Source organism: Gilliamella mensalis (assembly GCF_900103085.1).
Lineage (GTDB): Bacteria > Pseudomonadota > Gammaproteobacteria > Enterobacterales > Orbaceae > Gilliamella > Gilliamella mensalis.
The window spans coordinates 1-230686 of sequence record NZ_FMWR01000002.1 but is presented as its reverse complement, the minus strand read 5'-3'; the positions used below and the strand labels follow the sequence as shown (position 1 = coordinate 230686).

213 protein-coding genes, 4 tRNA genes, 3 pseudogenes and 2 riboswitches (1 of these 222 cut by a window edge) are annotated in these 230686 nt (G+C 35.5%); of the genes and pseudogenes, 127 read left to right on the top strand and 93 right to left on the bottom strand.

Annotated features, from left to right (window positions below):
* On the top strand, nt 1–143 hold the final stretch of the coding sequence (locus tag BQ5209_RS01410) for a protein-L-isoaspartate(D-aspartate) O-methyltransferase (protein ID WP_085246808.1). It extends 484 nt beyond the left edge of the window; the window shows 143 of its 627 coding nt (coding positions 485–627); its start codon lies off the left edge, out of view; the stop codon is at nt 141–143.
* Between the two features lie 102 nt (nt 144–245).
* Here the strand turns inward: BQ5209_RS01410 and pnuC are convergent, their stop codons facing one another.
* Both pnuC and nadR read right to left on the bottom strand, forming a co-directional pair.
* Nucleotides 246–935, bottom strand: a complete 690-nt coding sequence (pnuC, locus tag BQ5209_RS01405) for a nicotinamide riboside transporter PnuC (protein WP_085246787.1) — start codon at nt 933–935, stop codon at nt 246–248.
* Between the two features lie 5 nt (nt 936–940).
* Nucleotides 941–2173 carry a multifunctional transcriptional regulator/nicotinamide-nucleotide adenylyltransferase/ribosylnicotinamide kinase NadR gene (nadR, locus tag BQ5209_RS01400; RefSeq protein ID WP_085246786.1) on the bottom strand — a complete coding sequence of 411 codons (1233 nt, stop codon included), beginning with the start codon at nt 2171–2173 and terminating at the stop codon, nt 941–943.
* A 608-nt stretch (nt 2174–2781) separates the two neighbouring features.
* Here nadR and recD point away from each other — a divergent pair.
* Complete coding sequence (recD, locus tag BQ5209_RS01395) at nt 2782–4632, top strand: exodeoxyribonuclease V subunit alpha (RefSeq protein ID WP_085246785.1); 1851 nt, start codon at nt 2782–2784, stop codon at nt 4630–4632.
* Nucleotides 4633–4730: 98 nt separating this feature from the next.
* Here recD and BQ5209_RS01390 read toward each other — a convergent pair whose 3' ends face one another.
* From BQ5209_RS01390 to rsfS, 9 genes are all read right to left on the bottom strand, one after another.
* A complete protein-coding gene (locus BQ5209_RS01390; RefSeq protein ID WP_085246784.1) occupies nt 4731–5456 on the bottom strand; it encodes an amino acid ABC transporter ATP-binding protein in 726 nt (241 codons plus the stop codon).
* On the bottom strand, nt 5453–6133 hold the full coding sequence (gene gltK, locus BQ5209_RS01385) for a glutamate/aspartate ABC transporter permease GltK (RefSeq protein ID WP_085246783.1): 681 nt from the start codon (nt 6131–6133) through the stop codon (nt 5453–5455). The genes BQ5209_RS01390 and gltK overlap by 4 nt, the downstream gene beginning before the upstream one ends.
* Nucleotides 6130–6873 (bottom strand): amino acid ABC transporter permease, encoded by a 744-nt coding sequence (locus BQ5209_RS01380; RefSeq protein WP_085246782.1) that lies wholly within the window; start codon nt 6871–6873, stop codon nt 6130–6132. Before BQ5209_RS01380 ends, gltK begins: the two co-directional genes overlap by 4 nt.
* A gap of 89 nt (nt 6874–6962) precedes the next feature.
* The gene (locus BQ5209_RS01375; RefSeq protein ID WP_085246781.1) at nt 6963–7871 is read right to left on the bottom strand and encodes a glutamate/aspartate ABC transporter substrate-binding protein; all 909 of its coding nucleotides are present in this window, start codon (nt 7869–7871) and stop codon (nt 6963–6965) included.
* A 227-nt stretch (nt 7872–8098) separates the two neighbouring features.
* On the bottom strand, nt 8099–9640 hold the full coding sequence (gene lnt, locus BQ5209_RS01370) for an apolipoprotein N-acyltransferase (RefSeq protein ID WP_085246780.1): 1542 nt from the start codon (nt 9638–9640) through the stop codon (nt 8099–8101).
* On the bottom strand, nt 9633–10505 hold the full coding sequence (gene corC / locus BQ5209_RS01365; protein WP_085246779.1) for a CNNM family magnesium/cobalt transport protein CorC: 873 nt from the start codon (nt 10503–10505) through the stop codon (nt 9633–9635). The genes lnt and corC overlap by 8 nt, the downstream gene beginning before the upstream one ends.
* A 117-nt stretch (nt 10506–10622) precedes the next feature.
* A complete protein-coding gene (gene ybeY / locus BQ5209_RS01360; protein WP_085246778.1) occupies nt 10623–11090 on the bottom strand; it encodes an rRNA maturation RNase YbeY in 468 nt (155 codons plus the stop codon).
* Nucleotides 11091–11113: 23 nt separating this feature from the next.
* Nucleotides 11114–11584 (bottom strand): 23S rRNA (pseudouridine(1915)-N(3))-methyltransferase RlmH, encoded by a 471-nt coding sequence (gene rlmH, locus BQ5209_RS01355; protein WP_085246777.1) that lies wholly within the window; start codon nt 11582–11584, stop codon nt 11114–11116.
* A 4-nt stretch (nt 11585–11588) separates the two neighbouring features.
* Complete coding sequence (rsfS, locus tag BQ5209_RS01350) at nt 11589–11906, bottom strand: ribosome silencing factor (protein WP_085246776.1); 318 nt, start codon at nt 11904–11906, stop codon at nt 11589–11591.
* A gap of 576 nt (nt 11907–12482) precedes the next feature.
* Between rsfS and BQ5209_RS01345 the strand changes: the two genes are divergently transcribed.
* From BQ5209_RS01345 to BQ5209_RS01285, 13 genes are all read left to right on the top strand, one after another.
* Complete coding sequence (locus BQ5209_RS01345) at nt 12483–12701, top strand: Flp family type IVb pilin (RefSeq protein ID WP_085246775.1); 219 nt, start codon at nt 12483–12485, stop codon at nt 12699–12701.
* A gap of 187 nt (nt 12702–12888) precedes the next feature.
* Nucleotides 12889–14196 (top strand): TadA family conjugal transfer-associated ATPase, encoded by a 1308-nt coding sequence (locus BQ5209_RS01340; RefSeq protein WP_085246807.1) that lies wholly within the window; start codon nt 12889–12891, stop codon nt 14194–14196.
* A complete protein-coding gene (locus tag BQ5209_RS01335) occupies nt 14193–15119 on the top strand; it encodes a type II secretion system F family protein (RefSeq protein WP_085246774.1) in 927 nt (308 codons plus the stop codon). The genes BQ5209_RS01340 and BQ5209_RS01335 overlap by 4 nt, the downstream gene beginning before the upstream one ends.
* 63 nt (nt 15120–15182) lie before the next feature.
* Nucleotides 15183–15995 carry a type II secretion system F family protein gene (locus BQ5209_RS01330; protein ID WP_167370291.1) on the top strand — a complete coding sequence of 271 codons (813 nt, stop codon included), beginning with the start codon at nt 15183–15185 and terminating at the stop codon, nt 15993–15995.
* Between the two features lie 51 nt (nt 15996–16046).
* Nucleotides 16047–17399, top strand: a complete 1353-nt coding sequence (locus BQ5209_RS01325; protein ID WP_085246772.1) for a tetratricopeptide repeat protein — start codon at nt 16047–16049, stop codon at nt 17397–17399.
* A gap of 45 nt (nt 17400–17444) precedes the next feature.
* Complete coding sequence (locus BQ5209_RS01320; protein WP_085246771.1) at nt 17445–18302, top strand: CpaB family protein; 858 nt, start codon at nt 17445–17447, stop codon at nt 18300–18302.
* Nucleotides 18303–18304: 2 nt separating this feature from the next.
* Nucleotides 18305–19720 (top strand): type II and III secretion system protein family protein, encoded by a 1416-nt coding sequence (locus BQ5209_RS01315; protein ID WP_085246770.1) that lies wholly within the window; start codon nt 18305–18307, stop codon nt 19718–19720.
* 20 nt (nt 19721–19740) lie between these two features.
* Entirely contained in the window at nt 19741–20904 is a 1164-nt protein-coding gene (locus tag BQ5209_RS01310) for a hypothetical protein (protein ID WP_085246769.1), read from the top strand.
* A 31-nt stretch (nt 20905–20935) separates the two neighbouring features.
* Entirely contained in the window at nt 20936–21436 is a 501-nt protein-coding gene (locus BQ5209_RS01305; protein ID WP_085246768.1) for a TadE/TadG family type IV pilus assembly protein, read from the top strand.
* Between the two features lie 2 nt (nt 21437–21438).
* On the top strand, nt 21439–22203 hold the full coding sequence (tadF, locus tag BQ5209_RS01300) for a tight adherence pilus pseudopilin TadF (protein WP_085246767.1): 765 nt from the start codon (nt 21439–21441) through the stop codon (nt 22201–22203).
* Between the two features lie 24 nt (nt 22204–22227).
* Nucleotides 22228–24219 (top strand): TadE/TadG family type IV pilus assembly protein, encoded by a 1992-nt coding sequence (locus BQ5209_RS01295; protein ID WP_143421820.1) that lies wholly within the window; start codon nt 22228–22230, stop codon nt 24217–24219.
* A 12-nt stretch (nt 24220–24231) separates the two neighbouring features.
* Entirely contained in the window at nt 24232–25674 is a 1443-nt protein-coding gene (locus tag BQ5209_RS01290; RefSeq protein ID WP_143421819.1) for an RCC1 domain-containing protein, read from the top strand.
* Nucleotides 25675–26133 carry an A24 family peptidase gene (locus tag BQ5209_RS01285; RefSeq protein WP_085246764.1) on the top strand — a complete coding sequence of 153 codons (459 nt, stop codon included), beginning with the start codon at nt 25675–25677 and terminating at the stop codon, nt 26131–26133.
* A gap of 174 nt (nt 26134–26307) precedes the next feature.
* On the opposite strand, the gene cydC is transcribed toward BQ5209_RS01285, so the two are convergent.
* From cydC to trxB, 3 genes are read right to left on the bottom strand one after another with little or no spacing between them, the layout of a single operon-like run.
* A complete protein-coding gene (gene cydC / locus BQ5209_RS01280; RefSeq protein ID WP_085246763.1) occupies nt 26308–27939 on the bottom strand; it encodes a heme ABC transporter ATP-binding protein/permease CydC in 1632 nt (543 codons plus the stop codon).
* Nucleotides 27933–29648: a heme ABC transporter permease/ATP-binding protein CydD gene (gene cydD / locus BQ5209_RS01275; protein WP_085246762.1), complete on the bottom strand. Its 1716-nt coding sequence runs from the start codon at nt 29646–29648 to the stop codon at nt 27933–27935. The genes cydC and cydD overlap by 7 nt, the downstream gene beginning before the upstream one ends.
* 15 nt (nt 29649–29663) lie before the next feature.
* Nucleotides 29664–30617: a thioredoxin-disulfide reductase gene (trxB, locus tag BQ5209_RS01270; RefSeq protein WP_085246761.1), complete on the bottom strand. Its 954-nt coding sequence runs from the start codon at nt 30615–30617 to the stop codon at nt 29664–29666.
* Nucleotides 30618–30959: 342 nt separating this feature from the next.
* On the opposite strand from trxB, the gene BQ5209_RS01265 reads away from it, so the two are divergent.
* Nucleotides 30960–31145: a hypothetical protein gene (locus BQ5209_RS01265; RefSeq protein WP_065585956.1), complete on the top strand. Its 186-nt coding sequence runs from the start codon at nt 30960–30962 to the stop codon at nt 31143–31145.
* Between the two features lie 77 nt (nt 31146–31222).
* Here the strand turns inward: BQ5209_RS01265 and BQ5209_RS01260 are convergent, their stop codons facing one another.
* Nucleotides 31223–31885, bottom strand: a complete 663-nt coding sequence (locus tag BQ5209_RS01260) for an NAD(P)H-dependent oxidoreductase (RefSeq protein ID WP_085246760.1) — start codon at nt 31883–31885, stop codon at nt 31223–31225.
* A gap of 8 nt (nt 31886–31893) precedes the next feature.
* On the bottom strand, nt 31894–33156 hold the full coding sequence (locus BQ5209_RS01255) for an AmpG family muropeptide MFS transporter (RefSeq protein ID WP_085246759.1): 1263 nt from the start codon (nt 33154–33156) through the stop codon (nt 31894–31896).
* A 267-nt stretch (nt 33157–33423) separates the two neighbouring features.
* Here BQ5209_RS01255 and BQ5209_RS01250 point away from each other — a divergent pair, with 267 nt between their 5' ends.
* Nucleotides 33424–34413, top strand: a complete 990-nt coding sequence (locus BQ5209_RS01250; RefSeq protein WP_085246806.1) for a 2-hydroxyacid dehydrogenase — start codon at nt 33424–33426, stop codon at nt 34411–34413.
* 57 nt (nt 34414–34470) lie between these two features.
* Entirely contained in the window at nt 34471–35544 is a 1074-nt protein-coding gene (gene mltB, locus BQ5209_RS01245; RefSeq protein ID WP_085246758.1) for a lytic murein transglycosylase B, read from the top strand.
* A 195-nt stretch (nt 35545–35739) separates the two neighbouring features.
* Here the strand turns inward: mltB and BQ5209_RS01240 are convergent, their stop codons facing one another.
* On the bottom strand, nt 35740–35997 hold the full coding sequence (locus BQ5209_RS01240; protein ID WP_085246757.1) for a TSUP family transporter: 258 nt from the start codon (nt 35995–35997) through the stop codon (nt 35740–35742).
* Nucleotides 35998–36297: 300 nt separating this feature from the next.
* Between BQ5209_RS01240 and BQ5209_RS01235 the strand changes: the two genes are divergently transcribed.
* From BQ5209_RS01235 to BQ5209_RS01220, 4 genes are all read left to right on the top strand, one after another.
* Nucleotides 36298–36708, top strand: a complete 411-nt coding sequence (locus BQ5209_RS01235) for an OsmC family protein (RefSeq protein ID WP_085246756.1) — start codon at nt 36298–36300, stop codon at nt 36706–36708.
* A gap of 68 nt (nt 36709–36776) precedes the next feature.
* Nucleotides 36777–38180, top strand: coding sequence for an APC family permease (locus tag BQ5209_RS01230; protein WP_208609908.1), 1404 nt, complete (start codon nt 36777–36779; stop codon nt 38178–38180).
* 130 nt (nt 38181–38310) lie between these two features.
* On the top strand, nt 38311–38862 hold the full coding sequence (locus BQ5209_RS01225; protein ID WP_208609907.1) for a LysE/ArgO family amino acid transporter: 552 nt from the start codon (nt 38311–38313) through the stop codon (nt 38860–38862).
* A gap of 450 nt (nt 38863–39312) precedes the next feature.
* The gene (locus BQ5209_RS01220) at nt 39313–41268 is read left to right on the top strand and encodes a glycoside hydrolase family 3 protein (protein WP_085246755.1); all 1956 of its coding nucleotides are present in this window, start codon (nt 39313–39315) and stop codon (nt 41266–41268) included.
* Between the two features lie 754 nt (nt 41269–42022).
* On the opposite strand, the gene BQ5209_RS01215 is transcribed toward BQ5209_RS01220, so the two are convergent.
* The 4 genes from BQ5209_RS01215 to BQ5209_RS01200 all read right to left on the bottom strand — a co-directional run bounded on the left by BQ5209_RS01215 (nt 42023) and on the right by BQ5209_RS01200 (nt 43179).
* Complete coding sequence (locus BQ5209_RS01215) at nt 42023–42631, bottom strand: tetratricopeptide repeat protein (RefSeq protein ID WP_085246754.1); 609 nt, start codon at nt 42629–42631, stop codon at nt 42023–42025.
* Between the two features lie 276 nt (nt 42632–42907).
* Nucleotides 42908–42983 (bottom strand) — tRNA-Lys (locus BQ5209_RS01210).
* Between the two features lie 9 nt (nt 42984–42992).
* Nucleotides 42993–43068, bottom strand: a tRNA-Val gene (locus tag BQ5209_RS01205).
* A 35-nt stretch (nt 43069–43103) separates the two neighbouring features.
* A tRNA-Val gene (locus BQ5209_RS01200) sits at nt 43104–43179 on the bottom strand.
* 204 nt (nt 43180–43383) lie between these two features.
* Here BQ5209_RS01200 and BQ5209_RS01195 point away from each other — a divergent pair.
* The 6 genes from BQ5209_RS01195 to tusA all read left to right on the top strand — a co-directional run bounded on the left by BQ5209_RS01195 (nt 43384) and on the right by tusA (nt 47680).
* Complete coding sequence (locus BQ5209_RS01195; protein WP_085246753.1) at nt 43384–44334, top strand: PilN domain-containing protein; 951 nt, start codon at nt 43384–43386, stop codon at nt 44332–44334.
* On the top strand, nt 44324–44797 hold the full coding sequence (locus BQ5209_RS01190; RefSeq protein ID WP_085246752.1) for a hypothetical protein: 474 nt from the start codon (nt 44324–44326) through the stop codon (nt 44795–44797). The genes BQ5209_RS01195 and BQ5209_RS01190 overlap by 11 nt, the downstream gene beginning before the upstream one ends.
* Nucleotides 44797–45165 (top strand): hypothetical protein, encoded by a 369-nt coding sequence (locus BQ5209_RS01185; protein WP_085246751.1) that lies wholly within the window; start codon nt 44797–44799, stop codon nt 45163–45165. Before BQ5209_RS01190 ends, BQ5209_RS01185 begins: the two co-directional genes overlap by 1 nt.
* Nucleotides 45158–46495, top strand: a complete 1338-nt coding sequence (locus BQ5209_RS01180) for a secretin GspD/PilQ domain-containing protein (protein WP_085246750.1) — start codon at nt 45158–45160, stop codon at nt 46493–46495. Before BQ5209_RS01185 ends, BQ5209_RS01180 begins: the two co-directional genes overlap by 8 nt.
* Before the next feature lie 121 nt (nt 46496–46616).
* The gene (locus BQ5209_RS01175; protein ID WP_085246749.1) at nt 46617–47423 is read left to right on the top strand and encodes a Cof-type HAD-IIB family hydrolase; all 807 of its coding nucleotides are present in this window, start codon (nt 46617–46619) and stop codon (nt 47421–47423) included.
* A 20-nt stretch (nt 47424–47443) separates the two neighbouring features.
* Complete coding sequence (tusA, locus tag BQ5209_RS01170; RefSeq protein WP_085246748.1) at nt 47444–47680, top strand: sulfurtransferase TusA; 237 nt, start codon at nt 47444–47446, stop codon at nt 47678–47680.
* 46 nt (nt 47681–47726) lie between these two features.
* Here the strand turns inward: tusA and BQ5209_RS10980 are convergent, their stop codons facing one another.
* Entirely contained in the window at nt 47727–48131 is a 405-nt protein-coding gene (locus tag BQ5209_RS10980) for a protein YgfX (RefSeq protein WP_085246747.1), read from the bottom strand.
* Between the two features lie 257 nt (nt 48132–48388).
* Here BQ5209_RS10980 and BQ5209_RS01160 point away from each other — a divergent pair, with 257 nt between their 5' ends.
* From BQ5209_RS01160 to BQ5209_RS01145, 4 genes are all read left to right on the top strand, one after another.
* Complete coding sequence (locus tag BQ5209_RS01160; protein ID WP_085246804.1) at nt 48389–50920, top strand: PBP1A family penicillin-binding protein; 2532 nt, start codon at nt 48389–48391, stop codon at nt 50918–50920.
* Between the two features lie 13 nt (nt 50921–50933).
* On the top strand, nt 50934–51497 hold the full coding sequence (gene rsmD / locus BQ5209_RS01155; RefSeq protein WP_085246746.1) for a 16S rRNA (guanine(966)-N(2))-methyltransferase RsmD: 564 nt from the start codon (nt 50934–50936) through the stop codon (nt 51495–51497).
* Complete coding sequence (locus BQ5209_RS01150) at nt 51497–51754, top strand: DUF1145 domain-containing protein (protein WP_085246745.1); 258 nt, start codon at nt 51497–51499, stop codon at nt 51752–51754. The genes rsmD and BQ5209_RS01150 overlap by 1 nt, the downstream gene beginning before the upstream one ends.
* A 71-nt stretch (nt 51755–51825) precedes the next feature.
* A tRNA-Gly gene (locus tag BQ5209_RS01145) sits at nt 51826–51901 on the top strand.
* 670 nt (nt 51902–52571) lie between these two features.
* Here the strand turns inward: BQ5209_RS01145 and BQ5209_RS01140 are convergent.
* Nucleotides 52572–53780 carry an MFS transporter gene (locus BQ5209_RS01140; protein WP_085246744.1) on the bottom strand — a complete coding sequence of 403 codons (1209 nt, stop codon included), beginning with the start codon at nt 53778–53780 and terminating at the stop codon, nt 52572–52574.
* Nucleotides 53781–53983: 203 nt separating this feature from the next.
* On the opposite strand from BQ5209_RS01140, the gene BQ5209_RS10760 reads away from it, so the two are divergent.
* The 3 genes from BQ5209_RS10760 to BQ5209_RS01130 all read left to right on the top strand — a co-directional run bounded on the left by BQ5209_RS10760 (nt 53984) and on the right by BQ5209_RS01130 (nt 55426).
* A complete protein-coding gene (locus BQ5209_RS10760) occupies nt 53984–54184 on the top strand; it encodes a glyceraldehyde 3-phosphate dehydrogenase NAD-binding domain-containing protein (protein ID WP_208609905.1) in 201 nt (66 codons plus the stop codon).
* 37 nt (nt 54185–54221) lie between these two features.
* Nucleotides 54222–54581 carry a hypothetical protein gene (locus BQ5209_RS10755; RefSeq protein WP_244168425.1) on the top strand — a complete coding sequence of 120 codons (360 nt, stop codon included), beginning with the start codon at nt 54222–54224 and terminating at the stop codon, nt 54579–54581.
* A 314-nt stretch (nt 54582–54895) separates the two neighbouring features.
* A complete protein-coding gene (locus tag BQ5209_RS01130; protein ID WP_167370289.1) occupies nt 54896–55426 on the top strand; it encodes a TetR/AcrR family transcriptional regulator in 531 nt (176 codons plus the stop codon).
* Nucleotides 55427–55579: 153 nt separating this feature from the next.
* Here BQ5209_RS01130 and BQ5209_RS01125 read toward each other — a convergent pair whose 3' ends face one another.
* From BQ5209_RS01125 to BQ5209_RS01115, 4 genes are all read right to left on the bottom strand, one after another.
* Complete coding sequence (locus tag BQ5209_RS01125; protein WP_085246742.1) at nt 55580–56422, bottom strand: aldo/keto reductase; 843 nt, start codon at nt 56420–56422, stop codon at nt 55580–55582.
* A gap of 89 nt (nt 56423–56511) precedes the next feature.
* Entirely contained in the window at nt 56512–57657 is a 1146-nt protein-coding gene (locus BQ5209_RS01120; protein WP_085246741.1) for an iron-containing alcohol dehydrogenase, read from the bottom strand.
* Between the two features lie 21 nt (nt 57658–57678).
* Nucleotides 57679–57852, bottom strand: a complete 174-nt coding sequence (locus BQ5209_RS10575) for a hypothetical protein (protein ID WP_370737816.1) — start codon at nt 57850–57852, stop codon at nt 57679–57681.
* A 37-nt stretch (nt 57853–57889) separates the two neighbouring features.
* Nucleotides 57890–58222 carry a Rossmann-fold NAD(P)-binding domain-containing protein gene (locus tag BQ5209_RS01115; protein WP_085246740.1) on the bottom strand — a complete coding sequence of 111 codons (333 nt, stop codon included), beginning with the start codon at nt 58220–58222 and terminating at the stop codon, nt 57890–57892.
* A 111-nt stretch (nt 58223–58333) separates the two neighbouring features.
* On the opposite strand from BQ5209_RS01115, the pseudogene BQ5209_RS01110 reads away from it, so the two are divergent.
* The 5 genes and pseudogenes from BQ5209_RS01110 to BQ5209_RS01090 all read left to right on the top strand — a co-directional run bounded on the left by BQ5209_RS01110 (nt 58334) and on the right by BQ5209_RS01090 (nt 65012).
* Nucleotides 58334–59214, top strand: a pseudogene (locus BQ5209_RS01110) (LysR family transcriptional regulator).
* 272 nt (nt 59215–59486) lie between these two features.
* The gene (locus BQ5209_RS01105; RefSeq protein ID WP_085246739.1) at nt 59487–60722 is read left to right on the top strand and encodes an NRAMP family divalent metal transporter; all 1236 of its coding nucleotides are present in this window, start codon (nt 59487–59489) and stop codon (nt 60720–60722) included.
* A 13-nt stretch (nt 60723–60735) separates the two neighbouring features.
* Nucleotides 60736–61512 carry a LamB/YcsF family protein gene (locus BQ5209_RS01100; protein ID WP_085246803.1) on the top strand — a complete coding sequence of 259 codons (777 nt, stop codon included), beginning with the start codon at nt 60736–60738 and terminating at the stop codon, nt 61510–61512.
* Nucleotides 61513–61672: 160 nt separating this feature from the next.
* Complete coding sequence (locus BQ5209_RS01095; RefSeq protein WP_085246738.1) at nt 61673–63271, top strand: 5-oxoprolinase subunit B/C family protein; 1599 nt, start codon at nt 61673–61675, stop codon at nt 63269–63271.
* A complete protein-coding gene (locus BQ5209_RS01090) occupies nt 63264–65012 on the top strand; it encodes an acetyl/propionyl/methylcrotonyl-CoA carboxylase subunit alpha (protein WP_085246737.1) in 1749 nt (582 codons plus the stop codon). Before BQ5209_RS01095 ends, BQ5209_RS01090 begins: the two co-directional genes overlap by 8 nt.
* Nucleotides 65013–65346: 334 nt before the next feature.
* Here BQ5209_RS01090 and ruvC read toward each other — a convergent pair whose 3' ends face one another.
* From ruvC to BQ5209_RS01055, 7 genes are all read right to left on the bottom strand, one after another.
* Nucleotides 65347–65835: a crossover junction endodeoxyribonuclease RuvC gene (gene ruvC / locus BQ5209_RS01085; RefSeq protein ID WP_085246736.1), complete on the bottom strand. Its 489-nt coding sequence runs from the start codon at nt 65833–65835 to the stop codon at nt 65347–65349.
* Nucleotides 65835–66578 carry a YebC/PmpR family DNA-binding transcriptional regulator gene (locus BQ5209_RS01080; RefSeq protein WP_085246735.1) on the bottom strand — a complete coding sequence of 248 codons (744 nt, stop codon included), beginning with the start codon at nt 66576–66578 and terminating at the stop codon, nt 65835–65837. Before BQ5209_RS01080 ends, ruvC begins: the two co-directional genes overlap by 1 nt.
* A 185-nt stretch (nt 66579–66763) precedes the next feature.
* Nucleotides 66764–67060, bottom strand: a complete 297-nt coding sequence (gene fis, locus BQ5209_RS01075; RefSeq protein WP_034883623.1) for a DNA-binding transcriptional regulator Fis — start codon at nt 67058–67060, stop codon at nt 66764–66766.
* Nucleotides 67061–67067: 7 nt separating this feature from the next.
* Nucleotides 67068–68075, bottom strand: coding sequence for a tRNA dihydrouridine synthase DusB (gene dusB, locus BQ5209_RS01070; RefSeq protein ID WP_085246734.1), 1008 nt, complete (start codon nt 68073–68075; stop codon nt 67068–67070).
* Between the two features lie 36 nt (nt 68076–68111).
* Complete coding sequence (gene prmA, locus BQ5209_RS01065; RefSeq protein ID WP_085246733.1) at nt 68112–68978, bottom strand: 50S ribosomal protein L11 methyltransferase; 867 nt, start codon at nt 68976–68978, stop codon at nt 68112–68114.
* Nucleotides 68953–70404: a sodium/pantothenate symporter gene (gene panF / locus BQ5209_RS01060; protein ID WP_085246732.1), complete on the bottom strand. Its 1452-nt coding sequence runs from the start codon at nt 70402–70404 to the stop codon at nt 68953–68955. Before panF ends, prmA begins: the two co-directional genes overlap by 26 nt.
* Nucleotides 70405–70411: 7 nt before the next feature.
* Complete coding sequence (locus BQ5209_RS01055) at nt 70412–70648, bottom strand: YhdT family protein (protein WP_085246731.1); 237 nt, start codon at nt 70646–70648, stop codon at nt 70412–70414.
* A 172-nt stretch (nt 70649–70820) separates the two neighbouring features.
* On the opposite strand from BQ5209_RS01055, the gene ilvC reads away from it, so the two are divergent.
* Together ilvC and BQ5209_RS01045 are read left to right on the top strand one after the other, a co-directional pair.
* Nucleotides 70821–72299 carry a ketol-acid reductoisomerase gene (ilvC, locus tag BQ5209_RS01050; RefSeq protein WP_085246730.1) on the top strand — a complete coding sequence of 493 codons (1479 nt, stop codon included), beginning with the start codon at nt 70821–70823 and terminating at the stop codon, nt 72297–72299.
* A gap of 292 nt (nt 72300–72591) precedes the next feature.
* Nucleotides 72592–73164 (top strand): cell division protein ZapC, encoded by a 573-nt coding sequence (locus BQ5209_RS01045; protein ID WP_085246729.1) that lies wholly within the window; start codon nt 72592–72594, stop codon nt 73162–73164.
* Here BQ5209_RS01045 and BQ5209_RS01040 read toward each other — a convergent pair.
* On the bottom strand, nt 73154–74257 hold the full coding sequence (locus BQ5209_RS01040; protein WP_085246728.1) for a YcbX family protein: 1104 nt from the start codon (nt 74255–74257) through the stop codon (nt 73154–73156). The genes BQ5209_RS01045 and BQ5209_RS01040 overlap by 11 nt on opposite strands.
* Nucleotides 74258–74379: 122 nt before the next feature.
* A complete protein-coding gene (gene greB, locus BQ5209_RS01035; protein WP_085246727.1) occupies nt 74380–74865 on the bottom strand; it encodes a transcription elongation factor GreB in 486 nt (161 codons plus the stop codon).
* A 44-nt stretch (nt 74866–74909) separates the two neighbouring features.
* Here greB and BQ5209_RS01030 point away from each other — a divergent pair, with 44 nt between their 5' ends.
* Nucleotides 74910–77219 carry a Tex family protein gene (locus BQ5209_RS01030; RefSeq protein ID WP_085246726.1) on the top strand — a complete coding sequence of 770 codons (2310 nt, stop codon included), beginning with the start codon at nt 74910–74912 and terminating at the stop codon, nt 77217–77219.
* A 107-nt stretch (nt 77220–77326) separates the two neighbouring features.
* On the opposite strand, the gene BQ5209_RS01025 is transcribed toward BQ5209_RS01030, so the two are convergent.
* The 10 genes from BQ5209_RS01025 to BQ5209_RS00980 form a co-directional block, all read right to left on the bottom strand.
* A complete protein-coding gene (locus BQ5209_RS01025) occupies nt 77327–78193 on the bottom strand; it encodes a YjjW family glycine radical enzyme activase (protein WP_085246725.1) in 867 nt (288 codons plus the stop codon).
* Nucleotides 78168–79715 (bottom strand): YjjI family glycine radical enzyme, encoded by a 1548-nt coding sequence (locus BQ5209_RS01020; RefSeq protein WP_370737815.1) that lies wholly within the window; start codon nt 79713–79715, stop codon nt 78168–78170. Before BQ5209_RS01020 ends, BQ5209_RS01025 begins: the two co-directional genes overlap by 26 nt.
* A 14-nt stretch (nt 79716–79729) precedes the next feature.
* Nucleotides 79730–81412, bottom strand: coding sequence for a bifunctional UDP-sugar hydrolase/5'-nucleotidase UshA (ushA, locus tag BQ5209_RS01015; protein ID WP_085246723.1), 1683 nt, complete (start codon nt 81410–81412; stop codon nt 79730–79732).
* 29 nt (nt 81413–81441) lie between these two features.
* Nucleotides 81442–82743, bottom strand: coding sequence for a pyrimidine-nucleoside phosphorylase (locus BQ5209_RS01010; RefSeq protein ID WP_085246722.1), 1302 nt, complete (start codon nt 82741–82743; stop codon nt 81442–81444).
* Between the two features lie 93 nt (nt 82744–82836).
* Nucleotides 82837–83232 carry a cytidine deaminase gene (locus BQ5209_RS01005; RefSeq protein WP_085246721.1) on the bottom strand — a complete coding sequence of 132 codons (396 nt, stop codon included), beginning with the start codon at nt 83230–83232 and terminating at the stop codon, nt 82837–82839.
* Nucleotides 83233–83263: 31 nt separating this feature from the next.
* Nucleotides 83264–85237 (bottom strand): bifunctional 2',3'-cyclic-nucleotide 2'-phosphodiesterase/3'-nucleotidase, encoded by a 1974-nt coding sequence (locus BQ5209_RS01000; protein WP_085246720.1) that lies wholly within the window; start codon nt 85235–85237, stop codon nt 83264–83266.
* Between the two features lie 29 nt (nt 85238–85266).
* A complete protein-coding gene (add, locus tag BQ5209_RS00995) occupies nt 85267–86436 on the bottom strand; it encodes an adenosine deaminase (RefSeq protein WP_085246719.1) in 1170 nt (389 codons plus the stop codon).
* A gap of 281 nt (nt 86437–86717) precedes the next feature.
* Nucleotides 86718–87974: a nucleoside permease gene (locus tag BQ5209_RS00990; protein ID WP_085246718.1), complete on the bottom strand. Its 1257-nt coding sequence runs from the start codon at nt 87972–87974 to the stop codon at nt 86718–86720.
* Between the two features lie 103 nt (nt 87975–88077).
* A complete protein-coding gene (deoD, locus tag BQ5209_RS00985) occupies nt 88078–88794 on the bottom strand; it encodes a purine-nucleoside phosphorylase (protein ID WP_085246717.1) in 717 nt (238 codons plus the stop codon).
* 48 nt (nt 88795–88842) lie between these two features.
* A complete protein-coding gene (locus BQ5209_RS00980; protein ID WP_085246716.1) occupies nt 88843–90075 on the bottom strand; it encodes a phosphopentomutase in 1233 nt (410 codons plus the stop codon).
* A 452-nt stretch (nt 90076–90527) separates the two neighbouring features.
* On the opposite strand from BQ5209_RS00980, the gene murB reads away from it, so the two are divergent.
* From murB to birA, 3 genes are read left to right on the top strand one after another with little or no spacing between them, the layout of a single operon-like run.
* Nucleotides 90528–91538, top strand: coding sequence for a UDP-N-acetylmuramate dehydrogenase (gene murB, locus BQ5209_RS00975; RefSeq protein WP_085246715.1), 1011 nt, complete (start codon nt 90528–90530; stop codon nt 91536–91538).
* Nucleotides 91539–91597: 59 nt separating this feature from the next.
* Nucleotides 91598–92740: an MFS transporter gene (locus BQ5209_RS00970; protein ID WP_085246714.1), complete on the top strand. Its 1143-nt coding sequence runs from the start codon at nt 91598–91600 to the stop codon at nt 92738–92740.
* Nucleotides 92715–93668, top strand: a complete 954-nt coding sequence (birA, locus tag BQ5209_RS00965; protein WP_085246713.1) for a bifunctional biotin--[acetyl-CoA-carboxylase] ligase/biotin operon repressor BirA — start codon at nt 92715–92717, stop codon at nt 93666–93668. Before BQ5209_RS00970 ends, birA begins: the two co-directional genes overlap by 26 nt.
* 68 nt (nt 93669–93736) lie before the next feature.
* Here the strand turns inward: birA and BQ5209_RS00960 are convergent, their stop codons facing one another.
* Both BQ5209_RS00960 and BQ5209_RS00955 read right to left on the bottom strand, forming a co-directional pair.
* Nucleotides 93737–96061: a zinc/cadmium/mercury/lead-transporting ATPase gene (locus BQ5209_RS00960; protein WP_085246712.1), complete on the bottom strand. Its 2325-nt coding sequence runs from the start codon at nt 96059–96061 to the stop codon at nt 93737–93739.
* 118 nt (nt 96062–96179) lie between these two features.
* Nucleotides 96180–96434, bottom strand: a pseudogene (locus BQ5209_RS00955) (IS5/IS1182 family transposase); the annotation flags it as partial.
* 280 nt (nt 96435–96714) lie between these two features.
* On the opposite strand from BQ5209_RS00955, the gene BQ5209_RS00950 reads away from it, so the two are divergent.
* Nucleotides 96715–97914: an MFS transporter gene (locus BQ5209_RS00950; protein WP_085246710.1), complete on the top strand. Its 1200-nt coding sequence runs from the start codon at nt 96715–96717 to the stop codon at nt 97912–97914.
* Nucleotides 97915–98013: 99 nt separating this feature from the next.
* Here BQ5209_RS00950 and surE read toward each other — a convergent pair whose 3' ends face one another.
* The 3 genes from surE to ypfJ form a co-directional block, all read right to left on the bottom strand.
* Nucleotides 98014–98499 (bottom strand): 5'/3'-nucleotidase SurE, encoded by a 486-nt coding sequence (gene surE, locus BQ5209_RS00945; protein ID WP_167370288.1) that lies wholly within the window; start codon nt 98497–98499, stop codon nt 98014–98016.
* Between the two features lie 16 nt (nt 98500–98515).
* Nucleotides 98516–98677: a 5'/3'-nucleotidase SurE gene (locus BQ5209_RS10975; RefSeq protein ID WP_085246802.1), complete on the bottom strand. Its 162-nt coding sequence runs from the start codon at nt 98675–98677 to the stop codon at nt 98516–98518.
* 99 nt (nt 98678–98776) lie between these two features.
* Entirely contained in the window at nt 98777–99634 is an 858-nt protein-coding gene (ypfJ, locus tag BQ5209_RS00935; RefSeq protein WP_085246708.1) for a KPN_02809 family neutral zinc metallopeptidase, read from the bottom strand.
* 221 nt (nt 99635–99855) lie between these two features.
* Here ypfJ and BQ5209_RS00930 point away from each other — a divergent pair, with 221 nt between their 5' ends.
* Entirely contained in the window at nt 99856–100737 is an 882-nt protein-coding gene (locus BQ5209_RS00930; protein WP_085246707.1) for a DMT family transporter, read from the top strand.
* Nucleotides 100738–101072: 335 nt separating this feature from the next.
* Nucleotides 101073–102578 carry a glycine betaine/L-proline transporter ProP gene (gene proP / locus BQ5209_RS00925; protein ID WP_085246706.1) on the top strand — a complete coding sequence of 502 codons (1506 nt, stop codon included), beginning with the start codon at nt 101073–101075 and terminating at the stop codon, nt 102576–102578.
* A 407-nt stretch (nt 102579–102985) separates the two neighbouring features.
* On the opposite strand, the gene BQ5209_RS00920 is transcribed toward proP, so the two are convergent.
* Nucleotides 102986–103201: an HTH domain-containing protein gene (locus BQ5209_RS00920; protein ID WP_085246705.1), complete on the bottom strand. Its 216-nt coding sequence runs from the start codon at nt 103199–103201 to the stop codon at nt 102986–102988.
* A gap of 351 nt (nt 103202–103552) precedes the next feature.
* On the opposite strand from BQ5209_RS00920, the gene BQ5209_RS00915 reads away from it, so the two are divergent.
* A complete protein-coding gene (locus BQ5209_RS00915; RefSeq protein ID WP_085246704.1) occupies nt 103553–103768 on the top strand; it encodes an EexN family lipoprotein in 216 nt (71 codons plus the stop codon).
* 33 nt (nt 103769–103801) lie between these two features.
* Here the strand turns inward: BQ5209_RS00915 and BQ5209_RS00910 are convergent, their stop codons facing one another.
* Together BQ5209_RS00910 and BQ5209_RS00905 are read right to left on the bottom strand one after the other, a co-directional pair.
* On the bottom strand, nt 103802–104059 hold the full coding sequence (locus tag BQ5209_RS00910; protein ID WP_085246703.1) for a hypothetical protein: 258 nt from the start codon (nt 104057–104059) through the stop codon (nt 103802–103804).
* Between the two features lie 65 nt (nt 104060–104124).
* Entirely contained in the window at nt 104125–104991 is an 867-nt protein-coding gene (locus BQ5209_RS00905) for a helix-turn-helix transcriptional regulator (RefSeq protein WP_085246801.1), read from the bottom strand.
* 263 nt (nt 104992–105254) lie between these two features.
* On the opposite strand from BQ5209_RS00905, the gene fsa reads away from it, so the two are divergent.
* The 3 genes from fsa (at nt 105255) to BQ5209_RS00890 (ending at nt 107467) form a co-directional block, all read left to right on the top strand.
* Nucleotides 105255–105917 carry a fructose-6-phosphate aldolase gene (gene fsa / locus BQ5209_RS00900; RefSeq protein WP_085246702.1) on the top strand — a complete coding sequence of 221 codons (663 nt, stop codon included), beginning with the start codon at nt 105255–105257 and terminating at the stop codon, nt 105915–105917.
* 146 nt (nt 105918–106063) lie between these two features.
* Nucleotides 106064–106873, top strand: coding sequence for a siderophore-interacting protein (locus BQ5209_RS00895; RefSeq protein WP_085246701.1), 810 nt, complete (start codon nt 106064–106066; stop codon nt 106871–106873).
* A 12-nt stretch (nt 106874–106885) separates the two neighbouring features.
* The gene (locus BQ5209_RS00890) at nt 106886–107467 is read left to right on the top strand and encodes an acyl carrier protein phosphodiesterase (protein ID WP_085246700.1); all 582 of its coding nucleotides are present in this window, start codon (nt 106886–106888) and stop codon (nt 107465–107467) included.
* Between the two features lie 22 nt (nt 107468–107489).
* Here the strand turns inward: BQ5209_RS00890 and BQ5209_RS00885 are convergent, their stop codons facing one another.
* Both BQ5209_RS00885 and ilvY read right to left on the bottom strand, forming a co-directional pair.
* Entirely contained in the window at nt 107490–109640 is a 2151-nt protein-coding gene (locus BQ5209_RS00885; protein ID WP_167370287.1) for a 3-hydroxybutyrate oligomer hydrolase family protein, read from the bottom strand.
* A gap of 136 nt (nt 109641–109776) precedes the next feature.
* Nucleotides 109777–110679 carry an HTH-type transcriptional activator IlvY gene (gene ilvY, locus BQ5209_RS00880; protein ID WP_085246800.1) on the bottom strand — a complete coding sequence of 301 codons (903 nt, stop codon included), beginning with the start codon at nt 110677–110679 and terminating at the stop codon, nt 109777–109779.
* A 202-nt stretch (nt 110680–110881) separates the two neighbouring features.
* Between ilvY and prfC the strand changes: the two genes are divergently transcribed.
* From prfC to BQ5209_RS00820, 12 genes are all read left to right on the top strand, one after another.
* Nucleotides 110882–112474 (top strand): peptide chain release factor 3, encoded by a 1593-nt coding sequence (prfC, locus tag BQ5209_RS00875; RefSeq protein ID WP_085246698.1) that lies wholly within the window; start codon nt 110882–110884, stop codon nt 112472–112474.
* A 113-nt stretch (nt 112475–112587) separates the two neighbouring features.
* Nucleotides 112588–115482, top strand: a complete 2895-nt coding sequence (gene ptrA, locus BQ5209_RS00870; RefSeq protein WP_085246697.1) for a pitrilysin — start codon at nt 112588–112590, stop codon at nt 115480–115482.
* A gap of 113 nt (nt 115483–115595) precedes the next feature.
* On the top strand, nt 115596–116468 hold the full coding sequence (locus BQ5209_RS00865; RefSeq protein ID WP_085246696.1) for a helix-turn-helix domain-containing protein: 873 nt from the start codon (nt 115596–115598) through the stop codon (nt 116466–116468).
* Nucleotides 116469–116489: 21 nt separating this feature from the next.
* Nucleotides 116490–117770, top strand: a complete 1281-nt coding sequence (gene aroA, locus BQ5209_RS00860; protein ID WP_143421817.1) for a 3-phosphoshikimate 1-carboxyvinyltransferase — start codon at nt 116490–116492, stop codon at nt 117768–117770.
* Nucleotide 117771: 1 nt separating this feature from the next.
* Entirely contained in the window at nt 117772–118452 is a 681-nt protein-coding gene (cmk, locus tag BQ5209_RS00855) for a (d)CMP kinase (protein WP_085246694.1), read from the top strand.
* 111 nt (nt 118453–118563) lie between these two features.
* Nucleotides 118564–120246: a 30S ribosomal protein S1 gene (rpsA, locus tag BQ5209_RS00850; protein WP_085246693.1), complete on the top strand. Its 1683-nt coding sequence runs from the start codon at nt 118564–118566 to the stop codon at nt 120244–120246.
* 98 nt (nt 120247–120344) lie between these two features.
* Nucleotides 120345–120641, top strand: a complete 297-nt coding sequence (ihfB, locus tag BQ5209_RS00845; RefSeq protein ID WP_085246692.1) for an integration host factor subunit beta — start codon at nt 120345–120347, stop codon at nt 120639–120641.
* A 323-nt stretch (nt 120642–120964) separates the two neighbouring features.
* A complete protein-coding gene (locus BQ5209_RS00840; protein WP_085246691.1) occupies nt 120965–123274 on the top strand; it encodes a DNA internalization-related competence protein ComEC/Rec2 in 2310 nt (769 codons plus the stop codon).
* 101 nt (nt 123275–123375) lie between these two features.
* Nucleotides 123376–124383 (top strand): tetraacyldisaccharide 4'-kinase, encoded by a 1008-nt coding sequence (gene lpxK / locus BQ5209_RS00835; RefSeq protein WP_085246690.1) that lies wholly within the window; start codon nt 123376–123378, stop codon nt 124381–124383.
* A gap of 3 nt (nt 124384–124386) precedes the next feature.
* Nucleotides 124387–124572, top strand: coding sequence for a Trm112 family protein (locus BQ5209_RS00830; RefSeq protein ID WP_085246689.1), 186 nt, complete (start codon nt 124387–124389; stop codon nt 124570–124572).
* 17 nt (nt 124573–124589) lie between these two features.
* Nucleotides 124590–125354: a 3-deoxy-manno-octulosonate cytidylyltransferase gene (gene kdsB, locus BQ5209_RS00825; RefSeq protein ID WP_085246688.1), complete on the top strand. Its 765-nt coding sequence runs from the start codon at nt 124590–124592 to the stop codon at nt 125352–125354.
* Between the two features lie 3 nt (nt 125355–125357).
* Nucleotides 125358–126050: a DUF2461 domain-containing protein gene (locus tag BQ5209_RS00820; protein ID WP_085246687.1), complete on the top strand. Its 693-nt coding sequence runs from the start codon at nt 125358–125360 to the stop codon at nt 126048–126050.
* A gap of 269 nt (nt 126051–126319) precedes the next feature.
* On the opposite strand, the gene BQ5209_RS00815 is transcribed toward BQ5209_RS00820, so the two are convergent.
* Nucleotides 126320–126847, bottom strand: coding sequence for a single-stranded DNA-binding protein (locus tag BQ5209_RS00815; protein WP_085246686.1), 528 nt, complete (start codon nt 126845–126847; stop codon nt 126320–126322).
* 216 nt (nt 126848–127063) lie between these two features.
* Between BQ5209_RS00815 and corA the strand changes: the two genes are divergently transcribed.
* The 4 genes from corA to BQ5209_RS00795 all read left to right on the top strand — a co-directional run bounded on the left by corA (nt 127064) and on the right by BQ5209_RS00795 (nt 129856).
* Entirely contained in the window at nt 127064–128005 is a 942-nt protein-coding gene (corA, locus tag BQ5209_RS00810; protein ID WP_085246685.1) for a magnesium/cobalt transporter CorA, read from the top strand.
* Between the two features lie 198 nt (nt 128006–128203).
* A complete protein-coding gene (gene glk / locus BQ5209_RS00805; protein ID WP_085246684.1) occupies nt 128204–129169 on the top strand; it encodes a glucokinase in 966 nt (321 codons plus the stop codon).
* A 19-nt stretch (nt 129170–129188) separates the two neighbouring features.
* Nucleotides 129189–129437 (top strand): YcgL domain-containing protein, encoded by a 249-nt coding sequence (locus tag BQ5209_RS00800; RefSeq protein ID WP_085246683.1) that lies wholly within the window; start codon nt 129189–129191, stop codon nt 129435–129437.
* The gene (locus BQ5209_RS00795) at nt 129434–129856 is read left to right on the top strand and encodes a YcgN family cysteine cluster protein (RefSeq protein WP_085246682.1); all 423 of its coding nucleotides are present in this window, start codon (nt 129434–129436) and stop codon (nt 129854–129856) included. The genes BQ5209_RS00800 and BQ5209_RS00795 overlap by 4 nt, the downstream gene beginning before the upstream one ends.
* 33 nt (nt 129857–129889) lie before the next feature.
* Here BQ5209_RS00795 and BQ5209_RS00790 read toward each other — a convergent pair whose 3' ends face one another.
* Together BQ5209_RS00790 and BQ5209_RS00785 are read right to left on the bottom strand one after the other, a co-directional pair.
* A complete protein-coding gene (locus BQ5209_RS00790) occupies nt 129890–130447 on the bottom strand; it encodes a YggT family protein (protein WP_085246681.1) in 558 nt (185 codons plus the stop codon).
* Between the two features lie 37 nt (nt 130448–130484).
* Complete coding sequence (locus BQ5209_RS00785) at nt 130485–131186, bottom strand: YggS family pyridoxal phosphate-dependent enzyme (protein ID WP_085246680.1); 702 nt, start codon at nt 131184–131186, stop codon at nt 130485–130487.
* 36 nt (nt 131187–131222) lie between these two features.
* Here BQ5209_RS00785 and BQ5209_RS00780 point away from each other — a divergent pair, with 36 nt between their 5' ends.
* The 4 genes from BQ5209_RS00780 to gapA all read left to right on the top strand — a co-directional run bounded on the left by BQ5209_RS00780 (nt 131223) and on the right by gapA (nt 135103).
* A complete protein-coding gene (locus BQ5209_RS00780; RefSeq protein ID WP_167370286.1) occupies nt 131223–132164 on the top strand; it encodes a type IV pilus twitching motility protein PilT in 942 nt (313 codons plus the stop codon).
* A 115-nt stretch (nt 132165–132279) separates the two neighbouring features.
* The gene (proC, locus tag BQ5209_RS00775) at nt 132280–133089 is read left to right on the top strand and encodes a pyrroline-5-carboxylate reductase (protein ID WP_085246678.1); all 810 of its coding nucleotides are present in this window, start codon (nt 132280–132282) and stop codon (nt 133087–133089) included.
* A gap of 304 nt (nt 133090–133393) precedes the next feature.
* The gene (cspE, locus tag BQ5209_RS00770; RefSeq protein ID WP_065585781.1) at nt 133394–133603 is read left to right on the top strand and encodes a transcription antiterminator/RNA stability regulator CspE; all 210 of its coding nucleotides are present in this window, start codon (nt 133394–133396) and stop codon (nt 133601–133603) included.
* Between the two features lie 504 nt (nt 133604–134107).
* Nucleotides 134108–135103: a glyceraldehyde-3-phosphate dehydrogenase gene (gapA, locus tag BQ5209_RS00765; RefSeq protein WP_085246677.1), complete on the top strand. Its 996-nt coding sequence runs from the start codon at nt 134108–134110 to the stop codon at nt 135101–135103.
* A gap of 108 nt (nt 135104–135211) precedes the next feature.
* Here the strand turns inward: gapA and cspE (BQ5209_RS00760) are convergent, their stop codons facing one another.
* From cspE (BQ5209_RS00760) to yjgA, 3 genes are all read right to left on the bottom strand, one after another.
* Nucleotides 135212–135421: a transcription antiterminator/RNA stability regulator CspE gene (cspE, locus tag BQ5209_RS00760; protein WP_025315032.1), complete on the bottom strand. Its 210-nt coding sequence runs from the start codon at nt 135419–135421 to the stop codon at nt 135212–135214.
* 387 nt (nt 135422–135808) lie between these two features.
* Nucleotides 135809–136339, bottom strand: a complete 531-nt coding sequence (ppa, locus tag BQ5209_RS00755; RefSeq protein WP_085246676.1) for an inorganic diphosphatase — start codon at nt 136337–136339, stop codon at nt 135809–135811.
* Between the two features lie 66 nt (nt 136340–136405).
* Nucleotides 136406–136942, bottom strand: a complete 537-nt coding sequence (yjgA, locus tag BQ5209_RS00750) for a ribosome biogenesis factor YjgA (protein WP_085246675.1) — start codon at nt 136940–136942, stop codon at nt 136406–136408.
* A 77-nt stretch (nt 136943–137019) separates the two neighbouring features.
* Between yjgA and pmbA the strand changes: the two genes are divergently transcribed.
* From pmbA to recG, 5 genes are all read left to right on the top strand, one after another.
* Nucleotides 137020–138372, top strand: coding sequence for a metalloprotease PmbA (gene pmbA, locus BQ5209_RS00745; protein WP_085246674.1), 1353 nt, complete (start codon nt 137020–137022; stop codon nt 138370–138372).
* Nucleotides 138373–138380: 8 nt separating this feature from the next.
* A complete protein-coding gene (locus BQ5209_RS00740) occupies nt 138381–140123 on the top strand; it encodes a SulP family inorganic anion transporter (protein WP_208609902.1) in 1743 nt (580 codons plus the stop codon).
* A gap of 159 nt (nt 140124–140282) precedes the next feature.
* Nucleotides 140283–140573, top strand: a complete 291-nt coding sequence (gene rpoZ / locus BQ5209_RS00735; RefSeq protein WP_085246673.1) for a DNA-directed RNA polymerase subunit omega — start codon at nt 140283–140285, stop codon at nt 140571–140573.
* An 18-nt stretch (nt 140574–140591) separates the two neighbouring features.
* Complete coding sequence (gene spoT / locus BQ5209_RS00730) at nt 140592–142697, top strand: bifunctional GTP diphosphokinase/guanosine-3',5'-bis pyrophosphate 3'-pyrophosphohydrolase (RefSeq protein WP_085246672.1); 2106 nt, start codon at nt 140592–140594, stop codon at nt 142695–142697.
* A gap of 5 nt (nt 142698–142702) precedes the next feature.
* On the top strand, nt 142703–144796 hold the full coding sequence (recG, locus tag BQ5209_RS00725) for an ATP-dependent DNA helicase RecG (protein WP_085246671.1): 2094 nt from the start codon (nt 142703–142705) through the stop codon (nt 144794–144796).
* Nucleotides 144797–144929: 133 nt separating this feature from the next.
* Here recG and ulaG read toward each other — a convergent pair whose 3' ends face one another.
* Nucleotides 144930–145997, bottom strand: coding sequence for an L-ascorbate 6-phosphate lactonase (ulaG, locus tag BQ5209_RS00720; RefSeq protein ID WP_085246670.1), 1068 nt, complete (start codon nt 145995–145997; stop codon nt 144930–144932).
* Nucleotides 145998–146022: 25 nt separating this feature from the next.
* Nucleotides 146023–146784 (bottom strand): HTH-type transcriptional regulator UlaR, encoded by a 762-nt coding sequence (gene ulaR / locus BQ5209_RS00715; protein ID WP_085246669.1) that lies wholly within the window; start codon nt 146782–146784, stop codon nt 146023–146025.
* 351 nt (nt 146785–147135) lie between these two features.
* Here ulaR and BQ5209_RS00710 point away from each other — a divergent pair, with 351 nt between their 5' ends.
* From BQ5209_RS00710 to uvrD, 12 genes are all read left to right on the top strand, one after another.
* Nucleotides 147136–148902, top strand: coding sequence for a PTS ascorbate-specific subunit IIBC (locus BQ5209_RS00710; protein ID WP_085246668.1), 1767 nt, complete (start codon nt 147136–147138; stop codon nt 148900–148902).
* 26 nt (nt 148903–148928) lie between these two features.
* Nucleotides 148929–149402: a PTS sugar transporter subunit IIA gene (locus BQ5209_RS00705; protein WP_085246667.1), complete on the top strand. Its 474-nt coding sequence runs from the start codon at nt 148929–148931 to the stop codon at nt 149400–149402.
* Nucleotides 149403–149404: 2 nt separating this feature from the next.
* Nucleotides 149405–150097 (top strand): L-ribulose-5-phosphate 4-epimerase, encoded by a 693-nt coding sequence (locus BQ5209_RS00700; protein WP_085246666.1) that lies wholly within the window; start codon nt 149405–149407, stop codon nt 150095–150097.
* Nucleotides 150098–150116: 19 nt separating this feature from the next.
* Complete coding sequence (locus tag BQ5209_RS00695) at nt 150117–150761, top strand: 3-keto-L-gulonate-6-phosphate decarboxylase UlaD (protein ID WP_085246665.1); 645 nt, start codon at nt 150117–150119, stop codon at nt 150759–150761.
* Nucleotides 150762–150860: 99 nt separating this feature from the next.
* Nucleotides 150861–151736 carry an L-ribulose-5-phosphate 3-epimerase gene (locus BQ5209_RS00690; protein WP_085246798.1) on the top strand — a complete coding sequence of 292 codons (876 nt, stop codon included), beginning with the start codon at nt 150861–150863 and terminating at the stop codon, nt 151734–151736.
* Nucleotides 151737–152045: 309 nt separating this feature from the next.
* The gene (lptM, locus tag BQ5209_RS10570) at nt 152046–152213 is read left to right on the top strand and encodes an LPS translocon maturation chaperone LptM (protein ID WP_208609899.1); all 168 of its coding nucleotides are present in this window, start codon (nt 152046–152048) and stop codon (nt 152211–152213) included.
* A gap of 12 nt (nt 152214–152225) precedes the next feature.
* Nucleotides 152226–153479: a diaminopimelate decarboxylase gene (gene lysA / locus BQ5209_RS00685; protein WP_085246664.1), complete on the top strand. Its 1254-nt coding sequence runs from the start codon at nt 152226–152228 to the stop codon at nt 153477–153479.
* 122 nt (nt 153480–153601) lie between these two features.
* Entirely contained in the window at nt 153602–154426 is an 825-nt protein-coding gene (gene dapF, locus BQ5209_RS00680) for a diaminopimelate epimerase (RefSeq protein ID WP_085246663.1), read from the top strand.
* 172 nt (nt 154427–154598) lie between these two features.
* Nucleotides 154599–155333, top strand: coding sequence for a DUF484 family protein (locus BQ5209_RS00675; RefSeq protein ID WP_085246662.1), 735 nt, complete (start codon nt 154599–154601; stop codon nt 155331–155333).
* 9 nt (nt 155334–155342) lie between these two features.
* Nucleotides 155343–156263, top strand: coding sequence for a tyrosine recombinase XerC (xerC, locus tag BQ5209_RS00670; RefSeq protein WP_085246661.1), 921 nt, complete (start codon nt 155343–155345; stop codon nt 156261–156263).
* A gap of 2 nt (nt 156264–156265) precedes the next feature.
* Nucleotides 156266–156979, top strand: coding sequence for a 5-amino-6-(5-phospho-D-ribitylamino)uracil phosphatase YigB (gene yigB, locus BQ5209_RS00665; protein ID WP_085246660.1), 714 nt, complete (start codon nt 156266–156268; stop codon nt 156977–156979).
* A 202-nt stretch (nt 156980–157181) separates the two neighbouring features.
* Nucleotides 157182–159365 carry a DNA helicase II gene (gene uvrD / locus BQ5209_RS00660; protein ID WP_085246659.1) on the top strand — a complete coding sequence of 728 codons (2184 nt, stop codon included), beginning with the start codon at nt 157182–157184 and terminating at the stop codon, nt 159363–159365.
* Nucleotides 159366–159441: 76 nt separating this feature from the next.
* Here uvrD and cyaY read toward each other — a convergent pair whose 3' ends face one another.
* The 6 genes from cyaY to BQ5209_RS00630 all read right to left on the bottom strand — a co-directional run bounded on the left by cyaY (nt 159442) and on the right by BQ5209_RS00630 (nt 162727).
* The gene (gene cyaY / locus BQ5209_RS00655; RefSeq protein ID WP_085246658.1) at nt 159442–159753 is read right to left on the bottom strand and encodes an iron donor protein CyaY; all 312 of its coding nucleotides are present in this window, start codon (nt 159751–159753) and stop codon (nt 159442–159444) included.
* A 99-nt stretch (nt 159754–159852) separates the two neighbouring features.
* Nucleotides 159853–160368 carry a surface-adhesin E family protein gene (locus tag BQ5209_RS00650; RefSeq protein WP_085246657.1) on the bottom strand — a complete coding sequence of 172 codons (516 nt, stop codon included), beginning with the start codon at nt 160366–160368 and terminating at the stop codon, nt 159853–159855.
* Nucleotides 160368–161147, bottom strand: a complete 780-nt coding sequence (locus BQ5209_RS00645) for a hypothetical protein (RefSeq protein WP_085246656.1) — start codon at nt 161145–161147, stop codon at nt 160368–160370. The genes BQ5209_RS00650 and BQ5209_RS00645 overlap by 1 nt, the downstream gene beginning before the upstream one ends.
* Before the next feature lie 71 nt (nt 161148–161218).
* Nucleotides 161219–161857, bottom strand: coding sequence for a thiamine diphosphokinase (locus tag BQ5209_RS00640; RefSeq protein WP_085246655.1), 639 nt, complete (start codon nt 161855–161857; stop codon nt 161219–161221).
* 32 nt (nt 161858–161889) lie between these two features.
* Entirely contained in the window at nt 161890–162351 is a 462-nt protein-coding gene (rimI, locus tag BQ5209_RS00635; protein ID WP_085246654.1) for a ribosomal protein S18-alanine N-acetyltransferase, read from the bottom strand.
* Nucleotides 162320–162727: a DNA polymerase III subunit psi gene (locus BQ5209_RS00630; protein ID WP_085246653.1), complete on the bottom strand. Its 408-nt coding sequence runs from the start codon at nt 162725–162727 to the stop codon at nt 162320–162322. Before BQ5209_RS00630 ends, rimI begins: the two co-directional genes overlap by 32 nt.
* Before the next feature lie 95 nt (nt 162728–162822).
* Here BQ5209_RS00630 and rsmC point away from each other — a divergent pair, with 95 nt between their 5' ends.
* Nucleotides 162823–163857: a 16S rRNA (guanine(1207)-N(2))-methyltransferase RsmC gene (gene rsmC / locus BQ5209_RS00625; RefSeq protein ID WP_085246797.1), complete on the top strand. Its 1035-nt coding sequence runs from the start codon at nt 162823–162825 to the stop codon at nt 163855–163857.
* A gap of 91 nt (nt 163858–163948) precedes the next feature.
* Here rsmC and BQ5209_RS00620 read toward each other — a convergent pair whose 3' ends face one another.
* The 3 genes from BQ5209_RS00620 to yihI form a co-directional block, all read right to left on the bottom strand.
* Nucleotides 163949–164794 (bottom strand): hypothetical protein, encoded by an 846-nt coding sequence (locus tag BQ5209_RS00620; RefSeq protein WP_085246652.1) that lies wholly within the window; start codon nt 164792–164794, stop codon nt 163949–163951.
* 195 nt (nt 164795–164989) lie between these two features.
* Nucleotides 164990–166360, bottom strand: coding sequence for an oxygen-independent coproporphyrinogen III oxidase (gene hemN / locus BQ5209_RS00615; protein WP_085246651.1), 1371 nt, complete (start codon nt 166358–166360; stop codon nt 164990–164992).
* A gap of 326 nt (nt 166361–166686) precedes the next feature.
* A complete protein-coding gene (gene yihI, locus BQ5209_RS00610; RefSeq protein WP_085246650.1) occupies nt 166687–167178 on the bottom strand; it encodes a Der GTPase-activating protein YihI in 492 nt (163 codons plus the stop codon).
* A 169-nt stretch (nt 167179–167347) separates the two neighbouring features.
* On the opposite strand from yihI, the gene coaA reads away from it, so the two are divergent.
* The 7 genes from coaA to pbpC all read left to right on the top strand — a co-directional run bounded on the left by coaA (nt 167348) and on the right by pbpC (nt 178671).
* The gene (coaA, locus tag BQ5209_RS00605; RefSeq protein ID WP_085246649.1) at nt 167348–168283 is read left to right on the top strand and encodes a type I pantothenate kinase; all 936 of its coding nucleotides are present in this window, start codon (nt 167348–167350) and stop codon (nt 168281–168283) included.
* A gap of 20 nt (nt 168284–168303) precedes the next feature.
* Nucleotides 168304–168732 carry a DUF1090 domain-containing protein gene (locus BQ5209_RS00600; RefSeq protein ID WP_085246648.1) on the top strand — a complete coding sequence of 143 codons (429 nt, stop codon included), beginning with the start codon at nt 168304–168306 and terminating at the stop codon, nt 168730–168732.
* Between the two features lie 156 nt (nt 168733–168888).
* Nucleotides 168889–168933: riboswitch (PreQ1 riboswitch) on the top strand.
* Nucleotides 168934–168936: 3 nt separating this feature from the next.
* A complete protein-coding gene (gene queF / locus BQ5209_RS00595; RefSeq protein WP_085246647.1) occupies nt 168937–169410 on the top strand; it encodes a preQ(1) synthase in 474 nt (157 codons plus the stop codon).
* Between the two features lie 29 nt (nt 169411–169439).
* Nucleotides 169440–170099 (top strand): 7-cyano-7-deazaguanine synthase QueC, encoded by a 660-nt coding sequence (gene queC, locus BQ5209_RS00590; RefSeq protein ID WP_085246646.1) that lies wholly within the window; start codon nt 169440–169442, stop codon nt 170097–170099.
* A gap of 46 nt (nt 170100–170145) precedes the next feature.
* Complete coding sequence (locus BQ5209_RS00585) at nt 170146–170826, top strand: 7-cyano-7-deazaguanine/7-aminomethyl-7-deazaguanine transporter (protein ID WP_085246645.1); 681 nt, start codon at nt 170146–170148, stop codon at nt 170824–170826.
* Nucleotides 170827–171096: 270 nt separating this feature from the next.
* Nucleotides 171097–176253, top strand: coding sequence for an alpha-2-macroglobulin family protein (locus BQ5209_RS00580; RefSeq protein WP_167370285.1), 5157 nt, complete (start codon nt 171097–171099; stop codon nt 176251–176253).
* 120 nt (nt 176254–176373) lie between these two features.
* A complete protein-coding gene (gene pbpC, locus BQ5209_RS00575) occupies nt 176374–178671 on the top strand; it encodes a penicillin-binding protein 1C (protein ID WP_085246643.1) in 2298 nt (765 codons plus the stop codon).
* Nucleotides 178672–178976: 305 nt separating this feature from the next.
* On the opposite strand, the gene BQ5209_RS00570 is transcribed toward pbpC, so the two are convergent.
* Both BQ5209_RS00570 and BQ5209_RS00565 read right to left on the bottom strand, forming a co-directional pair.
* Nucleotides 178977–180578, bottom strand: coding sequence for a sulfatase-like hydrolase/transferase (locus tag BQ5209_RS00570; protein WP_085246642.1), 1602 nt, complete (start codon nt 180576–180578; stop codon nt 178977–178979).
* Between the two features lie 451 nt (nt 180579–181029).
* Entirely contained in the window at nt 181030–181650 is a 621-nt protein-coding gene (locus BQ5209_RS00565; protein WP_085246641.1) for a YrbL family protein, read from the bottom strand.
* Between the two features lie 274 nt (nt 181651–181924).
* Between BQ5209_RS00565 and rplM the strand changes: the two genes are divergently transcribed.
* The 6 genes from rplM (at nt 181925) to glnE (ending at nt 188403) form a co-directional block, all read left to right on the top strand.
* Nucleotides 181925–182353 carry a 50S ribosomal protein L13 gene (gene rplM, locus BQ5209_RS00560; RefSeq protein WP_065566227.1) on the top strand — a complete coding sequence of 143 codons (429 nt, stop codon included), beginning with the start codon at nt 181925–181927 and terminating at the stop codon, nt 182351–182353.
* A gap of 11 nt (nt 182354–182364) precedes the next feature.
* Nucleotides 182365–182757 carry a 30S ribosomal protein S9 gene (gene rpsI, locus BQ5209_RS00555; protein ID WP_034915459.1) on the top strand — a complete coding sequence of 131 codons (393 nt, stop codon included), beginning with the start codon at nt 182365–182367 and terminating at the stop codon, nt 182755–182757.
* 345 nt (nt 182758–183102) lie between these two features.
* Nucleotides 183103–183735: a glutathione S-transferase N-terminal domain-containing protein gene (locus tag BQ5209_RS00550; protein ID WP_085246640.1), complete on the top strand. Its 633-nt coding sequence runs from the start codon at nt 183103–183105 to the stop codon at nt 183733–183735.
* A 49-nt stretch (nt 183736–183784) separates the two neighbouring features.
* On the top strand, nt 183785–184189 hold the full coding sequence (locus BQ5209_RS00545; RefSeq protein WP_085246639.1) for a ClpXP protease specificity-enhancing factor: 405 nt from the start codon (nt 183785–183787) through the stop codon (nt 184187–184189).
* Nucleotides 184190–184281: 92 nt separating this feature from the next.
* Complete coding sequence (locus tag BQ5209_RS00540; RefSeq protein WP_085246638.1) at nt 184282–185226, top strand: CYTH domain-containing protein; 945 nt, start codon at nt 184282–184284, stop codon at nt 185224–185226.
* Between the two features lie 336 nt (nt 185227–185562).
* Nucleotides 185563–188403 carry a bifunctional [glutamate--ammonia ligase]-adenylyl-L-tyrosine phosphorylase/[glutamate--ammonia-ligase] adenylyltransferase gene (glnE, locus tag BQ5209_RS00535; protein WP_085246637.1) on the top strand — a complete coding sequence of 947 codons (2841 nt, stop codon included), beginning with the start codon at nt 185563–185565 and terminating at the stop codon, nt 188401–188403.
* A 125-nt stretch (nt 188404–188528) separates the two neighbouring features.
* On the opposite strand, the gene ttcA is transcribed toward glnE, so the two are convergent.
* Both ttcA and yeiP read right to left on the bottom strand, forming a co-directional pair.
* A complete protein-coding gene (ttcA, locus tag BQ5209_RS00530; RefSeq protein WP_085246636.1) occupies nt 188529–189425 on the bottom strand; it encodes a tRNA 2-thiocytidine(32) synthetase TtcA in 897 nt (298 codons plus the stop codon).
* A 14-nt stretch (nt 189426–189439) separates the two neighbouring features.
* Nucleotides 189440–190012: an elongation factor P-like protein YeiP gene (yeiP, locus tag BQ5209_RS00525; RefSeq protein WP_085246635.1), complete on the bottom strand. Its 573-nt coding sequence runs from the start codon at nt 190010–190012 to the stop codon at nt 189440–189442.
* A gap of 114 nt (nt 190013–190126) precedes the next feature.
* Here yeiP and BQ5209_RS00520 point away from each other — a divergent pair, with 114 nt between their 5' ends.
* Entirely contained in the window at nt 190127–190393 is a 267-nt protein-coding gene (locus tag BQ5209_RS00520; protein ID WP_085246634.1) for a YkgJ family cysteine cluster protein, read from the top strand.
* Nucleotides 190394–190598: 205 nt separating this feature from the next.
* The gene (locus BQ5209_RS00515; protein WP_279626415.1) at nt 190599–192044 is read left to right on the top strand and encodes an amino acid permease; all 1446 of its coding nucleotides are present in this window, start codon (nt 190599–190601) and stop codon (nt 192042–192044) included.
* A 125-nt stretch (nt 192045–192169) separates the two neighbouring features.
* Here BQ5209_RS00515 and infA read toward each other — a convergent pair whose 3' ends face one another.
* The 6 genes from infA to bamD all read right to left on the bottom strand — a co-directional run bounded on the left by infA (nt 192170) and on the right by bamD (nt 198766).
* The gene (gene infA / locus BQ5209_RS00510) at nt 192170–192388 is read right to left on the bottom strand and encodes a translation initiation factor IF-1 (RefSeq protein WP_025315083.1); all 219 of its coding nucleotides are present in this window, start codon (nt 192386–192388) and stop codon (nt 192170–192172) included.
* A gap of 226 nt (nt 192389–192614) precedes the next feature.
* Nucleotides 192615–193268, bottom strand: coding sequence for a nicotinate-nucleotide adenylyltransferase (gene nadD / locus BQ5209_RS00505; protein WP_085246632.1), 654 nt, complete (start codon nt 193266–193268; stop codon nt 192615–192617).
* The gene (holA, locus tag BQ5209_RS00500; protein WP_085246631.1) at nt 193262–194266 is read right to left on the bottom strand and encodes a DNA polymerase III subunit delta; all 1005 of its coding nucleotides are present in this window, start codon (nt 194264–194266) and stop codon (nt 193262–193264) included. The genes nadD and holA overlap by 7 nt, the downstream gene beginning before the upstream one ends.
* A 7-nt stretch (nt 194267–194273) precedes the next feature.
* Complete coding sequence (gene lptE, locus BQ5209_RS00495) at nt 194274–194768, bottom strand: LPS assembly lipoprotein LptE (protein WP_085246630.1); 495 nt, start codon at nt 194766–194768, stop codon at nt 194274–194276.
* A 35-nt stretch (nt 194769–194803) separates the two neighbouring features.
* On the bottom strand, nt 194804–197386 hold the full coding sequence (gene leuS, locus BQ5209_RS00490) for a leucine--tRNA ligase (RefSeq protein ID WP_085246629.1): 2583 nt from the start codon (nt 197384–197386) through the stop codon (nt 194804–194806).
* A gap of 585 nt (nt 197387–197971) precedes the next feature.
* Entirely contained in the window at nt 197972–198766 is a 795-nt protein-coding gene (bamD, locus tag BQ5209_RS00485) for an outer membrane protein assembly factor BamD (protein WP_085246628.1), read from the bottom strand.
* Nucleotides 198767–198858: 92 nt separating this feature from the next.
* On the opposite strand from bamD, the gene rluD reads away from it, so the two are divergent.
* A complete protein-coding gene (rluD, locus tag BQ5209_RS00480; protein ID WP_085246627.1) occupies nt 198859–199833 on the top strand; it encodes a 23S rRNA pseudouridine(1911/1915/1917) synthase RluD in 975 nt (324 codons plus the stop codon).
* A 5-nt stretch (nt 199834–199838) separates the two neighbouring features.
* A complete protein-coding gene (gene pgeF, locus BQ5209_RS00475) occupies nt 199839–200609 on the top strand; it encodes a peptidoglycan editing factor PgeF (protein ID WP_085246626.1) in 771 nt (256 codons plus the stop codon).
* A gap of 235 nt (nt 200610–200844) precedes the next feature.
* Here the strand turns inward: pgeF and BQ5209_RS00470 are convergent, their stop codons facing one another.
* Both BQ5209_RS00470 and queD read right to left on the bottom strand, forming a co-directional pair.
* On the bottom strand, nt 200845–201459 hold the full coding sequence (locus BQ5209_RS00470; RefSeq protein WP_085246625.1) for a 7-carboxy-7-deazaguanine synthase QueE: 615 nt from the start codon (nt 201457–201459) through the stop codon (nt 200845–200847).
* Between the two features lie 2 nt (nt 201460–201461).
* Nucleotides 201462–201884, bottom strand: a complete 423-nt coding sequence (queD, locus tag BQ5209_RS00465; RefSeq protein WP_085246624.1) for a 6-carboxytetrahydropterin synthase QueD — start codon at nt 201882–201884, stop codon at nt 201462–201464.
* A 3-nt stretch (nt 201885–201887) separates the two neighbouring features.
* A riboswitch (PreQ1 riboswitch) is annotated at nt 201888–201933 on the bottom strand.
* Between the two features lie 285 nt (nt 201934–202218).
* Between queD and clpB the strand changes: the two genes are divergently transcribed.
* The 4 genes from clpB (at nt 202219) to hisM (ending at nt 207623) form a co-directional block, all read left to right on the top strand.
* The gene (gene clpB, locus BQ5209_RS00460; protein WP_085246623.1) at nt 202219–204789 is read left to right on the top strand and encodes an ATP-dependent chaperone ClpB; all 2571 of its coding nucleotides are present in this window, start codon (nt 202219–202221) and stop codon (nt 204787–204789) included.
* 638 nt (nt 204790–205427) lie between these two features.
* Nucleotides 205428–206216: a lysine/arginine/ornithine ABC transporter substrate-binding protein gene (locus BQ5209_RS00455; protein ID WP_085246622.1), complete on the top strand. Its 789-nt coding sequence runs from the start codon at nt 205428–205430 to the stop codon at nt 206214–206216.
* Entirely contained in the window at nt 206217–206903 is a 687-nt protein-coding gene (locus tag BQ5209_RS00450; protein WP_085246621.1) for an ABC transporter permease, read from the top strand. It begins immediately after the preceding gene.
* Nucleotides 206904–206909: 6 nt separating this feature from the next.
* Entirely contained in the window at nt 206910–207623 is a 714-nt protein-coding gene (gene hisM, locus BQ5209_RS00445; protein WP_085246620.1) for a histidine ABC transporter permease HisM, read from the top strand.
* A 95-nt stretch (nt 207624–207718) separates the two neighbouring features.
* On the opposite strand, the gene BQ5209_RS00440 is transcribed toward hisM, so the two are convergent.
* Together BQ5209_RS00440 and lexA are read right to left on the bottom strand one after the other, a co-directional pair.
* Nucleotides 207719–208093 carry a hypothetical protein gene (locus BQ5209_RS00440; RefSeq protein ID WP_085246619.1) on the bottom strand — a complete coding sequence of 125 codons (375 nt, stop codon included), beginning with the start codon at nt 208091–208093 and terminating at the stop codon, nt 207719–207721.
* Nucleotides 208094–208156: 63 nt separating this feature from the next.
* Entirely contained in the window at nt 208157–208783 is a 627-nt protein-coding gene (gene lexA / locus BQ5209_RS00435) for a transcriptional repressor LexA (RefSeq protein ID WP_085246618.1), read from the bottom strand.
* A 244-nt stretch (nt 208784–209027) separates the two neighbouring features.
* Here lexA and coaE point away from each other — a divergent pair, with 244 nt between their 5' ends.
* Genes coaE through tsaD form a run of 4 tightly spaced genes read left to right on the top strand, consistent with a single transcriptional unit; the run spans nt 209028 to nt 211658 of the window.
* Nucleotides 209028–209633, top strand: coding sequence for a dephospho-CoA kinase (gene coaE, locus BQ5209_RS00430; RefSeq protein ID WP_085246617.1), 606 nt, complete (start codon nt 209028–209030; stop codon nt 209631–209633).
* 4 nt (nt 209634–209637) lie between these two features.
* The gene (gene zapD, locus BQ5209_RS00425) at nt 209638–210375 is read left to right on the top strand and encodes a cell division protein ZapD (RefSeq protein ID WP_085246616.1); all 738 of its coding nucleotides are present in this window, start codon (nt 209638–209640) and stop codon (nt 210373–210375) included.
* 39 nt (nt 210376–210414) lie between these two features.
* A complete protein-coding gene (gene yacG, locus BQ5209_RS00420; RefSeq protein ID WP_085246796.1) occupies nt 210415–210633 on the top strand; it encodes a DNA gyrase inhibitor YacG in 219 nt (72 codons plus the stop codon).
* Nucleotides 210633–211658, top strand: a complete 1026-nt coding sequence (tsaD, locus tag BQ5209_RS00415) for a tRNA (adenosine(37)-N6)-threonylcarbamoyltransferase complex transferase subunit TsaD (RefSeq protein WP_085246615.1) — start codon at nt 210633–210635, stop codon at nt 211656–211658. The genes yacG and tsaD overlap by 1 nt, the downstream gene beginning before the upstream one ends.
* Before the next feature lie 182 nt (nt 211659–211840).
* On the opposite strand, the gene BQ5209_RS10920 is transcribed toward tsaD, so the two are convergent.
* Entirely contained in the window at nt 211841–211969 is a 129-nt protein-coding gene (locus BQ5209_RS10920; protein WP_279626409.1) for a hypothetical protein, read from the bottom strand.
* Nucleotides 211970–212223: 254 nt separating this feature from the next.
* On the opposite strand from BQ5209_RS10920, the gene ycaO reads away from it, so the two are divergent.
* Nucleotides 212224–213987: a 30S ribosomal protein S12 methylthiotransferase accessory factor YcaO gene (gene ycaO, locus BQ5209_RS00410; RefSeq protein ID WP_085246614.1), complete on the top strand. Its 1764-nt coding sequence runs from the start codon at nt 212224–212226 to the stop codon at nt 213985–213987.
* Between the two features lie 54 nt (nt 213988–214041).
* Here ycaO and BQ5209_RS00405 read toward each other — a convergent pair whose 3' ends face one another.
* Complete coding sequence (locus tag BQ5209_RS00405; protein WP_085246613.1) at nt 214042–214872, bottom strand: shikimate 5-dehydrogenase; 831 nt, start codon at nt 214870–214872, stop codon at nt 214042–214044.
* 70 nt (nt 214873–214942) lie between these two features.
* Between BQ5209_RS00405 and BQ5209_RS00400 the strand changes: the two genes are divergently transcribed.
* On the top strand, nt 214943–215272 hold the full coding sequence (locus BQ5209_RS00400) for a nitrous oxide-stimulated promoter family protein (RefSeq protein ID WP_085246612.1): 330 nt from the start codon (nt 214943–214945) through the stop codon (nt 215270–215272).
* A 102-nt stretch (nt 215273–215374) separates the two neighbouring features.
* On the opposite strand, the gene BQ5209_RS00395 is transcribed toward BQ5209_RS00400, so the two are convergent.
* Complete coding sequence (locus tag BQ5209_RS00395; protein ID WP_085246611.1) at nt 215375–217519, bottom strand: TonB-dependent receptor; 2145 nt, start codon at nt 217517–217519, stop codon at nt 215375–215377.
* Nucleotides 217520–217721: 202 nt separating this feature from the next.
* Between BQ5209_RS00395 and alr the strand changes: the two genes are divergently transcribed.
* Together alr and mltG are read left to right on the top strand one after the other, a co-directional pair.
* Nucleotides 217722–218807, top strand: coding sequence for an alanine racemase (gene alr / locus BQ5209_RS00390; RefSeq protein ID WP_085246610.1), 1086 nt, complete (start codon nt 217722–217724; stop codon nt 218805–218807).
* A gap of 7 nt (nt 218808–218814) precedes the next feature.
* Nucleotides 218815–219837, top strand: a complete 1023-nt coding sequence (mltG, locus tag BQ5209_RS00385; protein ID WP_085246609.1) for an endolytic transglycosylase MltG — start codon at nt 218815–218817, stop codon at nt 219835–219837.
* Between the two features lie 122 nt (nt 219838–219959).
* Here the strand turns inward: mltG and BQ5209_RS10970 are convergent, their stop codons facing one another.
* Both BQ5209_RS10970 and ampD read right to left on the bottom strand, forming a co-directional pair.
* Nucleotides 219960–220283, bottom strand: a complete 324-nt coding sequence (locus BQ5209_RS10970; protein ID WP_370737817.1) for a YqcC family protein — start codon at nt 220281–220283, stop codon at nt 219960–219962.
* A pseudogene (gene ampD, locus BQ5209_RS10965) lies at nt 220266–220811 on the bottom strand (1,6-anhydro-N-acetylmuramyl-L-alanine amidase AmpD); the annotation flags it as partial. The pseudogene ampD and the gene BQ5209_RS10970, both read right to left, overlap by 18 nt.
* 201 nt (nt 220812–221012) lie before the next feature.
* Between ampD and ppdD the strand changes: the two are divergent.
* The 5 genes from ppdD to BQ5209_RS00355 all read left to right on the top strand — a co-directional run bounded on the left by ppdD (nt 221013) and on the right by BQ5209_RS00355 (nt 226510).
* Nucleotides 221013–221444, top strand: coding sequence for a prepilin peptidase-dependent pilin (ppdD, locus tag BQ5209_RS00375; RefSeq protein WP_085246608.1), 432 nt, complete (start codon nt 221013–221015; stop codon nt 221442–221444).
* A 39-nt stretch (nt 221445–221483) separates the two neighbouring features.
* Nucleotides 221484–222593 (top strand): ATPase, T2SS/T4P/T4SS family, encoded by a 1110-nt coding sequence (locus BQ5209_RS00370; protein WP_085246607.1) that lies wholly within the window; start codon nt 221484–221486, stop codon nt 222591–222593.
* The gene (gene hofC, locus BQ5209_RS00365) at nt 222590–223765 is read left to right on the top strand and encodes a protein transport protein HofC (RefSeq protein ID WP_085246606.1); all 1176 of its coding nucleotides are present in this window, start codon (nt 222590–222592) and stop codon (nt 223763–223765) included. Before BQ5209_RS00370 ends, hofC begins: the two co-directional genes overlap by 4 nt.
* Nucleotides 223765–224514, top strand: coding sequence for a prepilin peptidase (locus tag BQ5209_RS00360; protein ID WP_085246605.1), 750 nt, complete (start codon nt 223765–223767; stop codon nt 224512–224514). The genes hofC and BQ5209_RS00360 overlap by 1 nt, the downstream gene beginning before the upstream one ends.
* An 838-nt stretch (nt 224515–225352) precedes the next feature.
* Nucleotides 225353–226510, top strand: coding sequence for a M20 aminoacylase family protein (locus BQ5209_RS00355; protein ID WP_085246604.1), 1158 nt, complete (start codon nt 225353–225355; stop codon nt 226508–226510).
* 73 nt (nt 226511–226583) lie between these two features.
* Here the strand turns inward: BQ5209_RS00355 and ygfZ are convergent, their stop codons facing one another.
* Complete coding sequence (gene ygfZ, locus BQ5209_RS00350) at nt 226584–227459, bottom strand: tRNA-modifying protein YgfZ (RefSeq protein WP_085246603.1); 876 nt, start codon at nt 227457–227459, stop codon at nt 226584–226586.
* A gap of 282 nt (nt 227460–227741) precedes the next feature.
* Between ygfZ and ilvI the strand changes: the two genes are divergently transcribed.
* Nucleotides 227742–229460, top strand: a complete 1719-nt coding sequence (ilvI, locus tag BQ5209_RS00345) for an acetolactate synthase 3 large subunit (protein ID WP_085246602.1) — start codon at nt 227742–227744, stop codon at nt 229458–229460.
* Nucleotides 229460–229954: an acetolactate synthase small subunit gene (gene ilvN / locus BQ5209_RS00340; RefSeq protein WP_085246601.1), complete on the top strand. Its 495-nt coding sequence runs from the start codon at nt 229460–229462 to the stop codon at nt 229952–229954. The genes ilvI and ilvN overlap by 1 nt, the downstream gene beginning before the upstream one ends.
* The last annotated feature ends 732 nt before the right edge of the window (nt 229955–230686 follow it).

The following is a 230686-nucleotide window of genomic DNA, read 5'->3' as shown; positions in this document are numbered from 1 at the left end:
TAGCGGATAAAGGGCGGTTAGTTATTCCAGTCGGTGAAAATAAACAAGTTCTGCAATTAATTGAGCGTGATGGCAATCACTTCGTAGCAAAAAATATGGGCGAGGTGATATTTGTACCTTTGGTTAAAGGCGATATAGAGTAGTTTGTATTCATTTCAAATAAAAAATAGAAAATAAGCATTTTATTTTCTATTTTTTATACTGAAACAGAGTCTTTTCTGAAATTTTGGACAAATCTGGTATGTCTATTCTTTTTGTTCAGAGCGCTTCCATTCACAAATGCCATAAATGGCATTAAATAGATAAATCAAGTATTGTGTGGCGATAACGATATTATTGGTATAGATATTTAATCCAATCACAAGTATGTTCAATATGACCCATAAATACCAATTAAACGCATATCTCATCATTAATAATAACTGAGCAACAATACCTAATCCAAAGATGAAACAGTTAGTCATGAGTTGATAAGTTGTATTGGTTGCACCAATTTCATTAGTTAAATAAACATTGAAAAAAGCAGCAGCAATAAGAAATATGAGTGTGCCTAAAAATGCGGTTTCATTGAGGGAGCGGACCTTAACGTTTTTATCCTTATCAAGGTTCTTTTGCCAAGTGAATAAACCATAGATATGTGAACAAAAATAGTAGATAGGCGGTAGTCCTGCACCAATATTGCCACCAAGAATATTAGCACAACATTCTGCAACGACGGCAAACATACCTAATATATTACCCATATTTTTACGTTTTGCTAATAAAATGACACATAGTAGACCGCAAAAAGCACCTATGTAAGAAGCAGTATAGCGTAAGTCAAATTGAGTAAATGGATCAGTATATAAGAATGCTAGCGTGACACATAATATACAAAAAAATGGATAGAATTTACTGCGTCCGATTGAAATGGCAATATCGCTTAATTTATTCATAATTTTTACTCTTCATGGTTGATAAGTTGATTGACTAATTCAATACAGCGTAAATAACGCACTTCGTAATCTGGTGAGTCTATCTGTATGTAGTTAATATTGTTTTTTTCTAATAACGTTATTAATAATTGTTGAAAATCTTTGCGCTGTTTTGGACTGCCTAAATGACGTAAACCATCAGCAACCCAAGGTGTATTGTTGCCTAATAAAATAACTAAATCAAAACGATAATTGTTGATCATAGCTTGTAAAAATGGGTGTTCTTTGCCCTCATATTTTTTACAAAAAGCTTGAGTTGTTATAAAATCTGTATCAATAAATGAAACTTTATTGGCATGTTTTATCGCAAAATCAATATATTGTGCATGACCTAATGCTATTTTATCATAATCGGCATATTGCAAAGCGCGTTCATCTCCACCAAGGTGTGAAAATACATAATCCCGACCATATTCCCAAGCACTGGTAGTATTAAATACATTAGCTAGTTTATTAACTAACGTTGATTTACCACTGGACTCACCACCTAAAATAGCGACGGTTCTGACAAAAAATGGTCTGACTTCTGTTGGGATGTACTGCCAGTTTTTCAGTGGTGCTTGGCGAATTTGAGTACCACTAACTTGCATGAATTGTCGTTTTGGATCGATAAGTACGGTGTCTAAATCAAATAAATCTTTATACATCGTAACGTCCTGTGGTTCACTTGAGTAAACGCAATCCGGCTTTATGCCTTTTTCTTGGAACAGTTTTTTAACTCGTTCACTCCATTCATACCAACCATTTGGATAAGTGGGAATGCCGTCTTCTTCTAATAATTCAATGTGGATATTTTTTTGGTATTTAAAGGTTTGTAGTAACCAGCGAATTCTATCATTGATCGTGGGTTGGCGAGACATCGCACTTTGTTCAAATAATGCCATATCGCGAATAGTATCGGAACAAAGTACTACATACAGTTCATCAACTTGGCTGATTGCGCGCTGAATAAGATAAATATGCCCAGTATGTAAAGGATAAAATTTTCCAAAAATGACGCCTACTTTCTTATTTTTGGTGGATGCTTCGATTTGTAAATATTGGTGGAGTGATTGTAATTTTTGTGCGCTAGGATTTTTAATTTTATCGTTAATGAGTTGACTTAGGTAACCTTTAGTCATTTGGCAAGCATCGGCAACTGTTTGTAATGATATATTTTTCCGTTTTATTGCTTTTTTTAGATAACTGAAGCTATTCATGATAGTCTCCTGATTTAAGGTTTTTTATTTTAAACAAAATATAAATTATTTTTATTAAATGTTCAATATGTTAAACATTAAATAATTTATTTTCATCTAGCTTTATTAAAATTTATAGCAATTAAGCTGAAAATAGTGAATACTCTTTTAACCTTAATGGTTTAAAGTGTGGCTGTTTCTAGCTTACTTATAAGCTAAATATATTCTAATAATTAATATCTTAATTGGATTGAAAAGAAAATATGAAAAGATAACAATATTTTTATTTCATGTAATCGTAATATTAATGAAGCACCAAAACCTTCGTTATTTAGCAATGATATTTCACAAAAATATGCCTATACTATTGATGTAAAAATGCCAAGTCGCTATCTATTGATATTGGAGTTTATGAGCAGCTACCAAATATTATCAATAAGACCGTCGTACTTGATGAAGCTAAAATGATAGTGCAAACTATAATAAAGAAACCGGCGAATTAACGTGGCAGTTTAAGTTAAATCCAAATGAAAATAAAAATCTTAGTTTAAGATCTAAACTGACTTATCCAAAAGATAAAGTTAACGATATAATTGGATTATAAATGAGTGAATCCCAGAAAATATAGTATGTTAAACGAATGGTTAAACCAATTTAAACAAGACAGTCAAATTAGTTTGCTGGATATTCATTTGGCTGCATTTTTAACTAATAAAGCAAAGTTAAATGATGATGTTACGATTAAACGATTCAGTTTTTTGGTAATATCGCTAAGTAAAGAGGTAAGATCTGGTCACGTTTGCTTGGATCTTAGTTACTTAAACCAAGCCGCGATTGAGCCTCAACTTTGGTTAGATTTATGCTCGCCAAACGAGCAAGATTGGAAAAAAACACTTGAACAAGCACAAAATAGTCAAGTTGTGAGTGATGGAATAAATTTATCACCGCTTATCCTTATTGAAAACAAACTCTATTTTCAAAGAATGTGGTTGGATGAAAAAAATGTTGCTCAATATTTCAATCACACAATTTTTAATGAGGAGTCAAATTGCGATGCTGATTTATGCAGTATACTTAATCAGCTTTTTACCTATAATCATACTGAAATTGATTGGCAGAAAGTGGCCGTTGCTGCGGCATTAACGCGTAAAGTCGCGATTATTTCGGGTGGACCTGGTACGGGTAAAACAACGACTGTGGCTAAAATTTTAGCCGGAATTTTGTTAACCAATCCTAATACTCGAATTATTACGGCAGCCCCGACGGGGAAAGCGGCATCAAGATTAACTGAATCATTGAGTCGAACAATCGAGCAACTCTCTTTTGTATCACTAAATATAAAAGCAGAAGCGATCACTTTACATCGTTTATTAGGTGCAAAAGTAGATAATCGTTCTTTCAAGCATGATAAGAATAATCCATTGCATGTCGACGTATTAGTCATCGATGAAGCATCAATGGTTGATTTAAATATGATGGCAAGAGTTATTGAAGCTTTACCCACTTCTGCACGTTTGATTTTGTTAGGTGATAAAGATCAGCTCTCATCAGTTGAAGCCGGTGCTGTATTTGGTGATCTTTGTACCTTTATTATAAATGGCTATAGTAAACCACGAGCAAAAGAGCTAAGCCAATTAACTGGCTATGTTGTGCCTGCTTGCGAGCAAACAGCAACAATCACTGACAGTATTTGTTTATTACAAAAAAGCTATCGTTTTAACGAATCCTCTGGTATCGGTTTGTTGGCTAATGCAGTCAAAGAGGGACGATCAGCTGTCGTTAAAAAATTATTAATAGATGAGTCATTAAGTGATATCCAATATCATGTACTTTCATCCCACCAAGTTTATGAAGATGTTTTACATGATAGTATTAATCACTATAAACATTATTTAAATATTATTAAGCAATATGGAACTAATGATATTGCATCAGTTTTAGCTAAATTTGCCGAATATCGCTTACTTTGTGCAGTAAGAGAAGGACATTTTGGTGTAGAGGGATTAAACAAGCAAATTGAGTTACTATTAGCTAAAAATAAATTGATTAATTTGAAAAATAAAGAAGCATGGTATGTTGGTCGTCCAATTATGATTTTACGAAATAGTACTTCATTAGGGCTGTATAATGGTGATATTGGCATTACATTAATGGCTGAAAATAATAGATCAAAATTACGAGTGTATTTCCCTTTTTCTGATGGTTCTATTAAAGGATTTTCGCCATTTCGATTACCTGAGCATGAAACGGCTTACGCTATGACAATCCATAAATCGCAAGGTTCAGAATTCGATGATGTGAATATTGTGTTACCGACCGATTATTCACCATTGCTTAATCGTTCTTTGCTTTATACAGCAATTACCCGCGCTAAAAAAAATGTTTCAATTTATGCGACTGAAGCAATCTTATTGCAAGCAATTAAATCACAAACACAAAGGCATAGTGGTTTAGTTAGTTTATTACAGAATAATGATTAAGTTTATTTTTTAAATGCGCTAGCACAGCTTATTTGTTATAAAATAGATAAGTCGAGAAAGCATAATAAAACAGGGCGATAAGCCCTGTAATAATTAACTTAATGGATAATCTTAGCTAAAAAGTCTTTAGCACGATCTGATTGTGGATTAGTAAAGAACTGCTCTTTTGATGTATCTTCAATAATTTCACCTGCATCCATAAAGATAACACGATGTGCAACTTTACGTGCAAAGCCCATTTCGTGAGTAACAACCATCATGGTCATGCCTTCATAAGCGAGCTCAACCATAACATCTAATACTTCATTTACCATTTCAGGATCAAGCGCTGAGGTTGGTTCGTCAAACAACATAACAATCGGATCCATACATAAAGCACGAGCAATGGCCACACGTTGCTGTTGACCGCCTGAAAGCTGTGCAGGATATTTATCTGCATGAGCAAGTAAACCAACACGCTCTAACAGGTTAAGTGCTTTTTCGCGGGCTTCTTCATCGGCTCGGCCTAACACTTTTATTTGGGCAAGCGTTAGATTTTTTAAAATGGTTAAATGAGGGAATAGTTCAAAATGTTGAAAAACCATACCCACTTTAGAACGTAATTTAGCTAAATTAGTTGATTTACTGGTTATTTCAGTTCCATCAATAATAATTTTTCCCTCTTGAATAGGCTCTAAGGCATTAACTGTTTTTATCAAGGTTGATTTACCTGAACCTGAAGGACCACAAACGACTACAACTTCGCCTTTACCGACGCGAGTAGTGCAGTTTTTTAATACTTGAAATTGTCCATACCATTTTGATATATTTTCTAAGGAGATCATCGAGTAATCCTTTTCTTAAAATAATTAACTAGACGTGAAACGGTGAAGCAAATAACAAAATAAACTGCTCCAGTAAATAATACCATCTCAACGATTAAACCATCTCTATTGCCCACAATATTGACCGCACGATAGAAGAAATCAGCTAAATTTAAGGTATAAATAAGCGTTGTATCTTGGAATAAGATAATACCTTGCGTCAACAATAATGGTGTCATAATCCTGAATGCTTGTGGTAAAACAACCATTCTTAATGCCTGACCTTTAGTCATACCGAGTGCTAGTGCTGCACTGATTTGACCTTTAGATACACTTTGAATGCCTGCTCGAATAATTTCCGAATAATAGGCTGCTTCAAATAAAGCAAAAGCGATTAATGCCGACACAAAACGTATATCTGTTGTAGGAGGAAGATTTAAAATCTTTTCTAATAGTTGAGGCACTAGTAAATAAAACCAGAGCAAAACCATCATTAATGGAATGGAGCGGAATATATTTACATAGCATAAAGCAAACCAATGTAGCACCTTAATCGATGAAAGTCGCATAATGGCAAGTAGTGTGCCCCAAACAATACCAAAAATCACTGCGGTAATGGTTATCTCTAAAGTTAATAACATTCCACTCATAATATAAGGTAAATTAGGTAGGATTTGTCCCCATTCTAAATCCATCATGATTTACCTCCTAATACGCCAGGAAGTCTTACTCTTTTCTCAATATATTGCATAGTAAACATGATAACGACATTGATAAGTACATACCCAAATGTAATGGCTATGAATGATTCATAAGGTTGCCCTGCGTGTTCAAGCAATTGGTTTGCTTGTTTGGTTAATTCAATATACCCAACGGTTGATGCAACAGCTGAGTTTTTAACCATGTTTAATATTTCAGATGTTAATGGCGGTAACACGCGTCGATAAGCATTAGGCAATAAAATATATAAATAGGTTTGTTTTAAGGTTAATCCTAATGCAATGCCAGCACTTCTTTGGCCAGCAGGAATTGACTGAATGGCCGCTCTCACTTGCTCACAAATACGTGCACCGGTAAATAATCCTAATCCTATGGTTGACATTAACAAGGTAAATACCATAGGGTCAAGATCATTATACAACCAATCACGAATAGATTCAGGTACCAGAGCTGGAACTACTTCAACCCAAAAGAATAAATGAATAATTAGCGGGATATTTCTAAAAATTTCAACATAGCTTGTACCTAAGCCAGATAAAAAACGGTTAGGCAATGTTCTCAGTACACCAAATAATGAACCAATCAAAAAGGCAACAGTTCCTGATGTAATAACTAGCAAAATGGTCATTTGGAAACCTAACCATAACCAGCCCAGATAGGTAGTATCTCCAAATGGCGCTGGTTGTAGAAAAATCCCCCAATTCCAACTTGTTGTCATAAATACTCCAACATGTAAAAAAATCGTAAATAGTAATTAATAAGATGATGACGCAGTTACCTACGTCCTTTTGGCAAAATATTAGTGTATTAATCTAGTGATTTATCATTAGGATGAGCGAAAAGTTCTTTCATCTCAGGTGACATATCAAAGTTCATATTTAACCCTTTTGGTGGAATAGATTCTTTAAACCAGCGGTTATATGATTTTTCAGCTACACCAGATGTTTGTGCTTCAGCAATCGTTTTATCGACTAAAGCTTTAAATTGCGGATCTTGTTTACGTAACATGCAGCCATAAGCTTCATAAGATAATGGTTTACCAACAATTTCCCATTGTTCTGGCTTTTTCGCTTTTGAGCGTTCGCCCGCTAACAGTGCATCATCGATAAGAAATGCTGCTGCTCGTCCACTTTCTAGTGTGCGGAATGCATCACCATGATCTTTGGTTGCAATAATACGAATATTTAATCCTTTTTCGGTATTAATTTTATTGAGCATAACTTCTGAAGTCGTGCCTGAAGTTACTACAACACTTTTGCCTTTTAGGTCTTCAATATCAGTGATTTTGCTATTGGTTTTTACTAAAAAGCGAGTGCCAGCAATGAAGATAGTATTTGAAAAATCGACTTGTTGTTGACGTGATAGATTATTGGTGGTTGAACCACATTCAAAATCGTAAGAACCATTTTGTAACAGTGGGATACGGTTTTGAGAAGTAAGCGGTAAATATTTAATTTGCAGATTAGGCAAATTTAACTCTTTTCTTACTGCATCAATAATAAGATCTGAGTAATCTTGAGAATAACCAACGACTTTTTGATTATTGCCATAATATGAGAACGGAACCGATGATTCTCTATGTCCTACGACAATCACACCATTTTCTTTTATTTTAGCTAGTGTGCCAGTTAGTTCATCGGCAAATGCGATACCACTTACGAGACCTAGCATTGCAAATGATAACACTAGTTTGGTTAATTTTGTCTTTCTGTTCATACTCATCTCCTACTGTTTATTTTGTATCATATTAAATAATTTTAATATTTTTACAAAGGGCGTATATTATAACTTATTTTTTACCATAAAAGTACTTTTTACTGTTTATTTATCTATCGTTGGAGCTAGGTGTAACCAATAATTAGCGTATTATTACAATAATTCATTGCATCGAGAATTATGTAAATCCAATGATATTTAAGCAATAATTATGCCAGTATCGTAAATTATGAATGTTTTTTTATAAAAAGTGAGATAAACATTAATATTATCATAGCAAAATAAGGCAAAATCCCCCATTTTGCATAAGGTGTTAAGCCTGTTGTCGGTGACACAGTTGCCGATAAAACCCCTGTTTTAAATTGTGGTATTTGTTTGACAATATTGCCATGTGGATCGATGATTGCGGTGATGCCTGTATTAGTACTACGGATCAAAGGTCTGCCAAACTCAAGTGCTCTAGCTTGCGCCATTTGTAAATGTTGCTTAGGGCCAATGCTATCACCAAACCAAGCATCGTTTGAAACAGTAAGTAAAAAATCGGTATCTGGAGCAAAGTTTTGCCATATTAAATTCGATAAAATTATTTCATAACAAATAGCTGGCGTAAATTTAAAGCCTTTTATTTCTATTTGGGGCTGTTTTGCTTCCCCAGATTTCATTGATGACATGGGAATATTGAGCAATTCAGCAATTGGCTCAAGTATTGACTCTAGCGGTGTAAATTCTCCAAAAGGCACTAAATGGTGTTTTTGATAACGATTTGTTGTTGGATATTGGTAAGGATCTTTTTCACCTAATACTAATAAGGTATTATATATGTTTCCATTATATTGATACCCATCTTTACTAAAGCGATAATCAACAATACCTACAGCGATTTCAGTATCATGGGCTCTGGCTTGGTTATCTAAATATTGTAAAAAAGATTGCTGATTTATTTCGTAATCGGTGATACTTGCCTCTGACCAAATGATAATTTTATCTTTATTAAAATTATTTTGAGTCAGTTTTGCATAGGTTTGTAATGTGTTATTGAGTTGCTCTTTTGTCCAACGAATTGATTGAGGAATATTTCCTTGAATTAACGCAAAATTAGCCGGGCGTGTATTATCTACCGTGATCCAATTAATATTGTTTAATGCAATTGGTGCAAAAAAGATCGTAAACAGTGCAATAATTGCACCAGCTGCGTGCCTTTTGGGCTTTTTGTTTTTTATTGTTTTTATACAATATACAAATAATCCACACAAAATAGTTAGCAGTAAATTAACACCATCTATCCCAAATATAGGGAAATAGGCTCGCATAGGACTATCAAGCTGGCTATAGCCCAGTTGCAACCAAGCAAATCCTGTTAAGATATAACCACGTAAAAATTCGGTTACTTGCCAAAGCGCTGGGGCTATAAGCACAAGCTGCTTAAATGAAAATTGCCCTACAAAACGATTTGTCACTCTGAGCAGGAAAGCAAATAGCATCGGGTAGAGTGACAAATACAGAATTAAAAGACCTAAAATGATAATGGCAACCAAAGCAGGTAACTCGCCATACTGTTTAATACTAATATAAACCCAGTGTATCCCTGCCGTAAAATAGCCAATACCCCAAACTAATCCAAGCAACATGGCCTGTTTTTTTGATTTATCGGCAATAAGCCATAATAGCCCCGTAAACGACACAAAGGCTAAAGGCCAAATATGAAATGGGGCATAACTAAAAACCGCTATACCACCAAAAATTAGGCTTAATAATATCTGTTTAAGCATTGTCAGGTAATTCTAAATTAGGCACAGCAGCTCCATCAGGAATCGTCACATGTAGCTGGATGATTCGCCTCCGGTCTGCAATGGTCACTTTAAATTGATAACCATTAATGGTAATGCTTTCACCGCGTAAAGGTAACCGACCAAAATGTTGCATCACTAGCCCACCAATAGTGTCCATTTCATCATCACTAAAATCAGTGGCAAAAATTTCATTAAAATCTTCAACTAGTGTAAGTGCTCGCACAGTATAAACAGAAGGCGTTAAGCGACGAATATCGCGATCTTCAACCTCGTCATATTCATCTTCAATATCGCCTACTATCAGTTCTAAAATATCTTCGATAGTTACAAGTCCTGACACACCGCCAAATTCATCAATAGCCATCGCCATATGATAACGCTGCATGCGAAACTCTTTTAACATATGATCGACGCGCTTACTTTCAGGCACAACAACAGTAGGTCTAAGGATTTTTTTAAGATCAAAATTATCTACACCTTGGCGAATAAAAATCAACAGATCTTTTGCTAACAAAATCCCTTCAATATGATCTCTATCTTCACTAATAACAGGATAACGGGAATGTCCATGTTCAGAAATAATATCTAAACACTGATCAAGAGAGTAATTGTCTTTAATGGTAACAATTTGAGAGCGGGGGATCATAATATCACGAATGCGTTGCTCGGCAATATCCATAACGCCTTCAATCATATCAAGCGTGTCTGGATCGATAAGCTCGTTTTCTTCGGCTTCGCGGATCACTTCGATCAGTTCTTCTTTATCTTTTGGCTCTGAATTAAATAATTGACTTAACCATAATGCAAACCCTTTTTTAGGTCTCCGGTGATTATCATCACTCATTTGTACTCTTCCTTTCTTGCTTTATTATTAATGTAATATTTCTTACTTAGTTTACTAAATTTGCCTACTAAATGATCTTGCCAAATAGCATAAAATCAAACGGATTATCATGCACTTTTATTCATCAATGGGTTGATAAGGATCTTCAAACCCCAGTTGCTGCATAATATCGATTTCGATATTTTCCATTTCTTCGGCTTCTTCGTCAAGAATATGATCATAACCGAGTAAATGTAAACAGCCATGTACAATCATATGTGCCCAGTGCGAAGTTAATGATTTATGTTGCTGCTTGGTTTCGGCTTCGACAACTTGTTTACAAATGATAAGATCGCCCAATAAAGGAACATCAATCTCAATGGGTGATTCAAATGGAAAAGATAACACATTGGTTGGTTTATCTTTATGACGATAAGTATTATTTAATTGCTGACTTTCTTGTTCATCAACAATACGGATAGTCAGTTCAGCATTATCCACAAATTGCGGCAAAATAACCTCTAACCATTGCGAAATTTGCGCTTCGGCTGGTAAATTTTGGTTATCTTCTGTAGCAATTTGTAAATCTAAAATAATTGCGCTCATTTTATTTTGTTTACCTTACATTATTATTCGCGGTGATAAGGATGATTTGTGGTTAAACTCCACGCACGGTAAAGGCTTTCAGCCACAATGACACGCACTAAAGGATGGGGAAGAGTAAGTGGCGACAGTGACCAACTCTGCTCAGCCGCCGCTTTGCAAGCAGGAGACAAACCTTCTGGTCCACCGATTAATAAACTCACATCACGTCCGTCTATTTTCCAGCGTTCTAACTGCTCAGCTAAATTATGTGTTGTGTATGGTTTACCGGGAATATCAAGTGTCACAATACGATTACTTTTACCGCAGGCATTTAACATCAATTCGCCTTCTTTATCTAAAATTCGCACAATATCGGCATTTTTAGTACGTTTACCAGCGGGTATTTCAACCAGCTCTAACGGCATATCCTTAGGAAAGCGCGCACGATAATCATCAAAAGCCGTGGTGACCCAACTTGGCATCTTCGTACCAACAGCAATCAGCTGAATCTTCACGACATTAACCCCAAAGCTTCTCTAGTTCGTAAAGCTGACGACTCTCTTCTTGCATGATATGCACAATCACTGAATCCATATCAACCACAACCCAATCGGCATCGCTCTTACCTTCACTGCCTAACACCAAATGCCCCTGTTTTTTGGCTTCGTCAAGCAAGTGATTAGCAATAGACGAAACATGACGGTTTGAAGTGCCAGTACAAATAATCATATAGTCAGTAATACTCGACTTACCACGAACATCAAGGGTAACAATGTCTTTGCCTTTTAAATCATCAATCTTATCAATAATAAAATCTTGTAACGACTGCTGCAAAATAAACTCTCTTTATTAAAAATAAAGCACCATTATAGCATATATTTCAAAAATAACGGCGACGTTAACATTTGACTAGAAACATTTTGTCAAGAATTTTAAGGGAATGTGTATGTTTTCAGTTAAAAATGATTGTAAAGATTTAAAGACTAAGAGCAACCGAATAAATTTACCCACTCAACAAAAGCAAGTGGTATAGCTATAGATTAACGTCAATCCAGATAAACTGTATAACAAACGTTATTATATAGAACAAATTTATACCACAAATCGAATGTAAATAAACTAATGTTAAGAGTTTGTTAAATTCTTAACATTGCTTAAAAAACAATCCATCAAATTAAAAAATGAACATTTTTATAGTCATTGTGATTTTATTTAACTTATTGATAAATAATTTTTTATTTTTATAATCATTTCTAATGGGGTTGATTTTGATAATATTATTAATTAAAATTTTCTGGTTAGTAATTGACTATTATTCGATAGTAATTTATACTGCGTAAACTTTCAGATAAGAAAGTAAATTATTTTTAAAAAAAACGTAAGAAATATAAGAAATTTTAATAGGAGAAAATTATGTTATCAGTAATTAATACTAAAGTAAGAACTTTTTTAGGTAAATTCGCTAAAACTGAAGAAGGTGTAACTGCGATCGAATATGCGATTGTTGCAGCAGGTGTTGCAGTAGTTGTTATGGCTATTTTTGCTTCAGGTGGTCCAGTTGAAGTAATGCTTAAAAATGTATTTACAGCATTACAACTTAAAGTTACTTCTGTTGTTGGTAGCATTAAGTAATCTTAAGCATAAAGGTTGTATCTATGGAAGTTTTTACTCTATTTAATAGTTACGTAATTCCTTAGCAACTGTAGTTCGAAGATAACTGATTAACGTTATCTTCAAAAATGAAGGCTGCTAGAAGCAGAAAAAGCGGCTAGCAGCTCTTGGTTGCCTTTTGATGGTAGAGTATGATGAAGTAATCAGTATGGCTAATGAACAATTTAAATTTTCTAATGAATGGGGTAAGATCCGTGATTTAGTATTTCAGGTGCTTAATCTTGATTTAATTGAACAATTAAAGAATGAGCCCAATCAAATCCTGCGAGAAGTCCAAACTGCAATCAGAGATATTATTAGTTCTGGTGGTGCTTATATTACTGCAGACGAATCTAATGTTCTGGCAAGTATGATTTGTGATGAAATTGTGGGGTACGGTCCAATTGATTCATTAATGAAAGATGAGTCAGTCAATGACATTTTAGTAAACGGCCCTTACAGCATTTATGTTGAGCGGGGTGGTATTCTTAGTAAAACAGATAAGTTTTTTATTAGTGATCGCCAATTACTTGATATTGCAAGACGTTTGGTTAACAAAGTTGGTAAAAATATAGATGAATCGCATCCCTTAGTCGATTCAAGAATGCCTGATGGCAGCCGTCTTAACGTTGTTATACCTCCGATTGCTATTGATGGCACCTCTATGTCAATTCGTAAATTTGGTACTGGACGCCGAACATTCCATGATTTAATTCAATATGGCTCCTTAGATGAAAATATGGCAAACTTTTTAGTTATTGCTGCTCGTTGTCGAATGAATATTATTGTTTCGGGGGGGACTGGTTCAGGTAAAACAACAATGCTTAATGCTTTGTCTGGATTTATTGGTGAACATGAACGTACTATTACCCTCGAAGATGCCGCTGAATTAAAACTTCAGCAAGACCATGTGGTTAGAATGGAAACAAAAGTAGGGGGTGACGATGGTCGAGGAAAGGTAACCATGCGGGATCTATTAGTTAATGCGTTGCGAATGAGACCTGATCGAATTATTTTAGGGGAATGTCGTGGTGAAGAGGCATTTGAAATGCTTCAGGCCATGAATACAGGTCATAGTGGCTCAATGTCTACGTTGCATGCTAACACAGCTAAAGATGCGTTATCTCGTTTAGAAAGCATGATTATTATGGCTCAATCTGAGTTACCTATTTCCGCCATTAAACGTTATATTAGTTCTTCCGTTAATTTTATTATTCAAGTTTCTCGCCTTCCTGATGGACAACGTAAAGTAATGAGTATCACTGAAGTTCTAGGGATAGAATCTGACAATATTGTGACTCATGATGTGTTTAGGTTTCAAATTAATGATACACAAAAGGAACGAAGCAAGATTCAAGGTGAATTTGTTTGTAATGGACTGGTAAAACGTTCTGCGCTTTATGAAAGTGCTCAATATTATGAAATGTCCGATGTATTAGAAAAACTAATGTTAAATGCAGTAGGAATCAAAGTATGATTTTTATTCTTTCAATTGTACTTGTTTTTGTCGCTATTATGAGACTTTGGGAAGTATATCGCCGTAAAGAGCGCTTGCGAGTTTTTGATGATGTCGAAATTAAAAAGGTATCATTAGCGAATTTTGTTGAAGAACAGTTAGCCCAACGGAAATCGTCTTTTGGGGAGAGAATTAGTTTTAGTTTTATATTAATGATTAGAACTTATTATAATCTCCTAACAGCAGGGCAGACTAAAATACGATTGTTCATGTATATTTTGGCAGGTACGATTATCGGCACAATATTGAATCAACAGTATACTAATTATAGCAATTATATAGCCGTTCCGCTCAGTACTATCCTAACAACCGTTATAATATTCTTTATTAAAAAAAAGAAACTGACAAAAGAATTTTACGAAACGTTTCCAGAAGTGCTAAATATCATTACCGGTGCTGTCTCATCTGGTAATGCAATAACAACAAGCTTTAATGAATGTGGAAATATGGTTGAAGGTACTGTTGGTAGAACAATGAAAGAAATTCATAACCGCTTAGAGATCGGTGAAGGAGTTGAAAGTGTTTTATTGAGTTCTTATGTACGTCTTCCATTTCCTGAGTATTACTTTTTTATCTTAACGATAATGGTTAATATTGATAGTGGCGGGGAATTAAAAGACATCCTTGGTCGATTAGCAAAGATGTTAACAAACAATCGGATTCTCACTAAAACTAGAGATAGTAAAACCGCAGAATTAAGAATGACGATGATGATTTTAGGTGGTATGCCTTTTGCTTTCTTGTTCATGCTTAAATGGATCTCACGAATGAACTATGAGTATTTGGTTAATACAACGGTTGGTAGCTATATTTTGTATTATGTCGTGGGTAGCGTGGCTGTTGGTTACCTTGTTATCAAACGTATGATTAATAAGATTATTTAAGCTATGAATAGTTTTCTACATATATTAATTTCAATTATTCTAATCTACATCAGCTGTAGTAATTTGCGTATTTTATATTATCTGTACCAAAGAAAAGAGAAAATTAGCTCGATTTTTTATGATGAAAGTAACGAAAAGAAAGTATTAAAAAAGAGTTCTAACCAAAAGAATCTTGCTTTTGAAAAAATTGCTGCTAAAAACAGTCTTAGTCTTGACTTTATGCGACGTTTTCAGGAAAAAAATAGCTGGAAAGTGTATAGTGTTATTATCGTATTTTCGTCCTTTTACCTTATAAATCAAATATTTTCTCTTTTTGTACTTAATTCAAATATATTACTAATTGTTTTGCTTGTCATTATTATTATGGTCATCCTTTTACCTGATAGGTTAGTAAAAAGACAAACAGAGAGAAGGATCAAGAGGATTTCACAAGATTTACCATTAATCATTGACATGATGGCAATTATGATTAAATCGGGCATGACTATTGAAAATAGCTTTCGGTATTTAAGCACAAGAGTAAAACCGATTAATAAGGATGTGTCAGTAATCTTAGAAAGAGCCTGTTTAATGATGGATGTCAATGGTATTGAACCCTCTATTGATTTAATTCAGCGCGAAGTGCCTTGTAAGGAAATCAGAATGTTTTGCATTACATTAAGGAGAAGTATTAGTTATGGTAGCTCAATTTATGATGCTTTATTAGAGTTATCAAGTGAAATTCGAGAAATACAAAAATTAACTATAGAAGAAAAAATTTCGGCTCTTGCGGCCAAAATGACATTACCGATGATGGGATTTTTTCTAGTTCCTGTTCTTATTATCGTTGCGGGTCCTGTTATCATGAATATTGTATCAACATTTAGTAATATGTAGGGATGAGAGATAATGAACTATTTTTCAATATGCTGTAAACCAAGAAGGTTAATGAAACAAAAATTTATTTGTGTATTCTCAATATTGTTTTTTGCTGCTGGATGTCAAAATAGTACCTTAAAATACGATTTAAATGAGCAACAAAAGATTTATATTCATGAAACCACAAAAAATTATGGTGGCTTAATTGAAATTTATAAACAACGCTTGCAACATTCAGATAGCGAAGATACTAGGTATAAGCTTGCTCAGATCTACTACCTTTCTAACGATTTCGGTGCTGCAAAGAGAGTGTTAACACCTGTTTTAAGTACAACTAAAAATGATAGTATTTTGGTTTTATACGGTCATGTTGAGTCTAGGCTTGGTAACAATGATGTTGCACTAGAATATTTGAACAAAGCAATTGCAATTAATCATAAAAATGGTGAAGCATATAACGTAAAAGGTATTGTTTTGCTTAAAAAACGACAATACGATGCTGCACGTTATTCGTTTAATCTAGCCAGAGAAAACTTTTATGATGAGAATAAAGTTACTAATAATCTAGCAATGTTGTCAATTTTGAATAAGGAATATAATGAAGCTTATAAGCATCTAAATATCTTATATACTAAAGGATATCGTGACCAAACTATTCTCCATAACTTACTTTATACTTTAGTTAAATTAAACAAAATGCAATTAGCGAAGTCTTTTTGTATAGGGCATAGATTATCTAATGATCCAGAAATTTTAATTCAAGAATTAAAACAAATAGAACCTGTTGATGCTATAAAGTTTAATGAAGCTGTGCCTGCTCAAAGTGAGAATCAGAAGCAGTATGCCATTGAAAAAACAGTACCCCAGCAAATATCTAAAGAAAAAATAGTTATTAAACCAGAAAAACAAAATAAATCACAAGTTGGGGCTAATTTATCAAATATGACTAAACTAGATATTAGCACAGAAACAAAAAAACTAGCTTCGCCAACAACTAATTCGGAAGTAATCTCTAATACCGCTATTTCTAAACAAAATAATCACGTAAATCAGACAACAAATAAAGCAAAAATTTTAGCTGTCCGTTCAGGGGAGCATGAAAAATTTAGCCGTATTACTTTTGAAACTTTAAATCAGTTGAGTAAAAATCAATACATAATAGAGAAAATTTCTCCAACTGAATTCAAATTAACGTTTTATGATGTGAGCTTGCCTGCTAAGGGAGTAAATTATGTTATTAGTCGAATTTCCCATAGCAATAGAGATTTTTCCAATGTTACGGGAAGTTTAACTAGTGAGAAAACATTAATTATACAAATAAAAACTAAACAAGACTCAATAGTAAAAGATTTTTATGCTGGTCCTAATTCTAAAGGGGATGCCCACTGTTTTGCATTCGATTTTTATTTAAAGAATAAATAATTGCAACGAAAATAACGATAGATATAAAACACATATGGAGTTTGCATGAAAGGTAAGAAATTAATTATTTTATATATATTAATGTTAGTGGTGGGGTTGGCATTGTTATTCACAAAATCATCACCGCAACCAGTTGCTGAACCAACTGCTGAACCTCAAGTTCAAGTGATAGAAGTACCTAAAAAAACAGAAATGATAACGATTGCTGTCGCAAAGAATGATATTAGTAAAAATACAATTTTAACTAAGGATCATTACTATTTTAAATCAATAGAAGTCGACGTTGATAATGAGCATAAGTCTGAGTATATAACTAATGCAGAAGAGTTGGAGCAATATGCTGTTATGCACAATATAGCGAAAGATACTTTTATTGAACATCGTTTGATTGTTTCACCTCAATCTCCTGATTATGCAAAGTTAGCTATAAAAGAAGGAAACTACATGTTTCCGTTCAAATTAGATCAAATAGATTATTATTTAGTAGAAAATCTAAAAATAGGTGATCTTGTTGATATTTACGTATTTTATGGTGATGAAGGGGTTAATTCACGTAATAATAAAGAAGATAAATTCGTTTCACCAAGTGCTGATTTTGTTAAAAATCGAATCAAGCCAGTTATAGTTGGAAAGAAAATTCTCTATCTTGAACGAGATAATGAAATAGATTCGAAATTTCAGAAAAGTGATGTTGGTCAAATTCAATTAGAGCTTTCGAATCGAGAAATTAAATTATTAAGAACACTCATGACAAACTCTACAATTATGATATACCCAAGTACCTACAAAAATAATATGGAAGATGGATTACACTTATTAAGTGAAAAAGAAAAGAACTGGCCACTATCTGATAATGATATTTTTTCAGGGAAAAAACGGATTAATTTACTAAAAGGTAACTAAGAATGCTAATAAAAATTAAATCAATTATAAATACGATGAAACCCGTTGTTTGTTTATTATCTATTGGCTTTTCTTCACTGGCTTTTGCTGATATTCACAATTTACAGGTTGGGCAAAGCAAAACTATTGTTTTACCTGAGAATGTAGGTACAGTATTCATTAGTCAAGACACTGTAGCAAATTATGAGGTTATTGAAGGTAAATCATTAATTATATATGGTAAATCAAATGGTAGGACCAGCTTGCTTGTTTATGATGATGCAAATAACATAATCATTAATGACACTATTAATGTTGATCCGCTTTTATCTCAGATTACGCATAGAATAGCTCAAAACTTTCCTAACAGTAGCGTAACAGTAGATCGTTATGATAACGGTGATCCAAATGGTAAATTTGTATATGTACTAAATGGTACTACACCTGATACTACAACAAAAAGCAAAATTATAGCGGTAGTGGGATCATTGGTCGGGCAAAATGGTCAACGAGTAGAGACAAAAGCATCAGGCTCAAACCTTACATTTCAAGATTATTATGTTTATAACAATATTATTGATAATATTAAAGTGATAGAAGAGTATCAAGTCAACGTAAAACTGACTTTTGTTGAAGTTAGTAAACAATTTACCGATTCATTGGGCATTGAGTGGCAAAGTTTAACGCTTGATAGTATGACAAAAAGTGGAACTGATATGAATACTGTTGGGGAATTTACAGTATTGGGTCTCAAAAAGGGATTTCGTATCCATGATATTACCACAATGATTCGCGCACTAAAAAATGATCGTCTGGCTAAGGTACTAGCACAACCTAACCTATCTGTGTTATCTGGAGAGAGTGCATCATTTTTAGTCGGTGGTGAAATTCCTATTGTGACCAGGAATAAAGATGGTGAGGCAAATGTTACTTATAAAGAGTATGGTATAAAATTAAATATCAGCACCAAAGTGAATAATGATAAACGCATTAGATTATTTCTTGATAATGAAGTAAGTTCACTTTCAGGTTCATATGCATTTAATAGCTATAATATTCCGACTTTAACAACGCGTAAAACAAGTTCAACTATCGACTTATCAGATGGGGATAGTTTTGTTATTGCTGGATTAATTAATGAACAAGACAGCGAAAAATTATCCCGCCTTCCTTTTATTAGTGATATTCCTATTTTAGGAGCATTAGCTCGCAGTGCGGAGACAGAGCGCGCAAAGACAGAAATGGTTGTATTTGCAACAGTCAATTTAGTGACATCTAATAATAGCTTTGATAATGTCGAGTTACCAATTCTGGAACGAACGGATGTAATTAATAGTTTCTTCAATATTAAAAATAATATGAATAAACAACGTCGCAAAACTGTACCAGTTTCTAACGAAAGTGAGAAATTTATTAACGATATGGGTTTTATTGAATAATAAGGTTATTAGGAATTCGTATGCAATTATTTGGTGATAAAAAAGATACAGATATATTAAAAGGCTCCTCACAAGAATTTGTTGCAGGGCAAATATCTAGTTTTCAAGTCGCAATTTTAAGTAAAAGAAGTGAATTGATTGAAAGAGTTCGTTCTTTGTTAGCTCTTTACAATATATTAAATATGGATATTATTTCATTAGAATTATCCGAATTGAAGGAAAATCCACTTTTTAATCAATATGATGTGATTCTTTTGGATATTAGGGATGAAGATGATGCTGTATCATTATCAGAAAATATTAATCGGTTTATCCCAATTAAGGCTACCACAATTCTTTTAGGAAGCCATGATTCAATCCAATTTTCTGAGTTTTTATTAAAAAAAGGGCTTCATTTTTTATTAGAAGATAGCCAATTAGAGAAAATTCCTACTATTTTGCATTCAAGGAGTTTAGCTTCACAAGGCTCAAGTCAGAGAGTGGGAAGTATCGTTACATTTTTAGGGACTAAAGGAGGAATTGGTACATCATCGTTATTGGTTCATACAATGAAAAATATTAGTAACCTGACTAATTATCCTCTTCTTTATATTCAAGGCGCAACCACAAGTCCTAATGCAGATTTTTTATTTGAAATACCGATACCTCAAGATGGTTCAATCGTTAATGTTAAAGATTGTTTACAAGTAAAAATTGAAGATAGTGCCAGTGCTTGGCAATATGATAATCTTAATTCTGGACAATTTAATATTACTTTTCTTGAACAAAATATGGGGTTAGCATCTTCATTTAAACATTTTGAAGAGATAATTAACCTTTCAAATATTATTGTTATCGTGATAAATCGAGATCCCTACTCGATTAAAGTTGCTAAAAAAATGCTTGACGAAATTGCACGCCTGACTATGCAAAATTCGGATTTGTTAAATAAGCGTTTTTTAGTTTGTTTAAATGATAATCTCCCCTACGATAAAAGAAATGATTTACTTGATGGTGATATAGAAGAATTTTTAGATCGAAGTATTGATTTTAAGCGTAAGTTTATTCCGCGTATGGATAAATTTAAACAATCCCATAATAGTAGTGAAATAGATGAAATATCTTCAGCAATTATTGGAAATAAACAAGTCAAAAAAAGTAAATCAAAATTTTCTTTTACGTTATTAAAGGGAAAGAAAGATTAACACTTAGTATCTAATAAGGCTGAGAAAAGTCATGTTGAAATGTTGGAAGTTATTTTTTAGAAAAAACAATGCAAATATTTCAATAGAATTTGCAATTGTTTTTCCTTTCTTAATTTTGCTTTTTTTATTTATACTTGAATTAAGTCGCATTATGGTTATTGGGGCAGCCTTAGATTTAATGTCATCACAATTAACAAGAAGAGCTGCGATTTCTAAAGATGGAAATTATTATGTTGAAAACCTACAGAAGTTAGTCAATTCTGAAGTACGATTATGGCCTTATTTAACTAATCCAGATGATTTTCATGTAACAGCAGTATATTGCCGAACAGTGCATGATGCAATTAATGAAACTTGTGAACATACACTTAGCGCAGATTCTCACTTGATATTATTTAATTTAAAATACGACTACTATGCCGTGTTGTCTGAACCATTTAGTCGTTTTTTAGATATTTCTTTAACGAAGAAAATTATTGTTTATCGTGAGTTTTATAATGATGAAGATGAAAAAGGAAAAGGAATAGAGTAATTATGAAATATTCTAGTAATTTTTTCCGCGATAAAGACGGTATCATATCAATTGAGTTTGCGGCTTGTTTCTGTTTATTTTCAGTATTTGTATTCATGTTCTATGATGCATATAGTTCCATCATGCTCCAAGGTAGATTGGAGCGAGCAAATTATGCTGTAGCAACAGTTTTTCGTGAAAGATCAGCTCTTTACCCTGCTATGGATGACACAAATACACGTAAAGATTTATTATGTCGTCATTCAAATTCTTGTTTTAAATCTCGTGAGCTTTTTGATAGAGATCAAATGCAAGAATTGAGCAAATTGGCTAGCTCATTATTAGATCGAGAAGTTACTGTAAAAGTAGATGGTTTATTTATTTTGCAAGATGTTAATAATCCAGCAAGCTTGGAGCATGCGCAGTTTCAGGTTGTAAGCTCTACTTCTTGTTCTTATGGTATTTGTGACAGGGGAATCAAAAACTATTTTGAGTCACAGCCACCGATGACCGATAAATCGGAATCTGCACGTTATAATTTTTCAAAACTCACCCCATATGTTAAAAGATTTCCAGATTTTAAGAGTGGGTTAGATGGACGATGGATCCCTTTGTATCGAGTTAGTATGTGTATTAATAATGATGAAAGTCTTTATTTAAAATGGATTAACACTGATAGAAAAGCAACTGGTACTTTACCAATTTTATGTAGTAGTACTGTAGTGTTATCTCGTTGTAACGATATTGCGAATGATGCTAATACTGGTTGTCCTCTGTATTATCGTTAGACAGCACTGTTTTGAGAGGAATATATGCATAATAATAACCAACTAAAACTGAAGGATTATAAGAGATCTTTTTTAAAATGTAGTGCTGGAAACGTTATGTTAAGTATGGCGATTATATTTCCAGTTATGATTATTTGTATGCTCGTTGCAATTATACATACAAAAACTTTGGAGAGTCGTGCTCGCTTTTCTGAAGCGGCTAACGAGGCTGCGTTAGCCATTGTAGCTTTAGATAATAAAAGTGCCCCAGGGGATCCATATAAACAAAATTATTTTTTTGCAATACACTACACTAATTATTTTATAAATGACAGAATTACCAAAGAGCAGGTGGGGTTAGCTCCTTATGCTAGGGTTTCATATAAAGAAGATACAGATGAATATCGTGTTACTTATTCTCAATTATATAGTAATGATCTGCCCGGTATAATAAATGGAACTACAATGCTAACTAATTATGTTGAAACCTATGGTAATACGACAAAGTCTCATACTCCCGATTCAGTAGCTATTGCTTTCATTAGTGATTTTTCAGGTTCAACTACTTGTCCATATGGTGGCTCGTACGAAGGTTCGAAAGACGGAGGTTGTAATGATTATGTTGAAGATGTAGAGGAGGGCAAGAGACGTGTTGATTATATGAAAAGTGCAATGGAAGGTATTATTGATAAGTATAAAGATTATCCTGAATTCCATTTTGCTTTAGTTCCTTATGATATTGGTGTGCCCGTTGTTTCGGACGGAATTTATAATGTAGAGACTGAAAATCCAGCTGGTGGAGAAAGCTATGCATGTTCGGTTATGTATAAATTGAAAGAGCCTTACGATTCAGTAGATTACAATTTTTGGGCAAATAAAAATATTGCATATGCAAAATGGAGCAAGTTAAAACAAAGTAATCACATTGTTTTTTATTTAACCTATCCTTATTTTACTTATTTTAAAAACGTGGTTTATTACTATTTAGACTATTATAATTATCTTTATTATTCAAAAATAATCGGACCCGCAAAAGGTCTTAATAGTGATGAAGCATTAGTTGATGGCGGATTATGCGCGAAAAGACATAATATTGAACAAATGCACATGGGATCTACACGATATGCTTGTGGTGCAAATGAGTCTGATTATGCATTAAGACCAGAAAATAGAAAAACAATTGAAAGTCAATATGGTAAAATAGTTCAACTATATGATTATATGTTTTCTGGGAATTATCCTAATGTGCATTATTCGTTTGCCAATACTGAAACAGTTGATGTAAGCGGTACTATTGATACATTATTTAGTAATATGGATTCTAATATAATAAATTTTAATCGTCCTATTGCACCTACCATTGCTGATTTTTCACCGTTTCAGGGAATGTGTCAGTCACCTTTATTTAGTAATGATATCATGAATAGATCGATAATTAAGGCGTCAAATCCTAAAAGACTTAAGGAAGCATCAAGAAAAATCAGCAGTTTTAAATTAGCACCTCATTTAATTCCTTTTAGTAATGATACTGATCATAATATTAAAATCCTAGAATCTATTAAAAGTCAGGAATGGAAGCCAGGAGGTGGTACTGATACTATGACTGCTTTGTTAAGAGCAGTCCCAGTGATGGCTAAAGGTGATACAAGTAATAATAAAATTATGATTATTATTAGTGATGGTGATGATGATGTTGGAGCAGGTGTTCTTAGAGATAAATTTCTAGACAATGATGTTTGCCAGAAGATAACAGAAGGGCTCACATCTAAACAAAACCAAAAGAATGGTTATATTGATAAAGCAGCCAAAAGTGCAGTTATTTATTATATAAAGCTAAATCCTGTTGCTGATATTATCAAATCAGACGCAGAATACGAAAGGATGTACGGTAAATGGTTTACTAAATGCATGAATGGTAAAAAAACTTTATTGTATGGTGCAACTGATTATCAGTCATTATCTGAAGCCATAAATAGAATCATTCAAGTTGAAACAGGAAACTTTGTTAATAGACATGATATTAGCAATAAAAAATAGGAGTTATAAAAATTGAAAACGATAAAAATTATGATGCTGTTTATAACCTGTTTTTGCTTTCCATTGTTAGCAAACGAACGTAGCGATGCCACGATACTAACAAGTAAAACAGTAATGAATATGCAGACTCGAACGCACTTATATAAAACAGGTGTTACCATAGAAAATGGTGATGTTTGGGTTTGGGGTTATAGAGGTATGGGACTGCAAGGTAATGGTAGAAAAACTGTTGCCCGTAGAGACCCCCCCGCTAGAGTAGAAACTTTTATTGAAAGAGGTCTTTCTATTGTTCAGTTAGCAGCAGGGAGATACCATATTATTGCGTTAGATGATCAAGGTAATGTCTGGGGTTGGGGGAGAAACAGACAATTTCAGGCTACTGGTGCAGTACATTCTCGGGAGTCTAATGTATCCACCCCAGTTGAGGTTTTGAGAAATCAAGATGTTGTTGAGATTAGTTGCTCAGAGTTTACTTCTTATGCTTTGACAAGAGATGGTAGAGTATTTAGTTGGGGGCGTAATAGCCATGGCGAAGCTGGGACGGGCACTCGAGGTTCAAAATCTACGCTTCAACAGATTGACCCTCGCTATTTTGGTAATCGACCAGTGGTGACAATTGGCTCTGCTTATGATAGTGCTTACGCCATCAATGAGGTAGGGGAAGTTTGGGGTTGGGGGGATGAACAACGCGATGCGTTTGGCTTTGAAAATAAGAAAGTCCATATTTATAACACTATTCCGAAGCAGATTACAAATCTAGATGGTATTGATGGTAAAAAAATTGTGCATATTACTGGTGGAAATGCTTACACTGCTTTTTTAACCTCATCAGGTCAGGTATATGGTATGGGGAAAGCTAGTCGTTTGGGGCTTTCAGGTTCATTAGAAGATGAACTTGACGATGATTCGGAAGATGGAGCAGATCCAGATGAAGATAAAGACAATGATAAGGATAACGATGATGATGATGGCAGTGATGATGATGAGCTAACGGAAGACAAAATAAAGCATGAAGATGAAAAAAGAGAAGGTGCCAAAAAAGGGAAAACAATCCCTACTCCAGCTATGATTACACGTGATATTAAATTGCTTTTCTGTCGATTCCGTGGCTGTGTTGCGGTTACTAACTCTGATGAAATAAAAACATGGGGTCATAAAGGTGGTTCTCTTAAAAATATAATGTACGGTACACGCCCAACGGTCAGACAACACCAAGGTCGTGTAGTCAAAATTGATGGAGGTAAACAATATTTACTTTATTGGAATGACGAAGGAAAAGGATTTGGTGTTGGGCAAGGTAGTGGGCGTAAATTTTCGCCAGGAAGTAATTCAAATAGAGATTGGCCTGGAGCTGAATTGGGTTGGCTTGTGAATAAGATGAAAGAAGTTTATGGTCAAGATTACATTCCTGGTCAAGGTTATTCCTGGATAAAACAACGTCCTTGGTCAAAGTGAATGATGATTAATCAACAATTAATTAATGATATTATTATTTTGGCAATTTGGGGATGTTTATTAGTTTCTTGCTATACTGATTTAACACGTAGGACGATCTCAAATTATATTGTCGTCATGATATTCATCCTCACTATTTTGAATTTTATTTTTGGATTAGGTCAATTAAATTATAGCGCATCGACGATATTTTTGATGTGCGGGCTATTTATCTTTTATTGCCGATTAGCTGGCGCAGGAGATATAAAATTAATTACTGTATTACTTATATCCATTCCATCAGATAGTGTCTTGTTTTTTTTAGTGACAATTACTTTAGTTGGACTGCCTCTCGCAATTATTGCAATAATATATAAATTTGTAAAAAGACCAAAAGGTAGAGTTACACTACCTTATGGGCTAGCAATTAGTGGAAGTTATTTTTTAACATCAACAATGTTATTTAAGACTATACTATAATAACTAAATTATAGTTACTACCGTTCTAAATATTAACATCAATGTTTCCTAGCCAAAGCCAAATTGGTTGGGGAACTGTTCTCCTTCTAAATAAAAGTGGTGTGATTACTATAAATAATAGTCAAATACACAAATTATTTGTCAGTGTTTGATTCTGCTAAATTACGCCACTTATTAAAATGAAATAACCCGAGAAAACAGCGGATTATCCGTCAAACGATGCGTAACCATGATTAGTGTTTTATTTTTGCAAGTTTGTTTGATCAATCGGATAATTTGTTGTTCTGTTTGTTGATCAAGGCTTTCTGTGGGTTCATCCATTAAAATTAACGGTGAATTATGCAGTAATGCCCTTGCTATGCCGATTCGGCGAATTTCACCGCCTGATAAAGCTCGACCACCTTGTCCAACCAGTAAATCTAAACCTTGCTCAGTGGCGAGTAATTTGTCCAGTTCAACTTGGTGCAATACGTCGATTAGCTGTTGTTCGGTCGCCTGTTGATTGCCTATTAGCAAGTTTTGTTTTAAGGTGTCACTAAAAATAGTGATCACTTGAGGCACCATGGCGATAGCTTGTCGTAGTGTTTTTTCGTCAAGTTGATTAAGTTCAATACCGTTGATATAGATATGACCTGAGTTAGGTTCCCATATGCGATTAACCAGACTTAATAAGGTCGATTTACCACAACCTGTTTTACCAACCACAGCAATATGTTCACCTTGTTCTATTGTCAACGAAAAATCTGTTAATACCGCAAAAGGTTGATTGGGATAGCTGAAATTAATTTGCTCAAATTGCAATTTTGCTGAACTTAAATCTATGGCTTTGCCTTTGGTAACAAATTGAATATCGGGTGTTTGATTAAAAATAGCTGTTGTGCGTGTGGCAGAAGTGAGTACTTGCCCTAAAAAGATAAATGCACTAGGAATTGGCATGAGTATTTCAGCACTTGCAAGACTAACAAATACAAATAAAGCCACTAGAGGAGATAGGGTGTATTGGGTAATTAGCCACAGAACCAGCAATGTTAAAAAGCCTGCAATGAGCAAGACCAATGCACTTGATAGTGCCATTAATGTCGATTGCCTCTGTTGATTATAAAGCCAATTTGATTCAAGCTCATCAAGTTTCGTGCGATAGCGTGGTTGAGCATTAAATAAGATAAGTTCAGCTTGTCCTTGTAGGTAACTAATTAATAATAACCGGTATTCACTTTGTTGTTTAGCCAGTGTTTTACCTAGCTGTTTTCCGGCTTGATAAAAGATAACAGGTATCACAAGTAAGGTGGTTGTAAGGATAATGGTAATGATTAACGCAATGGGTAAGTTTATGCTTGCTAACCCTACAAATAAAAAGCCAATGGTAACTAATGCGGTTACAATGGGCGAAAAGAGTTTTAGGTATAAGTGATCAAGTGCATCAATATCGACAATAAAGCGATTAAGCAAGTCTGCTCGTTGGTAATGAGCTAATTGCTGTGTACTTAGTGGTAAAATTTTACGAAAAGCAAGTGTTCTTAAGTAAGCTAAAATCTTAAATGTGGTATTGTGATCCACCAAACGCTCCATATAACGCGAAGCGGTTCGAGTAATGGCTGCCGCTCGCACACCTGCCGCAGGCAACATATAATTAAATGTATATAAACCAGCAACGCCAACAAAAGCGGTAGAGGCTAAAAACCAACCTGATAGGGATAATAAAAATACGCTAGCAAGCAGTGTTAGGATCGATAGCGATAAGCCAAATAAAATTTGCCAAAAATAGTGTTTATAAAGGGCTATATAGGGGCGCAATATGGCTAGCATAAATTCTCCTTAATATCACAATGTAGCTTGCCATTAGCTAATTGCCAGATCTGTGCAAAATTTTGCATATCATCTGTTTGATGAGTAATGGTGATGCTATTGGGCGCTATATGTTGCTTATCCAAATTTTGTATGGTTTGTTTATCTAAGCTCGCAGTTGGTTCATCAAGAATTAGTAATTGGCAAGGTTTAAGCATTGCTCTTGCTAAAGCGATCCGCTGTGCTTGCCCAACGGACAAACGTACTGCATCTTCACCAACTTGGGTTTCAAGACCCTGTGGTAATTTTGCAATAACATCGGTTAATTGGGTTTTTGTTATCACTTCATCAAGTTCTTTTTCAGTGGCATTTTGCTTGCCGAGTAAAATATTATCGCGAATAGAGCTATTTAACAGATAAGGATTTTGACCAATCCAGCTAACGTGTTGTTGCCAGTCATTAATATCTAATTGAGTAAATTCAATACCATTAATTTTTAGTGAGCCTTGATAAGGTAAAAAGCCAAGTAGTACTTGTATTAACGAGGTTTTACCTTCGCCACTTGTACCTATTAAAGCCAATTTAAATGGTGCTTGCAGGCTAAACGATAGCGGACCGACAATCGGTTGTTGTTCGCTAGATAAAACAATTAAATTATTGGCTTCAATAGTTTGTAATGGTTCAGTCAATTTGGTGTTTGCAATATTAGCGTTGGATTGTTCTTGCGGTATTTTTTTACTTAAAAACGTTTCGATATTATCAGCCGCTGCAATTGCTTCGGCTTTGGCATGATAGTAAGTGCCTAAATCGCGTAATGGTTGAAAATACTCAGGAGCTAAGATGAGCGCAAAAAAGCCAGCAAATAAGGTGACTGTGCCATTGTATGCGCCAAAATTAAATTCGCCTAAATACGAAAAGCCAAAATAAACCGCCACAATGGCGATTGAAATAGAAGTAAAAAACTCCAATACCGCTGAAGATAAAAACGCGACTTTTAGAACTTGCATTGTTTTAATTCGAAAATCCTCAGAGGCGCGAGCTATTTCATTGGTCTGCTTTTCGCCTTGGTTGAATAGTCGAATGGTATTGAGTCCTTTTAAACGATCTAAAAAGTGACCGCTTAAATAAGCGAGAGCTTTAAAATGACGGCGGTTGATATCAGCAGCCCCCATACCGACTAAAATCATAAAGATAGGAATCAGAGGTGCTGTGCACAGCAAAATTGCAGCAGCAGCCCAGTTAAATGGGAAAATAGCAATACAGATTAAAATCGGGGCCATGCTTGCCAAGCGCATTTGGGGTAGATAACGGGCAAAAAAGTCATGCAATTTATCAACTTGTTCAATGAGCAACGTGCTCCATGCACCGATCGTGCTTTGATTTAGATAAGCAGACCCATGTAGCTCAAGTTGATCAATTACATGCTGCCGAATTTGCTGCCGAACTTTTTTGCCTATAGCAAAGTTGATCTTTTCGCGTAGATAGATTAAACCCGCTCGACCGAGTAGTACCGCAATTAATGCACCAAAAAAGGGCAAAATATCCACAAAATGTTGTTGTTCAATAATGATTCTTTGCAAAATTATTGCAAGCAATCCCGCTTGGATAATGATTAATACCGTTAAAATAAAGCCAGTTAAAATTGAAGCTCGCAAATTAGCCTTATGCCTTTTTGCATGCTGTTTTAACCAGCCAAGTAGATAGGTCTGGCGTTTTTTATCTAATGACATAAAGATTTTTACTGCTTATTTTAAGTTATCCAAATAGTGTTCAGCATCTAAAGCTGCCATACAGCCCGTACCGGCTGACGTGATTGCTTGACGATAGATATGATCCATCACATCACCAGCAGCAAAAATTCCCTCGACACTGGTTTGAGTGGCGTTGCCTTGTGTGCCTGATTGTACTTTTATATAGCCCCCATTTAGTTCAAGTTGACCTTCAAAAATGGTGGTATTTGGTTTGTGACCAATTGCGATAAATACGCCTAAAACCGATAATTGTTCGGTCATATTGGGATCTTGTGTACTGCGGATCCTAACGCCAGTCACGCCCATATTATCGCCAAGTACTTCGTCGATAATGCGATGCGTATGTAAAATAACTTTACCTTCCTTAATTTTTTGATCCAAGCGATCCATTAATATTTTTTCAGCTCTAAAGCTATCTCGACGGTGAATTAAATGGACTTCGCTAGCAATATTGGCTAAATACAGCGTTTCTTCAACCGCGGTATTACCACCACCCACTACGGCAACTTTTTGATTGCGATAGAAAAAACCATCGCAGGTTGCACACGCAGATACGCCTTTGCTTTTGAATGCTTCTTCTGACGGTAAACCTAAGTATTGTGCTGATGCGCCAGTTGCAATAATAAGGGCATCACAACTATATTCAGTCTCACTACCAAAAAGTTTATAAGGCTTAGAACTAAAATCAACGCGATCGATCTGATCTAAAATAATTTCAGTATTAAATCTTTCGGCATGTTCTTTCATTTTGACCATTAATTCTGGTCCGGTTAAATCAGGTGCACCTGCTGGCCAGTTTTCAAGATCCATTGTTGTTGTCAGTTGTCCACCTTGTTGCATTCCAGTAATTAACACCGGCGAAAGGTTAGCGCGTGCGGCATAAACAGCTGCGGTATAACCTGCTGGACCAGAACCGAGTATTAATAAGCGTGCATGTTTGGTTTTCATTTTAAATCCTTATTTATTTTAAATTTTGGCAACTTTAGGCAAAACTAGCTCAATTTCTGGCAGTAAGTCTAACATTATCAATCTTTATCGTGCAAAAAAATTGATTATTGTAGCAATAGGTAATGGCAATAGGCTTTATTAAGGTTAAATAATCGGGTTATCTTTTCCTTTTCATTTATTTTAAAATTAGTTGTAATTTTTAAAACGATATTGGTTTTTATTTTTGCTTTGTAGCGTATAAAATACGTTCCTTTCTTATTCTTAAATTCCTTTTTCTATTATCTGATAATGTATTTTTGCTTATCGATTTATTTGACATCCTAACAAAACGGGGGAGATGCTATGAATAATCCTTCAAAAGAAAGTGTAGAAGCAGTACTTACAAAAATTAATTGGGCGCAAGAGATTTTAAATTCGGTACAACAAAATGTCAGCGATCCTCAAATTGGTAATATTTTATCTGGAATTGCTTTTATTATGGACTCAGCTTCTGCTGATGCCGAAGCGCTCTATCAATCAATTGAGTAATAACTTTGCCTGTTTTTTATTTATATCCACCTTCATTCGCCATGTGGCGATTGAAGGTAGCAAATTGTTAAATTTGTTTAGTGATTATCAGTGAGATACGTCGTTAAATCAGCAAGTGGCCAACGTATATGCGCTACTGGTTCATTGATTCGATAACCAAAAGCTAAACAAAGCCCTACCCCAAATGATTCTTCACCAATTTGTGGAATATGTTTTTCTAGTATTTTTATCACTTTATCGTGATCGAATCCACCAATAGCACATGAATCAATACCGCGAAATGCCGCTGCAGTCATCATATTGGCACAAGCAATGTAATCTTGCATTTCTGACCAGTGATTGATAGTTAAGCCATCAGCAAGCCCTTGTTCGCAAAAATTAATAAATGCTTGGCAGGCAATATCAATAGACGTTTGATTATTTGGATCGGGTAAAGTGCGCGCAATTGCTCGTCGTAAATAATCGCTCTGTAATGTAAAATTATTCGCTTTTCGATAAAGCACAATCACAAAATGTGAACAACTGGTAACTTGTTCTTGATTGTAGCAAACATTACGTAATTCTGCTTTTATTTTGTTGCTGTCAACAACCACAAAATGCCATGGCTCCATGCCAAATGATGAAGGAGATTGTCGACCTGCTTCTAAAATGTATTGAATATCATCATTATTAATTTTTTTTGTGTCATCAAATTTTTTACATGCATGTCTAAAGTTGAATGCTTGGGTTAACTTATCCATATTTTCTCCTAAGATTTGATATTCCATGGGGCAACTTTAAATAATAATAGCATACCTGGAATAGCAAGAATCGTACATAAACTAAAAAATGTTGTCCATCCCAAATATTCAACCATAATACCTGTTGTAGCATTAATTAATGTTCTTGGGACAGATGCAATACTTGTAAATAAAGCAAATTGGGTTGCGGTATAAAGGGGATTGGTTGTTTTTGCAATAAACGCAACAAAAGCGGCTGAACCAAGACCAACGCCAAGTGATTCAAAACCAATTACTATGGCTAATAACATTTTTTGAGATGTCCCAATGACTGTAAAAGGTCCTTCTATCGAAAGCCAAGCAAAACCCAAAATTGAAATAACTTGTACAATGCCAAAAGACCATAGTGCGCGGTTTATGCCTATTTTGATCATCAAAATTCCCCCCATTAATGCACCAAATACGCTTGGCCATAACGAGGCGTTTTTAGCAATCCAACCAATGTCCGATCGGCTATAACCCATTTGCAAATAAAAAGGCGTGGCTAAAGAGGTCGCCATACTATCACCTAATTTATATAAAAAGATGAATGTTAAAATCAGTATTGCCGTTTTAAGTCCATTTCGAGTAATAAATTCATTAAATGGTTTAATGATGATATCTTCAATATGGTGATTTTTGGGTGATAGGCTAATTGGTTCTTTTACTAGTAGAGTCATAATAATAGCAGGTAACATAAATAGTGCGGTCACTATAAAAACACTATTCCACGGTAGGGTATTTGATAATATCAGTGATAATGATCCCGGTACTAAACCTGCAACGCGATAGGCGTTAGTATGAATGCTATTACCTAACCCTAGCTCTTTATCAAGTAATAATTCCCGTCTAAAGGCATCTAATGCGACATCTTGTGTGGCTGAAAATAGCGCAATAATAAAGCAGATAGTTGCAATTAACCAAATATTTAACGAGGGTGAAAAAAATCCCAATATCGCAATTGAAAATATGAGTATAATCTGAGAAACCAGCATCCAACCACGTCGCCGCCCTAAATTAAAAAGCGAAATGTTATCCATAAAGGGAGACCAGACGAATTTAAAAATATAGGGCGTTTGTGTTAATGAAAAGGCACCAATTGTTTTAATATTGAGACCATCACTTTCTAACCAAGCAGGTAATAGTTGTAATAATAAATAAAAAGGCAGCCCAGAGGCGAAACCGGTAAAAATGCAGATCAGCATTTTAGTAGTAAAAATCGTTTTTAAAAGTGAATTTTGCACATTATTCATTATTTAACTTTATTGGTTAGTTTTTTAGCAAAGTGTTATCATACCATACAACATATTAAAAATAATTCTGCAAGCTAATATAAACCGTTTATCTACAGTCATATTTTCAACATAAAAAAGTTATATTGAAAGCTAAAAATTTATTATTTTAGTTAGGTTTTGTTAAAAAGTTTCAGGAAACTATGTGTTTCCGTATAAAATTAACGCCAATAACCAGTTAAAAAATTAACTAATTACCAAGAGGGGTTCAGTAAGATGAAAAGTTCAATTAAAGTTGCTGTTTTTAGCAGTAAGCATTACGACAAAGAACATTTAGAAATAGCCAACAAAAAGTTTGGTTTCGATATTGAATATTATGAACATAAACTGAGCCATAAAACGGTTGTTACTGCCCAAGGTTATCATGCGGTTTGTGCATTTGTTAATGATGAAGTAGATAAAAAAGTGCTACAAAAATTAGCAGGCTATGGCATTAAAATTTTAGCACTTCGCTGCGCTGGGTTTGATAATGTTGATTTAGCCGAAGCCGAAAAATTGGGCATTACCGTTGTTCGTGTCCCAGCTTATTCACCTGAAGCTGTTGCAGAACATGCGGTGGCTTTAATGATGACCCTAAATAGAAGAACCCATAAGGCCTATCAACGTACCCGTGATGCTAATTTTTCGTTAGATGGTTTGACAGGATTTAATATGCATAATCGTACTGCTGGTGTGATCGGTACAGGAAAAATTGGTCAAGCAGTCATCCGTATTTTAAAAGGTTTTGGTATGCATATTCTTGCTTATGACCCTTATCCTAATGATATTGCGGTTGAATTAGGCGCGCAATATGTTGAGTTAGATGAACTATATGCAAAATCCGATGTGATTACGCTACATTGCCCAATGACACCTGAAAATTATCATTTACTGAATAAAGAGTCTTTCAAAAAAATGAAAGATGGTGTGATGATTATTAACACTAGCCGAGGGGCGTTACTTGATGCAACAGCTGCTATTGATGCATTAAAACAATCAAAAATAGGCGCTTTGGGGATGGATGTTTATGAAAATGAGCGTGATCTATTCTTTGAAGACAAATCTAACGATGTTATTTTAGATGATGTGTTCCGTCGTTTATCTTCTTGCCATAATGTTATTTTTACTGGTCATCAAGCGTTTTTAACGCAGGAAGCATTATTGAATATTTCGGATACAACTTTAAATAACATTAAACAAATATCAGAAGGCAAAGCATGTCCGAATATTGTTAAATAATAATAAATATCTTATGATGTTGTCGATTCTTTAATTACTTAAGATATGGTTTTTTGTATGCAGCGTATTGCCATTTTTATTAGCATAATTTTATTGCTTACAGCTTGTAGTAATGAGAGATCTTCAACATCTCCAATGAAAGAACATCGTGGACATACCAATGTCAAAGGTGGTGTTTATCTTGAAAAAGATCACAATCCATCCCAAACTATTAGCACTCGATTAGCTATTGATAAAGAAAAGTTTATCGATAGAATGGTCAGTAAACATGATTTTAATCGGCAGCAGCTTCGCACAGTGCTTGGACAAACCAATAAACTTGATTGGGTTATTAATTTAATGGATAAACAAGCACCAAAAGCTAACTCATCAACGCTGCCGAATGGCGCTTGGATTCGATATAAAAATAAATTTATTACGCCGAGCAATCTTCCTCGTGGGGTCGATTTTTGGAACCAATACGAAAAAGAATTACAACGTGCTTATAATGAATATGGTGTACCGCCAGAAATTATTGTAGGCATTATTGGTGTTGAAACAGGCTGGGGTAGGGTAATGGGTAAAACTAAAGTGATTGATGCTCTGTCGACACTTGCCTTTGACTATCCAAGACGGGCGCAATATTTTTCTAACGAATTAGAAGATTTTTTAGTGATGTGCCGTGATGAAGGTGTGGATCCATTCGATTTATATGGATCGTTTGCAGGAGCAATGGGATACGGTCAATTCATGCCGTCAGCATTTAGGAAATATGCTATTGATTTTAATCATGATGGTCATGTTGATTTATGGGATCCTGTTGATGCTATTGGTAGTGTGGCTAACTACTTTAAGTCACATGGTTGGCAACGAGGTAAAAAAGTTGCGGTAATGGCTGATGGTCAAGCTCCATTGCTTAATACCGGCTTCAGCTCTAAATACTCAACTAAAACATTGGCAAAAGCTGGATTAAAACCACAAAGCTCATTAGATGGGCATACACAAGTGAATTTATTACGTCTTGATATGGGTGATCGTTACCAATTCTGGTATGGATTACCAAACTTTTATGTTATCACTCGTTATAACCACAGCACACATTATGCAATGGCCGTTTGGCAATTAGGATTGGCAGTTAAAGATGCAAGATAGTCATTGATACTTGGTATCAAGATTTATGAGGTCACTTTTGTGGCCTTTTTTATATCCAATAATGTTTAAGACATGATTAATTTGATTGCGAGCAATAATAAAAATAGACCAAAAAATCTGATTAATTTTTTAATTGATAATTTCTGCGCAATTTGCACGCCCACTTTGACCATGGGATGCTTGCTAGCATAATCACTAAGGCTGCAGGTAAATAAAACCTAAACAGTAGTTTGGTAATTGTGGATTATTCCAACCGGCGATGATATAGCCAATGACACCACCAATGGCAACAGGTACAGTGAAAGCGGCCGAGGATCCAATGGCTTTACGCATATCAACCCCACATCGTTGCAAAAATGGCACAACTAAAACGCCGCCACCAACACCAAACATACCGGCCAATAATCCTGCAGCTGCGCCAATACTAAGAAAGATGACAAACTCAAAAATCATATTCAATCCTTAAAATAGTGATAAAGCGAACAACTTGGCTATTTGTTTGTTAAGTGAAAGTTACGACTAGATAATTGATTCTAATTATATTTACAAAGATGTTTGTTGCAAACAATTTGGTTATTCTACCTGAGTTACTTACAATAAACCAATGGATCTATTTGCAAATAAATCAAAATTGTTATCAAGTTTAATCACAAAGTAATAGGTCAAAAGATGACAGAATGCTTAAAAACGATTATGTTATTGCGTAAATTGTAACGAATGAAAAGTTTAAAGATAAATTGAAAGGAGCGAATAATGAAAGATCGTTTAAAGTGGATTGATGATTTTGGTTTTTTAGGTGAAACTGCAAGTGGGCATTCATTAGTGATGGATGGCGGTATTGAACATGGCGGTCGCAATCGTGGCGCTCGTCCTATGGAACTTTTGTTACATGGTGCAGCAGGTTGTATGGCTTACGATATTATCGCTATTTTAAAAAATAATAAAAAAGATGTTCGCGATCTTTGGATAGAGATTGATAAAACTCAAGCCGAATCTTCTCCTAAAGTTTATACATCAATTAATTTTCATATAGTGATTACTGGTATTAATATCGATAGCGAGGCAGTTGAAAAAGCGGTGAAACTTGCTTCAGAAAAATATTGTAGTGCTTCTATCATGTTAGGTAAGACCGCAAAAATGTCGTATACCTATGAAGTGAGATAGCATCACTAAATATCTTCTTATAACAAATAATTATAACTTAATAACAAGCTGATCTTAGTGCGTTTTTTATGAATCATTTAATATTCTACTTTATTGATGATTATGATACGAAAACGATTATGCAACAGTTAAGTAAAAATATGCGGTTCCGAGATTTGGTTATACTGGGATTGCTTTTTATTGGTCCAGCAGCACCTATTGGATTATTTGGCGTTTTAGATGCGATAAGTGATGGTGCGGTTGCTTTAGTTTATATAGTAGCCACTTTGGTGATGATATTTACTGCATTTTCTTATGCTAGAATGGCAAATGCTTTACCACATGCGGGCGCCGTTTACGCTTATTGCTCTATTGGTATCCATCCTAATGCTGGATTTTTAGTCGGCTGGTTGTTACTACTTGATTATATGTTTATTCCGGCTGTTGCTTACTTATTTAGTGGCATATCGTTCAATGCCTTGGTCCAAGAAGTACCAATATGGGTATGGACTTGTGTGGCCGTTATATTAACTACCACGCTGAATTTAATGGGCGCCAAAAAGTCGGCCAAAATCACGTTGATCATACTAATAATTGAAATTATTGTCCTGCTTGCTGTGTTATCTACTGGTATGTGGATAATAATAACCAGTGAGAGTAGCAAAGATTGGTTGCAACCTTTTGTTGGAGGTAATTTATTCAGTTGGAGCAATCTATTTAATGCAGTGTCTATTGCTGTACTATCTTATTTGGGATTTGATGCTATTGCTACTTTTTCTGAAGAAAATAGCGGCCACCATAATTTAGTTAGTAAAGCGATTATGAGCTGTTTAATTTTAGCCGGTTGTTTATTTGTGGTACAAATTTATGTTGGAGCTTTACTTAATCCTTATAGCTCAGACTATTTGCGTAGTCATCCCGAACTACAAGGTAAAGCTTACTATAATATTGTTAATCAAGAAATTAACTTATGGTTAGGATGGGCACTAAGTTTAATGAAAGCCATTGGTGCATCATTTGCTGCAATGGTTGGACAAGCCGCAGCAAGTCGCCTTTTATTTAGTATGGGGCGTGATAAGCGTTTACCTCCAGTTTTTGCTAAAGTGGGTAAAAAAAGCGGTGTGCCGACAATGGCTATTTTATTTGCTGCTTTATTTAATTTATGTTTAGTAGTTATTGCTGCGAATAATGCACAAGGGTTACCAACGTTAGTGTCATTTGTTGATATTGGCGCATTAACTGCATTTATTATGTTACATTTATCTGTCATCGGTTATTTTAAGTTCAAAAAAGGCTGCAAAGGCTGGCTTTCATGGATTTTAGATATTTTTATGCCTATTATTGGTATTGTTGTGCTATTACCCGTATTATTTCATATTGATAATGATGCTAAGATGGTCGGTATTATTTGGTTAGCGATAGGTGTGATTATTCTCTATTTAAACAAAGATCGAGCGCAATTACGATGGTTAGAAAGTAATAAATTCAATTAATTTATTGAAAGCTTATGATATCATTGATTAATTATTAATGTTTTACTATTTTATTTTTGTATTATAACAAAAATGCTATCAGAAATATTACGTGGCGCTTTAATTTCAGCCAGTCTAATTATTGCTATTGGTGCTCAAGCAAGGGTTATTAAAAAATCATATCTTTTGTGTGTCGGCAATTTGTTTTATCTGTGATTTTGCTTTGATGTCTGTGGGTATTTTTGGGGTAGGTACCTTTATTGGTAGCAATCCTTTAATTACTAATATACTCGCGATATTAGGGACGGTTTTTTTAGTTTGGTATGGCTTTTGTGCGTTTAAAAATGCAATTAAAGGCACAAGTAGTATGCAAATCGAATCACAAGTTCCTAACAATAACAACTTATTAAAAGTTGTACTAGCAACTTTGGCGATCACACTGTTCAATCCTCATGTCTATTTAGATACTGTTGTTATAGTGGGGGGAATTGCTGGCACGTTAACCAGTGAACAAAAACTCGCTTTTTTGATTGGTGCGGTTTGCGTTTCATTCATCTGGTTTTTTAGTATTGGTTATGGGGCAAGATTACTCACACCGTTATTTAGACAAAAAAGAATGTGGGTTATATTGGATTGCATTGTTGGTACTGTAATGTTCTATATCGCTTACCGATTAATTATTTATGTGATTTATAAAAATTAAACAAAAATTTGTAAGTTGGCCATGTATATTACTGACAAAAAGATAGTGTATGTTTCGACTGATTTTTAATTCGCGCTGAAGTGTATTGCGATAAAAAACTATTAATTCATCATTAGTTATTAAATAACATATCAATTAAGAATGTGACTTTTCTCACAATTACATCAACAAATTAAAAGATAGGATATCTTCTTTATCTTATTAATGTTAGTTTACATGGTATAAATTTGGATTGTTACTATATCGTCAATTGACGATACAGGCAAAACCTAAACATTTTGGTTAACAAAGTGTTTAGGTTTTTTTGTTTTGTATAAAGGCAAAAAAGGCGAGGTATTAATTCGCTATAGCAGAAATTATAAGATGATTTGTTGCTATGTATTCAAATCAACTATTTTAAGAATTTAATATTAATAATAAATGTGTCATAGATCACTTAAGGATAATAAGATGAAAAGTAATATTTTAAAACCAGCGCTATTAATTAGTGCTGTTCTAACAACAAGTCCGTTATTTGCTATTGACCAAATCAAACTTGAAAGTCATCAATTAAAAAAAGTTATTGTTGATAACCTTGAATTTAAGGATATGGATAAAGATGGAAAACTAACGCCTTATGAGGATTGGCGTTTATCACCACAACAACGTGCACAGGATCTGCTTTCAAGAATGTCATTAGAAGAAAAAGCAGGGATAATGATGCATGGTAATGCGCCAAGTTTAAACAATGAAATTGGACGTGGTGATAAATACGATTTTGAAAAACTAACCGCTTTAATTTTGAATGATAAGGTTAATAGCTTTATTACCCGATTAGAGGTTAATCCTAAGGATTTTGCAGAGCAAAATAATCAATTACAACAAATAGCAGAATCCTCTCGTTTATCCATTCCATTAACGATCAGCGTTGATCCTAGAAATACGTTTTATTATGGCAATGAATTAGGCATAAAAAGTGGTTTTAGCCAGTGGCCTGGCACATTAGGAATGGCGGCTATTGGTCGTGAAAAAGATATTAATGAATATGGCAATATAATTCGACAAGAGTATAGATCATTAGGGATAACGCAAGCATTATCACCAATGGCAGATTTGGGTACTGAACCTCGTTGGGCTCGTTTTGAAGGTACATTTGGTGAAAATCCTGAATTAAGTAAAAAGATGGTTAGAGGTTATATTTCAGGAATGCAAGGTAAAGATGGTTTAAATTCACAAAGTGTCGCCGCTGTTGTTAAACATTGGGTGGGGTATGGCGCCGCCGAAAATGGTTTTGATAGTCATAGTGCTTATGGTAAATATGCACTTTTCACACAAAAAAATAGTTTGAAAGAACATATTATTCCATTTACTGGCGCTTTTGAAGCAAATGTTTCTGGTGTTATGCCGACTTATTCTATACTAAAAAATGCTCAAATAAATAATCATAAACTTGATGCAGTTGGTGGTGGATTTAATTCTTTTTTATTAAAAGATTTATTACGTGACACCTATAAATTTAAAGGCGTTATCATGAGTGATTGGAATATTACGAGTGATTGTAATGAAGTTTGTGTCAATGGTACCCCTTTAGGTGTTAAACCCAAAGTAGAAGGAATGCCATGGGGCGTTGAAAATCTGACCAAAGAGCAACGTTTTATTAAAGCCATTCAAGCAGGAGTTCAACAATTTGGAGGTGTGAGTGATAGCTCAATTATTGTCACTGCTGTTAAAAACAAAAAAATTGCTGAAAAAGACATCGATAACGCAGTGTTGGCTATTTTGATGCAAAAGTTTTCTTTAGGTCAATTTGAAACACCATATGTCGAACTAAGCAAAACAAGTTTTGTTGGCAATAAAGATTTTCAAAAAGTGGCAAATCAGGCTCAATATAATTCGCTGGTATTACTTGAAAATACACAAAAAATGTTACCATTAAATCCTAATAACAAAATCTATTTATATGGATTTTTGCCAGATACTAAAAGTCTTTTAAAGAATAAAGCTAATATTGTTGATGATTTAGATCAAGCTGATGTTGTTGTAGTTCGAATAAATGCGCCTTATGAACAAAACCATAAAGGTTACTTTTTTGGTTTAGAACATCATGAAGGATCATTGGCATTTCCATCTAATGATAAAGATATTGAATTTATCGCACAAGCAAGTAAAAGGCATCCCATCATTGTTACCGTGTATTTAGATAGACCGGCTGTTCTTACAGTTTTAAAACAATATGCTAGTGCGATTATTGCTAATTTTGGGGTCAATGATGAGGTGTTATTTGATCGATTACTTGATAACAAACCTTATTTAGCTAAAATGCCATTTTCATTACCCGATTCAATGGATAGCGTGCAACAGCAAGCGTCAGATTTACCAAACGACATGAAAGCACTCTATCCGCTTGGTTATGGTTTAATGCATTAATTATATATTTTAGCTCAAACTTAATCTGACAATCACTTATTATTCATCGGATTTCATGTTAGTAAAACGTGCGTCCGATGAGTAAAATAGACTCTCTAATTGCTTTTACATGACTGGTAATTTTTCGCCGAACTTAGTTTACCAAATATTTGTATTGTGCATATCTGTCGCAATTAATCGTTTTTGGGGGAGATATACTTTAGCAAAAGTCGCCTTGGATAATTATTTATGCACATAAGTAACTTGAGTGTTGAATCTGTATTTCATCATGAACTTTGCGCAATGAATTGTTTTTTAAACAACTTATTCAAAAAGTGGTTCTACTCGTCTTTCTTTATCGGTTTTTATGACTTGTTTGTTGCAACGTAAGTTGATCACCTTGCTGATAGTGTTGTTTGAAGTGATAACTACTATCACGGCTTATGCCTACCTCTCATTTTTCTAAGGATTATTAAACATTTACTAGCTGTAATTGTTTTATTAAAGGATGTTTTCGACATATTTACAAGTTTGTTGAAAGTAAAGCTTTTCTGTATAGGTGTTTTTTTATTTTTGATTAAAAAGATTATTTGATAATTGATCAATTGTCTTATCCAATATCAATGGAGAGTGTTAAACAGCAGGCTTCTGTTTTGCGATGGAATATATCATTACATCTATTGGATTATGATTTAACTCTTTGATGCATCGAATTATTCTATATATTGTTATTTTGTTGATGCTAATAAAGTGGCACTTTGTCATTTATTTAATATTAACCACAGCCACAATCATTATTAATAGCTTGTTTTTTCTTCGCTTGTTGTTTGGCTACAATGGCATTAACCTTTTTGGTTACAACAGTTAAGAGCTCTTTTGCATCAGAATAATTTTGTTCAGCAGCCTTAGTAAACCATTGTTTGGCTTTAAAATAGTTCTGTTTTACGCCAGTTCCATTGTAATAGAGCGTTGCTAATGTATATTGAGCAATTGCATCTCCTTTTTTAGCCGCTTTTATGTCCCACTCAATGCCTTTTGCATAGCTTTGCTTTGTTCCTTGCCCGTTATAGTACAATAAGGCTAAGCTGTGTTGAGCAGCAATATGACCTTGATTGGCCGCTTTTTCAAACCACTCTTTTGCTTTAATATAATCAGACTGTGCTTTTGGTTGTTGCTCAAAACCATCTTCAATACCTTTAAATTGACGTTTTTTAGCATATGAGCCATCAGCATACATAAGGCCCACATGATATTGCGCTTGAGGATCATTTTGTTCGGTTGCTTTTTGATATTCCTGATAAAAATCGAATAATGTTTGTTGATCAGCATTAGCAGCAATACTAAAACATAAAACTAGTGATAATTTTGCAAGAAATTTTAGCATACGATTTCCTTAAAAATAAATAATTTAATCATTTTATAGTATTTGTTTAGTATAGCGTAATTAATTGCATTGTTTATTGATTAAAAATTGGTGTTATGAAATGGAGGGGCGTGAGCTTGATTATTCGGCATATTGTGTGTCTTACTCTCTTAGTAGGGACTAACACTAAGTGTTGTTCAAATTCGTTCTAGACGAATTTTTCGAACGTTGGCATCATCATCGCTTTTTTGTTTAGATTAAGTAATGTTCAACGATTAAGTGTAGGTGCTATTAAAATGGTGGGTCGTGAGCGATTCGAACGCTCGACCAACGGATTAAAAGTCCGCTGCTCTACCGACTGAGCTAACGACCCATCTGAAGATGGTGGGTGATACCGGGTTCGAACCAGTGACCCCCTCCTTGTAAGGGAGGTGCTCTCCCAACTGAGCTAATCACCCCAAGCGTTTCATTAACGAAACTTCACGGTAAAGATTGGTGGGTGATACCGGGTTCGAACCAGTGACCCCCTCCTTGTAAGGGAGGTGCTCTCCCAACTGAGCTAATCACCCTTACCGTGTGGATGTGCATTATAAGGCACGTCTTATTTCAGTCAACCTTTTTTTTTAAAATTTCTCTAAAACCTGCTTTGTTCGGTTTAATTTTAAACATTTTTTGTGTAATAGTTCACAAAAAATAGTTTCTGTCGCTTTTATTTTGGAAACTGTGTTTATGATTACGCCATACAGTTATCAGAAACTAGATGATAATCCATCATGATTTTTAAAAGAGATCGCATTATTATTGATGTGAAACTTACAACTTTACACTATAAGATAGTCAATGCAGTTAAGCAAAATGCTATAGCAACCACTAGCAAAGATTTAATTGCATTTAATTATCAAAATGCAACTGATTTAGATGTTTTTATTGATGGGTTACGAAAAAAAATTTCTGTGCATGCTGAATTTGAGCTTAATTTTGATAGCAGCTTGATTCAAGTGCAACAACTAACTTTGCCTGATGTAAAGCTAAATGTAAATGAATTGATTTTGTATATTGAAGCAAACATTTATAAATTATTTCAATTGCCAGCTAAAAGTGTATTTTTTGATTTTGTTTATTCAGCTGAGCAAACAAAACAAATTAAGGTAATAATAATTGAACGCCATTATATTGATAATTGGATTAATCTTTTCAAAAAGTATGAACTATTATTAACATTTTTGGGTTGTCGATTTGAAAATACTAAAGTTAATTTTTTACCCTGGCGACAAGAAAAACAAACTAAGTGTCAACGGCAACTGGTAGGAGTGGTTACCGGTTTTATTGGTATAATTGGTTGTTCGCTCTGCTATTTGTGGATACAAGCACGCAATGATCTACAAATTTATGATAAAAAATTGTTACACCAGCAAGAGGTGGCTCAAAATCTAACCGAAAAATTATCCAATGATTTGCCTAATCCATCATTAAGCCAAAAACAAATTCAGCAATTGTTATTATTACTTTCAAAGCAATTGCCTTCCTTAATTTGGCTCGAGTCTTTTTATTATGAACCACAAAAATTAACAATTGAGGGAAAAAGCTTTAGTTATGTTGAGATAACTAATTTTAATCAATATTTGTTAACACTAGAAAATATCACTAAAAGCCAAATAAAGACTATCTCATCCAATAAAAGTAATCTATTTTTTGAAATGGAAATAAAACTTAATGAACAGTGAATTTTTTTATCGCCCAATTTGGCAACAATATATGTTTTGTATTTTATGTTGCTTGATGCTTTTTGTTATCGTTTATCTCCTTTTTATTAAAGATATTCAGCAACAAGCTATGCTAAAGGCAAAGTTATATCAGCAAAAAATTATTCAAACAGAGTTGCTACAGGCAAAAGTAAATCGTTATCAGACAAGTAAAAATACTTTATATAGTTTAATAACAGAAAAAGAACTGGCTCAGGCGATTGAGAAAAATAATCTTGTATTACGTTCCTTTAAACATTATCAAATGGATAATACGGTTAATTGGGATATTGAATTAGAGGGGCAATTTTGGAATTTTATCACTTTAATTTCATCATTGACGGATGATTTTTATTATCTTGATTTTCAAAATCTAAAAATTAGCAAGCAAGAACAGCAGCTACAGATCATATTTACCTTATTGTTTAAAAAGGATATGAAGTGATGCACTGTATATATAAGTACATTGGATTATTGTTTGCTATCTGTTTTGAGTTAAAGGCTTATATGCCTTTAGAACGAGATCCTTTTCAACAAAATTACTCTGTTTCCTGTAGTGAACAAATAGCATTACTGCTTGAACAAATTCAAGTTTGGCATTTTAAGGGGGTTATGAAACAACCTGATGATTATTATCAACAGATTTGGCTAATATCTGATAATCAGTGGCTAGCAATAACCAATGATGCGGTACCAAATGTTTTATTTCCTTGGTCTGTAGAATCTGTACTAAACGATAAAATTATGTGGCAGGCAGATTTACCCGATTATTGTCATAATAATGTGTCATGGACAATGTTGTTAAATGAATAATAAAAATCGTACAAATCAAACGTATCAATGGTTCAAACAATATATTAGCAAATTAATTAACGCTAAAATAAGTTTGTTAGGCTTTATAGTCTTTATATTTGTAACAATTGGCTTAAATGCTGCTTATGCAAATATAAATCAATCATCAAATGTCAAACAGCAAAAAAATATCTCAATGACATTTTACCAAACCGACATTGCAATTATTTTGCAGGCATTAGCTGATAGTCAGCAGATGAATTTAGTTATGTCAGACGATTTGCCAATGAAACAGACCATCAAGCTTAACAATGTCAATTGGCATAAAGCGCTAAAGATCATATTAGACTCTGCAAATTTACAAGCTGAAATTGACGATAATATTTTGTTTATTTCTAAAGCGATAGATCCAGAAATTTTATTGCAAAAACAACAATTAGAACAAAAAGGAAAAGAATTAAAGCAACCGCTTAATTCTGTATCTATAGCTATTAATCATGCCGATCCAACGACCTTAGTTGAAATGATTCAACAGCAAGGGGTATTATCAGAAAGGGGGAGGGTTTCACTTGATAAACGGACCAATTCACTTATTATTTCTGATTTAGCAAAACAATTTACTCATATCGAAAAGTTAGTTAAAACACTTGATAAACCTATACCTCAAGTGCATATTTCAGCACATATTGTTACCATGAGCGATGAAAGTATGTCAGAGTTGGGGATTAAATGGGGATATTCAGGAAAATCATCACAATTTTTAGATAAGTTTAATATAGGGCTAGGGGCGAGTCACCCCACTTCTACTCTGGGTTTTAATTTAGCTAAACTCTCGGGTAATTTACTTAATTTAGAGTTATCTGCGCTCGAATCTGAAAATCAACTTGAAATTATTGCTAGTCCGAATTTACTTACCGCTAATCAAAACATGGCTTCAATAAAACAAGGTACTGAAATTCCTTACGAAGTTTCTAGCGGTAGTAATGGGGTGACATCAATTGAATTTAAGCCCGCGGTATTGGGGCTAGAAGTAACGCCAAAAATACTGTCTGATGATCGCATGATTTTAGATTTACATATTACACAAAATACAGCTGGCCGCTCAATAAAACGTAGCGATGGTGGTGAAGCTCTAGCAATTGATACGCAAGAAATCAAAACACAAGTTCAAATAAAAAATGGCGAAACAGTAGTATTAGGAGGGATATTTCAACAAGTTACCACCAACGGTCAACGAAAATTTCCTAGTGTAGGCAATGTGCCAATTATTGGCAATTTATTTAAACATAACAGCAAAAAACAACAAAAACGAGAATTAGTTATTTTTATTACGCCACAATTGGTTGAGTAAATGCTAATGGAGTTGTATCATATTTTCAACTTGTTTTAGCCTTGGCTTTGATAAGTAATGATTGTTTTAAAGAATATTATATTAGTCATTATTATTACCATTTATTATAAAAGTAGAGAATATTATGCATGTTGTTGCTTCTGATTTAGACGGCACTTTATTAACTCCCGAACATAGCTTATCACCTTATACTAAACAAGTCCTTCAAGCGCTTCGTAACAAGGGCATTCATTTTGTTTTTGCAACTGGCAGGCATCACATTGATGTTGCTCAAATGCGAGAAAATATGGAAATTGATGCTTTTATGATAACGTCAAATGGTGCTAGGGTGCATGATAGTGAAGGTCATTTAGTTTTTAGTCAAAGTATTGAACCATCACTTGCAAGTGAAATAGCTAAAATGAGTATGGAAGATTCCTTAGTTTATACTCATTTATATCGTGGTGACGAGTGGTTAATTAATAAAGAAGATACCTTTTCATTAGAATTTTATCGAGACACACAGTTTACTTATCAGTTATTTAATCCACTTGACTTTGATAACAATGATATAGCCAAAATTTATTTTACTACTACAGATAATGCTCTTTATCCACATCTGGTTCAGCTAAAAAATCGACTAGATGCAAAATTTGGCAATAAAATTAGCGTCGCTTTTTCTACTTTAAATTGCCTAGAAGTGATGGCCGAAAATGTGTCTAAAGGCAGTGCATTAAAAAAAGTGGTTGAAAAATTAGGTTACAGTTTAAAAGAGAGTATTGCTTTTGGTGATGGTATGAATGACTATGAAATGCTAAAAGCTGCAGGTAAAGGTTGTATAATGCAAAACGGTAGCTCAGAGTTAAAGGCATTGTTGCCAGAATTAGAGGTGATTGGATCAAATGCTGAAGATGCAGTACCACATTATTTAAGTAAACTATTCTTATAATTAACAAATATATTGAAAAAATGAACATAACTATCGACAAAGAACTCAATACGCTTGGATTGCGTTGCCCCGAACCTATTATGTTGATCAGAAAAACGATCAGAGAACTAGCTATCGGGCAAATTCTTTATGTAATCGCTGATGATTTTGCAACTACTCGTGATGTTCCTAGCTTTTGTCGCCATATGGATCACGAATTACTGTCGTCGCAAATAGAATCCCAACCCTATCAGTATTGGATTAAAAAATCCCATTAGTCTAACAACTTTTTTACAAGCAATTTCAAGAAAGAGGGTGTGTATATTAAATTAATTCAATTTGCTTTAAGTAAAAACGTAATGTTCGCCAATCATTAGGTTGAAAACTATCAACCATTAACAAAAGCGTACAATGTTTGCCATCGTGTCGGGATTTTAAATTCAACATAACTACATAACGAAATATTAATGGCTTATGCATTAAGTACCAACGTTGTTTGTGCCAATATATTTGATTGATACAGTGAAATAACGCAAACTCGTCTTTAATGGTTTTGAAATAACACAAACTGCGCCACCATTGTATTATTAATAATAAGATAATAACAAAGGTATAACTATTTAGGGTGGTGTCAGCAAACATAATTAAACAAAGTACCATTAATATTAAATAAAAAAAGGTTGAAATTAGTAATTGCAACTTTGATATTCTAAGTTTTATGCTCCACATAATGCTTACTCTACTTAGTTAAAATGGAATTATTTCATGAATTTGTTAAAAATTGCTTAAAATAAGGATAAAGATGGGAGATAATGCACACAATTACAGTATATTTTAATGGATGAGAGATCAATCGTTAGCATTTTCCTTTTATGTCAATGTGAAGATCTTTACCTAAACACTGGTTTACTAAATGTGGCGCAGAGATAACTCTGATGCCATTATTTTTGCCTTAAAAATTTAGATAGGAAGAATTTGTGATATTAATTAGAGTGTTAAAATTTATTCTAAAATTATTCATCGGTTTATTTCTTAGTGCTTTAGCTATTGGTATTGCAGGTTATGCTTATTATTCAAAAGATCTACCCGATGTTGCTACATTAAAAGATGTTAGATTACAAACACCAATGCAAGTATTAAGTAAAGATGGTGAGTTAATTGCTATTTTTGGTGAACGGCGTAGAACACCACTAAAATATAACGAAATGCCACCAATGGTTGTTAACGCAGTTATTGCAACTGAGGATGCCCGTTTTCATGAACATTTCGGCATCGACCCAATTGGTATTGTTCGAGCGATGTATATTGGTTTAAAACAGAAAGGATTTTCTCAAGGTGGTAGTACCATCACTCAACAAGTTGCTAAGAACTTTTTTTTAACACCCGAAAAAAGCATCACACGTAAAGTCAAAGAAATGATTTTGGCTATCCGAATGGAAAAAGAGCTATCTAAAGAAGAAATTATGGCACTGTACCTTAATATGATTAACTTCGGCTCTCGAGCATATGGCGTTGCAGCAGCATCTTATACTTTTTTTGGTAAAACCCCTGAACAGTTAACGGTTGATGAAGCGGCTTTATTAGCTGGTTTACCAAATGCACCATCCGCCTTCAACCCAATTACTCATCCAGATCGCGCATTAATTAGACGTAATTGGGTATTAGGACGTATGTTAGATCAATCCTACATTACTCAAGCTGAATATAATGCTGCAATTATTAAAGCACTTGGAACAAGTTATCATGCACCACAAATTGAATTTTCAGCTCCTTATGTTGCAGAGATGGCACGTCAATTTATGTTTGATAAATTTGGAGAAAATGCCTATACAGATGGTTATAAAGTCTATACTACTATTTCGAAAACAGATCAAATAGCAGCTAAAGAAGCTGTGCAAAAGCATATTATTGATTATGATATTAGGCATGGTTATCGTGGTGCTGAAAAAGTATTATGGCAAGCGAATGAAATGCCGTGGAATTTTGAACAGATCCAGCAGACCCTTAGTAAATATATATGCTATAGCGGCATGTGCCCAGCTGTAGTTATGACATCTTCAGATAAAGAAGCTACAGCGGTATTATCTGATAAAAGTAATATTACCATTGACTATCAAAACATGAAATGGGCTCGTCCATTTATTAGTGATACAAGACAAGGTGCTTACCCAAAAAAAGTATCTGATACCCTCAAATCAGGGCAACTAATTTGGGTGAAAAAGTCAGATACAGATTGGGAATTAGCGCAAATTCCAGCGGTAAATGCTGCACTTGTATCACTTGATTCAGACAATGGGGCAATCAAAGCGATTGTGGGCGGTTATGATTTTAATTTGAGTAAGTTTAATCGAGCAACTCAGGCACTTCGACAGTTAGGATCTAACATTAAGCCATTTATTTACACCGCCACTTTAGAGCAAGGCTTAACGATGGCAACTCTGCTTAATGATGCACCTATTGTCCGTTCTGCAGGTAGTGCAACATGGCGACCAAAAAACTCACCACCTATCTATGCAGGGCCATTACGTTTAAGAATAGGGCTGGGAATGTCTAAAAATGTTATGATGGTAAGGGCTTTGCGTGCAGTTGGTATAGATTATGCGGCAGAGTATTTAGAACGTTTTGGGTTTCCTAAAGAAAATATTTCACATAACGAATCGTTAGCTTTAGGCTCCGCTTCGTTTACGCCATTGCAAGTGGCAAGAGCCTACGCAGTCATTACCAATGGTGGTTATTTAATTTCTCCATATTTGATTGAAAAAATTGAGGACAATAATGGTAAAGGGGTTATTTATCAGCATCAACCTTTGATTGCGTGTCACAATTGTGCTGATAATGACGCTATGGTTGAATCAATACCAGTATCTCTTGCTAATGTTGAAAATGAATTAAATGAAACGGGTAATGAAGAGCCTGAACAAGCAAACTTAAGAGTAGATGATAATTTAGTCTTACCTAATATCGACACTGCTAATAAAGTCACTGATGTCACACCAAAATACGCACCACATACGGTAAATAGTGGTATTGCATTTATTATGAAAGATGGTCTTCGATCTATCGTATTTGGTGGCTCAGATTGGCAGGGTACTGCATGGCGAGCAAAAGTATTGGGTAGAAAAGATGTCGGAGGTAAAACAGGGACAACTAACTCATCTAAAGATGTTTGGTTTTCTGGATTTGGTGGCAACATTGTCACGACCGTTTGGATGGGATTTGACGATCACCGCCGTGACTTAGGTCGAACTGTCCGAGCCGAAGCAGGAGCTGTAACTGCAAACCCAGTGTGGGTTGATTATATGAAAGTTGCTTTAAAAGATGTGCCGGTAGTAGAAGATGTAAAACCACAAAATGTAATTTCTGTCACTATCGATCAAAAAACAGGATTATTACCTCAACCTGGCTCTAGAACTATGTCAGAGTACTTTATAAAAGGTACCGAACCAACGACTTATGCAACCCAAGAAGTTGGCACGAGAGTAACAGATTCAGAAGGTAATACTTCTGAGCTATTCTAACAAAGGATTTAAAATGAATGGTTCAATAAGAATTATTGGCGGAAAATGGCGTGGACGTAAATTGTCTGTACTTGACAAGCAAGGATTGCGACCAACCACAGATCGTATCAAAGAAACGCTATACAACTGGTTAATGCCTGTTATACACGATAGTAGTTGTTTGGACTGTTTTTCTGGTAGCGGATCATTAGGCTTTGAAGCCGCATCACGAGGAGCAAGGAGTGTTACCTTGCTTGAAAAAGATAAACAAGTTGCGCAACTACTTAACAAAAATAAACAGCTTATTGCTAGCGACATAATCGACATTTATCATATTGATACTTTACAGTGGCTAAACAAGCCTGCTGTAAAACAGTTTGATATTGTATTTATCGATCCACCATTTCATCAAGCACTGGTGGCAAAAACGGTTAGCGAGCTTGAGAATAATAACTGGCTAAAGCCGTCAGCTTATATTTATATTGAAACAGAAATAGATCATGATCTAACTGCTTATATTCCATCTAACTGGCATTTACATCGCGAAAAAACTGCCGGACAAGTTCACAGTTATCTATTTATACGAGAAGGTAATTAATGTTCATATTTATAGGAAAAGTATTGTATGCATTGGTATGGTTGTTTTTAGTATTTAACCTTATTCATCCTTATCCGCGACCTGCCAATGTGGTGACTAATATCGGCTTAATTGCCTTTGTGGTAACTCATGGTTTACAAGCATGGATGTTACACTCAACTATGACCAAGCAAGAAAAGCAACAAGACAAATTCAAAGTACTACGCCTGTTCTTATTTGGCGTTTTTGAATCACTTAGTTGGAAAGATAAAAAATAATAATAAAAATAGTTGCGAGATACAAAAATTTTTGTATAATGCTCACCACTTCTTTCGAAGTACCTCAATAAGCGGGAATAGCTCAGTTGGTAGAGCACGACCTTGCCAAGGTCGGGGTCGCGAGTTCGAACCTCGTTTCCCGCTCCAAATTTACTTTCACAGAAGTTCATTAGAGTCCACAAATCATTTATTTTAAAGACGTTAAACCAATTATTGGTTATTATGATTTTCTTGGAAGAGAAAACAAACCCGTATGCCATTCAGCAGCTACCCTGAAATAGATTTAAAACAGGCTTGTAGCTTTTATTGAAGTGGTTCAAGCAAAATTAGCAGGAGGTTTAGAGCCTCGTTTATCAAAGCACGACACTGTAGAACCCAAGAAGGAAATAGTGGAAACATTCAACAATGTTTACGAAGTTTGCTTTAAAATGGCTTGAGTTTAAATTAAAAAAAATTGAATGCTAAATCCTCAAATGAAAAAAGAATAAGGGTCGCGACAGTACTGAAGTTCAAATTAGACGAGCCTTTGATAATGATTTTTTCCCATCTTAAAAGACAAATACCTGCGTGATGTTACAAGAGCGGGTTTATTATTGATTTAAAAGAGAATCGAAAAACGTAACGAACTATCGGTTCAGAGTGTAAATACCCCATTTTTAGTACACACAACTAACGTAGAAAATTATGCTGCCTGTTTTCATGTTTCAATCCTCTTTTACTTTTATCATGGAGAATTTTCTACTTTTTTTGCTGTACTATTTTAGGGGGATAGTTACAACTTTAGCCTTCATTCATTTCATTAATAGAAGCTAAAGATTTATTTCTTTTTTGAGAATGAAACAAAACATAATAATGTCATAAATGTCAGTATAGCTACAGCGCACCACACAGCACTCCACCCATAGCCATGGGCGATACCAGCAATGATAATAGGGGTTAGAAACGAAGTGATAAATACGGTAGTACCAACCATACCCAAGGCTGTCCCTGCGCGTTCAATACCTGCTTTTACTGCTACCTCAGTATAAGCAATACCATGCCATGCATGACCAAATAAACCAGTTAGCACAACAAATACAATCCCCATATATGTATTATTTACCATTAAACAGAGCATCAAGGAGGCTATTCCGCCAAGTATGGCGTAGTATTTTAATAAGGGGATACGATTCTTTTTTCTGTCTGTATAGTAGCCTGACCAAATTCTGAGTATTCCGCCGCCAATCTGCACACTAATGAGAATAACAGAGATTGATGTTAAACCTATATGTAGGATATCGCGCATATAGATACCGCCAAACGTAAGTACTGCCATTTGAGGTACCGTTAGAAACCCCGCGGCCATAACTACTCTCCAGACTTCAATACTTTTCAGCGGTGAGGGAGGTGAGGGAATAGTAAGCATTGATTTGGATACATATTTTGATTCGGCATGTTTAGCGTTGATAAACAACACAACCACAAGACCAACGCTCAAGCCTGCGATGGCTAACACGGTAAACATCAGTTCAAAACCATATGAATAGGTCAACCAAGGTAGTAGTCCTGTACCAATCGCTCCGCCAACCGGGATTGCAGTTTGGCGAACACTCATGGCAAATCCACGTTCACTATCATCAAACCATGACATGACTGTTCTGCCTGATGATGAGTTAATACTACCGCTGAAAGCCCCTGTTATTGCTAGGGCTGCGCCCAAGTGTATATACTTGACACCTCCAGGTGAAGCCTCTGGTGTAAGTGATATGGCGATTAAAGCATATACTATCGCTGATGACCATAAGCCGAGAATTAGAACTTTTTTGTCACCTAGTTTATCGGTGAGTAGCCCCCAAAGTATTTCTGAAGCCGCAACGCCTAATCCCATCGAACCTAAAACAAAACTAAGCTCGTATAATGAAAAATGATAGGCATCTCGCATTAAAATTCCGGTGATAGGAATGCCAGCAAAACCCATGGCAAATGTTGCTTGTGCTAGAACGCCAATTGCAAGTACAAACCAACGATAATTATTTTTTTTATCCATTTTTTTCCCCTTATTCTAATTACATACCAAGTAGTATGTTTCTGTTTTATGGTATCATGTTTTTTATATAAGTAAATTTAAATAAATTTAATTTTTATATATAGATATTAATTGTTTTGATTTCAGTTAGTAAACGGTTTACTTTTATATTAAAATACTAATTGGTATGTTTTTAAGTTTTATTAATTTTATTGGAGACAATAATGACTAATGTAGCAATTAATGGTTTTGGGCGTAGTTTTGTACGCGCATTACAGGATTGTTTACACGATATCAAAATTTTTGCGATTAATGATCTGGGTTCAATTGAGCAACTCGCTCATATTTTAAAATCTGACACAGATTTTAGCCGTTTTGCTAAAAGTATTGATGTAATAAAAGATTGCAGTCTATCAAGAATCTAATCCAGAGAATTTATTCTGGGAAAAACACCAAGTTGATGTGGTACTAGAATCAATAGGCGTGTTTAATGATGGTAAAAAAGCACAAGCTCATCTTGAAGCCAACGATAAGAAAGAACTTATTTCTACACCTGCAAAAAATGTTGATTTAACCCTTGTACAAAGCGTTAATGACTACTTGTATAACAAAGATGGACACCACATTATTTCTAATGCTTCATGTACTAAAAATTGTTTAGCGCCTTTGGTTAAAGTGTTGCATGAGAATTTTGGAATTAAATCAGGTTTTATGACTCCTGAATTAAAAGGCAAATTATTGGGGGGAATCAGTACGTGTCCTTGTAATTGCAGGTCAATGATAGACCTTACGTTAAATCTAGATAAAAAAGTGACAGTATAATTAGTAAATGATACTATCAAAGAAATCACTAGCTCGAAAAAAAATGGATAAAGCTATTTCATCTGATATGATTCACAATCCAGCCTCTTCTATTTTGATTCTAAGCTAACTAAGGTGATTGATGATAACTTACTCAAACATGTCAGTTGGTACTACGATGAATGGGGATTTTCGAACCGTTTAGTGGATACAATTATCCAAATTAGATAATTGGTTAACGAAGCATACCATCAGCTGATGATGTGTTCACTTATAATACAATGAATAACGAAAAAAACGCGAAACAAAATTCCAGAGAAAAGCTAATTCTAGCAATGGCAGATCTCTTATTAGAAAAAGGCCTAGCGAATACTAGTCCTAAGGACATTTTAGAATGCTCAGATGTTGGGCAAGGTAGCCTTTATCATCACTTCGATGGTAAAGAAGATTTAGCTTTACATGCCATAATCTATAATGTAGAACAATTAATAAGCATTAATAATGCAGTGCTAAATACCGATAAAAATGCCTATAATAAACTTGCAGATCTGCTATTAAAACCTCGTAATATAGATAGAGGTTGTTTAGTGGGGCAAATGGCGCGGGATCGTTCTATTATGGAAAAGCCCAATTTAGCCGCAGAGGTTACTCGCGGATTTGAGGCAATGAAACAAACGTTAGAAAGCCTTATCAGAATGGGTATTTCTGATGGTAGTATTGCTAATACTCTTGCGCCTTTAGAGGCGGTAACACTTATCCTATCCACTTTGCAAGGCGCTTATATTTCCGCAAAGGGTTTGCAAGATGATTCATATTTTCGTCTGACAATTAATTCCCTATTGAAAATATTTACGCCAAAATCATAGTTTATTTGTGTTAAATTTGCGTTGAACTATGTAGGTAAATTTTAGAGTACCTACGAAATATATAAGATTATGTTCAAAGCAAGCGATAGATGAGTTAAACCATCACGCATGGTGCAATAATGTAAATCATTTTATTATTTAATTATCTTACTACTATTTCAAAATAGACATAAACCATTCCACCGTTTTGGGATCTTGATGTGAGAAGAATAAGCTATGACCAGTATCTAAAGTAGCAATACGCGCCATTTCTTGCTCTGAAAGGGTAAAGTTAAATACATCAAAATTTTCTTTCATCCTAGCTTTTTGGGTGGATTTTGGAATGACAACAATACCATTTTGAATCAGAAAACGCAGTGCAACTTGTGTGACCGATTTTTGATGTTTTTTACCGATTTCAATAAGTACTGGGTTTTGAAAGAAGTTATTTTTCCCTTCGGCAAATGGTCCCCATGATATTATCTGTGTGTTTAGCTTTTGTATCACTTCACGTGCTAATTTTTGCTGTTGAAATATATGCGTTTCAATTTGATTAGCCGCTGGTTTTATACGAACAAAATGTTCTAAATCAATCAGGCGATCGGGGTAAAAATTGCTAACGCCAATGGCTTTAGCCTTGCCTTGTTCATAAGCTTCTTCCATTGCGCGATAAGTTCCATAGTAATCATTAAATGGCTGATGGATTAATAGCAAATCAATATAATCTGTCTTTAATTTGCGTAATGATTCTTCGATCGATTGTTTGGCTTTTTCATAGCCTGCGTTGGTAATCCATATTTTGGTGGTAATAAATAGTTCTTGACGGGAAATTCCACATTTTTGTATGGCATTGCCAACCTGTTTTTCATTGCCATAAGCTTGTGCAGTATCAATCGCACGATAACCAACACTAATTGCATCTAAGACACATTGTTCACACTCTTCGGAATTTATTTGATATACGCCATAACCAAGAATTGGCATTTTAATGCCATTGTTTAATGTGATATGTTGCATGCTGTCTCTCTTTTTTTAGTCAATAACCATTTATGTATCATGAATATTAATATCAGTTTAAGATGAATGATTTTTCAATCTAAATGCCATTATTTGGCTAAATTTAAAATAGTGGCAATCACTTGATGGTTATAAATGTCATGCATTTGCCAATCAATAGCATTTTGCGTGGCATTATCTATGATAAGTTCTAGATTATGTTCGTCAATATTGAGCTGCCTGAGTGTGGTTGGTGTACCTATTTTGTTAAACCATGCTCTTAATGCTTCAATACCTTGTTCAGCTGTTGATAAGTCAAAAATCTCTTTAGCAAAACGTTGGAACTGTTTTGGATTGCGATCTTGATACCATGTCATCCATGCCGGTATGACGACTGATAATCCAGCACCGTGAGGGACATCATAAATGGCACTCATGGCATGTTCAATCATATGGTTAGGATAGCTAAACCCTGCTGTACCTAAATAGGTTAACCCATTTAAAGCTAGCGTTGCCGCCCAAGCAAATTCACCGCGTGCATCTAAATTGTTGGGATTTTGTAAGAGTATTTCGGTAGTGCGGATCACGGTTTTAATATTGGCTTCGACTTGTAAATTGATCAGTTCGGGTTGTACCGACGCGGTAAAGTATCCTTCAATAGAGTGGGCAATAATATCGGCTGCCGAATACACGAGATAATCACGACTGATTGTGGTTTGAAGTTTAGGATTAATCACTGACACTTTCGGAAATAGACTAAAACCATGAATTGGGTATTTTTGTTTAGTTTCTTCGTTTGTGACAACACTGCCATTATTCATTTCACTGCCAGTTGCAGCTAAGGTCATTATATCGAATATCTTAAGTGCTTTAGTTACTGCGGTACCGGTAAAAAAGTCCCACACATCCCCTTCGTACAGACTACCAGCGGCAATCGCTTTTGCGCTATCTAAGCAGGAGCCGCCTCCAATACTAAGTACGCTGTCAGCACTAAATTTTTTAGCAATTTCAATTCCTTCTCGAACTTTACTTAAAACAGGATTACTCTTAATTTTGCCACATTCTGTAAACTCAATGCCATTTTTACTCAGGTTTGTGGTTACAAGATCAAATAAACCAGACTCTTTGATGCGGTCACTACCAAAGATAATGACCACTTTTTTAGCGCCAAATTCTTTCATATATTGACCTATGTTTTTTTCTTTATCGATACCAAATTCTATGCGAGTTGGATTTTGAAAACTAAATTCATACATAATTTATTCCTTTATATAACGTTATGTTAAATAAATATTAATCGCGATATCCGACCAAAATTTTGCTGTTGCACCGCCATAAATTAATAAATCACTACCAGTAATATAAGCTCCTTTTTCTGACATAATGAGTTCGGCAAGATTGGCAACTTCATCTGGAGAACCACCACGACTAACTGGTAATTCTTTAAGCATTTTGCGGTAAAAATCTTTACGATCTCCATTGAGTTCCTCATCGGTTAACGGTGTGTAGATTGCGAACCAATGAATAAAGCCGAACTACCTTTTGCATTATCCCACTAAATGTGTCAAATAATAGCGCATTACCGTATAAATCGACTTCAAATATTCGCGGTGCAGAAGCTTGGGAAGGGGATACGCCAGCCGTGTTGACTAAGCCCAGAACATCACCCTGAATAGTAGCCACTCTTTCATTAGCTAATGATATTAATTTGTGTGAATGGCGAACGAATAAAGCTAACTTCATTTCATGATTTTGTAACAAAACAGGAATAACGACTTTAGCTAAGCTTCCACTAGCGCCAAGTATTAATATATTTTTCATTTAATTTGCCCGTTAGATAAGTATGGCATTATTTTAACGATAGCTTTTATTGAGATAAATGGGAGATTGTTTTATAGTGTAGTGAATTAAATTCACTAATAGCATACGATTATGTATAACCTTAATGAATTGAATTACTTTATTACTGTGGCTCAGACCAGCAGTTTTGTAAAAGCAGGGCAATTGTTGGGAATTAGTTCATCGGCGATTAGCCATAGTATGCGAAATTTAGAAGCTAGATTGCATTTGCGCTTATTTAATCGTAATACCCGTAATGTGTCGCTGACCGAGGCGGGAGAGCAATTGTATCGAAAAATTTCCCCTTTGTTTGATTCAATCAATCAAGAAGTTAATGCATTAAGTCATTTTACCAATACGCCATCAGGGACAATCAGGATTAATGCACCCAGCATCGCGGTAGAACATATCATCTATCCTAAATTACGCGATTTTTTGCCTCGTTATCTTCTAATTAGAATTGAGATTCAAGCTGATAATAGCTGGGCTGATATTGTTAAACAAGGCTTTGACATGGGATGTCGGTTAGGCGACGATCTTGCTAAAGAGATGATTGCAGTAAAAATATCGCCACCGCTAAAAATGACTTTAGTTGCTAGCCTTAAATATTTAATAAGAACATCAATACCAGAACAAATTAAAGATTTAGATAAGCATCGCTTAATTGGAATGCGAATATCTACTCAACATGGTACAGAATTACCATGGGAATGTACACAAGCAGGAAAGACAATTAAATATCATCCTCATTCACAATTTATAATTAATAACCATTTACGTAAACAAGCGGCTTTAGATTGTTTAGGTATTACTTGGATTGCTCGAGCAGATGTTGAGCAGGAATTAGCATCAGGTGAATTAGTTGAATTATTGCCCGATTTGCCATTACCTATGATTCTTTTTATCTTTATTATCCAAGTCGCAAAGGTCATTCGAATGTGTTTAAATTGATCATTGATGCGTTGAGGTGTTGATACTAACAATGGAACATTTAAAACTTGATTAAGTTTCTAATGTTCACTTTTGGTGCAAATTAGCCTTGTTAAATGTTAATTATTTATTGTTAGTTGTCATAATTAATTATTTTTAATTGCTTTTTATGCATAGGTGCAGCGGTTATAAAAACTTCAATTAAGCAAAAATTTTGCACTATGGCATGATACTTGCATTACTATAAAAGATAGTGGAAATCACTAATAACGTAGTGATGTCGAGCATTGAAAAGGCACTTAAGAGGAACATTCATATGGAAAATCATCGCAGTAGTCGCGTTACTTTTGTTAAAAATCGGCGTGCCTCATTAATCAGTGCCATTTTTTTAATGGCGACTTCGGCAATTGGTCCGGGCTTTATTACCCAAACAGCCACTTTTACCGTCACTCTTGGTACTGCTTTTGGGTTTGGTATTTTAGCCTCTATTATTATTGATTATGTTGTTCAGCAAAATATTTGGCGAATTGTTGCGTTAACCAAAATGAATTCTTCAGATATTGCTAATGCGACGATTCCATTTAGTGGTTATATACTTGCGGTGCTGATCATATTTGGTGGGTTGGTATTTAATATTGGTAATATAGCCGGTGCTGGTTTAGGTTTAAACGCACTTGTTGGGCTTGATCCTAAATGGGGGGGAGCAATTAGCGCACTCTTAGCGGTTTATATATTTTCATCCCGTAAAGCCAGTCATTTTATTGATCGTTTAATGATTGTTTTTGGTTTGCTCATGATTATTTTGACCTTGTTTGTGGTATTTGCTTCTCAACCACCTGTTGGGCAAGCTTTAAAGGAAACGGTTTTTCCAAGCAGTATTGATTTTGCCTCTATTACGACTATTGTTGGTGGAACGGTTGGTGGTTATATCTCTTACGCTGGTGCTCACCGATTACTTGATAAAGGTATGGTTGGTGCTCAGCATATCGATTATGTTTCGGGCGCGGCAACCAAAGGAATAATGGTTGTGGGTTTGATGCGTTACATCTTATTTTTAGCCATTTTAGGTGTGGTTGCAAGTGGTGTGACAATTGACATTTCAAGCTATGCTGCCAATCCCGCATCACAAGCCTTTCAGGCCGCTTTAGGTGAATTGGGGTTACGTATTTTTGGTTTGATTTTATGGGCTGCTGCGATAACCAGTATTATTGGCGCTGCCTATACTTCAATGACTTTTATTACCCCTTTTAAACGGGCAATTACAGAAAAGCAACGCCAGTTTGCCACTATTGTTTTTATTGTTGTTTCGCTAGCTATTTATTTAATTATGGGAACCGCACCTGTATCATTATTAGTTTTTGCGGGTGGTTTTAATGGTTTAGTTTTACCGCTTGGTTTAACTATTTTTGTCTATATTGGTTGGCGACGTGCTGATCTTATGTCTGGGTATCATTACCCAAGATGGCTATTGTTATTAGGTATGATTGTGTGCGCTATTACTTGGTATATGGGCGCTATGTCGGTGGCGACTATTTTTAACTATTTAAAATAGAGGACATATGACAATCGCTAAATGTATTGATTTAAACAGTGACCTTGGCGAGAGCTTTGGTCAATGGCAGATGGGAAATGATGAGGCAATGCTAAAAGTTGTTAGCAGTGCCAATATAGCTTGCGGATTCCATGCAGGATCGCCAGCGGGTATTTTAAAGACATTAAAAGCGGCCAAAGCTAATCATGTCGAAGTCGGTGCTCATGTCGGTTATCCTGATTTAGTTGGTTTTGGCCGTCGTAATATGGATATAGCCGCCGATGAATTAACCGCAGATGTGATTTATCAAATTGGTGCACTCAAAGGGTTAGCCGCTTCAATTGGCGCTAAGGTGAGTTATGTTAAACCTCATGGTGCATTATATAACACAATTGCGCATGATAAGCGTCAGGCAATGGCAGTGATTGATGCACTTTGTTCGGTTGATTCAACACTGATTTTAGTTGCGCTTGCGGGCTCAAAGCTCATTGAGTGGGCTAAAGAAAATGGCTTGCGTGTGGTTGCTGAGGCTTTTGCTGATAGGGCATATCATGCCGATGGTACGTTAGTGTCTCGTAAAGAAGCCGGCGCTGTGTTGCACGATCCCGATCTAGTTGCAGACCGTATGCTACAGTTAGTGAGTGATGGTGGTGTGACTTCTATAGACGGGCAGTTTGTCGGTATTGAGGCAGGATCAATTTGTGTTCACGGCGATAGCGCTGGTGCTTTAGCAATGGCGCAAAAAGTTCGTGAAAAATTACAACAAAATGGCATTAATATTGTCTCGTTTGCTAAGGTAAATAATCATTAGATTAGTTAAGTTTTGGAAACTTAATTAAGTTAACGAAAAAATAGCACTATGATTAGATACGAATTTGTTAAGCCGGCAATAAAGTTAGTCTCTGATATGACACAATGCTATAAATAGTTATAGTTAGGAATTGGATATTTACCATATATAGAGGTGCTTAATGCGATTTTTACCCGTTAATGTTGATGCGTTTATTGTTGAATTAACAACACTTGAGCAAACAATGGCGCTTACCAATGCACTGCAAAGTGTATTTATGCATTGGCATATAGAAGAGATAATCCCCGCAGCGCGCACTATATTGATTCGTTATAATCCCATTGCGACTAATGCTAATACGCTTGTTAAGCATATCGCTAAATTAGATATTTCAGCAAGTGTTATGCAATCTGGTGAATTGGTGACAATACCTGTTCATTATAATGGCGAGGATTTAGCCCAAGTGGCTGAATATCTAGGTATAACTGTTGCTCAAGTCATTGCAAGACACACCAATAATGAATATCAAGTGGCTTTTTGTGGCTTTGCACCTGGCTTTGCTTATATGGTATCTAAAAATGCTCAGTTTAATGTACCGCGTCGCAAGTCACCACGAGTTCGTATTCCAGCGGGTTCAGTTGCTTTAGCAGGTGAGTTTAGTAGTGTTTATCCTCGAGCAAGTCCTGGCGGTTGGCAACTTATTGGTATAACCGATATCGCTGTATGGGATTTAAATCGCGATAAACCTGCATTATTAAAACCTGGTAGCCGAGTTAATTTTGTTGATGCTACCAAATCCACTAAAAAGTATCATTTGCCTAGCGTTAAAAAAGACGATAACAACAGCAATCAACAACAGGATATCAAAATATTAGCAACAGGATTACAAACACTTTTACAAGACGCAGGGCGCATTGGTCAGGCGGCATTAGGTATCTCTGAATCTGGAGCGATGGATAAGGGGGCATTACATAGCGGTAACCGCATTGTGGGCAATCCAATAAATGAAGTCGTATTAGAAATTACGCAAGGTGGTTTTAAAGCGCAGGTAAACCGTGGTATGTTGGTTGCTGTCACAGGGGCTCAGTGTGATATACACATTACAACATCAGATGGCGAAAAGTATAATGTTGCCATGTATCAACCGATTCAATTGGAAAAAGGCGATATTATTAGTTTGGGAAGCGCAAAATGTGGTGTACGCAGTTATTTGACTGTGCGTGGTGGTTTTCAAGTATCACCTGTTTTAACCAGTTGCTCTTATGATACACTTGCCCAAGTCGGACCCTCACCACTTAAAATTGGTCAAACGCTAGCTATTAAGAATATTCCAACCTTAAATGCGGTGTCGTTAATTGAAACACCAATGATACGCTATCCAACTTGTAATGATGTTATTGTACTCGATATTGTGCTTGGACCACGTACTGATTGGTTTACAAAGCAAGCAGTAGAATTACTTTCTTCTCAACTATGGCAGGTGACACCTGCATCTAATCGCATTGGTTTACGTTTATCTGGTGACATGCCTTTAAGCCGTGACAAAGAGCAAGAATTACCCAGTGAAGGCACCTGCATTGGAGCAATACAAATTCCAGCGAATGGGCAGCCGGTACTATTTTTGAATGATCATCCTTTAACAGGGGGCTATCCTGTTATCGGGGCTGTGTGTACATACCATTTAGATTTGGCCAGTCAAATTCCTGTCAATGCCAAAATAAAATTTAATCCTATAGGGATGTTTAAAGAATTTGAAGGGAGTGATATTGATCATGTCTGAAAATAATCAAAAAATAACGCACAAAGTATTGATCGCTAACCGAGGCGAGATTGCAGTACGTATTATACGTGCTTGTCGTGATATGGGCTTTTTGTCTATTGCAATTTATGCTGATGCGGATATTGATGCACTTCATGTACAAATGGCTGATGACGCTTATGGATTATCAGGCAACTTACCAAGTGAAACTTATCTTGATATTGATAAAATCATTGCTATAGCCAAAAGGTCAGGCGCTACAATGGTGCACCCAGGTTATGGGTTTTTATCAGAACGTGTTGAATTTGCTAAAGCAGTGCAAAATGCTGGTTTAATATGGATTGGACCAAATCCAGAAACGATCGAAATATTAGGCGATAAAGTCAGAGCCAGACAACTTGCATTGCAAGTTGGCGCCCCATTAGTTGCTGGAACTAAACAACCAGTGCAAGATGTTAAAGAAGTCGTTGAATTTGCGCACGCTCATGGTTTACCGATAGCGATTAAAGCGGCATTTGGTGGTGGCGGTCGGGGATTAAAGGTGGCTTGGCAAATGGAAGAAGTTGAAGAACTTTATCATTCCGCTGTACGTGAAGCGACTACCGCTTTTGGTCGTGGTGAATGTTTTTTAGAACAATTTTTACATAATCCTCGGCATATTGAAGCACAAATCATTGCAGATACATTAGGTCATGTTGTTGTGGTTGGAACTCGTGACTGTTCACTGCAACGTCGTAACCAAAAATTAATTGAAGAGTCACCCGCACCGTTTTTAACCGAACCATTAGAGCAACAAATTATTGAAGCTTCGATTGATATTTGTGCTAAAGCAAATTATGTCGGTGTGGGTACAGTTGAATTTTTGCTTAGTCAGGATGGCAAGTTATCCTTCCTTGAAGTAAACACAAGATTGCAAGTTGAACACCCAGTTACAGAAGAGACAACGGGTATGGATCTTGTTATCGAGCAACTGCTCATTGCCCAAGGTTTACCGCTTAGTATTAACCAAATGCCTAAACCACGAGGTCACGCCATTGAGTTTCGTATTAATGCCGAGGATGTAGCTAATGGCTTTTTACCCGTAGCTGGTACCATTACCCGGTTTGATGCGCCATCAGGGCCAGGAGTACGTTTAGATAGTGGGGTACTTGCTGGTTCGGCTATTCCGTCCATGTTTGATTCACTCATAGCAAAACTGATTATTGTTGGAAATAATCGTGAACAGACCATTGCAAGGGCCCGTCGTGCTTTAGCTGAGTTTTCGATTGACGGGGTGGCAAGTGTATTACCATTCGCACGTGCGGTTATTGAACATCCAGATTTTTGTGATGATTTTAAAGTGCATACGCGTTGGATCGAAACTGAATTGACTGCAACAATAATGCCTGTCAAAAGGCAAATACCACAAAAAGAAGCAACGCTGACTCACACATTTATCGAGATTGACGGTAAACGTTGTAAACTGGGGTTTCCTGCACAACTTTTTGCTGGGTTATCCTTGCAAACGGAAGCTAATTTAGATACATCTTCCAGCGTGAAAGAAGAAATCTCTGAATTGATTGTCCAGTCACCTGTTTCGGGTAGTGTTTTTAAATGGGTGATCAATGATAATCAAAGCGTAAACGCGGGCGATGTTATTGCTATTATGGAAGCCATGAAAATGGAAGTTCAAGTTATTGCACATCGAAACGGTGTTTTAAAACAAATACTCCAAGAAGGGCATTATGTTAATGCGGGCGATATTGTTGCTGAAATTGGTTAGCGATGTACATAGCATTAATTTAATGAATAAACTAAGAGAAACTAAATTTTGGATAAGTATATTGTCTAATATTTTGGCGTATACCAATAAACACGAAGTTTATTTTTAACAACTAGTATTGTATCAAAAGGATAAGACTAGTTTTTATCAAATTTATTACTAAAGTATCTCGGGTATTTGTTTATTATAAATTTGTTTGATGCTTGAAACTAGGTGTTTTATTTTTTATACAAATTATGATAACAGACATTGATGTAAAGCTTCTTTTAGTTGAAATGTCAATAGCCCCAATAAACTAATACGCGCCAAATAACGAAAGTTCGATTTGGTCATTTTACTTATGGGATTGTATGGAATGTTGACTTATATGAGCATGGGTTATCGCAATGGCTAAAGCATCAGCAGCATCAGCCTGTGGACTAGCTGGTAATTTTAATAATAGTTTTACCATGTGTTGTACTTGTTTTTTATCAGCAGCGCCAGTTCCGACTATACTTTGCTTAACTAAACGGGCAGCATATTCAAAAACAGGTAGATTATTATTGACTGCTGCCACGATTGCCGCTCCTCTTGCTTGACCTAACTTTAATGCCGAGTCGGCATTACGAGCCATAAAAACTTGCTCAATAGCAAACATATCAGGTTGGAATTGTAAAATAATCTCACTGACACCAGCATATACGCGTTTTAAACGGGTAGGCAAATCATCAACAGCAGTACGGATGCATCCACTTCCCAGATAGGTAAGCTGACGCCCCGTTTGATGGATTACGCCGTAACCCGTCAAACGAGAACCAGGATCGATACCAAGAATAATGGCCATTAGAGAGTAGCTGCAACCTCGTCAGAAACTTCACCATTATGATAAACTTCTTGAACATCATCACAATCTTCAAGCATATCAATTAAGCGTAGTAATTTTGGTGCTGATTCAATATCAAGATCGACTTTAGTCGCTGGAATCATTGATACTTCAGCCGCTTCAGCAACTAAACCGGCTGCATCAAGCGCATCTTTTACTTCGCCAAATGATTCGGGAGTAGTAAATACATCAATTGCACCATCATCATAAGTCACAACATCATCCGCTCCTGCTTCAAGCGCAGCATCCATAACTAGATCTTCATCAGTGCCAATCGGGTACGAAATAACCCCTTTTTTGGTGAATAAATATGAAACTGAACCATCAGTGCCTAAGTTACCACCCGTCTTAGTAAATGCATGGCGTACTTCAGATACAGTACGATTGCGATTATCACTTAGACATTCGACCATGACAGCAGTACCCGCAGGCCCATAGCCTTCATAAATGATCGTTTCCATATTGCTATCATCTTCACCCCCTACACCACGAGCAACAGCTCGATTCATGGTATCGCGAGTCATATTATTAGATAACGCTTTATCCATTGCTGCACGTAATCTAGGATTTGACGCTGGATCGCCACCACCTAATTTTGCTGCTGTTACTAGCTCACGAATAATTTTGGTAAAGATTTTACCGCGTTTTGCATCTTGAGCAGCTTTGCGGTGTTTCGTATTGGCCCATTTACTATGACCTGCCATAAAATTCTCCAGATAATATAATTTAAAATTCGTCGTATTTTAGCAAACTTTTAGTTGAAATTCATTATCAATATGTTTATTCATTTTCGCCGATTGATTCTATCAAATTTTTTATTTATCAGCAAAAAAGCGCCTTAAATGAAGGCGCTTTTTTGTCATATTATAAAATGTAAAATAATCGATGATTAACTCATTCCATACTGTTTTAATTTTTTGCGAAGTGTACCGCGGTTAATACCAAGCATATTGGCAGCTCGAGTTTGATTGCCTCGTGTATATTGCATAACCATATCAAGGAATGGATGTTCAACTTCAGCTAACACTAATTCATATAGATCAGTAGGATCTTCACCATTTAATTGCGATAAATAGTTTTTTAAAGCTTGCTTTACTGAATCTCGCAATGGCTTTTGTGTTATTTGGTCTTGAGAATTTACAGTTGTAAATTTAAGTGCTGCAGCTGTAACGCGTTGTTCTGACATAGTATTCTTAACTCTTTGGGTTGTTTCTAATTTGACTAAAAAATGCTTTTAGAGTGTTTACTTGCTCACTTGTATTGCTAAGTACACTAAATAAGCGCCTGAATTGATCGCTGTCAGCATAATTCTTGGTGTACCAATTTACATGCTTTCTGGCAATCCTTAATCCTTTGTATTCTCCATAAAATTGATAAAGCTCATCAAGATGTGACAATACAACTTGTTCTACCTCATCAATAGTTTTATTATTTTTTAACTGTCCATGTGTTAAATAGAATGCAATTTCTTCAAATATCCAAGGTCGCCCCTGTGCCGCTCGGCCGATCATTATAGCATCAGCTTGCGTATATTGAAAAACATCTTTTGCCTGTTCAGGTGTACAAATATCCCCATTGGCAATTACAGGAATCGTAACGTTTTCTTTAACTGCCTTAATAGAATCATATTCAGCCACACCATTGAATAAGCAAGCACGTGTTCGTCCATGAATAGTAATTGCCTTTATGCCACAGTCCTGTGCAATTTGTGCGATTTCTATGCAATTTCTATGATCTTTATTCCATCCAGTCCGCGTTTTTAATGTTACCGGAACATCAACTGCTCCGACAACTTTCTGCAAAATTTTTTTAATAAGTTCTGGATACTGCATTAAAGCAGATCCTGCCAATTTTTTATTGACCTTTTTAGCTGGGCATCCCATATTGATATCAATCAATTGAGCGCCATGTTTGACGTTAAACTCTGCAGCTCTTGCCATTTCATCGGGATCAGAACCAACAATCTGTACTGCACGAACACCAATGTCATCGCTTGCAATCATCCGCAAAGCTGATTTATCGGTATGCCAAACATCCGAATTTGCTAAAAACATTTCTGAAACTGTCATACCAGCACCAAACTGGTAGCACAAATTACGAAATGGTTTATCGCTGATTCCAGCCATTGGTGCTGCAATTAAATTATTTTTTAATTTAATTTCACCAATGCTAAGCAAATTAAGGGCGGCTATATTACGCATTTTTTCTCTAACTTAAAAGGGGGTAACGTTATTTTTTTAATTTTTTTTACCAGTGATACGACACCACTCTTCCTGTTCAACAACAGGATCTAATGTAAAATGAGGTTTATAAGCCATGCAAACACTTGGTGATTGATTTGCCAAAATACCCGATAATCCTAGCTTACCTTGCGGTTTTACTAATTTGCTTATATGCGGTTCAAGTTCTTTTAATGGACCGGCTAAAATATTGGCAACAAGGATATCTGCTTGTAAATTATCAGGGATATCTTCTGATAAATAAAGTTCTAACTTTTCGCTGACATCATTACGCTGAGCATTGTCACGACTAGCTTGAATGGCTTGAGGATCGATATCAATACCAATTACTCGTTTTGCACCTAATTTAAGTGCTGCAATTGCCAAAATACCAGACCCACAACCGTAATCAATCACTAATTTATCTTTCAGATCTAGACTATCCAGCCAAGTTAAGCATAATGCAGTAGTAGGATGAGTACCTGTGCCAAAAGCTAAACCGGGATCTAACATAACATTGACTGCGTTAGCATCCGGCACGCTACGCCAGCTTGGACATATCCAAAGTCGCTTACCAAATTGCATTGGATGAAAGTTATCCATCCATTCACGTTCCCAGTCTTTATCTTCTAATTGTTCAATCTTATAAGAATATTGAGCAAGATTTAATATTGCCTTTAATTCATCGATATCTGTTTGAGCATCATACAGACCAATTACATCGGTATTACCCCAAAGTTTAGTTTCGCCCGGTAATGGTTCAAAAACAGGATTATCATAAGTGTCTTGAAACGTGACTGATGCTGCTCCTGACTCTTCTAATTGTTCGCTAATTTTTTCGGCAAGATCGTTAGTTGTATTAATTCTGAGTTGAATCCAAGGCATAATTTTTTCCTGTGTTACCAAACATATTGGCAATAATAAACACCACCAATCCAATAATTAAGGATGGGATAATCGGATGAAAAGCATAAAGCTTTATATTGTAAGCGGCTAATAAAATATAACTCATTGCACCAGTAAGCATAGAACATAAAGCGCCTGTTGAATTGGCTTTTTTCCAATAAAGCCCAAGTACTAATGGCCATAAAAATACAGCTTCAAGCCCGCCAAATGCAAGTAAATTTAACCATATAATCATATCTGGTGGATTCCAAGCCGCCAAAATAAGTAATCCGCCAAAAATAAAGGTAATAAGAACAGATATGCGCGTTAACATTTTATCGCTATAGATTTTGTTATGTTTCATGCTTAAAAATAGGTCTTTAATAATCACTGATGAAACTTGTAATAGCTGGGCATTAATTGTTGACATAATTGCGGCAAGCGGAGCAGCTAGAAAGATACCTGCTGCTAATGGTGGCATGATGTTAATTATTAAGGTAGGAACAATTTGATCCGGAACTGTTAAATCACTAATAATTGCTCTACCAAGCGCGCCAGATAGGTGCATGGTTAACATAATAATTGTGACAACAATCGTACCAATAATAATACCTTGATGTACAGCTTTACTGTCTTTGTACGCCATGCAACGAACCGCTGTATGAGGTAAACCAACTACGGCAAAACAGACTAAAACCCAAAATGACGCCATAAACGGAAAGTCCATGAAATTGCTAGGACCTTGTGGTGTTAGTAGTGCAGGGTCGATTTCATTCAATCGGTGAATAATTGCTGTTATACCTCCACCTGCATAGATAATCGCTGTTAATAGTAAGATGGCTCCAATTATCATTACTAGACCTTGGAAGGCATCATTTAAAATACTCGCTCTAAAGCCTCCAAAAGCAGTATAGATGACGGTACCAATACCAAAAATTAATAATCCGATATCATAAGAAATACCAACCGATGATTCCAACAATCGTGCACCACCAACAAACTGTACCGTCATAGCACCAATAAAAGCAATAACTAATGCAATACTAGCAAGCCAAACTATTGCTTTACTTTTATAGTGTGCATAAAGCATATCACTTAAAGTTATTGCATCATATTTGCGCGCTAAAATAGCAAATTTTTTGCCTAAAATACCAAGTGAAAGTAATACTGTTGGTACTTGGATCATCGACAATAATACCCAACCAAGACCAAATTTATAGGCAGCACCTGGACCGCCAATAAATGAACTTGCACTAATATATGTTGCAGCTAGTGTCATGGCGAGTAAAAATCCACCCATAGTTCGATTACCAATAAAGTAATCAGTAAATTGATTTACTTTCTTGCGTTTAATATAAGCATAAATTGATAACGCAAACACGAAAATAAGATAGATGACAAGCGGTATAATAATATCCAAATGCATTGTTTTATCACTTAGTTTGTTCTAATGAAATATTTTTGAATTGAAATTTTACAACCATCCAGCAAAGTAATACAAAACCGACAGGTACCATAATGCAAGATAGTTCAAACCACAATGGAAGACCTAAAAATCCTGAATTATCGCTAACGCAGTAAGCACAAATAATCCATCCAAGAAGATAAATAAAAGTTAACAATAATGAAAGTATAGCTTCTTTATTAGCTTGCTTATATCGAGCATCCATATTGATTGATTGGTGAATTGAGGGTGGCTTAGATTAAAAGAAAGTACTTAACTTAGCAAGTATATTGCAATTTATGCAATATTGTGTTTTAAATATATCAATTTTAGCAATATAAAAAGTACTATATAGTGGTTGATAGTCGATTAAGAATAATTCAACTTTGGAGAGAATAATGTCAAACTATTTTAATACACTAAATTTACGTGAAAAATTAGAACAACTAGGTCAATGCCGTTTTATGGCGCGTGATGAATTTGCATCAGAAGCTAATTTTTTAAAAGGTAAAAAAATTGTAATTGTAGGTTGTGGAGCACAAGGTCTTAACCAAGGTCTTAATATGCGTGATTCAGGTTTAGATATATCTTATGCATTACGTAAAGAAGCGATTGCTGAAAAACGTCCATCATGGAAAAAGGCAACTGAAAATGGTTTTAAAGTAGGAAGTTATGAAGAATTAATTCCAACTGCTGATCTTGTGATTAACTTAACGCCTGACAAGCAACATTCTGCTGTTGTGCAAGCAATCCAACCACTAATGAAACAAGGCGCAGCACTTGGCTATTCACATGGTTTTAATATTGTTGAAGTAGGCGAAAAGATCCGTTCTGATATTACCGTTGTTATGGTAGCACCAAAATGCCCAGGGACTGAAGTGCGTGAAGAGTATAAACGTGGCTTTGGTGTACCGACCCTGATCGCCGTTCATCCAGAAAACGATCCGAAAGGTGAGGGTTTAGCAATCGCTAAAGCATGGGCTGCAGCAACAGGTGGACATCGTGCAGGTGTTTTACAATCTTCATTTGTTGCAGAAGTTAAGTCAGATTTAATGGGTGAACAAACAATTCTTTGTGGTATGTTACAAACTGGATCGTTACTTTGTTTTGATAAACTGGTTGCTGATGGTGTTGATCCTGCTTATGCGTGTAAATTACTCCAATTTGGTTGGGAAACAATCACTGAAGCGTTGAAACAAGGCGGAATTACCTTAATGATGGATCGATTATCAAATCCAGCTAAATTAAGAGCTAATGCTTTAGCAAAAGAATTGAAAGAGATCATGACTGATCTTTATCGTAAACATATGGATGATATTATATCCGGAGAGTTTTCATCAACCATGATGAAAGATTGGGCAAATAATGATGTTAACCTACTAAAATGGCGTAAAGAAACCGGCGAAACCGCATTTGAAAAAGCCGCAGAATATCAAGGTAAAATTGATGAACAAGCTTATTTTGAACAAGGGGTAGTGATGATTGCGATGGTTAAAGCTGGCGTAGAGCTTGCGTTCGAAACAATGCTTGAATCTGGCATTTTACCTGAATCAGCTTATTATGAATCATTACATGAATTGCCTCTTATTGCAAATACCATTGCACGTAAACGTCTATATGAAATGAATGTAGTCATTTCTGATACGGCTGAATATGGTAACTATCTATTTGCCAATGCTGCAGTCCCATTATTAAAAGAAAAATTTATGCCAATGTTACAATCAGGCGATATTGGTAAAGCGATCCCTGAAGATAGCGTGGATAATGCACAATTACGCGATGTGAATGAAGAAATTCGTAATCATCCAATAGAGATAATTGGTCGCAAACTACGTAGTTATATGACGGATATGAAACGTATTAATGTGGCAAGCTAACTATTACTTATAATGAAATAAATAGGTGCTGAAAAGCACCTTTTTTATGTTTAAAATTTTTTGTAAAAAAATTTAAGGAAAATGTCTGTTTTAGTATAAATTCGTGTCCAATTTATCTAAATCGATGTAAATTAGATTATACTTAGATAGTTCTAATCCTTTTGCTTAAACTTTAAACTATTTAAAAATTATATAATTAAACTATTTTTATTTTAACTTTATATTTATTTTTTAACTTAGTTATGTTATCTTGTTGACTAAATTTAATTTAATTGACAAGGATAACATATCAATGAAAATGGCTTTTCGACCAACTGATTGTTGGCGTTGGTATTTTGACAGAAAATACGATAGCTTAATGCTTGAAGTTTCATCTGAAATGTTATTCCGTTCTTGCTATCAAAGTAAAATGTTAATTCCTGATGTTTTTGGTGAGTTTTCATTTTCTGTTAGTGATGCGACATCTTATTATCAATTTTATAATAGTTGTCAATGGCTTAATTTGACAGAATCACAAAAAATTGAATTATCAATTAATGCTATTGTAGCGTCTAATTTTTTAAAACCTCAGATGCCCAAAAGCTGGTATTTTTCACAACAACCAATGTTATACACACCTAAAGTAGCCGATATTGTTGAAGTGATTTTGCAAAAAAATAGCCAAAAGGTTTGTTTAATGGTTGTTGAAGCGGGTAAAAATGCTTCGCTTTGTATTATTGCGCAACCTACTTTTGTTGCTATGAGCAAAACGTTTATGTTTTCTGAAGCAATTAAGGTGATGAATGATAGATTAAAGCCAGTAGAGAAAAAATTAACAGAACAAATGCCAATGTTAGATAATTTTGAATTCAAAGCTATTTCTTAATTAATTCAATTGTAATATCTCCTTTAGGAACACAGCTACAGGCTAAAATTCGATGATTATGTTTTATAGCTGACTGAGTTAACGAGCTTATTTCTCCCTTTTTCAAAACAATTGAGCAACGCCCACAAACACCTGAACGGCAAGAATAAGGTAATGCTATTTTATGCTGTTCCAATTGTTCTAAAATAGTTTGCTTATTATTGCCTTTAATGGTTTTACCTTCAAAAGTGATTGCACAATGTTGTGTTTCACTTTTTATTTTTGGTGGAAAGGTTTTAATATAGTTTTTGGCTATCTGTCTTTCCAAGATTTCTACTTTGTCGTGAATCGATATCGTTCCATGATTGCGGGCAATCATATTTATACCAAAATCGATTTGACCTTGATCATCGGTTCTAAAGTGTTGTAGCGTTTTCAGCGGTTCATTATTAGCTAATGGTTTTGTAGAATTGACATCAATGCTTGTTAGCACACAGCGAGCGCAAGGTTTAACAATATCAAAAATCACCTCGCCAATTTTGATTGTCTTCCAACCATCTTCAGCAAAAGGTAGTGCACCTTGAATGATAATATTACCGCGAAATTGCCTAATATCTAACTTTTCGGGGCAATGATGTTGTAAATAATTTAATGAAGCTTTGTTCAATAACAAATAAGGGTAACCATTAGCAAAACTGACAGGAGCTTCAGGATAGCGTTTTGTGCGACGAGTTAACTGTTTACCAACCCAGCGTAATTGCACATCTTTGTGTAAAAATTGACTAAAAAATTGATTCACTCTTATTGGTGCAATATGTGAGGTAAAATGGTTTCCCCAAACTTCGGTTGGTTCATTGGCAAATGAAAATTCATTAAAATTAAATTTTATCGTTTTTGTAGAGGAAAGGAATACATACACTTCATTATTTATTGTCAATGTTTTAAGTTTTAAAAGTTCAGGATATTGTCTTGCTGTAATAAACGTACCATCAGGTTCTGTAATCATCAAAATACGATCATACTCAAAACCGCCGTCAGAAGTTTTCGCCTTTTTAAGCGGTACGCCTTGCATCGATTTGATTGGATAGATGTATAATTGATTGACGAATATCATAATATCTTAAAAAAATCATAAATATTGTTATAATTATATACTAAATGCCAACCGGTTTATATGCAATAGACAGCAGAGTTAATTTAAAAGAATAGGTGTTTATTGAATATTAAATATACAAATTAAGACACTAATTCTGTATAACTAATCTCCACTATATAATAAAATATTTTTCCATTTGGGATAATAACGGCTATTTCATCATCAACTTTATGTCCTATTAGCGCTCTTGCTACAGGGCTGTTGATCGATATCCAATTTTTTTTAGGATCAAACTCATCAGCTCCCACAATACGATAAACGTGTAGATTTCCATTTTCATCTTCTAATTTTACCCATGCACCAAAAAATACCTTTCCCTCTTGTCTTGGGTCTGGCTCAACAATTGTCAGTGACTCTAATCGTTTAGTTAGAAAGCGAACTCGTCTATCTATTTCTCTTAATCTTCGTTTACCATAGATGTATTCGGCATTTTCACTGCGATCGCCAAGCGCAGCAGCATCTGATACCGCTTGGGTAACTTTTGGTCTTTCTTCTTTCCATAAATATTTTAATTCGCGATCGAGTGCTAAATAGCCCGATCTTGTTATATAATTAGCTTTTTGCATGTTGAAAATAAATTCTGTTAATTGACAAAATATTCAGAGATACCATGATAAATAATCAAATTAGCCATATTATAGCTGGTGAACTCAGTGTAAAACCAGAACAAATTTTAGCTGCGATTCAATTATTGGACGAAGGTAGCACTGTTCCATTCATTGCGCGATATCGAAAAGAGGTAACAGGTGGGCTTGATGATACGCAGTTACGTAATCTTGATAGCCGATTAAGCTATTTACGTGAACTTGAAGATCGCAAAAAAACGATTTTAAAGTCCATTGAAGATCAAGGTAAATTAACGCCAGAATTAAGCAAAAGTATCACACAAACACTCAGTAAAACTGAACTTGAAGATCTCTATCTACCTTATAAACCTAAACGTCGTACTCGCGGTCAAATTGCTATTGAAGCGGGTCTTCAACCATTGGCAGATGACTTATGGCAAAATCCAATGCTTTCTCCTGAGTTCGAAGCAGAAAAGTATATTAATTCAGACAAAGGCATTGCTGATACTAAATCTGCATTAGATGGCGCGCGTTATATTTTAATGGAAAGATTTGCTGAAGATGCGGCATTACTGGCAAAAGTACGTCATTATCTTTGGAATAATGCTCATTTAGTTTCACAAGTGATGAGTGGCAAAGAAGAAGATGGTGCAAAATTCCGAGACTATTTTACACAAAGTGAACTTATTTCTAAAGTTCCATCTCATCGTGCATTAGCGATGTTCCGAGGGCGAAATGAAGGCTATTTACTGCTCTCGTTAAATGCCGATCCACAATTTGAAGAGCCACCAAAAGAAAGCTATTGTGAACAAATTATCACTGAATATTTAGGTGTCCATTTTAATGATCAGCCAGGGGATAAATGGCGCAAAGCCGTTATTAATTGGACATGGCGCATTAAAATTTTAATGCACATGGAAACCGAATTAATGACAACATTACGAGAACGCTCCGAAGAAGAAGCGATTAATGTATTTGCTGCCAACTTGCATGATATGCTAATGGCAGCTCCAGCTGGTATGAAAGTGACTATGGGCATGGATCCTGGTTTAAGGACAGGCGTAAAAATAGCAGTTGTTGATGCAACAGGTAAATTAGTCGCGACAGAAACGGTTTACCCACATACAGGGCAGGCTGATAAAGCAGCTATGGTTATCGCTGCACTTTGTATTAAATATCAAGTTGAATTAGTGGCAATTGGTAATGGTACGGCTTCGCGCGAGACAGAACGTTTTTACCTTGATGTTCAAAAAAAATACCCTGAAGTTAAAGGTCAAAAAGTTATTGTGAGCGAAGCTGGTGCGTCAGTGTATTCAGCGTCAGAACTTGCAGCACAAGAGTTTCCAGATCTTGATGTATCGATCCGTGGTGCGGTATCAATTGCAAGGCGATTGCAAGATCCATTAGCAGAGCTTGTTAAAATTGATCCTAAATCAATCGGTGTTGGTCAATATCAGCATGATGTAAGTCAAACTCAGTTAGCTAAAAAACTTGATGCGGTTGTTGAAGATGGCGTAAATGCAGTTGGCGTCAATTTAAATACCGCCTCAATGATGCTACTTGCACGTATTGCTGGACTAAATAAAGTGATTGCTCAAAATATTATTGATTGGCGTAATGAAAATGGACAATTTACCGATCGTAAGCAGTTATTAAAAGTGTCACGCTTAGGTCCTAAAGCATTTGAACAGTGTGCTGGTTTTTTAAGGATTATGGATGGTAAAAATCCACTTGATGCATCAGCCGTTCACCCTGAAGCTTATCCTGTTGTAGAACGAATTTTAGAAAAAAATCATAAATCATTGAAAGATATTTTAGGTGACACTAATTACTTAAAATCACTTAATGCCGTTGATTATGTTGATGATCATTTTGGTGTTCCAACTGTAACTGATATTATTAAAGAGCTCGACAAACCAGGACGAGATCCAAGGCCAGAATTTAAAACAGCTCAATTTGCTGATGATATTGAAACGATGGAAGATCTAAAAGTTGGTATGATTATGGAAGGTGCAGTAACCAATGTAACCAACTTTGGTGCTTTTGTGGATATAGGTGTTCACCAAGATGGTTTAGTGCATATTTCGGCACTGTCGGATAAGTTTGTTGATGATCCAAGAACAGTTGTAAAAGCTGGTGATATAGTGAAAGTTAAAGTAGTGGAAGTCGATATTCCACGCAAACGAATCGCTTTAACTATGCGTCTTAATGATCCAACATCATTAACTAAGCAAGATGTTAGTCGATCGACTAAAAATAGAACTCATGCTAGCAAACCAAATAATAATAGTTCATTGTTAGGTAATAGTGCGATGGGTAATGCGTTTGCCGCAGCCTTTAAAAAAGGCAAATAGCACTAAATTTAATCAATTAGAATTAAAAAAGGGAGACAATGTTCCCTTTTTTAATTAGTTTATTTTTATACTATTTTTTCATCGTTGTCATTTGCTGACAGCAAAAATTATAAATATACAGTGGGTAAAGTAATCTGTTTTAATCCACTTTGTTTTAATTGCTCGGCAAAAAGCTCGACTTGTTGTTTAGTAGCTAATTGCCATGTTCTAGCGATGCCATGTGTGCCATGATTATGAAAAGCATTTATTCTTATTCGAATATTGGGATCTAAATCAATTAAGAATTTGGCAATATTTTTAGCATTATTTTGTAGATCGGTTTGTTTAGGAATAATTAAAAATCTTATTTCATATAATTTGTTAACTTTCACAAGATATTTAATTGTATCTTTTACTCGGAAATTATCGCGTCCTGTCAGCTGTTTATGTACATCATTATCCCAAGCTTTCAGATCAATCATTGCGCCGTCCATCACGTTTGCTATTTTTTGCCATCCTGTTTGGTGTAAGTAACCATTACTATCAATAAAACAAGTAAGATGTTTTAAATCGTTTGCCTCTTTAATGGCATTAAATAACTTTCCAATGAAGGGTAATTGCATTGTGGCTTCTCCACCGCTTAGGGTAATGCCGTTTAAAAATGGTAGGTATTTTCGAATAGTCGTTAAAATATCATCGACACTATATTTGTAAGTCATTGGGGTAGAATGATAAATACAAGTATTAATACAAGTATCGCATTGTTGACAATATGAAGTCTGCCATATAACTTTCTGGTTGCTAAAGCTTAATGCTTGATATGGACAAGTCTGAACACAGCTGCCACAATCTCTACATAGTGAAATTGTATAAGGATTATGGCAATTTAAGCAACGAAAATTGCATCCTTGCAAAAATATAACCAGCCGATTGCCAGGTCCATCCACACAAGAAAAGGGTAAAATCTTATTAACGATTGCCCATGATTTGCTCATGACTAATAACTCGTGATTTTCGGCACAAATAGCTGTTATTTTCTGTGTCATCAGCCGCTTCTGCCCCTAAAAATGTTGTATTAATTCGGGAACCCTCCTTTTTATACTTAGCAATATCAGACAGTCTTACCATATATCCTGTTACCCGAATAAGATCATTTCCGCTTATATTGGCAGTGAATTCGCGGAACCCCAATTTGAAGGCGGCTTTACAAATTTGTAGTAAAGCTGATGGATTACTTTTGATGGTCTCATCAATAGTTAAAATATCGCTAATACCAGAGGTGAAATATTGATGATGTTTAAATAGTGCCATAATATGGGTAACAGGATCGGGTTCGTGACCATAAGGGATGCGTAATCCTGGGGTTGCCCCTCTATCGGAGCTAATGCCAGATTGTGCGTGTAACATGGCCTTTCCTTTCCAGGCATGTTTGATTTCATAATTATCAATAAATTCAGCTAGTTGCTTTGATATTGTTAAAGCCAGTTCATTGGCATCTTCATCTTTACCATAACGCCCAGTTAGATTTGATTTTTCTTGCAAGATATTGACCGCTTCGGCCATTGCAAAGATACCAAACATTGGTGCAAATCGATCAGAATCGATTAATCCCTCTGTAACTAAAAAACTGCTATTAAAAAAGTTGGATTGTTCGTAAAGAAAAGCAGATCTTGCCTTAATAAGATTTAACTGTAATTGGCAATAATAGGGTAGGATATTTGTCAGAAAATCTTCAATATTTTGACTATGCAATGCCACTTCTTTTAAGTTGATTCTTGATAATGTACTTCCACCTCCCGCAACTGGTAGTGAATTATAACAACTTACTACGCCGTATCCTTTTTCATCAAAATCTTTTTGGATCATGTTATTGTTTGCAATATGAGGTTTGCTTGTTTCACAAATATTTTCTATTGCCACTAATAATAGTGACTCAGATGTAATCATTTCGTCATAGATAAAGGTTAAATTAGGTGCAACTTGTTTAAGTTCTCTATCTATACGTAAGATTACACGACCGATAATATTATCGGTAGGTCCAATATTGGCATGCATAAATGCATCAGGGAAATTACGATCTAGCATTATCCAAAAATGTTTCAATTGCTCATAAATTTCATCTTCTGTAAGATTGCCAACATAAGGAAGTAAAATTTGATCTAAGCAGCCTAAATAAACAGGCATACCAGTGACAGAAGGAACATGATGATAGATGATGGTAAGCATATTTAGTGCATCAGCAAAAGTTTTGGCAGGTTCAAGTTCAAGCCATTTTGAACCTTGTTTTAAAAATTTAGGATAATCCGGAAGCACATAACGTGGTTTGTACGGAGCGTGACCTTCGTACATATCGCAAATAACACGCTCACTTAAGGCTTGTTGGGTTTCATTATCTAGATCTACATAAGGTAGATTATTTTCCGCAGCAAGTGCAAGCAAACTAGATTTTTGTTTTGGTGACAAGTTAGAATCTGTCACAATGTTATAACAATTTTGTTGAAATTCGGTCATGCTCATAATTGCCTCAATACTTATTTCTCAATAATAAATTGTGCTGGTTCATAATCAGATGCATTAATTGGCGAATGTTCCTCAAAATATTGTTTTACTACATCAGCGTCTCGATAACCAGTATCCACATAAGTTGGTGAAGTATTAGTTACTGGATAACCATCGCCGCCTGCAGCTAAAAAATCTAGTGTAGCAATACGATATGATTTTTGTAAATCAATGGGTTCATTTTTAATTTTTACATCTTTAATATTATCGCCAGATCGTGTTAGAGTGATATTTTTCAGGTGTGGATACCCGCCCGAACCTTGTTTTTTATTGAGTGCTACTTTAAGGTAATTAATTAATTCGTTACCAGGCAATTCAAAATAAACAACACTATTACCAAAAGGCTCAACTTTTAGGATATCGCGATAAGTAATATTGCCCTCAATTAATGAATCGCGAATCATGCCACCAGACATAATACCAATGTCAGCCTTGGTTTTTTCAACAAAAGCACTGAGTAGCAACTGTCCCATATTACTTTGTTGATATCTTACAACATTGCGATCACCTTCAAGGCGACCGATTAATTCACCACTTTTAACCAGTAATTGTTGTTTACCTTGTTCTTGATAAGGTTTTAAATTTTCGAGTAATGTTTTATCTTGTAAGATCTCTTTAGTGTAATATTCAAGGTGTTTTGTCCCGTCACCATTATCTATTTCTTTTTTTAGATTGATTGGAATTAACTGGTAATTTTGCAACGTTATTTTGCCATTTAAAAAGACAAAATCAGCACGCCCAACATATTTACCCCATTCATGGGCTTGTACAATCCATGTACCATTTTGTTGATCAGGCGCGCATGGGGTACCTGGTACATATTCGGCAATGCGTTTATTCGGGCTTGCCATACAAACGGGATTTTGCGAATGACCACCGACAATCATATCTAATTCGCCACTTTGCAAGCCTCGGGCTAATTCAACATCACCCGGTGCCATCGAGCCATGTTCACCATTTTCGTAATGTCCCATATGTGTAACGGCAATAATCATATCTGGACTTTCTGTCTTTTTTATTTGGGCAATAACTTTTTGTGCTTCGGGTAATGTTTTTCGAAATTCAACGCCATCAGTATTTTTAGGTGAAGCCAAAAAAATTGTATCATCTGTGGTTAATCCAAATACCGCTACTTTAATGCCATTTAAATCAAACATTTTGTAAGCATCAAAAACACGATTATCAGTACCTTTAAAGTAAGTATTGGCAGATAAAAATGGGAAATGGGCCCATTTTTGTTGTTCACGGATAACAGTTAAAGGATGATCAAATTCATGATTACCTACCGCCATCGCATCGTACCCAACTTCATTCATACCCAAAAAATCTGGTTTGGCTTGAAGTACATCGGATTCAGGAACACCAGTATTAATATCACCACCAGATAGAAGCAACAACTTTCCACCTTTCGTGGCTACTTCCTTTCTTATTTCATCAACAACTGTTTTTTGTGCAGCAAGACCATATTCACCAATATCATTTTGCCAAAAACGACCATGGTGGTCGTTAGTGTGTAAAATAGTAAATTGATAAGTTTTGTTTTTTTCCCAACTTGTTGTCGTTGATTGTATCGTTGAAGTTGCTATAGAGTTACCTGAAAATAGTCCCAAAACAACAAGCAGTAATATTTTTTTATTCAAATTTGAGTTATACATGGTGCATCCTAAATCCTTATTGCCAATGATTACTCAGTAATCACTTTATAAATCAATTGTGGTTCATTGGCACAATCACTAATAATAATATTGTCATACAATTTTTGCTTAATCGCATCAAGCTTATCTGTACTAGCATGAATGGTTAACAATGCTTCGCCTTCGGCAACTTGATCGCCCACTTTTTTATGTAACACGATTCCAACCGCTGGATCAATAATGTCCTCTTTGGTTGCGCGCCCAGCGCCTAGTTGCATTGCCGCAATACCAATTTGATCTGCAATAATTTTTGATACATAACCTGATTTAAGAGCCGGTAGGGCAATTTGGTAAGGTGCACTAGCTAGTTTTTCAGGATGATCAACAATAGAACTATCACCACCTTGTGCTTCAATTAAAGTTTTGAACTTCTCGATAGCTTTGCCATTTTTAATGACTTCTTGAAGTTTTGCTCTAGCTTCTTCCAATGTTTTGGCTTTATTGGCAAGCACAACCATTTGGCTACCTAATGTTAAAACTAATTCAGTTAAATCAGCGGGGCCATGGCCTTGTAAAGTATCAATGGCTTCTTTTATTTCAAGCGCATTACCAATTGCAAAACCAAGTGGTTGTGACATATCTGAAATGATAGCCATGGTTCTACGACCAATTTGGTTACCGATATTCACCATTTCATGGGCTAATTTTTCGGAGTCGGCCATCTCTTTCATTAGTGCGCCATCGCCAGTTTTGACATCCAGAACAATGGCATCAGCGCCAGCGGCTAATTTTTTGCTCATAATTGAGCTTGCAATAAGCGGAATAGAATTAACTGTCCCTGTTACATCCCGTAACGAGTATAGCTTTTTATCTGCTGGTGTTAGATTGCCAGATTGGCCAATCACGGCAAGGCCTTTATGATTAACTTGATTAATAAAATCTTGTTTACTTAATTCAATTTTAAATCCTGGAATAGACTCAAATTTATCGGTGGTACCACCGGTGTGCCCAAGTCCTCGACCTGACATTTTAGCCACAGGTACATCTAAGGCTGCAACTAAAGGGGCAAGCACTAATGTTGTTGTATCGCCCACACCACCAGTAGAATGTTTATCAACTTTAATACCTTTGATGGATGATAGATCAACCGTATCGCCTGAATACATCATTGCGCTAGTTAAATCTGCACACTCTTTTGATGTCATACCTTGATAATAAATTGCCATCAATAAAGCACTAACTTGATAATCAGGAATTTTGCCGTTAGTGTAGTTTGTAATAAAAAATTGTATTTCTTCCGTTGATAGTGCTTTTCCGTCGCGTTTTTTTTCAATAATATCAACAAATCTCATAACGATACTCTCTTATATTGATAATAGGGTGAATCTTTAATTATTAAATCACCCTAAGTTTAATGGGTTAATAGGAAAATGCTTGAGACTAAATTAGTCCAAATCACTTGGTGAAAATGACCAAGGTAATAATTCACCCACTGTTGTTTCTTGGATTTTTCCCTGCATATTGGTCAAAATCACGGGCATATCTTTAGCACAAAACTCGCTAATAACTTGACGACAAGCACCACAAGGTGAAATTGGACCCTCGGTATCACCAATGACCACCAATTTTTTAAATTTTGTTTTACCTTCAGATACCGCTTTAAAAATTGCAGTTCGCTCTGCACAATTAGCTAGTCCGTACGATGCATTTTCGATATTACAGCCTAAAATTGCTTCGTTATTTTCAGTAATGAGTACAGCACCAACCTTAAATTTAGAATAAGGTACATAAGCTTTAGAACGGGCTGTTTTAGCGAGTTCAATGAGTTTGTCAATTTTCATATTGATAATCCTTGGGTCATAATAATACTAATTAAATTTTAGGTTGAGTGTTAACTGGTGACTGCAAATCTATTTGATAAACGCCAAAACCAGATGTATCTGTATCGATAAAGCGAATAGGGTATAGCGAATGTTTTTCAATATAAGATTTAGCTTCATCCGTTGGTGATGATTCAAAGCGAATATCCAATTTTGTGTGGCTAGTAATTGGAGCAATTTGCCAATTATTATCAACGGTAACATTTACTATCCCATATTTTTGGGTGGTATTAGTGATATAAGCCGAAAGAAGCAATCTTAAATCATCAGGCGAATTAAATTTGATATTTTTTTCACCTGTACCTGGAAATATGCCACTATATGCACGATAATTATTGGTGGCAATCAAAAATTCTTCATTAAAATCAATAGATTCTTGCTGAAAAGTTAGATTGCTAATTCTTTCAGATGTTGGATTAATTAATTGACAATTTGCATCATAACGTGGTGGTTTGGTTACATCTATTTGATAATTCACGCCATCAATAGTATCAAAATTATAGGTTCTGAATTTGTCCCAATTAATTAAATATTGCGGTTGTGATGAATTTGTGTCAATTTGATTATACATACCAGCTGAACATTCCAACCACTCTTTCACCTCTTTACCTGTAATTTTTAAAACCGATAAAATGTTAGGATAAAGATAAATATCTGCGGCATTTCTAAACGATAAATCGCCTTTTAAGATATCAACAAAAGCACTGGGATCGTTTTTTCTGCCACCAGCTTTAAATGGAGCAATGGCTGATAAAACAGGTAGGTCATCAAGATCAGGATCCCCTTGAATAAACTGCTTAACGTAATCGATTTGTGCATCGCTAATAATTTGTAAGGCAGAAGTATCTTCGACCAGTGCTAAATAGCTCGTAATATGGGTTGACACTTTACCTATTGGCTTACCAGCAAATTCACGTGTACCTTGGTGGTCTTTTTTTAGAATATTGACAATCTGTTTGTCGGCCTCTACCAGCGCTTTCTTATTTTTTACATCATAAATAGGTCTAGCTTCGGACTTACCCGAAGCAACTTGCCAATCGGATTTATTACCATTTAGTACTAAATCTACCACACCCAAGTGACTACCCCATTGTCCAGGCATTACCGCTGGAACATGATTGATATTGCCAGTTTGGATATCTGTGTTTGGCAGTGAATGAAACTCTTCACTAGGAAATACGCCGTGAGAGTGACCAAACATAATTGCATTAATACCTTCTACTTGGCTCAAGTAGTAAACTGAATTTTCAGCTAATGCTTTATAAGGTTCACTCGACACGCCAGAGTGAGGAATGGCAATAATGACATTGGCACCTTGTTTTTTCATTTCAGGCACTAATAATTTGGCAGTTTCAGTAATATCTTTAACGATAACTTTGCCATCAAGATTAATTTTGTCCCATTGCATAATTTGTGGTGGTACAAAACCAATATAGCCAATCTTAATTGTGTGTTTATCGCCATTTCTATCAACAACAGGGGTATCGACAATAATATATTGTTTAAAAAATGGTTTATTGGTTTGAGCATCATAAACATTAGCGTTAACGTAAGGAAATTTAGCGCCAGAAAGACTTTTTTGCAGAAATTCTAATCCAAAATTAAATTCGTGGTTACCAATATTACCAACAGTATAATTAAGTGTATTGAGTGCTTTATAAACAGGATGAATATCTCCATCATTAAGACCTTTATTTACTGCATAATCGGCCATTGGGCTACCTTGAATCAGATCGCCATTATCGACAAGAACACTATTTTTTACTTCACTTCTTGCTTGATGAATTAAATTGGCAGTTTTTACTAATCCAAACGAATCAACAGGCTGATCTTTAAAATAATCATAATTCATCATGTTACCGTGCAAGTCAGTCGTTTCAATAATCCTTAAATCAACTGTCGCAGCATTAACAGCGCCAGAAATAAATAGGGTTAAAAAGATTAGGGTTAACTTATTTTTTTTCATACAAATCTCCTATTGTTCTGACAAATTAATTAGTTAATGGGTATAGCAAGTAGCAATTTTTGATATTCTAGAAATCGTTCAATGATTGCTGGATGATATTTTTTGTCATTAATGCATTTTTTCATCACCAGCCTATCATTAGCTGTAAAACATGAAAGGACCTGCTCTATCAAACGATTTTTAACCGATTCTTCGGCAAACGCGGCTTGAACCCCACACAGCGTTATATCAAGCAATTCTAATCGGGAAAATGCAAATATGGATTGGGCGATGTTATATTCTTTTTCAATATCGGTACCAAAAATCCCTGCATCATCCGTATTAAGGGTAATACGAACACCTTGATCATAAAGCTGCCTTATTGGGTGCTGATAGATATCACCGTGCAGTTCATTAACTAAAATTCGATTGCTCGTTAAAGCAATTTCAAGTGTGATTTTTTTATCGACTAGTTCATAAATAAGGGCTTTATTTTCAATGGCACGAATACCGTGTCCAATTCTGTTTGCACCGTGTTTAAGCGCTTGAATAATACTTTCGGCCGAATCAATTTCGCCAGCGTGATACGATTTTTTTAAATTAAGCTTAGTTGCCAACTCATGGGCATCTTGAAAATCATCAAAATGTCCAGCCATTTCGTTGCCAGCAATATTAAATCCGGTAATAAAGTGATGATGATTATGCTGAATAAAATGCAACGTATCGTAAACCACTTTCGCACCCAAGTGCCTAACACCAATAACATGATATCTAACTGTAATATCATAATCGTTTTGTACCTGCATAATTGCTTTATCCATTTGGAAAAGTGTTTGATGAAATCTTTCTTTATCCCAAATAATTTCACCATTAACTTCGGTTGTGCAAATATGATAGGGCGAAAGGAACAGCTCACAATAAATTAATCCTTGCTTGGCATTTCTATAAAGAAAATCGTAAGTAATGGAATAATAATCTTCAGGGTCTTTTAGAAAATTAGAAACGGTATCATACGTTTTGATAAACTCTTCAAATTTGGACTCATCATACAAATATCTACCATTTTTATATTCTTTAGTATTGTATTGACCAGGTTGATAACACAACGTATTGGGAAAAGGAACATTATTTTTTTGAGCTAGCTGATGAGCCATCATAGGAGTAATGCTTCCTTCAATATGCTCATGCAATATAACTTTGGGTATTATTTGATTGTTCATTAGGTATTTAATCTATTTTAAATGAGTTAAATTGGCTTTAGTAATAATGCCATTAATATACTTATCAAAAGCTCAAAATAGCATACACAATATTGATAATGATAAATTAGGTTATTTTACCTTGATAAGACATCTGTCTGCCATACCTTTTGCATTACTTATTTCTATTTTTGTGCGGTAAATCATATTTTTACGCTAATGTATTACCAGTAAAAAGGCAACAATTTATATTGTTGCCTGCATATTGATTAAGTGGTAGAGATGAGTAACCACTCAATGAATTATTCATTGACGATTTGATTTGCTTTTGAATTAGGATTCTCGTTTTTAAAAATCAACATAAACACAATAGCTAGAACCAAAGCATAACTTGCAAAAACAAGCCAGACCGTTTGCCAATCAATGCCACTTGTAGTTGTGTAATGATCAACTACAAAGCCACTAATTACTGAACCTAAATAAGCACCAAGCCCATTAGTCATGGTCATAAATAATCCTTGAGCACTGTTACGAATAGTTGGCGATACCGATTTTTCCACGTACATTGAACCGGATATATTGTAAAAGTCGAAAGCACAACCATAAACAATCATTGAAAGAAGCAGCAACACAAAACCAATAGGAGACGGATCACCATATGCAAATAAACCAAAACGTGCTACCCAAGCAAACATACTAATTAGCATGACATATTTGATACCTAAACGTTTCATAAAAAAAGGGACAAATAAGATAAATGCTACTTCTGAAATTTGAGAAATAGACAACAATACAGAAGGATACTTAACTACTAAACTATCAGCATATTCTGGGAATTTTTCAAAATCATGCAAAAATGGATTACCAAAAGTATTGGTGATTTGTAAAATGCCGCCTAATAAAACCGCAAATAAAAAGAAAATAGCCATTCTAGGTTGTTTGAATAAAACAAAAGCATCTAATCCTAATGAACTAATGATGCTTTTTTCTTCAGTAGTATTTTTTGCTGTTGGAATTAATGGTAATGAGAAAGAATAAAGGCTGAGTAATAAAGAAGATGCAGCTGCAATATACAGTTGTATGTTACTAAGTTCTAACTGTAAAAAGCTAACAAGCCACATGGCAACAATAAAGCCGATTGTTCCAAAAATTCTGATACAAGGAAACTGAGTAATAACATCAAGTCCTTGTGATTCTAAGCAAGAATAGGAGATTGAATTTGAAATAGCGATAGTAGGCATGAAAGCTAAGCAGTGAATAAGTATCACAATCATCATCATAAAAGGTGAAGTTACAGAAGCAGCAATAAAGAGCGTTACCGCACCAATGAAATGACAAAGCATATACAAGCGATTAGCGGGTATCCATCTATCAGCTACAATACCAAGTAAGCTTGGCATAAATAATGAAGCGATCCCCATTGTTCCATATATCGATCCAACTTCAATACCAGTAAATTCTAATTTACGCATCATGTAAGAACCTAGGGTTATTAACCAACTTCCCCAGATAAAAAATTGTAAGAAAAATATAACTTTAAGTTGAAACTTAATATTCATTTATGATTCCTTAATAAACGAGATCTTGTATAACCTATTACCTAAATATCAATAAATAATTATTTGATCAAAATAAAAAATGGCAGATTTACCTGCCATTTTTTTAGTTTTGATTTAATAAAACAGACTCTAGTGCAACGGTGATCATTTCTTTAAAGCCTAGCTGTCTTTGCTCTGCCGACATTGCTTCACCTTTTCGAATGTGATCCGAAACCGTACAAATAGTTAGTGCTTTAGCACCATATTCAGCCGCAACGCCATAAATACCAGCAGCTTCCATTTCCACACCTAAAATATTATATTTTTCCATCACATCAAACATATCAGGCTCAACACTATAAAACAGGTCAGCAGAAAACAGATTACCAACTTTAACATTGACACCTAATTTTTTAGCGGCATTAACGGCATTACAGGTTAAATCAAAATCAGCGATAGCAGCAAAATCATGATCTTTAAAACGTAAGCGATTAACTTTTGAATCGGTACAAGCACCTAACCCAACAATCACATCACCCACGTTAACATTAGGGCTAATTGCACCACACGAACCTATACGTATAATGTTTTCAACACCATAAAATTTAATCAGTTCGGTTGCATAAATAGAACAAGATGGAATGCCCATTCCATGCCCCATAATCGAAACTTTTTGACCTTTGTAATAACCGGTAAAACCTAACATTGCTCTTACATTGGTAACTTCTTGTGCGTTTTCTAAAAAGGTTTCTGCAATGAACTTTGCTCGTAGCGGATCGCCAGGCATTAAAACGGTTTTTGCAAAAGCATTATCAACGGCATTAATATGCGGGGTAGACATTAACTTCTCCTGATATTTGTTTCTAAATCAATATTACTTAAACTTAAATTACTTATTTTTTATAAAGGATTTACCATAATCCATTGGCGATAAGTCAAAATAGTCGGCAACACTTTGTCCAATATCGGCAAATGTTTCGCGATGACCTAAAGATCCAACTGGCACACTATCGCCATAAACAATGACAGGAATATGTTCGCGAGTATGATCGGTGCCGGTCCAAGTTGGATCACAACCATGATCGGCACTAATAATAAGTAGATCGCCGGGCTTAATAAGTGCTAACATTTCAGGTAAGCGACGATCAAAATATTCTAACGCAGCAGCATAACCCGATACATCTCGACGATGACCATAAGATGAGTCAAAATCGACAAAATTAGTAAATACGATAGTGTTATTTTTAGCTTGTTTGATTTCTTCTAGTGATGCATCAAATAAAGCTTCAATACCGGTTGCTTTCACTTTTTTGGTAATTCCAACTTGGGCATAGATATCGGCGATTTTACCGATGGACACCACAGTGCCTTGTTTTTCATCAACCAGCTTTTTAATCATTGTTGGTGCAGGGGGCTCAACAGCAAGATCGTGACGATTTCCAGTCCGCACAAATTCGCCCGCTTTTTTACCAACAAATGGTCTAGCAATAACACGGCCAATATTGTAATTACCTTTATTTAGCTCGTCACGTGCAATTTCACAAACCTCATAAAGTCTATCTAAACCAAAAGTCTCTTCATGACAGGCAATTTGGAATACTGAATCAGCAGAAGTATAAAAAATAGGTTTACCAGACGTCATATGTTCTTCACCAAGCTCATCAAGAATAATCGTGCCTGAAGAATGACAATTACCTAAATAGCCGGGAAGTTTTGCGCGAGAAACAATTTTGTCTAAAAGATCTTGAGGAAAGCTATTAGTGGTATTAGTAAAATAACCCCAATCAAAGAGTACTGGTACACCTGCAATTTCCCAGTGCCCTGAAGGAGTATCTTTACCAGATGAAAGTTCACTAGCATAACCATATGAACCAATAATGTCTCCTTCTGTCACCATTCCTTTAGGATATATTCCTGTCGATTCATATGCGGCTTCTATTAAACCTAATTTACCTAGATTAGGTAGTTTTAATGGCCCACTTCGACCTTGTTCCGCTTTACCTAATGCACAAAACTCAGCAATATGACCCAATGTATCTGCACCTTCATCCCCAAATTTTTTGGCATCTTCAGCCCCACCGATTCCAAACGAATCTAGGATCATAATAAAAACTCTTTTCATAATTTCCTCTAACTCATTGAAGCAAAACTTAACTCGCGCACAATCAATAACCGTTAATTAAATAACAGCGTTTGTTTTTTGTACTATTAATAAGTGATTTAGACTATAGCTTATAAAAAACATTGCTTGACTAGTTATAATACACGATAACAAAAAACAAAAAAGATTTAAGCATTACTTTAGCCGAATATTTGTATAAATAATGCGATTAATTTGATTATAGTTATACTTTTGTCGCCAAAAAGTGAATATACCGCTTCTATAAAGAGCACAATTAATGGCAAATTTATAGAAAAATTCACAATCATTCACGATTAAATAATTAATCAAATAAGCTTAACCATTGTGGTAATATAGACAGCAAATGTGATAGAGTCCAAACTATAAAAATAACATATAAAATCGATTGACTTTGGGATATCTATTTTCACAAAAAATAAAGGTAGTTATCAATGAAACAAAAAATTCCTAATACATTTGGCCTAACTGTTTTTGCCCAAAATGTTGTTACGATCACGACAGTTGAACAATTACAACAAGTTTGGCAAGATAACTCCCAAAATTTACCTATTATAATTATTGGTGAAGGCAGTAATACCCTCTTTACCTGTGATTTTGATGGTATTGTTATTGTCAATCGCATCAAAGGTATTACCATAACTGAAACCGAACAAGCATGGCATTTAAAAGTGGGTGCTGGCGAAATTTGGCATGATTTAGTGTCAACAACCATTGCGCAAAATATATCAGGACTTGAAAACCTAGCATTAATTCCAGGTTGTGTTGGTTCGGCGCCCATTCAAAATATTGGTGCTTATGGAGTTGAATTTCAAAACATTGCTGACTATGTGGAGTTGCTTGAGCTTGCTACAGGAAAAATTATCACAGTAACCGATGGTCAATATGGTTACCGTGAAAGCATCTTCAAAAAAGCATATTTGCAAGGTTATGCGGTTATCAATGTTGGAATTAAATTATCCAAACAGTGGCAACCAGTATTAAATTACGGTGAATTACGAAACTTTGATCCAAAAAGTGTCACCCCAAAAATGGTCTTTAATAAAGTATGTGAAATTCGCCGTAGTAAATTGCCTGATCCAAAAGTGCTTGGTAATGGGGGAAGTTTTTTTAAAAATCCCGTGGTCGATAAAATTGTGGCGGACAAGCTACTTGAAATTTATCCAAACATGCCCATATATCCACAAGTTAACGGACAAATAAAATTAGCCGCAGGTTGGCTTATCGATCAGTGTGGTCTAAAAGGCTATCAAATAGGCGGAGCTGCTGTGCATCAACAACAAGCGCTCGTATTAGTCAACAAAAATCAAGCAACAGCACAAGATGTGGTTGAATTAGCTCGTTATATAAAAAAATGTGTATTTCAAAAATTCTTGGTGAGTTTATCGCCAGAAATCCGATTTATCGGCAACTCGAGCGAAATTGATGCAGACAGTTATTTATAATTAACACCAAATTATACTTGTCCGCAAATTATAACCCCTAAATTATATGCGATAATATTATGAAACATTCGTATTCATTTCCTATTTTATTAACGAGTTTACTCTTTGTGACTATCTCGTTGTCAGCACTCAATACGCAAGTGCCATTGTGGCTAGTGCGTAATGAGTTTTCGCTTGGGCAAATTGGTCTTGTGGGATCAAGCTATTTTACTGGTAACTTGATTGGTACTATTTTTGCCAATTGGTTTATTAGCAAATTTAATGCTCGACACACTTATACCTATAGTTGCATTATTTTTGCTATTGCAACTATTGGTTTAAGTTTTTCGATGGATTTTTATAGCTGGATCATGTGGCGCTTTTTTATTGGTATTGCTTGCGCTGTCACTTGGGTGGTTATTGAAAGTTGCATATTACTCACTGGCCCTGTGCATACACGCGGAAAAATGCTTGCAGTTTATTTAACCACTTATTATTTAGGCACGGTTTTGGGGCAAGCTTTGTTACAGTATTTTCCACAAGATGTCTTGTATTTTGGATTGGTTATTATGTTACTAATGGGGCTTGCGATTTTATTTATTTTGCGCACACATTATAAATTACCCAAAAGAAAAAAAAGCAGCTTTGACATTATGCCAATGATATTAAATAAACCCTCTCGGCTTGGGTTAACCGGTTGCGTTATTGCTGGTATGTTAATTGGATCGTTATATTCACTATTACCAGTTTATTATTCACACTTGGGCTATAGCGATACTCAAGTTGCTAATTGGATGATTTTACTTATTTTATCAGGAGTGGCAGCACAAATGCCTGCCAACTGGTGTGCCGACAAATTTGGACGGCAAATGGTATTGCTAATTGAATCGCTGCTCATGTTGGTTGCATGTATCATGCTTATATTTAATTGGTTTGGTGTGTTGGCAATTATCTTATTAGGTGCAACCATTTACACCATTTATCCTATATCCATGGCTTGGGCTTGCTCATGTGTTAAAAAGCAAAATATTGTGGCTATGAACCAAGCAATGCTATTAACTAACACCTTAGGTAGCCTAGTTGCTCCTGCGGTGATAGCATTCATCATGGATAAAACGAGTAATACCTATTTATTTGTTAGTTTTGCTATAATTTCGTTATACTTCGTTATCTTATTAGTTAAAAAAAGAGGAACGGATGCGCAGCCACAAAAAGCCACTTAAATTAATTAAAATATTGGCCGATGGACAGTTCCACTCAGGCGAAGAATTGGCAACCATTTTCGGTATAACACGTGCTGGTATTAATAAATATATCAAACAGCTGCGTGAGTGGGGGATAGCATTAACGTCAGTGCAAGGTAAAGGCTATTGCTTGGCATCTCCTCTTAATTTGCTTAATAAAGCCAAAATTGACGAGTATTACCAGTCGAATAGCCAGTGTGAAGTATTACCGATTATTGATTCAACCAATCAATATCTGCTTGATCGAATAGGGCAATTAACATCAGGTGATTGCTGTGTGGCTGAATTTCAATCAAAAGCGAGAGGAAGACGTGGGCGAAAATGGTTTTCCCCTTTTGGTAGCAATTTATACTTCTCGATGTATTGGCGATTAGACCAAGGCGTGGCCGCGGCAATGGGGTTAAGTTTGGTGGTCGGGATAGTACTTGCTGATACATTACGCACATTATCAGGCCAAGAGATCAAAGTTAAATGGCCAAATGATCTTTATCTTAACGACCAAAAGTTAGCAGGTATTTTAGTTGAGCTCGCCGGTAAAACTGGCGACTGTGCCCATGTAGTGATTGGTGTAGGTGTCAATCTAACCATGACAAACCCCGATATCAACATAGTTAACCAAAAATGGGCGAATTTAGGTAATGTTGATCGTAATTTACTTGTGGCACAAGTTGCCAAAGTCTTAAAAAGTAAATTAATCGAATTTGAAAAACATGGTTTAGCACCATTTATTCATGATTGGAATAGACTAGATAACTTTGCCAATCGACCAGTAAAACTATTAATTGGTGATAATATCATTCGCGGCATTGCAAAAGGTATTAATGAGCAAGGTGCTTTATTGTTAGAACAAAACGGTAAAATTAATGCCCATATTGGTGGCGAAATATCATTAAGAATGGATGAATAATAAACCCAAAATGATTTAACAAAACTATTCCGCTTGTAACAAGCGGAATAGATTAAGCAAACATATTCTTAACTTTTATTTTTAAATTTCAAAACCCGAAGGGCATTAGCGGTCACAATCGCAGTCGTGCCTGAATCAGCCAACACAGCTAGCCACAGTCCAGTAACACCAAACAAACTGGTAATCAAAAAGATCAGCTTAATGCCTAATGCAATGGTAATATTTTGTTTAATATTACGACTCGCAAAGCGAGTTAAGCGAATTAACTTAGGCAAACTGAGTAAGCTATTTTTAGTTAATGCGGCATCGGCAGCTTCTAGCGCAACATCTGTGCCACTTCCCATGGCAATACTCACAGTTGCAGCCTTCATGGCTGGCGAATCATTAATACCGTCACCTACCATAGCAATTGACGTTGTGTTGCGGATCTTTTCAATGGCAATCAACTTATCGGCAGGCAACAGTTCAGCGCGGTAATCCATACCTAACTGATCGGCAATAGCTTTAGCTGCTCGCGCATTATCGCCTGTTAGCATCAAAGATTTAATACCAAGCTGATTAAGTTCATTCATTGTAGTAATTGCATCTGACCGCAACATATCTTGCAGAGCAATAATGCCCATCAGTTGTTGATTTGTTACCGCAACCACCACGGTTTTACCTGCACTTTCAAGTTCCGCAATGAGTTTATTGTGTTCATCATTTAAAGGCGTTGAAACGGTCGCAACTTTGCTTGGCGAAACAATATAAAAAGTCTGATTATCAATCTCGCCTTGAATACCAATTCCCGCGATTGCTTTACGATTGTCAGCCTGATTAATGCTTAACTGATTTTGTAATGCGTAATCAACAATAGCTTTACCAATAGGATGATGCGAACCACTTTCAACCGAGGCAACCATTGCTAATAATTGTTCTTTGGAAATATCTTGAGCAATCACATCGGTTACTTGTGGTTTACCTTCAGTTAAGGTACCAGTCTTATCAAACGCAACCAGTTTAACCGAACCAATATGCTCTAATGCTGCTCCACCTTTAATTAACACCCCTTGCTTTGCCGCATTCGACAAGGCCGATGTTATCACCGCAGGGGTTGAAATCACCAGCGCACAAGGGCAACCAATTAATAACAACGTCAAGCCACGATAAAACCAAGTATACCAATCAGCATTAAGCAACAAAGGTGGCACAACAATCACCAATAGTGCAAATAAAGCAATTGTAGGCGTATAGTAACGGCTAAATTTATCAATAAAACGTTCAATAGGCGCTTTGCTCTCTTCGGCATCTTCAATCATCTGTAAAATACGATCAACCGCATTTTGCCCGACTTCTGATACCACTTTAAGTTGAATTGTATTATCAACCACCAACGAACCAGCCATAATTTTGTCGCCTGAAAGATAATTAACAGGAATGGACTCGCCAGTTAATGCGCTTTCATCAATATTGGCTTGCTCACTAATTAAAATGACATCAGCAGGCAACCGCCCTCCAGATGAAATTTCAATAATATCCTCGGGTTTTAAACTATGACTGGCAACGGTTTTTCGTACACCGTCAATGATTATCACGGTCTCTTCTGGCATGAGCTGAGCAAGCGAGGAAATGCCTTTTTTTGCTTTACTTGTAGCAACACCTTCTAACATTTCACCAATCATAAATAAAAATATCACCATGGTGGCTTCTTCGGCAGCACCAATAAATAAAGCACCAATAGCCGACACGCTCATTAACGACTCTATCGCAAATGGTGTACCACTGCGCGTTAAAACCAATGCTTCTTTCAAAATAGGAATGAGCCCAACAATTGCCGTCACCATAAAGGCATATTCGCCAACGGTTTGATTACATAACAAAAGGATATAACTCATAACAATTAAAGCGCCTAACACCGCTAAAGGGATTAATGCTTTATTATCAAAACGATGGGAATGCTCATGATGATGTGAATGTTCGGGGGATGATTCAAAAATAGGCTTATAGCCTAACTCGACGATTTTATCTTCGATCAATTTAATCGTTTTTTCATTCTTTTGTGGAACAAAAACAACTAATTTTTCGGTAGAAAAGATAATCTTGGTTTGGCAAATATTGGGTAATGTCTTTAAACTATTTTCAATTTTTTGCGCACAGTTTGCACAATCCATGCCTTTTATTTTCCATGTTAATTTAGTTTGATTGATTTGCCTGTCGGGGTCATCAGGGGGATCGCCAAACTCATTTTTGGGGTTAGTCTTATGGGTACTACCGCCACAACTCTGGGTTGATTCTTGATGACAATTTAACTCATGAGAGAAATTTGCATGATTATGCGCCAGATTTTGACAATTATCATGACAACATTCATGGCGGTGATGTTTGTGGCACATTGATTTGTTATTATATAACATAACGTTACCTCGTTTTGGGGGATGATTTTGATTGTACGCTAAAAAATAAAAAAGAAAATAGGAGTTATTAAACTTTTGTATTAATCATAAATTTCCTTTACATTTTTAGCCACATTATTCAACGTGCTAATGCAACTATACCGATATAATCTTTTGCTAATTTATCTATATCTCGATAATCTTTCATTCTAGCAACTGTATTTTCAACCAAATGGCGATATTTATATAAACACCAATCAATATCACTATTTCCTTTTCGTGAGTTTCTTTTTCTTGAGATAACCGGATGACTTTGCTTCTTTATAATCACTTCTTGTATCTTTTCACTATTATAACTTCTATCGTCAATCATATATTCACTGTAGGTAAGTTTTCAATTTGAAGCTTTTTGACAAGATTATTAATACTTTTGCTCTAAATTTTATTGGGTATTTTTATTTTCCCTATTTAAGTTCGGCAGAATAAGGTAAGTAGTCTACATTATCTAGACTGAGTTAATTGTAGTTGCTGCACTTGACATTAAATTATCGATCCATTGAATATAAAACAGTTGGTTACTTTATTTTTGGATATTAAAATTGTAGGCATTCCATATTACTTTCATATTGATATTCGGTATATAATCATTGAAAACACCTTAATGGAGAGTTTTCATGGCTAATGCATCTTCGTTTCGCCAAAAACAAAGCATTATCTTTGTTGCCTTTTTATTCACCACTTTTATTGTCGGTATTGCAGGGGCTTTACAATCCCCCACATTAAGTCGATTTTTAACTTTTGAAGTCAATGTAAATTCACGTTTAGTTGGGCTTTTTTTTTCAATTAATGCTTTAGCCAGCATTGTTGGTAGTTTTATACTAGCTAAATATTCGGACAAAAAGGGCGACAGGCGTTATATTGTCATTTTCTGCTGTTTAATGGGTATTGCTAACAGCGTCATCTTCGCCTTTTCACGTCACTATTTGGTGTTAATCACACTTGGAGTTCTGTTTGCTGCGTTATCGTCTGCTGCTATGCCACAAATTTTTGCCTTAGCGCGTGAATATGCTGTCAAAACTGGGCGTAATGTTGTGGCCTTTAACTCACTTATTCGTGCTCAACTTTCACTAGCGTGGGTGTTTGGTCCACCAATTTCATTTGGTTTAGCCATTAAGTTTGGCTTTACGGTCATGTATTTAACCGCTATGGGCATGTTTATTGTCGCGATGCTGTTTGTTGCCGTTTTTTTACCTTCAGTTGAAAAAAATCCTACTTCACAACTAAATAACGCAACTGAGCTACAAGCGGCAAATCAACCGCTTTGGAAAAACAGAAATGTACTTTGCTTATTGTTATCCACTGTATTTATGTGGACAGCAAACATGATGTATATCATCGATATGCCACTTTATGTTGATGTTGTATTACATTTGTCTGATTCATTACCTGGCTTATTAATGGGGCTTGCTGCCGGTATCGAAATCCCCGTTATGATTATTGCCGGATATTTAGTGCCTTATTTAGGTAAGCGAAATCTATTTTTTATCGCAATTATCTGTGGCTTAATTTTTTATATTGGTATGATTTTTTTTACCAATGAATACGCTTTATTAATATTACAACTCTTTAATGCGCTATTTATCGGAATTGTGGCTAATATTGGTATTATCTATTTTCAGGATCTATTACCAACTAAAATGGGAGTGGCTTCAACTTTATTTAATAACGGCGTTATCTTTAGCATAATTGTTGCCGGAATGCTACAAGGGTTTGTATCAGAAGCCTATGGGCATCAGGTCATCTATTGGATTGCGTTAATTATGGTCGCAATATCATTATTATTTTGTGCATTGGTGAAAGACACAAATCGTTAACTGGATTAACAGCGAATTAATAGGGGATAATTAAAAATAGATTCGTCTTCCCAAAAGCAATGAAGACGAATAACTAAAATGATTTTAAATATCAAACATCTATAATAAATTTTTATAAAAAGTATAATTTGTTCTTTCATAACCCAACGGCGTTATGGCAATAAAGTTTGCGTTAACAGCATCAAACTCTTTATTATCATCAAGTATTTGCAAATTGCGTTTAGCTCTAAACCACAAATAGTCATTGCCTTGGGGATCTTGGGTTGGCATTACCACAAAACGACTCACATCGCTATCGCCTTGCTTGGTTATTTTCAAACCTTTAACTTGATGTGCCGAACAGGCTGGAAACTTAACATTACAGCAGATATTTTGCGGAGTCGATAACGAAAGTAATTTAGTAATAATTGATTGAGCATGATGCTTAACACAATCCCAGTTAGTTGGCTGATTATCTTCATTGGTTACTTGACTTAGCGCTATCGCAGGAATTTCCAAAGTCATTGCCATCATTGTTGCATCAACTGTGCCAGATAAGATTGTTTCAAACCCGACATTCGAACTATTATTGATCTCAGATAGCACGAGATCAGGTAAGCTATTAAATATTTAATTGCAAATAATGACAATCGACAGACGTGCCATACACGGCAAATTCTTGTTTACCACGCTGATCCACTCTAAATGGCGAGGTTAGACTAACCGAACACGATACACCACTTTGATCTATCGCTGGCGCAACAATCCAAACCTCGAGCGCTATTTTTTGCTACTTCTTGCAATAGCTTAATGCCTGGTGCGTCAAACCCATCATCATTTACTAACAAAATGCGGTTAACTAATTTAGTTAACATAGTCTTTTTTATTGGGTAAATGTATTACATTCATTAATTGAACCACTATCAAATCCACGTTTAAACCATGTATAACGTTGTTTAGATGTGCCGTGTGTAAAACTATCGGGCACGACGTATCCTTCACTTTGCTGTTGTAAGCGGTCATCGCCAATGGCGTTTGCGGTGTTTAAGGCTTGTTCAATATCACCTACATCTAGTCGGTTTTGCTGTTGCATTGCATTGCCCCACATACCAGCAAAACAATCGGCTTGTAATTCTAACTTAACCGATAATTGATTACTTGTGAGTGCTGATTGTGTCTGTTTTAAATGCTCTACATAGCTAAATGTCCCCAGCAAATTTTGTACATGATGACCAATTTCATGCGCAATCACATAACCTTGAGCAAAATCACCTCCACCACCAAATCGCTGTTTCATCTCTTGATAGAAAGACATATCTAGATAAACGGATTTATCAATACTGCAATAGAACGGCCCCATAAAGGTTTGCCCTGTACCGCACGATGTTCTTGTCGTGCCCTTGTAAAGTACCAACTTAGGGGGGATATAAGTTTTACCTAAACGTTGAAATTCCTGATGCCAATAATCTTCAGTACTGGCTAAAATGATTGATGTAAATTTAGCAGCATCTGCATCGTCAATCGAAGATTGATTAGTGTTTTGCTCAGTATTGCTGGCATCAATTAAGGTTGAATTTAGCAAGCCAGTCAAATCAACGCCATAATAGCCTGCTACTAACACCACAATAAATAATACAATTTTGCCTTTACCTCCAATTGGGATTCGCGTTCCCATTTCACTTCCTGATTGTGAGCGACGATCTTCGATGTTATCACTCTCTCTTTGGTCTCTCCAGCGCATAAGGGCCACCTTATCAATTTTGTTTTAATTATTTTAAAGGATAACAAATAAGGATTCTAGGTTAAGTTAATATTAACGTCACAATTAAAATACATTGGCATAATGTGAGCGAATATAAATTAAGTAGGAGTATTTTCCAAATTCATTATTTTTTTACTATCTATAGGTATATAATAACCCGATCAATCATTATATCTTTACTCTGATGTTAGGGTATTATCATGCCATATTTATTACTTACATTAGCGGCTTGCTTTTGGGGCGGAAATTATGTTATTGGGCGAGTATTGGTTACACAAGCCGATCCTATGGTAATATCTGAAGGTCGATGGATTATCACTGCGCTGTTATTATTGTGTTTATATCACCAACAACTCCGTAATGATCTGCCAAAAATTAAAAAATCGATTTGGTCTATATGTTTGCTTGCTATTTTTGGGCAAATTTTGTTCCCGTTAACACTTTATATTGGATTGCAATATACCTCATCGCTTAATGCGTCAATTTACCTTTCGGCAACGCCATGCATGGTATTGGTTATGAATAAATTATTATTTAATGATACGATTTCAAAAAATAATATTTTAGGGGTTTTATTTAGTACTATCGGTGTGATTTATTTAATTTTACAAGGAAACCTAACCAATTTAACTGAACTTAGCAATATCAATAAAGGTGACCTGTGGGCAATGGCATCGGCACTAAGCTGGGCTTGTTATAGCGCATTTTTGCGGTTAAAAGATAAATCGATATCGGGTAATACCTTTGTAACTATCAGTGCAGTGTTAGGTTCAGCAATGCTATTGCCCATTGCTTTAGTCTATTTTTATTGTTATCCAGTTTCTAACCTAGCACATTATACTACCCCTGACTTTTTGCTTGGTTTACTATATATCGCTATTTTTGCATCTTGGCTATCTTATTTATTTTGGAATAAAGGCATAGTTGAAATTGGTGCAACCAGAGGGCAAATTTATACCCATATCATCCCCTTATCAGCCGGCATTTTCAGTATTGTGTTTTTACATACACCAGTTGCCTATTTTCATCTTGTTTCGATAGTATTCATTGTGATTGGGATCTATTTTTGTTCAAAAAAATAAACCGCTAATTATGTTTACACCGCTACATCATTAGCAGTTTATTTGCTGGATTTTACAAAATAGGGGGATTTTGCTATAATTGGTACTCAATCTTCACGAAAAGGAATTGTTTTGTTGTGATTTGGTAAAAACAAAATAGACAATAAAACTTCAGTTTTTGCTTTTTTATTATCCTCTTTTTTTATCTTTGCTGTCTTTTGCTTCGATTTTAATTAACTGATAAACACATTTTGATGTGTAGTCCAAAAAGTATTGTTCTTTATGTATTCAAAGGTAACCGTTTACCTTGTTGCATCATTCCTTTTTATTATTTGTATGTAAACAGGCGGTATTTTATGAAAAAAATAAGAAAGTCCAAAAACAAACCATTAAACATCAATGATATTCTAATAATTGATGATAGTAAGTTAAAAAAAGCCATTACCGCAGCGGCGTTAGGTAATGCAATGGAGTGGTTTGATTTTGGCGTATATGGTTTTTTAGCTTATGTATTGGGGCAAGTTTTTTTCCCTGATGCATCACCAAGTGTTCAAATGGTGGCAGCGCTTGCCACATTTTCGGTACCGTTTTTAGTTCGCCCGTTAGGTGGCTTAGTTTTTGGTGTTCTTGGCGATAAATTTGGAAGGCAAAAAGTATTATCAATCACTATTATCATAATGTCGTTAAGTACTTTTTGTATCGGTTTAATTCCTTCTTACGCATCAATTGGTATTGCTGCGCCCGTATTATTACTGTTAGCTAAATTTGCTCAAGGCTTTTCAATTGGAGGAGAATATTCTGGCGCAGCCATATTTGTTGCCGAATACTCGCCAGATCGTAAACGAGGTTTTATGGGAAGTTGGTTAGATTTTGGTTCTATTGCTGGGTTTTTAGTTGGCGCAGGTTTAGTTGTGTTATTATCAAGCATTCTTGGCAAAAATGCATTTCATGATTGGGGCTGGCGAATTCCATTCTTATTTGCTTTGCCGCTTGGATTAATTGGGCTGTATTTACGTCATGCATTAGATGAAACACCAGCATTTCAACAGCACACCGATTTAATGGACCAAAATGATCGTGATCATATTACCAATCAACCTAAAATGACATTTAAAGAGATCATAACCAAATATTGGCAGAGCCTACTGGTTTGTGTAGGACTCGTGATTGTCACTAATGTAACTTATTACATGTTGCTTACCTATATGCCTAGCTACTTATCTCACAACTTAAATTATCATACGGAACATGGGGTGCTAATTATTATTGCCATTATGATAGGCATGCTATTTGTGCAACCATTGATTGGATTTATTAGTGATAAAATAGGTCGCCGACCATTTATTATTGGCGGTAGCTTAGGTTTATTAATTCTTTCTTATCCCGCATTTATTATGATCAATAGTGACATTATTGGTCTTATTTTCTTAGGATTACTGATTTTAGCTGTATTACTTAACTGTTTTACTGGCGTTATGGCTTCCATTTTACCGGCTATCTTTCCAACTAGTATTCGTTATAGTGCCTTGGCGATATCTTTTAATATCTCGGTATTAGTTGCCGGTGCGACACCTACCGTTATCGCTTGGCTGGTTGAAGAAAGTCATAATCTATATATGCCAGCATATTATTTAATGGTTGTAGCATTAATTGGTTTAGTTACTGGCATAAAGATGAGAGAAACCGCAAATCAACCATTGCGTGGCGCAACGCCAGCGGCATCAGATCGTTCAGAAGCCAAAGAAATCTTATCGGATCACTTTGACACAATTGAGCACAAAGTCGAAGATATTGAACAGAAGATCGAAACCCTGCAGGCTCAGCGACAGAATTTAGTGGATCAGCATCCTAAGTTAGATTGATTTTTTATTTTTGGAATTTGTATGTTTTACTTTAAAAACATACAAAAATAAAAATTAATAAAATCAATGTTCTACCTGAATGATTTTTTAATGGTAAAATTAACTCATCATAGAAATAACCAAATCGCTGCCAACCCTTTTTTTTATTAATAAATTAAAGTACATAAAAACAACACATTAGGCAGGCGCTACAAAAAAGGGTTTTTGAAAACAGAAATCCTATTTGCCTTTTGCTAAACAAGGTTTATAGTATATCGGTTTCTAGTTTACCGCCGCATAGGCGGTTTAGAAATCCCCTTTTAACTCCGTTAATTCAACTTCATGGTTTACCGCCGCATAGGCGGTTTAGAAATCATTGGTTATGCTATCCAGTGATTATTTCGCCCGGATAGGTTTTGTTATAGTGTTTAGTTAGCTTGTTGTCTTAGTTTATCTTCAATGGACTTTTTAACTTTAACCAGATATTTAGATTGATAACTAATTGTTTTATAACGTTTACCTTTACTCGTTAGAGGCACAAACAGCTTCAATCTGGCTTTCTTTAGTACGTTATAAATAGTCAGACGACTAACCATAAAGCGTTTAGCTAAATCAGTGACAGTTATTCTTTCTTTATGATTTATGTGACAAGTCTCTTGTCTTTGATAAAGTGTTAATTTTGTTTTTTATTTATACTCATTACAAAGCCTTATCAAATTACTATAAACAACTAAGCAAATAAACTGGCTGATGAATTAGCAGATCGTCCATATTCTAGCGGTAAAAAAGAATCTAAATCTAAAGTTATGAGAAAAATTTCGTTTGAAATTGATGAAAGCTAATATGAAGAATTAGAAGATATTGCAATAAAAAATAAACGAGCAAAGTTGCCTTTAAAAACAATATCTGATTTGCTAAGATTAGCAGTAAATGATTACTTAACGAAACACAATAGATCTTAATTTAATATTAACCCACAATTATAAGGAATTTATATGAAAAAAATACTAGTAATGATTACTGCCATGTTTTTATTCGGATGTAATGAAAAGACCTATACTGTAGAAGATTTTAAAAATAACAAAGAACTACTAGATGAATACCGTAAAAAATGTAAAAATGGTGAGATTGATGGTGATAGCTTGAATTGTCAAAACTCTCACAAAGCAATGGTTTCAAAAAATAGAGTTGGTAATGCAAGTTGGAATTAGTATGCAAGTTTTAAAAGCCCTTTAAAGCGGCTTTTAAATTTCTATCTGTGATAAGTTTATAGACTTGCTAATCTGATTCTTATTCATTATAAACTTATCACCTTTTATTATAATCTTATCTCCTTTTTCTGCTTTATTGTCATTTAAAAATCGATTAATCTGTTTCGAACAAATAGTCTTTTCATTGCCGTTGTTATCAACTAATTTTGCAAATGCTGATTGCTTATCGTTTATTGGAAATTGATAATTAGCCTGACCAAAATCATTAATAATAAATTCTTGAGCTTCCAATGGTTCAACTTTTTCTATAGGTCATTGTGAAAAACAAAAGTGTTTGAACGTTAACTGTGAAAAAACTATTTGCACATTAACTTACTATGATATTGTCGACGATATTCGGTTGGTGTTCGCTCTGTCTTTTTTTTAAAAATCCGACAAAAATAATTACTATCTTTAAACCCCGATACTAGAGCAATTTCTTTTATATTTAGATCATAATCCTTTAATAGCGATTTGGCATATTCTAAACGAATATGATTTAGGTATTCATTTAACCCTATTTTTCCCTCGCTTTGAAATAGATGTGATAAATAATTGGGCGAAATGTAAAACATGTTAGCTAAAAAGTCGCGTGTAATATTTTCACGAAAGTGGGTATCAATGTATTGGCGAATAGCTTCAAATAAGCTGGTGGTTTTGGATGATGTTTCGATCTCAACATTAAGTAAATCTAGTGTATTGCTGAGCAAGCTTTGAATCAGAAAGTATGCTGTTTGGTTTTGCTCCAGTGGTTGATTTTGCCAATTTAGTTCTGTAAGTGCTTGAATGATAAATGTTCCCACTCTTGGCCCCCGCCTAGGTTTGTTTACTTGTCCATGGGGGATTAATTGAGTGCCATCCCAGTGCAATAAGCTCATTCCAATTTGTTGTTTTCCAAACAAAATACTTAATAATGTAACAGGGGTTGTCCAAATGGGGTTGTTCCAACTTTGAGCGGAAATATATAAAAGATCATTAGTCGATAATATTTTTTCAATAATTTTTCCATTGTTATCCGCCCATTGCATTTGTTGTTTGCCTTCTAATATGATTTCAATTCTAGGAAAGTTGACTTGGTAGGCATGCAAAGGGGCGCAATTGCTGCTGTTTGCAAAATAAATACGATTGATTTTTAGTTCATCAGTTACAAACTTGGTTAATGCGTTGTGAATGGATTTTGTCATAAGCATAAATTAAGTAGTGTACGTTTATTTAGATTATATACAGTTAAAAAAGATAAAAATTGTTATAACCCGTTTTTATTTAATAAGTATTTTAAATTTTCGATTATGTGATCTCTATCTCATTTTTTTGAAGAGCGTACAAAAATCCAGTAAATAACAAGATTATCTTCTATGCGGTTGGATTATTTCTGCATACGATGTCTGTCATGCAAATGTTGTTATATGTTAACAAATGATTGTTCATTCTAAATTAGGAGTTAACCATGGATTTATACTTAGATACCGCCGATATTGCCGCGATCAAACGTTTAGCTAAAGTTTTGCCCATTTGTGGGGTGACCACTAATCCGAGCATTGTGGCAAAATCAGGCAAGCCTATCTTTTCGTTATTGGCTCAATTACAAGAGGTGCTAGGCACAGATAAATTGCTGTTTGCCCAAGTACTTTCAAGTAATGCCAACGAAATGATAAAAGAGGCTCATCAACTTAGAAAGGCAGTGCCGTCAATTGTGACTAAGATTCCTGTTAATGAGCAGGGATTGATTGCGATAAAAGAATTAACCCAACAAGGTATTCCTACGTTAGGCACGGCTGTTTATGGTGCAGGACAGGGGTTTTTAGCAGCATTAGCTGGGGCTCAATATATCGCGCCTTATGTCAACCGCATCGATGCTCAAGGTGGAAATAGCAAAGATACAGTACTTGAGTTACAAAAACTATTAGATTTGCACAGCCCACAGTCGATGGTGTTAGCCGCAAGCTTTAGAACCCCAAGGCAAGCACTAGATTGTATGCTTGCAGGTTGTAAATCTATTACGTTGCCAGTGGAGGTAGCTGAACTATTTATTTCTGATCCTGCTGTGGAGGCAGCAATAACTAAGTTTGAACAAGACTGGTGTGGTACTTTTGGTGCGTTAACATTTTAAGTTTTTTATCAATTCGATGCTGTTTACGCTTATTCTACTATTTTTAGATTAATCAAATTTACCTGTTTTTTCAATTGTAAAAATAGCATTACTCGAACATTTTTTGTTGTATGATGATATCAACTAACAATAAATAAAGGATCGGCATGATGGATGAAAAAAAACAGAAAATTAAAATAAATAAAAAAGTCATTGTTAATGCATTATTAACGGTATTGAATGTTGAAAAAATCTCACCCAGCTTTATTCGTATTCAGTTTAGTAGTAATAAACCGGTTAATATTGATCCACTATGGATATGTCCTTATTTAAAATTATTGTTCCCAGATCCTTTAACTGGCTTAATTGAGTTTCCCCAACTTGATGAAAATAATAAAATCCTTGTTAACGATAGGTTGCGTCAGCTTGTTCGTAGCTATAGCGTGCGCGAATTTGATCGTGATGCCAATCAGTTTTTTGTTGATTTTGCCATTCATGAAACTGGTTTGGCTTCAGTTTGGTCGCAAAAAGCCAAGATTGGCGATCAAATTGGTTTGATTGGCGCTGCCAGTAAGTTGAAGTTTAATAATGATTGTTTGATATTGATGGGCGATGTTTCAGCTATTCCAGCTATTTGTTATACACTTGAGCATCTTCCTAAAAAACAAAAGGCTTTTGCCTTTATGCAAGTTAATTGTAAAAGCGATATGGTGTCGTTACCTGTTAATAAAAGTATTAAAGTACATTGGTTTGTACAAAATGGGGATAATCCCAATCAATTTGTTGATGCAATAATTAGTACCGATTTATCAGGACAAGATAAATTGTTGTTTTGGGGGGGAATGGAATGTTCATTGGCACAAGCTGTTCGCCATGCTGTTAAGGATAAATATACATATTTACCGTCGGATGCCTTTCATATTACTAGCTATTGGCGCGAAGGTTTTGCCGAAGGTGAATTTAAACATCGTGAATAATTATTTATTTTTATGAATATCCTTGCTCATTTGCATTTGGCTATGTTAGCGGGTAGTTCATTAATTGGCAATACAGTGGCAGATTTTGTTAAAGGTGATCCTTATGTAATGTATGACCGCGATATTGCTGATGGCATTATGCTACACCGTAAAGTTGATAGCTTGACCGATAGCCTATTTGAAGTTAAGCAAGCCAAGTTGCTGTTTCGAAAATTACATCAACGTGTTGCGCCTATTACGTTAGATATTGTGTGGGATCATTTTTTGTCTAAGCATTGGCCTGACTATGGATTACTACCAAGTGTGGCTCAATTCAATCAAGTAACAAAAGTATATATCCAACCTTATATTAGCGCGTATCCTGCCGATTATCAGAATTTTATGAATGCAATGTGGCAAGGGTCGTGGCTAGAAAATTATGCTTCTATCGATTTTGTCGGTGATGTACTTGGTGGCATGGCAAATCGACGACCAAAATTGTATTTGTTAAGAGAAACTATTGTTGATATTAAGCAACACTATGCGCAACTCGAGTCGTTGTTTTTTGTGTTATACCCCAAAATTTGTTTAGCGATAAAAGATGGCATTGGCTAAAGTTGTTTTGGGATATTTGTCGTTAATTTGGCAATATCAATTTGCCATCATTTTTTTGAATGACATCATTGCGATTTGGGGATTGCATTATCGGTTTTAAATTTTTGTTGGTTATTTGTGGCGCATAACCACTTTTGCCCCCCCGGGGTTTTGTATGCACCACTTGGCTTACAGGTAGTGTCGCTTGGGTTGTTAAGTTAGCCCATAACCATTCAATAGCATCTTCACCATAATAATCAATCGGTAATAAAGTGTTGTCAAATGGTGGTCTGCCATCTAAATAACTGGCATTTTCAACTTCAATATATCGCAGTTGCGATTGTGTACCTTCAACTAAACTATTTAAAGCGACATAAGCGCGCGATGTATAGTTGGGTAGTTGTTTAACATTGTTACGACCATGAACAATAAAGGTTTTTATGCCATGCAAATTGCCCGATGCCATAACTTGTTTTATACCTTCTTCAACACGCGGTTCTTGTGATTTTTGATAAACACAAATTGATCCTTCCGTGCCATAGTCAATTATATCTTTTGTTTGCGAGCTAGAATAAAATTCACGTCTTGGTGTGTTGAGATCTTCGTTTTCAACTAGATCCAAGACAGTTGCATCATGGCTGTTCCAAAGTGGTAAATGCCCGTTTGCCATTCCCCATATTTGTTCAAAAGAAATTTCTTCTAATGGCGCCACTTTACCACTGTAATAGATTGGATTTTGCTGGGTACTTGCTACCGAAAAATTACACATGTTTTCGGTGACATCGTATTTGCCATAAGCACTAATATATTGATACGGTAGACCAATCGATTCAGTGTAATAAAAATAGGGTAGTTGGATGTCCATCTCTAGCGTCCACCCATATTTGTGCAATTTTTCTAGTGCCTCTTTTGGGGTGCCATTGGTAAGTAATTTGGCATTTTTTAGGGCATTACAGCGTTCTTGTGAATAAAGGAAATAATTCGCATAAGGTACATAAGAATTGTCTTTATAGGCTTTTATTGCTGGGATTGCACAAGGTATATATAACGCGCCATAAGCACTGTAATTTGCAATGGATTTAGCATCTAACTGCTGTGGGGCGCTGCTACCTATTTTTAGTGTAACAGGGAATGTATCAAGATTTGGTTGAATTTGTGGATTAACTGCCACAATGCCATCAATCATATTTTGGTCATCTAATTCGCCTGCTTTTAATGCGGCACCGCCACCATCACTTGCGCCATAAACTAGAACAAGGGTGTTGTCTTTATTAAAGATAATTTGGTCATTGGGTGAAAACATACTATTAATTTCATAAAAGGCAAACTCTAGGGATTTTAATACATGTTCACCCCAGCGAGCTTCGGTATTGAGTTTTGAGTGTAGCTGTTTTATGGCATAACGATGAGGGTATTTTTGGATGTATTGCTCTCTATTATTAATAGATGGATAAAATAACATACTCCCGCTTTGTACTTCACCCCATAAGGTAAAGCCAAGATTGTGATCAATATCATAAATGCCATTACCTAATCCTTTGTCGTTATAAACCACAGCGCAGTTGTGGCGAAGTCCCCATAAACCACGAATTTGTACATCTTTGGCATTGAGTACTCCGTCCGAATCAGTAGCAGGAACGGCAACGATGCAGGGTTTGTTTTTGTCAAAATCAATTGGAATTTGTAGTAACATGCCCACGCCGTCTTGTTTTTGTATGGCTAATATTTCAGTGCCTGCAATTTTGCCATCAAACAATGGTGTTAGCTCTTGTTTTCTAAAACCAAATAGTGTTCCTTCGCCATTTTTGGTGTCAATATAGCGATTTAGCTTAGCTTGACGACGCTCTTGAAAATTTGGTTTTGTCGGGTTTTCAACTTCTGGTGAGATAGTTGCGGTTGATAATGGTGTAAATCCCAGTCCAGCAGTGACAAGGTCGTTACTATCGCCGTCATAATAAGTTAAAGTATCACGAACTAGCCACTTAGGTTTTTGAATGGTTGTATTGCCAATTTGAGGATTGCTGTTAACTTCAACACTTGTATTGGTGTCACCAGTCATTGTGTTTTTTTTAGATGTGCTCACCTCAGTACTATCGACTAGTTGGGTTGCTTTTGTCGTGTTAGTCTGTGCCGCTAGTGGCAAAGCAATAGTGGAAAAAAGTATCAATGAAGCTAATATTTTTATTTGTATCATTTTGAATTCCATTACAATCATGTTTTATCTGATTTAATCGTTATATCTTGCCAAAAATTTAGCTACTTATCAGTAAATTATACGCACATTATAATAGTGTTAGTTTTTCACACTCTAATTATACACTATATTTTTATTATTCGTTATTGACTAAATTTAGATTGCAAATTGCCCAAAAGGCGGCAATAATTTTTTCAGATAATCGTCTTTTTTGTACACAAATGCCAACGTCAAAGGGTTCCATTAAGTTAGTAGACCATTCGGTTATACGTTCTCTTATCCGCTCAGGGCTATTGTCCATTACAACTTTTGGTAATAAGGCGACACCACATCCTAGAGCAACCATTGATACAATCGCTTCGTGGCCTGCAACCGTTGCGTAGATTTTGGGGTTAGTGATTTTTTTTTGTTTAAACCATAAATCAATGCGATGTCGGCTTGGACCGTGCTCAGGCAATATAAATGGAATATTATGCCAATCAGGTTGTTTTTGGTGTAATTTGTCGCTAAATGAACTATTAAGTTTTGGGATCAGCAAGACCATTTCAATTTCGCCAAATTTTAAAAATTCAATACCGGTCGGAAGATGTTTTGGCTTGCCGGCAATGGCTAAATCGGCAGTATTTGTTTGTATCTTTTCTACTGCGTCGGCAGCATCACCAGTTGATAGTTTGATTTCAACTAGTGGATAGTGGATCCTAAAACTATCGAGTATTTCCGGTAAGTGGCTATATGCGGCGGTGACTGAACAAAAAAGCGTGAGTTCGCCAACAAGCTGTTGGTTGGATTGATCTAAATCGTGTTTTAGCTGTTGGTGCATATTTATTACTTGTTGAGCAAAATGTTTGACTTTTTCGCCCACTTGGGTGATTTGTACCTGCCTGTTATCGCGAATAAATAGTAGATGACCAAAATGTTCTTCAAGTCGCTGAATCTGTCTTGATAAGGTTGATGGGCTAACATGCATGGCATTTGCTGTTATACCAAAGTGACAGGTTTCGCATAAATGTAGGTACAATTTTAAATCACGAATATTCATAGCAATTTCCGGTTGTATACTAAAACGCATAGTTTCCTGAAACTTTTTGTCAAGAAGCAGTAAATTATGCATGACTTATTAGGGGAAATATTATGCATAAATAAATAAATAAGGCAAATGACCTTGTGCATAACACCAATGGCAAAATAGATAGATACCTGCTAAAATATGTCATTATTTTTGTGTGGATTAAAACAGTTTTATGACAGAACAAGCTTATTTAGACGAGGTTAGTGCACGTCGCACTTTTGCGATTATTTCTCACCCTGATGCCGGTAAAACCACCATTACCGAAAAGGTACTTTTATTTGGTCATGCAATCCAAACAGCAGGTACGGTTAAAGGCCGTGGTGCTAATGCCCAGCATGCAAAGTCAGACTGGATGGAGATGGAAAAGCAGCGTGGTATTTCTATTACGACATCTGTGATGCAGTTTCCTTATAATGATTGCTTAGTTAATTTATTAGATACCCCAGGGCACGAGGATTTTTCTGAAGATACTTACCGTACGTTAACTGCGGTTGATAGTTGTTTGATGGTGATTGACGCAGCAAAAGGGGTTGAAGATCGTACCCGTAAATTAATGGAGGTTACGCGTTTACGCAATACACCAATTTTAACGTTCATGAATAAGCTAGATCGTGATATTCGCGATCCGATGGAATTGCTTGATGAAGTTGAAAACGAGCTAAATATAATGTGCGCACCAATTACTTGGCCGATTGGTTGTGGCAAGTTATTTAAAGGTGTCTATCATTTAGCGAAAGACGAAACATATCTTTACCAATCAGGCCAAGGTCATACAATACAAGAAGTCCGAATTATTAAAGGGTTAACTAATCCTGATTTGGATGTAGCTGTTGGTGATGATTTAGCACAGCAACTGCGTGAAGAGCTTGAATTAGTGCAAGGTGCTTCCAATGAATTTGATCTAGATGCTTTCTTGTCGGGTGATTTAACGCCAGTCTTTTTTGGTACAGCATTGGGTAATTTTGGCGTTGATCATATGCTTGATGGTTTAACTTCTTGGGCTCCAACACCACAGCCACGTCAAACTGATAAGCGTGAAGTTGAATCATCAGAAGAAAAATTCAGTGGTTTTGTTTTTAAAATTCAGGCCAATATGGATCCTAAACATCGTGACCGCGTGGCGTTTATGCGCATTGTATCGGGTAAATATGAAAAAGGCATGAAGTTGCGTCATGTTCGTTTGGCTAAAGATATCAATATTTCTGACGCCTTAACATTTATGGCGGGTGATCGTGAACATGTTGAAGAAGCCTATGCTGGCGATATTATTGGATTACATAATCATGGTACTATACAGATTGGTGATACTTTTACTCAAGGGGAAAATTTAAAATTTACCGGTATTCCTAACTTTGCGCCGGAACTATTTCGCCGAATTCGTCTTAAAGATCCACTGAAACAAAAGCAGCTATTAAAAGGATTGGTGCAATTGTCTGAAGAAGGCGCCGTACAGGTATTTCGTCCATTAACTAATAATGACTTAATTGTAGGTGCTGTAGGGGTGCTACAATTTGATGTGGTGGTTGCGCGTTTAAAATCTGAATATAACGTTGAAGCAATTTATGAGTCCGTTAACGTCACAACAGCGCGCTGGGTTGAATGCTCTGATGTGAAAAAACTGGAAGAGTTTAAGCGCAAATGCGAGCAAAACTTGGCTTTAGATGGAGGAGATAACCTTTCTTATATTGCGCCAAGTATGGTTAATTTGAATTTGACTGAAGAACGATATCCTGATGTTGAGTTTAGAAAAACTCGAGAACATTAATTTTATTCATCACAAAATAGCGGAATTTATTATCATGCTTAGGAATTTTGATAAATCCGCTTTTTGCTTTTTAATAGCCGGTTTTTGATGACAAAGTCAAGCGAGTGAATCTTATGGATTTGAAAAATAAAAAAATAGTTAATTTAATAATTGGTAGTTTTTTTGGATTATTAACCTTGACTATTTCACCTGTATCGTTTGCGATTGAAAATAAGTCTGTAACACCAGTCTTGTTAGAAAAAGTACAACAAAGCGAACGCGATAAACGACAATATGAAGTTATTGAGTTGGCAAATAAAATGCGGGTATTACTCGTGTCAGATTCTAAAGCCGTAAAATCTCTGGCATCATTAGCATTGCCAGTGGGTTCACTGCAAGATCCTAAAGATCAGCAAGGTTTGGCGCATTATACTGAACATATGGTGCTAATGGGATCGACTAAGTATCCAGAACCAGCTAGTTTTTCTCAGTTTTTAAGCCTTCATTCTGGTAGCTATAATGCCAGTACTGCCACACATCGAACTGCGTTTTATTTTGAGGTCGAAAATAGCGCATTTGATAAAGCGCTAGATCATTTAGCCGATGCTATTGCCGAGCCGAATTTAGATCCTAAATTTGCCGATAAAGAACGCAATGCTGTTAATGCCGAAATGACGATGGCTAGATCGAACGATGGTTTTCGTATTGAACAAGTTAATTCCGAAACTATTAATCCTAATCACCCATCGGCACAATTTTCGGGTGGCAATTTAGAAACATTAAGTGATAAACCAAGTAGTAAATTACAAGATGCTTTAGTGACTTTTCATAAAAATTATTATTCGTCTAATATCATGGTGGGGGTAATTTATAGTAATCAGTCAATCAATAAATTAGCAAAATTAGCTGAAAACACCTTTGGGAAAATCCCTAATAAAAACATTAATGCTCCAATAGTTGATAAGCCAGCGATCACTCCAAATGTGCTAAGCAAACAGATTGCAATGGTGCCAGCGCAACCTAAGAAATTGCTATTTTTACAATTTCCAATGGAAAACAATTTAGATAAATTTGCTGATAAAAGCGATGAATATATCACTTATTTAATTGATAATAGTAGCCCCAACACGTTGTCTGATCAGTTACAAAAGCAGGGTCTTATTGAAGGTATTAGTTCGTCTATCAACCCTATCCGTTATGGTAATAGTGGTATGTTGAGTATTAATGTGAGCTTAACCGACGATGGTCTCGCTCAAAAAGATAAAGTTATTGGGGCTATTTTTAATTATTTGCAGTTAATTCAAAAGCAAGGAATTTCTGATGCTTATTATGAAGAACTTAAGAAAGTTTTAGCACTAGAATTTAAGTATCAGGATGTTGAGCGTGATATGTCTTATGTGGAATGGCTATCTGATCAAATGTTGTTGTACCCCGTTAAAAATATATTAAACTCTGATTTTATTGCTAATAATTTTGATAAAACAGCGATCGCCGCTCGCTTAAAAAGCCTAACGCCGGATAACGTTAGAGCTTGGATTATTTCACCAAATCAAACGACTAATAAGACGGCTTATTTTGTAGACGCACCTTATAAAATCGATAATATTACTAGTGAGCAAAAAGCGAATTGGTTGGCTTTAGGCAAAAATTTCACATTTAGTTTACCTGAATTAAATCCTTATATTCCTGACGATTTTTCAATTGTGAAGCAAAACCGCGCTCAAGCTCAACCAGCTGGGTTTAGTAAACGTGGTAATCATCTTCATTTTGTTAGTCAATATTTCAAAACTGAACCTAAAGCGGCGATTGTGGTTTCGTTACGGAATAACGAGGCTTTTAGTGATGCTAAAGCAGAGGTCGCTTTTAATTTAATTGATTACATTGCAAGTCGTAATTTAGAACAATTACGATTTCAGGCTAGGGTTGCGGGTATTTCGTTATCAACAAATAATGATAATGGCCTGATGATTTCAGCTAGTGGCTTTAGTCAGCATTTACCTAAAATGGTGACAGCAATTCTTAATAGTTATCGCAATGTGACAATTGATGAGCAAAGCTTAGTGTTAGCTAAATCTTGGTATTTGCAAGAATTGGATAAATCTGAGCATGCTAAAAGTTATTGGTTGGCGGTTAATCCTGTTAATGAATTGTCAGATTTACCATATTTTGAACGGGATGAAAGACGTCAAATTACAGAAACAATGACTATCAATGACGTGTTAACTTATCGCGATAATTTATTAACCCACTCAGTACCTTATATGCTTAGCTTGGGTAATTTGTCTAACGAGGATTCTTTAGATCTTTATCATTCCATCCAAAAAACACTAGTGCGTGATGTTGAATTTACTCCTGTTGATAATATTCAGATTAAAAAATCATTGGAGGCCAAAATGACTCAACATGCGAAAAGCACTGATAATGCTTTGATGATGAGTTATATTCCAACCGGTTATGATCGGATTAGCAGTTGTATGCTAAGTTATACGCTGTCTAAAATCATATCACCATGGTTTTTTGATCAATTGCGTACTAACGAGCAACTCGGCTACGCTGTATTTGCAGGCCCTGTTACAGTTGGAGATTCAGTTGGAATGAGTTTTATCATTCAAAGTAACCAATACGATCCAGCTTATTTATTTAAGCGTTATCAAGAATTTTATCCTGTTATATCAAATAAGCTTAAAGCATTATCTAAAGAAGATATTGAGCAATATAAAAAAGCGGTACTTGATGAGTTGAAAATGCCTCCGCAAACATTGGATGAAGAGTTTAGTCGTTATATAGCTGACTATTGGAATTCGCGTTTTACGTTTGATTCACGGCACAAAAAAATTGAACAATTGAAAAAAATCACTCAACAAGATTTAGTTGATTTTTATAACCGTTCAGTTATGGATAAAAAAGGTTTTGTATTTGCATCGCAAGTTCTTGGTAAGCGTGAAGATAATGCTAAACAACCAGAGGCAATTTCTGAGTTTACTGAATTTGAAAATGTATCAGCATTGCAAAATGAGTTATTAAAATAGGTGTTATTTAAGTTGTTGTGAAAATATAGGCTACACCGGAAACATTTTGCCAAAAATTGGCATTGTTATCACCTTGTGATACACTGCCAAAATCCCAATAGTTTGAGTATATTATGATTACTGGATCGATTGATTATTGTGCTATAGGTCAACGTTTACGTGCGTATAGGATTGCCGCTTCACTGAAGGCTGAAGATGTTGCTGACAGCCTTAAAATTTCAAGAGCAGCAGTCTATCGGTTAGAAAAAGGCGAAATCGTTAAAATTGAAACTTTAGAACGATTGGCCTTGTTACTCGATACTTCTTTTTCGAGTTTACTTGGTATTGATACCGAGTATTATTCGAGTGGTGACGGTTTTTTTGAGCGTATGCGTCAGTTAGAAGAACAATCAACCCATATCTATTCTCACTTCGACCCTTTTTCGTTTTTATTAACGTCACCTGATTATTTGACTCATTTAGCTATGATGCTAAATGAATCAAATGAGTCGATTGATCACCCCAAATATTCAGTCATTTTGTCGATTTTAAAAGAGCGTAAAAAGCAGTTTTATCAATCAGTACCAAAGGTGATTAATTTAATTAGCTTGCGTAATGTAGAGCGGTTTTTGCATATTGGTTTAGTGGGAAATTTGACAATTTCGCCAGGCAAAAAGTCAGAAAGAATGTTATTAGCACGTAAAGAAGTTTATCATTTAATTGAGCTAATAGAACAACAATCCTTTGCCCCCACTATTGCTATTACCCAAGAAGCAATTCCATCAATTGCTTTTCAGATTTTTTATCAAGATGAAAATCCTATCTCATTAGCAATGAGTCCGTTTCGATTAGGTGAGTTACCTAATGTTACTACCGGTATTGCGTCGATCACTTCGTCTTATCATGCAATTAAACGATATCGCCATTTATTTGATAAGTTATGGCAAAATAGTGCTAAAGATAATGAAGCAATTAATTTATTAAAAAAGACGTTAGAAAAATTTTAAAGAATATTAAAGAGAGTCATTATGTTATCCTTAACATTACAACCAATAAAAAAATTTAATGGTACGATTAATTTGCCAGGTTCAAAAAGTGTTTCTAATCGTGCGTTATTACTATCAGCATTGAGTAAAGGTAATACGCGTTTAACTAATTTACTTGATAGTGATGATGTGCGTTATATGCTTGATGCACTTGCGGCATTAGGAGTGAAGTATCAGCTATCACAAGATCGCACCATTTGTGATGTTCAAGGTGTGGGAGGTATGTTGCAATCTGATCATGCATTAGAGCTTTTTTTAGGTAATGCTGGTACGGCAATGCGTCCTTTAGCTGCTGCATTATGCCTTGGTCATAATAATATTGTGTTAACTGGCGAGCCCCGAATGAAAGAGCGTCCAATTGGTCATTTAGTCGATGCATTGCGTCAAGGCGGAGCTAATATTGATTATCTAGAAAATGAGGGTTATCCACCACTACATATTCAAGGTGGTTTTACCGGAGGTGACATTAAAGTCGATGGTTCTGTCTCTAGCCAATTTTTAACAGCGTTGTTAATGGCTTCGCCGCTAGCAAAAAATGATACTCAAATTACTATAATTGGCGATTTGGTCTCTAAACCTTATATTGATATCACGATCAAAATGATGGCTATTTTTGGTGTGTCAGTTACCAATCATAACTATCAAAAATTTACAATTAAAGCACATCAATGTTATCAATCACCAGGTTATTATTTAGTTGAAGGCGATGCCTCGTCGGCTTCTTATTTTTTAGCTGCCGCAGCAATTAAAGGCGGTACAGTGAGAGTAACAGGCATTGGTAAAAAAAGCTTACAAGGTGATACCCAATTTGCTCATGTGCTTGAAAAAATGGGCGCTAAAGTGACTTGGGCTGATGATTATATTGAATGTTCACGTGGGCAATTACACGGTATTGATATGGACATGAACCATATCCCTGATGCTGCCATGACTATCGCCACAACTGCTTTATTTGCTAAAGGACCAACTACAATTCGTAACATTTATAATTGGCGAGTTAAAGAAACCGATCGTTTATATGCAATGGCAACTGAATTGCGTAAAGTAGGGGCAACGATCGATGAAGGCAAAGATTATATTACTATTTTGCCACCTGCAAAATTAACCCATGCAGAAATCGAGACTTATAATGATCACCGTATTGCTATGTGCTTTTCTCTCGTGGCACTTTCTGATACACCTGTGACAATATTAGATCCCAAATGCACAATGAAGACTTTTCCTAATTATTTTGAACAATTTAAACGATTAAGCGAAGAATAAAATGAGTAAATCCGTTCCGGTTATTGCTGTTGATGGACCAAGTGGCGTTGGAAAGGGCACATTATGTCAAGCGTTAGCCAATCATTTTAAATGGCATCTTTTAGATTCTGGCGCTATCTATCGTGTGCTGGCGCTTAGTGCGCTTCAGCAAAATATCGCTCTTAATGATGTTACACAACTTGCACAATTAGCCCTTAATTTACCACTAGCTTTTGATTCTCATGGTTGTGATGTTAAAGTGTTATTAAATCATGTTGATGTTACAAAAGAAATTCGTACAGAACAAACGGGGGGCGCGGCATCAAAAATAGCGGCAATTAATTCGGTTAGAACAGCTTTATTACAGCGCCAACGTGATTTTAGGCAAGCGCCGGGGCTGATTGCAGATGGTCGCGATATGGGTAGTGTGGTTTTTAGTGATGCGCCAGTTAAAATTTTTCTTGATGCAAGTGCGCACTCTCGTGCAGAAAGAAGAATGAAACAGTTGCAAGATAAGCAAAATCATGTTAAATTCGCCAAAATTTTGCAGGAGATAACTGCGCGTGATGAGCGGGATCGTAATCGAACTGTTGCGCCACTAAAACCTGCAATTGATGCGCTAATAATTGATACCACATCACTGTCTATTCAAGATGTTTTTAATCAATCTATTAAGTATATCAACGAAAAGCTTGCGTTGTAAATTCGCTTGTAGCGTGAATCGAGCTCCAATATAGGGATATTTGGAGTATTTTAAACAACCCCACAAGACAAGACGTAATGTGGACGTTAATATTAAATTAAGTATATAAATATGACTGAATCTTTTGCTCAACTCTTTGAAGAGTCTTTAAATCAATTAGACACTCGTTCTGGTAATGTGATCCGTGGTACTGTCGTTGCAATCGACAAAGATGTTGTTTTAGTTGATGCTGGTTTAAAATCTGAATCAGCAATTCCAGTAGAGCAGTTTAAAAATGCCCAAGGCGAATTAGAAGTTCAAGTTGGTGACGTTGTTGACGTTGTGCTTGACTCAATTGAAGATGGTTTTGGTGAAACAATCTTATCTCGTGAAAAAGCTAAACGCCATGAAGCGTGGCTAACACTAGAAAAAGCAGTTGATGATGCTGCAACAGTTTTAGGTGTTATCAATGGTAAAGTTAAAGGTGGCTTTACGGTTGATCTTAATGGCGTTCGTGCATTTCTTCCTGGTTCGCTTGTTGATGTTCGTCCATTACGCGATACTTCTCATATTGAAAATAGAGAAATCGAATTAAAAGTTATTAAATTAGATCAAAAACGCAATAACGTTGTTGTTTCACGTCGTGCAGTTATCGAATCAGAAAATAGCGCTGAAAGAGAACAACTTCTTGAAAATCTACAAGAAGGTTCTGAAGTTAAAGGTATTATCAAAAATCTTACCGATTACGGTGCATTTGTTGATCTTGGTGGCGTTGATGGTTTACTTCATATCACTGATATGGCTTGGAAACGTGTTAAACACCCAAGCGAAGTGGTTGAAGTTGGTCAAGAGTTACTTGTTAAAGTACTTAAATTTGACAAAGACCGTTCACGTGTATCACTTGGCTTAAAACAATTAGGCGAAGATCCATGGGTTTCAATTGCTAAACGTTATCCAGAGGGTACTAAAGTAACAGGTAAAGTAACTAACTTAACTGACTATGGTTGTTTCGTCGAAATCGAAACAGGTGTTGAAGGTTTAGTTCACGTTTCAGAAATGGATTGGACAAACAAAAATATTCATCCATCTAAAGTTGTTAGCCTTGGTGACGAAGTTGAAGTGGTTGTACTTGAAATTGATGAGGAACGTCGTCGAATTTCTCTTGGTCTTAAACAATGTAAACCAAATCCATGGTTGCAATTTGCTGAATCACACAATAAAGGTGATAAAGTGAGTGGTAAGATCAAATCAATCACTGATTTTGGTATCTTTATTGGTTTAGATGGTGGTATTGATGGCTTAGTTCATCTTTCAGACATTTCTTGGAATATGCCAGGTGAAGAAGCAGTTAAAGCTTATAAGAAAGGTGATGATATTGAAGCGGTTGTTCTACAAGTTGATGCTGAACGTGAGCGTATCTCTCTAGGTATTAAGCAACTAGAAGACGATCCATTCAGTAGTTTTGCTTCTAACTACAAAAAAGGTACGATCGTTAAAGGTACTGTAACTGCGGTTGATGCTAAAGGTGCAACTATCGAAATTGCTGAAGGTATTGAAGGCTACTTAAAAGCACAAGATATCGCTCGTGAGCGTATTGAAGATGCAACGACAGTATTAAAAGTTGGTGACGAAGTTGAAGCTAAAATTGTCAATATCGATCGTAAAACTCGTGCAATTTCTTTATCAGTACGCGCAAAAGATGAAGCTGACGAAAAAGAAGCACTTGCTGCTGTAAATAATACTACAACTCAAGAAGATGCTTCATTTACTAGTGCAATGGCTGAAGCATTTAAAGCTGCATCAAAAACTGAGTAAAAAATATTTATGCAAAGAGTAAAGAGGGCTTGCCCTCTTTTTCTTTTATGGGATAAAATGAATAAGTTACATGCCACATAAATAAATTAGGAGTGACCATGAACAGATCAGATTTAGTAGAACGGATTGTTAATTGGCGGACACATCTTCCTGTGCAACTAGTTGATGATTCAGTTAGAGATATCATTGAACAGATCGCGTTAGCCATGGAAAGTAACGATCGGGTAGAAATTCGAGGTTTTGGTAGTTTTAGTTTAAACTATCGTGCCCCACGCAAAGCAAGGAATCCAAGAACGGGTGGTAATGTTGAAGTAAAACATAAATATATCCCTCACTTTAAACCAGGTAAAGAATTGCGTGAAAGAGTAAATAAAGCAGCAAACGATAGTCTTTAAATTTTACACTTTAGATAAAAGCCTTTGAGTAAAATCACTGGCTTTTTTATTTGAGCAACTTAAATTTCCATTTGGTAATTCATATCAATTAAACCAACCTTGTATTTATGATTATTGCGTTAAAATCCGTCGACGTTTTATTAGTCATCACTATCAACTTTCTACCATTTTTAAGTTTGAAATATTGCAAATAATTTTTGTAAAGCTCATCTAAATTAATAATCAAATTGGAAGTCTGATCAAAAAATTTATACTTATTTATTTTTTTATAATATCAACTGATAGGGTAGCTAAGTGTTATAAAATAAATATGGTAGGTGCAAATGCGACAATTTTGTTCCCTTGATTTATTGGCAATCATGTTTTCATTAGGTTGTATGCCATTACTATTTTTACCTCATTTATTATCTGATTGGCATTGGTATTGTATTGCTGCTATTTTGGTTATTTTGATATTAGTTGTTCCGGTTAGGTTACATTATTTTTTGTCTATTTTTGTTATATTTGGTTTAGGTTTTTTGTGGTCAACTGCTTATTCTAAGCAATATTTATCAAGTATTTCGCCGTATATCGATAAAACGATTGTTGTTAAAGGCAAGGTCAAAAATATCAATACACGACAAGCAGTAACAGCTATTGAACCCTACTATATCTCATTTTCTGTTTTTTCGATTTCAAATGTCATGCTTTCTAATAATATTCCGATCTCGGTTTATTGGGATAAGCCAGAACTCCCTAAATCTGGTCAAATTTGGCAATTAACACTAAAAACAAAAGTTGCGCATGGTTATTTAAATGAAGGAGTATTTGATAGTCAGCGCTTTTCGATAGCAAACCACCGTTTACTCTCAGCTAAATTAGTTGATGGTAAACTGTTAGATAGTAAGTCTGATCTAAGACAATTTATTACTGATTCAGCACTACCTTATATTGATTTGTATCATTATCGAGGTATTTTACATGCTCTTGCTTTCGGTGATCGCTCTCAATTAGATGATTCACATCGTATGGTGATGATGCGAACAGGTGTAGCTCACTTAATGGCTATATCGGGTATGCATATATTAGTGGTTTTTGGACTTAGTTGCTTTATAGTTAAAGTTTTACTGTTTTTTATTTCAAAGCGCTTTATCTATTTCTTTGTACCAATTATGCTAGGATGGTTATGTGCACTGTTTTATGCATGGTTAACTGGCTTTAATCCCCCTACATTGCGTGCTATATTGGCTTTATCAATTTGGATTTATTTATGTTATAAAAAACAGCAAATAAGTGCATGGCAAAAAGTTAATCGAATTATTGCGTTGTTGTTGCTGTTTGATCCGTTGATGATTTTATCTGAGAGTTTTTGGTTATCTTGCTATGCTGTAATTAGCTTAATTTTTTTGTGTGATTGGTTCCCGCTTCCCAAAGCAGTAAAGTATAAAAAACGTTGGTATGTGGTAAGGTTATTACACTTGCAGTTTGGGTTAACTTTATTGTTGCTTCCAATTCAATTTTTTGTTTTTCAGGGCATTAGTGCAGTTTCTATTTTAACGAATTTAATTGCGATTCCTATTATTTCGTTATTTACTTTTCCAGCTATTTTGTTAGCGTTGATATTCGGTGTTGTGAATAGTCTTTACATCGCACCATGGCTTTGGTTGATTGCGGATAAATCATTGGAATGGTTATTTTTTAGTTTAAATTGGCTTAATTTATTGTGGCTTAACATTCCTTCAGACTTTTATTGGTTAAGTTTTTTAGGTTGGCTAGTTGTCATTATAATACGTACTGGAACATGGCGTTGTTTTGGAATTACTTTATTAGTCATTTTTATGTTATTAGTCACGCCACTTTTTAAACATCAGAATTATCGTTGGCGATTGGATATGCTTGATGTTGGTCATGGATTGGCTATTGTCATTCATGATGGAACGTCAGCTATTTTATACGATACAGGAGCTAACTGGGGAAAAAGTTCTGCTATGGAAAGGGTGATTATACCTTTTTTGCAATGGCATAATTTGAATGTACAAGGAATTATTATTAGTCATCAACATAATGATCATGTTGGAGGTTTGAAATTGCTTCAACAAACTTATCCTAATGCATGGTTAATGAGTTCCTCTTTTGATTTAAATAATGATTATCCATGTTTAGCTGGTAATCGTGTTAATTGGAACGAGCTAACATTTGATATATTGTGGCCTAATAAACTGGTTAAATATGCACAAAATGAGGACTCTTGTGTAATACAAGTAAATGATGGGCACTTTTCTGTATTATTAACAGGAGATTTAGAGCGCAATCAGGAATATCAGTTAATCACAAAATATCGAAATCAGTTAGCTTCTACTATTTTACAAATTCCGCATCATGGTAGTACTACTTCATCAAGTTATACTTTTTTAAATCACGTTAAAGCAGTAAAATCGTTAGCGTCTACATCTCGTTATAATCCTTGGAAACTGCCATCCCATAAGGTAATAACAAGGTATCAAGATTTACACTTAGATTATTATGTTACTGCTAGAACTGGTCAAATAAGCCTATTTTTTGATAAACATACTTGGAAGTTAAAAACCATGCGAGGAGAAATTAAACCAAGATGGTATCATGATTGGTTTGGTAGTTTACCAATTTATGAGTAAAATAGACTACCGTTTGCTATAGGCAACCATTTTAATAATTGTTATATCGACAGTAAAAGATATAACAATTTTACTGAATGTAATTAAGTGATGTTAAAGTTATGATTGAAAAACTGTGGTATGGTAAAAATCGATTATTTTGGTTATTCATACCATTTTCTTTATTATATGGTTTGATTGCTTTTATTCGCCGCTCTTTGTATCGATTAGGTATTTTAAAATCTTGGCGTTCCCCTGTACCTATTATTGTTATTGGCAACTTATCAGTTGGTGGTAATGGCAAAACTCCACTGGTTGTGGGTTTAATTGAATCGTTAAAACAAAAAGGATTACAAGTTGGAGTTGTTTCAAGAGGGTATGGTGGCAAGGCTGATAGTTATCCGCTTATTTTAGATAATACAACCACAACCGCACAAGCTGGTGACGAGCCGGTACTTATTTTTCAGCGTACTAATGTGCCTGTCGCCGTATCACCTTATCGCTCAGAAGCTGTTCAAGCGTTACTAAAGCAATATGAATTAGATGTTATTTTGACCGATGATGGTTTACAACATTATGCTTTAGCGCGCGACATTGAGTTGGTAGTGATTGATGGAAAACGTTTATTTGGTAATGGATGGTGGATGCCAGCAGGACCAATGAGAGAGCGAGAAAGTCGATTAAAATCAGTTGATCTGATTATTATAAACGGTGATAGCGTAAATAATTTGACCCAGCAGTATCCAAATAAAACCTATACCATGCAATTAACGCCACTATATGCAGTCAATTTGCTAACTAAAGAAAAAAAAACATTATCTTCATTGCAAAATATTTATGCTATTGCAGGTATTAGTAATCCAAAACGTTTTTTTGATATGTTGATCAACATGCAAGCGGATGTGGTTGAAACTATTTCTTTTGCTGATCATCAAAAATTTACTTTATCGTTGTTAAATAATGTTGCAAGTAGTGAACAAACACTTTTAATGACAGAAAAAGATGCCGTTAAATGTAGGCAATTTGCCCAGAAAAATTGGTGGTATCTACCCATTGATGCGGTAATACCTCTAGAAGCAATTGATCAGATCTGTTTGTTATTAGCTAAGACAAAATCTCAAAGAGAATAAAACATGAAAGAAATCCTATTAAGCGCACTCGCTTGTCCTAAATGCCATGAGCAACTACAATATGATGCAAATAATCAGCAGTTGATTTGCCAAGTAGATAATCTAGTTTATGCAATTAAAGATAACATTCCTGTATTGCTAGAAAGTGAAGCAACACAATTTAATCAATCACAGCCTGTTCAAGAATAAAAGTTAGGATATTAATTATGAATTTTTCGGTTATTATTCCTGCTAGGTATGCTTCAAGTCGTTTACCAGCTAAGCCGCTCGCGGATATTCATGGTAAACCTATGATTGTTCGGGTGATGGAGCAAGCAAAAAAATCGTCAGCTACTCGAGTGATTATTGCAACAGATCATCAGCAAGTTTTTGAGATAGTCAAAGAGTATGGTGGCGAAGTCATTCTTACTAGTGACAAGCATAATTCTGGTACTGAAAGGTTAGCAGAGGTCATTAATACTTTTCAATTTGCTGATGATGAAATCATTGTTAATGTGCAGGGTGATGAACCTTTAATTCCACCTGTTATTATTGACCAAGTAGCTGAAAACTTGGTGCAATATAAAACGGGAATGGCAACATTAGCAGTACCAATTAATTCTGTTGAAGAGGCATTTAATACCGGTGCGGTTAAAGTTGTGACCGACAAAGAGGGGTATGCGCTTTATTTTTCTCGTGCTACGATTCCTTGGGAGCGCGATCGTTTTGCTAAATCGGTTGATCTATTAAAACAATCCAGTATTGGTAATTTTTATCTTCGTCATATTGGTATTTATGCTTATCGTGCTGGCTTCATCCGTCAGTATATCAACTGGGTGCCATCTTCACTTGAACAAATTGAGATGTTAGAGCAACTTAGAGTGCTTTGGTATGGTGAGAAAATTCATGTTGCAGTGGCAAAACAGCCCCCAGCAATAGGGGTCGATACGCTAGAAGATTTAGAAAAAGTAAGAGCGTTATTTAAGGAGTAAGCAATGGCAAACTTCACTGGTTTTACACAAGCAGGGCTTAATTTTTTGCAAGATGCTTGGATAAATAACAGCAAACCATGGTTTGAACAACATCGCGCTATTTATGATAACGATTTAGTTAAGCCTTTTAGGCTATTAGTTGATCAACTAGCTCCCGAGATGCTTAAAATTGATGAATGGTTTGAGACTCGCCCAGCCATTGGTAAAACAATTTCGCGTATTCACCGCGATACTCGTTTTTCAAATGATAAATCACTTTATCGTAGTCGCTTATGGTTGACCTTTAAACGACCTAATCGAGATTGGAAAGAAGCTCCTGCCTACTTTTTTGAAATTAGCCCAAGTAGCTATCAATATGGTCTTGGTTATTATTGTTCATCAAAACAAACGATGGATATTTTTCGAGAAGAAATCCTTAATGATACTAAGAAATTTTTAGCGATGACGCATTGTGTTAAAAAACCATTTGAACTTGTTGGTGAAAGTTATAAACGACCGTTAATCAAAGAGCAAGATGCAAAAATAGCTACATGGTATAACCGCAAAAATCTTGCGGTTATGGTGACAAGCAATCATATTGATGACGTATTAAATAGTGATTTACCCCAAACATTGGCTAAAGGGTTTAAACAGCTAGTCCCACTTTATGATTATTTAATGCGGGTGGAAATGATTAAAAATATACCAAAGCTTTAGTTTGTTTACTTTGTTTTTAATATTAGATATTGGGAGAATTTAGCACTAATTCTTTGCCAGCATGGATTATCAATAGAGTCTCAACACAAAATAATAAAAATCTCATCATTTTCGAAGTGGCTTCAATGCCACTTTTCCTCATAAAACCTATTATATTGCCGGCATTGTTTATACAATAATAAAATCAGTGTAAAAAAGAGATGCCTTATGTTGTGAGGCATCTTTTCGTATTCTATGGTTTATTTTTACAAAGTGATTTTATATGGTATTTAGAATGGAATATCATCATCAAAATCCATTGGTGGTTCTGGTGCGACTGTAGGTTGTGCTGGTGCGACAGATGCGCTTTGTGTTGTAGGTCGAGATTGAGTAGCAGGAGCAGATGAAAAATTATTTGCACTTTGTCCCCAATTTTGTGAACCGCCATCCATGCTTTCACCGCTATTGCGTGATCCTAAAATTTGTAAAGTACCGCCAATTGGATTGATCACAACTTCCGTCGTGTAACGATCTTGCCCTGACTGATCTTGCCATTTTCGCGTTTGTAATTGCCCCTCAAGATAGACTTGAGTACCTTTTTTTATATACTCACCAGTAATTTCAGCCAGTTTACCAAATACGACAACGCGATGCCATTCAGTACGATCACGGTTTTCACCTGTTTGCTTATCTTTCCATGATTCTGATGTTGCGACACTAAAATTAGCAACTGCATTACCATTAGGCATGTAACGAACTTCGGGATCTTGACCTAAATTACCAACTAAAATGACTTTATTTATTCCTCTATTGGCCATTATTAACTCCTAAACATTGCATAAATATTTAAGTTGCATATTGTAACATGAGACAATAGTAATATCAGCGAATTTAATTCAATAATGGAATTTTGCTCTCATATTGTAAAGATATAGAAAGATTGGCTTAAACATAGGAATTTGTTGCCATAACGAGTATAATGCCCAACATTTGTTAATGTAATGTTCTAAAAAATTTTCTATATAGGAGGCCTTATGATTAATGCGTTTGGATTAAAAAACAAACAATTAGTAAAGGTTAATGAAGGCGATATAAATAATGCGATCTGGATTGATTTAATTGAACCAGAAGAAGCCGATCGCGATTTTGTTTTAACACATTTAGGACAAAACTTAGCAACGAGTATTGAGTTAGATGATATTGAGGCGTCAGCCCGTTTTTTTGAGGACAACGAAGGATTACATGTTCACTCTTTCTTTTTTTATGAGGACGCAGTAGATCGAGCGGGCAATTCAACTGTTGCATTTACTGTGCATAATGGGCGTTTGTTTACATTGCGTGAGCGTGATCTTCCTGCATTTCGTTTGTATCGTATGCGCTCTCGTTATCAGAGTATGAGTGATGGTAATCCTTATGAGGTATTACTTGATTTATTTGAAGTTAAAGTGGAACAATTAGCTGATCAAATTGAAAATATTTATAGTGAATTAGAAGAATTAAGTTTAATTATTATGGATCGCTCTGCGCAAGAACATTATGATGAGGCGATCACCTCATTGGCTGAGCTTGAAGATACCGCATGGAAAGTACGACTTTGTTTAATGGATAGTCAGCGGGCGGTTAACTATTTAGTGCGTCGTGCAAAAATGCCTGTAGAACAGTTGGAACAGGCTCGCGAAGTGATTCGTGATATTGAATCACTTGTTCCACATAATGAGTCATTATTTCAAAAAGTAAACTTCTTAATGCAAGCAGCAACCAGCTTTATTAATATTGAACAGAGTCGAATTATTAAGATTTTCTCGGTTGTGTCGGTTGTATTTTTACCGCCAACTGTGGTTGCTTCTGCTTATGGTATGAACTTTGAATTTATGCCTGAATTAAAATGGGAATATGGTTATCCGTTTTCGTTACTATTGATGTTACTAGCGGGTGTTGCGCCTTATATTTATTTCAAACTTAAAAAGTGGTTGTAGGCCTATTTACTTAATCCTGTTATATTTATCCGCTAATACTTTGATAGTTTAGCGGAAGTCATCTTCGTAGTAATCATTTAGGGTAATTAAGCGAATTTAATGTCATTATATTAATAATATTAACAATTATGCTTTCTTCGACTGACGGTTGAAGCTTGTTATTTGAATAAAAAGTTAATTCATCACAAAGGAAATAACATGAATCAATATGCACTAGTCACCGATATTGGTGGAACCAATGCCAGATTTGCGCTTTATAATTTAGCAATAAATGAATTATCTGCCATTACTAAAGTTCTTATTGCAAAAGATGATGTATTATTAACATTAATTAAAGATTACTTACAAGCGCAATCTGTTACCGTTAAAATGGCTTGTATTGCCATTGCTTGCCCGATTGATGACGACGATGTAATTACTATGACAAACAATAATTTGTCGTTTTCACGCTCTGAATTGATTAAGGTTCTTGGTCTTGAAAAACTAGAAGTGATTAATGATTTCACTGCTGTATCAACATCAATTCCTAAATTATCAAAACAAGATCTTGTAAAAATTGGCGGAGATGAACCTGATTTAAATTATCCAATTGCCATTTATGGCGCTGGCACAGGGCTTGGTGTGTCACATTTGATTAAAGTTAATGAACGTTTTATTAGTTTATCTGGAGAAGGAGGACATACAGAGCTACCAATGACAAGTGATGATGAAGACCGTATTTTAGTGCAACTGCGCAAAAAATTTGGACGTGTTTCTACCGAGCGGTTTTTATCAGGTAGCGGAATAGTTAATATTTACCAAGCCCTGTTGCAAATTAATAATCAACCAGTAGAAGAAATTCCGCCAGAAATTATTGTTAGGAAAGCTTTATCACAAAGTTGTCCACTTTGCTTGCAAACTTTAACTTATTTTTGTACTTTTATGGGACGTTTTGGTGGTAATTTGGCATTAACACTTAATACACAAGGTGGTATTTATATTGCAGGTGGCATTGTGCCTCGTTTTATTGAATTTTTTAAAGCATCGCCGTTTAGACAAGCTTTTGAAAACAAAGGTCGTATGTCATTTTTAGTTAAAAAAATTCCAGTTTATGTAATAACACATGAAGATCCTGGTCTGTTTGGTGCCGGTGTTTATTTGCAAAATTGTCTCAAAGAATATTGATGTGTAAAGGTGTTATTCTATGATGTGGTGTTATATTTACAGAAGTACCAGAAAAGAAAACTGCTATTTGTATATGGAAAATGAAAATGATTTTTCAATGATTCCAGAAAAAATAATGTCTATTTTTGGTTCTCCTGTTTTTGTCATGAAAGTGCTGCTTGATGGTAAAAGAAAATTTGTTGTTGGTAGCGCTAATGAAATAGAAGAAAAAATTAAGGTCGATGGATTTTTCTTACAAATGTTAAAAGAAGATGATTTCAAAGTATGATTGAACCATTTTGGGAATCTAAAACATTAGATCAAATGAGTGATGATGAGTGGGAGCAACTTTGTGATGGTTGTGGTCAGTGTTGCTTAAATAAATTGATGGATGAAGACACAGACGAAATATTATACACCAATGTGGCTTGTAATTTGCTTGATTCTAATACTTGTCAGTGTAAACATTATTATAATCGCTTTGATTATGAACCTGATTGTATCAAGTTGAATCGTGATAATCTTCTTACCATTAAATGGTTACCTTTAACTTGTACTTACCGTTATTTTTCTGAAACAGGACAATTACCTCATTGGCACCCGCTTATTACTGGTAATAAGAAGCTGATGCATAAGTTGAAAATTTCGGTTAAAAATCGTATTGTCTATGAAAAAGATGTGATTTGTTGGGAAGACCATATTATTTAAAACAGGGGGCTATAGCTCCCTGTTTATTTTGTTTTAAAGTAAAAGCCACAAATAGCCGAAAATATCGATAGCAAACATATTTAAAAACATTAGAATAAATACAAAAATCATAAATGAAATATCTATCATACCAATTGGCGGCACGATACGGCGTATGGGTGCAATGAGAGGTTCAGTTAACTGAGAGAGTAATTCATCTGCATTTGACTGACCACGGCTTACCCAACTTAAAATTGCTCGAAACAGTAATAACCAGAATAATAAATGACCAAATGCATGAGCCATGGCCGCTATAGCTAACAAAAAATATTCAGCAAACCCAACTGGGGTATTAGCTGTTTTATAATATAAAATGAAAATAATTTTAATTAATGCAAATAGGTATAAAAGCAACCAAGTTGCGGTATCAATACGCCCAATTGAAGGAATAACTTTACGCAACGGAACAATAAGTGGTTGGGTAATACGGACAATAAATTGGGTAAATGGATTATAGAAATTTACGCGTACTTTTTGCATCCATAACCGCAAAATCAATACGTATAGACATATTGTTAAGACGGTATTACCTAGAAAATAAAGCGATGTCATTTAAGACTCCTTAAAATAAACATATTTAGGCAATATATCACAAATACTGCCTCGATCCAAAGATTGCTGTACCTATGCGAACCATCGTACTACCTGCAACGATCGCTGCTTGCATATCACCACTCATCCCCATGGATAATGTGTCCATACATGGATAATCAGCTTGTAAAGAGCGTAAAAGTTCGTGCATTTTAGTAAAAGCTTTTAGTTGTTTGTCAAAATCATTTTCTATTTCTGGAATAGCCATTAAACCACGTAAATTTAGATTGGGAAGTGCAATAATTTGTTTTGCTAAATCTGCAACTTCTTCAGCAGCAATACCTGATTTACTGGTTTCTTGGCTAATATTAACTTGAATAAGTACATTCAAGTTTGCCATATCAGTAGGGCGTTGGTCATTTAAGCGCTGGGCTATTTTCAAACGGTCTATTGTGTGCATCCAGTCAAAGTGTTCTGCGACAAATTTGCTTTTGTTGGATTGTAATGGACCAATAAAATGCCATATCAGTGCACTGTTTGGCATAGCTTGTTTAAAATATTTAATCTTTTCTATGCCTTCTTGTACATAATTTTCACCAAAAGCCAATTGACCTGCGTCTATTGCTTCGGTGATTTGCTGTACAGATTTTGTTTTACTGACAGCAATAAGTTCTATTGTATTGGGATCTCGTTCGCACTTTGATGCAATTTTTTCAATTTCATTTTTTATAGCAAATAAATTGTCATGTATCGTATTCATGTTAATTCCCAATTGGTAATTAGTAGGCAAAGTTTAATGTTAAACTCAATTTTGACCCTTAGTGTAACGCAAAATGCGTCGGATGTGCACCTTTCAAGTGGTGAAGCGCCATGCATTCGAGTTAATGGACAATTACAGTTTTTATCTGAAAACAAATTATCACAATTAGAACTTGAAATTGAATTATTCAATTTATTGGAGCGGTCACAAATTGATACCTTAAAACAAAGTGGCCAAATAGATTTCGCTCATCATTTTGCTGAATTAGGACGATTTAGGGTAAATATTTTTTTTCAACAGCGTGGTATTTCAGCAGTGTTTCGTGTTATTAATCATCGCATTCCAACCCTGTCACAAATTAATGCCCCTGCTATTTTTAGAGAGCTTGCCGTAAATGAGTCAGGGCTTATTCTTGTCACCGGTGCGACAGGAAGTGGTAAATCAACAACTTTAGCATCATTAATTCAATATATAAATTCAACAGTCGCTAAGCATATAATTACCTTAGAAGATCCGATTGAATATATTTACCAAAATGATAAATCGTTAATTCATCAAAGAGAATTAGTAAATTTGGAATGTGCAATTGATGGCCTCTTACGGCAAGATCCTGATATTATATTATTGGGTGAATTACGTAACAAACATTCAATCCAAGCTGCATTAACTGCTGCTGAAACAGGTCATTTAGTTTTTGCAACTCTACATACTAGTTCAGCTATTCAAACAATTAATCGTATCATCGATGTATTTGAAGATAATTCACGAGATTTTATTCGCTCGCAACTCTCTAATAGTTTAAAAGCCATTATAAACCAAAAACTAGTACCTACTGAAAATGGTCGTAAAGCTCTATTTGAAATACTGATTAATACTCCAGCAGTTAGCAACTTGATTAACGAAGGTAAAATGAAGCAAATCTTTACTCTTATGCAGACTGGACAACAATATGGTATGCAAGTGATGCCAGAAAATTAAGACAATCAGTTATTTTTATAAAAGCATGAGTAAATTTTTAGAATATAAAATTGGGGGATTTATATCTAAAATCATTTATAATCTTTTAAGTGGTCTTTTGCAATAGAGGATGAAAATGGAACAACGCATAGGGTTAATTGGTTTAGGTAATATGGGTAATGCAATATTGCAAGGTATTTTGGGTAGTAATATTGTATTGGGAACACAAATTTATATTTATGATTCTCATCGGGAAAAGGGGCAAGCTCTTCATCAAACTTATTCAATTAATAATCTTGATTCAGCAAAAGATGTTGCTCGTGCTGCAGATATAGTTTTTATTGCAGTTAAGCCTAATGTGATTATTGATGTTCTTACTGATATTCAAAAAGAACTAAAGAAAAATACTATCATTATTTCAATTGCTGCAGGAGTTACTATTAAAACAATTGAAAAATTTGTGGGTTATGAGCAAAAAATTGTTCGAGTTATGCCAAATACCCCTGCGCTTGTTAATGCGGCGATGTGTTCAATTACGCCAAATTCTGAAATTACTCAGGAGGAGTTGTTAGTAGTACAAACACTATTAAATTGCATTGGCGAAACTGAAATTGTTCCTGAGTATTTAATTGATGCGGTTGTAGGCGCTAGTGGCTCTTCGCCAGCTTTTGTGTTTATGTTTATTGAGGCTCTTGCTGATGGTGCAGTAAAAGGTGGATTATCCAGAAAACAAGCCTATAAGTTTGCTGCGCAAGCTGTTTTAGGATCGGCAAAATTGTTATTAGAAACGGGCAAACATCCTGGGGATTTAAAAGATATGGTTTGTTCGCCAGCAGGCACAACGATTGAAGGGGTGCAAATGCTTGAAGCTAAAGGATTTAGATCGGCTGTTATGGATGCAGTAGAAGCAACGATAAAAAAATCTCAAGCAATGATAAAAGATTAACATGATAAAATATATAATGTTATACATGTAAAATAGCATTATGAACTATTCTATTAATAATGGGATGAACAATTTTTAAAAAAGATTACTTGCATTGGTAAACTAATTATGAGTAAATAGTACTAAGCATATGACATGCGGATTTATTTTGTAACATTTCGATATATGTAGTTTGTGGTTTACTATGTTTTAGGGCTTAGTTTTCTTCAGTATCTTCTTCTTAGTGTTAATAAGTAATCTAGGTTTTATGTTTTTGAATATAGCCCTTAGTGGCTGAGATTAATTTATTTATAGGAAGATTATTATGTCTAAGAAAACTGGTCAAGTTAAATGGTTTAACGAAAGTAAAGGTTTTGGTTTTATTTCTCCTGCTGATGGTAGCAAAGATGTATTTGTACATTTCTCTGCAATTTCAGGTGACGGATTCAAAACTTTAGGTGAAGGTCAACAAGTAGAGTTCTCTATCCAAGATAGTCCTCGTGGTCCTTCAGCTGCGGATGTTACAATTATCTAAGATTTGTACTCTGTCTTTTGATTTTATTATCTTATCGGTAAGTAGTTACTGATAAGATATATGGAACTTACCCTCCCGCCTTTAAATTCTTTGTCATTAATAGATCTTTTACTATATAGATTATCTTCTTTGCGAAGTTAAAAATAACTAATTCAGCATATAAATAAGTTACGAATTAATAGCATACTCAAGACTATTTGCCTAAATAATAAACATTTAAATGTTATTTATCGTATATTGTGATGATGAAAATCCCAAGGAGCTATTGGGTATTTATCTTTCCATAATCCTTTTTTGTTTTTTTTGACTTTAGCTTACCATATCGTATACAATTTTTTATAACATAATGATTTTATTTGCGATAATCAGTCTAACTTGTACTTTGTCTAATATATTTAATCAATTCGTGTTTAATTATTAGGAATCTTCTTGAATAAGTCTTTAAAATTTGATAGTTTACAGGAAAGATTTTTAACATTAAAAACTAAAAAGAAGGTAATTGTTATGACTATCAAAGTAGGTATTAATGGGTTTGGTCGTATCGGTCGAATTGTTTTCCGTGCTGCACAAAAACGTTCTGATATTGAAATTGTTGCGATCAACGATTTATTAGATGTTGAATATATGGCGTATATGCTTAAATATGATTCAACTCATGGGCGTTTTGACGGTACCGTTGAAGTTAAAGACGGCAAATTAGTTGTTAACGGTAAAACAATTCGAGTTACTGCTGAACGCGATCCTGCAAACTTAAAATGGAGTGAAGTAGGCGTGGATGTTGTTGCTGAAGCAACTGGTTTATTCTTAACTGACGAAACAGCTCGTAAACATATCCAAGCTGGTGCTAAAAAAGTTGTTTTAACCGGTCCTTCTAAAGATAGCACACCAATGTTTGTAATGGGTGTTAACGATAAAGAATATGCAGGTCAAGATATCGTTTCTAACGCTTCTTGTACAACTAACTGTTTAGCGCCTTTAGCTAAAGTTATCAATGACAACTTTGGTATTGTTGAAGCATTAATGACTACTGTTCACGCAACTACTGCAACTCAAAAAACTGTTGATGGTCCATCTCATAAAGATTGGCGTGGCGGTCGTGGTGCGGCTCAAAACATCATCCCTTCTTCAACAGGTGCAGCTAAAGCTGTAGGTAAAGTTATTCCTGAATTAAATGGTAAATTAACAGGTATGGCTTTCCGTGTTCCAACTCCAGATGTTTCTGTTGTTGACTTAACAGCGCGTTTAGCAAAACCTGCTAAATACGAAGATATTTGTAAAGCAATCAAAGCAGCAGCTGAAGGTCCAATGAAAGGGGTGCTTGGCTATACAGAAGATGATGTTGTTTCTACTGATTTCTTGGGTGAGGTTTGTACTTCAGTATTTGATGCTAAAGCCGGTATCCAATTAAGTGATAACTTCGTGAAACTTGTTTCTTGGTATGATAATGAGGCAGGCTATTCTAACAAAGTATTAGATTTAATTGCTGTAGTTGCTAAATAAATAATTATTTTTTAACTAGTCAATTTAAAAGAGCGGCCTTGAGTCGCTTTTTTTATCGCCTAAAAAAACGCTCATTTATAAAAATGAGCGTTTTCGTAATCAGGTTTATTAAATAACAACAACTTCGGCTGCTGCTGGTCCACGAGGGCTATCTTGGATAGCAAATTCGACTTGTTGTCCTTCAGCTAAGGTTTTAAAGCCATCACCTGAAATAGCAGAAAAATGAACAAATACATCTTTACTTCCATCCGCAGGGGTAATAAAACCAAAACCTTTACTTTCATTAAACCACTTTACTTGACCTGTTTTCTTATTCATTTACTAGACATCCTAACAATAATTAATAATTAGCCTTTTCGGCTCGTGTGGGCTTTAACATTATATTAATTATGCAATTAAAATCATGGTAATGCATCCAAAGCTACATTATTTAATGTTAATTGTGTTCATAATTTTTATATTTTATTGTTTACCCAGTGCTATTACCGCATAAATTATAATCAAAAGCAAGAAGTTAATGATAAAATTTTAAGCTAGAATAAAGTTTTTTATCAAATTTTTTAAAAAATAACCCATTAATTGATAAAAAGCAAATTTTGAATAGTTACAAATTTTACTAATTTTTGATGTCAGTAAATTTACAAAATAAAAAAAGCCATAAAATAGTATTATGGCTTAGAGTAATGCTTAATTTTTTATTCAATTTTATTTGTTTTTTGCTCGTTCAAACGATTCAACAATTTCTTTACGGGCGGCATCAGCATTGTCCCAACCATCCACTTTAACCCATTTACCTTTTTCTAATGCTTTGTATTGTTCAAAAAAGTGTTTGATTTGAGATTTAAGTAATTCAGGTAAATCATCAACATCTTTAATGTGATCATATTCTTTTGATAGTTTGCTGTGAGGCACTGCAACTAGTTTTGCATCTTGTCCGGCTTCGTCAGTCATTTTTAATACACCAACAGGGCGGCAACGAATAACAGAACCCGGTTGTAGTGGGTAAGGTGTTGGGACTAATACATCAACTGGATCGCCATCTAATGATAACGTGTGATTAATATAACCATAGTTGCATGGATAAAACATAGCTGTTGCCATAAAACGGTCAACAAATACAGCGCCGGTGTCTTTATCGACTTCATATTTTATTGGATCTGCATTAGCTGGAATTTCAATAACAACATAAATATCATCTGGTAATTCTTTACCTACTGGTACATTTAAAAGTCCCATTTTTGTATCCTCTATCTAAGTTTATATAGTATTTGTTAATAACAATAAGCGAACATTATAAAAAGATTATTCTGTATCGCTCAATTCTTTTAAATATTGAAAAATTTGCCTTGCCGATTTGGCTGGTTTATTGGCATCTTGCTCTTTTTTAGCTAAACGAGCTAAAGTGCGCAGTTGCTGGCGATCGGCTGTTGGGTATAAATCCATAATGGTTTCGGCATCGCCAGTTGTGATCAGGTCATCGCGTAGCTTTTCGAGTTTGTGAAATAGGGCAATTTGCTGATTGTGGCGATTTTTTAGTTTATCAAGCGCTTGGCTGATAGGTTCAATGTCTCGGCTACGTAGTAGTTTGCCAATGTACTGAATTTGTCTGCGATATCCTTCTTTTTTTATTTTCTGCGCAAGTTCAATAGCATAGATAAGATCTTCATCTAGAGGGATTTTTTCTAGTTCGTTTTTACTTAAATTGACAAGTTCGATACCTAATTTTTTAAGGGTCTCGGCATCGCGTTTGATTTCACTTTTGCTAACGTAAATGATTTCTTCGTCTTCATTGTCAATAGCGAAGTTGGGTTCTAGGTTTGTCTCTTGATTGTGATTCATATTATTTCTTTTGTTAACTAATATTTAATTCTGGCTTATTATAACGTATCACTAGCAGAATTGTAGAAAATAATAAAATGAGTATTGAACAGATTAAAAAAGAAGCCATAAACCAAAAAGAACATTTATCAGCTATTGTCGCTAATGCTATTAATCACGCAAAATCACGAGTTGATGCTGTTGAGGTATCGATTAATCAATCAACGGGTATTAGTGTAAGCACGCGTCTTGGCGAAACTGAGAATGTTGAGTTTAATAGTGATGGTGCGCTATCTATAACTGTTTATCAAAATCAAAGTAAAGGCAGTGCGTCAACTAATGACTTATCCGAACAGGCTATTTTGCAAACGGTGGATATGGCAATTAATATTATGCAATATACCTCGCCCGATCCTTGTTCTGGTTTGGGGGATGCAAGCCAAATGGCATTTAATCCACCTGATTTAGATTTATTTTACCCAAGTGATTTGAATGTCGATAACGCTATTGAGCAGGCCAAACAAGCCGAATTAACCGCGCTCAATCATTCAAAATTAATTAATACTGATGGCGGTTATTTTAGTAGTCGCTATGGTGTTTATGTATACGGTAATAGTTTAGGGATGCTACAAGGTTATTGCGCAAGTTCACATTCACTTTCATGTTCTGTCATTGCTGAACAAGCAGGGCAGATGGAAAGTAATTATGCTTATACTTCATCACGCGATTTTAGTGAATTAAAATCAGCAAATTGGGTTGGTAAGCAGGCGGCCGATAGAGCGATTTCACATTTAGGCGCTAAACAACTCCCAACCATGCAAGCGCCAGTGCTATTTAGTGCGGAAGTTGCCGTTGGGCTGATTAGGCATTTAGTGGGCGCCATAAGTGGTGGGGCAATTTATCGTAAATCCTCGTTTTTATTAAACAGTGTTGGGCAAACGGTCTTTCCTACTTGGCTAACAATTTATGAAGATCCTCATATTCTAAAAGGCGTTGGGTCATCACCTTTTGATAGCGAAGGTACTAAAACAGTTCAACGTAATATTGTTGAGCAAGGTGTGCTGCAGACTTATTTGTTAGGTAACTATTCGGCGCGTAAATTGGGTTTAACATCGACTGGGCATGCAGGTGGAATTCATAATTGGTTTGTATCACCAAGCCAAACTAATGCGGGTTTTGATGATATGCTTAAAAAATTGGATAAAGGTGTTGTAATAACTTCGTTAATGGGGCAAGGTGTTAATAGCGTTACTGGCGATTATTCTCGTGGAGCCACTGGTTTTTGGGTTGAAAATGGAAAAATTCAATATCCAGTTAACGAAATTACCATTGCAGGTAACCTTAAAGATATCTATAAGAACATTGTGGCAATTGGTAATGATATTGAAACAAGAACGAATATCCAATGTGGCTCAATTTTGATTGATAATATGAGCATAGCCGGAAAATAAGGATCAGTATGGGCAGGTTTTTTCACAGTACTTTTTTTCAAAAAATAACTTTATTGATGCCCGGGTTATGCTGTTTATTACAGTATAAGCGAGAATATCTTAATTTTGACATTAAGTCTGGTTTATCGGTTGCTGCTGTTTCGTTACCAGTGTCAATTGCTTATGCTGAATTGACAGGCGTTGGAGCTATTGCTGGGCTATATTCGACCATTTTGCCTTTAATTGTGTATGCACTTTTTGGCTCGTCAAAACAGCTGATTGTGGGGCCTGATACGGCTACTTGTGCTGTGGTTGCGGCTGTTGTATTACCGTTAGCGGCAAATGATCCAATATTGCGTTGGCAATTAGTTGTGATATTAACAATCATGATCGGTATTTGGTGTATCATCGCAGGAAAGTTGCATCTAGGAGCCTTGGCCGACTTGCTTAGTCAGCCTATTTTAATTGGTTTACTAAATGGTATTTCAATCACCATTATGGTTGATCAGTTAGCCAAAACATTGGGCTTTAGTTATGATTACTCTTATTTGATTGAGAGAATTGTGTATTTTCCTTTTAAAATATTACAAATTCATATAGGTACTGCACTGGTTTCGTTTTTTACGTTGTTAATTTTAATTATTTTAAAGCGTTTAAAACCTCAATATCCAGCGCCGCTATTTGCCATCATTGTGATGACATTTTTTTCATGGTTATTTAATTTTGAGCATTTTAATATTCGTATTATTGGTAATGTTGGCAGTGATTTTATTCCTATTGAATCATGGCTTGATTTTGATAAAGGTTTAATGCGTGATTTAGTTGTCCCTTCGCTTAATATTGCCATCATCTGTTTTGTGAGTATGATGATAACCGTACGCAGTTTTGCCTCTAAAAATAATTACGAAACCAATGCTGATGTCGAATTTAAAGCGTTAGGCATAGCCAATATTGTAGCAGGGTTATCACAAGGTTTTGTTGTTAGTGGTACTTCATCAAGAACCGCTGTGAATGATGCCAATGGGGGAAAAACTCAGCTCGTTTCGATTATTGCCGCAATGTTAATCGGTCTAGTTGTGTTGTTTTTTCTTTCACCTTTACAATTTATTCCAACTTGCGTGTTAGGGGTGATTTTAATTTATTCTTCAATTTCTTTAATCAATTTTCAAACAATCATCCGCTTTTTTAAATTTGATAGAGATGCGTTTTATTTAAGTTTGACAACACTCGTTTCAGTGCTTGTAATTGGCATTATTCCTGGTATGGCGTTGGCAGTACTACTTGGGTTGTTTTTATTTTTGCGCCGTGTATTTAGACCAAAAGATCAATTGCTAGGGATTGATGAAAGTGGTCGAATTCATTCAATAGGTCAGGATGTGCGACCAGTTAATAATACAATGATTTATCGATTTAATTCTCCGCTAACTTATTTCAATATTGCTTATTTTAAACGAAGAATTATTAGTTATATTGACGAAGCAAAAGATCCTGTAAATTATGTGATTGTTGATGCGATTCCTTGCTTTACCTATAAAGACGTTAGTGTTTTATCGGGAATTGAGGAATTAGTAAAGTCTTTAAAAGTAAGAAACGTGACGTTAATCTTATCTGGTCGACGCAAAACGCTAAAAAACTGGTTCAAACAAATGAATATTAAGCTTGATGATGAGTATATTGATTTTGCTTATGATCTCTATTTTGCGGTTAAATTAGTCCAAAGTAAGGAGCATATAAATAATAAAATTAATGATGAATCTGGTCTATTATTATGACCAGTATTAAAATCTTAAAAATTGTTTTTTATTTATCTCAGAACCCTTGATTTCTATAGATTAAGCAATATTAATCTAGACAATCACCTACAAATTTAAGTACAATGCTGGATCTTTCAAATAAAGCATTTTAGTAAACAACATTAGATAGAGGTAAAAATGGCACGTGTAACTGTTCAAGATGCAGTAGAAAAAATTGGTAATCGCTTTGACCTAGTTATTGTAGCTGCAAGACGCGCTCGCCAACTACAAGTTGAAAATAAATCACCGCTTGTTCCGGAAGAAAACGACAAAGAAACTGTTATAGCTTTACGTGAAATTGAAGATGGCCTTGTCAACAAGCAGATTCTTGATATTGCTGACTTTCAAACGCGTCAAGACGAAGAAGCAGAAGTGCGTGCAACACTTCATGAATCTATTCTTCTCGAAAACACGCCATCGTACGAATAAGCTTCACAGGAATTGCTTATGCAATATTTTGATAGCTTAAAAGAGGTTGTAGCATCTTATCTTCCACCTAAACAAGTCGAATTGATTCAAGATGCTTATCTTTTTGCTGAAAATGCACACGAAGGGCAATTCCGATGTAGTGGTGAACCTTATATCACTCACCCTGTTGCAGTGGCAATGAATTTGGCAGAGATGCGGCTTGATTATGAAACAATTATTGCCGCACTTTTGCATGATACTATTGAAGATACACCTGTTACCTTTCAAGATATTACAAAAAAGTTTGGTAAACATGTTGCTATTTTAGTTGAAGGTGTGTCTAAACTTGATAAATTAAAATTCCGTAACAGACAAGAGGCTCAAGCGGAAAATTTTCGGAAAATGGTGCTTGCCATGACCGAAGATGTGCGCGTTATTTTAATTAAACTAGCTGATCGCACTCATAATATGCGTACACTCTGTGCTTTAAGACCTGACAAGCGCCGTCGCATTGCTAAAGAAACCCTCGAAATTTATGCGCCTTTGGCTCATCGTTTAGGTATTCATCATATTAAAACTGAACTTGAGATTTTGGGCTTTACAGCAATGCATCCTAATCGCGCTAAAGTGATTGAAAAAGTGATCAAAACAGCGCGTAATACCCGTAAAGAGCTCATTCAACAGATTTTGTCTGAAATAAAGCAGCGATTACATGACGCATATATTGATGCCAAAGTGACAGGTATTGAAAAAAATATTTATGTGATTTATCAAAAGATGAAACTGCGTGAGCAGCAGTTTCATTCCATTATGGACATTTATACTTTTAGGATTGTGGTTAAAGATGTCGATGCTTGTTACCGTGCGCTTGGATTGGTACATAATTTATATAAACCTCGACTTAATCGCTTTAAAGACTACATAGCAATTCCTAAAGCGAATGGGTATCAGTCATTACATTCATCGTTAATTGGACCACACGGAACACCGGTTGAAGTACAAATCCGTACCGAAGATATGGATCAAATGGCCGAAATGGGTGTTGCTGCACATTGGGCATATAACGAAAGGGATGAGTTAAATACAACTACGCAAATTAAAGCGCAACGCTGGATGCAAAGCTTGCTAGAACTACAACAAAGTGTAGGGAATTCTTTTGAATTTATCGAAAACGTAAAATCAGACTTATTTCCTAAAGAGATTTACGTTTTTACCCCTAAAGGACGTATTGTTCAATTACCTGAAGGGGCGACAGCGGTTGATCTTGCCTATGCTGTCCATTCGGATATTGGTTATCAATGTGTTGGTGCGATTGTTGATCGTAAACCTTACCCTCTATCACAACCACTAAGCAGCGGGCAAACTGTTGAAATTATTACCTCACCAGAAGGAAGACCTAACGCAAGTTGGTTAAATTTTGTAGTGAGTGCTAAGGCAAAGTCACGTATTCGCCATGCGCTTAAAACGCTTAAACGTGAAGATGCAATTGAATTAGGAAGGCGTTTACTTAACCTTTCGTTAGTTAAATCTGGTGGTATTAGTGGGCTATCATCGAGTCAAAAACATAGAGTGGTTGAATTAACGAAATTGTCCAGTTTTGATGATGTTTTGGCCGAAATTGGGCTAGGCAATATTATGAGCCATTTCATTGCCAAAGGTTTAGAGGATAAATCCTTATTACAAAATAAGGCAGAGTCAAACAAAACCCTTGTTATCACTGGTAGTGAAGGTGTTTTGGTTACGTTTTCTAAATGTTGTCATCCTATTCCCAATGACCCTATTATTGGGCACGTCAGCCCTGAAAAGGGACTGACAGTACATCATGAATCTTGCCGAAATATCACAGGGTATCAACATAACCCAGAAAAATACATCTCGCTCAAATGGGCGCCAGATATTTCTCAGCGCTTTGTTGCTGAAATTTGGGTCGACATTTTAAATACTCAAGGTTCTTTGGCACATGTTCTTTCAATTATTAATGATGAAAATACCCACTTGCAATGGTTAAATACCGAAGAAAAAGATAGACAAATTTATACGATTATTTTGCAAATTGAAGTAAAAGATACTCTGCAACTTAATGAATTAATTCGTAAAATGTCACTGCAACCGGATGTGGTGAGTGTTACGCGAAATATAAATTAATCATTATGATAAATCGTTTTTTGGACCATGTACCGTTGATAAAATTAACAGGAATTGGTGCAAGTTTAGAAAAAAAATTCAATACATTAGGTATCTATACGGTCAAAGATCTATTATTGCACTTTCCATTACGTTATGAAGATCGCACGTCGACTTGTGCTATTGGTGATGTGGCTATCGGTGAGTATACCACTATTGAAGGGTGCATCGTAAAAACTGAAGTGGTCTTTAGGCGTAAACAAATGTTAGTTTGCTATGTTCAAGATGAATCAGGTATAGCAATATTAAGATTTATGAATTTTAATGCTGGAATGAAAGCCAGTTTAACGCAAGGTCAGTGGGTCAGTGCTTATGGTGAGGTTAAAAGTGGAAAAAACTATCCTGAAATAATTCATCCACAATATAAAGTTAAAAACAGTCGTGAAGATAACTTGCTATCTTCTGATCTCAATCAAGAAAGATATACACCTATTTATCCAACAACTTACGGACTTACTCAAAATATTATTCGTAAACTAATTCAAGCTGCACTACTATTATTAAAACGTAATCCGCCAAAAGAAATTTTACCGGCATCGCTAGCGAGTTGCTATTTAACTGTTTTCGATTCGTTAAATATTATTCATAACCCACCAATAGATACTGATATAAATCAATTATCAAATGGGGAACACCCTGCAATTAAACGGTTTATTTTTGAAGAACTACTTGCTTATCATTTAAGCATGTTGATGTTGAAAACAGATAATCAAAAGTTGCAAGCTTATGCAATGCATGTTAATCAACAGTTTATAAAACCGTTTTTATTTTCATTACCTTTTAAACCTACTCATGCTCAGCAACGGGTGGTTCAAGATATTTATCTGGATATGGCAAAACCAACGCCAATGATGCGATTAATTCAGGGAGATGTAGGTTCTGGCAAAACGTTAGTTGCAGCACTAGCAGCACTTAATGCAATAGAAAATAATCAACAAGTAGTATTAATGGCGCCGACTGAGATATTAGCAGAACAGCATTATCACAATTTTAAACAATGGTTTGATCCACTAGGTATTTCTGTGGATTGGTTATCAGGGACATTAACCGCTAAAAATAAGCATCAGCGTTATGAGCGTATTTTAAATGGTGAACTTACCATGTTAATTGGAACGCATGCGGTATTTGTTGATAAAGTGCAATTTAATTCATTAGGTTTGGTAATTATTGATGAGCAGCATCGTTTTGGTGTTAATCAGCGCTTAAGCCTTTGGGAAAAAGGCATTAAAGATCATCTTTATCCACATCAATTAATTATGACCGCAACGCCTATTCCCAGAACATTAGCCATGACAGTTTATGCCGATCTCGATGTTTCAGTTATTGATGAATTGCCACCGGGACGAACACCCATTACCACAGTTGTTATACCTAATACTCGCCGTGATGAGATCATTGAACGTGTAAATCAAGCTTGTTTAGATAATCGCCAAGTATATTGGGTGTGTACTTTGGTTGAAGAGTCTGAAATGCTTGATGCTCAAGCAGCTGAAATGTTGGTTACTGAGTTACAAGCGCGTTTGCCTCATTTAAGTATTGCGTTAGTGCATGGCAAAATGAAATCTGATTTAAAGCAATCGGTCATGCAAGATTTTAAAGCCGGAAAAATTCAATTGCTTGTTGCCACAACGGTCATTGAGGTCGGTGTTGATGTACCTAATGCTAGCTTAATGATTATCGAAAATGCAGAACGGTTAGGTTTAGCACAATTGCATCAGTTGCGTGGACGAGTCGGACGTGGTTCGGCAGTGTCTCATTGTGTGCTGATGTATCAAGCGCCTTTAAGTAAAATTGCCCAAGCACGCATGAAGGTAATGCGCGATAGTAATGATGGTTTTATTATTGCCCAAAAAGATCTCGAACTTCGTGGCAGTGGCGAAATTTTAGGAACTAGGCAAATGGGTATGGCTAATTTTAAAGTGGTTGATTTGATTCGCGATCAGCATTTGATTAGTGAAGTGCAGCAAGCATCTTATGACATCCAAAACAACTATCCACAAAGCGCTGTACAATTAGTTGATTGTTGGCTGCCAAATCGTCAAAAATACATTAATGTATAATTGTGCTTTATTTTTTACATATATTTAATGCTGTACTTATTTATGGGTAATAAATTTATGTGTGGACTTGAGTATTGCTGTTTTCAGTCCACACATTGAAGTTAATATCTAACAGTTACATAAAATTATTGCATTATAAGAATGAACGATAAGGTAATTCTGGCTCATCAATAAAAATATCTCTAAAACCACGATAATGTTGATAATGCATTTTATGTTTATCGGTTGGATAAGTATATCTTCCACCAACTTGCCAAAAAAATGGCATAAATTGGTAATTCAAGCGATCTTTTTTCATTTGCCATAATACTTCGATTTCACGTGGATCGCTTTGGAAGTTTGCCCAAATATCATGATGGAATGGAATAACAACTTGAGTATTGAGTGATTCAGCCGCACGCAAAATATCGGCTGACGTCATTTTATCTGTCACACCGCGAGGATTTTCACCATAAGATAGTAGTGCAACATCGATTTTATAATCATTACCATGTTTTGCATAATAATTAGAATAGTGTGAATCACCAGAGTGATAAAGCGAGCCGCCTGATGTTTCAAATAGATAGTTAACAGCTCTGTCATTCATACCATCTAAAATTGATTTATCTGTTGATGATACGCCTTTGGGGAGGGTAACTAGTGATGTTCTATCAAAAGAGTCCAAGACACGAATGGTGATGTCTCCCACTTGGATTGTTTCGCCTACTTTAGCAATAATGCAGCGATCTTCTGGTACACCCCAACTTTTCCATAATTCTACACAGGCTTTAGGTCCAATAAATTTAACACTCGATGAACAGTTTTGAATAACTGCAGCAGCCACATTGACATCAATATGATCGGCATGATCGTGGGTTGCCATTACAGCATCAATTTGTTTAATTGCAAAAGGATCAAGAACAAATGGACTCGTTCTCAAATTTGGTTGTAATTCACGTACTCCACCCATACGCATCATTTGATGTTGTTTGTTCATCAATGGATTTGCATGTGTTTTTTTCCCAGTGCCACACCAAAAATCAACTGATATATTTGTATTACCTGCTGATTTTAACCAGATACCTGTACAAGCAAGCCACCACATTGTAAATGTGTTGGGTTTAACTTCTGTTGTTTCTATTTCTTCATTGAGCCATGTGCCCCATTCAGGAAATGTATTTAATATCCATGATTCACGGGTAATTTCGTTCACTTTACTCATACTTTGTTCCTTTTACAATTAATAGTTAAACTAAAATAACTTCAACGCCTTGCTCCTTAATGCATTCAATCACATCCTTATTTGCTTGTTTTCCTGTAATTAAGATATCTATTTTATTAACAGGACAAAAAAGCATGCCTGAATTGGCTTTTTTATCAATTTTTGAACTATCGACAACAACAACTAAATTTTCGACTTTTTCCAATATTTGCTGTTCAGCAACAGCACCTAATATTTCGCTTTTATAAAGGCCGGTTGGCGTTAATGTTTTGCCGCTGGTAAACATCCATTTGCCGGCATAGGAATCAGTAATGCTGACAATAGGGTTAATAATGATATTTTGTGTTTTGTTGTATAATCCCCCCATAATAATGACGTTTTCATGGTCATGTTCAATTAAGTAACACGCTAATGGAAAATAGTTAGTAATAATTGATACATTTTTACCGCATAGTTCGCGACCGAGTAAAAATGCCGTCGATCCACAGTTTATAACAATGTTTTCTTCATTATTGCATAGCTTGGCTGCACGAATTGCAATGCGCGCTTTTTCGTGATAATGGTCGGTATTATGATTATCAATTGGCGCCCAAATAGGTTTTACTTCTTCTAATCGCATAATTCCATTGCGAACTTTTTTTACTCGCCCTTCTTGATCCAGTTTTGTGATATCTCGCCGAGCTGTTGCAGGTGAAATAGCAAAGTACGAAATTAACTCAGTGACTTTAACCATACCTTTTTCATTAACTAATGCCACTATTTCGTTATGCCGAGATAGCTCACTCATTACAACCTCTTTATTTTTAGTGATTAAATTTGATTAAATTTGATGATAATTTTCATTGGTATAAAAGTCAATTATTTTAAATTTAAATTTATTGAATTTATTGTTTAATTAATTGATAAAATTAAATTTAATTTTTATTCTCTTTCTTTTTTTATCAAAATGTGATGTGTATCACAGGCATAAATATTAATTATTAGAAAAGGTGATCCTTGTCAAATTAATCATAAATAATCATTGAATGATTTATTTTGATTGTTGAATATATCACTAGTATTTAATTTTGATAAAAATTGATCTTCGAGATGTATTGTTAAAGCAATGAAAAATGTCGATAACTGATGAGAGGAACATATGGAAGTAATCTATAACGTATTTTATATTTTTTATAGTCAAGTTATGACAAAGGCGCCTTTGTTACTTGGCTTAGTGACAATGCTCGGTTATTGTCTATTACGTAAAGATATATCAACAGTTTTAAAAGGCACTATTAAAACCATTGTTGGTTTTATGCTATTACAAGTTGGATCTGGCGTGTTAGTTTTAACTTTCAAACCTGTTATCGCCAAACTGGCAGAGTATCATGGCATTAAAGGATCTATTATTGATACTTATGCATCAATGGTAGCAGTTGAAAATGGCATGCATGAAAACTATTCATGGGTCGGTTATGCGGTATTGTTAGCGTTAGCTATTAATATAGTGTTGGTCATTTTTCGCCGTGTAACAGGTATTAGAACCATCATGTTAACTGGCCATATTATGTTTCAGCAGGTCGGATTAATTGCGTTATTTTACTTCCTTTTTGGCTACAGTATGTGGGAAACCATTATCTATTCGGCTGTTATTATCGCGCTTTATTGGGGCATCTTTTCAAATATGATGTTCAAACCCACTGAGGCTGTTACCGGTGGTGCTGGATTCTCAATTGGTCACCAACAACAACTTGGGTCATGGATTGCCGTTAAACTAGCACCTAAACTGGGGGATAAAGACGATTCTGTTGATAATTTAAAATTGCCTAAATGGTTACACATTTTTCATGATAGTATCGCTGCAACCACCATTGTTATGACGTTCTTTTTCGGAATTATTTTACTTTCTTTTGGTTTAGATAATTTACAAACCATGGCTGGATCAACTCATTGGACAATCTATATTTTTGAAACTGGTCTTAAATTTGCTGTGGCCATTCAAGTGATTGTAAGCGGTGTGCGAATGTTTGTTGCCGAGCTATCTGAAGCCTTTAAAGGCATTTCAGAAAAATTAATTCCTAATGCAGTATTAGCTATTGATTGTGCTGCCATTTATGCGTTTTCGCCTAATGCCATGGTATTTGGTTTTATTTGGGGGGCGTTAGGGCAATTTTTGGCTATTGCTTTATTACTTGTCTTTAAATCTCCTATTATGATTATTCCAGGTTTTATTCCTATGTTTTTTTCGAATGCTACTATTGGTGTTTTTGCTAACCACTTTGGTGGTTGGAAAGCCGTTATGAAAATTTGTTTTGTGATGGGTATGGTAGAAGTATTTGGCTCGGCTTGGGTCATTTATATTTTTGCACAAAATGGTACACCGATTGATTCTTGGATGGGAATGGCGGATTGGGCAATATTATTCCCACCAATTTTACAAGGCCTATCTATTTCGCATTTATTCATCTACGTGCTTATAGCATTGGCAATGCTTTATATGTACTTTGCTGCCAAACAGTTACGCTTGGATGAATCCATGCAAACAAAACAATCAGGAATAAATGATGAACATCAAGATATGAATATAGCTGTAGTTGAAAAAATGAATGAAATCGCAACTTGTGATGGTCGCGCAGTTCGAATTTTAGCAGTATGTGGTAGTGGTCAAGGTTCGTCAATGATGATGAAAATGAAAATTGCCAGCTACTTAAATAAAAAAGGTATTGCTAATGAAATGGATTCTTGTGCAGTGACTGATTACAAATCGCGACTGTCTAATGTTGATATCATCGTCGCATCAAAGCATCTTATTCACGAAATTGAAGTAAATGAAGGTCAGTATGCGTTAGGTGTTCAAAATATGCTTAATCCACAAACTTTTGGTGACGAGCTTATTAAGCTGATTAATCAAGTAGTTTCTAAATAGATTTTCTAATAAAACAGGAGTACAACATGGCCTTAAAAGAATCACTGATTGAGAACAACTCCATTTTACTCAAAGCAGATGTTGCAACTTGGCAAGAAGCTATCAAGCTAGGCACGGATATGTTAGTTGCATCAAAAGCGATAGAGCCTTCCTATTACGATGCCATTATTAGCTGTGTTAAAAGTATGGGACCATACATTATTATTGCACCAAACTTTGCCATGCCACATGCCAGACCTGAAGACGGAGTAAATCGAACTGCGTTTGCTTTAGTTACTTTAAAAAATCCAATTTATTTTGAGGGTGAAGATGAGCCAGTTGATGTGTTAGTTACGCTTGCTGGCAGTACGTCTGATCAGCATATGGAAGGATTAATGGAAGTAACCCAAATCTTAGATGATGAAAATAGTGAAACAGGTATTGATCTTGACAAACTACGGCGATGTAACTCAAAAGAAGATGTTTATGCCGTTATTGAACAGGCTTTAAATGGGGGATGAGTATGTATCAAGCTTTAAAAGAAAGTGTCTTACAAGCCAATTTATTGCTACCAAAATATAATTTGGTCACTTTTACATGGGGTAATGTCTCTGAAATTGATCGCACGAAAGATGTTATTGCTATTAAACCTTCTGGTGTTGAGTATAGCAATATGACCGTTGATGATATCGTGGTGGTTTCATTAACAGGCGAGGTTGTTGAAGGTAGATTGAATCCTTCAAGTGATACTGCAACGCATATCGAACTGTATAAAGCGTTTCCTGCTATTGGTGGTATTGTGCATACACATTCACGTTATGCAACCATTTGGGCTCAGGCTGAATTAGATATTCCTGCTTTAGGCACTACACATGCTGATTACTTTTATGGTGATGTGCCCTGCACGCGTGAATTGAGCGATAGCGAAATTGCGACTGACTACGAAAAAAACACTGGTTTAGTTATCGTTGAAGAATTTAAATGCCGTGGGCTTGATCCTGTCGCAATGCCGGGTGCGATAATTTCGGGGCATGCGCCATTTTGCTGGGGTAAAAGTGCCTTTGATGCAGTACATAATGCCGTTGTACTTGAAGAGATCGCCATGATGGCATTGGCAACTCGCCAACTGAACCAAACAATTAAAATCCAACAAACTTTATCAGATAAGCACTACTTTCGCAAACATGGTGCGAATGCTTACTACGGTCAAAAATAAAAGAGATAAGGAGAAAAACATGGTAGCACCTAAATTACAAATCGCATTAGATCAAACCGATTTAGCTCCTGCATTAGAGGTTGCACAAAATGTAGCTGGGTTTGTCGATATCATCGAGGTTGGTACTATTTTGGCATTTGGCGCGGGAATGCAAAGTGTTAAACGTTTAAGACAACTCTATCCAAATCATATTTTGGTGTGTGATTTAAAAACGACCGATGGTGGCGCTATTTTGGCTAAAATGGCTTTTTCTGCTGGAGCCAATTGGTTAACAGTATCAGCAGCAGCTCATATTGCAACTGTTGAGGCATGTAAAAAAGTAGCTGATGAATTTCAAGGTGAAATTCAAATTGAATTATATGGTCATTGGACTTTAGATGATGCAAAAGCGTGGCGAAAATTAGGCATCAAGCAAGCGATATATCATCGGTCACGCGATGCTGAACTTGCTGGTATCGGCTGGGGTGAAGATGATCTAACTAAAATGCGGCAACTTTCAGATTTAGGGCTAGAATTGTCAATTACTGGAGGTATTGTACCTGAAGATATACATCTATTCGCCGGTATTAAAACTAAAGCATTTATTGCTGGTCGTGCTTTAGCTAATGAAAACGGCAAAAAAACGGCTCAAGCATTAAAAGAACAAATAGCTCAATATTGGTAATCACCACCATCATGTGGCCGTTTATTTGGCCATTTTTCTTTTTTGTTTAATTATTATCAGGTTCTCATTATGTTGCAAAGTACAGATATATCAAAAACAATGTATCAATCAAAAACGACTTCTCGTATAGGTATTTATGAAAAGGCATTGCCCAACAAACTATCATGGCAAGATAAATTAAATGAAACTAAAGTATTAGGATTTGATTTTGTCGAAATTTCAGTAGATGAGTCGCATGAACGTCGCGCAAGGTTAGATTGGTCTGATGATGAGATATATTCGCTTAGACATCTATGCGAAAAGACCGGTATACCACTTCATTCCATGTGTCTTAGTGCGCATCGTAAATTTCCGTTTGGATCAGCAAATAGCGATATTAGAAAAGAAGCCAAAATCATAATGAATAAAGCAATTATACTTGCTTATAAACTGGGTATAAGAGTGATTCAGCTTGCCGGATATGATGTTTATTATGAACAAGCTGATTTGCAAACTCATCAACGTTTTATTGAAGCAATGAAATGGGCAGCAAAACAGGCCGAGCGATTTGGCGTAATGTTGGCGGTTGAAATTATGGACACGCAATATCTTAACTGCTTAAGCAAATTTGAAATTCTAAAAAAAGAAATTAACTCTCCTTATTTTATGGCTTACCCTGATGTTGGTAATATTACTGGATGGAATTACGATACTTGCACTGAACTTATGTTAAGTTGTGATCATATTGTACAGATTCACTTAAAAGACACCTATAAAGTTAAATCTAATTATCCCGGTCAGTTTAGGGATCTTGTTATTGGTGAAGGAGAAGTTGATTTTACAGCTATATTCAAAACGCTTAGTGCCATGAATTATGTAGCTCCCCTGGTTATTGAAATGTGGGCAAATGATGATAACTGGAAAACTAATATTATTACCGCTCAAAAAAGATTAAAGGCAATAGGTGAGAAAACGAATTTTCCGCTTTTTTGCTAACACCCTAATCATTTTTCAATCCATAAAGGATTAATGCTATTGCTGTTATTGTGTTGTTAAGCTCCCCCCCGAAAGCAATTTAATGGTGGAGCCTAACATAAAACGGTTTAACGTGTTTCAATTTTTGTGGTTTTTGACGACAATCAAGCTTTCAATCGATGTATATACTTTTTATTTATCATTTTATGTGCTGTCTTACCAATTTTATATATGTGTTTGCTTAGACATGATTATTTACTCTTTGCACTACTATGGCTATCGTGTAATATAGGCAGTATTATAAAAAATGGAATGAATTGCGGATATTGTATGAAATCAACGATAAAATCACTCTCTGTCTTTTTCTTTACTTTGGCTTTGGTGGGATGTGGATTAAAAGGTCCGCTTTATTATCCAGTTGAAAAAGCTGAAATGCAACAAACTAAACAAACAACAACTGCCTCAATTCAATCTGATATATTAATTAAAACTGCATAATGGAATAGGGTGATGGATTTTTTAAATTATCAACATGATCATTTATTTGCAAACCAAATAGCGATAGCCGATCTTGCAAAGCACTATGGTACCCCATTATATGTTTATTCGGCCGATCACATAAGTAAACAGTTTTTAGCTTATGAACAGGCTTTGACCAATAATAAGCATTTAGTTTGTTATGCGGTTAAAGCTAATAGTAATTTAGCTGTTTTAAGTTTACTGGCAAAACTGGGGGCTGGTTTTGATATTGTTTCACAAGGCGAGTTAGAGCGAGTATTAAAAGCGGGAGCTGATCCTAAAAAAATCGTCTTTTCTGGCGTAGCTAAATCAATCATTGAAATTCAACGTGCGCTTGAAGTTGGCATTAAATGCTTTAATGTTGAGTCTGAAGCCGAATTGTATCGAATTGATGAAGTTGCCAAACGATTAAATAAAACTGCACCGATTTCATTAAGAATCAATCCCGATGTAGATGCTAAAACACATCCTTATATCTCAACAGGTCTACGCGAAAATAAATTTGGAATTAGCTATGAGTTAGCTTTAGATGTTTACCGAAAGGCACGATCATTAGCCAATATCAATATTGTTGGTATTGATTGTCATATTGGTTCACAGTTAACTCAATTATCGCCATTTCTTGATGCTGCCGATCGTATTCTTGCCTTAGTGGATAAATTGCAATCTGATAACATTATTATTGAACATATCGATTTAGGCGGCGGTTTAGGTGTTTGTTATGATAATGAACAACCTCCGACAGCATCGCAACTTGTGACTGAGTTGAAAAATAAATTAATTAATTATCCCGATATCGAAATTTTATTTGAACCAGGGCGCTCTATTGTTGCTAATTCAGGTGTGTTAATCACTAAAGTAGAATATACCAAACATCAAGATGATAACCATTTTGCGATTGTTGATGCGGGGATGAATGACTTGATCCGTCCAGCACTTTACGATGCTTGGATGAATATATTGCCCGAAAAACAACCACAAGCTGGCGATGAATCTTTTGTATACAATGTCGTTGGGCCAATATGTGAATCAAGCGATGTACTGGCTTATCAGCGCAAGCTTTCGGTTAAGCAGGATGATTTATTGGTCATTTGTAGTGCTGGAGCTTATGGCTTTAGTATGGCATCAAATTACAATAGCCATCCAAGACCTGCTGAAGTGATGCTTATTGATGAACAACAACATAAATTAATCCGTGAGCGTGAATCTTTCGAAGATTTATGGCGCGGTGAAGTGGTTTTATAATATTTATACATTGTATCGAAATGCTCAATCACATTAGCATTTCCTTTTTAAGTTTAGGCTGGTTAACAGCCTAAACTTAAAAAAACAAGCTAACACGTTTTACAATAGAAGGTAAACTAACGATGAACTTTTCAAAAATGCATGGACTCGGAAATGATTTTATGGTTATTGATGCAGTGACGCAGAATGTTCATCTCTCGACAGAAATGATTAAACGCATGGCAGATAGGTATACCGGCGTTGGGTTTGATCAGCTTCTTATTGTTGAGCCACCTTATGCACCTGATAGTGATTTTCATTATCGTATTTTTAATTCCGATGGTTCTGAAGTTGAGCAGTGTGGCAATGGGGCACGTTGTTTTGCGCGTTTTGTTCGTTTAAAAGGATTGAGTAGAAAACGAGTTTTAAAAGTCAGTACGATGAAAGGTAATATTGTTTTAACCGTCAATGACGACGATACTATACGAGTTAATATGGGGCAGCCTATTTTTGAGCCCAATAAAATTCCTTTCAAGGCTATTAAAGAAGAAAAAACCTATATCATTCGAGCTCAAGAACAGACCATATTATGTGGTGTTGCATCTATGGGCAATCCTCACTGTGTGATTCAAGTTGATAATATTGTAACAGCAGAAGTGACAACGCTAGGAGCACTATTAGAGCAACATGAGCGCTTTCCTGAACGTGCCAATATTGGATTTATGCATATTATTGATCGCAATAACATTAATTTGCGTGTATTTGAACGTGGAGTTGGCGAAACACAAGCTTGTGGTACGGGAGCTTGTGCAGCAGTCGCGATAGGTATTAATCAAGGATTATTGAACCAACGTGTTAATGTTAATTTACCTGGTGGTAAATTATTGATTGAATGGAAAGGCGGTAATCAACCACTTTACATGACAGGACCTGCTACGCATGTGTATGATGGCTTTATTGCCATTTAATTTTGATATTCTTACTGTATGACGCTAGCATTTGTTGGTAGAAAAGGTTACAAAAGAAAATAATTCAGGAAAATAATTGATTTTATTTAATTTTTTGTATTTTTCGTAATTTAATCAAAATCAACAAGCATTTGAAAAATAAGATAACACAATAATACGATAGACGTTAATTATGGTTGCTAAAAATACACGAAAATTGAAAGCCCAAAAAACACAACAAGATCCCTCATCGGAAAAATTAAATGATGAGATTGTTAGCCAATATCTGATCGATAACCCAGATTTTTTTATGCGAAATGCGCGATATGTTGAGTACATGCGAGTACCTCATCCTGTTCGGGGGCTTATTTCGTTACCTGAATGGAATATGGCTCGTCAGCGTAACAAAATTAAGCAATTAGAGTGTGAAATCTCATTATTAATGGAACATGCTAGTGCTAACGAATTGTTGTTTAGACAACTGATGGATCTGCAAATCGAATTGATTAAAGCTCAGGATCTAAACGAATTAATTGTATTATTAAACACGTGGGCAAAGTCGTTAGGGCTTAGCGGTGCTTATTTATATCTTTTTGACGATAAATGGCTGCTTAAGGCACCGTCAAATTATCTTCACTTAGCTTTAAATTCATCACAATTTGATTTTATTCGCGTTAGACATTTACAGTATAGTCAACAATATTTAGGTACTCTAAATTCAACCGAGCTCGATTTTTTATTACCTGAGCATGGCTATGTTGGATCGGTAGCTTTATCTTTATTAGGGAAATTTGGTGATTTGGGACTGTTAATGTTTACTAGCGCTAATCCAGAACATTATCAAGCCGGACAAGGAACATTGTTACTTGAAAAAATGAGTGAAATTTTACCTATTTTAATTAGCCAATGGATTATGCGAAAAAAATAAGGAAATGTCATGGTCCAACCTAACGAAAATAGTAATGCTACATTAACTTTGCCTGTTGATCAGTTTTTAAATTATCTAAAGTCAGAAAAGCAGCTGAGTTTAAATACTCAAATTAATTATCGACGGCAGCTTTATGCACTTATTTCATTAGCAAAAGAGATTGAAATTTCAACGTGGCAAGATCTAGATTCATCAGCAGTAAGATTGTTAATTAGTCGCAGTAAACAAACAGGATTACAAGCAAGAAGCTTATCATTAAGGCTATCGGCTTTGCGTAGTTTTTGTGATTGGATGGTAAAAAATGAGCGCCTGACAGCTAATCCAGCTCGGGGAGTGTTAAATCCAAAATTAGGTCAGCATCTGCCTAAAAATATTGATATTGACGAGATTAATCAGTTGCTTGATATCAATTATAACGATCCGCTTTCAGTTCGTGATAGAGCAATGCTTGAAGTCATGTATGGATCGGGATTGCGCCTTTCTGAATTAGTTAGCCTTGATTGTCGGGAATTAAATCTCACCGATGGCGAAATTCGCGTAATGGGTAAGGGCAATAAAGAACGAAAACTGCCATTAGGTCGAGAATCTATCAAATGGATTAAACATTGGTTGTCAATGCGAAATTGTTTTGTTCCGCAAGACGACGCCTTGTTTATTTCAAAGTTAGGCAGACGAATTTCACCACGTAATGTTGAAAAACGATTCGCACAGTGGGGCGTTAAACAAGGTTTAAGCAGTCATGTTCATCCTCATAAACTACGCCATTCATTTGCCACACATATGCTTGAATCAAGCCGAGATTTGCGTGCAGTCCAAGAGTTGCTAGGTCATGCTGATTTATCAACTACCCAAGTCTATACTCATTTGGATTTTTCACACCTATCAGAAGTTTATGACTCAGCGCATCCACGAGCAAAAAGGGGAAAATAACGATGCATGTTTATCGCTCTATTCATCGTATTGAAGCATTCACATTCGATCTTGATGACACGTTATATGATAACAGTATGATTGTTGAAAAAGCGGAAGAAGAAATGATCAAAACGCTACAATGTTATGATCAATTGCGCATGCTGACGATATCTGAATATTCTGCAGAAAAGCACGCAGTACTTGTTTCCAATCCCGATATTTATCATGATGTTAATGTTTGGAGAGTTCAAACCATTAAATCTCTATTAAGTAGAACTAACATGCCAGTGACCAAATTCGCCGATGTAATTGATGAAGCAGTCACCTGTTTTAATTTTTGGCGTCACAAAATGGATGTTCCGGAATCAACTCATATGTTATTAACCAAATTGGCCGCTAAATATCCTTTAGCGGTGATAACTAATGGTAACGTTGATATCAATCAAATTGGTTTAGGTGATTATTTTCAATTTTCTTTGCGTGGTGGTGAACACGGTCGTTCAAAACCATTTCCTGAGATTTTTGAATTAGCTTGTGACAAATTAGCTATTCCATCACATCATATTTTACATGTAGGCGATAATTTATTAACGGATGTTAATGGCGCAATTAATAATGGATTTTTAGCTTGCTTTATCAATATTTATAATCGTGATATTTTACACCTTGATGATGCAAGATGTTTGCCCCATATAGAAATAACCCAATTGTCAGAATTAGAGAATCTGCTATAATCTTTCGTTGTCTGTATAAATAAACAGTAAAGTTAGGTGGAGATAAATTATTTTATGCACAACGATATGTGTGCTTAATAAACTTTCTATTTTACCTAATTACTATCAACAAGAATATCTTGGATATGATAAAAATATTAATAACACACTCAACATTAATACTGGTTAATGTTTTCTATTATCAAAATAGGTTATAAACATAATGCAAAGTTGTAAATCATTATTAGATGACCTAAATACACAACAGCAAAATGCAGTTACTACCGATAGTCAATATACCATTGTTCTTGCCGGCGCAGGGAGTGGTAAAACGCGAGTATTAGTTCATCGTATTGCTTGGCTTTGTGTTGAAAAGCATTATTCGTCAGGTTCTATTTTTGCCGTGACATTTACTAATAAAGCTGCTGCCGAAATGCAAGAGCGAATTCAAGCATTAGTGGGAGAAAGTTATTTTAATGGTATGTGGGTGGGCACATTTCATGGATTGACTCATCGTTTGTTACGTATGTTTTCTGAGCAAGCTAAGTTGCCTTCTAATTTTCAGCTTATTGATTCAGAAGATCAAATTCGGCTTATCAAACGAATTTTTCGTGAGTTAAAAATCGATGAAAAGCAGTGGTCAGCCAAAGAGTGTGCTGCTTTTATTTCGACTCAAAAAGAAAAGGGACTTCGTGCAGACGATATTATTTCGGCAGACCCTAAACAAGTGATGTGGCAAACCATTTATCGAGACTATCAAGCTATTTGTGATAGAGTTGGTTATGTCGATTTTTCGGAATTACTGCTAAGAACTTATGAATTGCTTTGCCGCGATAACGACGTTTTAGCTTACTGTCATCATCGTTTTTGCAATATCTTAATTGATGAATTTCAAGATACCAATAAGATCCAATATCGCTTAGTAAAAAAACTAGCTGGTGATACAGCTAATGTGATGATTGTAGGGGATGACGATCAATCTATCTATAGTTGGCGTGGCGCTAATGCAGATAATCTTCAGTTATTTATCAATGATTATCCCGAAACAGAAATTATTCGATTAGAGCAAAATTATCGTTCAACTAGCAATATTTTGGATGTTGCGAATAAATTGATAGCAAAAAACCAAAATCGGTTGGGTAAAAACTTATGGACAGATAGAGGCGATGGTGAACTGATTTCACTTTATGTTGGTTTTAACGATATTGATGAAGCAAGATTTGTTGTAGGTCAAATAAAAAAGCACCATCAAAAGGGTGAAAAGTACGCAAGTTGTGCTATTTTGTACCGCAATAATGTGCAATCGCGCCTATTTGAAGACACGTTATTACAAGCAGGATTACCTTACCAGATTTATGGATCTATTCGTTTTTATGAACGACAAGAAGTTAAATTAGCGCTTGCCTATTTACGCCTATTACATGACCACAATAATGACATGGCGTTTGAAGCTACAATCAATACCCCAACACGAGGTATTGGCAATGTCACGCTAGATAAAGTTAGGTTGACAGCAAAACAGCATGATATTTCATTGTGGAATGCGTGTTTAATGTTAATTCAAACTAATGCTTTGACTGAAAGACAGCGTTCAGGTATTAGTCGCTTTCTGGAATTGATGGAATCTATCTTTAATGAAGTCGGTGAACAACCCTTTTATCAACAACTTGATGTGATTATTAAACTATCTGGTATATTGCAAATGTATGAGCAAGAACCTGGTATAAAAGGGCAATCAAGGCTAGAAAATCTTGAAGAACTAGTATCAGCTGCTGAGCAGTTTTATCGAGCCAATGAAAACACCGTTATTGAAGATAGAGAAACAGGTAAAACATTAACTGTTTTAGAATCGTTTTTAGCTTATACTTCGTTAGAAAGTCGGGATGCAATGAATGAACAAGATTCAGTGCAATTAATGACACTACATTCAGCCAAAGGTCTTGAATTTGATAATGTGTTTATAGTTGGATTAGAAGAGGGGATATTTCCAACTCAGCGGGCTTCTCAAGAAATCGACAAAATGGAAGAAGAAAGACGTCTTGCTTATGTTGGTATTACTCGAGCGCGTAAATGTCTAACTTTGTCATTAGCAGAGTTACGGCGTCTATATGGTCGTGAAGAACGCAACTTACCTTCACGCTTTTTAGCTGAAATACCGGTTGATAAAGTCCATGAAATCAGTTATCGAGGGGGAGTTACATCATCTGAGCCCAAAAAATCTTATTCTGAGCAAATTGGTCAAAGCGATGGCTATACATTAGGCCGTAAAGTGTTACATAACCGTTTTGGTGAGGGAACCATTGTCAACATTGATGGCGAAGGTGACCACAAGCGTGCACAAATTGCTTTTGTTAATGAAGGCATTAAATGGCTGGTAGTTAAATTGGCAAACCTAACTTTATTGTAGGTTTTACTTTTGAATAAGTTTGGTTAATTATCTGATTAAAAGGGAATTAAGTGTTAAATTAATTCCCTTTTTTATATTATTGATCTGCTTGTTCTTTTACAGACTCAGAAAAAATCTGGTCGAACGACTTATTGGTTCGATTGCAAATCCAATTATTATTGGCATAATCAAAATGATAACCTTGATTGCGTGTAGCTAACCAAACCTGAAAAAGCGGCTCTTGGGTATTGACGATGATTTTACTGCCATTGGGAAAGCTAATAGTGATAACATTGCCGTTTGTTTCATAATCTAAATCGATGTCATGCTCACTTGCATAATCATCCAAAAAAAGTTCGATTTTATTAAATAACTGCTCGGTAAGAGTATGGAATTGTGTGATATTCATAAAGATATAATCATTCTGATAAATAATGGTGTGATATTAGCATAAATAGGCATACTCTGCCACAGCAGGGCGGCAAGAGTAAATATAGGCCTGATTTTATTATTCATTTGCAAGTGGTAAAGAACAGGCAATAACAAGCAACTTATATTGTTTGTTACCTGGAGTTATCGCTACCCAGCGATTTGGTATTTCAATGGTGTTGACTAATTTACCGTCACCGAAGTTATTTTCGATTGTTCTGAGTTTACCTTTTGCTAACTCCATTTTGTCACAATTGGCATAATAATCCATTTTGATGGAATAATAGGGTGTTTCAGTACCATCATTATTTTTTTGCAATAATGCAGGGCTGTAATTTGTCACTTCACTAAACACACGAATTTTAGCATTGAAAGGATGAGGTTTAATCGAATTTCTATCTAAAAAAGAATAACCTACGGTATTATCTTCGTTTGACTTAGATGTAGGGATAAATTGCTCACCTACTCGAGGATCTTTTAAGCTCTCTGCAGCTGTATTTGCATGTGCTTTAGCGTCAATATTATTTTTTTCTTCAACTGCATGACTGAATGCTGAAAAAGAAAAGAGAATTAAGAATAAACTAAGTTTTTTCATTAAATATTATCTCCATCTTTTGAAGTCGGTTCTGTAGGGGTTGCTTGTGGTTGAGATTGTCGTTTTTGTTTTAGCTTCTTCTCTTTGTAGTTTTTAATTCGTTCTTGACGTTCAGCTTCTTGTTTTTCAATAATTGGTTTTAGATCAGGACGAGTTGTAAGAAGAGTTTCTTTATCTAAATCACCTTGAATAGAACAAAAAACACTACTTTGATTATTGGTAATAAGCTCTAAATAAATTCCTTTATTAATTGTGCCATATCTTGAAATAACACCATCAATAGCATAAGGATCGTCTTGCCATACTGTAGGTTTTAGTTGGCGATCATAAATTTTGGCATTTGCGATATAAACATTAGTATTGTATGGCAACCAATTAATATTATTTAAAGTGTTTTTAACTTCATCGTCAGTGTTATCAAAGATAAAACCCCAGTACAAAAAACGACCAGACAAAGGGGTCGTAATATAGATATTCTGATAACCTATAATTTTTAAGCCACGATACTCAAGTGTTTTTTTAAACATCACTTTATTTTTATCAGTTTTTTGAATAGACTCCACAGGAATATAAGTTATATTATCGGAAGTTGTGGCTAAATCGACGTATTGACTTATTATGTTTTGATGTTTAGCGAGTTGTTCGAAAAAATGATTATCGCATTGAAGAAATGTATCGATTACTTTATCTGCTTCACTTTGCGTATTATTAATTTGTGCAAAAGATACACAAGAAAAAAATGAGACATAGATAAACACAGAAAGTTTTTTAAAAAACATGGGGAGTTTCCTTGACTAATAATTATACTTGCTTTTTGTAAATTTATTGTAAATTAACATAAAAGCTTATGTCAATTAACATTCTTTGAATCTTCAATAAAAACCATTAAATCACCGTCTTTAAAAGATATTGTAACTACATCGCTAATCGCTTTATTTCTTAAACTAATGCTGCTACCTAGGGATAGAGTCTGGTCAATCAAAGGGTACTGAAAGCCGGTAATGGTTAATCCTGTTACTTTGGAAAGTGGAATTAATGAAATAATATGATCTTTTACATTCGTCATTTTTTGATAATGTTTGATAAAAAAGAAATGACAATAGTTATCATAAAATGTGATTTGATATTGATGATAATATTGCATTGCAACAGAAATATTTCCCAAAAAGTGATCGCTTGCTCGACCTGTAGCTCCAAATACATCAAATGAAGTTATCCCTTTACTTATTAAAAATAAAAGTGCTTTTTCAAAATCTGTTTTATTTTGATCGGGTGTGTGAATAATTTCAGTTTTTGGTGGAATTTTACCATTGGGATTATAACTGTCTAAATCACCAATAAGAAAGTCAGGTTGGATTGATGATGTGGACAAATAATTATGGTAAGCACCATCAGTGCAAGCGATATAGGTATACTTTTCTAAATTGCAAAAGACATGTAATGGTGGTGGATCACCATTAACAAAGAGTAAGGCTTTATTTTGTGACATCTGCTTTCCTTTTTTAGTACCTGATTCGTTAATTATAAAGCTAACGTGTAAGCCATGATAATTGCGTCTTCTTGTTTACCATCGGTTGTTGGATAATAATTTTTTCGAACCGTTATTTGGTTAAACCCTAGAGCATGGTATAGCGCAATTGCTGGTGTATTTGATTGTCTCACTTCAAGCCAAAGCGTTGAAATCGGACAAGGCGATTTTATGGTTATTAACGTGTCTATCAAATGATTGAGCAAAGCCTTTGCTAGTCCCTGTTTTCTAAAATCGGGATGTATTGCAATATTAAATAAATTGGCTTCATCAGCGACTTGTTGGCAGATACAAAATCCTGCTATTTGGTTATCAATCGTTATTTTAAAATTTAAGTAACGATCACCTTGGTTTGAAAAGAATGTCTGTTTTGACCAGGGGATTGTATGACAGATCAGTTCTAGTTCAAAGGCTTTTGTTAAATCATGTTCGTTCAGGGTGGAAATAGTTTTCATATTGACATAATTGTTGCCAAAGTAGGCGTTTTTGTTGTGGTGCTTTTGCAAGCTGATCTAAGCTAGCGGTTTGAATGGTTAATGGGTTTTGCCAAGATTCTTCGGGCTTAACATCAATAAACCAAACCACAGTCTTGATATCATTTGCTGGTATAATGAGTTGGGATGGTGTTAATACTAACACCTGATCTTGAGTAAGGCTAATCGCATTTAATATATCTAAATAGATTTTTTGGGTAGGTTGCTGCTTGGCAACGACAATTAAACGGATCTTATCACTAATATGGGGTGCGATTTCGCCTTTAAAGACATTCGTGTTACGCAAAACATATTGCGTTATATTGCACTGTTTTAGGTACCAATCTTGTTGTGTCATTATTGACTTGCTGTTTTTTTATTAGAGATTAAGGATAGTTAATTGTATAATCAACGCATCAAATTATAAAGGTTTTTCATTGAGGAAATATGGCAATATCTGCTTTTACTCCAGCAAGTCAAGTGCTTGAACGTCATCAAACATTTTTTAACGATAAAAATGTGATTATAGCTGGCGATATTCAAGATAGCTATCCGGCTATTATGTCGGCAAATCAAGTTAAGATTCATTGCACACAATTTCATACTTATTTGCGTTTAAAAAATAGTGCCCGTGGCAAGAATACTCATTTTTCATTATTGCCAGAAGCAGAACTTTATGTTGGTATGGATACACTAATTTACTATTGGCCAAAAACGAAAAGCGAAGCGCAATTTCAACTTTCTTATTTATTGCATAATATGCCAAAAGGTAGCGATATTTTTATCATTGGTGAAAATAGAACAGGTGTAAAAAGCGTGGAAGCATTATTGAGTGATTTTGGTACAATTCAAAAAATCGATAGTGCAAGGCGTTGTGGTTTATACCACTTTCAGGCGGATAGCCGTTTAGCCTTTAATCTTGATGAGTGGTGGTTAAGTTATCATTTAACTATTGAAAAACAGAATATTGAAATCAAAAGTTTACCCGGCGTGTTTAGCCAAAAAGGGTTAGATGCTGGCAGTGAATTACTCTTAAATGCATTAATGGATCGTACTGATATTATTAAAGGTAATGTATTAGATGTGGGATGTGGTTCGGGCATCTTATCCACGGTACTAGGTAAATTATACCCCGATATTGTACTAACGTTATCCGATGTAAGTAGTGCAGCAATTGAATCAAGTAAAGTAACATTAAACAGTAACAACGTGAATGCAACCGTTGTGGCGAGTGATGTTTTTTCTAATCTGAATGATAAATATCATTTAATTGTTTCTAATCCACCTTTTCATGATGGCAAAGAGACAAATTACACAGCCGTTAATGCGCTAATTAAAGAGGCGAAAAAACACCTAAAATTAAATGGTTATTTGTGCATTGTGGCAAATTCATTTTTACCGTATCAAACCATTTTAGATGAAACATTTAAAAGCGTTGAAGTGATTGCCCAAACGACAAAATTTAAGGTTTATCTAGCAAGCCATTAATAAGTGCAGTTTGTTTATTTTGTCTTAAAAGAAAAATAAGTTGCAATACATATCATAAGCCCTAAAAAATAGGGCGATGCTATCGCTCTATTTATAACATGTGAATATTTAGACTTAACCTGAATTCACTACTATTGATAAGAACTGTTTTTAATGCTTGAATTTCATTATCAGTAAAATCACAACGCGTAAAGTTTTGATCAAGAAGAATAGGAACCGGATTCTTTTTTCCCATTACGGCCAAGACATTACATTTATTTTTAGTCATATCACCTATAATAATTGGTCCACCGTTTAAGTTTTTATTAAAAGGGGTTACACATTTAACATCTACACCTTGAGCATTTTTTGCATGATATATAGCAATTATCATTTTACCATAAGATGTTAATTTAATCGGAACAATAGCAGGTGTTAATCTTTGTCCATTGATTTCATTGATAACTTTTCTCATTTTATGTATTCTTAAGATAGTTACTAAACTCATCCATACAGGCAACATAAAAAAAAGAGTAAGAACAGTCGTAATTACAAATACCCTCAGCATATTATCAATAGCTAAATTGATTGTTACTAGTGAAGGATCATCGGCAGAAGCCACAGTTACAACTTGATTATTTTTGTTTATTCCACCAAGGATAGCACGCCTAATAACTTGTCCTGTATTAGTGGTAATTTTCACTGAACAATGCTCAATAATACGTCTTGTATTACATTTTACTTCTGCATGATAGTCAACCACAACTGGATTCCGTGATATTTTATAATCTTCAATTAATCCGGGATAATAATTCAGGGCCATAAACATAGCTAACACAAAGAAAAATATTATCGCAAATATTCTTTTTATTTGGTGTAATATGCCTTCTTGCTTTAGTTTCATAACTTTTAAAGGGCGAGTTGGAAATACTTCTACTACTTTATTCATCAATCCCATTTCATCGATTCCTTATTAAAAATAAAAATTTTATGTCTAAAGGCTGAAATTGTGAATTTAAAAGCTAACCTTTAATCACAATAAAATAAATAAGTTATTACTTTCTTTTTATTATAATAGGCTAAATCTTATCATAATATTTTCTTTGTAGAAATTACTCGCGTTGTTTATAGTCATTTGAAAAATGACTTCAAATTAAATAACCCTAGAAAACTGCTGTTGCCTCGCCATTTTTCGCATATAAATATCAAAGCACATACAAATATTGCGTATCAGTAAATGCCCTTTAGGTTGAACTTTAATTATCTTGTCATTTACTGTAACTAACCCATCTTGTTGCAATGGAGCGAGTAGTTTTAAGTCCTCAGCAAAATAGTTATCGAACTGGATATGAAATTGTTCTTCTATTGCTTTTTTATCTAAATAAAAGTGGCAAATGAGTTGCTTGATTACATCACGACGAATAATATCATCACGATTTAAGGTGAATCCTTTCCATAATCCATGACCTTTTTGTTCAACTTGCGTTTGATAAGATCTAAGATCTTTTTGGTTTTGCGCATAACTATCACCTAACATACTAATGGCTGACACACCCAGCCCAAGTAAATCTGCCTCCCCTTGCGTTGTGTAACCCTGAAAATTACGGTGCAATTGATTTTTTTGTTGGGCAATTGCTAGTTCATCGGTGGGTTTGGCAAAATGATCCATACCGATAAATTGATATCCTGCTTCGGTTAGTTTTTGAATACTTGTGTATAAAATCTGTAATTTTTGATTAGCATTAGGTAAATCATCATCTTTAATTTTACGCTGCGCTGCAAAACGGCTCGGCAAGTGGGCGTAATTAAATACACTTAAACGATCGGGGGAGATATCAATCACTTTATTGAGCGTTTCGGTAAAACTAGTAACTGTTTGTTTGGGTAAGCCATAAATGAGATCTAAACTAATGGAGTCAAAATTATTTTTTCGAGCTTGATTAATAAGAGCACGTATTAATGTTTCATCTTGTTCGCGATTAATCAGATTTTGTATTTCATGATTAAAATCTTGAATTCCCATGCTTAATCGATTAAATCCCACGTGAGCTAAATGATCAATAGTTTGTAGGGTAATTTCTCGCGGATCGATTTCGATCGAAAGTTCAGCGTGATCTGTAAAATTGAAATGCTTTTTTAGCGAAGTTATTAGTCGAGTGATTTCATCATTGCTTAAAAAAGTTGGTGTACCGCCACCCCAGTGCATTTGGGTTACTGTTCGATTTTTAAATAATTTGGCGCGTTCGGCAATTTCAATATCTAAAACATCTAAGTATTTGGTAACTTTTTGCGTTTGGCGGGTAATAAGTTTATTACAACCACAAAAATAACAAAGTTTATGGCAAAACGGAATATGCACATAAAGCGATAATGGCTTTGTCGGGTAACGTGCTGCTGCCGATAAAAAATCCTGCTCATTAAAGTTTTCATTAAATTCAAGTGCAGTAGGGTAAGAGGTATATCGTGGACCCGAGTAATTATATTTTTCAATTAATGCTTGATCCCATAATTGCATATTAGTCATGCTTTTTACTTCCGTTTAAGTCTATTTTTAGTCTGGTTATTTTTATGAATTTTTAATATTGATTTTTGTTGGTTCTTGATTTTTGTTTTAATTTTGATTCGATTGGTTTTATTTAAATATAACAATGTGCTAATTAATAACCCAAAATATAAACTTAACATAATTAATATTAGCACGATGATTCGCTCGCTTTTAAATTGTCAATTAACTATATAAATATAATGGATTTCGCGTTTAAATCACGAGCAGAAATTTAACCATTGGGATGATATTTCTGCTCGTATCGGAAAATATACTCTCACAAATATTAATTATATTTACTCTCATTAGTTTCGTTTTAATAAACTAACAATATCCTCTTTCTTTTCGTCTTGCTCTTCAAAATCATCATCACTATAACCCAGCGCTTGCATCAACTCATCAATACGATTTAATTTGCTATCAAGATAAGTTTGTTGCTCTTTAGTGAGTTTGCTATTTTGTTCGACTAAATCAAGTAGCATATCTAATTTTGGATCGTTCTCTAATTGTTCTAATTCTTGTTGTGGCGATAAAACTGTTTTAGCCGGTTTCGGTTGTTTAACGGGTTTTATTACATTATTAGAGCCTTCAATAATTAGTGAAATCGGCTTTTTGCTACCAACACGTGGATCTTTGCTTTTGTTTGTCAAATTTTTATTTTTGTTATTATCTTGATTATTAAAGCGAGAGCCACTTGGCAAGCCTTTGTGCTTACGTTTACGTTTTAGTTCACGAGACTCTTCGTTGATTTCTTGACGGCTTTTTTTAGTTTTTTGTTTCGATTTATTTTTTAACATATAATCTCTGTTTAATATTAGGGTTAATCATTTAACGCACGTATTTTATCAGTAAGTCTAAAATATAGCTATGATGAAGCATTCATACTAATTTAAGATTGTAAAAAAAGAGATTTATGTATAATCTGAGCCCAATAATTTTGTTAGATCGAATTAGAGACAAGATAAAATGAAAAATCATTTGAGCCCTTATATGCAATTTAACCGTCAAGAATGGGCAAGTTTACGTAATGCGATACCGATGACGCTAACCCCTGATGAGTTAACTTCTTTACAAGGCATTAATGAAGACTTATCTATGGGTGAGGTTAGTGACATCTATTTACCTTTATCAAGATTGCTTAATTATTATATTAGTAATAGTTTTAGTCGGCAGGCGGTATTGTCTAAGTTTTTAGGTAAAAGTCAAAAAATTCCTTATATCATCGGTATTGCTGGGAGCGTTGCAGTAGGTAAGAGTACAACAGCACGGGTATTACAGGCGTTGCTAACGCGTTGGCCAGAACATCGTAAAGTAGCTTTAGTGACAACCGATGGATTTTTATATCCAAATAAATACCTTGAAGAACGTGGAATAATGAATAAAAAAGGCTTTCCACAATCATACGATATTAAAAAACTGATCAATTTTGTTGCAGATATAAAATCAGGACAAGCAAACGTTAAAGCACCTGTGTATTCTCATCTAGTTTATGATATTGTCGAAGATGAAGAAATCGTTATTGATAGCCCAGATATTTTGATTCTCGAAGGATTAAATGTACTACAAAGTACCTTGAATTATCCGCAAGCGAATAATCGTGTTTTTGTCTCTGATTATGTCGATTTCTCCATTTATGTGGATGCCGATGTTTCGTTACTACATGATTGGTATGTGAACCGCTTTTTAAAATTTAGAGCTGGTGCATTTAGTGACCCCAACTCTTACTTTAACCACTACTCAAAGCTGCCAGAACAAGAGGCCGTCAACATTGCTAATCGCCTTTGGCGTGAAATTAATGAGTTAAATTTGGTTGAAAACATCTTACCTACAAAGGAAAGGGCTAGTTTAATCCTGACTAAAGGTAAAGATCACAAAGTTGATTTGGTTCAATTAAGAAAATAGGGTAAAGGGGGGGAATTGATATGAAATCAGTAATTCGAGTCATGACTAAAGTAACCATTATTACTTTGGCAAGTTTATTTTCGCTTGGTGCTTATGCTTCAGAACATTCTGAAGGATTAACGTGTGAAAGCAAAAAACAAACTATTGAAACACAGATTGATTATGCCAAAAAAAATAATAATTCTCACCAAGTTCAAGGGCTTGAAAAGGCATTACATGATATCAATAATTATTGTTCAAATGACAAGTTAGAAGAAAAATATAATAAAAAAATCCAAGAAAAGACAGATAAAGTTGTCAAAAGAACTCAAAAATTGAATCAGGCAAAAACAAAAGGTAATGAGCACAAAATTGCCAAACAACAAGCCAAATTAGCCGATGCGGAAAAAGAACTCAATGAAGCTAAAGCTGAATTAGCTAAATTTTATCAAGAATTAAAATTAAGATAAGCAGTAACAGATAGATTATTTACCCACTTTGCTTGCTTTTCCACCGTGTTTTTATCATTAACACTATCAATGGTTATTGTTGATGGTGTTAGTTTGATATTTTGTATTCTTTACCACACTAGACTTTTTTATTTAAAAAGAGTATGGTGTGCGGCTTGTTACGTGGTTCGTAAACCTCCCACGCTAAAAAACTAAGGAAACATCATGAATAAAATTACACTACTAGGCGATCAGTCTGTTCGCTATCCTACAACCTATTGTCCTGAAATACTCGAAACGTTCGATAATAAACATCCGAACAACGACTATTTTGTTAAATTTAATTGCCCAGAATTTACTAGCCTTTGCCCTATCACTGGTCAGCCTGATTTTGCGACGATTTATATTTCGTATGTACCCAATATTAAAATGGTCGAAAGTAAATCGCTAAAACTCTACCTATTTAGCTTTCGTAATCATGGTGATTATCACGAAGATTGCATTAATATCATCATGAAAGATCTAATCAAATTAATGGATCCTAAATATATTGAAGTTTGGGGCAAATTTACACCACGCGGTGGCATTTCGATTGATCCTTACGCCAACTATGGCAAATCAGGTACTCATTGGCAGCAAGTTGCGGCTAATCGATTAGCTAATCACGATATGTATCCAGAAAAAGTGGATAATCGCTAATTTATAATCCATCCAAACAGGAACTTTTAATGCAGACTCGTAAAGCACTCGTTATATTTTCCGGCGGGCAAGACTCAACTACCTGCTTACTGCAAGCCATTGCCGATTATGGACGTGAAAACGTTCAGGCAATCAGCTTTCATTATGGTCAACGTCATGCCATTGAGCTTGAAAAAGCCAAATGGATCGCTAAAGATTTAGGTATTAAGCAAACTGTCATTGATACATCAGTTATCAAACAAACCACAAATAATGCGCTCATCGACGACTCACAAGAAATTAAAGCAGCTCAAGATGGCGATTATCCTAATACCTTTGTGGATGGGCGTAATATGCTCTTTTTACTTTTAGCTGGCTGCCATGCCAAACAGCAGGGCATTGCTGACATTATTATTGGTGTTTGTGAAACCGATTTTAGTGGCTATCCAGATTGTCGTGATATCTTTATTAAATCAATGAATGTATCGATGAATTTAGCCATGGATTATGCGTTTAATCTTATTACACCACTGATGTATTTAACCAAAGCACAAACATGGGAAATGGCCGATAAACTGGGTTATCTTGATTATGTCCAACAACATACCCACACCTGTTATTACGGGGTTGATGGAGGATGTAGCAAGTGTCCTAGTTGTTTGCTGCGCGATAAGGGCTTGCAAGAATATATGGCTGGGTCGGCTAGATAGATTTATTAATAATTGGGTTCTCTCACCCCATTAAAAAGGAAAAAAGATGTACTTACAGAATCATTTCGAATCGATTGAAAAAAACTTTACCCGTGGGCAACAGCAAAAAGCGCTTTACTGGTTGGCTTTTTTTCATATTTTAGTTATTGCTTCAAGCAATTATTTAGTCCAAATCCCATTTGATATTTTTGGTTTTCACACCACATGGGGGGCTTTCACTTTTCCATTTATCTTTTTAACCACCGATTTAACCATTCGAATTTATGGTGCAAGTTTGGCAAGAAAGATCATTTTTGTGGTGATGATCCCCGCATTGCTATTTTCATACCTTATTTCGGTGTTATTTTTTGAGACACATTGGGTTGGCTTTTCGGCATTGACCGAATTTAATAGTTTTGTATTTCGAATAGCGCTAGCCAGTTTTGCAGCTTATCTAGTTGGGCAATTGATGGATATCACTGTTTTTAACTATTTAAGAAAAAATAAATCATGGTGGGTTGCACCAACTGCATCAGCAATCTTTGGTAATGGTATTGATACTATTGTCTTTTTTGCTATCGCATTTTATCAAAGTAGCGATGAATTTATGGCAAATCATTGGACCGAAATTTCGTTAATGGACTATAGTTTTAAAATTCTAATTTGTGGGTTATTCTTTTTGCCACTTTACGGAATGATTTTAAATTTTATCCTAAAAAAATTAGTCTCAGTGCCCAAAAACAATTGATCATTAAACTCTAAAATTTATTATTTAACCTTAACAAACATAAAGCTCATTATTATTTTTGGTGAGTTTTATGTTTCATACTTAAATAGTCCTTCATCAAAATATATCATAAAAAATATTGATTTTAATTGTTTTTTTGTTTTGGTTTTTTGTGAAAATTCCTTATTAGGCTTATTAAACACGCTTTGCCAAAAAGTAAAGAGTCATGCATAATATGTGGTCAAAATATAATAAAGATGATTAGCAATAATGACTCTAAACGAGGTAGTAATGGGATTAGTAAAACACTTAGCTGTATTAAGCCTGTTGTTAGCATTAGTCGGTTGTGATAATAATGAAACTAAGCAAAATGCAAGCACTGAACAAATAACCCCACAACCGGTAACGGGAATTATTGATAATAATAAAACTACTGATGTTAGCGATTCTATTAACGACCATAAGATAGCGCAAGATGAACCAGCCCACCCTGTTTTTAATCCAACTTCAGAATTAATCGAAAAATATCATGGTAAGACACTAACAGTCATTGATAGTTCAGAAGTTATTATTGATGGTTCAAGCACACTAGTTATTACTTTCTCAGTGCCTTTAAATCCTAATCTTAATTTTTCTAATTTGCTTCGTTTAGTTGATCGTCAAAAAGGTAATGTTGATGGTGCTTGGGAACTGTCAGATAACGGGCTAGAATTAAGGCATCGATACCTTGAACCAAATCGTGAATTAGAACTGACTATCGATAAAATGTTAGCGGCAATTAATGGCAACAGTTTAAAAGAAGTCTATCAAGCGGAAATCAAAACGCAAGATCGCAAACCGATGGTTGGATTTGCGAGCAGTGGTTTTTTGCTACCAAGTAAATCAATGAGTGGTTTACCGGTTGTTACTCTTAATGTTGAGAAAATTGATGTTAATTTCTTTAAAATTAAACCTGAACAGTTATCTGATTTTATTGCTGATTATGGTCTTATTAACCAAGTGACAAGTTGGAACGCAAAGAATATTAATAAATTTGCTGATTTAGTTTATACGTCTCGATTCGATTTGAATCCAAAACGTAATTCACAAGAAACAGTATTACTTAACCTTGCTTCCATTCCACAGCTTCAGCAAGAAGGTGTTTATTTTGCTGTTATGAATCAAGCCGGAAGCTATGATTATTCAAATCCTGCATCGCTATTTACAATCAGTAATATTGGTGTTGCTGTTCATGTTTATCAAAACGGTAAATTGTCAGTCATGACCCATAGGCTGGACAATGGTAAACCGCTTACTGATATTAATTTATCGGTGCTATGTACCAGAAGTATTCGAGATAGCAATAAAAACTGTACAACCATTTCAGCCCAAACCGATTCTACAGGTTATGCTGAGGTGGCTTTATCAAAAGGTATGGATTATGCATTACTAACCGCCAATGATGGCAAACAGATTTCGTTGGTAAATTTGGATCACGGTGCATTAAATTTAAGTGAATATAATTTAACTGGTTCTGCTTTTTATCAAAAACAACTATTTGCTTTTGGTCCTCGTGACTTGTATCGTCCTGAAGAAACGGTCTATTTTAATGCGCTTTTGCGTAATGCCGATGGTAAGCCATTGCCAGTGCAACCTATTGTGGTTGATGTTATGTCTCCGGATAATAAAGTTGTTGAAACTTTCACTATCGATGCCCAAGTTGACTCAAATGGTTTATATCAATGGCAATATGTTATTCCGACTCATGCAGCAACGGGCAAGTGGGCATTTCGTTTTAATTTAGGCGATGATAATTACCGTTACGCGTGGTTTCGAGTGGAAGAATTCTTGCCAGAGCGCATGGCGATGGAAATTACTACTGCATCAAATAAACCTATTATGCTTGATAAACGTGTCACTTTTGATGTTAAAGGTTGGTACCTTTATGGTGCCCCAGCAGCAGGTAATAATTTAGAAAGCAATATTTATCTTAGAAAAATTGATTTAATTCCAGAAATTGCCGACTATAAAATTGGAGATGTGACTGATAGTAATCTTGATCGTCAAATAGATAATATTGAGGTGGCTTTAGATAAAAACGGGATCGCACAAGTTGGAATTGATACTAGCGATTGGAGTAAATTGAGCTCTCCGATTAAAGTTATTTTACAAGCAAGTTTGCTTGATTCCGGTGGTCGTTCTGTTACACGTTATGCAAGCCAAACTATTTGGCCAAATGAGCAAATACCAGCAGTAAGGGCACTATTTTCTACATCGCCTTATTATGATTGGTCATCGGATCGTTACGAAAATAGCCCGACAGTCGACAAAGGTGCTAATGCAGAATTTGAGGTGGCTTATGTCAACATTGACGGCAAAAAACTGCCTACCAGTCATTTAAAGGCAAGAATTATTCGTGAACGTCGTAATTATTATTGGAGCTGGTCTGACGATGCTGGATGGCATCAACAATACAATTCAAGTGAATTTGTTGTGCAAGAACAACCGCTTTCTATTGATGAAAGTGGTACAACCAAAATAAGCTACCAAACAGATGATTACGGCTCTTACCGTATTGAAATTGTCGATACAAAAAATAATATCACCAGTAGCCTACGCTTTAGAAGTGGTTACAATTGGGAAGATAACACCAACGGTACCAATTCTGTTCGCCCAGATCAGGTTAAATTAAGCCTTGATAAAACTGTCTACTCAGTTGGCGATACTGCTAAAATACATGTACAAGCACCGGTTGCAGGATCGGGTTATATCTCACTTGAAACCAATAGTGGTATGTTATGGAAACAAGATATTACCGTTGATGAAAACGGTCTTGATGTCGAAATTCCAATTCAAGATTGGGGACGTCATGATATTTATATTAATGCGATGATTATTCGCCCATCAACTGATGCTGCTGTTCAAACGGTTAAACGAGCAATTGGATTGCTTTATTTACCAATTGATACTTCTAATCGACAATTAAATATGAGTATCGAAGCGCCGAAGAAGACCGAGCCTGAAAAAATCATTCCAATAAAAGTTAAAATGGATAAAAGTGCAATTCAACCAGATCATCAGGTCACAGTATTGGTTTCGGCTGTTGATTCAGGTGTATTGAACATTACTAATTTTGCCACACCCGATCCTTACAGTGCATTTTTAGGTCGTAAACGTTATGATGTCGATCTTTACGATGTATACGGTAAATTAATCGAAGGTAAAGGACGTAATGTGAATATGAGCTTTGGTGGTGACGCTATGCTTGGCGCAGCGGGCACAGGGAGTAAAAAACCATTAACCGAAGTCAATATTGTTGCTCAGCAGTTACAAATGATTGCTCTTAATGATGAAGGTGAAGGCGTTGTTGATCTTACTTTGCCTAATTTTGATGGTGAATTACGCATAATGGTTCAAGCATGGGATGATAGTCGCTATGGTAAGGCTGAACAAACAATGATTGTTGCATCGCCAGTGATTGCTGAGCTATCGACTCCGCGCTTTTTATCGGGTGGTGATCAGGCAATTTTGGCGCTAGATCTAAATAATCTAACCGAAAAAATGCAAACAATGCAGGTTGATGTTTCAACCTCTGGGTTGATTCATCAAAATGCAACTAAGCCTACTACAGTCACGCTCGATAGTAAGCAAAGACAAATTATTAAAGTGCCAATTGTTGCTGATTATGGCTATGGTCAGGGTATTGTGACAATTAATGTCAAAGGCATTTTGTTAGATGATGGTTCTGATTACCAAATTAAACGATCATGGAAGGTTGGTGTTAGACCAGCTTATGCTGCAACAACAAAATATTATGCGGCAGCAATAAACGGTGGCGAAAGTTGGCAGTTACCTAAAGATAGTATTGCTGAGATGATTGAAAATACGGTTGATGGCAAATTGATCATATCAGATCAATCGCCACTTAATATTGCTCAATATATTAAAGAATTATTTGCCTATCCATATGGCTGCTTGGAACAGACCATTAGTGGTTTAATGCCATCATTATATGCAAATCAACAGCAGCTTGCTGCTTTGGGAATTAAAACCGAATCGGATGAGAAGCGACGCGAACACGTGCAATTAGGTATTTCGCGAATTTTATCAATGCAACGCAATAATGGTAGCTTTGGGTTATGGAATAAAGAGAGTGCAGAAGAACATTGGTTAACCGTGTATGCGACTGACTTTTTATTACAAGCTAAAGAACGTGGTTATAATGTTAATAATGACGCGCTTAATGCGGCTATTTCACGTATTAGCCAATATATTTATGATGCTAATTCATTTAATAGTTTACAAAACTATTATGACAATTCACAAGCAAGTAATTACATACAATTTGCTACTAAAGCGTATGCTTTAGCGGTGCTAGCAAAACAAAATAAAATTACAGTACCAATGCGTAATGAAATCAATCGAATGGCTCAACAAATCACAGAAAATGATGTTAAGGTGTTGTCTCCATTACCTGTTGCTCAGCTAGCGCTATCTGCCAAACTAGCTGGTTTTGATAATATCTATAACAGTTTAGTGCCACAAGTATTTACAATAAGTTATAATAATCAATATGCTTGGCTGGGTGACTATGGTAGTGCGATTCGTGATAATGCATTAGTTTTATCTTTATTGATTGAAAACGATTTAAGTATTGATAAACAAGCTGATTATTTAATTCATTTATCTGATCTACTTAATGATACCCGTTATTTTTCAACACAGGAACTTAACGCATTATTTGTAGCGGGCTGGTCTTTAGAACAACATAAATCATCACACAAATTTAATGTAGTTATCAATCAACATTCAAATGATGTAGATACAACTTTATTACGATCTTTTAATTTTGCTGATTTAGCAAGTGGTTTAACTATTTCGAATCCAAAAGATGCTCAGCCACTTTATATTAAATTCACTGTTTCAGGTTATGATAAAAAAGCCCCCGCACCAACGAGTGATGAAAATAGATTAACAGTTAAACGTGCCTACTACGATTTGAAGGGTAATAAAATTCAGCCTGACAATATGAAAGTGGGTGATTTAATGGTCGTTGTATTAGACGTTAATGCACATAAAGAGACTGTTCATGATGCGTTAATTGTTGACTTTTTACCTGCTGGTCTTGAATTAGAAAACCAAAATCTAACCAACAGCAGTGTTAGCTTACAGGCGATTCCTGAATTAGCTAGTTTATTGAAAGATGAAGATAGCAATGATATTAAATATCAAGAATTTCGTGATGATAGATATGTTGCGGCCGTTGATATTAACCATTATGTGAGCGAAGATACTTATGGTATTCGTGTCGCTTACTTGACCAGAGCTGTGACAGCGGGTAATTATATGATTCCATACCCCTATGTTGAATCAATGTATCGCCCTGATCGGTTTGCTATTGGTCAATCCGTTGAAGTCATGTCGATTGTTGAGCGCAATGTAGAATCTAATGAGCCAAAGCAACACTAATATTTATGTAACAATTAAGATTGATGATATAAAAATATAAACAAAGTGATTATCCGCTAACAAAAGTTAGCGGTATCTATTTATACTAAAACGTAGGGTTTCCTGAAACTTTTTGACAAAATGAAAAAGTGCCTGCTTAACATTCTAGTTTGTCTGTTTTCTTTCATCCTATTATTACTAGGTAGCTTTTTTGTTGCTGATCACTTATTTCCATTGTCGATTGCAAAAAATAAAACCACTCAAACAATTCTTGCGCAAGATGGTACACCACTTTGGCGATTTGCTGATGAAAATGGTATTTGGAGGTATCCCATTGAATTAGATCAAGTACCCAATGATTACCTTGATGTGCTATTAAATTATGAAGATCGCTACTTTTATGATCACTTTGGAGTTAATCCCGCATCGTTACTGCGAGCAGCTTGGCAAAATATCAGCAATAAGAAAATTATTTCAGGTGGTAGTACTATTTCGATGCAGGTTGCAAGATTGCTTCATCCTCATGATCGCTCTATGGCAGGAAAGTTTCAACAAATATTTCGAGCGCTGCAACTTGAACGCCATTTTACAAAAGATCAAATTTTAACTTTATATATAAACCGTGCACCATTTGGAGGAGCAATTGAAGGCTTAGGGGCTGCTAGCTGGTCATATTTTGGTAAAGCCCCAAAATCGTTAACACGTGGCGAAGCGGTTTTATTAGCGGTATTGCCGCAAGCTCCTAGTCGCTTGCGTCCTGATAGGTATCCTCAGCGCGCCAAGCAAGCTCGAGATAAAGTTTTATTAAGATTAGCTCAATACCATGTATGGTCACCAGATATTATAGAGCAAGTTCGAAAAGAAGAAGTATGGGTTTATCCACGTAAAAAACCACAACTAGCCCCTTTATTAGCACGAAGACTAAGTCAGCAATATCCTGATGTTGACATTATTCATTCAAATATTGATCACTCTCTTCAATATAGTCTTGAAGATATTGCAATTAATCGCAAAAATCAGCTTCCCCCCAAAACTTCACTGGCTATTTTAGTTGTCGATCATACCGATATGTCAGTAAAAGGCTATGTTGGTTCAGCTGATTTTAATGATAAAGAAAGATTTGGTCAGGTTGATATGATTAGTGCACTTCGCTCACCTGGATCGACATTAAAGCCTTTTATGTATGCACTCGCGATTGATGATGGTATGATTCATTCTGAATCGTTGTTGCAAGATACGCCTCGAATCAGTTCTGACTACCGTCCTACCAATTTTGATGAAGATTTTTATGGACCAATCAGTGCCACAGAGGCATTAAAAAACTCATTGAACTTACCTGCTGTTCAATTAATTGAACTTTATGGTCCTAAACGGTTTGCCGGTAAACTTGCCAGTGTTGGTCTACTACTGGTATCTACTGGTAATAATCCTAATATTTCGTATATATTAGGGGGTGCATCGTTAAGAATGGATAATTTGGTCAGCGCCTATAGTGCTTTTGCTCGCCATGGGCGAGTAAGTTCGTTACGCTTTATACAAGACGAACCGTTGTTAAGTAAGCCATTTATTAGCGATGGAAGTGCGTGGATCACAAGGCAGATGCTAGGTAATAATCGTCTACTTGTCTATAAAACAGGTACTAGCTATGGTTATCGCGATGCCTGGGCGATTGGTATTAATCCCCGTTATTTGATTGGCATTTGGGTTGGACGTCCAGATGGCACGCCAGTCGTTGGCCAGTATGGCGCCATTACAGCAGTTCCAATTTTGCAACAAGTTAATACGTTATTATTAAATAAAGAGCGACGACTAAATCGACCATTACCTTTAGTAACACAACCAGCAACGGTGACATCAGAAAAAATTTGTTGGCCAACAGGGCAAATATTGCCCGCAACCGATGAAAACTGCCATCGCCAAAAAAAAGCTTGGATATTAAATAACATGCTACCCCCAACGCTTGATACTCTGACCGCGCTTAATAACAATCTCTACCGTTCAGGGTGGGTGACAATTTGGGTCAATGATGAAGGTAAACGGGTGTCAGCAGATTGTAGCAATGCGCATAAAAAACAGATTGCGCTTTGGCCAATTGCTTTAGAAAATTGGCTGTTACCCAAAGAACGTCGACAATCGTTATTTCCTGAGATTGATAAAAATTGTCCTGTTTTTGGTAAAGATACTTTTTTGCCGTTAAATATCATTGGATTGCGAGATAAACAATTGGTAAAACGTTTGCCAGGACAACACCGTGTCACCATTGATGTAACCCCACAAGGGGGAATAGGTGATAAATGGTGGTTTTTAGATGGCGAACTTATTGCACACACGTATGATGATCAAAAAGTTCCTTTAACGGTCATGCAAAAAGGCTTGCATCATCTATTATTATTAGATCAAAGTGGGCAAATTTCGCGAATGATGTTTACTCTAGATTAAATTAATAGAGAGCAAGTCTATGGGCTATTTGCTGGGCTTACTATCATTTATTTAAGAATTTTTAGCAACCCAAAAAAAGCTTTAAGCGTAAAATGATCTCTTTTAGGACCCTGTAAATGAATTAGCATTTACAGGGGGAATTTCTAAGGAATTATGTTCATGTACGCATTAACATGTATCTATTCATTTTTCACTTTTCTAAGAAATTTTTATGACAATAAATTGCAATACTAATTGTATAAGAACATTGCTTAAAGTGCTTCTTATTTTGATGTTATCTCATTATTCAACAGTATAGCAAAAAATTAGTTCTTATTTAGAATATCTAAAAAAGACATAGTACTGCCGTTTGGCATAAGAACTCGGTCATTATTTTTTTCTTTATCAATAATGGTTTGATCAATGTCATACCCTAAAAGATTCGATAGAATATATTTATTCATCAGTCCACTTAAATAGCCTGTAGATCCTCTAAACGATTCTATATATTGACAGTTATATTTAGGATTTTTTGATATAAATAGAAAAGGTATTAAAAACTGGTCAACGCTTCCGTTACTAAAACCATGCCCGACGTTAACGATTTCGCCATGATCTGAGGTATAAATCAAGGTATAATTATCACTATATTTGTTTATAGTATCATATAATGCTTTAACTGCGCGATCAGTATGGTGGACAGTAAGGTCATATTCTTCTGCATCCGGTAAAGCTTGTTTATCAATTTGGTCATAACCTGTATAAGGTTGATGACTTCCACGTAAATGCACAAAAATAAATTTTTTCTGTGAATTGTCTTCCTGAAGCGTTTTTTCTAATAATTGACTTAAACTAATATCATCACCACTTTCACTAAAAGAGACAACATCACTTTTACGAGCAATAAATCCAAATTTAGTATTAAATGAACCTTGAATTGCCTGTGCAGCTGATGCTAACCAATAGGTTTTATAATCATTGAATTTAGCCATTTCAATAATCGATTTATTAGTAAATAAATTATCGTAACTTTCAGGTAAAGTGAATGAAAGTGTCATCGGCAAAGAATCCCTTGTAAAAGCTGCAGTTGAGTGGCTATTTTGGATAATACATGCACCATTTTGACTAAAAATATCGGTTATGAAAGGAGTGGTTTGTTTATAATAACCGTAAGTACTATACCGAGTAACTAAAGAAGCCTCGCCCATGATGAATACAACTAAGTCGTTATCAGACTTATTAGGCGGTAGAAGAACAGACTCATTAAATTTTTCAATTTGATTAGCATCAGAATAGATGTCATTTGATGCATAACTCATTAAAATATATGAAAAATTACCAAATGCGGCAGGATAAACTTGACGAACTATTTCAGCAATACTTTTATAATTTCCTTGCTTAATTTCATACTTTTCTGATGAGTGGGTTATTTGGAAAACAATAATAGTAAATAATAAAAGTATATAACAGGCTAGAGGTATAATTGGTCTAAAGTTAACAGTAACAGTCTTTCTAAAAATAAATAAAATAATAAAAGTCGCAATAAATGCAGGAATTGTTATGATTAAAACTTGCTTAGACATTGATACCGCTTCGTAAGAATTAGTCTCAATAATAGAGTCAAGCACACCTGCTGATATTACTTGCTCATAATAGATGAAATAACTTATTTCGGAAAAAAATAGAAATAGAAATAGTGTGCTAAGAGCAACAAGAAAATAATGACGGCTACGAATACATATATGTAAAAGTATACAAAAACATAATGTTGTAACCAAGTTTAGATAAAAGAAAGGATCCTCAAAAACTTGGGGCTCATGAATTTTATGGGATTTAGGTAAATAGGTATAAACTAAAACAGTACTAAAAACAAGATAAACCAGTAGTAAAATTAGAGATGATTTTTTTTTAACTACATGTAATTTCATGATATTTTCCTATTTTTTTGAATTAAGTAACGACATTATCGCAAAAAAAAGCAGTATAGGAAACAGCTGGATTCTTTATATTTCATAATTAATTCATAAGGGTTTTACTCGGAACCTCTGCATGCTGTTTAATCGTATTATATACAGTTATTAAACAGTTTACGCATTGGTTTCTTTTTTATCGATAAAGATTTGCTGATTTGGAACATCACTATATAGTTATTGCTACAGTTCAAATAATACTCAACATGAAAAAATATCATTACCAGTGTATAGATGGAAGTCCGTAAAATTGAAAAATTAATCCAAGCCTTATCTTGAAAGGATTATAAGTATAATAGTAGTGTACTTGATTGATGTTTCATCAATGGTATTGCTAAATTATATCAAGATCTATTTATTTGTAAAAATAGATCCGATAACGTAAAAGGCGCTATTGTACAATGTTGAATTACTGATTCACTTCATCAACTAAACGAGCAATTAATTTATTGTGGCTATTTTCTTTAATAATTGATGTTAAAAAACGCTGCCAAGTTCTTTCAATTTTAGCTTTAGCGAACATCGGAATGTAGTTAGCAATGGGAATAAAAGTTGAATTACCGATATTATCGATAACAATCAAGCGGCTTTTATCAGTATTTAAGTGCTGAAATAAGATATTCTTGCTTTTTATTGTCATTGTAATAATTCTGTCTTTTAATAAAGCTGATTTTAAATTCTTTAAAGAAGTAACTAAATCAGCATAATATTGTTGTGTTAGTTTTTCATCAGCAAGATACTTTTCAAGTGGAGTTGATGTTTTTCCATCATAGTCACGTATAAGTTCAAAGACTTGTCCTTTGCCATAATTAGTTGGCACCGTACCATAATATTGTGCCAATGCATCAAAGGATATATTTCGTTTGATAAGGTGTTTATAATAGCTGACTTCACGATTTGTTTCTTGTTCAGCGCCATCATTATAATTAACTTTAATACATTTATTAGTATCATCAGGATAATGATAGCATTTTCGGTGTAAACCTTTACTTATATAATCTTTTTCAGAAAGTAGAATCAAATTGTCCATTGATATAGATATCAGTTATTTAAAATTGGCGTAGAGTTTAGCAGTAACTGTTTATTATCGCCATGATTTTTTATTTTTACTCTAGCGCTTTTATATTATTTCTGTATAATATCGCCACCCACGTTACGACAACGTTCTTCCCAACGTTGTTTTCGGTTGTCAACATTAATATAACCATTCGAAGGGGTGAGTTAATTAATGGTTGCAGTCAAAAAGTGTAAATAAATCGAGTGATTTATTAACGTGAGATTAATTAAAAATTGGATAATTACGAATGAGTACTTTTTCAGCTAAACCAGAAACAGTTAAACGCGACTGGTATGTTGTTGATGCAGCAGGTAAAACGTTAGGTCGTTTAGCTACTGAAATCGCAAGCCGTTTGCGTGGTAAACACAAAGCAGAATATACACCACATGTTGATACAGGTGATTATATTATCGTTATCAATGCAGAAAAAGTTGCTGTAACAGGCAAAAAACGCACTGATAAGATCTATTATCGTCATACTGGTTACATCGGTGGACTTAAAGAAGCGACTTTTAAAGAGATGATTGAACGTCATCCTGAACAAGTCATCGAAATTGCTGTAAAAGGCATGTTACCGAAAGGTCCTCTTGGTCGTGCAATGTACCGTAAACTAAAAGTTTATGCTGGTAATGAGCACAATCATGCGGCACAACAACCGCAAGTATTAGATATTTAAGGGGATAAAAGATGGCTGATAATCAATATTACGGTACAGGTCGCCGCAAAAGTTCTGCTGCTCGTGTATTTATCAAACCAGGTAGTGGTAACATCGTTATTAACAAACGTTCATTAGAGCAATATTTTGGACGTGATACTGCTCGTATGGTTGTTATGCAACCGTTAGAGTTAGTTGAAATGACTGATAAACTTGATCTTTACATTACAGTTAAAGGTGGTGGTATTTCAGGTCAAGCTGGTGCAATTCGTCACGGTATTACTCGTGCATTAATGGAATATGACGAAACTTTACGTTCTGCATTACGCCAAGCAGGCTTTGTTACTCGTGATGCACGTCAAGTTGAACGTAAAAAAGTGGGTCTACGCAAAGCTCGTCGTCGTCCACAATTCAGCAAACGTTAATTACAATGTTACAAAACATTACAAGTTTGTTTCAAAAACCCAGCATCGCTGGGTTTTTTTATGCAGATTTTGAATGTCTAAAAACAATTCGTCAGCTAGTTAAATAACGTTTAATGGTAAAAATTGATTGCTTTGGATGTCATTTACCCTTGATAAAGAGATAAAGGTAAATTATTTGACAAATTTTTATACTCAGGCATAAATTTTATCGATACTTTTTGTCAAAATTATGTTCTTTGTGAAAAGAACACAATAAAATTTATTTTTTTTAACAAATTTGTAATCCAATTTGTTAGAATAGTTACCAACTAGACTTATTTTAATTTTTGCATATTTGGAGTGAATATGGTTGTTGCTGTTAATAAACGTTCTGTGATGACATTATTTTGTGATACAACAGATATTTACGGACATCAGATTCGTTTTGTTCTGGCAGAAAAAGGGGTAGCTGCGGAAATAGAGTTTGTAACGGCAGATAATTTACCACAGGAATTATTGGATCTTAATCCCTATGGTTCAATTCCAACTTTAATTGATCGCGATCTTACGCTATATGAGCCACATATTGCATTAGAATATCTTGATGAACGCTTCCCTCATCCGCCATTAATGCCAGTTTATCCAATTGTTCGCGCTAATTCTCGATTAACAATGTATCGCATTAAAAAAGAGTGGTACAGTGCTTATGAAACAATCGTTGCCGATCCTAATAGTGATGCAGCTAAAATAGCACGAAAAAATCTTCTTGATGATCTTGTTTCCATCTCGGTTATGTTTAAAGAGGCAGATTATTTTATGAGCGATGAGTTTACCTTAAGTGATTGTTACTTTGCTCCATTACTTTGGCGATTACCACTGCTTGACATCGAATTACCTAAAGTGGCTGAAAAGAATTATTTAGGTTATATGGCACGAATTTTTGAACGTCCAGCTTTTGTTAATTCATTAACCGAAGAAGAAAAAAAGATAAGATCTTAATCAATTAAATTTATTTTTATTTACGTAAATTTTAGACAAGGTAGCTTTGATGGAACTTGAGCAAATGACCCCACGTCGCCCTTATATATTTAGGGCTTTTTATGATTGGATTTTAGATAACGACTTAACGCCTTATATTGTAGTGAATACTTCGGTATATGGTGTATTAGTGCCACAGGAATTTATCCAAAACAATCAAATCGTATTAAATATTGCCCCGCAATCAGTAGGTCAATATTTATCCACTAATGAACAGATTGAATTCAATGCCCGTTTTGCTGGTGTACCCCAACACATAGTGGTACCAATGGCTGCAATTGAGGCTATTTACGCTCGTGAAAATGGCGTTGGTATGGGATTTGAGGATGAACCACAATATCATGCTCAGCGTGAAGTTTCATCCCAACAATCAGAACAACCTAAACCAACTAATCCGTTTCGTGTTGTAAAGTAATTTGCAATATCGTTCACTAAATTAATAGGCGATGATGTATGAAAGCTATTCATTATTAATTACTTTAAAATATATTGAATAAAAATAGATTAATGAGTAACGAAATAGAATTAAAATTTGAAATAAATAATGCGGACATTACAGCATTGCAACATTATTTAAATCAATGGGCGCACTCTGATGAGCTGGAATTTGCAGCAATATCACAGCAAAAACGGACATTTTCGCAATTAACACTTTGTAATACCTATTATGACACAGCGGATTATTATTTACGTCATCATGGATGTGGTTTACGTGTTAGAGCAAGCAATGATAGCACGACAACTCATTTTGAAATCACCTTGAAACGTGATAAAAAAACAATTGCGGGTTTGCATGAGCGTGCTGAGTTTAATGTTGATTTGCTTAACTCGGAGCCTGATTTAGCAGTATTACCTTATTCAGCATTGCCTGATAATTGCGATATTGAGCGGTTACAACAAGATTTATTACCATTATTTTCTACTGACTTTAAACGCCAAGTTTGGTTAATTTCGTTTGCAAGTAGCGAAATTGAAGTGGCATTAGATCAGGGAAAAATAAACTCAAATGGGAAAAATAAAATTATTCAAGAAGTTGAGTTAGAACTCAAACAAGGTAATAAACAAGACTTGCTCAATTTTGCGCTCGAATTAAGTCGATTTCACTTGCACCTTTTTTCACAGAGTAAAGCTGCTAGGGGCTATTTTTTACTTGAAAATTCACTACATAAAATCTGCCAATTCGATCTTCAAATCCACCAAGATTTAGCTCAATTATTAAAGTTTTGGCAACAAAACGAAGAGTATGCATTAGAAGTTAATAATTTAGATTTATACCAACAGACACTAAATCAGATAAATTATATATTAATTGATAAAAATCTTTCTCTTGAACCTGAGTTTACTCAATGGCAAATGGCAATAATGACTATTAACTCTGTAGAACAGTTTGCTTTCAGTGAAATTAATACAAGGCTAAAGCTGATGTTGATTGCAAATCTAACGGTTAATTAATTGAATAAAAAGTTGAATTGATAAAGCTTATTGCATAGATCGCTGCCTGAAATTTTTATTTTTCTCGGTATAGTGTGCTTTTGTAAAAAATATAATAGCTGTTTTTTTATTAGGATTAAAGTAATATGTAGGCTTGCAAACTATGCTCGCTCGAAAAAAGAGTGTTACTGCTATGGCAAAGATAAAACAAAATCTAGTTAAGACATCATACCATTATTTTATACAAGTTTTTATTTTGTATATAAAATACTATATCAATAGCAAAAGTTATTTATAATATGGCTCTATTTTTGGTGATTTTACTTTTAGTAAAAATATTTCTAAGAGAGCTTGCCCATGGCGGAACTTAACCATTTGCTTTCCACTTTGCAACAACAAAAACAAAAAATTACCCTTCAACTTAAGCAATGCCAATCAAACGCAGTGGATGCTAATCTTGATATTTTAGTGTGTAGTGATTTTTTGGTGGAGGCTTTTTATCGATTTCCACAGTGGCTTTCTGACATCGTAAAAAATCCTCCACAAGCAGACGAAAGAAAATATTACCAAACTTGGTTGAGTGAAAAATTAACAGCAGTTTCAGATGAAACTAAATTACTGAAGATATTAAGACAATTTCGTCGTTATATTTTAGTCCGGCTAGCGTGGTCTCAATTAACACATATCAGCAATGATGAGCAGATTTTATTACAATTAAGTGAACTGGCTGAGGTGATCATTGTTACAGCTCGTGATTGGCTTTATGAACTTAGTTGTAAAGAGTGGGGAACACCTTGTAATGCCCAAGGTGAGCCGCAGCCATTACTGATTTTAGGTATGGGTAAACTAGGCGGGGGAGAACTTAATTTTTCGTCTGATATTGATTTGATTTTTACTTATCCGGAACATGGGCAAACACAAGGAGGGCGGAGAGAGCTAGATAATGCGGTATTTTTCACTCGATTAGGTCAACGTTTAATTAAAGCACTTGATCAAATTACTGAAGATGGTTTTGTCTACCGTGTGGATATGCGTTTGCGCCCGCTTGGTGATGGAGGACCTTTAGTATTGAGTTTTGCGGCTATGGAAGATTATTACCAAGAACAAGGACGAGACTGGGAACGCTATGCGATGGTTAAAGCAAAAGTATTGGGTAATGAGCAAGCGCCTTATACTAAAGAGCTTTACCAAATGCTAAAACCCTTTGTATATCGCCGTTATATTGACTTTAGCGTCTTACAATCATTGCGTAATATGAAAAGCATGATTGAACGTGAAGTACGTCGCCGTGGTTTAAAAAACAATATTAAACTTGGGGCAGGTGGCATTCGAGAGATAGAGTTTATTGTACAAGTCTTTCAACTTATTCGAGGGGGGCGAGTGGTAGGTTTACAAACTCGTTCATTGCTAGCAGCATTAGATGTGATAAAACAAGAATCGTTACTGGGTATTGATGAAGTTGTGGCATTACGTGAAAATTACTTGTTCCTACGCCGTTGTGAAAACGTACTACAAGCGATTGGTGATGAACAAACTCAAACACTCCCAGAGGACGATCTTGATCAGTTTCGTTTAGCAATAAGCATGGGTTTTAATAATTGGTTTGATTTTCAAACTGCATTATCAGCACGAATGCAAATTAATCGTTTAATTTTCAATGAACTTATAGGTGAAGTAGAGCCTGAATTGTCCTTTAATCATAAACAATATAATGATCAATTTTCTGATCTTTGGGGACCAGATCTACAATTAAACGATGTGAGGGCAATACTACCTGATTATTCTGATGATGAGGCAAATCAGCTTTGTCAGATGCTTGTGCAATTTAGAGATGATATAGGTAAACGGACAATTGGCATTCGTGGACGAGAAATACTTGATCAATTAATGCCAAGACTCTTAGAAGCTTGTTGTACTGACAAACATGCATTAATAGTACTACCAAGAATTTTACCACTGCTGGTTAATATTGTCAGTCGCACAACCTATTTAGAGCTATTACTTGAATATCCAATCGCTTTAAAACAATTAATTCGTTTATGTAGTGCATCGCCAATGATCAGCAATCAACTAGCTCATTATCCTTTATTGCTAGATGAGCTTATTGATATCAATTCACTTTATCAAACCGTTGAAGCTAATGAATATAAAAGTCAGCTTTACCAGTATTTACTTCGTATCCAAGTGGATGATGAAGAACAACAACTTGAAGCTTTACGCCAATTTAAACAGATGCAATTATTGCATATTGCTGCAGCAGATGTTGAACAAGTTTTATCAACCATGAAAGTCAGCGATCACTTAACCTATGTGGCAGAGGCATTACTTGATTTTGTTCTACAAATGGCGTGGAATCAAATGGTTGCTCGTTATGGCAAGCCAGAGCATTTGAGCGATAATGATAAAGGCTTAGTTGTGGTCGCTTACGGAAAATTAGGTGGCTGGGAGCTAGGTTATAGTTCTGATTTAGATCTAGTTTTTTTACATGATTGCCCAGTCAATAGCATGACTAATGGCAATAAACAGATCGATAGTCGCCAATTTTATTTGCGTTTAGTTCAGCGAATTATTCACTTATTTAACGTGCGCACTAGCTTTGGTATCTTATATGAAGTCGATGTAAGGCTTCGCCCTCAGGGCGACGCTGGGCTACTTGCATGTAGTTTAGATTCGTTTGCGGATTACCAAATGAATGAAGCATGGACATGGGAACATCAAGCATTAGTGCGAGCCAGAGCAATTTATGGTGAAGGGGAACTAATAAAACGCTTTAATCAAATTCGTCATAATGTACTTTGTAAAAAGCGTGATGAAAATACCCTAAAAACTGAAGTTCGGCAGATGCGGGAAAAAATGAGAAGCCATCTTGGCACGATGCAAGCTAATTTATTTAATTTAAAGATTGATAAAGGGGGAATTGGGGATATTGAATTTTTATCGCAGTATCTTGTGCTTAATTATGCTAATCAATATCCTAAAATGACTGCGTGGAGCGACAATGTTCGAATTTTAGAACTCGCAACAAATTATCAAATAATAGACAGCTATGAAGCACAGCTGCTAACACAAGCTTACATTGATATGCGCAATAAAATTCATCAACTTGCATTGCAATTACAACCTAGCACGGTTGAAACTTCGCTTTTTATACAAGAAAGACAAATAATCAACCAATGTTGGCAAAAATGGTTAACGTAGCGAGTTAAATATTAATTTTTTTAAAATACCAGCTTGTTAATTTTGTTGTGTAATATAAATAAAAGTTAATGCCACACTAGTGGCATTAATTGAAAAATAACTATCACCGGTGGGATATTAACCAGTTATTTTGCTTCTTTCCATAAAATCATATCTTGATCTTTAAGTTCTGAAGCATCAAAGCCTCCGATTGGTGCGATATCTTCGCGGTCAAAAGCAATATCGCCACCATTAACAGCAAGATCACCTTTTTTAATCCCTTTGAAATCAAATAAATTGGTATCACACAGATGGGATAGGGTGATGTTTTGTGTTGCTCGGAACATGGTTTCAATGCGTCCTGGGAATTTTTTATCCCATTCATTGAGCATTTCTTTAATTACCTGCCTTTGTAAGTTGGGTTGTGAACCACAAAGATTACAAGGAATAATCGGAAATTGTTTAATTTCAGCGTATTTGGCGATGTCTTTTTCTTTACAATATGCCAGCGGTCGGATAATGATATGTTCGCCTGAGTCATTCATTAGCTTCGGTGGCATTGCTTTGAGTTTACCGCCATAGAACATATTTAAAAACAGTGTTTCTAAAATATCATCACGATGATGTCCAAGGGCAATTTTTGTTGCACCAAGCTCGGTGGCTGTGCGATATAATATTCCACGGCGTAAGCGAGAGCAAAGCGAACAGGTTGTTTTACCTTCAGGTATTTTTTCTTTAACAATACCGTAAGTGTTTTCTTGAACAATTTTATACTCAATGCCTAATGATTGCAGATACTGTGGCAATACATGTTCAGGAAACCCCGGTTGTTTTTGATCTAAATTAACGGCTATTAAATCGAAGTTTATTGGTGCACTGATTTTCAGGTTAATAAGAATATCAAGCAAAGTATAACTATCTTTACCGCCTGATAAGCAGACCATAATACGATCACCTGCTTCGATCATATTAAAGTCAGCAATTGCCTCGCCAGTTAAGCGACGCAATCGTTTGTGTAGTTTATTTTGATTATATATATTCATTACAGTTTTATTGGTTACTCGGCACGGCTCATATAACGGCGTTCAGCAATATGAATTTTAACTTTTTCGTGGTTATCAATATATTCAGGTACTTGGATAACAAGTCCGGTTGATAAGGTAGCTGGTTTAGTTCGCGCACTGGCTGAAGCACCTTTAATACTTGGCGATGTTTCAACAATTTCGAGATCAACTGTTTGTGGTAATTCCAAAGCAAGCACTTCGCCATCCGCCATTAGCACCTGAATACCATTCATGCCACCTTCTGGAATAAACAGTAATTCATCTTCAATTTGCTCTTTTTTGAAGATATACGGAGTGTAATCTTCGTTATCCATAAACACATATTCATCGCCATCAATATACGAAAAACTAACTGGACGGCGTGATAGTTCAATCGTTTCGAGGATATCATCACCTTTAAAACGCTCTTCAACCTTACCGCCATTTTTGACATCGGTAAAACGCATTTTATAAAGTGTACTTGCACCACGAGCACTTGGACTTTGAACATCAATATCTTTAACCAGTAATAATTTACCATTATAGGTGACAGCATCACCACGTTTTATTTCATTTGCTTTAGCCATAGTATTTATTCTTCACAATTAATAAAAGAGTTAAAAATTAGCTCGCTATTTTACCGCTAACTTGCTATTGTCACCATCAAAATTTATTCAAGCGCCTTAAATTAAAGAAAAACTATGGTAGATTTATTCAAATGCAGGCAAAACTGTGGTGCTTGTTGTATTGCACCATCGATTTCATCAACTATTCCTGGTATGCCTAAAGGGAAACCAGCTGGCGTTGCTTGCATTCATTTAGATAATAATTATCAATGTAAATTATTTTTGCACCCATCAAGACCTGCAGTTTGTGGTCGATTGAAGCCCTGCTTAGAAATGTGTGGTTGTAATCGAACACAAGCATTGAATTATTTAACTCAATTAGAACAGCTAACTAAAGGTTAAGTATTGCTTAAATTTAATAAAACAGTTCGATTATTAGAATTATTTATCTCGCATAGTATTTTTTTTTGATAAACTTCCCGCACTTTATTATTTAATGGTAAACATCAATAATTTTTAAGAACAATTTTTAGTCACACATAGCGTTATACATTAGATAAGTGACTAATTTTCGATTAAATTTAATCTTTTTAGACAGAAGAAAACGATTATGAAAAATAAATTAAAACGAGATTTAAAAGCACGCCATTTAACCATGATAGCTATTGGTGGCTCGATCGGAACGGGGCTCTTTGTCGCATCAGGTGCAACCGTTGCTCAGGCAGGTCCTGGTGGTGCATTGCTTTCGTATGCTATTATCGGTGTAATGGTGTACTTCTTAATGACCAGTTTAGGGGAACTTGCCGCATATTTACCGGTTTCTGGTACCTTTGCGACTTATGGTTCTCGTTATGTGGATGAAGCGTTTGGTTTTGCCATTGGTTGGAACTATTGGTACAACTGGGCAATTACTGTTGCGGTTGACTTGGTAGCAGCTCAATTAGTCATCTCTTATTGGTTTGATGCAGGACCTTATAGCTGGTTATGGAGTTTATTGTTTTTAAGTATTATCTTTTGCTTAAACTATATTTCAGTTAAAGGTTTTGGTGAAGCAGAATTTTGGTTTTCATTAATTAAAGTTTCCACAGTAATTGTTTTTATTATCGTTGGTTTATTAATGATTATTGGGATCTTTCAGGGAGCAGAAGGTGCAGGTTGGCAAAATTGGACTATCAAAGAAGCGCCTTTTGCTGGCGGGTTTTCGTCAATGATTGGTGTGGCAATGGTGGTTGGATTTTCATTTCAAGGCACCGAATTAATAGGTATTGCTGCGGGTGAATCAAAAGATCCAGAAAAAAACATACCTAAAGCTATGCGCCAAGTGTTTTGGCGAATACTGCTATTTTATATCTTTGCGATTTTAGTCATCAGCTTGATTATTCCTTATACCGATCCTAACTTACTACGTAACGAAGAAACTGATATCAGTGTTAGTCCATTTACCCTTGTATTTGAGCATGCAGGATTGTTATCTGCTGCGGCATTAATGAATGCAGTGATATTGACTTCAGTATTATCTGCGGGTAATTCTGGGCTGTATGCTTCAACCCGTATGCTATATGCACTTGCTAAAGAAGGTAAAGCACCTAAAATCTTTGCAAAATTATCATCGTCAGGTGTGCCTAGGGCTGCTTTGTTAGCAACAACGTTTGTGGCTATGCTTTGTTTCTTAACGTCGATGTACAAAGATCAAGCTGTTTATTTGTGGTTACTTAATATGTCAGGTATGACAGGCTTTATTGCTTGGCTAGGCATTGCAATTAGCCATTATCGTTTTAGAAAGGGTTACACTATGCAAGGTAATGATATTAATCAATTACCGTATCAATCAAGTTGTTTCCCATTTGGTCCTATCTTTGCTTTTGTATTATGCTTAATTATTACACTTGGTCAAAATTACGAAGCTTTTTTACAAGATACTATTGACTGGAATGGTGTTATTGCGACCTATATTGGTATTCCACTATTTTTAATGATTTACTTTAGCTACAAAATTGTGAAAAAGACAAAATGGGTGAAATACGAACAGATGGACTTTACTAAAGAAGACTAATTCGCTAGTTTGCTTTAACTTCCTCCCTTTTCCGTCGACGATGGTCGACGGGTTTTTTTATTAAAAAAGAGAGAAATAAACAGCTATTTAATAATAGCTTTAAATAGTTTATTTTGATAACGATATTAGCGACTACGGAATATGATACGTGCTTTAGATAGATCGTATGGTGTCATTTCAACAGTAACTTTATCGCCAGTTAAAATACGAATATAGTTTTTTCGCATCTTACCAGAAATATGTGCAGTAACGACATGACCGTTTTCAAGTTCAACACGAAACATCGTGTTTGGAAGTGTATCAAGTATAGTACCTTGCATTTCAATGTTATCTTCTTTTGCCATTGGGGCCTCTTAATAATAAATACAAATTAAATATACTCAACTGACTATCTATTTTGCTGGTTAAGTGCTTAACGGCAAAACGATAACAAGCTTTTACCATCTAGTTGATGCTTTTATTAGATGACTAAGCAAAGTTAAGTATAAACATAAAAAAACTGAATTTAGAATATATAAACACAGCGGCGAAATAATGCCGAAAAAACTGTCAGATGTAAAGTCCTTTCTACTATTTCTTTGCACGATAAAGTCCTTGCTGTTGAATATAATGCCATACTTTGGGCGGCAACAAATTTTTACAACTGGCTTGATTGTTAATATTTAGCCTGATTTCAGTCGCTGAAATATCTTCAAGTGGGGTGTGCGCAAAAAAGATATGTCCTTGCGGTAAATCATGTAAATCTTGAACGTTTTGGGTTTGATGTTCATCAATCCATTGTTTTAGTTCAATATTATCAGTATTCTCAGCATAACCGGGCCTACGGCAAATTAGCAAGTGGCAGTAATTAAGTAATGTTTTCCATTTATGCCACGTTGGTAAACTCAATAATGAATCTTGACCCATAATAAATGCTAATCCTTCACTATTCCCATTTTCTTGTCGCCATGCTTGAAGAGTTTCGATGGTATATGAAGGGCGGGTTGATACTTTAGATAAAAGCTCTCTTACATCTAATGCAAATAACGGCAAATCTTCAATAGCTAATTTAATCATCGCCAAACGTTGCTTAGTACTTGCTTCGGGTTGTGGTTTATGGGGTGGAATATGATTAGGCAATAAACTAATTTGCTTTAACCCAACTTCGTTAGCTAATGAAATAGCAGGGCGAAGGTGTCCATAATGGATCGGATCAAACGTTCCCCCTAATAATGCAGTTAACATTTATCTAATCCCATAAACTGCATCGATAAACTAAACATAGCATCCCATATTTGTGCTTGATTATCATGCTTTAAACTAATTTCGATTTCAGTAAGCTTGGCTAATAAATTAAACAGGCTTTTGAGCTCGCAACAGTTTAGATAATTAGAATAAATTGACCTTTTATTTTGCCAAATATTATATTCATCAAAAACTTGTTTTAATGATTTTTGTTGCAACCTTTTTTTTAAATTGATGAGTAATATTAACTCACGTTGAATGATCCGCAATAAAATTAACGGTTCAAATTCATTTATTTTCAACTGTTGTAAAATGTGAATTGCTCGCTTGGTTTTGTTGGCAATCATTGCATCAGTCCAATGATAGGGCGTAAATATTGCTGAATCATTAATATTAGTTTCGACTTCATCATACGAAATGCTCTGATTGGGATACAACAATTTTAGCTGCGCAATAATTTGTGTTAACGCCAATAAATTACCTTCATAATAATAGCAAAGTAGTTCAATCGCTTTTGCATCAATGGTTATTTGTTGTTGCAGCAAATGATTTTTAATCCATTGCGGTAACTGTAATGTATCAGGTGTAACACAGTTAACAACCACAAGCTTATCTGATAGTGCCTTATACCAAGCGGCATTTTCTTGTGATTTTGTGATTTTATTAAGGCTAATTATCAGCGCAATATCGGGCGTTAAAACTTCGCTTAACGTATTGAGTTTGGCGGTGATAGCTGTATTTAATGCACCTTCTCCAAAATCAAGTAAAATCAAAGTATTGCTAGAAAATAGATTCATCGCTTGACAGCTATCAAAAATGGCGATCCAATCGGTTTGATTATCAATGACAAACGTAAGTTGCTCATCAAATCCCGCATGAGTGAAGGCCTTTCGTAACTCAGTTTGGACATAATGTTGTAAATAAGGATCACTTCCTAAAATCAAATAATAGGGTGATCCTAATTTATGGCTAATTTGATCGGCACTAATTTTAATCATGACAACGTTAATTTTCCGTATCAATTGATTTTAATTTACGGATGACTTGTTTAGCGGCTTGTTTGATCATCTCATTTTCAATTAAGTCTTGCTCAACCGTTTTGGCTAATGCTTCAGATGGATTATCAAAAAATGTTCTAAATACACGTACACTAATTGGATAGGTCTGTTCACCAGCAATAACAACTTGTGCTTCAACGGTTAACACCAATTGATATTCGGCCGCTTTACCATCTTGATAAATCGAAATAGTATTGCGGCTTAGATTTTCACTTAGCATTCTTAACGATGGCACCGAGCTTGTAGCATTATTAGCGGTTAAGGTCACTTTATTATCATGCAATAACTCTTTAATATTGCGAGATAATCTGCCATAAGGATCATAACTTATATAAGACATCGTTTTAAATCGCTTAGGCACCTCTGTTTCATGCTGCAAGTGAAAACCGCATCCTGTTAAGGATATTGTTAGTAACATGATTAATGCTAAATATTTTTTCATATCTATAACCGCCTAAATTTAGTAATTAAACAATATTAACCAACAACAAGGTTTAGCAATTTACCTGGAACGTAAATTACTTTACGGATAGTAACATCGTTCAAATATTTTTGGATATTAGGCTCTTGTTTAGCTTGCGATACAACAAAATCTTGATCAGCATTAGCTGGCACTGTAAATTTACCGCGGACTTTACCATTGATTTGCACAACAATAAGTTTTTCGTCCTCAATCATTGCTGATTGGTCAGCAACAGGCCAAGTTGTGTTATCAATCGATTCGCTATGGCCTAAAGCTTGCCACATAACAAAACAAGCGTGTGGCATCATAGGGTAAAGCAAACGCACAATCGCATTTAATGCTTCACTCATGAGAGCACGATCTTGCTCGGTTTCTTGTGGCGCTTTTTGTAAGCGATTCATAAACTCCATCACAGCGGCAATAGCGGTGTTAAACGTTTGGCGACGTCCAATATCATCACTCACTTTTGCAATGGTTTTATGTAGCTCACGGCGTAATGATTTTTGTTCACTATCTAAGGCTGTAACATCAAGCTGAGTGGTTTGACCTTTTTGAGCATGTTCATAAACTAAACGCCACACACGTTTAATAAATCGGTTAGCGCCTTCAACACCAGACTCTTGCCATTCCAATGTCATATCCGCTGGCGAAGCAAACATCATAAACAATCGAACAGTATCGGCACCATATTTTTCAACCATTTCTTGCGGGTCGATACCATTATTCTTCGATTTTGACATTTTAGTCATACCAGCATGAACAAGCTCATTGCCATGACTGTCAATAGCCTTAGCAATGCGACCTTTTTCGTCCCGTTCAATGGTCACTTCAGTTGGTGATACCCAAATCCGTTCATTGGTTGGGCTGGTATAATAAAATGCGTCTGCTAGCACCATGCCTTGGCATAGTAAGCGTTTTGCTGGTTCATCTGATGATACTAAACCAAAATCACGCATTAATTTATGGAAAAATCTAAAATAAAGTAAATGCATAATCGCATGTTCAATACCACCGACATATTGATCGACAGGCAACCAATAATTAGCAGCTTTTTCGTCTAACATCCCTTTGTCATAGTGTGGACAAGTATAACGAGCATAATACCAAGATGACTCCATAAAGGTATCAAATGTATCGGTTTCACGCAGAGCAGGCTGGTCGTTCACCGTGGTTTTTGCCCAGTTAGGATCGGCCTTAATTGGACTAGTGATACCGTTCATTTCGACGTTTTCTGGCAAAATAACCGGCAACTGATCTTCAGGTGTCGGTATGGTAGTACCATCTTCAAGTGTCACCATTGGGATCGGCGCACCCCAGTAACGTTGGCGTGATACACCCCAATCACGTAAACGGTAATTGACTTTGCGTTTACCAATACCTAAGGCAATTAACTTATCGGCAACGGCATTAAAGGCTTGATTAAAATCAAGACCATCAAACTCGCCAGAATTAAATAATTTACCATGCTCAGTATACGCTTTTTCAGACAAGTCTGGTGCATTGCCGTCTTGAGTTAAAATAACAGGATTAATTGGTAAATTGTATTTTGAGGCAAACTCATAATCGCGCTCATCGTGCCCTGGCACGGCCATGACTGCGCCAGTGCCATATTCAATTAAGACAAAGTTAGCAATCCAAACAGGGACTTTCTTGCCTGTTAACGGATGGATAGCATAAAAACCAGTTGCAATGCCTTTCTTTTCCATGGTTGCCATATCGGCTTCGGCAGTTTTGGTGTTTTTACATTCGGCAACAAACTCGGCAATTTTTGCATCATTTTTTGCAGCTAATTGTGCAAGTGGATGTTCTGCGGCAACTGAGACAAAGCTCACTCCCATTAAAGTATCAGGGCGCGTTGTATAAACGCGTAATTTATTGGCATAATTTTCAACAGCAAAATCAAACTCAACCCCTTCAGAACGACCGATCCAGTTACGTTGCATAGTTTTAACTTGCTCTGGCCAGTCTTCTAAGATATCTAAATCATTAAGTAGCTCTTCGGCATATTCGGTGATTTTAATAAACCACTGTGGGATCTCTTTGCGCTCAACGGGTGTACTACAACGCCAACAGCAACCTTCAACCACTTGTTCATTAGCAAGTACGGTTTGGTCATTTGGACACCAGTTAACTGCAGATGTTTTTTTATAAACTAGGCCTTTTTCGTATAACTTGGTAAAAAACCATTGTTCCCATTTATAATATTCTGGACGGCAAGTTGTTACTTCGCGATCCCAATCATAACCGAATCCTAAAAGCTGCAATTGCTTTTTCATATAGGCAATATTTTCGTATGTCCATTTTGCAGGTGCAGTATTATTTTTAACAGCAGCCCCTTCAGCAGGTAAGCCAAACGCATCCCAACCAATTGGTTGCAATACATTTTTACCATTTAAGCGTTGGTAACGTGAAATGGTATCGCCAATGGTGTAGTTGCGAACATGACCAAGATGCAAACGCCCAGACGGGTAAGGTAGCATCGATAAGCAGTAATATTTTTCTTTTGATGGATCTTCGGTAACGTGAAAGGTTTTATTTTCTTGCCAGTGTTTTTGCACAGTGGCTTCAATTTCATCTGGGCGGTATTGTTCTTGCATGACGAGTTAATGTCCTATCTATTATTGCTAATAAAAATATGTTGCTAATTGTATTGGTTATTGACACGTTTTACAAACGATATGTGAATCAAGAGTTAGTTTAAAATATGACTATAGAGTATTAGATAATAATTTTTGTATTTCACATATTGTTTTCTCTAATACCTACAACAATGGAATCAACATTTTCTAAAACTTTAGCTAACAGTGTTCCATTTGAATTCCAAATAGCACTCTTCCCTATACGATTATTGGCGCAAAACAGTACGATGTTTTTCGCCACAATAACATTATTCAAGAATCATTGGAACAATGGCGAAGTAGGGTAATAACTGAAAGAAAAAAATGAGTGCTAGCACAATTGTTAAAAATGCTTGTCTGCCTTATTATTGGTGGTACAAGAGTGTTATGGGACTATAGTATTATGTTTATAGATCTACTTAAAAAAAACAACCATTATGCTTGGGTTATTTTATATGACTCTTTTTCAAAAATTTTATCCACTATATTGCCATTTAATCAAACTTAAATGGCAATTAATATTATGCAGAATTATTAATAATTGAAATTCAAATCTAAAACAACCTAACCACCATTAAAAATGCTAGTAAAAGATGATAAGAACGAACGTTGCTCTTCTTTGGGCATGTTTTGGAGGTTTGCTTGAATTAGCTGATCGACTTTTTGGGTCTCATTGACTAAGCCTAATTCGTTATAGGCATTACGCATTAAAAGTAATGCTTCTTTAGTTGAATCGGTATCAGGGAATGCAACTAGCATATCTGTCACACGATTAATTACTGCCACATAAGCCCCACGTTTTGTATAGAACTGCGCGACTTTTAACTGATAGCGAGCCAATCTATTTTTCAAAAAAACAAGGCGTTTTTGCGCATCAGCTGCATAGTGACTGGTTGGAAAACTGGATACTAAATAAGTAAAGTCTTTGAACGCGGCTGCCGCATAGTCAGCATCACGATCTGAACGATCAACATTAAACCAACCTTGGATCATATTGTCATCTTGCGCCATATTCGAAATACCACGCATATAGATAACCCAATCAATATTTGGATGTGTTGGATTCAATTTTAAAAACCGATCAATTGATGCAATTGCTAACGGTAAATCGGCTGATTTGTAGTAAGCATAAATCAAATCAAGTTGTACTTGTTGAGAATAAGGACCAAAAGGATAATTTTTGTCTATAGTCTCCAATACAGAAATACTGGATTTAATATTACCTTTTTCAAGCTCTGTTTTCGCTTTGTTATAGAGTTCAATTTCGGGCACATTTTCAACATTGGGCTTAGAAGATGTACAGCCAATTAGCATGCCACTTAAAGCGATAGCTAACAAAGAGTGTAAGCGTAATTTCATTCAGTTTTCAATCCAAATATAATTAAACATAAAAAGCGATGATTGGTATATAATACTCTAAAACAAAACAGCTTAAAATAGATAAATGACACATGCACACGTTAAAATTAACAACTGAAATTGAACAAAGCCAATTAGGGATGCGTTTGGATCAAGCACTATCAGTGCTTTTTCCTGATTATTCACGATCAAGAATAAAGGATTGGATAGTGAATAATAAAGTTACTGTCAACAACGTCATCATCAACAAGCCCAAAGAAAGAGTGCTTGGTGGCGAAAAAATAACTATTAATGCCGAAATTGAAGAGGAAACCTATCACCAACCCGAAGATATAAATCTCGATATTGTTTATGAAGATGACGATATTTTAGTGATCAACAAACCTCGCAATTTAGTCGTGCATCCCGGTGCCGGTAATCCTAATGGTACGGTATTAAATGCCTTATTACACTACTATCCTGACATAGCGCGCGTACCTCGCGCAGGTATTGTGCATCGTCTAGATAAAGATACAACGGGTTTAATGGTTGTCGCAAAAACGATTACAGCCCAAACCCATTTGGTTGAATCACTCCAACTGCGTGAAATTACGCGTGAATATGAAGCGGTTGTGATGGGTATTATTACTGCAGGTGGCACGGTTGATCAGCCTATTACACGCCATCCAACTAAACGCACCCATATGGCCGTATTCCCAACGGGAAAACCAGCAGTCACTCATTATCGAGTAATGGAAAAGTACCGTCTACATACTCGCTTGCGCTTACGTCTAGAAACAGGGAGAACTCACCAAATTCGCGTACATATGGCACATATTGCCCACCCATTAATTGGTGATCCACTCTATGGTGGGCGACCAAGACCGCCGAAAGGAGCTAGCGAATCTTTTATTCAAATCTTACGCGACTTTGATCGGCAAGCATTACACGCTACCATGTTACGCTTGTATCACCCTATTACAGGTGAACTAATGCAATGGAATGCGCCTATTCCTGAAGATATGCAAAATTTAATCCAAGCTTTACAAGAAGATACTCAACAGCATAAAGATGAATTAGATTGGTGATAAATATGATTAAATCGATTTACCCATATTGGACAGCACCCAAAAGCATACATGCGTTTACCTCAACACGAACAGGTGGCGTCAGTTTAGCGCCATTTGCGAGTTTAAATATGGGTGATCGAACCGGTGATAATCTAGAGCATATTGCTGAAAATCGTCGTCGAATCACTCAAGTCGAACAAATACCAAGCGAACCGTATTGGTTAGTGCAAACCCATAGCACTATAGCATTAGATATATCACAAATTGCCTTACAAGCACCCAGCAGCAATACCAATTCCTATCAAACTTTTGAAGCTGATGCTTCATATACCAATCAACCAAAGCAAGTCTGCGTGGTACTAACCGCAGATTGCATGCCAATACTCTTTTGCACAAAAACAGGCGATGAAGTTGCCGCTGCTCATGCCGGTTGGCGAGGATTATGTAACGGCATATTAGAAGAAACTATCAAAAAATTTTCAAGCTCACCATCAAATATCATCGCTTGGATGGGGCCGGCAATCAGTGCCAAAAAATTCGAAGTTGGTCTTGAAGTTAAACAGCAATTTGAAAAAGTCGATCGAAAAGCACAAGAAGCATTTAAATTAATCAATCCAACTGAACAAAAATATCTAGCCAACCTCTATTTAATTGCTAAACAACGCTTACAAGCGATGGGAATAACACAGATTTTTGGTGGTGATTATTGTACTTATACTGAACAAGATAAGTTCTTTTCTTATCGGCACGAAAAGAGAACCGGCAGAATGGCATCAATGATCTGGTTTGAGTGAGTGTAAAAATAAATCAATATATTATCTAAGTATTTTTACACAGAAATATACCGGTTTTTATCATTCTTAAAGGTTAATATTGTCATTTATTCAAGGTCGAACTGTGCCACCCACCGAGTAAGGTTAGCATGGCAAACATAAAAATTTATCTATACTTTTTTCGTAGAGGTGATTTTTTTTTGCATCAAAAAGTAAATTGTCAGAAACTACCTCACCCAAAAGCAACAACAAAACATTACTCAATATCCGCAAATTTATGGCTTTGTATACTCAACAACCACTTATTATCCCATCGATTTTTATTGATTTTTCCTAATAGTTTAATCGTATCAAATATATTAAACTCACCATCTTTTTCGCATGGCGAAAGATAATAGCGTTTTGCTTGAATATGGGTTTCGATGTATTGGCAAAAATCAAGAAAATCAGCATGATTTTCGGCAACAATCCGCACTTCATTGGCAGTCGGTTGTACTATTTTTTGATAGCGTGACTGATAACAAAACTTAGGGCTAAGAGCTATATAATCTATAAGCGGATCAACTTTGCCAAGTCCATTACTTTCAATGGCAATAAAATAACCCGCATTTTTTAATGGTACAAGCAATTGAGGTAATGTTTTAACCATAGTGGGTTCGCCGCCAGTAATAATAATGTTTTTGCTGTTATATTCACTCACTTTAGCAAGCAGCGTATCTAACGTAAACCGGGTAAATTGGCGGAAATTAGTATCACACCAAGCACAATTTAAATTGCACCCAGCAAAACGGATAAAAACAGCAGGCATGCCAGTATTATAACCTTCGCCCTGTAAAGATTCGAAGATTTCAACGATGCGAAATTCGATCATTTTTAGCTCCGATGATATTCACAATACGAAGTTGGCGTTTCCCATAATTTGATCATCGAAATAGGCAAATATTGCGACAGGCGATCAAATATAAATTTGCTCATTGCTTCGGCAGTAGTTCGGCATGGAAAGGCGAAGATTTTGCGATCCATTTCTTGCAGTAATGTGGCTATACGGCACTCATTTGGGTTATTTTGGTTGTAAAGATAAGCGTGATCCAGTGGATCGATAATATGCTGTTTAACTATCATTTTTAGATCAGCATAATCCATGACCATGTCTTGACTCGAACCAGTATCGATAAGATCACCGCTAATTTCGACTAATAAGCGATAAGTATGACCATGCAGATTGTGACACTTTTTATTGTGCCCATCTAACATATGACAAGCATCAAATTGAAACTCTTTGGCTATTTTGAACATGTTGTATTCCTAGTTTTTTTACGTGGGATGGGTTACGAACCACGGTTAGCAAACCTAACAAAATAAAGACGCTAATATAATAGATAAAAGCTGATTTGTCATCTTGCAAGTTTTATTAAAACAACATTGAGTAGTAATTAATTGAATTGCGATCATCTTTATTTTTAACGCTAGTTAAGCTTTAAATACTTGCTGATCTTGCTGTATAAATTTTATAAAAAATATTCTAAATTTGCTCTTGAAATTTAGATTGCAACACACATTTAGATCACATGCAAATGGGTTGAATGTGTTAAGCATTGAATCCAAATCTATTGCTCAGGAGATAAATACTATGAGGTTAGATAAATTAACAAACAAGTTTCAACAAGCTTTAGCTGATGCGCAGTCAATGGCATTAGGTAAAGACAATCAATATATAGAGCCTGTGCATGTTCTATCAGCCATGCTTAATCAAGAAGGTAGCAGTGTAACGCCATTATTGACTGCTGCTGGTGCAAATGTCGCTGTTTTGCAACAAGAATTAACACAAGCCGTTGATCGATTACCCCAAGTTCAAGGTGTGGGTGGCGATGTTATGCCATCACAAGAGTTTGTTCGTGTATTAAATCTATGCGACAAATTATCCCAAAAAAATGGCGATAGTTATATATCATCAGAACTCTTTATATTAGCCGCTTTAGAAGACAAAGGTAGCTTAAGTGATATTCTTAAAAGATCAGGCGTCAATAAAGACAAATTTAGCCAAGCAGTCAATCAAGTAAGAGGTAGCGATAAAGTGAACGATCCTAATGCAGAAGATCAACGTGGTGCACTTAAAAAATATACTATTGATTTAACTCAACGAGCAGAACAAGGTAAGCTTGATCCTGTTATTGGTCGTGATGAGGAAATTCGCCGAACAATTCAGGTATTACAGCGCCGTACTAAAAATAATCCGGTATTAATTGGTGAACCAGGCGTGGGTAAAACCGCTATTGTAGAAGGTTTAGCTCAACGTATTGTTAACCGCGAAGTGCCTGAAGGATTGCGGAATAAACGTGTGTTATCATTAGATATGGGCGCATTAATTGCAGGTGCTAAATATCGTGGTGAATTTGAAGAACGGTTAAAAGCCGTGCTTAAAGACTTAGCAAAAGAAGAAGGTCGCATTATATTGTTCATCGACGAAATCCATACCATGGTTGGTGCAGGTAAAAGCGATGGTGCAATGGATGCCGGTAATATGCTAAAACCTGCATTAGCGCGTGGAGAATTGCACTGCGTGGGCGCAACAACACTAGATGAATATCGTCAATATATCGAAAAAGATCCGGCATTAGAACGTCGTTTCCAAAAAGTCTATGTTGCCGAGCCAACAGTTGAAGATACTATTGCCATTTTGCGTGGCTTAAAAGAACGTTATGAACTGCATCATCATGTACAAATTACCGATCCGGCAATTGTGGCTGCGGCAACGTTATCGCATCGTTATATTTCAGAACGCATGTTACCTGACAAAGCAATTGACTTAATTGACGAAGCTGCATCGAGCATTCGTATGCAAATGGATTCCAAACCAGAATCTTTAGATCGACTTGAAAGGCGCATAATTCAACTTAAACTTGAACAACAAGCGCTTAAAAAAGAGTCTGACGATGCCAGTAAAAAACGACTTGAGATGTTAAACGATGAACTTTCTGAAAAAGAAAAGGAATATGCATCACTTGAAGAAGAATGGAAATCAGAAAAGGCAGCTGTTTCAGGCACGCAAAGCATCAAAGCTGAGCTAGAAAAAGCGCGGACTGAAATAGAGCAAGCACGCCGAGCCGGCGACTTGAGCAAAATGTCTGAATTACAATACGGCAAAATACCAGAGCTCGAAAAGAAACTGGCTTCAGCAACTCAGTTAGAAGGCAAAACCATGAAGTTATTGCGTAACAAAGTGACCGATAACGAAATTGCCGAAGTGCTATCTAAAGCGACAGGTATTCCGGTTTCTAGAATGCTTGAGAGTGAAAAAGACAAACTATTACATATGGAAGATGCTTTACATAAACGTGTCATTGGCCAAAATGAAGCGGTATTAGCGGTTGCTAATGCGATTCGTCGTAGCCGAGCAGGGCTTTCAGATCCAAACAGACCAATTGGATCGTTCCTATTCTTAGGACCAACAGGGGTAGGTAAAACCGAGCTTTGCAAATCACTGGCTAACTTTATGTTTGATAGCGAAGATGCCATGGTGCGTATAGATATGTCAGAGTTTATGGAAAAACACTCTGTTGCTCGCTTAATTGGTGCACCTCCGGGTTATGTTGGTTATGAAGAAGGCGGATACTTAACAGAAGCAGTTAGACGTCGACCTTATTCAGTTATTTTACTTGACGAAGTCGAAAAAGCGCATCCAGATGTCTTTAATATCTTACTGCAAGTTCTGGATGATGGACGCTTAACCGATGGCCAAGGTCGCACGGTTGATTTTCGTAATACTGTCATAATTATGACATCAAACTTAGGCTCTGATCTAATTCAAGGTCAAGTTGAGTTAAGTTATGACGAAATGAAAGCGCTAGTGATGACAGTTGTTGCTAAACACTTTAGACCAGAATTTATCAATCGTATTGACGAAACAGTGGTCTTTCACCCACTCGGTCAAGAAAACATCAAAGCGATTGCAAAAATTCAATTAGCACATGTTGAAAAACGGTTAGATGAACGTGGTTACCAATTGGATATCTCGGATGCAGCGTTGGAACAACTTGCTAAAGTCGGCTTTGACCCAATTTATGGGGCAAGACCACTAAAACGAGCAATCCAACAAGAGATCGAAAACCCATTGGCACAGCAAATACTGTCTGGCAAATTAGTTCCGGGTAAAACTATTCATCTAGATTTAGTTGGCGATAACATCGAAGCTAAACAGTAATTAACCATCAAACAACAAACCGACCTTTATGGTCGGTTTTTTTATGCCACTAAATAAACACCATGACAACCGCCTGAAAATTATTATAATTTATAATTTTAAAAAACAATCAGGATAGGATATATAGGAGGTTTAATTAGCCATAACTACAAATTTACCGTGCACGCTGCAGATAAAAGCTTTTCCATTTTTATCCAAATGTTATTTTTTGTATTTGGCTTATTATACTTTCAGCGATTAATCAGCATTGATGAACACAACCTAATCTAACCCTATCTTCTGAAATACGACCAATGATAGTAATCCCACTGCAACGAATTCAAATCTTGTTAAACCATACTCTTGTCACTATTAAACTGGATTATATCGTATCAAATTAAATATCGAAAATGCTGGCGATAAAGACACAATACCGAATTTTTCTATTCAAAAAAACGATCATCAAACGTCGAAAGCAAAAATAACTTTCTAGCTTTTATGTTATTTGTTAAAAACAACAATCCACACCAATTTGTCTAGCGTGTTTCTTATTAAGTAATTCTAATTTTTTACACAATCATAATAACTTTTTTTTATTATAAAATTGTATCAGAACGCGCTATATTATTTGCTTAAATAAAAACAAGGAAAGATAACACATGAAGAATGTATTGAAAGCGTTAGCCATTTTAGGTTGTTTAAGCTTACCTATAACAAGTTATGCCACGTTGCCTGAATCGATTAAAGTTGGGTCTGATACATCTTATGCGCCTTTTGATTTTATTGATGCTAACGGTAATATTACAGGATTTAACATTGAAATTACTAAAGCTTTATGTGAAAAGGCTAACATTAAATGCACTTTCCAATCGACCGACTTTGATGCATTGATCCCTTCGTTATTATCAAGAAAGATTGATATGATTTCCTCTTCGCTGATGATGACCGAAAAGCGTAAAAAGCAGATTGCATTTTCTGACGAGATTTTTATGACTTATTCACGTTTGATTATTAAAGAAGGTGCTAATTTAATGCCTAATGCTGAATCGTTAAAAGGTAAGCGCGTTGGGGTTGAGCAAGGTACCTCACAAGAACATTTTGCCAACGAGATGTGGCGTCCTCATGGCGTGGTGATTGTCCCTTACCTAAATCAGTTGCAAGTGTTTTCGGATTTAGTGGCAGGTCGCTTAGATGCGGCATTGCAAGACGAAGTTACTGGTAGTTATGCCTTTTTAAAACAACCACAAGGCAAAGGTTTTGTTTTTGCTGGCGATGAATTGAAAGATGCTAACTATTTTGATGTGGGGGTGGGTCTTGGCTTTCGTAAAAACGATAATGAATTACGCGAAGCCTTTAATCAAGCGTTAAAAGCGATTTTAGCTGATGGTACTTACCAAAAAATCAACAATAAGTACTTTGATTTTAATGTTTATGGTAATGAAAAATAAATCATGCAGGGTTATATTTCGTTAATTTGCCAAGGAGCATTGCTAACCATTATTTTAGCGCTAGCATCGCTACTGTTAGCTATGATGCTTGGTATTGTTTGTGCACTGGGCAAGTTGGCTGATTCTAAAGTGTGTAATGTGCTTTGTCAGGTTTATACGTCGTTAATTCGAGGCGTACCTGATTTAGTGTTAATGATGCTAATATTTTTTGGTTTGCAGTTTTTGGTTAATAATATTACCGATTATTTTAATGCCTCTTTTATTGAAGTGAATCCATTAATGGCTGGTATTTTTACATTAGGCTTTATTTACGGCGCCTATTTTACCGAGACCTTTCGAGGGGCTTATCTTGCTGTATCTAAAAATACGTTAGCGGCGGCAACGGCACTTGGACTTAGTAAAGTCCAAGTGTTTCTTTATGTGATGTTTCCTTTAATGATGCGCTTTGCTTTGCCGGGCATTGCAAATAATTGGTTAGTGGTGTTAAAGGCCACGGCATTGGTGTCGTTACTTGGGTTGTCGGACTTAGTTAAAGCCACTAAAAACGCAGGTGAAGCCTTGTACCAACCTTTATTGTTTGCCTTAATCGCAGGGGCATTTTATCTGTTTTTTACGTCAATATCGAATATCGTGTTATGGTGGCTGGAACGGCGTTATTCCATTGGCACAATCAAAACTAAGTTATAAGAACTCATGCTAGAAATTATTCAACAATATTGGCAAGCACTATTATGGACTGATGGTTATAATGTCACTGGTCTGGCGATGACGCTTTGGATTTTGATTTTATCAGTTTTAATAGGTGGCATTTTGTCGCTAGGGTTAGCAGTAGGGCGAAATTCGCAAAATAAGCTGATTAAATTACCCATTTGGCTGTTTACTTATATTTTTCGTGGTACGCCTTTATATGTACAGTTGCTGATTATTTATACTGGCATTTATACATTGAGTGTGGTTAAAAATAATACTTGGCTGAGTGATTTTTTTCAAAGTGGTTTAAATTGCACGGTGTTCGCCTTTACTTTAAATACCTGCGCTTACACCACTGAAGTTTTTGCTGGTGCCATGCGCAATGTACCTAGTGGCGAAATGCAAGCTGCAACTGCTCTTGGGTTTAGCCGTTTTCAGTTATACCGTTATATTATCTTGCCAAGAGCGTTTCGTATTGCCTTGCCAGCTTATAGTAACGAGGTGATTTTTATGCTGCATTCAACGGCGCTTGCCTTTACGGTCACAGTGCCAGATGTAATGAAAATTGCACGTGATATTTATGCTGAAACATATCAACCTTTTCATGCCTTTGGTATTGCGGCGGTGATTTATCTTTGTGTCAGCTTTACACTAATTTTGGGTTTTAAAAAGTTAGAACAGCATTGCTTAGCTTTTCAGAAAGTTAATGGGCTGTAATAGATAACTTTACAAATAATCGATCAAAGTAAAAAATCCGACAATTGTGATAACAATTGTCGGATTTTTTGTTGTTCTATTGATTTATAAATATACTAATTGATAGGATAAAAGTCGATATTGTCGCCATCATCGTGATCATGGTTACTTGAGCCCGGTAATGCTCTAGCTCGTTCAATAGGAACATAACTGCCACTAGGCGTTTCAACTTGGCACTCACCCAAAAAGATAGAATATTTGGTGTTTGCATGCATACTTTCACCTCTAAAATAGCAATGAGTAGCATTGTATAAATCAGTTCGACAAAGTATTGCAATGACTAACCAAACAGTAAGTACCGCTAAAGTGATCCATTTTAAATATTCCCAAATTAAAGACCAAAAACCGATTCCTCTAAAACGGCAATATCCAAAGACGAGTAATATAACAGCAATAAACCCTAAAAATTCGTATAACCAAAATAGCCACATAGTAATCCCCCACACTTTATTTTGTAACTATTTTATACTAACTTTGCTTATGCATCTATACGATTACATCCATGAGCCGTTACGAATAATACCAACAGCTAATCCTTCAATGGCAAAATTTTGTTGTTCTAAATCAACTTCGATCGGCGAGAAATCTTTGTTTTCAGCTATTAGGAGAATATGTTTTCCTTTGCGTGACAAGCGTTTCACGGTAACTTCTTCGTCAATGCGGGCAACCACAACTTGACCGTTTTTAACATCTTGGGTTTTATGTACGGCTAATAAGTCACCGTCTAATATACCGATATCTTTCATTGACATGCCGTGTACTCTTAATAAAAAGTCGGCGTGGGGTTTAAACAGTGATGGATCAATTTGGTAATGGCTTTCGATATGTTCATTAGCTAATATTGGCGATCCAGCTGCGACCTGACCAATAAGCGGTAAACCTTCAAACTCGCTTTGCTCAATTTGGCTTTCAAGTAAAAGTCGAATCCCACGCGATGAGCCGGCTATCATTTCGATCGCGCCTTTTTTAGCGAGAGCTTTAAGATGTTCTTCAGCTGCGTTGGCGGAACGAAATCCTAACTTTTTGGCAATTTCGGCTCGTGTTGGCGGCATGCCGGTGGTTTGAATGTTGTCTTTAATTAAGTCATAAATTTGTTGCTGACGTTCTGTTAACGGTCTCATTACTCATTCCTGTTTTTATATACAGATACATGTGATTATATACAGTAAATGATATAAAACAACTGTTTTATTTAATTTATTTTATAATTGACAATAAAATTTTCTAATTGCAGGTATTATGCACCGTCTTGCTGAGCAATTTTGCCAATTTGATGGCTAAGTTACTAACTATATTTTGCGTTACATAATCAACCTACTTATATGCTATAATATTTCAATATTTTGTTGGATTGGAATTTGTCTTATGCCTTATGTTGTTGCACTCAGTGGCGGGATTGCCAGCGGTAAAAGCACCATTGCCGATTTGTTTGCCCAATTAGGTGTGCCAGTTATTGATGCCGACCTTATTGCGCGGCAAGTTGTGCAAGCCGGTAGTGATGCGTTTAACCAAATTGTTAAGCACTTTAGCCAAGAGATTTTGCTTGCTAATGGCGAACTTGATCGCAGTCAGCTGCGCGAAATCATTTTTAATAATGATCATGAACGACTGTGGCTTAATCATTTGTTGCATCCTATTATCCAACAAGAAACTCAAAAACAAATTGCTATGCAAAGTACAATCTATGTGATTTGGGTTGTACCATTATTGGTTGAAAACAATTTGCATACTTTGGCTGATCGGGTGCTGATCATCGATGCTCCAGAGTCGCTACAATTGGCACGATTAGTAAAACGGGATAATATTAGCGAATCATTGGCGAAAAAGATGATATTGTCGCAAGTATCTTTAAAAAAACGTTTATCTTATGCGGATGATATTATTGTCAATGATGACAATTTGGTATCGCTAACGGCACAAGTTAACTTATTGCATCAACAATATTTAGATAACTTTAATTGTAAGATTTAGATAGATGAGTAATATTATTTTTGAACATCCATTAAATGAAAAAATGCGTACTTGGCTTCGTATTGAATTTTTATTAAATCAATTACATACGCATTGCCACTTAGATCAAAATAATGCGTTAATTTTTTTTCACGCACTGTCTGAGTTATTAGAAATTATTGAACGTAACGATGTAAAAGGTGATTTGATTAAAGAGCTGGAATCGCAAAAACAAAAGTTAATCTTGTGGTTAACTTTTGATGGCGTAGATTATGATTTGCTTAATGAATTGATCCATCAATTTGATCATTTTTTAGCTCAATTTAATGTAATACCGCGCTTAGGACAACCATTGAAAGACGACCGTTTTATTACTGCTATTCGCCAACGTTTAACGATCCCTGGCGGCTGTTGTAGTTTTGATTTGCCTTCGTTCCATTTATGGTTAAAAATCCCGCAAGAAAGACGCAATATTCAAGTCAGAAATTGGTTACAACACTTGTCAATTCTTGATAAATCTCTAACATGTTACATGCAGTTAATTAGACAAATGGGGGAATTTAAGCCATTTATTTGTTCTAATAACTTTTTTCAAGAAACGAGTGGTGATATTAATTTGATTCGTATTCGGGTTTCGTTAGATAAAAATGTCTATCCCCAAGTTTCTGGTCATATGTCGCGTTATAGCATTCGGTTCTTACCGCTTGATGCCTGTGATAATGTTAATACCGATGGTATTGAATTTGAATTAGCTTGTTGTTAATGACGTTAAATGCCGATTATTGAAAAAGAAAGAGTTAAAATGAATAAAAATACAGCCATATTTGTTAATTGTCCAACTTGTCAAAAAAAAGTTGAATGGCGCAAAGAGAGTGCTTATCGTCCATTTTGTAGTAAACGTTGCCAGCTTATTGATTTAGGCGATTGGGCAACTGAGGAACATCGCATTGCCGATAAAGACATCACCGAACAAGATCTTTGGAGTGAAGAAAACCTTACCGATTTTGCAGGTAAACATTAATGAAGATTCTAGGTATTGAAACCTCGTGCGACGAAACAGGTGTTGCTATTTATGATGATCTCAATGGTTTAATTGCCAATCAACTTTATTCGCAAATTAAATTGCATGCTGATTATGGGGGTGTGGTGCCTGAATTAGCATCGCGCGATCATATTCGTAAAACCGTACCCTTAATTCAAGCAGCATTAAAAGAAGCAAATGTGGTGCCAGCAGATATTGATGGTGTGGCTTATACTGCAGGTCCTGGCTTAATTGGTGCTTTGATGGTTGGTGCATCAATTGGTCGTTCGCTGGCTTATGCGTGGAATGTACCTGCTATTGCCGTACATCATATGGAAGGGCACTTATTGGCGCCAATGTTAGAATCTAATCCACCTGAATTTCCCTTTGTTGCATTATTAGTTTCGGGTGGGCATACACAGCTTATTAGCGTAACAGGTATTGGTCAATATGAACTTATTGGCGAATCCATTGATGATGCAGCAGGCGAAGCTTTTGATAAAACTGCTAAATTACTTGGTTTAGATTATCCAGGCGGGGCAAAATTGTCGAAATTAGCTGAGCAGGGTAATGGAGCTAGGTTCCGTTTTCCTCGACCGATGACCGATCGTCCTGGGCTGGATTTTAGTTTTTCAGGTCTTAAAACAGCCGCTGCCAATATCATTCATCAACATAGTGATAATCATATTATTGATGCGCAAACTAAAGCTGATATTGCTAGAGCTTTTGAAGATGCCCTGGTTGATACATTAGTAATTAAATCACGGCGAGCGCTTGATCAAACTGGATTTAAAAATTTAGTGATAGCCGGTGGAGTAAGCGCTAATCAAACACTGCGTAATAGGTTAACTGAGTTGATGCATCAACGTAAAGGACAGGTTTATTATCCACGACTCGAATTTTGTACCGATAATGGTGCCATGATTGCTTACGCGGGGATGATTCATTTAAAAGCAAGGCAGTATTCAGATTTAGCAATCAATGTTAGACCAAGGTGGCCTCTTAGCGAGCTTAATGCTAGTTAACCGATTATTTTGATTTAAAAACATGTAGATTAAAAAACAAAAAAATGCGGGGATCAGTTCCCGCTTTTTTGCCTATATAGTTGAATCAATAATATTAATTAATAGTATTGGTGTTAGACAATTCTTCCGTTTTTTCGGAATCTGTTTTTTCGTTAGCTAATTTTTGAATATTGTGATTAATATTAAATAGCACAAAAATCAATACGAGTTGAAATAAAGTCTTTATAAAAAGTGGTGTTAATCACTGGTAAACAGGGATCTAAATCCATAGTAAAACTATGAGTCAATACAGCAAAACTACCAAGTAGCATGGTCAATGTGCTAATTCCAATAAAAACTAATGCAATCCTATACACGATAGTGATAAGTATAAAGTGCCTTTTTTTATCAAAGAAAAATTATTTAAAAATAATAACGTTAATATTTACTATTGTGTATATTTTATTTTCTTAACTAAGGCGGCTAATTTTATTACTTCTATTTTTTTATATTTGCGTATAAAGTTATCAATTTTGAAAGCTATAAAGAGCAACAATTATAAAATTATTTTGAGATCAGTTTAACTATGAAAACTTATATCCCGGGCAAAGATGCTGCCCTTGAAGATTCAATCAATTATTTTCAGCAACAATTAGCAAAATATGATTTAGAAGTGCAAGAAGCTTCTTGGCTCAACCCTGTGCCTAATGTGTGGTCAGTGCATATTCAAAATACAAAGTGCCCACTGTGTTTTGCTAATGGTAAAGGTGCAAGCAAAAAAGCGGCGTTGGCATCAGCATTAGGAGAGTATTTTGAACGATTATCAACCAATTACTTTTTTTCCGATTTTTATTTAGGCAAAAAAGCTGCAAATGCTGATTTTGTGCATTACCCGACCGAAAAATGGTTCTCTATTCCTGAAGATAATTCCCTCCCTAAAGGGTTATTATCTCAAAAACTACTTAAATTTTACGATCCCGATCATGAGTTAAGTGCAACTGATTTAATTGATTTACAATCAAGTAATGGCGAGCGAGGTATTTGCGCATTACCGTTTGAGCAGCAGTCTGATAAGCAAACGGTCTATGTGCCCGTTAATTTAATTGCTAATTTATATGCATCTAATGGTATGTCAGCAGGAAATACTCGTAATGAAGCGCGAGTGCAAGGGTTATCGGAAATTTTTGAACGTTATACGAAAAACAAAATTATTGCCGAGGCCATTAGCTTACCGATTATTCCAACCGAAGTTATTAATCGCTATCCCGCTGTTTTAGCTGCCATTGAGGCGCTTGAAAGCGAGAGCTTTCCACTTTATTGTTTTGATGCTTCATTAGGCGGTGAGTTTCCGGTTATTTGTGTGGTGTTATTTAATCCGCAAAATGGAACATGTTATGCGTCTTTTGGTGCTCATCCAAATTTTGGCGTTGCACTTGAACGCACTGTGACTGAACTATTACAAGGGCGTAGTTTAAAAGATCTTGATGTATTTTCACCACCAAGTTTTGATAATGATGATATTGCTGATCTTAGCAATTTAGAAACCCATTTTATTGATTCAAGCGGTTTGATTTCATGGGATCTATTTAATGAGCAAGCTGATTATGAATTTGTCGATTGGGACTTTTCAGGCACGACCGAGCAAGAATTTGCTAATTTAATGGCTATTTTTACCCGTCATAACACCGAAGTGTTAATTATGGACTATGAGCATCTTGGCGTTTATGCTTGTCGAATTTTAGCCGTTGGTATGTCGGAAATCTATCCCCCTGAAGATCTTTTAATTGCTAATAGCAATATGGCAATTGGTCTGCGTGATCTTATTTTGTCGTTACCTTATCAAAAACGCACTGCTAAACAGTACCTAGCCATTATTGAACAGCTTGATGATGAAGGTCTTGATGATTATGCACGTGTTCGCGAACTACTTGGCATTGCAACCGGTAACGATAATGCTTGGCTTACACTGCGCGTTGGTGAATTAAAAGCAATGTTGGCATTGGCAGGTAAAGACCTAGTGCAAGCACAACAATGGATTGATTGGACAGTTGAAATGAATGAGTCTATATTTACTCCAGAGCGCAATCATGATTATCGTTGCTTGCAAACGCTGGTTAACTTTATTTTGCAACGTGACAAAAAACAGTTTAACAACTATCGAACTGCATTTAATAAAATGTATGGTAAAGCTTGTGTTGACGATATGTGGCAATACGCTAATGGCGAAAAAACATTTTTTGGCTTGGCTGACTCTGCTACAGCCGATAAAGCGACTAATGATAATTTAGCGCAATTTGCTATGCATCAAAAATTATTAGCTGTGTATAACAAATTACATCAGGTGATGTGATAACCTATTTGTTATTCATTCCACCGATATACTCAGTGGAATGAATAACACTATTTAGCCTTGTCTTGCAAACTCACCTGCTTTTTTCACCAACTCTTCGCTAGGTGTTACGCCCGTATATAACACAAATTGTTCAAGAGCTTGAATCACCGCGACGTCGGCACCTGAAATAATGGTTTTGTTTAGCTTTTGGGCATATTTTATCATTGGTGTTTCAACGGGTAATGCAACCACATCAAACACAATATCGGCATTTTCTATCATGACCGAGGAGAATGCGAGCTCTTCAGATTCAACACCTCCAAGCATACCAATTGGAGTCACATTAATAATCAGTTTGGCTTGTTTTGGCAATATGTCTTGTTCATTTTTGACCCATTTATAACCGTAGCGTTTGGCCAACGCTTCGCCTTTTGCTTGGTTACGCGCTGCAATAATGCCATTTTTAAATCCTGCATCATAAAAAGCACCAATCACCGCATTAGCCATACCGCCACTGCCTTTTAACACAAATGGTGTAGTATTATCGATTTTATTTTCGGTAATGAGCTTGGCAACCGCAATATAATCGGTGTTATATGCTTTTAAATGATGGTTTGTGTTAACAATCGTATTGACCGATTGAATAGATTTTACCGAGTCATCTAATTCATCAATAAATTCTATGCAAGCTTCTTTATAAGGCATTGAAATGGCGCAACCTCGAATTGCTAAGGCTTTAATGCCATAAATTGCATCTTTTAAATTATTGGTAGTAAAGGCTTTATATAAGTAATTAAGATCGAGTTTTTCATACAAATAATTATGAAAGCGAGTACCGAAATTGCTTGGTCTGGCTGAAAGGGACATGCAAACAGTCGTGTCTTTATTGATAATTCTTGCCATTACAATAAATCCTTGTAATCATAGTTTGGTGATTTTATTTTACCACTTTCTTCATTAATGTGTATGTCTTATGGTTGCAAACAATACTGGTCCTAAAATACAGCAAGAAAAAGCAACAGTGAGTGCAATGATTTATTTATATTGCAACCAAAATCATCACACCTCACGTTACCAGTTATGTAATGAATGCAATGATCTATTGCAATATGCTATGCAACGTTTAACAATGTGTCGTTTTGGTGAAGCCAAAACAACCTGTGAGCATTGCCCAAAACATTGTTATCGTAAGGATTATAAACAAAAAATAAAACAAGTTATGCGCTATGCCGGTCCAAGGATGATCATCTATCATCCAGTAATGGCTTTTAGGCATCTGTATAAAAATTTGTTGAGTAAATAGTAAGCTACTGATTTTCGGTGATACTACCCGTTAACTACAAAAAAGTAACGGGTAATTGATGATATAGGTTTGATTGTTATCTTAAATTATATCTTTGAGGTGTTAAAATTTCATACTTGCGCTAAGTAGTGCATGGAATTTTGCTGCAGGTATGGTTTCGTAAGCGGTTGTATAGCTTTTATTTAATATATTATTTATATCTAAACCAATCCGGTATTGGCGATTGGTGCCAAATGAAGTGGTGGTTGATAAATTTAGGGTTGACCAACCACTATAATGGTAAACCGATGAATCACTGCGGCGAGTTGCTTTTGTTGAAAATCGCATAAATAGATCAGAATCAATATCAAACCAATCTAAATAAGCTGTATGTTTGATACCAGCATTCCCCATAAAACGCGGATTGCCAGAATCATAAGTGGTGTACCGTCCAGTTTTTATCTGACGTCGCAAATAATTGCCTTTAACATAAGGGATAAAAGCTAAATCAAGATATTCTATGCTAAATTCTAAGCCATGAGTGTTGGCTTTGTTGGCATTATTATAATAATTAAAATTAGCCCCTGATGCACCATCACAAATAGCCGAACCATTACAACTCATTTCAGTAATATAATTTTTAGCGGCAGAATAATAAATGGCGCTATCAACTAACCAAATATTGTTGTTGTAGCGCAAGCCTATTTCATAGTTATTTGATTTTTCAGGTTTTAAATTTGAATTACCATAAAGTGTTTGGGTTGAAGCCGAGGTAACTGCATAAAGATGTGAAAGTGTTGGGTGAACATAGCCCTGTGCAAACGAGGCTCTTAATTGTGTATTTTCAATGCCAGAATAGGTTAATCCAGACGACACAACAAAATTGTTATCGCGATCTTTCTTTTTTCCATCAATAGTATAAGTTACAGATGGGCGACCTATAATGGGTATTTTATTTAGGGACGTTGATCCATTTTTGAGTTTTGATTCAACCCAATATTGACGAGCGCCTATGTTCCAAGATATATCATCAGTTATTGCCCAATCGTTCTGTCCAAATAAAGAAATGCTAGTTTGTTGCCATTTATTAGCTAAATATTTATGCTGAGTATAGCTTGCTCTTGGTGATGGCATTTTGGATACCAACGAGTTATGTGAATTTTGAACAACATTATCTTGTTGATATTGTGCTCCGGTAATTAGTTTCATGCTTTTATGTGGTATAAAATCGGATTGAAATGTCATGCCATAAGTTTTTTGTTCATCGTTTGTGGCTGTATTGGTGTTAACATTGATCATAGGTCTTGGTGATACAACAACGTGATTTCTAAATTCACGATTCATTTTTTGTACATAGGCATCATAATGTAGCTTTTTAAGGACATCACTATCAATATTATAGTCATAAAATAGACCAATTTTTTCACGTTGCAATTTGGGTAATTTGACCCAAAATTCTTTAATTGAAGGAGCGTTATTATCCTTATCAAAATAAGTTTTAGTATTAAGTCTATAACGATCGAGTGAAAGTCCAAATTTATGCTTATCTAAATTAACTCCAAACCATGAACTTAAACTATCATTACCAAAATCGGTATTGTGAAGTTTGCCTTGATAAGCTTTACGATCGTTATTTTGGGCATGAGTGCCACTGATTCGATAATCAAAAATCTGATCCATTGTGCCGTTAACCGTGCCCATTTCGGTAAAGCCATTAGTTGATTGGTTATAAATAACTTTAACATCACCATTAAGGGAGGCTCTGTTTTTGCTACCTTTTCGGGTAATAAAATTAACCACACCACCGATGGCTTGTGAACCATAAAGGACAGAATGAGGACCTTTAATAACTTCTATCCGCTCAACTGATTCCATATCAATTAATACACCTGCTCCAGAACCGTGTCCTGAGCGGTGATAGGTCACCTCTTGCCCATCAATTAACATTAAAATGCGCGATGGTGCTTCGCCACGAATCATAATTTGCTTACGACCCGCTAGCGAATTGTCGGTAATTTCAACGCCGGGAATATCGCGTAATGCCTCGGCAACAGAATCACCATTTTGCTTTTCAATATCATCACGGTTAATCGCATTAACCGATACTGCGCTGTCCCATATGCTTTTTTCATTACGATCAGCTGTCACGATAATGGTGTCATGAGAAGTTGTTCGGTTTTCTTCGGCAAAAGTATCAGCACTAAAACAAAGGGTTAACATTGCAATATATGACGTCGGTTTATAAAGCTTGATTACGTTTAATTTCATTGTTTATCATTTCCTATATCAGTGAAAATTTGATATTTTTAGTTATAATGAAAATGATAACCATTATCATTAATAATGTAAATAAAAAGCACTCCATTTGCAAATAATGTTAAGTCACTAATAGATATATATAAAAATAAAAATTTGTTATTATTAGAAACAAAATTTAAAATAATCACTTAATCAAAATCTAGGTAATAAGATGTCTATCGCCGTTATTGAAGTCAGTCGTCAATCCGTTATTCATAATGTTGAATATCTAAAAAAAATAGCACCCAATAGTCAGCTAGTTGCGGTTATTAAAGCCAATGCTTATTCCCATGGTATTGAGGAAATTGCGCAGCTATTAGCCGATAAGGTAGATTATTTTGGCGTTTCGCGGCTTGCCGAGGCAATACAATTGCGAAATACAGGTATTAATACGCCTATTGTGGCTTTGGAGGGATTTTTTCCACATGATGATATGTGGGATTTGATTAATTTTAATGTTCAACCAGCTATTCATAGCAAATGGCAAATCGATGTATTGCAATCATCACCGCTTGAAAAGCAAATTATTACATGGTTTAAAATCGATACTGGTATGCATAGGTTAGGTTTTTGTCTTGATGAAGCTAAAGAAGAGTTTTATCGTTTAGCTAACTGTTCTGTCGTTTGTAAACCGATTAATATTATGAGTCATTTTAGTTCGGCTGACGATCTCACTTCAAAGCAAACGTTAAAGCAAATTGAATGCTTTGATCAGTTTATTGCTTCAATTGACGATAAATCACTAATAGGTAAATGTTCGATTGCCGCATCGGGTGGCACTTTGGCTTGGCCAATGGCTCAGCGTGATGTTGTGCGTCCAGGCATTGCTTTGTATGGTGTTTCGCCCTTTGATGCACCAATTGCCGATTTAAAACCAGCGATGACATTTAAATCAGAATTAATCGCAGTGCGAAAGCACAAACAAGGCGAATCGGTTGGCTATGGTCAGACTTGGTGTTGTGAACAAGATACTCAACTCGGCGTAGTTGCGATGGGCTATGGTGATGGCTACCCACGTAGTATTCCACAAAATACGCCTGTTTTGATTAATGGTCGTAAAGTGCCTATTGTTGGTCGAGTTTCAATGGATATGATTGTGGTTGATTTGGGCATCGACAGCCTTGAAAAACCCGGTGATGAAGTCATATTTTGGGGACCAGATCTCCCCGTTGAAGAAATCGCTAAGTATACCGGTATTAGTGCTTACGAATTAATAACGCGCTTAACTTCACGCGCAAAAATCCACTATAGTAGATAAATAATTTATGATAAAAAAAATATTTGTATATGTTTTACTCACCCTAATACTCATTGTGGGTGGTTCTATTAGTATTGGTCATTATTTTTTACAGCAGTTTTCTAAACAGCAAATGCAAGTTACTGACGAAAACCAGATGTTTACTTTAAAAAAAGGCACATCTATGCATCAGTTAGTTGAGCAAGTTAAAGAAAGTAAATTACTTCAAAGCGCATATTTGCTACCTTATTTATGCAAATTAAACCCATCGTTAAGATCCATTAAAGCAGGAACTTATCAATTGCATCCACATATGACAGTCGAAGAATTTTTGCAATTGTTGGTATCAGGCAAAGAGATCAATTTTTCGATCCAATTTGTGGAAGGTAAACGCGCTAAAGATTGGTTAAATATTATTCAGTCAGCCCCATATATTCAACAAACATTAGCTGGTAAAACAGAACAAGACATTGCTAAGCTACTTGGTATTAAAGGGTCTATTGAAGGCTGGTTATCGCCCGATACTTACCTGTATACGGCTGATACATTAGATATTAATATCTTAAAACGCGCGCATATGACCATGAAAAGTAACTTGCAAAAAATCTGGGATAACCGCGATAGCAATCTTCCTTACCAATCGCCTTATGAGCTACTTATTATTGCATCGATCATTGAAAAAGAAACCGGCATCAGTTCTGAACGGGCAAATGTGGCTTCGGTATTTGTTAATCGCTTAAAAAGTAAAATGAAGTTACAAACTGACCCAACCATTATTTATGGCTTAGGTGATAACTATAAAGGTACCATTAGGCGGGTTGATTTAACCGATACCCAAAATCCTTATAATACCTATGTCATTGAGGGGCTCCCGCCAACACCTATTGCAATGCCAAGCCTTGCTTCATTAGAAGCAGCCGCGCACCCAGCTAAAACCAATTATCTGTTTTTTGTTGCGAATGGAACAGGTGGGCATACCTTTTCAACCACTTATAGCAACCATCAGCAAGCGGTGAATGTATATCGACAGTTATCGAATAGTGGAAATTAGATTTAAAAAATTAAATAAAATCAATGCCTTTTCTGATCGATTTTTATTCGATTTTTTCGGCTTTAACCATTATTACACACTAATGTACCGTATATTAATGCGGTACATTTTATCTTGTTAATTTATGATAATTCATCAAGCTGTTTAATAAGATTGAGCAGGCGATTAACATCTTGTTCTTGCTCTTTTAACGCTTCTTCAAAATATGGGTGCAAAGCAAATTTTGGCAAGTTTACTTTAGCGTCAATCATGGCTTGTATTCGTGGAATAAAAATCCATTGTAACCATTCGTGTGCTTGCATGGTGTCAAGCGCAAAGGGCTCTTGGCTTAAAAATGCATCAGGTTTTGGTGGTGTGATTTGCCATAAATCGATTTTTTGTAACTCTGCAATAATTTGCTCGATTTGATTGAGTAGCTTTTGTTCTTGTGATTTTTGTGCTAACAAACTTCGATAATGGTGCCAATCAAAACAGGGACCAGGATCTGTTTTACGATCTGGGGCTATATCGCTGTGGCCAGCTATGTTTTCGATCCCATAAGTTTGTTGTAATAATAGTGTCACGTTCGCTAATTGCTGATATTGTTGTTCAGTAAAACTGTCGCTATCGCATCCTTCTATTTCAATACCGATTGAAAAATCGTTACAATTCTCTTGCCCTGCAAATACGGATTTCCCTGCATGCCAAGCGCGTTTATCAAATGGCACAAATTGAATGATTTCGCCATCTCGCCGAATAAACAGATGGCTTGAGACTTCAAGTTGATAAATTGAAGTAAAGTAGGGATGCTTATTAGGATCGAGCTGACCTGTAAATAATTGTTCAACATAAGGCCCTCCATATTGATTGGGCGGTAGGCTGATATTATGGATAACAAGTAATGATATCGGTTTATTGGCTGGTCGTTCATTATAAAAAGGTGAAACGACGTGTTTTATACCTTGCAACCAACCGTTAACAATTTTTAGGGACATATTGACTCCAACTTATCTAATAAACCGATGTATGGATTTGTTTGTTTTGCGATCTGCTTCGCGAAAATTGAGCATACAACGTAATAACGAATTGCGTAATGGACTTTTCTTTCCAAACTTACTACTTCGCTATTATTCCATTTTTTTGTTTTGCTATAAAGGCTCTTCTATTAAATCATTGACTGAAAAATCGAGGTATTTATGTCTAATCAATCGGGATTTACGTTGTTTGAACTTATGATTGCCATTATTGTTATTGCTATCTTAACGGCTATTGGTGTGCCTGCATATCAAGGATATGTAAAAAAAGCGGCGTTGACTGATATGCTGCAAACCATGACATCTTATAAAACGGCTGTCGAAATTTGTGCTGTAGAGCAAGGCAGTTTAACCAATTGTAGTAATGGTAATAATGGTGTACCGGCAAGCCGAACATCTAACTATGTAACTTCAATAACGGTCAATAATGGCGTTATTACCTTGGTTGGAACCAGTGCCTTAGCGGGGTTAACCACCACACTGACACCAACAATCAATGCCACTCACGGTAATTTAGATTGGAATCGCGTTTGCACCACATCGCCAGTCGATGAAAGTTTAACCAGTGCTTGTGAAGAGATCTTTAAATTTTAATGTTCGTATTTGACGATTAATAAATAAGGAAGCGCCTTTATGCAAGAAGAACAGCTAATTGAAAGTATCGACAAATTGTTGCTTGAAGCATTAGAAAAGCGCGCTTCGGATATTCATTTTGAACCTTACCAACATAGCTATCGTATTCGCATGCGCATTGATGGTGTTTTACATGATATGTTATCACCACAGCTTGCATTGGCTAAACAGATAACAGCAAGGCTAAAAATCATGTCTAAGTTAAATATCGCTGAGCATCGATTGCCCCAAGATGGTCAACTTGTGATTGACCGTTACACAATGCGTATAGCCTCTTTACCGGTTATGCATGGTGAAAAGATTGTCTTAAGAGTAATGGATAATCATGAATCTGAATTAACAATCAATGACTTGGGGTTAACTGATACTGATCTATTAACGTTCAAACAAATTCTAGATTATCCCCAAGGATTGATTTTAGTTACTGGACCAACTGGTAGTGGTAAAACGGTCACATTATATAGTGGATTAAAATGGTTAAATAAAACCGAACGTAATATTTGCAGTGTTGAAGACCCTATTGAAATTCCTCTTGAGGGCATTAACCAAACTGCTATTAATCTTAAAGCTGGGTTAACCTTTGCTATGGTCTTACGTGCCTTACTACGGCAAGATCCTGATGTAATGATGATTGGTGAAATTCGCGATCGTGAAACTGCCGAAATTGCTATTCAAGCTGCGCAAACAGGGCATTTAGTCCTCTCAACTTTGCATACTAATTCAAGTGTCGAGGCAATAACCCGCTTAAAACAGATGGGCATTGAAAATTATTTACTTTCATCAAGTTTAAAATTAGTCATCGCTCAGCGACTAGTGCGAAAACTTTGCTCACACTGCAAGGCGGTGGCAAGTGAACGGATTAAGTTAAGTAACGACCAGGTGCCACATTATGTGGCTTCGGGCTGTCCAAAGTGTATTGGTGGATATAAAGGACGAATTGGACTATACGAACTTTTAGTCATCACCCCCAATATTCAACAGCAAATATTAGCGAATCAAACTATTTTTCCTTCAAATATGACTTCGCTAAAAATGGCTGGGCAAACATTAGTTAAACAGGGCATTACAACACTAGCTGAATTAAATCGCGTATTGGGTGATACGGTATGAATCGGCTCTATTATTGGTATGATATAGATTTTAATCAACACAAAATCATCGCTAAATCACCACAAGCTGTTAAACGTCAGTTATTGTTACAAGGTAAAATCGCTATTAAGATCAAAGCAGGTAATGTTATTACCGCACGTAGTTTTAATCGTGCTGATCTGCTGATCATTACCAAACAATTAGCGACTATGTTAAAGGCGGGGTTATCCATCATTGATACATTACAGTTGCTCGCCCAAGAACAAACCAAACCACACTGGCAATATCTGCTACTTGATATTAAACAGCAAATTGCTAAAGGCGAATTTTTATCGCAAGTATTACAGCAACATCACAAGGTGTTTTCTGCACTGTATTGCGAAATTATTGCAACCGGTGAACTCACAGGGCAGCTTGACGAAAGCTTTGAGCAGTTAGCGTTATTACTTGAAAAATCAATAAAATTACAAAAAAAACTCAAAAAGGCAATGCGTTACCCACTATTTTTATTATTAGTTGCGGTAATTGTAAGTTTAGTGATGTTATTATTTGTTTTACCAAAATTTTCGGATATTTATCAAGATTTCGATGCCGAGTTGCCAGCTTTTACACAAGCGATTATCGATTTTTCCAACTATTTACAACAAAGTTGGTTAATTTGGTGCGTAGTCTTTTTCATCAGTTATTTATGTTATCAACGCTATTTAAAAGTGCGTTATCGCCATAAAATAGAGGCGATGGTAATTAAATTTCCCTTTATCGGTCAGGTGATTAAAACCAGTTGCTTAGCCCAAATTTTTCAAACCATTGCTATCACCCAAAAAGCAGGCATACCATTATTAGCCGGTTTAGCTGCAGCGGCTAATACCACTTATTATTGTCTTTATCGTGATAGTCTTTTTCAAATCATTACAGGCATTGAACAAGGGTATTCATTTAGCCATGTATTACATCGGCAAGTACACTTTCCCCACTTATGCGCTCAACTCATTTTTGTGGGAGAAGAGTCAGGTACGTTAGATTTAATGCTTGATAAGCTAGCGTTCTATTATCAAGAACAAAATCAGACTTTAACTGATAATCTATCACAAGCGTTTGAGCCATTATTAATGCTTGTATTAGCCTTGATTATTGGTAGTTTAATTGTGGCGATGTATTTACCTATTTTTCAAATGGGCGAGGTGATTCACTAATGCTAATGTTTATTATCATCTATTTGGGGCTTTGCATGGGTAGCTTTGTGCATGTCGCTTATTGTCGCTATTTGCCAACACTGACGACTTGCCAATATTTATACCGCATTAGTGTGTACCGATCTGCTTGCCCACATTGTCATCATCGACTCAATGCTTGGCAATTGGTGCCAGTTGTTGCTTGGCTAATACTAAAAGGGCGCTGTCATTATTGCAAAGTCAAGATTTCATGTCGTTATCTTATTGTTGAATTATTTGTCGCAGCATTATTTGCGATTATCTATTTTGATAAAGGTATTAATTTTCAAAGTTGTATTTTAATGCTTCTTGGCTGCTATTTTTTACTGTTGGCGTTCATTGATTTTAAATACTATTTATTACCTGATCTGTTTACGCAACCGTTGATGTGGATAGGTATTATGCTTGCCTATTTCAATATAACAAACATTGAGTTAGCCGATGCTTTACTGGGCATTTTTTTAGGATATTTGTTATTAAAAATACCCGCCACATTATTTTATTTAATCTCTAAAAAAGAGGGATTAGGGGGTGGAGATATCAAACTACTTGCCGCATTGGGAGCTTGGCTACCTTATACATTATTACCTCTATTATTGTTTTTTTCCTCGTTACTGGGGATTATGTACTATCTTTTTTTGCGATATGCACTCAATCAAAATATTACAAAGATTATTCCATTTGGTCCTTTTTTATTAATATCGGGTTATGTGATCTATTATTATTTGTAGGGAAGAGTCGGCTGGTTTACATTTTATGATTAAAATAACCTTCTAAAATCTTATAAGGCGCTTTGTCGAAAATCGCTTAACCTTTTGTGTTTTATCTTTTGAATCGCTAACTATGTCCTGATTATACTATATCGCCATTAAAGTACATATCACGCTTTCAGCTTACCCATTCATTTGAAAGTTGGTAGTTTTCGTGAATGTTTGGTTGATACAATGGTTATCATACGTTATTCAATAAATACTGTGGAGTCTCAATTAATCACCAAACGGTATAGAATCCTGAATATTTTTTACAAAAAATAAAGCATAAAATGTTAATAGTTGTGTAAATATCCCATAGCGAGCACACTACTCATGTAGAAAATTAGGCAGCCTGTTTTTGTGTTTTATATGCAATTGCGTCAGGCTATTTAATGTCTATGAGGTCTTTCAGTGTTATAAATAAACGACTAACATAAAACAGTTAGTCCAATTGGTGACGGTGATTTTACTTTATGTTATAAGGGCTATCTCTTTTGTTTGAGAGGTGGTGTGCTGCCTATTCATTAAAGCAATTTTTTGAATTACTGTAAATAACACGAATAATTCCTGCGTATGAGTATTACTTGAAATTGTTGTTAAAAAGTTTCAGGAAACCTTACGTTTCAGTCAATTTTTGTTAATCAATACTGTGTTAAAAGTGCATAACGTAATCATTCTGTTCAATATATGCAACATATAACCAAAATTGCTATCCATAGTAAAAATAGTTATTTTTATAAAAGTGAAAATCGCGTTATAGTGCTAGCTAAATCAGCGTGTTATGCTGTAAATCAGTTACTAATTAAGGAATTATATCATGATATCAAATAGTATAAATGAACTAAAAAGCGAAATGATTGCGTGGCGTCATCATATTCATGCTCATCCCGAAACCGCTTTCCAAGAAGTTAATACCACCCAATTTATTATCGAAAAACTACACTCTTTTGGTATTACGGAATTATATACTGATTTTGCCCCAACGGGTGTTGTTGGTATTATTAAAGGTAATCAAGAAGGGCGGTGGATTGCGCTTCGGGCTGATATTGATGCATTAGATATTGTTGAAGAAAATAATATCGATTATTGTTCAACCATGCATGGCAAAATGCATGCATGTGGACATGATGGGCACACAGCTATGTTGCTAGGCACAGCCAAGTATCTTAGTGAACACCGTGATTTTGCTGGTACCGTTGTAGTTATTTTTCAACCTGCCGAAGAAAATGAAGGTGGAGCACGCGTTATGGTTGAAAACGGTTTATTTGAACAATTCCCGATTGAAGCGGTGTATGGCATTCATAATCAACCTAATATGGAGTTAAATCACTTTTATATCAATCATGGTCCCATGATGGCATCGTATGATGTATTTGAAATCAAAATAACAGGTGTGGGTGCGCATGCTGCTGCTCCTCATCTTGGCAAAGATACCATCGTAACGGCTACACAAATCGTCAATGGTTTACAAAGTATTGTGAGTCGTAATGCTGATCCTTTAAGTTCGTTGGTTGTTAGCGTAACGCAAATCCATAGTGGTGATACCTGGAATGTGTTACCACAAGAAGCAGTGATTCGTGGCACGGTTCGGACATTTAGTGCCCAAGTGCAAGATATGGCTGAAAGTCGCATTAAGCAAATAGCAACAGGTATTGCAACAACTTTTGAAGCTAAGGCTGAAGTGGATTATCAACGCCGTTACCCTGCGACAATTAATTACGCCAAACAAGCCGATATTGCTATCACTGCGGCTAAAAAAATCGTTGGGAAAGATAACGTAATTATTGATCCTCTTCCTTCAATGGGCTCAGAAGATTTTGCTTTTATGTTGCAAAAAATACCAGGAGTATATGTTTGGCTAGGTGCTGGTAAAGGTGCTAACTTACATAACCCAGCCTTTAATTTCAATGATGAAGTGTTAACAACTGGTGTAAGTTATTTCGTTGAAGTTGTTAACCAAGAACTTGCTAACTAAGTTTACACGATAGGCATATAAAGATGGCTGGAATAAATGTGATGTTATTCCAGCTTATATGAGTTAAAAACAATTAAAATGTCATTCGGCTGTTGTCATTCCCATAAACTCTAAATGGGGTATTTAAATCGAGCCCATTATTAAGTACGACTTGGACACAAACGCCGTCTTTTTCATCCAGTTTGGCTGCGGCTAATACAAGTCCCCCTTCTCGCCAGCCACCGGCAAGTTTGTATTCGAGTGTACTGCCGATTTTTGGAAGAACGTCACTGGTACCCTTTATTACATACATCCCACGGGTGTTTGCTCCGCGAAACTGTGCTCTTGCGACCATTTCTTGACCACAGTAGCAACCTTTTTCAAAGCTGATTGCATCATAAGATTGTAAGTTACAGGCTTGTGGTAATAATATTGCCATATTGTCACCATCAATGACTGGATAACCTGCTTGTAAATCAAGTTTTAGCCATTCACTGCATGGATTTAAATCAGTCGAAATAGGATCTGGCGTGACCATAATAACGCGCATTTCCGGTAAAGGTAGCTTGATATAGGTGATGTTATTTTCAGTAAAACAGCTTTTATCGCTTAATTTTTCTGCAACTATGGCGGGGATTGCATTACCAATCAAGCCAACCATGTTTAAGTCGTGGACAGGTTCGATAGTTACTTTAGAAAAAACAGCGTATTTTGCCAGTTCAGCAATCTGTTTTTTCACAACGCTTTTACGCTCAATGTAGTAAATATCGTTACCTCGTTGAAATAACAATAAAGTACTCCACATTCTGCCTTTATTGTCGCAATGAGCCGCATAGAGCGTAGATTGTTCTGAAAGTCGATTTATGTCATTGGTTATTTGGCCTTGCAGGAAAACACGGTTATCGTCACCAGAGACTTTAATTAATTGCCAGTCAGAAAGAGAGATTGGTTTAGAAGAAATATTACTCATATTTGTACCTTTGGGTAATGAAGAATCCTAGTACCATTATGGCTAGAAATACTTAGGTTCTGAGTGTATATAAAAAATAAAAAAATAACAATAAATCAATTATCAATATTTAAATAAAATTGATAGGTTATGGATATTATTCATAATATTTCAATAATTAATATTGTTAGCACCCAATGTTATTTGTACTGCACTTAGCTAGTTGACTTTATTGATTTTGCTTACAAGTTGATGCAAAATGGTTCATAAAATGACAAATCAGTTACATTGGAGGCAACAACCATGGCAAAACTGTCAGGCGCAGAGATGGTTATTCAATCTTTGATTGACCAAGGAGTAAAACAGATATTTGGTTATCCCGGTGGTAGTGTTCTTGATATTTATGATGCTATTCACACGATAGGTGGCATTGAACATATTTTAGTGCGTCATGAACAAGCCGCAGTACATATGGCTGATGGTTATGCAAGGGCAACAGGCGATGTTGGCGTTGTGTTAGTGACGTCAGGTCCTGGGGCAACAAATACCATTACCGGCATTGCAACAGCATACATGGACTCTGTACCGCTAGTAATATTGTCTGGGCAGGTTGCTAGCAATTTGATTGGTAACGATGCATTCCAAGAATGTGACATGGTTGGAATTTCACGCCCCATTGTGAAACACAGTTTTTTAATTAAAGATAGTAAAGATATCCCCGAAACGATCAAAAAAGCGTTTTATATCGCATCGACAGGTAGGCCAGGGCCAGTGGTGATTGATTTGCCAAAAGATGTGGTTAATCCTGCCAATAAGTATAACTATCATTATCCAAAATCTGTCACCATGCGCTCTTACAATCCAACGATACAAGGTCACAAAGGACAAATTAAAAAAGCGTTAACGACTTTGCTAGCAGCTAAAAAACCCGTTTTATTTATTGGTGGTGGCGTAATTGCAGCCAATGCGAGTGATGCGCTCAAAACGCTTGCTAAAAAACTAAATTTACCAGTTGCTTCAACATTAATGGGTATTAGCGCCTTCCCTAGTACTGACAAACACTACCTTGGCATGATTGGTATGCATGGTGTTTATGAAGCGAATATGACTATGCATAATGCCGATGTCATTTTGGCTATAGGTGCACGGTTTGATGACAGAACAACAAATCATGTTGAAAAATATTGCCCTAAAGCCAAAATTATTCATGTTGATATTGACCCAACCTCAATATCAAAAACCATTATGGCAAGTATACCGGTTGTGGGTGATGCAAAAATGGTTGTTGAAACAATGTTATCTCAAATCGATGAGCTAAATGTAGATCGTGATTTGGATGCATTAGTCGATTGGTGGAAACAAATCGAACATTGGCGAGCTCGTCACTGTCTGGCTTATCGTCATGACGGTGAAAGCATTAAACCACAAGAAGCGATAGAAGTGCTATATAAATTAACTAAAGGTGATGCTTTTGTGACAACTGATGTGGGTCAACATCAAATGTTTACAGCACTTTATTACCCATTTGACAAACCGCGTCACTTTATTACATCGGGTGGACTTGGCACCATGGGATTTGGCTTGCCAGCAGCTTTAGGGGTTAAATTAGCATTCCCTAAAAAAACCGTTGTCTGTGTAACTGGTGATGGCAGTATTCAAATGAATATTCAAGAGCTATCAACCGCATTACAATATGGATTACCTGTACTGGTTTTAAATTTAAATAACCGTTTTTTAGGCATGGTTAAGCAGTGGCAAGATATGATTTATGCAGGACGGCATTCCAGTTCTTATATGGAATCTTTACCTGATTTTGCCAAAATTGCAGAAGCCTATGGACATGTTGGCTTGATGATAACCAAACGTGAAGAGCTTGAACCTAAACTGAAACAAGCGTTAGCAATTAAAAACCGGTTGGTTTTTGTTGATGTCATGACCGATGCTACTGAACATGTGTATCCAATGCAAGTGCGAGGTGGGGCAATGAACGAAATGTGGCTTAGTAAAACGGAGAGAACCTAATGCGTTATATCTTATCAATTTTAACCGAAAACGAACCCGGCGCATTATCAAGAATAATTGGCTTATTTTCACAACGTGGTTTTAATATTGAAACAATTACTACCGCGCAAACTGAAGACCCAACTATGCATCGTATGACGATTCAAACAACGGGTGATGAGCATGTTCTTGAACAGATCCAAAAACAGTTGCATAAATTAGTTAATGTTTATCGTGTGCATGATTTAACCGAAGGGCCACATGTAGAGCGTGAGATCATGCTAGTCAAAGTTGCCGCAAAAGGTTCTGATGCGCGTGACGAGGTAAAACGTTGTGCCGATATTTTTAGAGGATCGATTGTCGATGTGACTGCAACTCATTATATCGTACAATTATCGGGCACGAGTGAAAAGCTAGACTCATTCTTAGCTTCAATTCGTGAAACTTGTAATATTGTCGAAATCGTTCGTTCTGGGATTATAGGCTTATCGCGCAGTGAAAAAACAGTCAAATAGCTATATTTATTGTTAACATATTTAATTAAGGCGCATAATGCGCCTTAATGAGGTCTAAAATATTAGTGTAAAATGGTAACTATTTGGTTTTAGTTTTGTTTATTAAAAGCAACATAAAAAATAGTAAAATTAAGTTTTCAAATGTATCTAAATCCACCACAAACAAAATCACCCTATAACTATTTAATTTTGCTTAAAAAGCATTAAATAAAAAATCAAATAAAATAAAAAAATCAATGCTCTACCTGAGAATTTTTTGTTTGTTGCTAAAATATGCCAATAAATCAAGTATCAATAAAAGCCCAATTACTCTCTATTGATAAAGTTTTTTCTTGCCTGTGCATAATATTTTTATGCCTATTCATTACCTTTGTTTCTTAAATTACAGTAAAACATATGGATAATTCCTATAATTGATATTAAGCAAGATAAAAAAGATTAAACTTTCATTAAAATAGTTTATACTCTGCTTGCATAATCGTTTGTGCTTAGCACCATAATCAGATGCATAACGATGCACAAATAACATAACTAAAAATAGCCTGCATGAATTATAAGGAATTGAGGAGAACAATATGGAAAACAAGCTTAATCACCTAATGGGTCAATTAGGTGAGGGGCTCGCTGACAAATTGCTTGGTGGTTTGGGCGGGGTGAGCCATAACCGCTATAGCTTAACCATTGATGGACTGGGTGCGCCGATATCGGTGTTGCATGTTGACGGTGATGAGC

Bases quoted from the DNA above. Each gene is read 5' to 3' on its own strand.
- pnuC (WP_085246787.1), bottom strand. From the start codon at position 935: ATGAATAAATTAAGCGATATTGCCATTTCAATCGGACGCAGTAAATTC.
- nadR (WP_085246786.1), bottom strand. From the start codon at position 2,173: ATGAATAGCTTCAGTTATCTAAAAAAAGCAATAAAACGGAAAAATATA.
- recD (WP_085246785.1), top strand. From the start codon at position 2,782: ATGTTAAACGAATGGTTAAACCAATTTAAACAAGACAGTCAAATTAGT.
- BQ5209_RS01390 (WP_085246784.1), bottom strand. From the start codon at position 5,456: ATGATCTCCTTAGAAAATATATCAAAATGGTATGGACAATTTCAAGTA.
- gltK (WP_085246783.1), bottom strand. From the start codon at position 6,133: ATGATGGATTTAGAATGGGGACAAATCCTACCTAATTTACCTTATATT.
- BQ5209_RS01380 (WP_085246782.1), bottom strand. From the start codon at position 6,873: ATGACAACAAGTTGGAATTGGGGGATTTTTCTACAACCAGCGCCATTT.
- BQ5209_RS01375 (WP_085246781.1), bottom strand. From the start codon at position 7,871: ATGAACAGAAAGACAAAATTAACCAAACTAGTGTTATCATTTGCAATG.
- lnt (WP_085246780.1), bottom strand. From the start codon at position 9,640: ATGCTTAAACAGATATTATTAAGCCTAATTTTTGGTGGTATAGCGGTT.
- corC (WP_085246779.1), bottom strand. From the start codon at position 10,505: ATGAGTGATGATAATCACCGGAGACCTAAAAAAGGGTTTGCATTATGG.
- ybeY (WP_085246778.1), bottom strand. From the start codon at position 11,090: ATGAGCGCAATTATTTTAGATTTACAAATTGCTACAGAAGATAACCAA.
- BQ5209_RS01345 (WP_085246775.1), top strand. From the start codon at position 12,483: ATGTTATCAGTAATTAATACTAAAGTAAGAACTTTTTTAGGTAAATTC.
- BQ5209_RS01340 (WP_085246807.1), top strand. From the start codon at position 12,889: ATGGCTAATGAACAATTTAAATTTTCTAATGAATGGGGTAAGATCCGT.
- BQ5209_RS01335 (WP_085246774.1), top strand. From the start codon at position 14,193: ATGATTTTTATTCTTTCAATTGTACTTGTTTTTGTCGCTATTATGAGA.
- BQ5209_RS01325 (WP_085246772.1), top strand. From the start codon at position 16,047: ATGAAACAAAAATTTATTTGTGTATTCTCAATATTGTTTTTTGCTGCT.
- BQ5209_RS01320 (WP_085246771.1), top strand. From the start codon at position 17,445: ATGAAAGGTAAGAAATTAATTATTTTATATATATTAATGTTAGTGGTG.
- BQ5209_RS01315 (WP_085246770.1), top strand. From the start codon at position 18,305: ATGCTAATAAAAATTAAATCAATTATAAATACGATGAAACCCGTTGTT.
- BQ5209_RS01310 (WP_085246769.1), top strand. From the start codon at position 19,741: ATGCAATTATTTGGTGATAAAAAAGATACAGATATATTAAAAGGCTCC.
- BQ5209_RS01305 (WP_085246768.1), top strand. From the start codon at position 20,936: ATGTTGAAATGTTGGAAGTTATTTTTTAGAAAAAACAATGCAAATATT.
- tadF (WP_085246767.1), top strand. From the start codon at position 21,439: ATGAAATATTCTAGTAATTTTTTCCGCGATAAAGACGGTATCATATCA.
- BQ5209_RS01295 (WP_143421820.1), top strand. From the start codon at position 22,228: ATGCATAATAATAACCAACTAAAACTGAAGGATTATAAGAGATCTTTT.
- BQ5209_RS01285 (WP_085246764.1), top strand. From the start codon at position 25,675: ATGATGATTAATCAACAATTAATTAATGATATTATTATTTTGGCAATT.
- cydC (WP_085246763.1), bottom strand. From the start codon at position 27,939: ATGCTAGCCATATTGCGCCCCTATATAGCCCTTTATAAACACTATTTT.
- cydD (WP_085246762.1), bottom strand. From the start codon at position 29,648: ATGTCATTAGATAAAAAACGCCAGACCTATCTACTTGGCTGGTTAAAA.
- trxB (WP_085246761.1), bottom strand. From the start codon at position 30,617: ATGAAAACCAAACATGCACGCTTATTAATACTCGGTTCTGGTCCAGCA.
- BQ5209_RS01265 (WP_065585956.1), top strand. From the start codon at position 30,960: ATGAATAATCCTTCAAAAGAAAGTGTAGAAGCAGTACTTACAAAAATT.
- BQ5209_RS01260 (WP_085246760.1), bottom strand. From the start codon at position 31,885: ATGGATAAGTTAACCCAAGCATTCAACTTTAGACATGCATGTAAAAAA.
- BQ5209_RS01255 (WP_085246759.1), bottom strand. From the start codon at position 33,156: ATGAATAATGTGCAAAATTCACTTTTAAAAACGATTTTTACTACTAAA.
- mltB (WP_085246758.1), top strand. From the start codon at position 34,471: ATGCAGCGTATTGCCATTTTTATTAGCATAATTTTATTGCTTACAGCT.
- BQ5209_RS01240 (WP_085246757.1), bottom strand. From the start codon at position 35,997: ATGATTTTTGAGTTTGTCATCTTTCTTAGTATTGGCGCAGCTGCAGGA.
- BQ5209_RS01235 (WP_085246756.1), top strand. From the start codon at position 36,298: ATGAAAGATCGTTTAAAGTGGATTGATGATTTTGGTTTTTTAGGTGAA.
- BQ5209_RS01230 (WP_208609908.1), top strand. From the start codon at position 36,777: ATGAATCATTTAATATTCTACTTTATTGATGATTATGATACGAAAACG.
- BQ5209_RS01220 (WP_085246755.1), top strand. From the start codon at position 39,313: ATGAAAAGTAATATTTTAAAACCAGCGCTATTAATTAGTGCTGTTCTA.
- BQ5209_RS01215 (WP_085246754.1), bottom strand. From the start codon at position 42,631: ATGCTAAAATTTCTTGCAAAATTATCACTAGTTTTATGTTTTAGTATT.
- BQ5209_RS01195 (WP_085246753.1), top strand. From the start codon at position 43,384: ATGATTTTTAAAAGAGATCGCATTATTATTGATGTGAAACTTACAACT.
- BQ5209_RS01190 (WP_085246752.1), top strand. From the start codon at position 44,324: ATGAACAGTGAATTTTTTTATCGCCCAATTTGGCAACAATATATGTTT.
- BQ5209_RS01185 (WP_085246751.1), top strand. From the start codon at position 44,797: ATGCACTGTATATATAAGTACATTGGATTATTGTTTGCTATCTGTTTT.
- BQ5209_RS01180 (WP_085246750.1), top strand. From the start codon at position 45,158: ATGAATAATAAAAATCGTACAAATCAAACGTATCAATGGTTCAAACAA.
- tusA (WP_085246748.1), top strand. From the start codon at position 47,444: ATGAACATAACTATCGACAAAGAACTCAATACGCTTGGATTGCGTTGC.
- BQ5209_RS10980 (WP_085246747.1), bottom strand. From the start codon at position 48,131: ATGTGGAGCATAAAACTTAGAATATCAAAGTTGCAATTACTAATTTCA.
- rsmD (WP_085246746.1), top strand. From the start codon at position 50,934: ATGAATGGTTCAATAAGAATTATTGGCGGAAAATGGCGTGGACGTAAA.
- BQ5209_RS01150 (WP_085246745.1), top strand. From the start codon at position 51,497: ATGTTCATATTTATAGGAAAAGTATTGTATGCATTGGTATGGTTGTTT.
- BQ5209_RS01140 (WP_085246744.1), bottom strand. From the start codon at position 53,780: ATGGATAAAAAAAATAATTATCGTTGGTTTGTACTTGCAATTGGCGTT.
- BQ5209_RS10760 (WP_208609905.1), top strand. From the start codon at position 53,984: ATGACTAATGTAGCAATTAATGGTTTTGGGCGTAGTTTTGTACGCGCA.
- BQ5209_RS01130 (WP_167370289.1), top strand. From the start codon at position 54,896: ATGGCAGATCTCTTATTAGAAAAAGGCCTAGCGAATACTAGTCCTAAG.
- BQ5209_RS01125 (WP_085246742.1), bottom strand. From the start codon at position 56,422: ATGCAACATATCACATTAAACAATGGCATTAAAATGCCAATTCTTGGT.
- BQ5209_RS01120 (WP_085246741.1), bottom strand. From the start codon at position 57,657: ATGTATGAATTTAGTTTTCAAAATCCAACTCGCATAGAATTTGGTATC.
- BQ5209_RS10575 (WP_370737816.1), bottom strand. From the start codon at position 57,852: ATGCTTAAAGAATTACCAGTTAGTCGTGGTGGTTCTCCAGATGAAGTT.
- BQ5209_RS01115 (WP_085246740.1), bottom strand. From the start codon at position 58,222: ATGAAAAATATATTAATACTTGGCGCTAGTGGAAGCTTAGCTAAAGTC.
- BQ5209_RS01105 (WP_085246739.1), top strand. From the start codon at position 59,487: ATGGAAAATCATCGCAGTAGTCGCGTTACTTTTGTTAAAAATCGGCGT.
- BQ5209_RS01095 (WP_085246738.1), top strand. From the start codon at position 61,673: ATGCGATTTTTACCCGTTAATGTTGATGCGTTTATTGTTGAATTAACA.
- BQ5209_RS01090 (WP_085246737.1), top strand. From the start codon at position 63,264: ATGTCTGAAAATAATCAAAAAATAACGCACAAAGTATTGATCGCTAAC.
- ruvC (WP_085246736.1), bottom strand. From the start codon at position 65,835: ATGGCCATTATTCTTGGTATCGATCCTGGTTCTCGTTTGACGGGTTAC.
- BQ5209_RS01080 (WP_085246735.1), bottom strand. From the start codon at position 66,578: ATGGCAGGTCATAGTAAATGGGCCAATACGAAACACCGCAAAGCTGCT.
- fis (WP_034883623.1), bottom strand. From the start codon at position 67,060: ATGTCAGAACAACGCGTTACAGCTGCAGCACTTAAATTTACAACTGTA.
- dusB (WP_085246734.1), bottom strand. From the start codon at position 68,075: ATGCGTAATATAGCCGCCCTTAATTTGCTTAGCATTGGTGAAATTAAA.
- prmA (WP_085246733.1), bottom strand. From the start codon at position 68,978: ATGCCTTGGATTCAACTCAGAATTAATACAACTAACGATCTTGCCGAA.
- panF (WP_085246732.1), bottom strand. From the start codon at position 70,404: ATGCATTTGGATATTATTATACCGCTTGTCATCTATCTTATTTTCGTG.
- BQ5209_RS01055 (WP_085246731.1), bottom strand. From the start codon at position 70,648: ATGGATGCTCGATATAAGCAAGCTAATAAAGAAGCTATACTTTCATTA.
- ilvC (WP_085246730.1), top strand. From the start codon at position 70,821: ATGTCAAACTATTTTAATACACTAAATTTACGTGAAAAATTAGAACAA.
- BQ5209_RS01045 (WP_085246729.1), top strand. From the start codon at position 72,592: ATGAAAATGGCTTTTCGACCAACTGATTGTTGGCGTTGGTATTTTGAC.
- BQ5209_RS01040 (WP_085246728.1), bottom strand. From the start codon at position 74,257: ATGATATTCGTCAATCAATTATACATCTATCCAATCAAATCGATGCAA.
- greB (WP_085246727.1), bottom strand. From the start codon at position 74,865: ATGCAAAAAGCTAATTATATAACAAGATCGGGCTATTTAGCACTCGAT.
- BQ5209_RS01030 (WP_085246726.1), top strand. From the start codon at position 74,910: ATGATAAATAATCAAATTAGCCATATTATAGCTGGTGAACTCAGTGTA.
- BQ5209_RS01025 (WP_085246725.1), bottom strand. From the start codon at position 78,193: ATGAGCAAATCATGGGCAATCGTTAATAAGATTTTACCCTTTTCTTGT.
- BQ5209_RS01020 (WP_370737815.1), bottom strand. From the start codon at position 79,715: ATGAGCATGACCGAATTTCAACAAAATTGTTATAACATTGTGACAGAT.
- ushA (WP_085246723.1), bottom strand. From the start codon at position 81,412: ATGTATAACTCAAATTTGAATAAAAAAATATTACTGCTTGTTGTTTTG.
- BQ5209_RS01010 (WP_085246722.1), bottom strand. From the start codon at position 82,743: ATGAGATTTGTTGATATTATTGAAAAAAAACGCGACGGAAAAGCACTA.
- BQ5209_RS01005 (WP_085246721.1), bottom strand. From the start codon at position 83,232: ATGAAAATTGACAAACTCATTGAACTCGCTAAAACAGCCCGTTCTAAA.
- BQ5209_RS01000 (WP_085246720.1), bottom strand. From the start codon at position 85,237: ATGAAAAAAAATAAGTTAACCCTAATCTTTTTAACCCTATTTATTTCT.
- add (WP_085246719.1), bottom strand. From the start codon at position 86,436: ATGAACAATCAAATAATACCCAAAGTTATATTGCATGAGCATATTGAA.
- BQ5209_RS00990 (WP_085246718.1), bottom strand. From the start codon at position 87,974: ATGAATATTAAGTTTCAACTTAAAGTTATATTTTTCTTACAATTTTTT.
- deoD (WP_085246717.1), bottom strand. From the start codon at position 88,794: ATGTCTACCCCGCATATTAATGCCGTTGATAATGCTTTTGCAAAAACC.
- BQ5209_RS00980 (WP_085246716.1), bottom strand. From the start codon at position 90,075: ATGAAAAGAGTTTTTATTATGATCCTAGATTCGTTTGGAATCGGTGGG.
- murB (WP_085246715.1), top strand. From the start codon at position 90,528: ATGAAACAAAAAATTCCTAATACATTTGGCCTAACTGTTTTTGCCCAA.
- BQ5209_RS00970 (WP_085246714.1), top strand. From the start codon at position 91,598: ATGAAACATTCGTATTCATTTCCTATTTTATTAACGAGTTTACTCTTT.
- birA (WP_085246713.1), top strand. From the start codon at position 92,715: ATGCGCAGCCACAAAAAGCCACTTAAATTAATTAAAATATTGGCCGAT.
- BQ5209_RS00960 (WP_085246712.1), bottom strand. From the start codon at position 96,061: ATGTTATATAATAACAAATCAATGTGCCACAAACATCACCGCCATGAA.
- BQ5209_RS00950 (WP_085246710.1), top strand. From the start codon at position 96,715: ATGGCTAATGCATCTTCGTTTCGCCAAAAACAAAGCATTATCTTTGTT.
- ypfJ (WP_085246708.1), bottom strand. From the start codon at position 99,634: ATGCGCTGGAGAGACCAAAGAGAGAGTGATAACATCGAAGATCGTCGC.
- BQ5209_RS00930 (WP_085246707.1), top strand. From the start codon at position 99,856: ATGCCATATTTATTACTTACATTAGCGGCTTGCTTTTGGGGCGGAAAT.
- proP (WP_085246706.1), top strand. From the start codon at position 101,073: ATGAAAAAAATAAGAAAGTCCAAAAACAAACCATTAAACATCAATGAT.
- BQ5209_RS00915 (WP_085246704.1), top strand. From the start codon at position 103,553: ATGAAAAAAATACTAGTAATGATTACTGCCATGTTTTTATTCGGATGT.
- BQ5209_RS00905 (WP_085246801.1), bottom strand. From the start codon at position 104,991: ATGACAAAATCCATTCACAACGCATTAACCAAGTTTGTAACTGATGAA.
- fsa (WP_085246702.1), top strand. From the start codon at position 105,255: ATGGATTTATACTTAGATACCGCCGATATTGCCGCGATCAAACGTTTA.
- BQ5209_RS00895 (WP_085246701.1), top strand. From the start codon at position 106,064: ATGATGGATGAAAAAAAACAGAAAATTAAAATAAATAAAAAAGTCATT.
- BQ5209_RS00890 (WP_085246700.1), top strand. From the start codon at position 106,886: ATGAATATCCTTGCTCATTTGCATTTGGCTATGTTAGCGGGTAGTTCA.
- BQ5209_RS00885 (WP_167370287.1), bottom strand. From the start codon at position 109,640: ATGATACAAATAAAAATATTAGCTTCATTGATACTTTTTTCCACTATT.
- ilvY (WP_085246800.1), bottom strand. From the start codon at position 110,679: ATGAATATTCGTGATTTAAAATTGTACCTACATTTATGCGAAACCTGT.
- prfC (WP_085246698.1), top strand. From the start codon at position 110,882: ATGACAGAACAAGCTTATTTAGACGAGGTTAGTGCACGTCGCACTTTT.
- ptrA (WP_085246697.1), top strand. From the start codon at position 112,588: ATGGATTTGAAAAATAAAAAAATAGTTAATTTAATAATTGGTAGTTTT.
- BQ5209_RS00865 (WP_085246696.1), top strand. From the start codon at position 115,596: ATGATTACTGGATCGATTGATTATTGTGCTATAGGTCAACGTTTACGT.
- aroA (WP_143421817.1), top strand. From the start codon at position 116,490: ATGTTATCCTTAACATTACAACCAATAAAAAAATTTAATGGTACGATT.
- cmk (WP_085246694.1), top strand. From the start codon at position 117,772: ATGAGTAAATCCGTTCCGGTTATTGCTGTTGATGGACCAAGTGGCGTT.
- rpsA (WP_085246693.1), top strand. From the start codon at position 118,564: ATGACTGAATCTTTTGCTCAACTCTTTGAAGAGTCTTTAAATCAATTA.
- ihfB (WP_085246692.1), top strand. From the start codon at position 120,345: ATGAACAGATCAGATTTAGTAGAACGGATTGTTAATTGGCGGACACAT.
- BQ5209_RS00840 (WP_085246691.1), top strand. From the start codon at position 120,965: ATGCGACAATTTTGTTCCCTTGATTTATTGGCAATCATGTTTTCATTA.
- lpxK (WP_085246690.1), top strand. From the start codon at position 123,376: ATGATTGAAAAACTGTGGTATGGTAAAAATCGATTATTTTGGTTATTC.
- BQ5209_RS00830 (WP_085246689.1), top strand. From the start codon at position 124,387: ATGAAAGAAATCCTATTAAGCGCACTCGCTTGTCCTAAATGCCATGAG.
- kdsB (WP_085246688.1), top strand. From the start codon at position 124,590: ATGAATTTTTCGGTTATTATTCCTGCTAGGTATGCTTCAAGTCGTTTA.
- BQ5209_RS00820 (WP_085246687.1), top strand. From the start codon at position 125,358: ATGGCAAACTTCACTGGTTTTACACAAGCAGGGCTTAATTTTTTGCAA.
- BQ5209_RS00815 (WP_085246686.1), bottom strand. From the start codon at position 126,847: ATGGCCAATAGAGGAATAAATAAAGTCATTTTAGTTGGTAATTTAGGT.
- corA (WP_085246685.1), top strand. From the start codon at position 127,064: ATGATTAATGCGTTTGGATTAAAAAACAAACAATTAGTAAAGGTTAAT.
- glk (WP_085246684.1), top strand. From the start codon at position 128,204: ATGAATCAATATGCACTAGTCACCGATATTGGTGGAACCAATGCCAGA.
- BQ5209_RS00800 (WP_085246683.1), top strand. From the start codon at position 129,189: ATGATGTGGTGTTATATTTACAGAAGTACCAGAAAAGAAAACTGCTAT.
- BQ5209_RS00795 (WP_085246682.1), top strand. From the start codon at position 129,434: ATGATTGAACCATTTTGGGAATCTAAAACATTAGATCAAATGAGTGAT.
- BQ5209_RS00790 (WP_085246681.1), bottom strand. From the start codon at position 130,447: ATGACATCGCTTTATTTTCTAGGTAATACCGTCTTAACAATATGTCTA.
- BQ5209_RS00785 (WP_085246680.1), bottom strand. From the start codon at position 131,186: ATGAATACGATACATGACAATTTATTTGCTATAAAAAATGAAATTGAA.
- BQ5209_RS00780 (WP_167370286.1), top strand. From the start codon at position 131,223: ATGTTAAACTCAATTTTGACCCTTAGTGTAACGCAAAATGCGTCGGAT.
- proC (WP_085246678.1), top strand. From the start codon at position 132,280: ATGGAACAACGCATAGGGTTAATTGGTTTAGGTAATATGGGTAATGCA.
- cspE (WP_065585781.1), top strand. From the start codon at position 133,394: ATGTCTAAGAAAACTGGTCAAGTTAAATGGTTTAACGAAAGTAAAGGT.
- gapA (WP_085246677.1), top strand. From the start codon at position 134,108: ATGACTATCAAAGTAGGTATTAATGGGTTTGGTCGTATCGGTCGAATT.
- cspE (WP_025315032.1), bottom strand. From the start codon at position 135,421: ATGAATAAGAAAACAGGTCAAGTAAAGTGGTTTAATGAAAGTAAAGGT.
- ppa (WP_085246676.1), bottom strand. From the start codon at position 136,339: ATGGGACTTTTAAATGTACCAGTAGGTAAAGAATTACCAGATGATATT.
- yjgA (WP_085246675.1), bottom strand. From the start codon at position 136,942: ATGAATCACAATCAAGAGACAAACCTAGAACCCAACTTCGCTATTGAC.
- pmbA (WP_085246674.1), top strand. From the start codon at position 137,020: ATGAGTATTGAACAGATTAAAAAAGAAGCCATAAACCAAAAAGAACAT.
- BQ5209_RS00740 (WP_208609902.1), top strand. From the start codon at position 138,381: ATGGGCAGGTTTTTTCACAGTACTTTTTTTCAAAAAATAACTTTATTG.
- rpoZ (WP_085246673.1), top strand. From the start codon at position 140,283: ATGGCACGTGTAACTGTTCAAGATGCAGTAGAAAAAATTGGTAATCGC.
- spoT (WP_085246672.1), top strand. From the start codon at position 140,592: ATGCAATATTTTGATAGCTTAAAAGAGGTTGTAGCATCTTATCTTCCA.
- recG (WP_085246671.1), top strand. From the start codon at position 142,703: ATGATAAATCGTTTTTTGGACCATGTACCGTTGATAAAATTAACAGGA.
- ulaG (WP_085246670.1), bottom strand. From the start codon at position 145,997: ATGAGTAAAGTGAACGAAATTACCCGTGAATCATGGATATTAAATACA.
- ulaR (WP_085246669.1), bottom strand. From the start codon at position 146,784: ATGAGTGAGCTATCTCGGCATAACGAAATAGTGGCATTAGTTAATGAA.
- BQ5209_RS00710 (WP_085246668.1), top strand. From the start codon at position 147,136: ATGGAAGTAATCTATAACGTATTTTATATTTTTTATAGTCAAGTTATG.
- BQ5209_RS00705 (WP_085246667.1), top strand. From the start codon at position 148,929: ATGGCCTTAAAAGAATCACTGATTGAGAACAACTCCATTTTACTCAAA.
- BQ5209_RS00700 (WP_085246666.1), top strand. From the start codon at position 149,405: ATGTATCAAGCTTTAAAAGAAAGTGTCTTACAAGCCAATTTATTGCTA.
- BQ5209_RS00695 (WP_085246665.1), top strand. From the start codon at position 150,117: ATGGTAGCACCTAAATTACAAATCGCATTAGATCAAACCGATTTAGCT.
- BQ5209_RS00690 (WP_085246798.1), top strand. From the start codon at position 150,861: ATGTATCAATCAAAAACGACTTCTCGTATAGGTATTTATGAAAAGGCA.
- lptM (WP_208609899.1), top strand. From the start codon at position 152,046: ATGAAATCAACGATAAAATCACTCTCTGTCTTTTTCTTTACTTTGGCT.
- lysA (WP_085246664.1), top strand. From the start codon at position 152,226: ATGGATTTTTTAAATTATCAACATGATCATTTATTTGCAAACCAAATA.
- dapF (WP_085246663.1), top strand. From the start codon at position 153,602: ATGAACTTTTCAAAAATGCATGGACTCGGAAATGATTTTATGGTTATT.
- BQ5209_RS00675 (WP_085246662.1), top strand. From the start codon at position 154,599: ATGGTTGCTAAAAATACACGAAAATTGAAAGCCCAAAAAACACAACAA.
- xerC (WP_085246661.1), top strand. From the start codon at position 155,343: ATGGTCCAACCTAACGAAAATAGTAATGCTACATTAACTTTGCCTGTT.
- yigB (WP_085246660.1), top strand. From the start codon at position 156,266: ATGCATGTTTATCGCTCTATTCATCGTATTGAAGCATTCACATTCGAT.
- uvrD (WP_085246659.1), top strand. From the start codon at position 157,182: ATGCAAAGTTGTAAATCATTATTAGATGACCTAAATACACAACAGCAA.
- cyaY (WP_085246658.1), bottom strand. From the start codon at position 159,753: ATGAATATCACACAATTCCATACTCTTACCGAGCAGTTATTTAATAAA.
- BQ5209_RS00650 (WP_085246657.1), bottom strand. From the start codon at position 160,368: ATGAAAAAACTTAGTTTATTCTTAATTCTCTTTTCTTTTTCAGCATTC.
- BQ5209_RS00645 (WP_085246656.1), bottom strand. From the start codon at position 161,147: ATGTTTTTTAAAAAACTTTCTGTGTTTATCTATGTCTCATTTTTTTCT.
- BQ5209_RS00640 (WP_085246655.1), bottom strand. From the start codon at position 161,857: ATGTCACAAAATAAAGCCTTACTCTTTGTTAATGGTGATCCACCACCA.
- rimI (WP_085246654.1), bottom strand. From the start codon at position 162,351: ATGAAAACTATTTCCACCCTGAACGAACATGATTTAACAAAAGCCTTT.
- BQ5209_RS00630 (WP_085246653.1), bottom strand. From the start codon at position 162,727: ATGACACAACAAGATTGGTACCTAAAACAGTGCAATATAACGCAATAT.
- BQ5209_RS00620 (WP_085246652.1), bottom strand. From the start codon at position 164,794: ATGGGATTGATGAATAAAGTAGTAGAAGTATTTCCAACTCGCCCTTTA.
- hemN (WP_085246651.1), bottom strand. From the start codon at position 166,360: ATGACTAATATGCAATTATGGGATCAAGCATTAATTGAAAAATATAAT.
- yihI (WP_085246650.1), bottom strand. From the start codon at position 167,178: ATGTTAAAAAATAAATCGAAACAAAAAACTAAAAAAAGCCGTCAAGAA.
- coaA (WP_085246649.1), top strand. From the start codon at position 167,348: ATGAAAAATCATTTGAGCCCTTATATGCAATTTAACCGTCAAGAATGG.
- BQ5209_RS00600 (WP_085246648.1), top strand. From the start codon at position 168,304: ATGAAATCAGTAATTCGAGTCATGACTAAAGTAACCATTATTACTTTG.
- queF (WP_085246647.1), top strand. From the start codon at position 168,937: ATGAATAAAATTACACTACTAGGCGATCAGTCTGTTCGCTATCCTACA.
- queC (WP_085246646.1), top strand. From the start codon at position 169,440: ATGCAGACTCGTAAAGCACTCGTTATATTTTCCGGCGGGCAAGACTCA.
- BQ5209_RS00585 (WP_085246645.1), top strand. From the start codon at position 170,146: ATGTACTTACAGAATCATTTCGAATCGATTGAAAAAAACTTTACCCGT.
- BQ5209_RS00580 (WP_167370285.1), top strand. From the start codon at position 171,097: ATGGGATTAGTAAAACACTTAGCTGTATTAAGCCTGTTGTTAGCATTA.
- pbpC (WP_085246643.1), top strand. From the start codon at position 176,374: ATGAAAAAGTGCCTGCTTAACATTCTAGTTTGTCTGTTTTCTTTCATC.
- BQ5209_RS00570 (WP_085246642.1), bottom strand. From the start codon at position 180,578: ATGAAATTACATGTAGTTAAAAAAAAATCATCTCTAATTTTACTACTG.
- BQ5209_RS00565 (WP_085246641.1), bottom strand. From the start codon at position 181,650: ATGGACAATTTGATTCTACTTTCTGAAAAAGATTATATAAGTAAAGGT.
- rplM (WP_065566227.1), top strand. From the start codon at position 181,925: ATGAGTACTTTTTCAGCTAAACCAGAAACAGTTAAACGCGACTGGTAT.
- rpsI (WP_034915459.1), top strand. From the start codon at position 182,365: ATGGCTGATAATCAATATTACGGTACAGGTCGCCGCAAAAGTTCTGCT.
- BQ5209_RS00550 (WP_085246640.1), top strand. From the start codon at position 183,103: ATGGTTGTTGCTGTTAATAAACGTTCTGTGATGACATTATTTTGTGAT.
- BQ5209_RS00545 (WP_085246639.1), top strand. From the start codon at position 183,785: ATGGAACTTGAGCAAATGACCCCACGTCGCCCTTATATATTTAGGGCT.
- BQ5209_RS00540 (WP_085246638.1), top strand. From the start codon at position 184,282: ATGAGTAACGAAATAGAATTAAAATTTGAAATAAATAATGCGGACATT.
- glnE (WP_085246637.1), top strand. From the start codon at position 185,563: ATGGCGGAACTTAACCATTTGCTTTCCACTTTGCAACAACAAAAACAA.
- ttcA (WP_085246636.1), bottom strand. From the start codon at position 189,425: ATGAATATATATAATCAAAATAAACTACACAAACGATTGCGTCGCTTA.
- yeiP (WP_085246635.1), bottom strand. From the start codon at position 190,012: ATGGCTAAAGCAAATGAAATAAAACGTGGTGATGCTGTCACCTATAAT.
- BQ5209_RS00520 (WP_085246634.1), top strand. From the start codon at position 190,127: ATGGTAGATTTATTCAAATGCAGGCAAAACTGTGGTGCTTGTTGTATT.
- infA (WP_025315083.1), bottom strand. From the start codon at position 192,388: ATGGCAAAAGAAGATAACATTGAAATGCAAGGTACTATACTTGATACA.
- nadD (WP_085246632.1), bottom strand. From the start codon at position 193,268: ATGTTAACTGCATTATTAGGGGGAACGTTTGATCCGATCCATTATGGA.
- holA (WP_085246631.1), bottom strand. From the start codon at position 194,266: ATGATTAAAATTAGTGCCGATCAAATTAGCCATAAATTAGGATCACCC.
- lptE (WP_085246630.1), bottom strand. From the start codon at position 194,768: ATGAAAAAATATTTAGCATTAATCATGTTACTAACAATATCCTTAACA.
- leuS (WP_085246629.1), bottom strand. From the start codon at position 197,386: ATGCAAGAACAATACCGCCCAGATGAAATTGAAGCCACTGTGCAAAAA.
- bamD (WP_085246628.1), bottom strand. From the start codon at position 198,766: ATGAAATTACGCTTACACTCTTTGTTAGCTATCGCTTTAAGTGGCATG.
- rluD (WP_085246627.1), top strand. From the start codon at position 198,859: ATGCACACGTTAAAATTAACAACTGAAATTGAACAAAGCCAATTAGGG.
- pgeF (WP_085246626.1), top strand. From the start codon at position 199,839: ATGATTAAATCGATTTACCCATATTGGACAGCACCCAAAAGCATACAT.
- BQ5209_RS00470 (WP_085246625.1), bottom strand. From the start codon at position 201,459: ATGATCGAATTTCGCATCGTTGAAATCTTCGAATCTTTACAGGGCGAA.
- queD (WP_085246624.1), bottom strand. From the start codon at position 201,884: ATGTTCAAAATAGCCAAAGAGTTTCAATTTGATGCTTGTCATATGTTA.
- clpB (WP_085246623.1), top strand. From the start codon at position 202,219: ATGAGGTTAGATAAATTAACAAACAAGTTTCAACAAGCTTTAGCTGAT.
- BQ5209_RS00455 (WP_085246622.1), top strand. From the start codon at position 205,428: ATGAAGAATGTATTGAAAGCGTTAGCCATTTTAGGTTGTTTAAGCTTA.
- hisM (WP_085246620.1), top strand. From the start codon at position 206,910: ATGCTAGAAATTATTCAACAATATTGGCAAGCACTATTATGGACTGAT.
- BQ5209_RS00440 (WP_085246619.1), bottom strand. From the start codon at position 208,093: ATGTGGCTATTTTGGTTATACGAATTTTTAGGGTTTATTGCTGTTATA.
- lexA (WP_085246618.1), bottom strand. From the start codon at position 208,783: ATGAGACCGTTAACAGAACGTCAGCAACAAATTTATGACTTAATTAAA.
- coaE (WP_085246617.1), top strand. From the start codon at position 209,028: ATGCCTTATGTTGTTGCACTCAGTGGCGGGATTGCCAGCGGTAAAAGC.
- zapD (WP_085246616.1), top strand. From the start codon at position 209,638: ATGAGTAATATTATTTTTGAACATCCATTAAATGAAAAAATGCGTACT.
- yacG (WP_085246796.1), top strand. From the start codon at position 210,415: ATGAATAAAAATACAGCCATATTTGTTAATTGTCCAACTTGTCAAAAA.
- tsaD (WP_085246615.1), top strand. From the start codon at position 210,633: ATGAAGATTCTAGGTATTGAAACCTCGTGCGACGAAACAGGTGTTGCT.
- BQ5209_RS10920 (WP_279626409.1), bottom strand. From the start codon at position 211,969: ATGCTACTTGGTAGTTTTGCTGTATTGACTCATAGTTTTACTATGGAT.
- ycaO (WP_085246614.1), top strand. From the start codon at position 212,224: ATGAAAACTTATATCCCGGGCAAAGATGCTGCCCTTGAAGATTCAATC.
- BQ5209_RS00405 (WP_085246613.1), bottom strand. From the start codon at position 214,872: ATGGCAAGAATTATCAATAAAGACACGACTGTTTGCATGTCCCTTTCA.
- BQ5209_RS00400 (WP_085246612.1), top strand. From the start codon at position 214,943: ATGGTTGCAAACAATACTGGTCCTAAAATACAGCAAGAAAAAGCAACA.
- BQ5209_RS00395 (WP_085246611.1), bottom strand. From the start codon at position 217,519: ATGAAATTAAACGTAATCAAGCTTTATAAACCGACGTCATATATTGCA.
- alr (WP_085246610.1), top strand. From the start codon at position 217,722: ATGTCTATCGCCGTTATTGAAGTCAGTCGTCAATCCGTTATTCATAAT.
- mltG (WP_085246609.1), top strand. From the start codon at position 218,815: ATGATAAAAAAAATATTTGTATATGTTTTACTCACCCTAATACTCATT.
- ppdD (WP_085246608.1), top strand. From the start codon at position 221,013: ATGTCTAATCAATCGGGATTTACGTTGTTTGAACTTATGATTGCCATT.
- BQ5209_RS00370 (WP_085246607.1), top strand. From the start codon at position 221,484: ATGCAAGAAGAACAGCTAATTGAAAGTATCGACAAATTGTTGCTTGAA.
- hofC (WP_085246606.1), top strand. From the start codon at position 222,590: ATGAATCGGCTCTATTATTGGTATGATATAGATTTTAATCAACACAAA.
- BQ5209_RS00360 (WP_085246605.1), top strand. From the start codon at position 223,765: ATGCTAATGTTTATTATCATCTATTTGGGGCTTTGCATGGGTAGCTTT.
- BQ5209_RS00355 (WP_085246604.1), top strand. From the start codon at position 225,353: ATGATATCAAATAGTATAAATGAACTAAAAAGCGAAATGATTGCGTGG.
- ygfZ (WP_085246603.1), bottom strand. From the start codon at position 227,459: ATGAGTAATATTTCTTCTAAACCAATCTCTCTTTCTGACTGGCAATTA.
- ilvI (WP_085246602.1), top strand. From the start codon at position 227,742: ATGGCAAAACTGTCAGGCGCAGAGATGGTTATTCAATCTTTGATTGAC.
- ilvN (WP_085246601.1), top strand. From the start codon at position 229,460: ATGCGTTATATCTTATCAATTTTAACCGAAAACGAACCCGGCGCATTA.